The sequence below is a fragment of the Streptomyces zaomyceticus genome (genome assembly GCF_014656215.1).
Lineage (GTDB): Bacteria > Actinomycetota > Actinomycetes > Streptomycetales > Streptomycetaceae > Streptomyces > Streptomyces zaomyceticus.
This window is the reverse complement of record NZ_BNBZ01000002.1, coordinates 346,030-552,083: the sequence shown is the minus strand read 5'-3', so window position 1 is coordinate 552,083 and position 206,054 is coordinate 346,030. Positions and strand designations below refer to the sequence as shown.

General features: G+C 71.9%; 161 protein-coding genes and 2 pseudogenes (1 of these 163 running past the window's edge). 81 read left to right on the top strand and 82 right to left on the bottom strand.

Features of this window, described 5'->3' with window-relative positions; translation table 11 throughout:
- Nucleotides 1–39 precede the first annotated feature (39 nt).
- Nucleotides 40–765 (bottom strand): peptidylprolyl isomerase, encoded by a 726-nt coding sequence (locus IE311_RS05095; protein ID WP_189830310.1) that lies wholly within the window; start codon nt 763–765, stop codon nt 40–42.
- Between the two features lie 457 nt (nt 766–1,222).
- Here IE311_RS05095 and IE311_RS05090 point away from each other — a divergent pair, with 457 nt between their 5' ends.
- The 5 genes from IE311_RS05090 (at nt 1,223) to IE311_RS05070 (ending at nt 8,811) form a co-directional block, all read left to right on the top strand.
- Nucleotides 1,223–2,806, top strand: coding sequence for an FMN-binding glutamate synthase family protein (locus IE311_RS05090; protein WP_189830309.1), 1,584 nt, complete (start codon nt 1,223–1,225; stop codon nt 2,804–2,806).
- 32 nt (nt 2,807–2,838) lie between these two features.
- A complete protein-coding gene (locus IE311_RS05085; RefSeq protein WP_189830308.1) occupies nt 2,839–4,557 on the top strand; it encodes a thiamine pyrophosphate-dependent enzyme in 1,719 nt (572 codons plus the stop codon).
- A 670-nt stretch (nt 4,558–5,227) separates the two neighbouring features.
- Complete coding sequence (locus IE311_RS05080; RefSeq protein WP_189830307.1) at nt 5,228–6,070, top strand: PP2C family protein-serine/threonine phosphatase; 843 nt, start codon at nt 5,228–5,230, stop codon at nt 6,068–6,070.
- Between the two features lie 218 nt (nt 6,071–6,288).
- On the top strand, nt 6,289–7,308 hold the full coding sequence (locus tag IE311_RS05075; protein ID WP_189830306.1) for an MASE1 domain-containing protein: 1,020 nt from the start codon (nt 6,289–6,291) through the stop codon (nt 7,306–7,308).
- Nucleotides 7,309–8,262: 954 nt separating this feature from the next.
- Nucleotides 8,263–8,811, top strand: a complete 549-nt coding sequence (locus IE311_RS05070) for an SMI1/KNR4 family protein (protein WP_189830305.1) — start codon at nt 8,263–8,265, stop codon at nt 8,809–8,811.
- A 96-nt stretch (nt 8,812–8,907) separates the two neighbouring features.
- On the opposite strand, the gene IE311_RS05065 is transcribed toward IE311_RS05070, so the two are convergent.
- On the bottom strand, nt 8,908–9,897 hold the full coding sequence (locus IE311_RS05065; RefSeq protein ID WP_189830304.1) for a LysR family transcriptional regulator: 990 nt from the start codon (nt 9,895–9,897) through the stop codon (nt 8,908–8,910).
- Between the two features lie 160 nt (nt 9,898–10,057).
- On the opposite strand from IE311_RS05065, the gene IE311_RS05060 reads away from it, so the two are divergent.
- From IE311_RS05060 to IE311_RS05045, 4 genes are all read left to right on the top strand, one after another.
- The gene (locus IE311_RS05060) at nt 10,058–10,558 is read left to right on the top strand and encodes a hypothetical protein (protein WP_189830303.1); all 501 of its coding nucleotides are present in this window, start codon (nt 10,058–10,060) and stop codon (nt 10,556–10,558) included.
- Between the two features lie 149 nt (nt 10,559–10,707).
- Nucleotides 10,708–11,934 (top strand): hypothetical protein, encoded by a 1,227-nt coding sequence (locus tag IE311_RS05055; protein WP_189830302.1) that lies wholly within the window; start codon nt 10,708–10,710, stop codon nt 11,932–11,934.
- Nucleotides 11,935–11,962: 28 nt separating this feature from the next.
- Nucleotides 11,963–12,460, top strand: a complete 498-nt coding sequence (locus IE311_RS05050; RefSeq protein WP_189830301.1) for a hypothetical protein — start codon at nt 11,963–11,965, stop codon at nt 12,458–12,460.
- A 428-nt stretch (nt 12,461–12,888) separates the two neighbouring features.
- The gene (locus IE311_RS05045) at nt 12,889–13,146 is read left to right on the top strand and encodes a DUF6400 family protein (RefSeq protein WP_189830300.1); all 258 of its coding nucleotides are present in this window, start codon (nt 12,889–12,891) and stop codon (nt 13,144–13,146) included.
- A gap of 216 nt (nt 13,147–13,362) precedes the next feature.
- On the opposite strand, the gene hypE is transcribed toward IE311_RS05045, so the two are convergent.
- From hypE to IE311_RS04970, 15 genes are all read right to left on the bottom strand, one after another.
- The gene (hypE, locus tag IE311_RS05040) at nt 13,363–14,403 is read right to left on the bottom strand and encodes a hydrogenase expression/formation protein HypE (RefSeq protein ID WP_189830350.1); all 1,041 of its coding nucleotides are present in this window, start codon (nt 14,401–14,403) and stop codon (nt 13,363–13,365) included.
- 49 nt (nt 14,404–14,452) lie between these two features.
- Nucleotides 14,453–15,640 carry a hydrogenase formation protein HypD gene (gene hypD / locus IE311_RS05035; protein WP_189830299.1) on the bottom strand — a complete coding sequence of 396 codons (1,188 nt, stop codon included), beginning with the start codon at nt 15,638–15,640 and terminating at the stop codon, nt 14,453–14,455.
- Nucleotides 15,637–15,954, bottom strand: a complete 318-nt coding sequence (locus tag IE311_RS05030) for a HypC/HybG/HupF family hydrogenase formation chaperone (protein WP_189830298.1) — start codon at nt 15,952–15,954, stop codon at nt 15,637–15,639. The genes hypD and IE311_RS05030 overlap by 4 nt, the downstream gene beginning before the upstream one ends.
- Nucleotides 15,955–15,964: 10 nt before the next feature.
- Nucleotides 15,965–18,382, bottom strand: coding sequence for a carbamoyltransferase HypF (hypF, locus tag IE311_RS05025; RefSeq protein ID WP_189830349.1), 2,418 nt, complete (start codon nt 18,380–18,382; stop codon nt 15,965–15,967).
- 29 nt (nt 18,383–18,411) lie between these two features.
- Entirely contained in the window at nt 18,412–19,107 is a 696-nt protein-coding gene (gene hypB / locus IE311_RS05020; protein ID WP_189830297.1) for a hydrogenase nickel incorporation protein HypB, read from the bottom strand.
- Nucleotides 19,108–19,109: 2 nt separating this feature from the next.
- Nucleotides 19,110–19,505 carry a hydrogenase maturation nickel metallochaperone HypA/HybF gene (locus tag IE311_RS05015; protein ID WP_189830296.1) on the bottom strand — a complete coding sequence of 132 codons (396 nt, stop codon included), beginning with the start codon at nt 19,503–19,505 and terminating at the stop codon, nt 19,110–19,112.
- Nucleotides 19,506–19,640: 135 nt separating this feature from the next.
- A complete protein-coding gene (locus IE311_RS05010) occupies nt 19,641–19,781 on the bottom strand; it encodes a DUF6893 family small protein (RefSeq protein ID WP_189830295.1) in 141 nt (46 codons plus the stop codon).
- Nucleotides 19,778–20,308 (bottom strand): hydrogenase maturation protease, encoded by a 531-nt coding sequence (locus IE311_RS05005; protein ID WP_189830294.1) that lies wholly within the window; start codon nt 20,306–20,308, stop codon nt 19,778–19,780. Before IE311_RS05005 ends, IE311_RS05010 begins: the two co-directional genes overlap by 4 nt.
- Nucleotides 20,305–21,702, bottom strand: a complete 1,398-nt coding sequence (locus IE311_RS05000; protein WP_189830293.1) for a hypothetical protein — start codon at nt 21,700–21,702, stop codon at nt 20,305–20,307. Before IE311_RS05000 ends, IE311_RS05005 begins: the two co-directional genes overlap by 4 nt.
- Nucleotides 21,699–22,337: a DUF6084 family protein gene (locus tag IE311_RS04995; protein WP_189830292.1), complete on the bottom strand. Its 639-nt coding sequence runs from the start codon at nt 22,335–22,337 to the stop codon at nt 21,699–21,701. The genes IE311_RS05000 and IE311_RS04995 overlap by 4 nt, the downstream gene beginning before the upstream one ends.
- Nucleotides 22,334–22,993 carry a DUF5947 family protein gene (locus IE311_RS04990; protein WP_189830291.1) on the bottom strand — a complete coding sequence of 220 codons (660 nt, stop codon included), beginning with the start codon at nt 22,991–22,993 and terminating at the stop codon, nt 22,334–22,336. Before IE311_RS04990 ends, IE311_RS04995 begins: the two co-directional genes overlap by 4 nt.
- Complete coding sequence (locus tag IE311_RS04985) at nt 22,990–23,547, bottom strand: hypothetical protein (RefSeq protein WP_189830290.1); 558 nt, start codon at nt 23,545–23,547, stop codon at nt 22,990–22,992. The genes IE311_RS04990 and IE311_RS04985 overlap by 4 nt, the downstream gene beginning before the upstream one ends.
- Entirely contained in the window at nt 23,544–25,328 is a 1,785-nt protein-coding gene (locus IE311_RS04980) for a nickel-dependent hydrogenase large subunit (RefSeq protein ID WP_189830289.1), read from the bottom strand. Before IE311_RS04980 ends, IE311_RS04985 begins: the two co-directional genes overlap by 4 nt.
- Nucleotides 25,329–25,419: 91 nt before the next feature.
- Complete coding sequence (locus tag IE311_RS04975; protein WP_189830288.1) at nt 25,420–26,502, bottom strand: NADH-quinone oxidoreductase subunit B family protein; 1,083 nt, start codon at nt 26,500–26,502, stop codon at nt 25,420–25,422.
- 34 nt (nt 26,503–26,536) lie between these two features.
- Entirely contained in the window at nt 26,537–28,258 is a 1,722-nt protein-coding gene (locus tag IE311_RS04970; protein ID WP_189830287.1) for a hydrogenase maturation protein, read from the bottom strand.
- A gap of 645 nt (nt 28,259–28,903) precedes the next feature.
- Between IE311_RS04970 and IE311_RS04965 the strand changes: the two genes are divergently transcribed.
- The 21 genes from IE311_RS04965 to IE311_RS04865 all read left to right on the top strand — a co-directional run bounded on the left by IE311_RS04965 (nt 28,904) and on the right by IE311_RS04865 (nt 56,112).
- Nucleotides 28,904–29,665, top strand: a complete 762-nt coding sequence (locus IE311_RS04965) for an AfsR/SARP family transcriptional regulator (protein ID WP_189830286.1) — start codon at nt 28,904–28,906, stop codon at nt 29,663–29,665.
- 70 nt (nt 29,666–29,735) lie between these two features.
- Nucleotides 29,736–31,280: a phage tail sheath family protein gene (locus tag IE311_RS04960; protein WP_373313748.1), complete on the top strand. Its 1,545-nt coding sequence runs from the start codon at nt 29,736–29,738 to the stop codon at nt 31,278–31,280.
- Between the two features lie 11 nt (nt 31,281–31,291).
- Nucleotides 31,292–31,813, top strand: a complete 522-nt coding sequence (locus IE311_RS04955) for a phage tail protein (RefSeq protein ID WP_189830284.1) — start codon at nt 31,292–31,294, stop codon at nt 31,811–31,813.
- Nucleotides 31,814–31,821: 8 nt separating this feature from the next.
- The gene (locus IE311_RS04950; RefSeq protein WP_189830283.1) at nt 31,822–32,580 is read left to right on the top strand and encodes a hypothetical protein; all 759 of its coding nucleotides are present in this window, start codon (nt 31,822–31,824) and stop codon (nt 32,578–32,580) included.
- Nucleotides 32,577–33,425, top strand: coding sequence for a hypothetical protein (locus IE311_RS04945; protein ID WP_189830282.1), 849 nt, complete (start codon nt 32,577–32,579; stop codon nt 33,423–33,425). The genes IE311_RS04950 and IE311_RS04945 overlap by 4 nt, the downstream gene beginning before the upstream one ends.
- Complete coding sequence (locus tag IE311_RS04940; RefSeq protein ID WP_189830281.1) at nt 33,422–33,685, top strand: hypothetical protein; 264 nt, start codon at nt 33,422–33,424, stop codon at nt 33,683–33,685. The genes IE311_RS04945 and IE311_RS04940 overlap by 4 nt, the downstream gene beginning before the upstream one ends.
- Nucleotides 33,682–34,317, top strand: coding sequence for a hypothetical protein (locus tag IE311_RS04935; protein ID WP_189830280.1), 636 nt, complete (start codon nt 33,682–33,684; stop codon nt 34,315–34,317). Before IE311_RS04940 ends, IE311_RS04935 begins: the two co-directional genes overlap by 4 nt.
- Entirely contained in the window at nt 34,318–34,698 is a 381-nt protein-coding gene (locus IE311_RS04930) for a LysM domain-containing protein (RefSeq protein WP_189830279.1), read from the top strand.
- Nucleotides 34,691–35,818: a hypothetical protein gene (locus IE311_RS04925; protein ID WP_189830278.1), complete on the top strand. Its 1,128-nt coding sequence runs from the start codon at nt 34,691–34,693 to the stop codon at nt 35,816–35,818. Before IE311_RS04930 ends, IE311_RS04925 begins: the two co-directional genes overlap by 8 nt.
- Nucleotides 35,815–36,342, top strand: coding sequence for a phage baseplate assembly protein V (locus IE311_RS04920; protein WP_189830277.1), 528 nt, complete (start codon nt 35,815–35,817; stop codon nt 36,340–36,342). The genes IE311_RS04925 and IE311_RS04920 overlap by 4 nt, the downstream gene beginning before the upstream one ends.
- Nucleotides 36,343–36,344: 2 nt before the next feature.
- A complete protein-coding gene (locus IE311_RS04915; protein WP_189830276.1) occupies nt 36,345–36,662 on the top strand; it encodes a hypothetical protein in 318 nt (105 codons plus the stop codon).
- A gap of 10 nt (nt 36,663–36,672) precedes the next feature.
- Nucleotides 36,673–37,038 carry a GPW/gp25 family protein gene (locus tag IE311_RS04910; protein ID WP_189830275.1) on the top strand — a complete coding sequence of 122 codons (366 nt, stop codon included), beginning with the start codon at nt 36,673–36,675 and terminating at the stop codon, nt 37,036–37,038.
- A complete protein-coding gene (locus tag IE311_RS04905; RefSeq protein WP_189830274.1) occupies nt 37,035–39,773 on the top strand; it encodes a putative baseplate assembly protein in 2,739 nt (912 codons plus the stop codon). The genes IE311_RS04910 and IE311_RS04905 overlap by 4 nt, the downstream gene beginning before the upstream one ends.
- Nucleotides 39,770–42,343 carry a baseplate J/gp47 family protein gene (locus tag IE311_RS04900; RefSeq protein ID WP_189830273.1) on the top strand — a complete coding sequence of 858 codons (2,574 nt, stop codon included), beginning with the start codon at nt 39,770–39,772 and terminating at the stop codon, nt 42,341–42,343. Before IE311_RS04905 ends, IE311_RS04900 begins: the two co-directional genes overlap by 4 nt.
- Nucleotides 42,340–44,514, top strand: a complete 2,175-nt coding sequence (locus IE311_RS04895) for a hypothetical protein (RefSeq protein ID WP_189830272.1) — start codon at nt 42,340–42,342, stop codon at nt 44,512–44,514. The genes IE311_RS04900 and IE311_RS04895 overlap by 4 nt, the downstream gene beginning before the upstream one ends.
- 16 nt (nt 44,515–44,530) lie before the next feature.
- Nucleotides 44,531–47,785: a DUF6519 domain-containing protein gene (locus IE311_RS04890; protein ID WP_189830271.1), complete on the top strand. Its 3,255-nt coding sequence runs from the start codon at nt 44,531–44,533 to the stop codon at nt 47,783–47,785.
- A 95-nt stretch (nt 47,786–47,880) separates the two neighbouring features.
- Nucleotides 47,881–48,387, top strand: a complete 507-nt coding sequence (locus IE311_RS04885) for a hypothetical protein (RefSeq protein ID WP_189830270.1) — start codon at nt 47,881–47,883, stop codon at nt 48,385–48,387.
- Between the two features lie 7 nt (nt 48,388–48,394).
- Nucleotides 48,395–49,642, top strand: coding sequence for a DUF4255 domain-containing protein (locus tag IE311_RS04880; protein WP_189830269.1), 1,248 nt, complete (start codon nt 48,395–48,397; stop codon nt 49,640–49,642).
- Nucleotides 49,639–51,762 carry an ATP-binding protein gene (locus IE311_RS04875; RefSeq protein WP_229901732.1) on the top strand — a complete coding sequence of 708 codons (2,124 nt, stop codon included), beginning with the start codon at nt 49,639–49,641 and terminating at the stop codon, nt 51,760–51,762. Before IE311_RS04880 ends, IE311_RS04875 begins: the two co-directional genes overlap by 4 nt.
- Nucleotides 51,759–54,947, top strand: a complete 3,189-nt coding sequence (locus IE311_RS04870; protein ID WP_229901731.1) for an eCIS core domain-containing protein — start codon at nt 51,759–51,761, stop codon at nt 54,945–54,947. Before IE311_RS04875 ends, IE311_RS04870 begins: the two co-directional genes overlap by 4 nt.
- A 295-nt stretch (nt 54,948–55,242) precedes the next feature.
- Nucleotides 55,243–56,112: a DUF4394 domain-containing protein gene (locus IE311_RS04865; RefSeq protein WP_189830267.1), complete on the top strand. Its 870-nt coding sequence runs from the start codon at nt 55,243–55,245 to the stop codon at nt 56,110–56,112.
- A gap of 159 nt (nt 56,113–56,271) precedes the next feature.
- Here IE311_RS04865 and IE311_RS04860 read toward each other — a convergent pair whose 3' ends face one another.
- The 3 genes from IE311_RS04860 to IE311_RS04850 form a co-directional block, all read right to left on the bottom strand.
- Nucleotides 56,272–56,919, bottom strand: coding sequence for a fasciclin domain-containing protein (locus IE311_RS04860; protein ID WP_189830266.1), 648 nt, complete (start codon nt 56,917–56,919; stop codon nt 56,272–56,274).
- 80 nt (nt 56,920–56,999) lie between these two features.
- Nucleotides 57,000–58,529: a molybdopterin-dependent oxidoreductase gene (locus IE311_RS04855; protein WP_189830347.1), complete on the bottom strand. Its 1,530-nt coding sequence runs from the start codon at nt 58,527–58,529 to the stop codon at nt 57,000–57,002.
- A gap of 321 nt (nt 58,530–58,850) precedes the next feature.
- Nucleotides 58,851–59,090 (bottom strand): chaplin, encoded by a 240-nt coding sequence (locus IE311_RS04850; protein ID WP_189830265.1) that lies wholly within the window; start codon nt 59,088–59,090, stop codon nt 58,851–58,853.
- A 373-nt stretch (nt 59,091–59,463) separates the two neighbouring features.
- On the opposite strand from IE311_RS04850, the gene sigK reads away from it, so the two are divergent.
- The 3 genes and pseudogenes from sigK to IE311_RS04835 all read left to right on the top strand — a co-directional run.
- Entirely contained in the window at nt 59,464–60,057 is a 594-nt protein-coding gene (gene sigK, locus IE311_RS04845; RefSeq protein WP_229901730.1) for an ECF RNA polymerase sigma factor SigK, read from the top strand.
- Nucleotides 60,054–60,803 (top strand): anti-sigma factor, encoded by a 750-nt coding sequence (locus tag IE311_RS04840; RefSeq protein ID WP_189830263.1) that lies wholly within the window; start codon nt 60,054–60,056, stop codon nt 60,801–60,803. Before sigK ends, IE311_RS04840 begins: the two co-directional genes overlap by 4 nt.
- Nucleotides 60,804–61,121: 318 nt before the next feature.
- Nucleotides 61,122–61,680 (top strand): annotated as a pseudogene (locus tag IE311_RS04835) (class I SAM-dependent methyltransferase); the annotation flags it as partial.
- 86 nt (nt 61,681–61,766) lie between these two features.
- Here IE311_RS04835 and IE311_RS04830 read toward each other — a convergent pair.
- From IE311_RS04830 to IE311_RS04815, 4 genes are all read right to left on the bottom strand, one after another.
- Nucleotides 61,767–62,318, bottom strand: a complete 552-nt coding sequence (locus tag IE311_RS04830; protein ID WP_189830262.1) for a hypothetical protein — start codon at nt 62,316–62,318, stop codon at nt 61,767–61,769.
- Nucleotides 62,315–63,298, bottom strand: coding sequence for a DUF6286 domain-containing Asp23/Gls24 family envelope stress response protein (locus IE311_RS04825; protein ID WP_189830261.1), 984 nt, complete (start codon nt 63,296–63,298; stop codon nt 62,315–62,317). The genes IE311_RS04830 and IE311_RS04825 overlap by 4 nt, the downstream gene beginning before the upstream one ends.
- The gene (locus tag IE311_RS04820; protein WP_189830260.1) at nt 63,295–63,480 is read right to left on the bottom strand and encodes a hypothetical protein; all 186 of its coding nucleotides are present in this window, start codon (nt 63,478–63,480) and stop codon (nt 63,295–63,297) included. Before IE311_RS04820 ends, IE311_RS04825 begins: the two co-directional genes overlap by 4 nt.
- A gap of 75 nt (nt 63,481–63,555) precedes the next feature.
- On the bottom strand, nt 63,556–64,017 hold the full coding sequence (locus IE311_RS04815) for an Asp23/Gls24 family envelope stress response protein (protein ID WP_229901742.1): 462 nt from the start codon (nt 64,015–64,017) through the stop codon (nt 63,556–63,558).
- A 302-nt stretch (nt 64,018–64,319) separates the two neighbouring features.
- Between IE311_RS04815 and IE311_RS04810 the strand changes: the two genes are divergently transcribed.
- From IE311_RS04810 to IE311_RS04795, 4 genes are all read left to right on the top strand, one after another.
- On the top strand, nt 64,320–64,907 hold the full coding sequence (locus IE311_RS04810) for an RNA polymerase sigma factor (RefSeq protein WP_229901729.1): 588 nt from the start codon (nt 64,320–64,322) through the stop codon (nt 64,905–64,907).
- The gene (locus tag IE311_RS04805) at nt 64,898–65,560 is read left to right on the top strand and encodes a hypothetical protein (RefSeq protein WP_189830258.1); all 663 of its coding nucleotides are present in this window, start codon (nt 64,898–64,900) and stop codon (nt 65,558–65,560) included. Before IE311_RS04810 ends, IE311_RS04805 begins: the two co-directional genes overlap by 10 nt.
- Complete coding sequence (locus tag IE311_RS04800; protein ID WP_189830257.1) at nt 65,557–65,916, top strand: Asp23/Gls24 family envelope stress response protein; 360 nt, start codon at nt 65,557–65,559, stop codon at nt 65,914–65,916. The genes IE311_RS04805 and IE311_RS04800 overlap by 4 nt, the downstream gene beginning before the upstream one ends.
- Before the next feature lie 87 nt (nt 65,917–66,003).
- Nucleotides 66,004–66,486 (top strand): helix-turn-helix domain-containing protein, encoded by a 483-nt coding sequence (locus IE311_RS04795; RefSeq protein WP_189830256.1) that lies wholly within the window; start codon nt 66,004–66,006, stop codon nt 66,484–66,486.
- 321 nt (nt 66,487–66,807) lie between these two features.
- Here IE311_RS04795 and IE311_RS04790 read toward each other — a convergent pair whose 3' ends face one another.
- From IE311_RS04790 to corA, 5 genes are all read right to left on the bottom strand, one after another.
- A complete protein-coding gene (locus tag IE311_RS04790; RefSeq protein ID WP_189830255.1) occupies nt 66,808–67,680 on the bottom strand; it encodes an alpha/beta fold hydrolase in 873 nt (290 codons plus the stop codon).
- Nucleotides 67,681–68,331: 651 nt separating this feature from the next.
- Nucleotides 68,332–68,658 carry a DUF1048 domain-containing protein gene (locus IE311_RS04785; protein ID WP_189830254.1) on the bottom strand — a complete coding sequence of 109 codons (327 nt, stop codon included), beginning with the start codon at nt 68,656–68,658 and terminating at the stop codon, nt 68,332–68,334.
- Between the two features lies 1 nt (nt 68,659).
- Entirely contained in the window at nt 68,660–69,016 is a 357-nt protein-coding gene (locus IE311_RS04780; protein WP_189830253.1) for a DUF1048 domain-containing protein, read from the bottom strand.
- Nucleotides 69,013–69,339 carry a PadR family transcriptional regulator gene (locus tag IE311_RS04775; protein ID WP_189830252.1) on the bottom strand — a complete coding sequence of 109 codons (327 nt, stop codon included), beginning with the start codon at nt 69,337–69,339 and terminating at the stop codon, nt 69,013–69,015. The genes IE311_RS04780 and IE311_RS04775 overlap by 4 nt, the downstream gene beginning before the upstream one ends.
- Nucleotides 69,340–69,457: 118 nt before the next feature.
- Complete coding sequence (gene corA, locus IE311_RS04770; RefSeq protein ID WP_189830345.1) at nt 69,458–70,540, bottom strand: magnesium/cobalt transporter CorA; 1,083 nt, start codon at nt 70,538–70,540, stop codon at nt 69,458–69,460.
- 394 nt (nt 70,541–70,934) lie between these two features.
- On the opposite strand from corA, the gene IE311_RS04765 reads away from it, so the two are divergent.
- On the top strand, nt 70,935–71,603 hold the full coding sequence (locus IE311_RS04765) for a DUF4097 family beta strand repeat-containing protein (RefSeq protein WP_189830251.1): 669 nt from the start codon (nt 70,935–70,937) through the stop codon (nt 71,601–71,603).
- 173 nt (nt 71,604–71,776) lie between these two features.
- Here IE311_RS04765 and IE311_RS04760 read toward each other — a convergent pair whose 3' ends face one another.
- Together IE311_RS04760 and IE311_RS04755 are read right to left on the bottom strand one after the other, a co-directional pair.
- A complete protein-coding gene (locus IE311_RS04760; protein ID WP_189830250.1) occupies nt 71,777–72,832 on the bottom strand; it encodes a magnesium and cobalt transport protein CorA in 1,056 nt (351 codons plus the stop codon).
- A gap of 490 nt (nt 72,833–73,322) precedes the next feature.
- Complete coding sequence (locus IE311_RS04755) at nt 73,323–73,916, bottom strand: hypothetical protein (RefSeq protein WP_189830249.1); 594 nt, start codon at nt 73,914–73,916, stop codon at nt 73,323–73,325.
- A gap of 1,390 nt (nt 73,917–75,306) precedes the next feature.
- Here IE311_RS04755 and IE311_RS04750 point away from each other — a divergent pair.
- From IE311_RS04750 to IE311_RS04735, 4 genes are all read left to right on the top strand, one after another.
- Nucleotides 75,307–76,143, top strand: coding sequence for an SAM hydroxide adenosyltransferase (locus IE311_RS04750; RefSeq protein WP_189830248.1), 837 nt, complete (start codon nt 75,307–75,309; stop codon nt 76,141–76,143).
- Nucleotides 76,144–76,353: 210 nt separating this feature from the next.
- Complete coding sequence (locus tag IE311_RS04745) at nt 76,354–77,229, top strand: ABC transporter substrate-binding protein (RefSeq protein ID WP_189830247.1); 876 nt, start codon at nt 76,354–76,356, stop codon at nt 77,227–77,229.
- A gap of 16 nt (nt 77,230–77,245) precedes the next feature.
- Nucleotides 77,246–78,148 carry an amino acid ABC transporter permease gene (locus IE311_RS04740; protein WP_373313750.1) on the top strand — a complete coding sequence of 301 codons (903 nt, stop codon included), beginning with the start codon at nt 77,246–77,248 and terminating at the stop codon, nt 78,146–78,148.
- Nucleotides 78,145–78,888, top strand: coding sequence for an amino acid ABC transporter ATP-binding protein (locus IE311_RS04735; RefSeq protein WP_189830246.1), 744 nt, complete (start codon nt 78,145–78,147; stop codon nt 78,886–78,888). Before IE311_RS04740 ends, IE311_RS04735 begins: the two co-directional genes overlap by 4 nt.
- Nucleotides 78,889–78,996: 108 nt before the next feature.
- Here IE311_RS04735 and IE311_RS04730 read toward each other — a convergent pair whose 3' ends face one another.
- From IE311_RS04730 to IE311_RS04695, 8 genes are all read right to left on the bottom strand, one after another.
- Nucleotides 78,997–79,929 carry an ROK family protein gene (locus IE311_RS04730; protein ID WP_189830245.1) on the bottom strand — a complete coding sequence of 311 codons (933 nt, stop codon included), beginning with the start codon at nt 79,927–79,929 and terminating at the stop codon, nt 78,997–78,999.
- Between the two features lie 92 nt (nt 79,930–80,021).
- Nucleotides 80,022–80,855 (bottom strand): heparin lyase I family protein, encoded by an 834-nt coding sequence (locus IE311_RS04725; protein ID WP_229901727.1) that lies wholly within the window; start codon nt 80,853–80,855, stop codon nt 80,022–80,024.
- A 29-nt stretch (nt 80,856–80,884) separates the two neighbouring features.
- Nucleotides 80,885–82,906 (bottom strand): outer membrane protein assembly factor BamB family protein, encoded by a 2,022-nt coding sequence (locus IE311_RS04720; RefSeq protein ID WP_189830243.1) that lies wholly within the window; start codon nt 82,904–82,906, stop codon nt 80,885–80,887.
- A 167-nt stretch (nt 82,907–83,073) separates the two neighbouring features.
- Nucleotides 83,074–84,087 (bottom strand): hydroxyacid dehydrogenase, encoded by a 1,014-nt coding sequence (locus IE311_RS04715; protein WP_189830242.1) that lies wholly within the window; start codon nt 84,085–84,087, stop codon nt 83,074–83,076.
- 24 nt (nt 84,088–84,111) lie between these two features.
- Nucleotides 84,112–85,062, bottom strand: a complete 951-nt coding sequence (locus tag IE311_RS04710; protein WP_189830241.1) for a carbohydrate ABC transporter permease — start codon at nt 85,060–85,062, stop codon at nt 84,112–84,114.
- Nucleotides 85,059–85,955, bottom strand: coding sequence for a carbohydrate ABC transporter permease (locus IE311_RS04705; RefSeq protein ID WP_189830240.1), 897 nt, complete (start codon nt 85,953–85,955; stop codon nt 85,059–85,061). Before IE311_RS04705 ends, IE311_RS04710 begins: the two co-directional genes overlap by 4 nt.
- Nucleotides 85,956–86,052: 97 nt before the next feature.
- Nucleotides 86,053–87,207 (bottom strand): ABC transporter substrate-binding protein, encoded by a 1,155-nt coding sequence (locus tag IE311_RS04700; protein ID WP_229901726.1) that lies wholly within the window; start codon nt 87,205–87,207, stop codon nt 86,053–86,055.
- A gap of 294 nt (nt 87,208–87,501) precedes the next feature.
- On the bottom strand, nt 87,502–88,593 hold the full coding sequence (locus IE311_RS04695) for a LacI family DNA-binding transcriptional regulator (RefSeq protein WP_189830238.1): 1,092 nt from the start codon (nt 88,591–88,593) through the stop codon (nt 87,502–87,504).
- Between the two features lie 501 nt (nt 88,594–89,094).
- Here IE311_RS04695 and IE311_RS04690 point away from each other — a divergent pair.
- Together IE311_RS04690 and IE311_RS04685 are read left to right on the top strand one after the other, a co-directional pair.
- A complete protein-coding gene (locus IE311_RS04690; RefSeq protein ID WP_189830237.1) occupies nt 89,095–90,498 on the top strand; it encodes a DUF7507 domain-containing protein in 1,404 nt (467 codons plus the stop codon).
- A gap of 322 nt (nt 90,499–90,820) precedes the next feature.
- The gene (locus IE311_RS04685; RefSeq protein ID WP_189830236.1) at nt 90,821–91,528 is read left to right on the top strand and encodes a response regulator transcription factor; all 708 of its coding nucleotides are present in this window, start codon (nt 90,821–90,823) and stop codon (nt 91,526–91,528) included.
- 8 nt (nt 91,529–91,536) lie between these two features.
- Here IE311_RS04685 and IE311_RS04680 read toward each other — a convergent pair whose 3' ends face one another.
- Nucleotides 91,537–92,280: a CAP domain-containing protein gene (locus IE311_RS04680; RefSeq protein ID WP_229901725.1), complete on the bottom strand. Its 744-nt coding sequence runs from the start codon at nt 92,278–92,280 to the stop codon at nt 91,537–91,539.
- 377 nt (nt 92,281–92,657) lie between these two features.
- Between IE311_RS04680 and IE311_RS36555 the strand changes: the two genes are divergently transcribed.
- The 6 genes from IE311_RS36555 (at nt 92,658) to IE311_RS04650 (ending at nt 98,013) form a co-directional block, all read left to right on the top strand.
- Complete coding sequence (locus IE311_RS36555; protein ID WP_229901724.1) at nt 92,658–93,215, top strand: hypothetical protein; 558 nt, start codon at nt 92,658–92,660, stop codon at nt 93,213–93,215.
- A gap of 259 nt (nt 93,216–93,474) precedes the next feature.
- Nucleotides 93,475–94,272: a thioredoxin family protein gene (locus tag IE311_RS37040; protein ID WP_189830234.1), complete on the top strand. Its 798-nt coding sequence runs from the start codon at nt 93,475–93,477 to the stop codon at nt 94,270–94,272.
- Complete coding sequence (locus IE311_RS04665; protein WP_189830233.1) at nt 94,272–94,871, top strand: TlpA family protein disulfide reductase; 600 nt, start codon at nt 94,272–94,274, stop codon at nt 94,869–94,871. The genes IE311_RS37040 and IE311_RS04665 overlap by 1 nt, the downstream gene beginning before the upstream one ends.
- Nucleotides 94,868–95,650 carry a cytochrome c biogenesis CcdA family protein gene (locus tag IE311_RS04660; RefSeq protein ID WP_189830232.1) on the top strand — a complete coding sequence of 261 codons (783 nt, stop codon included), beginning with the start codon at nt 94,868–94,870 and terminating at the stop codon, nt 95,648–95,650. Before IE311_RS04665 ends, IE311_RS04660 begins: the two co-directional genes overlap by 4 nt.
- Nucleotides 95,651–95,816: 166 nt before the next feature.
- A complete protein-coding gene (locus IE311_RS04655) occupies nt 95,817–96,395 on the top strand; it encodes a protein-disulfide reductase DsbD domain-containing protein (RefSeq protein ID WP_189830231.1) in 579 nt (192 codons plus the stop codon).
- A 205-nt stretch (nt 96,396–96,600) separates the two neighbouring features.
- On the top strand, nt 96,601–98,013 hold the full coding sequence (locus IE311_RS04650) for a sensor histidine kinase (protein ID WP_189830230.1): 1,413 nt from the start codon (nt 96,601–96,603) through the stop codon (nt 98,011–98,013).
- Nucleotides 98,014–98,303: 290 nt separating this feature from the next.
- On the opposite strand, the gene IE311_RS04645 is transcribed toward IE311_RS04650, so the two are convergent.
- From IE311_RS04645 to IE311_RS04630, 4 genes are read right to left on the bottom strand one after another with little or no spacing between them, the layout of a single operon-like run.
- Nucleotides 98,304–101,648: a protein kinase family protein gene (locus IE311_RS04645; RefSeq protein WP_189830229.1), complete on the bottom strand. Its 3,345-nt coding sequence runs from the start codon at nt 101,646–101,648 to the stop codon at nt 98,304–98,306.
- Between the two features lie 16 nt (nt 101,649–101,664).
- Nucleotides 101,665–102,714 (bottom strand): AAA family ATPase, encoded by a 1,050-nt coding sequence (locus IE311_RS04640; RefSeq protein ID WP_189830228.1) that lies wholly within the window; start codon nt 102,712–102,714, stop codon nt 101,665–101,667.
- Nucleotides 102,711–104,879, bottom strand: coding sequence for a VMAP-C domain-containing protein (locus IE311_RS04635; protein ID WP_189830227.1), 2,169 nt, complete (start codon nt 104,877–104,879; stop codon nt 102,711–102,713). The genes IE311_RS04640 and IE311_RS04635 overlap by 4 nt, the downstream gene beginning before the upstream one ends.
- Nucleotide 104,880: 1 nt before the next feature.
- Complete coding sequence (locus IE311_RS04630) at nt 104,881–105,195, bottom strand: trypco2 family protein (protein WP_189830226.1); 315 nt, start codon at nt 105,193–105,195, stop codon at nt 104,881–104,883.
- On the opposite strand from IE311_RS04630, the gene IE311_RS04625 reads away from it, so the two are divergent.
- The 3 genes from IE311_RS04625 (at nt 105,167) to lanKC (ending at nt 110,219) form a co-directional block, all read left to right on the top strand.
- Complete coding sequence (locus tag IE311_RS04625; protein ID WP_189830225.1) at nt 105,167–106,795, top strand: type I restriction-modification system subunit M; 1,629 nt, start codon at nt 105,167–105,169, stop codon at nt 106,793–106,795. The genes IE311_RS04630 and IE311_RS04625 overlap by 29 nt on opposite strands.
- 335 nt (nt 106,796–107,130) lie before the next feature.
- Nucleotides 107,131–107,331 (top strand): hypothetical protein, encoded by a 201-nt coding sequence (locus IE311_RS04620; RefSeq protein WP_189830224.1) that lies wholly within the window; start codon nt 107,131–107,133, stop codon nt 107,329–107,331.
- 146 nt (nt 107,332–107,477) lie between these two features.
- Nucleotides 107,478–110,219 carry a class III lanthionine synthetase LanKC gene (lanKC, locus tag IE311_RS04615; RefSeq protein ID WP_189830223.1) on the top strand — a complete coding sequence of 914 codons (2,742 nt, stop codon included), beginning with the start codon at nt 107,478–107,480 and terminating at the stop codon, nt 110,217–110,219.
- A gap of 57 nt (nt 110,220–110,276) precedes the next feature.
- Here lanKC and IE311_RS04610 read toward each other — a convergent pair whose 3' ends face one another.
- Nucleotides 110,277–112,091, bottom strand: a complete 1,815-nt coding sequence (locus IE311_RS04610; RefSeq protein WP_189830222.1) for an ABC transporter ATP-binding protein — start codon at nt 112,089–112,091, stop codon at nt 110,277–110,279.
- 200 nt (nt 112,092–112,291) lie between these two features.
- Entirely contained in the window at nt 112,292–112,492 is a 201-nt protein-coding gene (locus IE311_RS04605; protein WP_189830221.1) for a DUF5988 family protein, read from the bottom strand.
- Between the two features lie 145 nt (nt 112,493–112,637).
- On the opposite strand from IE311_RS04605, the gene IE311_RS04600 reads away from it, so the two are divergent.
- Nucleotides 112,638–115,307: a SpoIIE family protein phosphatase gene (locus IE311_RS04600; RefSeq protein WP_189830220.1), complete on the top strand. Its 2,670-nt coding sequence runs from the start codon at nt 112,638–112,640 to the stop codon at nt 115,305–115,307.
- A gap of 33 nt (nt 115,308–115,340) precedes the next feature.
- Here the strand turns inward: IE311_RS04600 and IE311_RS04595 are convergent, their stop codons facing one another.
- On the bottom strand, nt 115,341–116,318 hold the full coding sequence (locus IE311_RS04595) for an SMP-30/gluconolactonase/LRE family protein (RefSeq protein WP_189830219.1): 978 nt from the start codon (nt 116,316–116,318) through the stop codon (nt 115,341–115,343).
- A 112-nt stretch (nt 116,319–116,430) separates the two neighbouring features.
- Complete coding sequence (locus IE311_RS04590) at nt 116,431–117,771, bottom strand: helix-turn-helix domain-containing protein (RefSeq protein WP_189830218.1); 1,341 nt, start codon at nt 117,769–117,771, stop codon at nt 116,431–116,433.
- A 138-nt stretch (nt 117,772–117,909) separates the two neighbouring features.
- On the opposite strand from IE311_RS04590, the gene IE311_RS04585 reads away from it, so the two are divergent.
- The 4 genes from IE311_RS04585 (at nt 117,910) to IE311_RS04570 (ending at nt 121,940) form a co-directional block, all read left to right on the top strand.
- Entirely contained in the window at nt 117,910–119,259 is a 1,350-nt protein-coding gene (locus tag IE311_RS04585; protein ID WP_229901723.1) for a M64 family metallopeptidase, read from the top strand.
- A 337-nt stretch (nt 119,260–119,596) separates the two neighbouring features.
- The gene (locus tag IE311_RS04580; RefSeq protein WP_229901722.1) at nt 119,597–120,166 is read left to right on the top strand and encodes an HPP family protein; all 570 of its coding nucleotides are present in this window, start codon (nt 119,597–119,599) and stop codon (nt 120,164–120,166) included.
- 120 nt (nt 120,167–120,286) lie between these two features.
- Nucleotides 120,287–120,547: a MerR family transcriptional regulator gene (locus tag IE311_RS04575; RefSeq protein WP_189830217.1), complete on the top strand. Its 261-nt coding sequence runs from the start codon at nt 120,287–120,289 to the stop codon at nt 120,545–120,547.
- 142 nt (nt 120,548–120,689) lie between these two features.
- Nucleotides 120,690–121,940 carry a PP2C family protein-serine/threonine phosphatase gene (locus IE311_RS04570; RefSeq protein WP_189830216.1) on the top strand — a complete coding sequence of 417 codons (1,251 nt, stop codon included), beginning with the start codon at nt 120,690–120,692 and terminating at the stop codon, nt 121,938–121,940.
- 155 nt (nt 121,941–122,095) lie between these two features.
- Here the strand turns inward: IE311_RS04570 and IE311_RS04565 are convergent.
- From IE311_RS04565 to IE311_RS04555, 3 genes and pseudogenes are all read right to left on the bottom strand, one after another.
- Nucleotides 122,096–123,339: pseudogene (locus IE311_RS04565) on the bottom strand (cytochrome P450).
- Nucleotides 123,340–123,363: 24 nt separating this feature from the next.
- On the bottom strand, nt 123,364–124,788 hold the full coding sequence (locus IE311_RS04560; protein ID WP_189830215.1) for an NAD(P)/FAD-dependent oxidoreductase: 1,425 nt from the start codon (nt 124,786–124,788) through the stop codon (nt 123,364–123,366).
- Entirely contained in the window at nt 124,745–124,969 is a 225-nt protein-coding gene (locus IE311_RS04555; protein WP_189830340.1) for a ferredoxin, read from the bottom strand. The genes IE311_RS04560 and IE311_RS04555 overlap by 44 nt, the downstream gene beginning before the upstream one ends.
- A gap of 291 nt (nt 124,970–125,260) precedes the next feature.
- On the opposite strand from IE311_RS04555, the gene IE311_RS04550 reads away from it, so the two are divergent.
- Nucleotides 125,261–128,401, top strand: coding sequence for an AfsR/SARP family transcriptional regulator (locus IE311_RS04550; protein WP_189830214.1), 3,141 nt, complete (start codon nt 125,261–125,263; stop codon nt 128,399–128,401).
- A gap of 26 nt (nt 128,402–128,427) precedes the next feature.
- Here the strand turns inward: IE311_RS04550 and IE311_RS04545 are convergent, their stop codons facing one another.
- Nucleotides 128,428–129,978 carry an outer membrane protein assembly factor BamB family protein gene (locus IE311_RS04545; protein WP_189830213.1) on the bottom strand — a complete coding sequence of 517 codons (1,551 nt, stop codon included), beginning with the start codon at nt 129,976–129,978 and terminating at the stop codon, nt 128,428–128,430.
- Nucleotides 129,979–130,338: 360 nt separating this feature from the next.
- Here IE311_RS04545 and IE311_RS04540 point away from each other — a divergent pair, with 360 nt between their 5' ends.
- Nucleotides 130,339–131,532, top strand: a complete 1,194-nt coding sequence (locus IE311_RS04540; protein ID WP_189830212.1) for a hypothetical protein — start codon at nt 130,339–130,341, stop codon at nt 131,530–131,532.
- 46 nt (nt 131,533–131,578) lie between these two features.
- Here the strand turns inward: IE311_RS04540 and IE311_RS04535 are convergent, their stop codons facing one another.
- The 3 genes from IE311_RS04535 to IE311_RS04525 all read right to left on the bottom strand — a co-directional run bounded on the left by IE311_RS04535 (nt 131,579) and on the right by IE311_RS04525 (nt 134,855).
- On the bottom strand, nt 131,579–132,253 hold the full coding sequence (locus tag IE311_RS04535; RefSeq protein WP_189830211.1) for a class F sortase: 675 nt from the start codon (nt 132,251–132,253) through the stop codon (nt 131,579–131,581).
- An 85-nt stretch (nt 132,254–132,338) separates the two neighbouring features.
- Nucleotides 132,339–132,851: a sortase gene (locus IE311_RS04530; RefSeq protein WP_189830210.1), complete on the bottom strand. Its 513-nt coding sequence runs from the start codon at nt 132,849–132,851 to the stop codon at nt 132,339–132,341.
- Between the two features lie 339 nt (nt 132,852–133,190).
- Nucleotides 133,191–134,855 carry an FAD-dependent oxidoreductase gene (locus tag IE311_RS04525; RefSeq protein WP_189830209.1) on the bottom strand — a complete coding sequence of 555 codons (1,665 nt, stop codon included), beginning with the start codon at nt 134,853–134,855 and terminating at the stop codon, nt 133,191–133,193.
- A gap of 233 nt (nt 134,856–135,088) precedes the next feature.
- Between IE311_RS04525 and IE311_RS04520 the strand changes: the two genes are divergently transcribed.
- From IE311_RS04520 to IE311_RS04490, 7 genes are all read left to right on the top strand, one after another.
- Nucleotides 135,089–136,213, top strand: a complete 1,125-nt coding sequence (locus tag IE311_RS04520; RefSeq protein WP_189830208.1) for a SchA/CurD-like domain-containing protein — start codon at nt 135,089–135,091, stop codon at nt 136,211–136,213.
- 69 nt (nt 136,214–136,282) lie between these two features.
- A complete protein-coding gene (locus tag IE311_RS04515) occupies nt 136,283–136,753 on the top strand; it encodes a cupin domain-containing protein (protein WP_189830207.1) in 471 nt (156 codons plus the stop codon).
- Nucleotides 136,750–138,018, top strand: a complete 1,269-nt coding sequence (locus tag IE311_RS04510; RefSeq protein ID WP_189830206.1) for a beta-ketoacyl-[acyl-carrier-protein] synthase family protein — start codon at nt 136,750–136,752, stop codon at nt 138,016–138,018. The genes IE311_RS04515 and IE311_RS04510 overlap by 4 nt, the downstream gene beginning before the upstream one ends.
- Nucleotides 138,015–139,262 carry a ketosynthase chain-length factor gene (locus IE311_RS04505; RefSeq protein ID WP_189830205.1) on the top strand — a complete coding sequence of 416 codons (1,248 nt, stop codon included), beginning with the start codon at nt 138,015–138,017 and terminating at the stop codon, nt 139,260–139,262. The genes IE311_RS04510 and IE311_RS04505 overlap by 4 nt, the downstream gene beginning before the upstream one ends.
- A 24-nt stretch (nt 139,263–139,286) precedes the next feature.
- Nucleotides 139,287–139,547, top strand: a complete 261-nt coding sequence (locus IE311_RS04500) for a phosphopantetheine-binding protein (RefSeq protein WP_189830204.1) — start codon at nt 139,287–139,289, stop codon at nt 139,545–139,547.
- A gap of 1 nt (nt 139,548) precedes the next feature.
- The gene (locus IE311_RS04495; protein WP_189830203.1) at nt 139,549–140,028 is read left to right on the top strand and encodes an SRPBCC family protein; all 480 of its coding nucleotides are present in this window, start codon (nt 139,549–139,551) and stop codon (nt 140,026–140,028) included.
- A 65-nt stretch (nt 140,029–140,093) separates the two neighbouring features.
- Complete coding sequence (locus IE311_RS04490) at nt 140,094–140,426, top strand: TcmI family type II polyketide cyclase (RefSeq protein ID WP_189830202.1); 333 nt, start codon at nt 140,094–140,096, stop codon at nt 140,424–140,426.
- Between the two features lie 92 nt (nt 140,427–140,518).
- Here IE311_RS04490 and IE311_RS04485 read toward each other — a convergent pair whose 3' ends face one another.
- Both IE311_RS04485 and IE311_RS04480 read right to left on the bottom strand, forming a co-directional pair.
- Nucleotides 140,519–141,547, bottom strand: coding sequence for a methyltransferase (locus tag IE311_RS04485; RefSeq protein WP_189830201.1), 1,029 nt, complete (start codon nt 141,545–141,547; stop codon nt 140,519–140,521).
- Between the two features lie 54 nt (nt 141,548–141,601).
- Nucleotides 141,602–142,666 (bottom strand): right-handed parallel beta-helix repeat-containing protein, encoded by a 1,065-nt coding sequence (locus tag IE311_RS04480; protein ID WP_189830200.1) that lies wholly within the window; start codon nt 142,664–142,666, stop codon nt 141,602–141,604.
- Nucleotides 142,667–142,853: 187 nt separating this feature from the next.
- Here IE311_RS04480 and IE311_RS04475 point away from each other — a divergent pair, with 187 nt between their 5' ends.
- Complete coding sequence (locus IE311_RS04475; protein WP_189830199.1) at nt 142,854–144,401, top strand: MFS transporter; 1,548 nt, start codon at nt 142,854–142,856, stop codon at nt 144,399–144,401.
- A 256-nt stretch (nt 144,402–144,657) separates the two neighbouring features.
- Complete coding sequence (locus IE311_RS04470; RefSeq protein WP_189830198.1) at nt 144,658–144,891, top strand: hypothetical protein; 234 nt, start codon at nt 144,658–144,660, stop codon at nt 144,889–144,891.
- A gap of 96 nt (nt 144,892–144,987) precedes the next feature.
- On the opposite strand, the gene IE311_RS04465 is transcribed toward IE311_RS04470, so the two are convergent.
- Both IE311_RS04465 and IE311_RS04460 read right to left on the bottom strand, forming a co-directional pair.
- Nucleotides 144,988–145,869 (bottom strand): diacylglycerol/lipid kinase family protein, encoded by an 882-nt coding sequence (locus IE311_RS04465; protein WP_189830197.1) that lies wholly within the window; start codon nt 145,867–145,869, stop codon nt 144,988–144,990.
- A gap of 31 nt (nt 145,870–145,900) precedes the next feature.
- Nucleotides 145,901–147,496 carry an FAD-binding oxidoreductase gene (locus IE311_RS04460; protein ID WP_189830196.1) on the bottom strand — a complete coding sequence of 532 codons (1,596 nt, stop codon included), beginning with the start codon at nt 147,494–147,496 and terminating at the stop codon, nt 145,901–145,903.
- A 75-nt stretch (nt 147,497–147,571) separates the two neighbouring features.
- Here IE311_RS04460 and IE311_RS04455 point away from each other — a divergent pair, with 75 nt between their 5' ends.
- The 5 genes from IE311_RS04455 to IE311_RS04435 all read left to right on the top strand — a co-directional run bounded on the left by IE311_RS04455 (nt 147,572) and on the right by IE311_RS04435 (nt 152,150).
- The gene (locus IE311_RS04455) at nt 147,572–148,171 is read left to right on the top strand and encodes a TetR/AcrR family transcriptional regulator (RefSeq protein ID WP_189830195.1); all 600 of its coding nucleotides are present in this window, start codon (nt 147,572–147,574) and stop codon (nt 148,169–148,171) included.
- Nucleotides 148,168–149,745, top strand: a complete 1,578-nt coding sequence (locus IE311_RS04450) for a glycerol-3-phosphate dehydrogenase/oxidase (protein ID WP_189830194.1) — start codon at nt 148,168–148,170, stop codon at nt 149,743–149,745. Before IE311_RS04455 ends, IE311_RS04450 begins: the two co-directional genes overlap by 4 nt.
- Before the next feature lie 208 nt (nt 149,746–149,953).
- Nucleotides 149,954–151,231 carry an extracellular solute-binding protein gene (locus tag IE311_RS04445; protein WP_189830193.1) on the top strand — a complete coding sequence of 426 codons (1,278 nt, stop codon included), beginning with the start codon at nt 149,954–149,956 and terminating at the stop codon, nt 151,229–151,231.
- A gap of 292 nt (nt 151,232–151,523) precedes the next feature.
- Entirely contained in the window at nt 151,524–151,784 is a 261-nt protein-coding gene (locus IE311_RS04440) for a WhiB family transcriptional regulator (RefSeq protein WP_189830192.1), read from the top strand.
- 189 nt (nt 151,785–151,973) lie between these two features.
- On the top strand, nt 151,974–152,150 hold the full coding sequence (locus IE311_RS04435; RefSeq protein ID WP_189830191.1) for a CsbD family protein: 177 nt from the start codon (nt 151,974–151,976) through the stop codon (nt 152,148–152,150).
- A 129-nt stretch (nt 152,151–152,279) separates the two neighbouring features.
- Here IE311_RS04435 and IE311_RS04430 read toward each other — a convergent pair whose 3' ends face one another.
- From IE311_RS04430 to IE311_RS04405, 6 genes are all read right to left on the bottom strand, one after another.
- Entirely contained in the window at nt 152,280–153,368 is a 1,089-nt protein-coding gene (locus IE311_RS04430; RefSeq protein ID WP_189830190.1) for an aldose epimerase family protein, read from the bottom strand.
- Between the two features lie 205 nt (nt 153,369–153,573).
- A complete protein-coding gene (locus IE311_RS04425; protein ID WP_189830189.1) occupies nt 153,574–154,629 on the bottom strand; it encodes a LacI family DNA-binding transcriptional regulator in 1,056 nt (351 codons plus the stop codon).
- Between the two features lie 126 nt (nt 154,630–154,755).
- Entirely contained in the window at nt 154,756–155,808 is a 1,053-nt protein-coding gene (locus IE311_RS04420; protein ID WP_189830188.1) for an ABC transporter permease, read from the bottom strand.
- Entirely contained in the window at nt 155,805–156,779 is a 975-nt protein-coding gene (locus IE311_RS04415) for an ABC transporter permease (protein WP_189830187.1), read from the bottom strand. The genes IE311_RS04420 and IE311_RS04415 overlap by 4 nt, the downstream gene beginning before the upstream one ends.
- Nucleotides 156,776–158,515: a sugar ABC transporter ATP-binding protein gene (locus IE311_RS04410; RefSeq protein WP_189830186.1), complete on the bottom strand. Its 1,740-nt coding sequence runs from the start codon at nt 158,513–158,515 to the stop codon at nt 156,776–156,778. Before IE311_RS04410 ends, IE311_RS04415 begins: the two co-directional genes overlap by 4 nt.
- 435 nt (nt 158,516–158,950) lie before the next feature.
- Nucleotides 158,951–160,036 carry an ABC transporter substrate-binding protein gene (locus tag IE311_RS04405; protein WP_189830185.1) on the bottom strand — a complete coding sequence of 362 codons (1,086 nt, stop codon included), beginning with the start codon at nt 160,034–160,036 and terminating at the stop codon, nt 158,951–158,953.
- A gap of 589 nt (nt 160,037–160,625) precedes the next feature.
- On the opposite strand from IE311_RS04405, the gene IE311_RS04400 reads away from it, so the two are divergent.
- Nucleotides 160,626–163,919: a LamG-like jellyroll fold domain-containing protein gene (locus IE311_RS04400; protein ID WP_189830184.1), complete on the top strand. Its 3,294-nt coding sequence runs from the start codon at nt 160,626–160,628 to the stop codon at nt 163,917–163,919.
- Nucleotides 163,920–164,070: 151 nt separating this feature from the next.
- On the top strand, nt 164,071–165,579 hold the full coding sequence (locus IE311_RS04395) for a DUF4246 domain-containing protein (RefSeq protein WP_189830183.1): 1,509 nt from the start codon (nt 164,071–164,073) through the stop codon (nt 165,577–165,579).
- Nucleotides 165,580–165,682: 103 nt separating this feature from the next.
- Here IE311_RS04395 and IE311_RS04390 read toward each other — a convergent pair whose 3' ends face one another.
- Nucleotides 165,683–167,182, bottom strand: coding sequence for a DHA2 family efflux MFS transporter permease subunit (locus IE311_RS04390; protein ID WP_189830182.1), 1,500 nt, complete (start codon nt 167,180–167,182; stop codon nt 165,683–165,685).
- A 235-nt stretch (nt 167,183–167,417) separates the two neighbouring features.
- On the opposite strand from IE311_RS04390, the gene IE311_RS04385 reads away from it, so the two are divergent.
- Nucleotides 167,418–169,265 (top strand): alpha/beta hydrolase, encoded by a 1,848-nt coding sequence (locus IE311_RS04385; RefSeq protein WP_229901720.1) that lies wholly within the window; start codon nt 167,418–167,420, stop codon nt 169,263–169,265.
- A 44-nt stretch (nt 169,266–169,309) separates the two neighbouring features.
- Here IE311_RS04385 and IE311_RS04380 read toward each other — a convergent pair whose 3' ends face one another.
- Both IE311_RS04380 and IE311_RS04375 read right to left on the bottom strand, forming a co-directional pair.
- On the bottom strand, nt 169,310–169,981 hold the full coding sequence (locus tag IE311_RS04380; protein ID WP_229901719.1) for a CPBP family intramembrane glutamic endopeptidase: 672 nt from the start codon (nt 169,979–169,981) through the stop codon (nt 169,310–169,312).
- A 732-nt stretch (nt 169,982–170,713) separates the two neighbouring features.
- Nucleotides 170,714–171,994, bottom strand: a complete 1,281-nt coding sequence (locus tag IE311_RS04375; protein ID WP_268257171.1) for an MFS transporter — start codon at nt 171,992–171,994, stop codon at nt 170,714–170,716.
- Nucleotides 171,995–172,496: 502 nt separating this feature from the next.
- Here IE311_RS04375 and IE311_RS04365 point away from each other — a divergent pair.
- The 4 genes from IE311_RS04365 (at nt 172,497) to IE311_RS04350 (ending at nt 189,756) form a co-directional block, all read left to right on the top strand.
- Complete coding sequence (locus IE311_RS04365; protein ID WP_189830179.1) at nt 172,497–176,750, top strand: amino acid adenylation domain-containing protein; 4,254 nt, start codon at nt 172,497–172,499, stop codon at nt 176,748–176,750.
- A 64-nt stretch (nt 176,751–176,814) separates the two neighbouring features.
- Nucleotides 176,815–177,864: a MupA/Atu3671 family FMN-dependent luciferase-like monooxygenase gene (locus tag IE311_RS04360; protein WP_189830178.1), complete on the top strand. Its 1,050-nt coding sequence runs from the start codon at nt 176,815–176,817 to the stop codon at nt 177,862–177,864.
- 37 nt (nt 177,865–177,901) lie between these two features.
- A complete protein-coding gene (locus tag IE311_RS04355; RefSeq protein WP_189830177.1) occupies nt 177,902–185,776 on the top strand; it encodes a non-ribosomal peptide synthetase in 7,875 nt (2,624 codons plus the stop codon).
- Nucleotides 185,773–189,756 (top strand): non-ribosomal peptide synthetase, encoded by a 3,984-nt coding sequence (locus IE311_RS04350; protein ID WP_189830176.1) that lies wholly within the window; start codon nt 185,773–185,775, stop codon nt 189,754–189,756. The genes IE311_RS04355 and IE311_RS04350 overlap by 4 nt, the downstream gene beginning before the upstream one ends.
- A 28-nt stretch (nt 189,757–189,784) precedes the next feature.
- Here IE311_RS04350 and IE311_RS04345 read toward each other — a convergent pair whose 3' ends face one another.
- The 14 genes from IE311_RS04345 to IE311_RS04280 form a co-directional block, all read right to left on the bottom strand.
- Entirely contained in the window at nt 189,785–191,116 is a 1,332-nt protein-coding gene (locus tag IE311_RS04345) for a sulfate adenylyltransferase subunit 1 (RefSeq protein WP_189830175.1), read from the bottom strand.
- Between the two features lie 2 nt (nt 191,117–191,118).
- Complete coding sequence (gene cysD / locus IE311_RS04340) at nt 191,119–192,054, bottom strand: sulfate adenylyltransferase subunit CysD (protein WP_189830174.1); 936 nt, start codon at nt 192,052–192,054, stop codon at nt 191,119–191,121.
- Nucleotides 192,051–192,611, bottom strand: a complete 561-nt coding sequence (cysC, locus tag IE311_RS04335) for an adenylyl-sulfate kinase (RefSeq protein ID WP_189830173.1) — start codon at nt 192,609–192,611, stop codon at nt 192,051–192,053. Before cysC ends, cysD begins: the two co-directional genes overlap by 4 nt.
- A gap of 8 nt (nt 192,612–192,619) precedes the next feature.
- Nucleotides 192,620–193,636, bottom strand: a complete 1,017-nt coding sequence (locus IE311_RS04330) for an LnmK family bifunctional acyltransferase/decarboxylase (protein ID WP_189830172.1) — start codon at nt 193,634–193,636, stop codon at nt 192,620–192,622.
- The gene (locus IE311_RS04325) at nt 193,633–194,760 is read right to left on the bottom strand and encodes a histidinol-phosphate transaminase (protein ID WP_189830171.1); all 1,128 of its coding nucleotides are present in this window, start codon (nt 194,758–194,760) and stop codon (nt 193,633–193,635) included. The genes IE311_RS04330 and IE311_RS04325 overlap by 4 nt, the downstream gene beginning before the upstream one ends.
- 68 nt (nt 194,761–194,828) lie before the next feature.
- Nucleotides 194,829–195,059 (bottom strand): acyl carrier protein, encoded by a 231-nt coding sequence (locus tag IE311_RS04320; protein WP_189830170.1) that lies wholly within the window; start codon nt 195,057–195,059, stop codon nt 194,829–194,831.
- A gap of 55 nt (nt 195,060–195,114) precedes the next feature.
- Nucleotides 195,115–196,152, bottom strand: a complete 1,038-nt coding sequence (gene dmpG, locus IE311_RS04315; RefSeq protein WP_189830169.1) for a 4-hydroxy-2-oxovalerate aldolase — start codon at nt 196,150–196,152, stop codon at nt 195,115–195,117.
- On the bottom strand, nt 196,149–197,042 hold the full coding sequence (locus IE311_RS04310; protein WP_189830168.1) for an acetaldehyde dehydrogenase (acetylating): 894 nt from the start codon (nt 197,040–197,042) through the stop codon (nt 196,149–196,151). The genes dmpG and IE311_RS04310 overlap by 4 nt, the downstream gene beginning before the upstream one ends.
- Before the next feature lie 52 nt (nt 197,043–197,094).
- Nucleotides 197,095–197,889 (bottom strand): 2-keto-4-pentenoate hydratase, encoded by a 795-nt coding sequence (locus IE311_RS04305; protein WP_229901716.1) that lies wholly within the window; start codon nt 197,887–197,889, stop codon nt 197,095–197,097.
- Between the two features lie 683 nt (nt 197,890–198,572).
- Nucleotides 198,573–199,589: a helix-turn-helix domain-containing protein gene (locus IE311_RS04300; RefSeq protein WP_229901715.1), complete on the bottom strand. Its 1,017-nt coding sequence runs from the start codon at nt 199,587–199,589 to the stop codon at nt 198,573–198,575.
- A gap of 287 nt (nt 199,590–199,876) precedes the next feature.
- Nucleotides 199,877–200,239, bottom strand: a complete 363-nt coding sequence (gene uraH / locus IE311_RS04295; RefSeq protein WP_189830166.1) for a hydroxyisourate hydrolase — start codon at nt 200,237–200,239, stop codon at nt 199,877–199,879.
- 710 nt (nt 200,240–200,949) lie between these two features.
- Nucleotides 200,950–201,267, bottom strand: a complete 318-nt coding sequence (locus tag IE311_RS04290) for a hydroxyisourate hydrolase (RefSeq protein ID WP_189830165.1) — start codon at nt 201,265–201,267, stop codon at nt 200,950–200,952.
- Between the two features lie 305 nt (nt 201,268–201,572).
- Nucleotides 201,573–204,515 carry an AfsR/SARP family transcriptional regulator gene (locus IE311_RS04285; protein ID WP_189830164.1) on the bottom strand — a complete coding sequence of 981 codons (2,943 nt, stop codon included), beginning with the start codon at nt 204,513–204,515 and terminating at the stop codon, nt 201,573–201,575.
- Nucleotides 204,516–204,912: 397 nt separating this feature from the next.
- A protein-coding gene (locus IE311_RS04280; RefSeq protein ID WP_229901714.1) for a helix-turn-helix transcriptional regulator crosses the window boundary here: on the bottom strand, nt 204,913–206,054 show its 3' end. 1,639 nt of this gene lie beyond the right edge of the window; only the last 1,142 of its 2,781 coding nucleotides appear in the window; its start codon lies off the right edge, out of view; the stop codon is at nt 204,913–204,915.

Below are 206,054 nucleotides of genomic sequence, written 5' to 3'. Positions count from 1 at the left end.
GGCCGACGCCCACCCCGGGCGTCGGCCGCACCGCTCTGCTCAGGACCGACAGGACAGCCGGACGTGAAGCAGCTCTGTCCGCAGTGCGGGTGTGCCGTCGACCGGTGCCGGGTCCTCCGCCGTCGGCTCGATGCCTCCGGCGGCGACCTTGTCGAGTGTCGCCAGACCGGCGGGGCCGACCGTGCCGAACACCGTGTAGTTCGGTCGCAGCGCGGAGTCGCCGTAGACGACGAAGAACTGTGAGCCGTTCGTGTTCGGGCCGGCGTTCGCCATCGCCAGCAGGCCGCGTCCGTAGAGCCGGCGCGTGCCCGTGGGATCGGTGGCTGCGGGCGGCAGGTCCACCGGCAGTTCGTCCTTGTACTTGTACCCGGGCCCGCCCTCACCGGTGCCGGTCGGGTCGCCGCACTGCAAGACCTTCAGCGTCGGGTACGCCGTCAGGCGGTGACACACCGTACGGTCGTAGAAACCGTGCCGTGCCAGGTGCAGGAAACTCTGGACCGTGCACGGCGCCTTGGCCCGGTCCAAGCGCAGCGGAAGCGGCCCCCGACTGGTCGGAACAGCCAAGTCGACCGTGCCACGAGCAGGGGTGCGCCGCGGGTCGGGCGGCAGCGGAACACGGCGCGCCGGCGGCTCGTCCGGGGTCTGGCTGTACTGGCAGGGACCGTGCGTGGTGAGCGGCGGAGCGCTGTCGGAAGCGGTGGCGACGCTCCCGCCGGTCACCACCAACATCGCGGCCGCGAATGCACTGATCAGTGCTCGTCTCATCTTGCACGCCCTCCCGATGATCTCCAGGTCTTGGAGCGGTCGCAGTCTAGGGCGTGGTGTGGCCTGCGGGAGTGGGATTTCCGGCCGATCAGCGTGACCAGAGCGCCATCACCCGGGCGACACGTCCTCGGCGTTGCCGGGACCGCTGAGGTCCGTACCGAATCGCCAGCAACGTGGGGCACCCCGCGAGTGAGGGAACAACGGCGCCCTGTCGCGGAGCCCTGGAAGGCGCCACCGTCGGTCTGGGCCGGCACATTTGCGGGAGACTGCCGCGCTACCGGCGCTGGGTCACCTCGGATCCGCATCTACCGGTAGTCGTTGCCGCGTCCTGCTCGGCTCTCCGGGCAGGCTGGTCGGCGATCCGGGCAGGCTGGTCGGCGCCGCGGCGACCATGCCGTTCCCCGAGCTGCCCGCCCCTCCGTGCTTGGCTCCGCCCATCCGGGACAGACGGCCGTCCATGGTGAAGATTCTTCCCGTGGCACTCGCCGCGCTCGCCTCCGGCCTTCTGGCCTTCGCCGTGTCCCCCTGGTGGTGGTGCGCGGCCGGCCCCGCCCTGCTGCTCTCGGCGGTCGCCTCGTACGACCTCGCGCAGCGGCGCCACTCGATCCTGCGCAACTACCCGATCCTGGGACACCTGCGGTTCGCGATGGAGTCGATCCGTCCCGAAGTCCAGCAGTACTTCGTCGAACGGAACGTCGACGGCGTGCCCTTCGACCGCGACACTCGCTCGATCGTGTACGAACGCTCCAAGGGGACGGACGGCGAGGACCCCTTCGGTACCGAGCTGGAGCTCGAGCGGCCCGGCACCGAGTACCTCGTCCCGTCCATGGCCCCGCGCCCTGTGCCGACCGCGCCGCCCAAGGTCCGGATCGGGGGCCCCGGCTGCGCCCGGCCCTACGACATGGCCCTGCTCAACGTGTCGGCGATGAGCTTCGGTGCCCTGTCCCACCGGGCGATACACGCCCTGAACGAGGGGGCCCGGCGCGGCGGCTTCGCGCACGACACCGGCGAGGGCGGGATCTCGGAGCACCACCTCTCCCCCGGCGGGGACCTCGTCTGGGAGATCGGCACGGGATACTTCGGCTGCCGCAGCGAGGACGGCGGCTTCGACCCGCGCCAGTTCGCGGAGAAGGCCGCACTCGACCAGGTCGCCTGCGTCCTGCTGAAGATCAGCCAGGGCGCCAAGCCCGGTATCGGAGGCGTACTGCCCGGCGCCAAGGTCGACCGGGAGATCGCCGCTGTCCGGGGCGTCCCCGAGGGCCGCACCGTGATCTCCCCGCCGTACCACCGCGTCTACCGGACTCCCCGGGAACTGGTGCGGTTCCTCGACCACATGCGGGAGCTCTCCGGGGGCAAACCGGTGGGCTTCAAGCTGTGTCTGGGATCGCGCCGCGAATTCCTCGCCGTCTGCAAGGCGATGCTGGAGGAGGACATCACGCCCGACTTCATCGTCGTCGACGGAGCGGAGGGCGGCACCGGGGCCGCGCCGCTGGAGTTCGCGGACACCGTCGGCCTTCCCCTCACCGAAGGCCTGACGACGGTCCACCGCGCGCTCGTCGGCGCGGGCCTGCGCGACCGGATCCGGATCGGCGCCTCCGGCAAGGTCGCCACCGGAAGCGACATCGTCAAGCGGCTGATCCAGGGCGCCGACTACACGAACTCGGCCCGGGCCATGATGTTCGCGCTCGGGTGCATCCAGGCCCAGCGCTGCCACACCAACACCTGTCCCGTCGGGGTCGCCACCCAGGACCGCGGGCGCGCCCGGGCCCTCGACGTCGAGGACAAGGCACGGCGCGTCCAGCGCTTCCAGGAGGCGACGGTCAAGAGCGCCCTGCAGATCATGGCGGCCATGGGCGTCGACGATCCGAGCGGTCTCGGGCCCGGCATGCTCCTGCACCGGGTGGGGCCGAACGCCGTCCGGTCCCATGCAGAGCTGTACGCACCCCTCGAACCGGGGCAGCTCCTCTCCGCCGCATCGATGCCGGCCGCGTGGGCAGGCGACTGGAACGCGGCTCATCCTGACCGGTTCACGCTCTCGTGAACCGTCCGACGTCCTTCCTGAAGGGAGACCCCATGACTCGTACCGTCGCGCAGGCGATCGTCGACGGCCTCGCGGACCTCGGCGTCGGCCACGTCCTCGGCGTGGTCGGCGACGCCCTCAATCCCGTCACCGATGCCATCCGGACCACCGAGGGAATCGACTGGATCGGCTTCCGCCACGAGGAGGCCGCGGCCTTCGCCGGCGGCGCCCGGGCCCAGCTCTCCGGCGACCTCGCGGTCTGCATGGGCACCGTGGGCCCGGGCTCGGTGCATCTGCTCAACGGGCTGTACGACGCGGCCAAGAGCGGTGCGCCGGTCCTGGCGATCTGCGGCCAGGTGCCGCTGTCGGAGCTGGGCGGAGACTACTTCCAGGAGGTGGACAACGACCTCCTCTTCCGGGACGTGGCCGTGTACCGGGCCACCGTGACCTCCCCGAGCCAGATGCCGCGGCTCCTGGAGTCGGCGGTACGGGCGGCGGTGACCCGGCGGGGCGTGGCCGTGCTGACCGTGCCCGGGGACCTCGGCGACCAGAAGGTCGACGAGGACCGGCCCGCGCGGTTCGCGCTCCCCCGCCCCGCCGTGACCCGTCCCGACGACCCGGCGCTCGCCGAGGCGGCGGAGGCGATCGCCGCGGGCTCCCGGGTCACGCTCCTCGTGGGGCGCGGCGCGCAGGCCGCCCGCGCGGAGGTGCTGCGCACCGCCGAGCTCCTCGGGGCCCCCATGGTGCTGACCCTGAAGGGCAAGGAGGGCTTCGAGGAGGACAATCCGTACGAGGTCGGCCAGACCGGTCTGATCGGAAACCCGGGCGCCGCCCACGCCATGGACACCTGCGACACGCTGATCATGCTGGGCACCGACTTCCCCTATCGGGACTGGTACCCGAAGGACTGCCGTGTCGTGCAGATCGACGTGCGCGAGGAGCACCTCGGCCGCCGCGTCCCGGTGGAGATCGGTCTCACCGGCGACGTGGCCGCGACCCTGCGGGCTCTGCTGCCCCTGCTCACCCCCGTCTCGTCGCGGGACCACCTCGACGAAGCACGCGAACGGTTCGCACGCTGGCAGAAGGGCCAGGCGGACCTGGCCGACCCCGCCCACGACACACGTCTGCTCGGACGGGTGCGGGCGATGTTCGACAACCGCGTGGAACAGATCCGCCCCGAGGCCCTGGCGGCCGCGGTCGACCGGCACGCGGCGGACGACGCGATCTTCACCTCCGACACCGGCATGACCACGGTGTGGCTGTCGCGGCTCGTACGGATGCGTGGCACCCGTCGGCTGATCGGCTCCTACAACCTGGGGTCCATGGCCAACGCGATGCCCCAGGCCATCGGGGCCCAGCTATGGGCTCCCGACCGCCAGGTGGTCGCCTTCTGCGGCGACGGCGGCCTCGGCATGCTGCTGGGCGACCTCATGACCATCCGCTCGGAACAGCTGCCGGTCAAGCTCGTCGTCTTCGACAACCGCCGTCTCGGCATGGTCAAGCTGGAGCAGGAACAGGCCGGGCTGCCCGAATTCGGAACCGTGCTCGACAACCCCGACTTCGCCGCGGTCGCGGAGGCCCTCGGGCTGACCGGCATCCGCGTCACCGAACCCGGCGAGCTGGACGAGGCCGTGCGCCGGGCGCTGGCCCTTCCCGGCCCGGTGCTCCTGGACGTCGTGACGAATCCCGACGAGGTGGCGGTGCCGGGCAAACCGACGGTGTCGCAGGGCTGGGGCTTCGCCATCGCCAAGATCAAGGAGAACCTGCCGTAGGTCGGGGAGGGTCGGCCCGTCGCCGGTTGGACCCGCCCAGAAAGGCAGGCGCGGATTGCGGGAGCCGGGGCACAGGAGCCCTGAGCGAAGGCACACGCTCGCGCAGCGCGATCCACGGCCCCCGTGCCATGAACGCGCCTGCAGCCGCGTGGGGGCCCGCACCGGGCAAGGGTGCGGGCCCCAGGCACGCCGCTGGCCGCTGTATGGATCCCACACACGCCGCCACTCCCCGCCCGGGCGTCGTCCCGGACAGATCCGTAGCTGAGACCTCGGGCCGGATGGCCGGGCTTGAGGTCGCGCAGTTCCCGGTACCGGAGAAGGACCGGCGCAGAACTCTTCGCGCCGGGGGACGAGGGTGTGGTTCATGGTCATGCCCGGCGGCCTTGGGGCCGCCGGTGTCCTGCGAGTCGCGCGGCGGCGGCCTGTTCGGTCGAGACGTTTGTCAGGGGCGGGGCGATGCCTTCGATCTCGCCGAACCGCTGCTCGTCTCCGGCCTGTGGGGTGGCCCCCCTGGGAGGGATCCGCCGCGTTCTCCGCCGATGAGATGCGGACGCTGTCCCCTCCGGGCAGAGTGGGAAGGACCTGTTCGTACCGAGGTGGTCCCGTGTGGTCCCGCGTGCTGGAGACGGGACGGAGTGATGCGAGGATTGTCGTGATGTCGGAGTGATCGATGTTCCGCAGACGGCCGGCCGACAGCAGCGAGGACCTTCTGGTCCGGCTCGGGTCGCTGACCGCCAGGGCGCGGGAGTTGGCCGAGACGCAGCGTTCCCGTGTCGAGCTCGCCGTGGCCCTTCAGCGCGGCATGCTTCCCTCGGACCTGCCCAGTTTTCCGGGCGCCCGGCTGGCCGTCCGCTATGAGCCGGCCAACCACGGGCTCAACGTCGGCGGTGACTGGTACGACGCTTTCGCCCTGCCCGGCGGGCGGATCGGCATGTCCATCGGTGACGTGCAGGGACACAACATCGAGGCCGCCGCCTACATGGGCCAGGTCCGCGTGGCACTGCGCGCGCTTGCCTCCGTCAGCGGAGACCCGGGAGAGCTGCTCGGTCGCACCAACGACCTGCTCATCTCTCTGGGCGCCGACCTCTTCGCCACCTGCACCTTCCTGCGGCTCGACCCCGCCGCCGGCACCCTGGAGTGCGCCCGGGCCGGTCACATCCCCCACATCTGGGCCACCACCGACGGCCGCTCCGGCATCGACGACAGCGAGGGCGGGCCTCCGCTCGGTGTGCTGCGCGGCGTCGACTACCCGGCCACGCGTCACCGGCTCACCGCCGACGGTGTCTTCGTCCTCCTGACCGACGGGGTGGTGGAGGGGCCCTCGCTCCACGTCGACGAGGGTCTGGACCGGGTGACGCGGCTCGCCGGGATCACCGCCGTCGCCGGGCTGGACGTCGACGCGCTCGCCACCGCCGTCATGAAGCTGGCGGCCACGGTGGGGCACGAGGACGACGCGGCCGTCCTGGTCGTCGGCCATGACGGCGGTCCGGCCCGGCCGGCGGCCGAGGAGTGAGGGGAGGGGCTCGCCTCGGGCCCGGTCGGTCCTCGGGCCGGGTCGGTCCTCGGGCCCGGTCGGTCCTCGGGCCCGGTCGGTCCTCGGGCCCGGTCGGTCCTCGGGCCCGGTCGGTCCTCGGGCCGGGCCGGTCCTCGAACCCCGTCCGGGCCCGTGCCGGACGGCGGCGCCCGACACGCAGGGGCCTTGCCCGGTCGTGGCGGCCCGGCCGGTGTCTGATGGCTGACGTGTTGGATACTCGGCAGTTCCGGTCCTCTACCGAGGCGGCTCTGATGTCGCTGGCCGTGGCGGTTTGCTACTACGCGGCCGGACGGCTCGGCCTGATGGGCCGCCTCGTCGTCGAAGGCGTGGTGGTCACCCCCATCTGGCCTCCCACCGGCGTCGCCGTCGCCGCCCTGCTGCTGCTCGGCGCGCGGGTCTGGCCCGGGATCGCCCTCGGCTCCTTCCTCGTCATCGCCTCCCTCACCACTCCGGGGCCCACCACAGTGGTCACCGTGGTCAGCAACACCGTCGCGCCACTCTGCGCCTTCCTGCTGCTGAGACGGGCCGGCTTCCGGCTCGACATGGCGCGGCTGCGGGACGGACTCTCCCTGGTCTTCCTCGGCGGGTTCGGCGCCATGCTGATCAGCGCGACCGCGGGGGTCGGACTGCAGGTGGCGAAGAGCTCCCTGGACAAGAGCGAGTTCTGGCCCGTCTGGCTGGCCTGGTGGGTGGGCGACACGATGGGGGTGCTGCTCGTCGCCCCGCTCCTGCTCGCCCTCGCGGGGCCGGCCGGACGGTTCCGGGTACGGCGCTGGAAAGAGGCGGCCTTTCTGGGGCTGACGACCCTGATCCTCATGCCCATGGCCGTGCTCAGCCCGATGAGCATGCTCTTCCTCGTCGTCCCCCTGGTGATCTGGGCAGCGCTCCGCTTCCAGCTCGCCGGAAGCATGCTGTGCGCGCTCTTCGCCTCCGTGCTCGCCACCTTCGAGGCGACCTCCGGACGGGGCGCGTTCCTCCACCTGACGGACGTCGAGGTCATGGCCAAGCTCCAGGCGTTCAACGGCTCCGCCGCCCTGACCGCCCTGCTTCTCGCCTCCATCATCACCGAGCAGCGTGCGACCCGCCGGTCGGTGCGCCGCGCCTGCCAGGAACTGGCGGAGGTCCTGGAGCACCTCGCGGCGGGCGAGCCCTCACCGGGTCCACCCGGCACCGCCGAGACCCGGGCAGCCCCACCCGGCGGGCACCGGAATCCGTGATCCCCGCGCCGGAGCCGGCTCAGGGATCAGGAGCCGTACAACGACTGCAAGGCATGGGAACTGTCCGGCGCTGTCAAGCTGGCGCCTGGTGGCGTCGGAGATGCCCGCCCCTGAGCCGGCGGCCTGTTCCGTGAGCGTCCGGCGGGACACGTCGAGCTGGGCCGTGGCCTGGAGCTGGCCCGCGTCCCAGGCGGCGGCCGCCTGTTGTCGGCCGGCCTCCCAGGCGGCAGCGGCCTGCCGCTCCCCCGCCGGACACACAGCCACGGCCTGCCGCTCCCCCGCCGCACACACGGCCGCGGCCTGCCGCTTGGCGGCCGCGAGGGCGAACACCCCCTCAGTGCTCCGCCGCCGATCGCGGCCCCCGCTGCGACGAGGGCCGTCAGCACGGCGTCGTTCACTTCGGACGCCCAGCGTCCCGCCCCGCTCGCACATCCTGTATCTACCTGGCGGGGCTCAGCGTCCATCGTCCCTCGGTTCGAACTGCTCACGCCTGGCGGTCGCTCTTCGGGGCCAGGGGCAAGGCCGACCAAGCTCCGGGCCCTACGCGGACCAGCCGCCTGCAGCCGGGTCGAATCGTGGCCGCTTCCGCTGGTCAGAGGACATGCGAGGCGCGTGCCACCAGCACTCGAAGAACCTGCTGGTGCGCTACTCCCCCAAGAAGCTCGGGTTCTTCCAGCGGCTTCAGCGAGGCGGTTGACAGCGTGTCCGGGCGGACCGGCGACAGCGCGTGAACGACCGCCCGGCGACGCCGCGGTGTCCGGGAGGATGCCCCCTCGTGGCCACGAGGGAGCATCCGAGGAGGTCGCTGGGCAGGCTCTCCGCGGTGTGGGCGAGGGTGGCCCCCTTCGCGATCGCCCATACGGCTCGAGTTCAAGAACGGCCTCTCCATCCGCTCGCCCGTCCAGACGATCCTGAACGTCCCCAAGCACTGAGCCCTCTCCCGGAGACACCCTGATGCACCCTGACGTGGAACAGCTCACCCGCATCGTCCCGCCGCCGGCGGAGCGTCAGCCGCGGGCCTGGCCCGAGGTCGAGGCCCGCCTGGGCAGCGCCCTGCCGGAGGACTTCAAGGATCTCGTCGACACCTACGGCGGGGGCGTCTTCGACGAGACGATCTGGGTCCTGGAGCCCGACTGCGCCGACCCCGACTACGACCTCCTGGCCATGAAGGCCGAGCGCGCCGAGGTACTGGCCCGGCTGTGGGAGATCGGTCCCGAGCCCCCTCCCGAGCAGCTGGAGGCCGACGGCGCGGGGCTGCTCCCCTTCGCGTACATCGAGGGGACCGGCGCCTACCTCTACTGGCTCACCGGCGAGAACGTGCGCCCCGAGGACTGGACCGTCCTGGCCAACGCGGGCCGTGGTCCGGAGTGGGAGCACCACCCGGTGCCGAGTGCCCGGTTCATCCTCTCCGTGCTCACCGGCGATGCCCACTCCGACGTCCTCGACAACCTGCCGGTCGACGACCACACCTTCGATCCGAACGACGAGATCCTGGGCGGCTGACGGGCGCGGGCCCGACGTTCCTCCCACCCACCGCCGGACGCCGGGGGCAGCGGCCGGGACCTCGCGTCCAGACCGGCCGCGACCTGTGACGTGGGGTCAGTCCTCGGCCTGGCTCCTGCCCCGGACCGCCCCCCGGTCCCGCACCGAGGCCACGTGTCCGGCGGCTGCCACCACGGCCTCGATGAGGGGTTCCGTGCGGTTCTCGCTCAGCCAGGCGAGGCCCGCCGTCGACGGGGGCAGGTCCGTGACCTCGACGTAGCGGATGCCGGGACGCGGGAAGAGGTCGCGCGCGGCTGCCGGCAGGAAACACATGCCCTTGCCCTGGGCCACGAGATGCAGAAGGCCCTCCAGGTCCGAGGCGACGGGTCCGTAGCGGACCGGGGTGCCGTCGGGTCGCGGGTCGGCGGCCCAGAAGTCCCACCAGAGCCGTGGCACCTGCGGCGGGACGTCGATCACCGGGTGGCGGGCCAGCTCGGCGAGGGTGATCCGGTCGCGGTCCACGAGCGGGTCGTCGGCAGAGAGACAGGCCAACCGCGGTTCCGTGGCCAGGTGTTGCACCTCGACGCCGGGCGGGACCGGTGGACGGAGGAAGGCAACGTCGATGTCATGGCGGAACAGGGCGTCGAAGTGGTCGGCGAAGTGGAGGCTGCGCACGTCGACCTCGACCAACGGGTGCCGTTCGTGGAGCAGTCGCAGCACTGCGTGTGTATAGGGCATCGCCGCTTCCGCGCCGATGGTGCCGACGACGAGCCGTCCGGAGAGCCTGCGCGCCTGGGTCGAAGCGCTGCGGCTCAGCCGGTCCATGGCCGCCACCACGCCGCGCGCGTCCGCCAACAGCACCCGGCCCTGCGGGGTAAGCGTCACGGCCCGGCTCGAACGGTCGAACAGCCGCACCCCGAGGCGTCTTTCCAGGTCTCTGATCTGCTGGCTCAGTGCCGACTGCGTGATGAACAGCCGGGCGGCGGCGCGCGAGAAGTGGAGTTCCTCCGCGAGGGCGACGAACAGCCGGAGTTGATGGGCGCTCGGTGTCCGCGGGTCGGGGCCCGTCGACGCGGCGCCTCCAGCGGCCGTTTCGCCAGTAACCATGATGAATCCCTTATCGATCGTCTTTCATGTCGCATGGCCATAAGCGATGACATGAACAGAGTGCGAGTGGAAGGCTCGGCTCTCAAGCGACGCCCCGTGAAACCTCCTCGGTTCCGCAGGGCCGTCCGACCATTGCTTTCTCGACAACGGGGGCCGAAACATGTCTGTGAGACGAGCGGTGGCGATGCTCGCCGCCCTCCTGGCCGTGCTGTTCAGCGCCGGCGCCGTTCAGGCGTCGTCGCCGCAGGCCGGCACGACCACCCGCGCGGTGCGGAGCGCGCCGCCCACGGCCGAGGCCGCGCCCCTCGCGGCCCAGGCGTCGTGCACCGCCCGCAACGTCAGCCACTACGACGCGTACACGGGGCGCACCTGGACGCGTGACTGGGTGTGCGGCAATCGTGCCGGCGCCCCGCTGTACGGCTGCGCCAGCTTCATCTCCGCCTGCTCGGCGATCGGCTGGATCGACACGTCGACGAGCTGGTTCGTGTGCTGGGGCAGAGGCGCCGCGCACAGCGGCGGCAACAACATCTGGTACTACACCATGGGCGACCGCATCGCTCCCGGTCGCGAGCGCAATCACGGGTGGGGCTTCATTCCCGCCGCCGACGTGTGGACGTCGACCGATCCCTGGCCCGGCATGACGGAGTGCAACATCCCGTAGGCCTCGGGGAGTCGTCCGCCCGGCCCGCTCCGGTGGAGCCCCTCGCATCCCGCCAGGGGCTCCGCACCGCGGTCCCGCCGCCCTCGTCCGCCGACCCTTTCCGAGACCCGGGCAGCCCGCTCTCACACCAAGCGAGGACCCCTCACACCATGCTCCGTATCGCCGGACACTCCAGCACCACCGCTCGCCGTACGCCTCGGCGCCTGCTCGCCGCGACCGCGGCCTTCCTCTCCCTCTCCTTCACCGGCGCGGCGCTCCCGCACTCCGTCGCAGCCGCGACCGAACCGACGGGTGGCTCCGTGTCGGTCGCGCCCGCGAGCCCCCAGGTGCCCGCCGGGGTCACGGCGGGCGTGGCCGTGTTCGACCGGCAGACCGGGACGTTCACCGAACAGCTCGCCCCGGCCGCCACGTTCCGGTCCGCGTCGGTCGTCAAGCTCCTGATCGCCCTCGACTTCCTGTGGAACCGCAGCCCCGACAGCATCCCGACCGCCGACCGCACCCGGCTGGACGCCATGCTCCGCAGCAGTCAGGACGCCGCCGCCGGCCACTACTGGTCCACCTACGGCGGGTCGGCGATCGTCGAGCGCATGGTCACGCGGCTCGGGCTCGCCGACACCGCTCCCCCACCGGCGGGCTACGAGGGGTACTGGGGCTACACGGCCATGTCGGCCCGCGACACCGTGAAGACCTACCGACACATCCTGGAGTCCGCTCCCGCGCCGGTTCGTGACTTCGTCATGGAGCGTCTGCGCCAGTCGACCCGGTGCGCGTCGGACTCCTTCGACCAGCATTTCGGCATCGCCGCCGCGTTCGACCGCCCGTGGGCCGTGAAGCAGGGCTGGTCGGGGAGGTACGCGAAGGGGAACTGCGGCCCCGTAGGTACCACTGCGGCTCGTGGCATCGACGCCTCGGCCCCCGCGTCCGCCGGCGCGGGCGACGCGAGCGTCGACCTGAGCCGACCGGCGCTGCACACGACCGGCACCGTCGGGGCCGGTGACCGTTCGATCGTGGCCGTCCTCACCCTGCACCCGGATGGCACGTCGTACGGGAAGGCGTACACCGACCTCGGCCGGCTGACCCGTTCCCTGAACGTTCCCGGCGGAACGGCGCCGAAGGGGAAGTGGTACGGGACATGGGGTCAGGACGTCGCCGTCCGGACGGAACCGGTCGTCGGGGACAACCTGGTGACCCGGCTCCCGGCCGGCGTGGAGGTGCTGGTGGGCTGCCAGAAGAAGGGGCAGCCCGTCTCCGTCCCGCCGTACACCAACGACTGGTGGGCGTATCTGCCGCAGTACGGGGGCTACGTCACCAACATCTACATCAGCCATCCGGACAACCAGCTGCCGGACGTACCGCTGTGCACGAATCCGAAGTGAACCGGGGATTCCCGGAGAAGGAGTGACGATGTCGCGTACCTGGCGTTCCACCCTCGGTGTGGTCGGTGCCTTCCTGTGGGTGCTGGTGTCCGTCTTCGCGGCGGGCCCGGCCCAGGCGGCGTCCTCGGACGGGCCTCGCGAGCGCGGAGGCCACACCATGGTCATGCCGCCGGCGCCCCGGGGCGAGGGGCCGTCCTCGCGTGCCGTGGCCGCCGTGTCGCCGACGGTCTCGCCCTGGGCGGACTACGTGCACACGACGTCGGGCAGCCCCGTCACCTGCGCGTCGGGGAATCTCTGCACCGGGGTCTGGGACCCGGTGGTGGGCAAGTACAAGGTCTTCTTCCTCTACCGGTGCCACCAGTACTCCCTGTCCCACTGGAACGGCGTGGGCCAGGTGGTGAACAACCAGGTCGGCGCCGCCGCGTTCTTCTACGGCCAGAACGGCCAGGTGCTGGACGTCGTCCTGCCGGAGCCCACGCCCTTCACGTACGACTGGACGCCCGTGTGGTCCATCCGGAACTGCTGAGCGGCGCGCGTCGACACCGTCCGGGAACCGGGCGGCTCCGCCCGGTGGTCGTGGTCGCCTTCGGCGGCTCGGTCACCGGGCGGCCTGCGTGACCACCCGGGACGGACCGGCTCAGGCCGGCGGCGGGACGGTCCGGCTCCGGCGCGCGCCCGGCGTGCATGGAGGAATTCGCACGGAAGGGGCGGGGCGGATGGTGTTCCCCCTCGGCTACGGTCCTCACGACTCAGCACTCGTCCGACAGGCACCCCCTTGCCGGGCCGGTCATCGCACAAGGTGTCCTGCGCCCTCGAGCAAGCAGCGCATCTGCATGTTTCGGGATGACGTACGCCACAGCGGGCGTGGAAGGCGGGTCCGGCGCTTCCGTACGCAGTGCCCCCTCTGATAGACGTGGCGGCGTACGTGTTCGATTCATCCCGAAGGCTCCCGCCATGAACCACGGCCTCGACCCCCGTTCCGCCTTGATCGACTTCAGTATCGACCTCACCGTCGAGGAGGCACGTCGGCGTGCCGAAGTCGTGGCAGCCCTCGGGCCCGACTGGGATCCCGTGGCCGTTCTGCGCGAGGAGGAGGCGGCGCACGCCCTGCTGTACTCGGGGCTGGACGAGGAGCAGCAGCGGGTGCACGCGATGCTGGTCGCTGCCGGTGTGCTGCCCGGAGAGGTGCCGGGCCGTGCGTCTTCCGCTTGATCCGCACGCCGACCCGGCTCGGCGGGCGTGGGTCGCGTGCCCCGGCTGCGACGACGCCCGCGACTGCGGGACCTGTCTTGAGCGCCGAAACTGCCGCAGCCACTGGCGCTATCTGATCGGGAACAACGGACCCCGGGTCCACCTGCAGTGCCCGAACTGCACCCACACGTGGACCCTCGACACCTCCCGTGAGCGACACGGCCGCCGGGCCTGAGCTCAGCAGATCCGCGGCAGCTGCTCTCCGAGCGGCATGTCCACGACGCGGGTGCCACCGAGTCCGGTACGAGCCACCACCATGCCCGGATGCGTTTCGACCGCCTCGCCGATCACCGCTGCCTCGGTACCCGACGGGTGGGCGCGCATCGCGGCGAGTACGGCGTCCGCGTGCTCTCGCGGGACGAAGGCCACGAGCTTCCCCTCGTTCGCCACGTACATGGGGTCGAGTCCGAGGACCGCGCAGGCGTTGGCGACCGCTTCGGGGACCGGAACGGCCCGCTCCTGGATGACGACACCCGTGCCCGAAGCCGCCGCGATCTCGTTCAGTGAGGCGGCCAGGCCCCCGCGCGTGGGGTCGCGCAGCACGTGCAGGTCCCGCGTGACGGCGAGCATCGCATCGACGAGGCCGCCGAGAGGCGCGCAGTCGCTGGTGATCTCGACACCGAATTCGAGGCCCTCCCGCACGCTCATGATCGCCACGCCGTGCATACCGATCGGGCCGCTCACGATCACCACGTCCCCGGGCACCACCCGTTGCGGCCGCAGGTCGACTCCGTCGGGGATCAGCCCCACCCCCGAGGTGTTGATGTAGATGCCGTCGCCGTGGCCGGCCTCCACCACCTTGGTGTCACCGGTGACGACCTGGACGCCTGCCACGCGCGCCGCCGCGCCGAGGGCCTGGGCGACGCGGGCGACCACATGGGTCTCGACGCCTTCCTCCAGGATGAACCCGCAGGAGAGGTGGCTTGCCCGGGCGCCGCTCATGGCGAGGTCGTTCACGGTGCCGTTGACGGCGAGGTCGCCGATGCTGCCGCCGGGGAAGAACAGGGGGCGCACCACGAAGGAGTCCGTGGAGAACGCCAGACGGGCGCCGCCGACGCGGATCTCGGCCGCGTCGGAGGTGTGTGCGAGGGCCGGGCCGCCGTAGGCGGGCGCGAAGATGTGCTCGATCAGCTCGGCGGACAGTACGCCTCCGCCCCCGTGGCCCATGACGATGCGTGATGGGTCGCGCAGGGGCGCCGGGCAGGTCCAGCCGAGCATGTCGGGTGCGGGTTGTGCGGCGTCGACCGCCGGCGTGGTGCTGACGGTGTCAGGCAAGGGAGCTGCCCTCCAAGGAAACGGTGGCCGGAGACGGGGTTTCGGAGGCGGCCACCCCGGCCGCCGTGGGGGGCCGCTGCCCCGGGGTTCCCGCGTCGAGCCGCCGGTAGAGGTAGTACGCGGCGCAGGCGCCCTCGCTGGACACCATCGTGGCGCCGAGCGGGGAGCGGGGTGTGCAGGTGGTGCCGAACGCCTCGCACTCGTTCGGTTTCAGCAGGCCCTGGAGGACTTCGCCGCTGCGGCACTCGGCGGGCTCGCGGGTGTCGATGCCCTCGACGGAGAAGCGGTGCTCGGCGTCGTGCTCACGGTAGCGATCGGACAGGCGCCAGCCGCTGTCCGGGATGACACCGATGCCGCGCCAGGCCCGGTCGGTGATCTCGAAGACATCGCTCAGCATCGCCTGCGCCGCCGGATTGCCCTCGGCCGTCACGGCGCGCTGATAGGCGTTCTCGACCGTGTGCTCGCCCCGTTCCAGCTGGAGCACGGTCCTGCGCACGCCTTCCAGGATGTCCAGCGGCTCGAAACCGGTGACCACGATCGGCACCTGGTGGCGTTGTGCGAGCTCGGGGTACTCGGCCGTGCCCATCACGCTGCAGACGTGGCCGGCCGCGAGGAAACCCTGGACGCGGCAGTCGGGGGACCGCATGATCGCGTCGATCGCCGGGGGGACCCGGACGTGGGACACGAGGAGACTGAAGTTTCGGATGTTCCGCTTGCGCGCCTGATGGACCGTCATCGCGTTGGGGGGCGCCGTGGTCTCGAATCCGATGCCGAAGAAGACCACCTCCCGGTCCGGGTTCTGCTCGGCGATCCGCAACGCGTCCAGCGGGGAGTAGACCACCCTGACGTCGCCGCCCTGTCCACGGACCTGGAACAGGTCGCGGCCCGTGCCGGGGACGCGAAGCATGTCGCCGAACGAGCAGAAGACCACCCCCGGCCGGGAGGCGATCTCCAGGGCCTTGTCGATCATCTCCAGCGGAGTGACGCAGACCGGACAGCCCGGGCCGTGGATCAGCTCGATCTCGGGTGGCAGGAGCTGGTCGATGCCGTGCCGGATGATGCTGTGGGTCTGTCCGCCGCACACCTCCATCAGGGCCCAGGGGCGGGTCACCGTCGCCCGGATGTCGTCGAGCAGCCGACGTGCCAGGTCAGGGTTCTGGAACTCGTCGATGTACTTCACGGGCGTACCTCTCCGGGGACGTCGTCCTGCGTCTGCCACTCGCTCACCGCGGCCTCGGCGGCCTCCCACGGGTCTCCGAACTCCTCCTGGAGCAGGCCGAGGGTCTCGAACAGCTCCAGCGTCCGTTTGGCCGAGTCCTCGTCGAGTTTCTGGAGGGCGAATCCCACGTGCACGATGGCGTACTCGCCGGGTTTCAGGTCCGGCAGGTACTCCAGGCACACCTCCTTGACCACACCTCCGAAGTCGACCGTGGCCATCCGGGTGCCGTCCCGGTCCTCGACGTCCAGCACTCTTCCGGGTACCGCCAGGCACATGGGTGTCTCCTCACTGTCGCTCTCGTCGCGGCGTCGCGGGGGATCGGTTCGTCGTCCGGGCGGCCACGACGAGTTGGCCGAGGGCCAGACCGCCGTCGTTCGGCGGGATCAGGCGGTGGCGCAGCACGGTGAAGCCGTCCTCCCGCAGTCCTTCGGCACAGGCCGAGGAGAGCAGCGTGTTGGCGAACACTCCCCCGGTCAGGGCGACGCTCTCCGTGCCGGTCTCGCCGCGGGCGGCGGCGCAGACCGTGCGCACCAGTCGGGCCACGGCGTGGTGGAACCGCGCCGCGACGACGTCTGCCGGGGTCCCGTCCAGCACGTCGGCGACCACGGCCGTCAGGAGGAGCCCGGGGTCTGCGGTGAGCGGGGCGCCGGACTGCGGCGAGCCGAGCCGGAAGACATAGCGGTCGTCCTCCGCCACGCCGGGTGCGCGCAGAGCCGCGGCCTCCAGCTCGATCGCGGCCTGCGCCTCGTATCCCGCGTGGTGGCAGATTCCCGCGAGGGAGGAGACGGCGTCGAACAGGCGCCCCATGCTCGACGTGGGAACGCAGTTCAGCTCGCGCTCCAACTGTCTTTCCAGCAGAGGCAGTTCTTCGGGCTCGCAGGCTCGTGCGCAGGGCAGCGCGCGGTCGACGTCAAGGCCCGCGGCCCGCAGATGGGCCAGCGCCATGCGGTAGGGCCGTCGTACGGCCGCGTCGCCACCCGGCAGGGGTACGTAGGAGAGGTGGGCGAACCGCTCGAACCCGGCGTAGTTCGCGAGCAGGAACTCACCGCCCCACACGGCGCCGTCGAGACCGTAGCCGGTGCCGTCGAAGGCGACGCCGATCACGGGATCCGTGCCGTCGAGGCCGTTCTCGGCCATGGCCGCCGCGACGTGCGCGTGGTGATGCTGCACGGGGACGACGGGCCGTCCCGAAGCGTGTGCGCGGGCCCAGCGAGTGGACCGGTAGGCGGGGTGGCGGTCGGCGGCGATCAGTTCGGGGCGTACCCCCGTGACGGACTCCAGCTGCCGTTCGGCGGCGGCGAGGGCGAGCTGGGTGGCGAGGTCGTCCATGTCGCCGATGTGGGCGGAGAGCCAGGCCTGGCGTCCGTCGCCGAGGCAGAAGGTGTTCTTCAGGTCGCCTCCGACGGCGAGGGCGGGGGCGACCTCCACGGGCAGCGCGACCGGCAGCGGCGCATAGCCCCGGGAGCGGCGCAGCGTCAGCTGCTCGCCGTCGCAGACGCGGACGACGGAGTCGTCGCAGGGGACATGGATCGGCCGGTCGTGCAGGAGCCAGGCGTCCGCCAGGCCGGTGAGTCTGGTCAGTGCCTCCCCGTCGTCCGTGACGATGGGCTCGCCCGCGAGATTGCCGCTGGTCATCACGAGGAGCCGGGGCCCTTGCCCGTCCGCCCCGCCGAGGCCGAGAAGGAGATGGTGCACGGGGGTGTACGGGAGCATGAAGCCGAGGTCCGGGCTGCCCGGCGCCACCGCCCGCGCCGGCGCGGCCCCGTGGCGCGGGCGGGCGTCGTCGCGACGGCGCAGCAGGACGACGGGGCGGGCGCCGCTGGTGAGGAGTTCGCGTTCGAGCGTGCCAAGGTGCACGAGGGGCTCGATGTCGGCGAGGTCCGCGGTCATCATCGCGAACGGTTTGTCACCGCGCGCCTTGCGGCGGCGCAGTTCGGCCACCGCTTCGGGGTTCGTCGCGTCGCAGGCCAGGTGATAGCCGCCGAGGCCTTTGACCGCGAGGATCCCGCCGGAGGCGAGCATCCTGCGCGCGGCGGCGACCGGGTCGGCACCGGGTGCGCGACCGGGGTCGGCCCAGCCGGAGTCGAGGGTCGGATCGGAACCGTCGGGGGCGGGGCGGCCGGGCGCCGTGACCAGCCGCAGCCGGGGGCCGCAGCGGGGGCAGGCGACGGGCTGCGCGTGGAAGCGCCGGTCGGCGGGGTCCTCGTACTCCCGGGCACAGTCCGGACACATCGGGAAGCCGGCCATGGTCGTGTGGACCCGGTCGTAGGGCAGTCCCGTGACGATCGTGAACCGCGGGCCGCAGTTGGTGCAGGTGATGAAGGGGTGCAGGTATCGCCGGTCGGCCGGGTCTGCGAGCTCCGCGAGGCAGTCGTCGCAGGTGGCGGTGTCCGGTGGGACGAGGGTGCGGACGGCGTCGCCCCGGCGGGAGGGCACGATCGTGAATCCGTTGCCGCCGCTCGCGGTCACCTCGGCCGCCTCGACCGACTCCACCCTGGCCAGGGGTGGGGCGTCGGGCGCGAGGCGGGCGCAGAAGGACGCGACGTCCGCGGGGTCTCCTTCGACCTCCGCGACGACTCCGTCCGCCGTGTTGGTGACGTGGCCCGACAGGCGCAGCCCGGTGGCGAGGGCGTAGACGAAGGGCCGGAAGCCCACGCCCTGCACGACACCGCGGACGACCACACGGCTGCGCCGCGGGGCCATGGCGGGGGCGGGTCCGGGCCGTGCCGTGGTCACGCGCCGGCCTGGGCCATCACCGGGGTGTGGACACGGTTGCCCTCGGCCGTCGCGAGGGCCCGGTCGAGGAGCGCGCCGGCTCCCTCGCCGTCGCGCACCGAGCTGAGGACGACCTCGACGCCGGGGTTGACCTGCTGCACGTTGGCGCGGAACGCCGTCTCGTCGAACTCCGCGGCCTCGGCCATGTCGGTCTTGGTGACGATCACCAGCTGGGCGAGACCGAAAGCGGTGGGGTACTTGAGCGGCTTGTCCTCCCCCTCGGTGACCGAAGCGAGCACGACGCGGAGGGACTCCCCGAGGTCGTAGCCGGCGGGGCAGACGAGGTTGCCGACGTTCTCGACGAACAGCAGCCGGGTGGACTCCGGCAGCCAGTCGTGCAGGTGCCGGGCGACCATGTCGGCCTCCAGATGGCAGAGGCCGTCGGTGAGCACCTGCTTGACGGGGACGCCCGAGCGGGCAAGGCGGCGGGCGTCGTTCTCGGTGGCGAGGTCGGCGGTGAGCGCGGCGGCGCTGACGCCCCGTTCGCCGGCGAGGCGCAGTTCCCGTTCGAGGAGGGCGGTCTTACCGCTGCCGGGGCTGGAGAGCAGGTTGATCACGGTGGTGCCGCGGGCGTTCAGCTCGGTGCGCAGGATGTGTGCCGCGGCCTCGTTCTTGGCGAGGACTGCGCGCTGGAGATCGACGGCTCGGCACATGCTCAGCTCTCCTCGGTGATCGGTTGGCGATGTTCCTCGCGCGGCGCCCCCGGGTCGGCCCAGCGGACCTCCCGGATCTGGAGTTCGCGGCCGGTGACGAGTCCGTCGGCTGCGGCGCCGCAGCCGGGGCAGAGCAGCCGGGGCGGCATGCCGACCGCCCAGTCCTCGGCGCACGCCGCGCAGCGCGCGGTGCCCGGGACGGTACGGGTGATCAGCTCGGCGCCCTCGACGACGGTTCCGGCGCAGGCGAGTTCGAAGCAGAAGGCGAGGGCGTCGGCGACGACGCCGGCCAGTTCGCCCACGTCCAGTTCGATGCTGCGGACACCGACGACCCCACGGGCCTTCGCCGCGGTCTCGACCTGGTCGACGACGGCGACCGCGAGGGACATCTCGTGCATCGGTCTCCGTCCTGGGCGCGGGGGTGGGTCTCGGGCGCCATTAGAGAACGGGGGGTGACGGGCCGACGCCCGGCGCGCCGGACCGGACGGATGTGTCGTCCGTTCGGTTCAGCCGGGCGCCGGGCGGGCGAGGGGTCACATCCTGCTGATGCGCAGGTAGCGCCGGACGTCGGGAAGGACTCCGACCACGACGGCCAGGGCGGCCAGGGCGGCGAGGGCGGCGGCTGCGGCGCCGAGGACGTTCCTGTGCATGGTGCTCTCCGTTTCGGTCTTCATACGACGACTTCCTGGCGGACCAGTTCGGTCACCATGCGCACGGCCTCGGGAACGGCCGCGGCGACCTGCGGGCTGAGCCCGATGCCCTCGTCGAGGCAGGCCGGTTCGCAGCCGACGACGAGGATCCGCCGTGGCGGCGCGGCTCCCGTTCCCGCGCACAGGGTGTCGAGCAGGGCGAGGACGGCGTCGGGCGTCATCCGGTGGCCGTCGAGCGGCGCGGGCTCGGTACCGTCGGCTCGGTCGCCGGCCGTCGAGGCGTCGATCAGATAGAGCGTCCCCGGTGCACCGCCGCGGGCCGTGACGTCGACGAGGACGAGGGTGTCCCAGCCGTCGAGGAGTTCGTAGGCGAGGTGGACGCCCCGGACGCCGACGTCGGCCAGCTCGACGGAGGCGGGGAGTTCCTCGCGGGTGAGTCTTCGCAGGGTCTCCACGCCGAAGCCGTCGTCGCCGAGGAAGATGTTGCCCACCCCGGCCACGAGGGTGCGGGCCGTACCGGGCTCTCCGGCCTCGGGCGCCGGGTCGTTCACACGTCCTCCAGGGCTTCGACCTCGTCGGGCTGGAAGTAGAGGAACCGGCCCTGTTCGCGGCGGATGTCGGCGCCCGGGTCGTCCTCCACGGTGACCGCGATGTGGACTCCTCCGTCGACGTCGTGGAGGACCGCCTCGACGATGGCGCTGCGCCCGTCGAGGAACAGGTCCTGGGCGTCCGTGCGGCGGAGCCGGGGGCGCAGGACGACCCTGCTGCCCGCGCGGACGGCACGTCCGTCGACGAGGACATGGTCGTTGCCCGGATCGACGCCGGTGTCGCCGCCCGGGTCCCACCAGGGCGTCTCCGGTTCGAGGATGTTGCCGTTCGGCTTCGGGGTCCCGGTGACGCTCTGGAGGCTCCGGACCGCTCCGTGCAGACGTTCGAGGACTTCGGGGGGCATGGTGTCCGCCAGTTCGATCACCGCCGCCGCGCGGGCGTCGGTCCCTCTGGCCTCGCGCTTCTCCTCGTCGGTGAGGGCCGCCGTGCGCAGGGCGAGGATCTCGTCGATCTCGGTCGCGTCGTAGAGGGCTCCGGGGCTCTCGGGCGCGATGGCCGGATGGTCCTCCAGGATGATCGGCGAGGAGAGCATCAGGTCGTCCCGGCCGGGTTCGCCGGCGAGTACGGGCCAGGTGTGCAGGTTGCGGCAGGCGGCGACGGCGCCCCTGGCCCATTCCGGCGGATCGGTCATCGACACGAACGCACCGCCGTCGAGGCGGAGCAGGGTGTGGGTGGCGACCAGGGAGTACGGCAGCGCCGCGTGACGGTCGGTGTCCGGCTCGGCGGTCCAGGAGCTGGTGTTCTCGACCGTGACCGAGAGGCGCTCGACACGGTACGGGCCGTCGAGTTCCGCCGCCGAGATCCGTACGGCGCCGCTGATCTCCTCGCGGCGGCGTACGAGTCGGCCGAGGACGCGTCCGTCGGCGTCGGTGACCTCCTCGGTCTCCTCGGCGGCGGGGCGGGTGAAGGGCAGGGCGAGGCCGTCGCCCCGCAGTTCGGCGACGGGGACGACGAGGGTGACGCGCTCCTCGACGCCCTCGTCCCAGGCCACCAGGACCCGGTCGGGCAGGCGGAGTTCGCCGGTCGGAGCGAAGGTCCCGTCTCCGCGGAGTTCCTCGACGGCACGCCGCTGGGCGCGCAGGAATCGGACCTCCACGGCGAGTTCGGCGCCGGTCCTGGGCTCCATGAGGCACTCGGTGAGCTGGAAGTCGTGCTCCTCGGCGGCGGCGCCCCAGGACGGCGGGACCAGGACCCCGAACTGCCAGCGGAGCCGGTTCTTCGCGGCGGACGCACGGTACGGGTAGAGGACGTACCCCTCGAAGAGGACGGCGTCGGCGACGTGCCGTGCGACGGCGAATCGGGCCTCGGTGCCGGCGGTGAATGCGACGGTGGTCATGCTGTCCTCTCCCCCGCCTCTTCGAGCAGGGACTCGACGGTGGCCTCCCACGACGGGAGGGCCCGGCGTGAGCGGTAGGCGAGCAGGGCGTCCATCGCGTCGCCCGGGAGCCGGATCCAACCGCAGCCGGGGAAGTGCTGGTCGATCATCTCGCGCCACACCTTCACGGGCATGCGGTGGGAGACCTCCTTGTCCCAGGGAACGGGCTCGACGTGGAACCCGCCGGCGCCGGTGAACGCGGTGCCGGAGAAGAGCAGGAGCAGCGGCACGTCACCGTCGGAGAGCGCCCGGAAGTACCTGGACGCGGCGATGTCGGTGTCGTAGGTGCACGGCACGACGAGGTCGGTCTCGACCTCGCCGGTGAAGCCGGGCACCATGACGGAGGCCTGGGCGAACTGCACCGGGTTGAGGCTGCTGCCCCACCGGGAGCGTTCGCCGAAGAGGTCGCCCAGCGCTGCGGCCTCGTGGTCGTCGTAGCCGCGTCGGGCCGGTTCGATGCGGATCTGGCAGCGCAGGGCCATGGCGTGGACCCGGGTGCCGCCGGTGGCGCTGATCCTCAGCCGGAACACGAGCGTGGGTCCGGCCGCGTAGGGATCGGCGCGGACGTCGGTGCAGCCGAAGGAGAACTCGGTCACGGCCGGCTCTCCTGCGGCTCGCGTGCCAGGCCGCGTACGTGGGTGAAGAGGGCGTCGAGGTCGGCCCGCGCCTCCGCACCCCCGTCGAATCCCTGCCAATGCAGTCGCATGCGGCCCACCAGTTCGTAGCAGAGGTCGATCGGTACGAGGAAGCACTCGGTGCGGCCCTCGTGGCGGCGGAGCAACAGGGCCTCCACGTCGGGTTCGAGGTGGACGGCCAGCCGGGTGGCGTCGAGGACGGACTGCCAGGCGTCCTCCTCCAGCTCGCTCTCGGTGGCGCCGGCGGGGCTCGGGTAGAGCGCCACCGGGCGGTCGAGGGCGGAGTTGCGGAAGAAGAACGCGACGGAGACCGGGATCCGCAGCGACTCCCATGCCTGGTCGTCGATCCGGTGCCCCGGGTCGCTCAGGAAACGGCCGGGTACCGTCCGGAAGCGGCCGGGGGAGGCGGCGGAGCGGTCCATCAGCTGGGCGCACGGGCCGCATGCGCAGACGAGCGCCCGCTTGTCCGTGTCGACGAGGTGCGGGTGACGCGCCCCGGCCGCGAGTGCCGTCCCACACAGTTCGCACCGTTCCTCGCGGGGCGGACGCGGGGTGGTGAACCGGCGCAGGCCCGTGGGCCGCGGGGGCCGCACGGCGCCGTTCGGCGGCCCGTTCACAGGGCCGCCGACGAGCGGCCGTCCGCGCCCGCGAGGGACGGACGGGTGCCGATCTGGAGCAGTGCCGGTTCGCGCGGGGCGCCGGACTCCAGCTCCACGCCGGTGACTTCGGGGGCGAAGCAGGCGAGGGCGTCCACGGCCGCCTGCCGGATGGATTCCTGGGTGCCGGAGCAGCCGCAGCCGGTCGAGGCGGTGACCCGCAGCCGCAGCACGCCCGTCGCCGCGTCGAACCCGGCATTCTCGACGGGCTGCGACAGGGCGGACAGGGAGCGGTCGATACGGGTCGGCACGTCCTCGGGATGCAGTCCGTGCAGATTCAGCAGGCTCGCGACAAGTTCGTCCGCGAGCAGCGGGCCCAGCCGCTCGGCGGACGGCCCGGCGGCGGGACTTCCGAGGAGCTCGACCACGCGGGCGATGCCACTGCCGTAGAACTCCATGAGGACGCGTACGACTTCCTCCGCGGCCGCGCAGGCCGCGGCGTCTCCGCTCTCGGCCAGTCGGTCCAGGACTTCCTCGACGCGTCGGCCCGCCTCTTCGGCGGTGGTCGTGCTCATCCGGCCAGACCGCTCAGGCCGGTGGGCACGTGCATCTGCTTCACGGTCCTGCCGTTGCCCGTGTACATGTGGACGCCGCACGGCAGACAGGGGTCGAAGCTGCGCACGGCGCGCATGATGTCGATGCCCTTGAAGTTCTCGGGCGTGTTCTCCTCGAAGATCGGTGTGTTCTGCACCGCGTCCTCGTACGGGCCGGGGGTCCCGAACGTGTCCCGTGTGGAGGCGTTCCACGGCGTCGGCGGATAGGGGTGGTAGTTGGCGATCTTGCCGTCCCTGATGACCATGTGGTGCGAGAGGACACCCCGTACGGCCTCGGTGAAGCCGACGCCGATGGACTCGTCCGGCACTTCGAACTTCTCCCACGTCTGCGTGCGTCCGGCGCGGACCTCCTCCAGGCCCTTCTCGGCGCAGTGCAGGGCGACGGCGGCCGCGTACGCCTGGAAGTAGGTCCGGGCGCGGTTGCGCTCCAGGGCGTTGCTCCACTTCGGGATCTTCCACTCGAAGGTGGTCTCCGGCTTGGTCATCGTCCGGGGGAGGTTGATGACGACGCTGTGCCCGGTGGCCTTGATGTAGCCGATGTCGACGAGGCCGGAGAGCGCGGTGGACCACAGGCGCGCGAGGGGGCCGCCCCCGGTGTCCAGTGCCAGGTGGTCCTTGCCGTCGAACCAGCGTGGGGACATGACCCAGCTGTACTTGTCGTCGAAGTTCCGCTTCTGCGGGGCAGGGATCGTGTGCTGGTTCCACGGATGGCGCGGGTCGACCGGGTTGCCCAGCGGATCGTGGGTGACGAACTGTTCCTGCCCCTCCCAGTCCTCGTAGTACGAGCTGCCGAGCAGGATGCGGATGCCGAGGTTGATCTCGGTGAGGTCGTTGGTCACCAGCTTGCCGTCGACGACGACTCCGGGGGTGACGAACATCCGCCGGCCCCAGTCGCTCATGTTGGCGTAGGTGAAGTCGCAGTGCTCGGGGTCGTTGAGAGCACCCCAGCAGCCGAGCAGCACACGGCGGCGACCGACCTCCTCGTAGCCGGGCAGTGCCTCGTAGAAGAAGTCGAAGAGGTCGTCGTGGAGCGGGACGACCCGCTTCATGAACTCCACGTACCGCATGAGGCGGCTCATGTAGTCGGTGAACAACTGCACGGACGCGACTGTGCCGACACCGCCGGGGTAGAGGGTGGAGGGGTGGACGTGCCGCCCCTCCATGAGACAGAACATCTCCCGGGTGTAGCGGCTGACCTGGAGCGCCTCTCGGTAGAACTCCCCTTCGAGGGGGTTGAGGGAGCGCATGATGTCCGCGATCGTGCGGTAGCCGTGCTCGGCGGCGTGCGGCGCCTCGGTGCGCTCGGCCAGTTCCAGGACGCCGGGGTTGGTCTCGCGGACCATCTTCTCGCAGTAGTCGACCCCCACCAGGTTCTCCTGGAAGATGTTGTGGTCGAACATGTACTCCGCGGACTCGCCGAGGTTGATGATCCACTCACCGAGGTGCGGGGGCTTCACGCCGTACGCCATGTTCTGCGCGTACACGGAGCAGGTCGCGTGGTTGTCACCGCAGATGCCGCAGATACGGCTGGTGATGAAGTGCGCGTCGCGGGGGTCCTTGCCCCGCATGAAGACGCTGTAGCCGCGGAAGACGGAGGACGTGCTGTAGCACTCCGCGACGCGCTTCTGCTTGAAATCGATCTTCGTGTGGATGCCGAGGCTGCCCACGATCCGGGTGATGGGGTCCCAGGCCATCTCCACAAGGCCGGAGCCGTCACCCGTCGTCTTCGCCGGAGATGCCATGGTTGCTGTGGTGCCCTTCGTCAACTCTTCGACTTCGCGAACAGTGGGATGGATGGGGGGTCCTGTGGAGGTGGTACGAGGGCGGTCACGGTCACCAGGGCGGCCGGTAGCCGGTGGTGATGCGTTCGCCGGTGTGCCGCCACTTCGGCTCCTTGTCCACGGTCTTGGCCGTGATGGTCCGCAGACGGCGGATCACGGAGCCGTACACGCCGCTGGCGGTGCTGGAGACCTTGCCGCCGGGAGGCTCGTCCATGAACGGCATGAACTTGTCCGGGAATCCGGGCATCGTGCACGCGATGCAGATGCCGCCGACGTTCGGACAGCCGCCGATGCCGTTCATCCAGCCGCGCTTGGGGACGTTGCACTTGACGACCGGGCCCCAGCAGCCGAGCTTGACCAGGCACTTGGGTGAGTCGTACGTCGAGGCGAACTGGCCCTGCTCGTAGTAGCCGGCCCGGTCGCAGCCCTCGTGCACGGTCGCCCCGAACAGCCAGGTCGGGCGGAGCTTGTCGTCCAGCGGGATCATGGGCGCGGAGCCGACCGCCTGATAGAGCAGGTAGGTCAGCGTCTCCGCGAAGTTGTCCGGCTGGATGGGGCAGCCGGGCACGCACACGATGGGGATGCCGGCATGCGACTTCCAGTCCCAGCCGAGGTAGTCCGGGAGACCCATCGCACCGGTCGGGTTCCCCGCCATGGCGTGGATGCCGCCGTACGTGGCGCAGGTGCCGATCGCGACCACGGCGAGGGCCTTGGGTGCCAGCCGGTCGATCCACTCGCTGGTCGTGATGGGCTGACCGGTCTCCGGGTTGTCGCCGAAGCCGCTCCAGTAGCCCTCCTGCTTGATGGCCTCGTTCGGGATGGACCCCTCGACGACCAGCACGAACGGGTCGATCTCGCCCCGCTCCCCCTTGAAGAACCACTCGATGAACGTGTCGGCGCCGCCCACCGGACCGCACTCGAAGTCGATCAGCGGCCAGTGGACCGCGATCCTGGGCAGCCCGGGCAGCCCCGCGAGGGCGATCTCCTCGATGCTGGGCTGCATGGCGGCGGTCAGGGCCACCGAGTCGCCGTCGCAGCTCAGACCCGCGTTGATCCAGAGGATGTGGATCGGCTTCTCTTCGCTGCCGGGTGCGGCACCCTGGTCCTGGACCGGGGCCGGCTCTGCTGCGCTCATGGGTCGCCTCCTGAGGAGGGGTGGGGCGAGGGCCTCATGTCAGGCCTGGGTCTTGCTCAACAGTCGGCCGATCTGTCCCCGCCCGCATCCGGGCCGTCCGGGAGCTCCGCTCCGGGGTCTCCTTCCGGACGAAGGCCCGACGCAGTGCGTGATAGCTCGCGGCGGGATCGTCGAAGATCGACCGCATCCGGGAGAGCTCCTGTTCACGGTGGGCCGCAAGGGGAACGACGGACTCCAGGCGCTCGTGCTCCGCCTTCTTCGCCGCGATCCGCGGCTGAAGCCCGCTACGGGATGCCGCGCGAAGGGCCAATCGGGTGATCTCGGCGGTGAACTCCCCGGGCCCGCAGTCGACCACCCGGTCGATCAGGCCCATGTCGAGCGATGCCGCGGCGGACACCGGTCGCGCCTCTTCGGTGAGGCGCGCGGCCAGGGCCTCGCCCACCTTTCCGGGCAGGGTGCGGGTCCAGTACTCCGATCCGTACAGACCCATGCGACGGTAGTGCGGATTGAGCACCGCCCCCGAACGGCACCAGACCTCGTCGGCGGCGAGGGCGAGCATCACCCCGCCGGCGGCGGCGTTGCCGCCGATCGCGCTCACGACCAGCCGGTCGGTCGTGGTGAGAACCGCCTCGACCAGGTCGTTCATGGCATTGATGTTGGCCCAGGACTCTGCGGCGGGGTCGGCGGAGGCCTCGATGACGTTCAGATGGATGCCGTTGGAGAAGAAGTCGCGCTGCCCGCCGAGTACCAGGACGGAAGTGGGACGCCCGCGGGCGGTCTCGTACGCCTCCAGCAGGCGGCGACACTGGTCGGTGCTCATCGCCCCGCCGGGGAACGCGAAGGACAGAACGCCGACCGGTCCCTGCTCGCGGTAGCGGATGTCGGACCAGGTCCTGCGGCCCGGTGCCGGGTCGGCGGGCGCCGGCAGTTCGGGGAGCTCCGGCAGCCGGCCGGCGAGGGCCAGGGTGGCGGGGAGCTTGCAGGCACGCGGCCCGCCACGGCCGGTGCGGGCACGGAGCTCGGGGATCCAGACCGCCCCGTCCACGGTGGCACGGCAGACCGCGCCCGCCCGGGTCGCAAGCAGGGCACCGGGCCGACCGTGCAGACCGTCCTCCGCGTGACCGCCGTGCAGGAACCACTCGGCGCCGAGCAGCCGGTCCCGCACACCGGGCTGCGAGTCGGCGGCCCGCAGGGTGCGCAGCACGGTCTCGGTGGTGTCCTCGCCCCACGAGATCCGACGCTCCTCCTGGCGGAGTGCGGGACGGGCGCGGATCTCTCCGGTCTGCGGGCGCGGTGTCGCCCCGGCGGCGACCCTCTCGACGGCGAGCAGTACGGCGGCCACGGCGGCGTCGGACAGCTCGTTGCGGTACAGATCGCTCTTGCCGACCTCCGGGACGCGGAAGGCGGCGGTCGCCCAGACGTCCCCCGCGTCCATCTCCTCGTCGGCCTGGAGGACGGTGACGCCCCACTCCTCGACCCCGTCGTGGATCGCGTGGTCGAGCGAGGACGGGCCGCGGTCGCCCACGGGCCCCGGGTGCACGATGAGACAACGGTGCGCCGTCCACACATCACGGGGCACGACAGCCTTCAGCAGGGGGGCCACGACCAGGTCGGGCGCATGGCGCGCCACGGCCTCGCGCACGGCGGCCCCGTCGGGGGTGACCTCGACGGGAACGGTGTGCCCGCGGTCGCCCAGCTCGACCTGGACGCGCTGGGTGAGGCTGTTGAAGCTGCTGGCGACGAGCAGGACGCGCATGGGACGGACCCTCCGGGTTGCAGTGGATGGAACGGCCCTGGAAGGGCCGTCCACCGACCGCCTGCGATCCTCGGACACCGCAGGCCGGGGAAAGGGCAACGGGGCCCTCACCTCACCCGTTAGAGGCGCGCGTCCGACCGGTTGGCGGCCATCCCGGCGGAGCGACACCCAGGTCTGGGGGGAGACCCATGGACGGATGGCCGAGACCTCTCCGACGACCCCGTACTCCTCGACGAGGACCGTCACATGACCTCACCAGCGAAAACGCCGCCATGAACAGGGTGAGGCCGGGGAGAGCGAAGCCGCTTCGGGGGCGCGCTGGGCCGCCATCCGCTTCGCACCCACGCCGGTGGGGCACGACGAGGTTCACGGGCGTCGATGGACAGGGGGACTCACCGCGCGGCCACGCCGTCCCCGGCGGGTCGCCCCGGGTCGGTTCGGGGGACGTCAATCCGGCCCACCGAAGTTCTTCACCCGGTACGTCGACACGTGGACGAAGGGTCCTGAGCACTCGAGGGCGTGCCATGCCCGCACACGTCCGTGCCCGGCGACTTCTGGCCGGCCGTCACGCCCGATCGCCACCACCGTCTCTCGGCTACCTTCTGCGATCGGACCACTCGATCGTCACCCTGCGTAAGGAACTTCATGTCCGCACCAAGCGGGGCTGCCACGTCCGAAGTCGCGGTCCGGCTGCTCGACGGATTCGCTGTGCAGCGCAGCGCCCGCGATGTCGCGCTGCCGCCGAGCGGCCAGCGGCTCGTCGCCTATCTCGCCTTGAGGACCGGCGCCAATCGGACGGCGGCCGCGGCCGCCCTGTGGCCGGAGACTCCCGAAGAGAAGTCACAGGCCAGTCTGCGGACCGCCGTGTGGAGGGTGAACCGGGCCGTTCCCGGTCTGGTGGTCGCCCAGGGAACGCGGGTCGGCCTGGCGCAGGACACGGCCGTCGACAACCGGGAGTTCACCGACCGCATCAGGTGCATGCTGCGACCGCCCGCCGCGCACCGGCCGCCCCCCGTGGACGAGGACGGATACACCTGGCTGCTCAACGGTGAACTGCTGCCGGGGTGGTACGACGACTGGGTGCTGCTCGAACAGGAGCGCACACGCCAACTCCGGCTGCACGCCCTGGAGGCGGGCGCCTACCGGATGACCGCGCAGGGCCGCCACGCGGGGGCCCTGGAACTGGCCTTCGAGGCCGTACGTCTCGAACCTCTCCGGGAGAGCGCCACCAGAGCGGTCATCGCCGTGCACCTGTCGGAGGGAAACGCCGTCGACGCCGTACGGCACTACGAATGGTTCCGCAGACTGCTCGCCGACGAGCTGGGACTGCCGCCCTCCGCCCAGCTGACCGCGCTCACCCGCGGTGGCATCCCGGTCCCGGCGTCGCCGCCCGTGATGGACAAGTGACGCCACGGTGACAGCGACGGGATAGACCACAGGAGCAAGAGACGACCTGGCGGAGGGAAAGCAGATGCCGGTGCAATTGTCATACCCCGGCGTGTACGTGGAAGAGCTGTCGAGCGGCGTACGCACGATCACCGGTGTCCCCACCTCGGTCACCGCGTTCATCGGCCGCGCCCTGCGCGGCCCGCTCCACAAGCCCGTGACCCTGAACTCGTTCGCCGACTTCGAGCGTGCCTTCGGCGGCCTCTGGCAGGAGAGCCATCTCGGCTACTCCGTGCGCGACTTCTTCCAGCAGGGCGGCGGCACCGCCCTCGTCGTACGCGTCCACGCCGGTGCCACCAGCGACACCGCCACCCTCGCGCTCGGCGCGGACGACAGCCGGCTGGGGCTCAAGGCGGCCTCGCCCGGCGCGTGGGGCTCGGAGCTGGAGGCGAAGGTCGACAAGGACGTCAGGCCGAACGCCGACGGCACACAGGACCCGACGCTGTTCAACCTGACGGTCACCGACACGGCGACCGGGACGGTGGAGGTCTTCCGCAACGTCTCCTTCGCCACGGACGCCGCCCGCCGCGTGGACATCGTCCTCGCGGCGGAATCCACGCTGGTCCGGGTCGACGGAGCGCTCCCCACCCAGCCGCAGTCCTCTGCCTCGGTCGAGGACAAGGCCCCCGACGGGGGCAACGACGGCGATCCGGCGATCACCGCGGTGGACATCACCACCGGCGCGAACTTCCAGGCGGACAAGAGGGGCCTCTACGCCCTGGAGCACGCCGACCTGTTCAACCTGCTCGTCATCCCGCCCTACTCGGGCACCGGCGACCTGGGCGACCGCGATGTCGAGTCCGTGGTCGTCACGGAGGCCATCCGGTACGCCACGGATCGGCGCGCCGTCGTGATCCTCGACCCGCCCCGGTCGTGGGCGACGGTGGACGCGGCGAAGGCCGCCGCGGACGGCACGTTCACCAGCAGCAGGAACGCCGCGGTGTACTTCCCCCACGTACGGCAGCCGGATCCGCTCCGCGACAACCAGGTCATGCGCTTCGCGCCGTCCGGAGCCGTCGCCGGGGCCATCGCCCGCACCGACGCGAACCGAGGAGTGTGGAAGGCCCCGGCCGGTCTCGACGCCACCCTGGGGGGTGTCACCGAGCTGGCACTGCCGCTGACCGAAGGCGAGATCGGGCGGCTCAACCCGGTCGGAGTGAACTGCCTCCGGGTGGCGCCCGGCGCCGGGCACGTGGTCTGGGGTGCCCGCACGCGCAACGGCTCGGACCGGATCGCCTCGGAGTGGAAGTACCTGCCGGTACGCCGCACCGCCCTGTTCATCGAGGAGAGCCTCTTCCGGGGCATCCAGTGGGCGGTGTTCGAACCGAACGACGAGCCGCTGTGGGCACAACTCCGGCTCAACATCGGAGCGTTCCTCAACAACCTCTTCCGGCAGGGCGCGTTCCAGGGCAAGACCCCACGGGACGCGTACTTCGTGAAGTGCGACGCGACGACGACCACGCAGACCGACATCAACCTCGGCGTCGTCAACATCCTCGTCGGATTCGCGCCCCTCAAGCCCGCCGAGTTCGTCGTCCTCCGGCTGCAGCAGATCGCCGGCCAGATCCCCGCCTAGGAGGCGATCCCATGGCACAGTTCAGCGTCAACGCCCAGCGCTTCGACCCGTACAAGAACTTCAAGTTCCGGGTGAAATGGGACGGTCGCTACGTGGCCGGTGTGAGCAAGGTGAGCGCTCTCAAGCGCACCACCGAGGTCGTCGAGCACCGCGACGGCGCCGACCCGTCCACCGCCCGCAAGTCACCCGGCCGCACGAAATACGAGGCGATCACCCTCACCCGCGGTGTCACCCACGACGTCGAGTTCGAGCAGTGGGCCAACAAGGTCTGGAACTTCGGCTCGGGGCTCGGCGCGGAGGTCTCCCTGAAGGACTTCCGCAAGGACCTGATCATCGAGCTGTACAACGAGGCGGGGCAACTGGTGCTCGCCTACAAGGTGTTCCGCGCCTGGGTGTCCGAGTTCCAGTCCCTGCCCGAACTCGACGCCAACGCCAACGCCGTGGCCATCCAGACCCTGAAGCTCGAGAACGAGGGCTGGGAGCGCGACCTCGACGTGGTCGAGCCGCCGGAGCCGTCGTTCGTCGAACCGTAGGAGGGGACGTGCGCGTACTTCCGGCGGGAGAGGTGCTGCGGCTGTGGGACGAGTGCCAGGACGCGTCACCGGACGGGCGGGCCCTCGCCCTGGCGGCCGCGGTGGACGGCGGCATCGGCTCCGCCGAGCTCGCCGACCGGCCCGTCGGGCGGGTCACGGCGCTGCTGCTGCGGCTGCGGACCGCGCTGGCCGGCCCTGAGATGTCCGCCGTGGTCACCTGCCCCGACTGCGGACAGGCCGTGGAGTTCCAGGCGGCGACCGGCCCGCTGCTCGCTCTGGAGGACAAGGTCGTCGACTCCCCGCCGCCCCTCCTCCACGGCGGGCACGAGGTGACCTGGCGCTCTCCCTCCTACGGAGATCTCCTCGCGGTCGCCGAGCAGCCCGGGGCGGCGGACCCGGACCGGGGCGCCGCGCTGCTGCTCGACCGATGCGTGCTGCGCGTACGCCATGAGGAGGGCACGGCTCCGGTGACCGCCGCCGATCTGCCGGAAGCGGTCCGCGAGGCGCTGTCCGAGGCGATGTCCACCGCGGACCCGCTGGCCGATGTGCTCGTCGACCTCCGCTGTCCCGACTGCGGGTCGGAGTTCACCGCCGGCTTCGACGCCGCCGCGTTCGTCTGGGCCGAGGTCGAGTCCCGGGCTCGGCACCTCCTGCTCGACATCGACGCGCTCGCCCGTTCGTACGGCTGGTCCGAGAGCGACGTCCTGGCGTTGAGCGAGCCACGCCGAGCCGCCTATCTCCGCATCGTCACGGGGGAACTGCCATGACCGATCTGCTGCGCAGGCTCGCCGCCCGCGCGTACGGACCCACCCGGTACCCGTCCACGCGGCCGCTGCTGCCGTCCCGTTCCGCCCTGGAGCGGATCCCCTTCGACCGCCCGAAGTCATCGGGCCGGGAGGACACCGCCGATGGCGCACCGGACGAGAGCGCGGCCCCGGCTCAGGGCACCGGCAGCCACGACCGGGAGACCGGGAAGAGACGACAGGAGGAAAGGACCGTGACCGTGACGCCTATGCCCCCGGCGCCTCTCGTGCGGCCCGCGCGCGGTGCCGTACCCGCCGTGACGCCCCCCGCCGATCCCGTCGCCCCACGGAAGGCACGGCACGACATCGACGTGTCCTTCGAGCGGCAGAGCACCACGCGGCACCACGGAACCCCGGCCGCCGTTCCGCGCGCGACCGCGCCCGCCCCGCCCAGGGTCGAACCGGCCGCGCGGCCCTCCGCCGGACCCGTCGGAGTCACGCCGTCCGCATCCGTGGAGCCCGGGCCCCGCCCGGACCGCCGGTCCCTGGCGCCCCGGCGCGAGACCACGCAGCCGACGATCCGGCGCCGGGAGCCGCTTCAGGTGCCCGTCGTGGTCCCCCTGCCGGGCCCCGTGCCGGTGCCCCTCACCCTTGCCTCCCGCGCCGTCGAATCCTCGGCCCTCACCGTCGCGGAGGACGCCGGACCCGTCGTCACCATCAGCATCGGCAGGGTCGAGATCCGCGCCGTACCCCCGGCCGGACCGGCGGTCGGTGCCCGCGAGCCCACTGGTTCCTCCGGGGCGGGGGCGGCCGAAACCCCGTCGCTCTCCCTCGGGGAGTTCCTCCGTGGTGCGGGGGGTGCGCGATGACCGCCGGTCGGCCGCGGGTGCGGATCGTCGTGGAAGAGCTCGTCCTGCGCGGCCTGACGCCTGGGCAGGCCGCGTCCGTGGTGACCGGTCTCGAGCGGACCCTGGGCGTCCTCGCCGCCGGCGCCGACCCGGCCGGTCTCACCGGCGGCGCCCTTCCCGTGGCGCGCCCCCGTACCTCCCGTACACCGGCGCCGAGTGCCGCCGCGCTGGGGGCGCAGGCCGCCCGGGCCGTCTGGGCGGCCGTCGGAGGTGTCCGGTGATCTCACCCCGTGTCGTCAAGGGCGGCATCGTCGAGGTCGACGTCACCTCGGGCCGCACCCTGCGGACGATCGCGCTCCAGTACAACCCGGACGCCCTCACCCGTACGGTCGCCGTGCAGGCCTCGGGCGGTGACGTGGGGCAGGCGCTACGGCTGAAGGGGGTCGCCGTCGAGACTCTGCGGCTGGAGGCCGAGATCGACGCGACGGACCGGCTGGAGTTCCCCGCCGAGAACGCCGCCACGGTCGAGTTCGGCATCCATCCGCAGCTGGCCGCCCTGGAGCTGCTCGTCAACCCCCGGGCGAGGACGCTGGTGGACAACGACGCGCTGGCCGCCAGGGGTGTGCTGGAGGTCCTGCCGATGGAGACTCCGCTGACGCTGTTCGTGTGGAGCAGACAGCGGGTCGTCCCCGTCCGCCTCACCGAGCTGTCGATCGCCGAAGAGGCGTTCGACACCGCGCTCAACCCGATCCGGGCCAAGGTCACCCTCGGGATGCGCGTGCTGACCGTCGACGACCTCGGCTTCGGCCACCGCGGCGGCGCGCTGTTCATGGGCCACCTCCGCAACAAGGAGGCTCTGGCCGCACGGGCCGGTTCGGCTGCCCTGTCCGCGCTGGGACTGGAGGTGATCTGAGTGCCCGACCCGTTGCAGGCACTCCTCGCGGCCGGAGCCGTGCCCACGGTCTCCCTGCCGCCGACCAGCCGTTACGCCGCCGTCGGCGTCACGGCCCACGTCCGCCCACCCGGCCCGGGCGAGGAACCGGCGCCCCCCGTCCCGTACTTCCGGCGCAGACTCTGCCCGCCCGTGGAACGCTTCGCGCTGCTGCACGAGTACGCGACCGTGGAGGGCGACCGCCGGGACCTTGTCGCCGCGAGTCTCCTGGGCGACGCGGAGCTCTGGTGGCGGCTGGCCGACGCCAACGGAGTGATCGATCCCGCGCGGATGACGCTGCCCCCGGGACGTCGGCTGCGGATCACGCTGCCCGAGGCCGTGCCCGGAGCCGGCGATGCGTGACCTGCCTCCCGGCCCGGTCCGGCTCCAGCTCTTCCTCGGCCCCGCCGTGCCCGTGGCCGCGCCGAAGTTCGTCCTCGACGCCCTGACCGGCCTCAAGGTGGAGTCCGGCTCGGGGGACGCGCAGAGCGGGTTCGAGCTGACGTTCTCGGTCTCCAAGGACTCCCCGGTCCAGGCGTTCTTCCCCATCTCCGTACCGGTGTTCCGCTGCGTCGTCGCGGTCACGGTCCGGGGCGTCACCGAAGTCCTCGTCGACGGGGTGGTCACCCACCAGGACATGACCGCCGCCGGTCCGACGTCCGTGCTGCACGTGAAGGGGAAGGACCTCACGTACGTCATGGACCTGGTGCCCTTCGACGGACTGCCCTTTCCGGCGATATCGCCCGCGGTGCGCGCTCTCGTGCTGTTGTCGAAGTACGCGGCGCTGGGTTGCGCGCCGGTCGTGATCCCGAGCCTGCTGGAGGACGTTCCGATCCCCCTCGACCGGATCCCCTCCCAGCAGGGCACCGACTACGCCTATCTCACGGCCCTCGCCAAGGAGGTCGGCCATGTGTTCTACATCGATCCCGGTCCGGTGCCGGGGGTGAGCAAGGCGTACTGGGGGCCGGAGATCCGCCTCGGAGCGCCTCAGCCCGCGCTGAACATCGGTCTCGACGGCGCCCACGACAACGTCGCGACCCTCAACTTCACCTTCGACAAGGAGAAGAGGGAACTTCCCATCGTCGCGATCCAGGAACGCCTGAGCAAGGCCCCGGTGAACCTGCCCATCCCCGACATCGCCCCGATCAGGCCGCCACTGGGCCTTGTGCCGCCCCTCCCGCCGAAGCTGCACCACATGAACGACACCGCCAAACTCAGTCCGCTCGCCGCCGTCATGAAGGGCATCGCGTACGCGGCCGAACACTCCGACGCCGTGTTCGCCTCCGGCACGCTCGACGTCGCGAAGTACGGCCATGTGCTGCGCTCCCGCAGGCTGGTGGGCGTACGGGGCGCGGGGCCGGCCTTCGACGGGCTCTACTACGTCACCCGCGTCACGCACGACATCAAGCGCGGCGCGTACACGCAGACGTTCTCCCTCGCCCGCAACGGTGTCGTCTCGACCGTCCCGGCGGTGCCGGTATGACCAAGACGCGGACCACCGCCGTCACCGGTTACCTGGGCAAGTACCGCGGGACGGTCGTCAACAACATCGACCCGGAACGGCGGGGCCGGATCCAGGCCCTGGTGCCCGACGTGTCGTCGATCCCGTCCACGTGGGCCCTGCCCTGTCTGCCGCTCGCCGGCATCAACACCGGCGTCTTCACGGTGCCCCCGATCGGCTCCGGCGTGTGGATCGAGTACGAGCAGGGCGACACCGACCACCCCGTGTGGGTCGGTGGCTTCTGGGGCAGCACGGCCGAAGTCCCCCTGCTGTCCCACACGGTGCCGCCCGGGGTCGCCGGCATCACCCTCCAGACCACACTGAAGAACGGCCTCGTGATCAGCGACGCGCCGGGGCCCACGGGAGGCATCCTGATCACCACCGCGACCGGAGCGATGATCTCGGTCAGCGACGTCGGCATCGTCATCAGCAACGGCAAGGGCGCGACGATCTCGCTGACCGGACCGACCACCGACATCAACCTCGGCGCGCTGACGGTGATGTGACGATGCCCGGACCGATCCTCCACCTCGGTGCCACCGTGCTGTGCGCCCATGCCGGGCAGGCCACGCCCACCGCGCCCTTCCCGCGTGTGACGGTGCTCGGGCAGCCCGTCGTCACCCTCTCCACACCGTACGTCGTCGCCGCCTGCGGGCTCACCGGCACACCGACCCCGCCGTGCGTCACCGCCCAGTGGGTCGTCGGCGCCGTGCGGGTGCTCGCCGGCGGACAGCCCGTCGTGCTGCAGTCCGGCACGTCGGTGTGCACGCCGACCGGTACCCCGCTCACCCCCCTGACCGTCCAGACCCGGGCGATCGCCTCATGAGGGAGCCGGCATGACCATCGATCACCCCTACGACGTCGACGGCAGCGGCCGCACGGCGACGACCGACCCGGACGAGCACGTACGCGACATGATCGAGCAGCTGTTGCTCACCGCGCCCGGGGAGCGCGTGATGCGCCCCGACTTCGGCGCCGGGCTGCTCCAGCTGGTCTTCGAACCGGGCGGCCCCGAGACCGCGGCCACCACCCAGTACCTCGTCCAGAGCGCCCTTGAGCGGCACCTCGGTCACGTCCTGACCGCCGAACCGGTCGAGGTGGAGGCGGTCGACTCGGCCCTTCTCATCACCGTCGCGTACGTGGTGCTGCGCACCCGCACCCGTCATGTCGCCACGTTCCGCACGCCCGGCGGCCGCCCATGACCCGCTTCCCCTGCGCCAAGCCGCGGCGTCTGCTGGCGCTCCAGCAGGCCGGTCCTCTCAGCTCCCTCAACGCCATCGAATACGTCGAGGTCCTCGACACCGCGGCGCCCACCCCGGAGCTGCGCCAGCGCGTGCTGCACGTCCGCCTGGTACGGCCCGTTCCCGACGGACTCGACGCGGACAACGTCGTCGTCGACGGTGGTGAACGCATCCCCACGGTCGCGGTGGAGTGGGCCGCGCGGGGCGACAGCCCGGAGGTGCCGCCCGAACTGCTCGACGGGGTCGACGAACCCGACCATGTGCTCGTCGTCCGCACCGCGGACCGCGGCGACTTCTCCACGTACCGGCTGCGGCTGGTCGCCGGCCCGGAGTCGGACCTCCCCCCGGCCGGCTTCGACCCGCTGCTGGCCGAGGCCGAGTTCGCGTTCAAGGTGGAGTGCCCGAGCGACTTCGACTGCGCCCGCGACGACGAGTGCCCTCCGGATCAGCCGAGCACCCCCGCGATCGACTACCTCGCCAAGGACTACCAGGGCTTCCGGCGGCTGATGCTGGACCGGATGTCGCTGCTCGCGCCCACCTGGACGGAGCGCAACCCGGCCGATGTCGGAACGGCGCTCGTGGAGCTCCTGGCGTACGCGGCCGACGAACTGTCGTACCGGCAGGATGCCGTGGCCACCGAGGGGTACCTGGGCACGGCCCGCAGCCGGATCTCCCTGCGCCGGCACGCCAGGCTCGTCGACCACCGGGTGCACGAGGGGTGCAACGCCCGCGTCTGGGTGCGGATCGACGTCCGGGGGGACGACGCCGTCACGCTGCCGGCGGGCACCCCGCTGCTGACCACGGTCCCGCGCACGGAGGCCCGGCTGACGCCGGGCTCCAAGGGCCACCTCGCGGCGATGGCGGCGAAACCCGTCGTCTTCGAGACGGTGCACTCCGCGATCCTGCACCGCGATCTGGCCGAGATGCGCTTCCACACCTGGGGGGACCTCGGCTGTTGTCTGCCCGAGGGGGCCACGTCGGCGACCCTGCGCGGCGACCACCCGCAGCTGCGGGCCGGTGACGTCCTCGTACTGGCCGAGACCGTCTCCCCCACCACGGGCGAGGCTGTCGACGCCGACCCGACACGGCGCTGGGCCGTCCGTCTCGTCGATGTCCGCGGCTCCGAGGACCCCGCCGGGGGCCTCTTCGAGCCACAGCCGTCGGCGGACCCGCTCGCGGTGACCGAGATCGCCTGGCACGAGGAGGACGCCCTGCCGTTCCCGCTCTGTCTCGGCGTCACCGAAGGCGCCCTGGAGACCGCGCGTGCGTGGGGCAACATCGTCCTCGCGGACCACGGGCAGACCGTCCCCGACAAGGGGAAGGAGCCCGAGCCGCTCGGTGCGGTTCCCCCGCCCCACCTGGTCGGCATCGGCCGGCCGGGCACGGGAACCCCGGCCGGCCCCGTACCGGCGCGCTACCGCCCCACGCTCGCCCACGGTCCGCTGACGCACCGCGTCGCGCACGCCGCGGCCGTTGTCTTCCGGCAGGCGGCGACCCCGGCCCTGCTCGCCGAACTCACCTCGCTCAGCTACGACCAGGAGCTGCGGTCCATGCTCGGGGGCCACGGACGGCAGCCGGCCGGCACGACCGTCACCGTCCGGGGCTCCGAACCCGTGTGGTCGATCAGCGACGGCACGACCGTGCTGCGTATCGCACTCGCCGACGGCGAGCTGCTGGTGTCGGAGGAGTCACCGCCCGCGTCGGCCGTCACCGCGGCGCGCCCCAGGGAGGCACGCCCGGCGATCACCGTGACCGGCAGGCTGGGCGCGGACGAGCGGGACTGGCAGGTCCGCCCGGATCTGCTCAACAGCGGCGCGTCCGCCGCCGACTTCACCGTCGAGGCCGAGCACGACGGCACGGTACGGCTGCGCTTCGGGGACGACGAGCACGGCAAGCGCCCCCAGAAGGAGACGGAGTTCTTCGCCCGGTACCGCGTGGGCAACGGACGCGCGGGCAATGTGGGCGCCAGGTCCATCACCCACGTCGTGACGGACATCGACCTCGTGGAGACCGTGTCCAACCCGCTGCCCGCCGCCGGCGGCACCGACCCCGAGTCCGCCGAGGAGATCCGCCGCGACGCACCCCAGGCCTTCGCCGTGCAGGAGCGTGCGGTCACCGAGGCCGACTGGACCGAGGTCACCGAGCGGGTCGCCGCCGTACAGCGCGCGGCTGCCACCTTCCGGTGGACCGGCTCCTGGCACACCGTCTTCGTCACCGCGGACCGGCACGGCGGTCGGCCTGTCGACGCCGCGTTCGAGCGCGACGTGCGCGCCCGCCTGGAGCGGTATCGGCTGGCCGGATACGACCTGGAGGTGGACGGCCCCGTGTTCGTACCGCTGGAGATCGGGCTGCGGGTGTGCGTGGAGCGCACCCATCGGCGGTCCGACGTCGGCGCCGCTGTACTGGCCCGGCTCGGCGACTCCACGCTGCCGGGCGGCGGGCGGGGACTGTTCCACCCGGACCGACTCACCTTCGGCCAGCCGGTGCACCTGTCGACGGTCCTCGCCGAGGTCCATGCCGTGCCGGGGGTGGAGTCGGTGGACGTACACACCTTCCAGCGGCAGCGCAGACCGGAGACCAGCGGTCTGGAGACCGGCTCCCTGGAGATGGGACGGCTGGAGATCGCCCGCCTGGACAACGACCCCAACTTTCGCGAGCGCGGCATGCTCGACCTCACCCTGGGAGGCGGCCGGTGACAGAGACCATCTTCGCGGCGGACGGCGGAACGTGCGGCTGCTGCTCGGGGACCTCCGCGCGCACCCCCGGCACCGTCGGCAACCGTCCCGGACTGTCCGAGATCGCCTATCGCAGCGGTGTCCACGGCGACTTCCGGTCGAGCATGCTCACCGCTCTCTCGAACAAGCACCGGCAGGAACTGTCCCGGCTGCTCACCCGGGACTCCGGTGACCCGACGATCGCCCTGATCGACTCCTGGGCGGTGGTCTGCGACGTCCTGACCTTCTACAACGAGCGCTTGGCCAACGAGTCCTATCTGCGCACGGCGACCGAGCGGGTCTCGCTCCAGGAGCTCGGTCGGCTCGTCGCGTACCGGCTGGCGCCCGGTGTCGCGGCCGAGACCCATCTCGCCTTCGCCCTGGAGAGGCCGCCGGCGATCGTGCTGCCGGCCGGAGCTCCCCCGGAACCCGGCCTGATCCCCCCGGCGCCCCCGGCGGTGGTCGAGCTGCCCCGCGGTCTGAGGGTGCAGAGCGTGCCGGGACCGGGCGAACTGCCGCAGATGTTCGAGACGGTGGAGGAGATCGGCGCGCGCCCCGAGTGGAACGCGCTGCCCGTCACCCGTACCAAGCCCCATCCCCCGGCACGGGACCGCACGGACGCGTGGTTCGCGGGCGAGGCGCTCAACATCCGGCGCGGAGAGGCGATCCTGTTCGCGGGCGAGGACCTGGAGCGCGACAAGTGGGACGTACGCCTGGTGACCGAGGTCGAGCAGCCGTCCGAGGGCCGTACCCACGTCCACTGGGACCGGGGTCTGGGCTCGGACGACCCGCCCAACGATCCGCCGGTCGACCCCGACGCCTTCGTGCTGCGCAGGCGCCTTCCGGTGTTCGGGCACAACGCCCCCGTGTGGCGGGCCATGAACGGCACGTTCCGCGCCGGGTACGTGCAGGTCTTCGGGGGCAGCACCGAGGATCTGCAGTGGCCGAACTTCCACGCGGTGGCGGCGACCGACGACGACCTCGTGGTCGTGGATCTCGACGGACCGCATCCGGACGTCGTGACCGGCTCCCGGGTCGTGCTGTCGCAGGAGAACGAGGACTTCTACCGCGAGATGTACGAGGTGGTGGACCACAGGGAGCTCTCCCGCTCGGAGTACGCCGTGTCAGGGACCGTCACCCGGCTGACCCTGCGCGGCGAACAGCAGGCCACTCGGCGGAACCAGGACGACGGGCACTCCTTCTCGACCCCGCGTGACGTGACCGTCTTCGCCGTGCCCGAGCCGCTCACGATCGTCGGGGCACCGGACACCGGTCCCCTGAGCGGCCAGGTCCTCCTCGTCGACGGCGACGCCACAGCCATGGTCCCCGGCCGGCGGCTCGTCCTGTCCGGGCGGCTCGCCGACGGCACCGGCGAGCAGGCCGAGGTCGTCGTCCTCGGAGCCGCCACCGCCTCGGGCTCCCTGACGACCCGCATCACCCTGGCCGAGCCGCTCAAGTACCGCTACGAGCGCGCGACCGCGGTGCTGTTCGGGAACGTCGCGAAGGCCACCCACGGCGAGACCGTGCAGCAGGTCCTCGGGGACGGTGACGCCCGTCGCGCGTTCCAGACCATGCCGCTGCTGCACGCCCCGCTCACCCACGTCCGCGCGGACACCCCGCAGGGCTTCACCTCCACCCTCACCGTCCGGGTCGACGAGGTCGCCTGGCGCGAACTCCCCACCCTGTACGGGGCGGGGGCCGGCGACCGGGTCCTCACCACGCGCACGGAACCCGACGGGGCCGTCGTGGTGGCCTTCGGGGACGGAGCGGACGGTGCCCGGCTGCCCTCTGGCTCACACAATGTCCGCGCCACGTACCGCAAGGGCGCCGGCCTGGCCGGAAACCTGCCCGCCGATCGGCTCTCCCAGCTCATGGACAGGCCCCTCGGCGTCAAGGGGGCCACCAACCCGGTCCCGGCCACCGGCGGCGTCGACCCCGAGGACGAACGGCACGCCCGGGCCTCGATGCCGTTCACCACCCGTACCCTCGGCCGGGCCGTGTCGCTGCGTGACTACGCCGACTTCGCGCTCGCCTTCGCCGGTGTCTCCCTCGCGGAGGCCGACGTACTGCGCCTGCGCACCGGGCCGACGATCGTCGTCAGCGTGTGCGGCCCCGACGGAGGGCCGGCCCCCGCGACGACCGCCGCCCACCTGACGGCGGCCCTGCGCCGGTACGGCGACCCACGGGCCCGGGTCGAGGTCCTGGCGGCCCGTCAGGCGCGGTTCCGTCTCGGGCTTCGGGTACGGGTGGACCCCGCCCGGGAGGCGAAGGCGGTGCTGGACGCCGTCGAGACGGTCCTGCGCACGGCGTACGCGCCGGCGGCCCGCGGACTTGCGGCGCCGGTGCACCGCTCGCGGTTGGTGTCCGTCGCGGCGAGCGTGCCGGGCGTCGTCGCCGTGGACCTGGACCTGCTGTACCGCGGCGACGAGGCCGGGCTCAAGGACCACCTGCCCGCGACCGGGGCGGCCGTGGGAACCGACGGCAGACCGCTCGCCGCCGAGCTGCTCGCCCTCGCCGAGGGCCCCTTCGACCGGCTGCAGGAGATGCCATGACCACATCTCGGCCCCGACCCTCCGCGGCGGACCGGCTGTACGCGCTGCTGCCGGCGGTGTACCGACTGCGTGATTCCGAGCGGGACGGCGTCCTGCGTGAGTTCGTCGAGGTGCTCGCCGGTCAGCTCGAGGTCCTGGAGGAGGACCTGGAGCAGCTGTACGACGACCAGTTCATCGAGACCTGCGCCCCCTGGGTGGCGCCGTACATCGGCGATCTCATCGGCTGCCGCACGCTGCACGGGGTGGCGGACAAGGTCCGCTCGCCGCGCGCCGAGGTGGCCCACACGATCGCCTACCGGCGCCGCAAGGGCACGGCCGCCGTCGTGGAGCAGCTCGCCCGTGACGTCACCGGCTGGCCGGCCCGTACGGTCGAGTTCTTCGAGCGACTGGTCACCAGCCAGTACATGAACCACACCCGGCCGCACGCCCGTGCCGCGCCGAGCATGCGGGACCGGGAGGCGCTGTCCTGGGGCACGCGCATGAACGGCGCCTTGGACGACCTCGCCCATACCGCCGACGTACGCGCCATGGGTACGCCCCCGCCGCGCCGCACCGGGCGGTACAACATCCCGAACGTCGGCATCTTCCTGTGGCGGACCGAGGCCGTTCGTCTCCATCGCACGCCCCTCACCCCCCACGGGTCGGGCGACGGGCGCCGCTTCCGGTTCGACACCCTGGGCAGCGACTCCCCGCTCTTCGGCATGCCGCGCACCGAGGAGGAGATCACCCACCTCGCCGAGCCGGAGGACGTTCCCCTGCCGCTGGACCGGCGGAGGCTGGGCGAACACCTCGACGCGTACTACGGCAGGGGGCGCAGTCTCCTGCTCGAACGGGGTGTGCGCGAGGCGGGAGAGTGGCGGTTCACACCCGTGCCGTCCTCCGAGATCACCGTGTGCGACCTGTCCGACCTGCCCGGTGGCGGGGGCGGCTGGGCGCACGAACCCGCCGCGGGCAAGGTGGCGGTCGACCCGGTCCTGGGCCGGGTGTTCTTCGGCACGGCCCTCACGGCGTCCACCAGAGCGCTCGCCGCCCACCACTACGGCCTCGCCGTACCGGTGGGCGCCCGGGGATCGGCCCGTGGCGAGGCGGTGACCCCCCTTCCGCGCCGGCCGGTCGCCGGCGGCGAGGCCCCACAGGCGCTGCTGGACGGGCTCGTCGACGGAGGGACCCTGCGCATCACCGACTCCGACCGCTACGGCGACCTCCGTACCGTGCGCACGACCACGGGCGGGCCCGGCCTGCCGGACACCGAGGTGTGGGTCCACGCGGACGACGGCACCCGCCCCACCCTCGTCGCCCCGGACGGGTTGCGCCTCTCCATGGGCGCGCGCACCACGGTCGTCCTCGACGGGCTCCTGGTCACCGGGGGTCCCGTCGTCCTGGAGGAGAGCGGTGATGGCGGAGCCCGCACGATCGAGCTGCGCGACTGCACGCTCGTACCGGGCCAGAGCCGGACGCCCGACGGCCTGTCGGCCCATCCCGAGCGTGCGTCGCTGCTCGTCCTCGACCCCTTCGCCACGGTGCGGCTGACCCGCTGTGTCCTCGGGCCGATCGTCGCCGTGGAGGGGGCCGACATCACGCTCACCGACTGCGTCGTCGACGCCTCCGACCCCATGGCCGTCGCCTACTGCGGACGTCCCGCCCCTCCCGGCGGCGGGCCGCGCACGGTCCCCGACACGGTCGCCCATGAGACCGGTGACGGCACCGAACCGGGCGGGGCCCTCCATCTGGGCGAGTGCACCGTCATCGGCGGCATCCACACGGTCGAGCTCGACGCGTCCAACTCGCTGCTCGTCGCCGAACTCACCCCGGGCGATGCCCGCGAGGCGGCCGTGTGGGCTCGGCGCCGGCAGAAGGGCTGCCTGCGCTTCAGTTACGTCCCGGAGGACTCGCGCACCGGCCGCCGCTACCGCTGCAGCCCGGACCCCGCCGATCCGCCCGGCACCCGCCGCGCCACCCGGCCGCGCTTCACCTCCCTCCGATTCGGCGACCCCGCCTACGCCCAGCTGACCGCGGCCACTCCGGACACCATCCGGCGCGGCGCCGACGACGAGAACGAGATGGGCGCGACCCATCTGCTGTTCACTCCGCGGCGGGAGAGCGACCTCCTGCTGCGGCTCGACGAGTACCTCCGCTTCGGTCTCGAAGCGGGCTTCTTCTACGCGACCTGAGCAAGGAGGACTCCCCATGGGAGCCGATCTGAGCCGCGTGCGGTTCGACGCGTTGCGCGACCACTCCGGCGTCGTGATGCAGCAGGGCCGGCTGCTGCTCGACTCCGACTGGAACGAGTTCGTTTCGATCGTCGACCGTAGGCTGCGCGCAGCCGCCGCCGACCTCGGCACCACCGGGGTCGTGGAGGGGTCGTCCGGCGTGGCCGTCGTACCCCGGACGACACCCGACGCCTTCAAGATCACGGCCGCGGTCGCGGCCGACGGACTGGTCATCGGCCGTGGCCGGATGTACGTCGACGGGCTGCTCGCGGAGAACCACGGCACGGGTGACGGAACAGCGTTCGACCCGCTGCTCGCCGGGCCCGTACGCCCGCAGGACACGCCGTACGACCGTCAGCCGTATCTGCCCACGCAGAGAGGGCTGCCCACCAGCGGCACCCACCTGGTCTACCTCGACGTGTGGCAGCGCGAGGTCACACCGCTTCAGGCACCCGATCTGATCGAGGAGGCCGTGGGTGTCGACACCACGGCCCGCACCCAGACCGTGTGGCAGGTCCGGGTGCATGAACCGGACACCCCCGGCATCAGCTGCGCCACCAGGGACGAGGACATCCCTGGCTGGGCCGAGCTCATCGCCCCGTCCGCCGGCCGGCTCACCACCGGCACCGTGAGCGTGGCCGCCGCGGACAATCCGTGTGCGCTACCACCCAGCGGCGACTACCGGGGCCTGGAGAACCAGACCTATCGGGTCGAGATCCACGAGAAGGGAGCCGCCGGCACCGCCACGTTCAAGTGGTCCCGCGACAACGGTTCGGTCGCCGTGCGGGTCGTCGAGATCGTGGCGCCCGACCGGCTGCGCCCCGAGCACCTGGGCCGCGACACGATGCTCGGGCTGCGCGAGAACGACTGGGTGGAGATCCTCGACGACCATCGGGAACTCGACGGCGCGACCGGTGAAATGCGCAGGATCGACACCGTGCACGGCGACGGGACGATCTCCTTCAGCCCCGCCCTTCCTCCCGATCTGCCCACCACGACCGGGGACGCGGTCCGACGGAACCTACGCATCCGCCGTTGGGACCAGGCGGGCCGGATCAAGAACGCCGACGGCGCCGAGCTGCAGAACCTCGACGACGCCGACTCACCCGGCGTCATCACCGTGCCTCCGGGGAAGGTGGCCGTCGTCCTGGAGCACGGCGTCACCGTCGCTCTCGACGCGCCCGACGGCGAGTTCCGTACCGGCGACCACTGGATCTTCACCGCGCGCACGGCCTCCTCGACGGTCGAACGCCTGGTGGAAGCACCGCCGTCGGGCATCCACCACCACTACGCGCGACTCGCCGTGGTCGAGTTCCCCGCCAGTGTCCGGTACGACTGCCGCGAGCTGTGGCCCTCGTGCGACGGGGAGTGCGGAGACTGCACGATCTGCGTCACCCCCGAGTCGCACGCCAACGGAGCCATGACGATCCAGGCGGCGGTGGACACCCTGTCCTCCTCCGGCGGCACGGTCTGTCTCGCGGCGGGTGTCTACCACCTCGGCATGGAGGACGTCGTCCGCATCGACGGCGCGCGGTCGGTACGGGTCAGGGGACAGGGCCCCGGCACGGTGATCATCGGCACGAACGGCGGCTTCGACGTACGCCGTTCGGCGTTCCTCACCCTGGAGGACTTCGCGCTCGTGTCCGCGGGCAACAACCCGGGGATCCGGCTCAGGACCACCGCCGAGTTCACCGCGCGCCGGCTGACCGTGCTGATGGCCGGCGGCGGTCACCACAACGGAAGCGGAAACCCGTATCCCGCGTTCGAACTGTCCGGGATCTGTCTGCGCACACGGGTTCAGGACTGCGACCTGGTCGGCAACCTCGGTGTCTCCTCGGCGCACGAGAACGACGACGACAGTGTCCGCCTGCTGACGGCGGACCTGGAGATCAGCGGCAACCTGCTGGTGTGCCGCAGGACCGGCGTCCTGTTCGGCGACGGCACCGCCCATCTGCTCGGCAACACGGTGCGGGACAACACGGTGCTGAGCGGGCGGCAGGTCGGCTTGCGACTGCTCGGCGCCGTGGCCAAGGGCGCGTCGGTCGAGCTGACGGGCAACCACCTCCACGTCGACGGGGACGGCATCGTCGTCGCCCCGGGCGGATACACCGTCCGGGACAACACGGTCACCGGCACCCCGCAGGCCGTGGACCGCGGCTCCGACGGGATCGTCGTACAGGCTGCGGAGTCCGGTGTGCTGCGCGGCCCCACCCGTGTGACGGGAAACCAGGTGCGCGGCGTCGGCGGTGCGGGCGTCGCCGTCAGGGCGCCGGTCGGCGACCTCGACGTGTCGCACAACGTCGTCGACCGGGCCGAAGAGGGCATCGTGGTCACCGGGCGCGGCCGGGCCGCGGGCGCCGTCGTCGTCGGCAACACCGTCAGGAACCTCGCCACCTCGGAGTTCGACTCGTACCCCACGTACCTGGATGGCATCCGTGTCGTCGGGGCCGCCCACGCCCTGGTCGAGTCCAACACGGTCGTCGGCGTCGGCACCGTGGACCTCTCGCCCGACGACGACGGCGACGGCGACGACGAGATCGACCGCAAGACGGGCGTGGCCGTGCTCGCCTGCCGGGAGTCCCGGGTCAGCGGCAACACCGTGGAGGGCGTGGGACTGGAGGATCCCGAAAGCGGGCAGCGTTGCCTCGGCGTCCACGTCTCCGTCTTCGCCCGCACCACCATCGAGGGCAACGTCTGCCGCCGGTCCGCCGCGGACGTCGAGGACGACCCGAGCGCCCCCTGGACCGGCCTCCTCGTGGGGGACGACCCCGACGAGAACCAGGCAGACCACAACTTCAGCTGGCGCTCGGCGCGCATCGGCCGCTACGTCTCCGTCGTCGACGACGGCGTCTCGTACCTCATCGGCCGGGGCACCGCCTTCACCCACACCACGTACGACATCAGCGCGATCGTCTCCACGAACACCGTCACCGGCGGTCGCCGGGAGCCCGCGGCCCGGATCACCGTGGACGGGGACCTCGTGCTGTCGGCCAACCAGTTCCGCCAGCACCCCGTCACGGAAGCGGACCCGATCGTTTCGCCCGCGGCCATGGTGTCCGCCTTCTCCGCCACCGTAAACGCCAATCGCGCCAAGGGCGGCAATCCGTCGCTGCGCCTGGCGGTCTACCACGGGCGGCTCGCCGTGCTCGGCAACGTGACGAGCGGCGGCATCACGGCCGACGGCGGCCTCGACCCGAAGTGGGAGCCGCTCAACCTGACGAACGTGTTCTGACGGTCGACGGGGGCGTACTCGCCGCTGCGACGTACGCCCCCGAAGGACCGGCCGCTCCGCCCCGTACCCGCTCCCCCGCTGGAAGGACCCGACCGATGCCGATCATCGTCGTCGACAAGGACAAGACCGTCGCCGCCCTGGTGGCCCGGCTGCTGAAGGCCAGAACGTCCAAGGCGGCGACCGTGCGGGCCGTACGCGCCGTCCGCAAGGCCAACCCGGGCCTCGACCTCGACCGTCTGCGTCGCGGGACGGTGGTGGTCGTGCCGAGGCTCGCGGAGATCCGGACCGATGTCGGGGACGTGATCGAGGACGCCCTGGCCGACGTCCTCGACCGGATCACGCACTCCCTCGACCAGCTCGCCGAGGACGCCGGTACCGCCCTGGAAGCCGACCGGGCCGAACGCGAGCGGACCGAAGGCGTCTTCCACGCGGAGGCGGTCCAGAACGCGGCCGAGTACGACACCGTGCTCAGGGACACGCTCGAGACCTTGCGAGTCTCGCTCAGCGACGACGAGGAGGGCGCCACCCGCTGCACCGACATGCTGATGCAAGGCATCGAGCAGTGGCGTGACGAGCTCGACGACCTCGGCAAGCTGGTGTGAGGCCCCGATGAGCAACGCGTTGGCAGTGCCGACCGTCACCGCCGCCCTGACCACCCTCGTACAGACGGCCATGGAGCGGCTCGACATCACCCCGGGGCCGGTCGTCGCCCCCGGGCCGCTCGACGGCTCGGGGGACAACGCCCGCGTCGGCGTCCATCTGTACCGGGTCACCCGCAACCCGACCCTCTCCCTGGCCGATCTACCCACCCGCTCGTCCGCCGGGCATCTGCGGCAGAAGCCGAGGGCCGCGCTCGACCTGCACTACCTGTTCACCTTCCGGGGGAACACGGAGTGGGAGGTCCAGCAGCTGCTGGCCAGGACGGCGGCGGCTCTGCACGGCCAACCGACACTGACCCCCGCCCTGCTCGCCGAAGCGCTGGCCGACCACCCCGAGATCGACGGCAACGACCTGGCCGAGGCCGACGAGCCGGTCCGCGTCACATCCGAGGCGCTGTCGACCGACGAACTGACCCGATTCTGGGCCCTCTACCCGCCCGGGTCCTTCACGGTCACGCTCGCCGTGGTCGCCGGCCCCGTGCTCGTCGACGCCGACGGCGACCCCGGAGCCGTGCTCCCGGTCCGCACCCTCCTCGCCGGTGCCGCGCCCTTCGTCCGGCCCCGACTGGACGGCGCCGCCGGACCCGAGGGCAGAGGGGCTCCCGTCCGGGCCGCCAGCCCGATGCCCGACGTCCACCTGCACGGTCACGCCCTCGCCGCGCGGGAGGGCGAAACCAGCGAGGTCCTCGTCGACGGCGTGCCCGCCTCCGGCGTCACCGTCGTCGACGACACCCATCTGGTGCTGACGGCCCCGACGCTCACCCCGGGCCCGCGCCGCCTCGCCGTCCGCAGAAGCGGCCCGCCGGCGGACGCCGCCCTGTCGACGACCCGCCTCGCGCAGGTCAGTGCCCCGGTCGTGGTGATGGTGGTCCCCACCCTCGGCACGGTCTCCGCCGCCACGACCGCCGGCGGTCAGCCGGGACTGCGTACGGGAACCGTCACCGCCGACGTGACCCCGCCGGTCGCGCACGGCAACCGTGTGCGGCTGCTCCTCGACGCCACGACACCGGGCTCGGCGGTGGCGCTCGCCCTCCCTGCCGACCTCGAAGCGGGCGATCCGCCCGCCGCCCAGGTCGACTTCAAGGTGAAGGACGTCCCGGCGGGCCCGTACCGCGTCACGCTCGAGGTGGGTGGCGCGCGCAGCCTCCCGCCCCTGGACCCCAACGGCCTGTACGTGCTCCCGGTGGTGACCCTGTGACCCTCTCCGACACCAAGCCTCCGCTCGACGCGGCCGACCGCGATCGCGTCTGGGCCCGCGACAACCAGCGCTGTCTCGCCCTCGCGGCCTCCGCAGCGGCGGCCCGCCTCGACGCCCGCCCCGACGACGCCGACGAACCCGCCCGAGCCGCCGAACTGCTCGCCGCCGAGGTACGGGAGACGACGGGGCGGCAGACGGGCCTCGACCGGCTCTGCGGGCTGTTCGCCCTCACCGCGTTCGAACGGGACGTGCTGATCGCGGTGGCCGCCCCGGAGCTCGGCCTCCCGGCGGCGAAAGGACCCGTTACCTTCGCCCGCGCCCTGGCCGGCCTGTCCGACCCGCACTGGAGTGCCCTGCTGCCGGACGCCCCGCTGCGCGGCTGGCGCCTCCTCGACGTACCGGCCCAGCTGCCTCCCGCCGAGTTCGGGGGCCTTTCCCAACTGCCCCTCGCCGTCGACGAGCGCATCCTGCACGCCCTGCTGGGAGCGGACACCATGGACGACCGTCTCGCCGGACGCGGCCGGCTGGTGTCCTCCGTGTGCCGGCTGGCCCCCGGGCAGGGCGCGGTCGTGGCGTCCCTGGCCGCGCTCGTCCGTCCCGCACCCGGCACCGAGGGCTGCCTGCTCACCGGCGAGGACCGGCTCACCCGGCGGCAGGCCGTCGTCGACGCCGCCGAGCGGATCGGACTGACCGTACTCGTCGTCGACGGCGACGACCTGCCGGACACCGCACCCTCCACGGACACCCTCGCGCGGCTGCTCGCCCGCGAGGCGGGGCTCGGACTGCGGTTGCTGCTCGTCGAGGGCACCGCCGCATCCCTGGCGCGCTGCCTGCGACTGCTGACCGCCGGTGTGCCGCTCGGCGTACCGACGGTGCTGTCGGCCGACGAGGCACCCGCCGGGAGCGATCTGCCGGTGCTGCGGCTGCCGGCCGCCACGGCGTCGGAACGGCGCGTCCTGTTCGCCGGGGCCTTGCGCGAGGCCCGCCTGGAGGACGACGCGGCCGAACTCGCCGACCGGCATCCGCTCACCCCGGCGGGCATCGCGCTCGCCGTCCAGCGGTCCGGCCGACTGGCCGACGGCCGGGGGACGGCGGGGCCGGTATCGGCAGGACCGGTGTCGGAGGGACCGGCAACGGACAGACCCGAGACGGAAGGGCCGCGGACGGAAGGGCCCGGGACCGAGCGTTGCGGTCCGGATCCGGTGGCGGGAGGCCCGGCGCCCGCGGGCTCCGGCGGGGACCTCCCGAGGGTCGACCGGCCCGACGTCTCGGCCGTCTCCGCCGTCTGCCGGGCGATCGCCGAGCGCCCCCTGCACGGCCTCGCGACGGTACGCCGGCCGATCGCCGGGCTCGGCGAGCTGGTCCTGCCCGACCAGGCGACCCGCTCCCTGCGCGCGCTCCTCGCGCACGTCCGTCGACGCCGCCGCGTCCACGGCGAGTGGGGGTACGGCGAGCGCGACCGTGGCCTCGCGGTCACCGCGCTGTTCGCCGGGCCCAGCGGCACCGGCAAGACCACGGCCGCCGAGGCCGTCGCCCACGAGCTGGGGTTCGACGTGGTCGCCGCGGACCTCAGCCAGGTGGTCAGCAAGTACATCGGCGAGACCGAGAAGCACCTGGCCAGGCTGTTCGAAGCCGCCGAGAACGGGTCGGTGCTCCTGTTCGACGAGGGTGACGCGCTGTTCGCCAAGCGCACCCAGGTGCGGGACAGCCGGGACCGGTACGCCAACCTGGAGGTCTCGTACCTGCTGCAACGCCTCGAGACGTACCGCGGCATCGCGATCCTCACCACGAACACCCGCGAGGCCATCGACCCCGCCTTCGTCCGCCGGATGAGGTTCGTCGTGACGTTCCCCTTCCCGGACGCGGAGCAGCGCACCCGCCTGTGGGCGGGGGCGTTCCCGGCGGGCGTGCCCACCGAGGGGCTCGACCCCGTGCGGCTGGCCCAACTGGCTGTCAGCGGCGGCACGATCGCCCAGCTCGCGATGCACGCCGCGTTCCTCGCCGCCGACGAGGGCGAACCGGTGGGCATGCACCATGTCCTCGACGCCGCCCGCATCGAATGCGACAAACTGGAACGCCCGCTGGCCGCCCACGAGACCCGCGGCTGGCTCCCGTCATGACCGCCGGCGAGCACAGCACCGCCGCCTCGGGGCTCCAGGGAGGCGGCGCGCCCCTCGAACCAGGGGTGCGGGACCAGCTCTCCACCAGCTACGGGCACGACTTCTCCCCCGTACGCGTCCACGTCGGGCCCGAGGCGGACCGGGCGACGGGTGAACTCGGCGCTCTCGCCTACACCGTGGGCAACGACGTGGTCTTCTCCCACGGAGCGTACGATCCGCTGTCGCGCCGCGGCCGGTCCCTGATCGCGCACGAACTCGCGCATGTCGCCCAGCACGGCGGCGCCCCCGGGGCACCCGGCTTCCTGCGGACCGATCCGTCGGTCGCCCCGCCGGCCGCCGACGCCCGACTGGAGGACCAGGCTCACGCGGCGGCGACGTACCACGGGCGGGGCGAGCCACTGCCGGCCGGATGGAGCTGGGAGCGGGCGTCCGGGCCGTTCCTGGGCCGCGCGGACATGAGCTGGACCCAGCTGGAGGACCCGTACACGGTCACGTACGCGGGGAAGCAGCGCACCATCACGGAGGAGCAGCGCTCCCCCGGGGACCCTGAGGACATGGTCCGCGTCAACATGGGCGCGTTCGTCCTGCCCAGGACCAAGGGCCCGTGGAAGGACACGTACGACGCCATCGCCAAGGAGAAGGGCCTGCAGGCGGTGGTGAACATGTCCGGGAGCCATCCGAGTTCGGGTCTCTGGGAGAAGCGGGCACCCACGACGGAGCTGCGCAGGCTCTGGCTGCTGCGCATGCAGTGGCCCCGCGATCAGGCCACCGTGTGGTGGCAGGAGGCGGGCGGGGACGCCCACGTCAAGGGCGCGGATTTCAACCCGCGTGTCGACTCGGTGCAGTCGCAGATCGACCACATCGTCGAGCTCCAGCTCGGCGGCACCAATGTGCCCGACAACCTGGCCCCGCACGACGGCCCCGACAACATGAACAGCGGGAGCACGATCGGCCTCGAGGTGCAGGAAGCCGCCACGTCCGTCTCCAAGCAGCTGCACGCCCTGGGGCGCAAGCGGCCCCGGCAGGTGATCCTGTGGTTCGGCAGCGCCGAGGAGTCGAGCGCGTACACCAAGCCGGTGCAGCCGTTGCCCCCACCGTTCACGACGCGCAAGGCGATGACCGCGCTCCAGGTGCACTTCACCGCCGAGGCCGATCTGAAGGAGGGCAGGCGGCCCAGCGCACAGGACCGGAGGAACGCGGCCGACGCCTGGGCCGCGTACAAGGACTATCCCCTGGTCAGCGGCCCGAGCAGTTACCGCCTGCGGGTGCCGGAGAAGCCGACCGCCGACGGTCGCGACGAGATCCGGAACAGCCCCGTCCCGGAGAACCGGGCCGCCCGGGAGCTGATCGCGGGCGTGATGCTGGAGAACCTGAACCGCCCGTCGTCGGGCAAGAGCACGCACACGGTCACCGCCTGGATCGACGACGCCACCGACCATGCGGTACGGAAGGGCAGCCGACTGCCCATCACCATTCCGGACCCGAAGGACAAGCAGCTCACGCTCGACGTCAAGGACCCGTTCACGACCGGCAGGCTGTCACTGCGGGGAGGCAGGCAGGAGGTCCACTTCCTGTACCCGTACCTGTCAAGAGGGAGGCTCACCCTCGCCACCACGGAGGAGGGGCTGGCCGGGCGCGGGACGCTGACGCCCAGTGTGCCGCTGCTGTCCCGGGTCCCCATCACCGTCGAATGGGACCGCAGCGGGCTGCGCGGCTCGGTCCAGGCGCCCGCGGAGAAGCTGTCGCTGCCGCCTTTCAAGGTCACCGAGTCCGCGCTCACCCTGAGCCTCGCTCCCACGTTCCAGGCCGGCGGCCATGTCGCCTTCGTCCTCGGCTCGGTGGTCGACGGGCGGATCGAGGCGGGCGCGGACGCGCAGGGGCTGTTCGCCAAGGGCCGGCTCGTCGGGCGGATCCCGGGTCTCGACGAGGCGACCGGGAACCTGGAGTACCGACCCGCGACCGGGCTGACCGGCTTCTTCGTGGCTCGCGCCTCCCGGACGTCCGGACTCGTACGCGGCGGCGAGGTGCGGCTCGACGTCAACGGCGACGTCTGGCGGGTCGGCGGCTGGATCCAAGCGGTGCTGCCCGGCGAAAGCCCCGCGAAGCTGACCGTCCGCAGATCCGGGGACCGCATCCTCTACGGCGGCGAGGCGACCCTCAAGGTCCCGGGGCTGCGGCCGGTGGACATCGCGCTGACGTACGACGGCGAGCGCGTGACCGGCTCCGCCCGTACGACCTTCGCGCTGCTCGGGGCCGAGGGCGAGATCGCGCTGCGCTACCGCGACGGCAACTTCAGCGGGGACGGATCCGTCGAGCTGAAGCGCGGCCGGTTCGCCGGACGGCTCGACGCCCACCTGGACGAGGACGGCCGGATCAGCGGCCGTGGCACCGGCAGCCTGACCATCCGACCGGGTCTCGTCGGCACCGTCGGCGTCGAGTACGGCCGGGACCGCAAGCTCCGTGTCTCGGGTGAACTCCGATTCCCCCCTTATCGTTTCCTCGAACCCCGGGGCGCACGGTACGAGCTGTTCCGGCACAGCCTGCCGGACATCCCCATCTTCGCGATCCCGCTGGGCATCGGGGCGGTCGGGCTTGTCGCCCGTATCGGCGGCGGGCTGGCCGTGCACTACCACTTCGGGCCCGGCGAGCTCCGCGACATGGTGATCCGCGGCGCGTTCAACCCCCTCGAAGAGGAGATGAACGCCGAACTCGCTGCGGAGGCACGGCTGGTGATCCCGGCGGAAGCGGGCCTGGAGATGTTCGTCCGTGCAGGCATCGGGGCTTCCGTGGCCATCGCGAGCGCCACCGGCGGGATCACCCTGACCGGCGGTGTGCTGCTGCGCGGCGGGCTGGACGCCTCGGCCCGCCTCGCGTACGCGAAAGGTGTCCTGACCTTCGACACGCTGGCCCGCATCAGTGTGCAGCCCGTCCTGACCCTCCGTATCGAGGCGGACATCGTCATCGAGGCGGCGGTCGGCGGAACCTGGCGCTTCCCCTACCAGCTCGCGTCGTACTCGTACGCGACCGGCCTGGAGTTCGGCATGATCGCCCCGTTCCACTACCAGTCGGACCAGCCACTCCGCCTCCCCGAGGCACGTGACATCCAGTGGATCGTCCCCCAGATCGACGTGACCGCCCTGGCGAACCGTGTGGCGGGCCAAGTCCGATCTGGCCTGGGGTTCTAGGTGTATGGACCTGCGGCGTCGCACTCCGTCGCCGTCCGTCAGCGAAGTACGGGGTGTCGCGATCCTCGGCCCTCCTCAGAACGCGCGCGTTCCCGCGTACATCCGCCGTGGGCGGCGCACCACGTCGGAGACGAGGCGACGCGCGGGACTGCCACCCGGTCGGCGCGGCCGGGGTGGCGTCTGCTGCGCCATGCGGGTGGCATCCGCCGACGGCACCGGTCCGCTGTGACGGCGGTGACGAACCCCTCACAAGCCCTCGGCCTCCCTGGCCCAAGGACCTGATGAAGGAGTGAGCATGCGCAACCGCACCATGACCGCCGCCACCGCGGCCGTTCTCGCCGCCCTGTGCGCGGCGCCCGCGCTGGCCGCGCCCAGTACCGCACCGCAGACGCAGCCCGCGGCCCACCACAAGGCCCTGCACGCCATCGGCCTGACCGGCGACCAGCGCCTCGTCGAGTTCGACGTGAACAAGCCGAACAAGGGCTGGTCGCTGGGCAAGGTCTCCGGGCTGTCCGGCGACACCAAGCTTGTCGGGATCGACTTCCGCGTCCAGAACGAGAAGCTGTACGGCGTCGGCGACAAGGGCGGCATCTACACCCTGAACACCACCGATGCCAAGGCCAGGAAGGTCTCCCAGCTCACCGTCGCGCTGGCCGGCAGCGCGTTCGGCGTGGACTTCAACCCCGCCGCCAACCGGCTCCGGGTCATCTCCGACACCGGCCAGAACCTGCGCCACAACATCGACGACGCGGCCGCTCCTCTGACCACGACCGTCGACGGCACCCTCACCAACCCGACCGTGCCGCCGTCGACCGCCATGGGCGTCACCGGCGCCGCCTACACGAACAACGACCTCAACGCCGCCACAGCGACGACCCTGTTCGACCTGGACACGATGGCCGATCGGATCGCACTGCAGTCTCCTGCCAACGCCGGCACCCTGGCACCCACCGGCAACCTGGGTGTGGACGCCGCTCTCGACGCCGGATTCGACATCTACTACAACCCGGCCGTCGGCACGAACCACGGTTTCGCCGCCATCGGAAGCGGTGGGTCCTACCGCCTCTACGCGGTCGACGTGCTGACCGGCAAGGCCACCAGCAAGGGCGCCTTCCCGGCCACGTACCAGGTCACCGACCTGGCCCTGCCCATCAACCAGAAGTAGCCCCGCCCCCGCTGTGCCCGCGCCCGCGCCCTTGAGATGGTGCGCGAGCGCGGGCCTGCGGCTTGCCCTCGCGCGAGGTGCTCTCATCACGTGGCCCCGTACCCCTTCCTCACGAAAGGGGTACGGGGCAGAGGCGGTTGCCGCTGCGGGAGGGCTGCGTTACTTCGGCATGAGGACGGTGTCGACGATGTAGACGGTGGCGTTGGCGGTGGGCACGTTGCCGCAGACGACCTGGGAGGAGGCGTTGACGTTGAACTCCTCGCCGGAGCCCTTGGTGGTGAGCATTCCCTTCTGGAGGGTCTCGAAGGAGCCGTTCTCCAGCTGCTTCGGGGCCAGCTTCCGGCCGACCACGTGGTAGGTGAGGATCTTGGTGAGCATGGCCTTGTCGGCCAGGACCTTGTCGAGGTCCGCCTTCGGGATCTTCGCGAAGGCCTCGTTGGTCGGCGCGAACACGGTGATGTTCTGCGCGTTGTTGAGGGTGTCGACGAGGCCGGCCTTCTTGACGGCGGTGACCAGGGTCGACAGGGCCGGGTTGTTGGACGCGGCGGTCGCTACGGGGTCCTTGGCCATGCCGTCGAACGAGCCCGCCCCCTCCTTCGGTACGCCGGAACAGGCGGGGCCGAAGGGCTGGTCGTCGGTCTTCGCGTCCTCGGTGGGCGTCGCGCTGGTCTTCGCCTCGTCGCCCGCCGCGCTGGACGGCGCGGCCTTGGATCCGCTGTCGGAGTCGGAGCACGCTGCCAGCGAGAACGGCAGCAGGGCTGCCGCTGCGACGGCGATGGCAGTGCGACGGATCTTCATGCTGGTCATGAGTGGCTCCTTGGAAGGGGTTTCTGGAGGGTGTTGGTCTGGTGGTGCTGCCCGGTGTGGCCTGCTGCCGGCCGGGTGGTCTAGGTGACGGTCACGAACACGCTGTGCCAGCCGCTCGCTCCGTCGGGGATGGTCCGGGTGCGCTGTTCCGTCTGGTCCTGGCCGGTGCCGTCGGTGGCGCGGACGGTGAGGTTGTGTCCGCCGGGGGTGGCCTTCCAGCGGTAGGACCACTGGCGCCAGGTGTCCGTGCCGGCCTGGGCGGCAAGGTCGGCGTCCTGCCAGGGCCCGTCGTCGATGCGGATCTGCACGCGGGTGATGCCGCGGTGCTGGGCCCAGGCGACGCCGGCGACGGTGACGGTGCCGGCGGCCGGGCGGGCGAAGGGCTTGGGTGCATCGATGCGGGACTGGGTCTTGATCGGTGCCCTACGGGCCCACCGGCGTTTCACCCAGTACGGGTCGTAGGCGTCGAAGGTGGTGAGCTCGATGGACTCGATCCACTTGCAGGCCGACACGTAGCCGTACAGGCCGGGGACGAGCATCCGGACGGGAAAGCCGTGGTCGAAAGGGAGCGGTTCGCCGTTCATGCCGACGGCGAGCATCGCGTCGCGGCCGTCCATGACGTCCTCGACCGGGGAGCCGAGCGTCATGCCGTCCACCGAGCGCGCCACCAACTGGTCCGCGGTGCCACCTTTCGAGGGGGGCCGGACGCCCGCCTCCTTGAGGAGGTCGGCGAGGGGGACGCCCAGCCAGCGGGCGTTGCCGACGTACGGGCCGCCCACCTCGTTCGACACACACGTCAGGGTGATGTCGCGTTCGATCAGCGGGCGCGCCAGGAGCTGGTCGAGGGTGTAGGTGCGCGGCCGGGTGACCTCTTTGCCATGGATCCGCAGCCGCCACGTTCCCGCGTCGACCTTGGGCACGGTCAGTGCGGTGTCGACGCGGTAGAAGCCGGAGTTGGGGGTCGTGAAGGTGGTGATCCCGGGAACCTTGAGCTGAACGCCGGCCGGGAGTGCGGGGGCCGGGGAGGAAGGCGCCGGAAGTACCAGGCCCTCGCGGGAGGCGACGGCGCCCTGTCCTTGCCTGCCGGTGAAGAACCGGCCCAGTGCACCGGCTGAGGCCGCCGCCACGGCGGTCACACCGGCCGCCGTGAGGAAGTTGCGCCGGCTCCACCCTCCGGCGCCCTCCTGGTCGGCGTGGGCAGGCATGGGTACGGCTTTCCACGCCAGGACACAGAGGACGAGGGCTCCCGCGACCGACCCGACGGCGGAGGGAAGTACGTCGCCGGCGCCGGTGGTGTCGGGCCGGCTGAGGGCGGTTGCGGCCCCCACGATCCCGAACAGCAACACGCCGACGGCACCCGCGCGCCGATGAGACAGGGCGAGGATGCCCAAGGCGACGGCGAAGAGGGCGAGAACCGCGAGGATCCCGAGTTGCAGGACGATCTTGTCGTTCGCACCGAAGGCGCGGATCGCGAAGTCCTTGACGGCGGCCGGAGTGCGGTCGATCACCGCACCGCCCACGACGGTCACGGGCCCTGCCGCAGGCCGCACCAGTCCGGCCACCAGCTCGGCCACGGCCAGAGCCGTGAAGGCGGCCAGGAGGCCGGCCATGGCGCCGAGTGCGGCGCGGACGAGTTTGCTGCGGAAGCTGCTCACACCCGCTATTCGGTGGCCCTCACCCTGCGGATTGGTCCGACCTTCGAAGGGGTTGAACTGTTCGCCCGTGTCGCCGTCACGGTGGAGCCACGGAGGCGGCCGGCACCCCCGCCCCGAGGTCGTGGGTGCTGCGGGTGGCTGCCGACAGCCACCCGCAGCAGACCCGGCCGGCCGGATCGATGACACGGTCAACGCGTCCCGCAGGGCCGTCGGGTCACCGGCCCCCGCCACCCCGACTTCTCGGCGGCGGACCGGGGATCTTCCCGCGGCGGACGGTCAGGCGTTGACGCAGGTGTTGCCGAAGGACGGGTTCAGCAGCCCGATGACGCTGACGGTGTTGCCGCAGGCGTTGACCGGGATGTGGATGGGCACCTGGATGAGGTTGCCGGAGCCGACGCCCGGCGAGTACGCGGCCACGCCCTGAGCGCCGGCGTCGGCGGAGGCGACCGCCGCACCCGCCACCACAACCGCGCCGGCCGCCAGTGCCACAGCCAGACCTCGTCGTACACGAACCATGTCTTCACTACCTCCTGTGAGGATGGCCGGCCGCGCGGAGGGCCCGCGCGGCCGACGAGGAGTCTCCCGGTGAGGGGCCCCTCGCATGTCGTCTTCGCGACTGGTCGCCCACCGGTTTGGCACCGTTCCGCCGTTTCCCTCGAAGGGGTCAACCACTGGTGGTACAGGTGACGAAGAGCCCTCCCATCCGCAGCCCCGTCCGCTCCGAAGAACACGCGACACACGAACAGGTTCCCTACACCGGACCGTCTCCGAGGATGGTCCGATCCCGTACGAGCGACGAAACAAGGAGCGGCATGCGATGGACGCCCCGCCCCCCGACGGCCGTCCCAGGCCGCCCCTTCGCCTTCTGCCCACGGCCGGAGCGGCGCAAGTGAACCAACCGATCCCCTTCAGCGTCGGCCGCCCCGCCGGCACCGACCGCAACGACATCACCGACGTCATGCAGCGGGTCGCCCACGGCGACAAGCAGGCGTTCTCCACCCTCTACGACGCCCTCGCACCCCTGGTCTTCGGCATCGTGCTCAAAGTCGTACGCGACCGTGCGCAGTCCGAGGAGGTCGCCCAGGAGGTCATGATCGAATTGTGGCGCCAGGCCGCCCGATACCGCCCCGAGGCCGGCTCCGTCACCGCGTGGGCCGCGACCGTCGCCCACCGCCGGGCCGTGGACCGGGTCCGCTCCGCCCAGGCCACCACCGACCGCGAACACGCGCAGGCCGCCCGCGAGCACACCACCGCCTTCGACGAGGTCGCCGAACAGGTCGAGACCCGCCTGGAGTCCGAGCAGGTACGCCGCTGTCTGCGCGGCCTGACCGACCTCCAGCGCCAGGCCGTGACTCTGGCCTACTACCAGGGGCTGACCTACCGTGAAGTCGGCGAATCCCTGCGCACACCGCTTCCCACCATCAAGACACGCATGCGCGACGGGCTCATCCGGCTCCGCGACTGCATGGGGGTGACCACATGAAACACCACGCCACCGACGCCCACACCCTCGCCGCCGCCTACGCCCTCGGCGCACTCGACGACGCCGAGCGGCGGGACTTCGACGCCCACCTCGGATCGTGCGAGGCCTGTCGGCAGGAAGCGGCCGAGTTCCAGGCCACCACAGCGCGCCTCGCTGCGGCCGTCTCCCGGACACCCCCGGCGGCAGCCAAGGCACAGGTCATGGCCGCCATCGACGGAGTACGCCAGTTGCCCCCGCGCATCCCGGCACCCAGCCAGGCGCCCGTACTCGGTGGCATCCTGCGCCGACGTGCGGTACCTCTGGCGCTGGCCGCCGGCGTGGCCGCGGTCGCACTGGGCAGCATGGCGGTGTGGCAGACGCAGAACGGACAGGACCTCCAACGGGAGGCCCGCCAGGCCCGGCAGCAGCTCGACGCGGTCAGTGCCGTGCTGGCGGCCCCGGACGCGCGCACCGTCCACGGCAAGGCGGCCAACGGAGCGCTGACCACCGTCGTCTCCTCCGACCAGCAGGACATGGCGGTCTTCACCGCCGCCGGCCTGCCCGCACCCGGTGCCGGGAAGACCTACCAGCTGTGGCTCGACCACGGCGGCACCATGCGCCCGGCCGGCCTCATCGACCGCGACGGCACCGTGATCCTCACGGGCAACCCTGCGGACGCGGGCGCGGTCGGCCTCACTCTCGAACCCACCGGAGGATCCCCCCGACCCACCACAGACCCGCTCCTTTTGATGACCCTTCCCGCCTGACCGGGCACCCGCACCGGCCGGGTGCCCCGTGCGCGCCGCGCAGCCCTGCTCGTGCTCGGCCGGCTTGGACCACCTCCATATCGTCGCTCTGCGGCACCCGCGACGAAGGTCCCCATCCGGCGAGCCGCCCGCGGCGAAGTACGGGGGAAGGCAGCAGCCGGACCGCGCGTCGATCGGGAACGGGGTTCCGCTCCGCAACCTGGATGCCTGTCGGCTCCTCCTCCCGAGGGGAACCCCCGATCCCTCCTCCGGGACGAGTCGATGGCGTACTCCTGCGCGTACTGGACCCGGCCCGACGACCCCGCGTACACCCTGGCCGAGGGAGTGACCGACCTCGTGGACGTCCAGCTGCGGCACTGGCGGGACATCGACGGAGGCGGCTACGACGCGGCCTCCGCCGTCGAGATGGGCGAACACGTCGGCGACGCCGAGTACCCCCGCCTTCGCCGCCAAACTGCACGACGCGCTCCGCCCCGAAGGCAGGCTCCTGATCCAGCAGATGTCCCGCGGCACCCACGCACCCGGCGGTGGCGCGTTCATCGAGACGTACATCGCCCCCGACATGCACATGCGCCCCGTCGGCCGCACCGTGGACCTGCTGGAGGCCGCGGGCTTGGAGTCCCGCTCCGTCGAATCGCTCCGCGAGCACTACACGGCCACCATCGACGCCTGGCGTTCCCACCTCGAACGGCGCTGGAGCCATATCGAGGACCAGGTCGGGCGCACCATCGCCCGGGTGTGGCGCCTGTACCTGGCAGGTGCCTCGCTCGCCTTCTCCGAACGCCGCATGGGCGTCGACCAGATCCTCGCCGTACGCCCCACCCGCGAAGGCACGTCAGCGACGCCGCCCACCCCCGCCGACTGGTACGCCCTGTGAGCCCGGCATGACCGGCACCGCCTGGTGTTCCCTTCGGCCGGCCCGGATGCCGGGCTCGGCCGAGGGGCGGCTGTGTCGCCCTCGGTTCACCGCGCGCGACGCGCACGGTGGGAGGGCGTGGTCAGACGGAGATCTGTGCCGAGGCGGACGCCTGTCGCCGTGCGGGCACGGCACAGAGGGCCTTGGGTGACCAGGCGGATGACTTCGGCCGGCTCCGCGTGCGTCGCCAGCCTGAGTCCGACCGTGGCCCGGAGGTCCGCCGTGGTGCCCCGGAGGACGACCCGGGCCGTGTCGACGCCCGGCACCGTGGCAAGGTCGGCGGCGATGGCGCGGGCCAGGCTCCGCCGGCTGACCCGTGTTCCCGCGCCAGGCAGGCCAAGGGTGGACGGTCCGGTGGTACGTAGTTGGGCCAGGCACCACCACAGCGCCGCCGCCGTCACCGCCGCCAGCAGGCCCATGGTGACGGCCGTCGACGGTTCGTGCTGCCTCAGCCATTCCCCGGGGTGACCGGGCGGCGCCCAGGACACGGTGCCGCGCCGGGCAAGACCGGTCAGGGCGGTCCATCCCCCTGCCAGAACGGCCGCACCGCCCACCAGGGCCAAGATGCAGCGGTTCACCTTCGATCGTGCGGCTGTCACGGCGCGGCCTCCTCACCCGTCGGCGGTCTCCACTGCTTGTCAGGAACGGATGTGACGGACAGTCGGCCGGCGCGTCCAAGTCCGATCCCACCCAGTGCGGCGGACGCGCTCCACTCCGCAGCCTGCCTGGCACCGTCCGTCGATCCGTAGGCGACGAAGACGCGCACCCGGAAGCGTCGGCGCCCGGACCGCACCTTGACCCTGCTCACACCGTCGACGCTGATGGCGGCGTCCCGCAGCAGCAGGCCGACGGACGAGCGGTCGATGGCGGCCCAGGTGTCCCTGTCCGGCCGGACCAGCGGCAGCCACCGGCGCATTCCGGGCATGAGGGCAAGTACGACCAGAACCACCCCGAGCACCGCGAACGCCGCTCCCGCCCCGATCCATCGCACGTCGGTGAGGGGCACGCTCCGCAGCACGGAGGACGAGGTGAGCCCGCCGGGCGCGACCCGGACCAGGAGCGCGCCGGCCGCCGTTGCCACGACGAGGGCCGTCGCGGCAGCGGACAGGGGTCGTCCGGACCACGGCCTCCGCCCACGGGCAACCGTGGTTCCGTCGGTGGGCACTTCCTCGTCCGTCACCGCCTCTCCCGAGCCGGTGGGAGGCCCGTGGCCACCGGAGGCATCGCGTGAGCCGAGGGTGTCCGAGACTGTCCCGGGGGACGCCGCGTAAAGGCTCGCGATCGCGATGTCGGCCCGGGAGATGTCCAGGCCCGACAACGCCGTTGCCCGGTGCATCACATGGCGCCGGACCCGTTCGCTCCGGTCCGCGAGGTCGGTGGGGTAGGCGAGTTCGAGCGCGACGCGGACCCGGGCTTCGCGCACTCCCCGTCGGGCGACGGATACCTCTCGCGCCGTCCCGGCACCGCCCAGGGCCTCGGTGGCTGCCTGGCGGACGATGCGGCGGACCGTCCGGTCGGCGACGGTGACGGTTCCCCTCTCGGCACGTGGCGTCGCGGAGGTCTGCCTCGGAATGGTCATCGCCGCTCCCTGGTCCAGCGCGCGACGAGGTCCCTCGGGTCTGTTCTCTCGTCCCACAGGTGACCCACCACGCCGCCGAGCGCGCCCAGCGCCGCGACGAGGAGGAAGGCGGCGAACCCGCCGAACCACGCGGCGAACCCCAACGCCATGCCGACTGCCGTTCCTGCCAGCGATCTGCTCATCACACGCCTCACTCGGGGGCAACCCGCTCGGAAACTCGGCCACGTCCCCGCGCGGGGGATGCTTCTCGTCGACCGTCACCCGACGCGGGCTTCGCCCGCCTGGTGTTCCGGCGCCTCGTCGGGCAGGTGCACGTCGTTCACCACGACGTTGACTTCGACGACTTCCAGCCCGGTGGTCCGTTCCACCGCCTCGATGATGTTCTCCCTCACGTCACGGGCGACATCGGTGATCGGAACCCCGTACTCGACGACCAGGTCGATGTCGATGGCCGTCTGACGCTCTCCCACCTCTACCTTCACGCCCCGGCCGACGTTCGGGCGCCCTCCCGGAACACGGTCGCGGACCGCCCCGATCGTCCGCGCCAGTCCCCCGCCCATGTCGTACACGCCCGGGATCTCCCGGGCCGCCATGCCGGCGACCTTCACCACCACCAGATCCGCGATGGACGTCCTGCCCCGACTGCCCGCGGGCTCGGTGATGCCGCTGCCACCCGCGGTGAGCGTCGTGGAGTTCTCGCGGTTCCTCCTCGTCTCCATAGGTGCCTTGGTGCTCGTTTCGCCGACCACAGTCGTCTGTGCCATGGAAATTCCCCTTCGTACTCGACACAAGTGCAGGCTCACTTCGTTGGACACGGGCAGCGGGAATTCGTCACGGCCTCCTCCCGAAGTCGTCGGCGAGACACCCGGAATGGTGGAGGGGGGCTCCCTCGGCACAGCGATCGCGTGACGTTCGGACTGCCACGGTGTCCAACGCTCGGTGGGTGGAATTCCGCACCCGTCGCGAGGGCGACGGGCACGCGGCGCGGGGGTCGCGGAGCCCCGCATGGAAGGAGCAGCGAGTGCCAGGGCTTGACAGCCGAGCCCCCGGGCTCAGTGGGACCAGGGCGGAGCTGGACGACGCCCTGCTGTCGGCACGGGCCCGTGAGGGCGACGAGGAGGCCTTCGCGGCGCTGGTCCGCCGGCACGCGCCGACCCTGCTGGGGCTCGCGAACCGCATACTGGGTGACCCGGCGGAGGCGGAGGACGCGGTGCAGGACGCCTTCGTGAGTGCCTGGCGTCGGCTCCCGGAGTTCCGCGGCGACGCGGCGTTCCTCACCTGGATGTACAGGATCGTCACCAACCGCTGCTTGAACCGGCTCCGCTCCCGTCGTCCCATGACGGACCTCGACGCCCTCCCCGAGCCCGCGGCTCCCCTGCAGGAGGGGTCGCCCGCCCGCGCGGCCGAGTCCAACGCGGCGCTCGCGGACCTGACCGCGGCCCTGGCCGAGCTCTCGCCCGAGCAGCGAGCATGCTGGGTGCTTCGGGAGTTGCACCTGCTGTCGTACGAGGAGATCGCGGAGGCCGTCGGAATCGGCCCCGCGGCGGTACGCGGAAGGATCTTTCGGGCCCGGCGCTTTTTGACGGAGGCGATGAGCGAATGGCGTTGAACGCGGACCGGCAGCCCGTCGACGGCGCGGACGACGGCCCGCTGCCCTGTGGCCGATCCCTGGAAGCCGTGTGGGAGGGTACCGTCGAGCGCGGGCGGAGCCCGGCGGCGGAGGCCGCGCACCGTGGCAGCTGCCCCCATTGCTCGGCGGCGCTTGCGGATCTGCGCACGCTCGACGCGTTGGTGACGGCGGCCCGCGAACTCGATCCGCCCGGCGGCACCGATGCCCTGACCGCGCGGGTCATGGATGTCGTACGGCTGGAGCTACGACCGGGGCGCACCCTGCCGCTGGGCACGAGGCCAGACGACACGGGCTGGATCTTCGAATCGGCGGCCGCGCGAGAGCTGCGGGCCGCGGCCGACGGCCTGCCGGGCATCCGCGCGGGCAGTTGCCGTGTCCGGCCGCTGGACGTCGGCGCGGCCGAGGTCGGCCAAGGACGTGGCCCGCTGCGGGTGCACGTGGAGGTGGCGGCCTCGTTGGAGGCGCTGCCCACGGCCGCCGAAGCGGTGCGCGGTGCGCTGTTCGCCGTCGCCGAGCGGGTGCTGGGCATGGACGTCAGGGAGATCGATGTGCGCGTCGTCGACGTGCTGCACGAGGACATGGGCACGGACGGCACCGGTACCGGCCATGGTCCGGAAGGGAGCGCGGGATGACGGAGAGGATCGTCCGGTCCGAGCTCGAACGGGCGGCTGCCGCAGCCGCCCGTGCCACCGACGGAGTCGCCTTCCTTCGGCCTGGCCTGACCGGCCTGCTGCGTGCGGCGGCCACGTCGGCCACGGGTTCGCGGTACGCGTCCCCTCCGGAGGGCGTGCGGGCCCTCCGGAACTCGGCGGACGGCTCATGGGACGTGGAACTCAGGCTCACGGTCCGGCGCGGTCACCGGGCAGCGGATGTCACGCGCGCCGTGCGCCTCGCGGTCGAGATGGCGACGCGGCCGGTCGTCCAAGGAGAGGACGGAACCGGCGGCGGCCAGGTGTCGGTGACGGCAATCGTGACCGGCATCGTCTGACCGGGGCCGGAACCGTCCGGAGCGGCCGTCCGGGTGAGATTCGGATCCGTCACATGACGATCCCACGAGGTGATGGTCATACAGGGCATGAGCATCTCTGTCGCCACTCCGCACCCGCCCGCCCGTCGGCCTCGCCACGTCCCCGAGTTGCCCACACCGGCGACGCGCCTCGGGCTCCGCGAGGCCTGGGGTCTGTCCCGTGCACAGGTCGCGGCGGCGTTCGGGGTCACCAGCGCCACGGTGGGCGCCTGGGAGTCGGGCCGCACGTCGCCGCGCGGGGCCCGTCGCCGGGCCTATGCCGCCTTCCTGACCGGCCTCGCCGCCTCCGCCCCCGACGTTCCCCGCCCGGGCCGGGCCCCCGCCGAACCGGCCACCCGGCCCCCGTCCCACAGGGCTGCTGCCCTGCCACAGCACGTGATCCGAGCCCTGCCCACCGGCATGCCGGTGGGGACTCACCGCCCCGACCCGGTGTCGCGGCTCCGCCGCCGCAGGTGGCGCAACGCGGCCGCGGCCTGGGGCTGCTGGTCCCTGGTCCTCCACCTCCTGCTCACCGTCCCCATCACGGGCTGAGGGGCACCCACGGAGCGGAGCTCTTTGGGTCTCGTGCCTCTCGGCCGGCTACCTCACGGCCCGGGCCCGTCGGGGTCTGCAGCGGGCCCTGGGCGCGGCCATCGCCTCCGCGGTCCTGCTCGGCGGGACGGCAGTCGTACTGCACCGCCTGGCACAGGGTGCGAAGCGGGAAACCCGGCGGGTCCGGCAGGCGGCCGGCGAGGTGGCCGCGGTGCCTGGCCCGGCTCACCGCGACAGCCCTTCCGCAGAGCACGACAGGCACCGTCGTCTCCTCCAGGAGCCTCGACCAGGCGGTTCCCGGCCGTCTGACACCCGGACCGCTCAGCCGGCCCTCCCTCCTGGCCCCGGGCCGACGGTCCGGGGCGCCGGGAGGGAGCTCGAGGAGAGCTGCTCGACCCGCGTGCAGTAGGGCAGCCCGTGCAGCGGCTCGTCGGCCAGGAAGCGGGTGACCAGGTCGATGATCTCCGTCGGCCGTTCCAGGAAGAGCATGTGGTCGCTCTCGGCGACTTCCGCGAACCACCCCTTGCCGCACGCCAGAGCCATACGCCGACACTGCGCCGGGGTGGTGAAGGCGTCATGCTCCCCCGTCACCGTCAAGGTCGGGGCCGGCACCCGCACGCTCGTGTCGAGCTCCGCGTGGTGCAGCAGACGCCGCGTATTGGAGCTCACCTGAACGGCCTCGGCCTCGGTGAGGGCGGTCAGGCGACGCAGCAGGAATCGACGGACGCGCGAGCCGTTGGTGATCCCGTCGAGGCGCTCCGGATTCATCAGGATGTCGACCGCGGCATGGGCGTACTCGTCCATCCTTCCGGCGTCCAGAAAGGCCAGCGCACGCTCCATGGCCTCCCGGGAATGCTCGGGGATGGCCGCCATCGTGCCTACCAGGACCATCCTTCCCACACGGTCGGGACGGCGCTGGGCGATGCGGTAGGCGATGGCGCTTCCGTAGGAGCCACCCACCACATTGACCTGCCGCAGACCGCTCTCGTCCAGTATGTGGCAGACGGCGTCCGCCAAGACGTCCACGCTCTGCCCCGAGGGCAGCGGGTCGGCCATGCCCCAGCCGGGCGGGTCGACGGTGAAGACGTCCATGTTCCTCAGGAGCAGCTTCTCGCAGCGCCCCCACGTCTCCTTGTTCTGGAAGGCGCCGCCGATCAGCAGCAGCGGGCGCAGTCGCGGAGAGGTCGCCCGCACCAGACGCGACTCACAGCGCAATCCGTCCCAGCGGTGCCGGCGCACCAGTGGCGGACGCGGTACCGGCAATGACCCGACCGGAGTGTGCGGTGAGGAGAGAGGCATTGCGGGGATTCCCATCAGGTGAGTGAAGAACGCGCGCGGAAGCGGGGATACGCGAAGTAGTCGCTCGGGCGGTCGCACCTCTGCCCGACCTTTCCCATCGGCACCATTTGTCCCGCCCTCGGAGATCAACGAGCCTCGACATCTAAGGGCACGCCGAACGCCGCCAATGGCGACGGCAGTCGCAGGGGCGTGCGGTCGCCGCGTTCCGCGAGCACCCTTCGGTAGCCGCGCATTGGCGGGTCCGCGCGATCGGCATGGTGGCCGATGCGATGATGCGCGGATCTCCCGTGCACGGCTGGGAATCCCCTCGTGGCAGCCACGGTGCAGCCGATCCGCACACCGCGCTGCACGCGGATACCCACGCCGACGCGATCGACCCCATGCGCCCCAGCGGGGCGGGGACTGCCCGCCTTGGCGCCAAACCCTGCAACAGCCCTTCGTGGTGATGGTCGTTCTCGTGGCCTGCTTCGCCCTCCACACGGTCGCAGTGGCCGCTACCGCGGCAGGCGGTGGACGACCCGGCAGACGGTGGCGGGGTGACGGGTCCTAGCTCTCGGCCGTGCCGGATTCCCGGCCGATGGACTCCTGGTAGACGTCCGCGTAGGTGCGCGAGTCCTTGACCAGGTCGTCGCAGAACGCGGCGACGTCGGTGCCGATGAGTTCCAGGACCCCCTTGCCCGAGGCGACGCCCTCCTCGAAGAAGTCGACGATCCCGGGGAGCAGGGGCCCGTCAGGCAGGTCGATCGGCCCGACCTTGAAGAAGTACTTCTGCATCTCCTCGTAGACGATCCGACAGTCCGGCGGAAGCGCCTTGACCCGAGCCTTGTGCGCCCGCCACTGCTTCTTGCCCTCGATGATGTCCTGGATGCCCACGTCAGCCTCCCAGCCGGCTCAGTTTCCTTGCGACGTTCCTGTTCAACTGCTCGCGCCATCGGTCGCGGTAGGTGCGAACCCCCGCTCCGCCGGCCAGTGCCGTGCAGAATCCCCGGATGTCGTCGCCGAGGGCCTCGTGGACGCTCTGGCCGTCCGCCGCCGTCTCCTCGAGCAGCCACAGGGCGGCGTCGAGGATCGGCACCAGGTTGCGGCCGGTGAAGTCCCCGTGAGGGAAGAGGTGGCACTTGATCTGTCCCCACGCCGCCCGGTGGTCGGCCGGCAGGGCCTCGGCCCGGGTTTCGAACGCCTTCCACTCCCTGGTGAGATCACTGCCCGTGACGGTCTCCCAGAAGTTCATCTCCCGCCCTCCTTGAGCCTGTCGATGCGTGATGAGACGTACTGCCATTTCGCCCAGAACCTCGCGAGCTCCTCGCGACCGGCTTCGTTGAGGGCGTAGAACTTGCGCGGCGGACCGACCTCGGACGGTCGCTTCGTCACCCGGACGAGCCCGTTCCTCTCCAGTCGCAGCAGGATCGTGTACACCGTTCCCTCGACGACGTCGGCAAAGCCGAGCTCGTTCAACTGACGGGTGACGGCGTACCCGTACGTCTCCTCGCTGCCGATGATCTCGAGCACGCACCCTTCGAGCGTGCCCTTCAGCATCTCCGTCAGGTCATCCATCGCGAGCCCTCCTCGGACCCCTCGGTACTACGTAGCACCGAGTACCACTACACGGTATCACCGAGTAGTAGAGGTGTCAGGGATCGGCGAACGCAGCCGGGCGTCGCAGTGAGGGAGGTCAGAGCCAGCCGTTGCGGCGGAAGCCGCGGTGGATGACGAAGCAGGCGACGGCCATGATGCCGAGGACCATGGGGTAGCCGTAGGTCCAGCGCAGCTCGGGCATGGTGTCGAAGTTCATGCCGTAGACGCCGCAGACCATGGTCGGGACCGCGACGATCGCGGCCCAGGCGGTGATCTTGCGCATGTCCTCGTTCTGCGCGACGGTCACCTGCGCGAGGTGGGCCTGGAGGATCGAGTCGAGGAGCGTGTCGTACGAGGCGACCTGCTCCGTGACCCGCGCCAGGTGATCGGTCACGTCACGGAAGTACGCGCGTATCTCCGCCGCGACCATCGGCAGCGGTTCGACCGCGAGGCGCTGGAGCGGACGGCCCAACGGCGCCACGGCCCGCTTGAGTTCGAGGAGCTCGCGCTTGAGCTGGTAGATCCGGCCGACGTCACTCCGGTGGCCCTGCTCGGAGAAGACCGCGGTCTCGATCGCGTCCAGATCGTCCTGAACGGCCTCGGCGACGGCGAGGTAGTCGTCGACGACATGGTCCGCGATCGCGTGCAGCACGGCGGAGGGACCCTTGGCCAGCTGCTCCGGCTCCGATTCCAGGGCCTCACGGAGCGGGCCCAGCGAACCGTGCCCTCCATGGCGGATCGTGATGACGAAGTCGCGCCCGGTGAACGCCATCAGCTCGCCCGTGTCCACCACCTCGCTCGATGCGGTGAGCTCCTCGTGCTCCACGTAACACACCGTCTTGAAGACGGCGAACAGCACGTCGTCGTACTGCTCCAGCTTCGGCCGCTGGTGGGCGTGGACGGCGTCCTCCACCGCGAGCGGGTGCAACCCGAACAGCTCGGCGAGCCCCGCGAACTCCTTCTCCTCCGGTTCGTGCAGACCGATCCACACGAACCCGTCACCCGACCTGCGCACGCGCCGCAGGGCCTCCTCGGCCGACCTGACCTCGTCCTGGCGCACCCCGTCGCGGTAGACCACGCAGTTGACCACCGTGCTGCCGAGCGGCGAACGCGCCGGGTGACTGAGGTCCACAGCGCGCCGGTACGTACGACGGACGGCGCTGCGCAGGCGGTGAATCATCGACACGAGGTGCTCCTTCGGCAGATCGCCGGACAGTCTGCCAGCAGCCCGTTCGGGACGACAGGCAGTCCCGCCCGCGTCCGGGGCGCATGCTCCGGGGCGCATGCCTGCCCGCGCCCCGAGGCGGGGATTGCCCCGGCGTGGTCGCCGAACGCCCGGCCCATCGGGACGGTCCTCAGGGGGCCGTCGCATTCACCCTCAGCCCATTGCAACAATGTAGGCAAGTGGCGTTGCGTTAGAGTCCAGACCATTGCAATGAAATGCAGCATCCGACCTGCAATTACGGCAATTTCCGCTGAGTCAAGCTTGCCGGATACTCGAACGCAACGTAGCTTTTCCCGTATCGGAAACAGCGCGGCGAGCAAGCGCCCGCTACGGAAGAAGGAGCAGGACCATGCAGAACTTCGACACCCCCGCCGCGATCGTCACCCTCCTCGCCGTCCCCGCCGGCCGCATCCGGCTCGTCGCCGCCGAGCGCGCCGACACCACCGTCGAGATCCTGCCCGCCGACGCATCCAAGAGCCGCGATGTGAAGACGGCCGAGCAGACCGAAGTCACCTACGCCGACGGCGTCCTTCGCATCGAGGTCCCCAAGCCGAAGAGCGGCAGCGTTTTCGGGAACACCGGCTCCATCGAGGTGACGGTCCAGCTGCCCGCCGGCTCCCGCGTCGAGGCCGAGGCCGCCGCCGCCGAACTCCGTGCCGTGGGACGCCTCGGCGACGTCGCCTTCCAGGGGGCCCACCGCCAGATCAAGATCGACCAGGCAGCAAGCCTGAACGTCACCGCGACCGACGGCGACATCGAGGTCGGCCGCCTCACCGGCTCAGCCGAGATCACCACCGCCCGAGGCGACATCCGCATCGCCGAGGCCACCGGCGGCACGCTCGCCCTGACCACCCAGAAGGGCGACATCACCGTCGGCGCGGCCACCGGCGTCTCCGCCGTCCTCGACGCCGACACCGCATACGGCCGCGTCACCAACTCCCTGAAGAGCGACGGCACTCCCGGTCTGAGCATCCGCGCCACCACCGCCTACGGCGACATCGCCGCCCGCACCCTCTGAACCGCGGCCTGCGAACCGCAGCGCGTGAGCGACGGGCCGGCTGCCCCGTGACGCTTCCGTCGGTGTAGGCGCCGGCCCAGTCGACCCGCTCGTGGCCCATGTCGTCCACGCCTCGATGGCCAGCAGGACGAACGACTCGCCGCCGTTCCGGCGGCTCCACACCGGTGCCGCCCTCACTCCCTGGGGGCTGCTGTTCCGCGAGGAAGGGGGTCGGTCACCTGCGGTGTCGGCTGCGGTGGGTGGGCACGGCGTCGGCGGAGCCAGAGGTAGAGCATCAGGCACGGCAGCAGGAGTCCCCCGATGGTGAGGACGAGAAATGCCGTGAGGCCGGTGATGTGGCTGACCAGCCACTCGAAGTTCTGCCCGAAGAACCCGACGACGAAGGACAGCGGGAGGAACACGCTGGCGAGGATGGTGAGCCGCTCCATCGTGGCGCTCTGCCGAAGGTTGATCTTGTTCTGTTCGACGGAGATGACCGCGATGTTCGCTTCGAGAACGGTGGTCAGGAGGTCACGTTGGGCGGCGACCTCCTCGTTGACCAGCAGCAGGTGATCATGCACGTCACGGATGTACGGCAGGAGCGGGGGTGGCGACTTGCCGGCCTGCAGGCGCCGCCCCAGCACGGCGAGCAGCGGGTGTACCGCGCGGTAGAAGTCGGTCGCCTCACGGCGCAGGAAGTAGATCCGTTCGGTCGGGGCGACCGTCCCGGAGAACACGGTGGCCTCGATCTGCTCGATGTCGCGTTCGAGCTCCTCGACGACCGGCGCGTAGCTGTCCACCACCTGGTCGAAGATGGCCCACAGCGTGGACGCACTGCCGGCCTTCAGGAGCTCGGGGCGGTTCTCGAGTCGGCTGCGCGCTTCGTGCAGCTCGCTCGCGATGCCCTGACGAACGGTGATCACGAAGTGCTCGGCGAGGAAGATGCTGATCTCGCCGGTGTCGACCTCCTCCCGCTCGTCGTCGTAGCGCGCCGTGCGGAGGATGATCAGCTCGGTGCCGTCCTCGTACTGCTCGGCCTTCGGCCGCAGGTGGAACGTACGGGCGTCCTCGACCGCGAGCTCGTGCAGTCCGAAGACCTCCCGGACCCGGCTCAGCTCTTCGGGGCCCGGTTCGAACATGCCCAGCCAGACGAATCCGCCCAGCTTGCAGTGCGCGGCCGCCTGCTCCAGTGGCATCGCACCCTCGTGCTGCCGACGCCCGTCCCGGTAATGAGCACAGTCGACGATCATGGCCGCCTCCTCACGGCCGGCCGACGTGCGCCGTTTCCTGGCCACCAGTGGCGTGGCGCGCCGTGCCGGCCTCACAGCAATAGATGTTCCTCCGAGTCCTCGGGAATGTCCTGCCTGGGCCCAACCCAGTCCTACCGGCGCGCAGCAGCAACTGCTCGACGCCGGCGTCGTCACCGTTTGCCCGCCAACCGCTCCGCTTGAGCCGTCGGAACTCCTGGTTCCAGGAGGCTGCTGCCGCCGCAGCGTGGGGGCCGAGCGCGCTGTAGCAGGCGGAGTCCGATCCACTACCTCGAGTAGTCGACTCGGGCGCACAGCCTTCGCCTCCGGACCAGTGCCTTCCGAGACCAGTTCGGCGTTGTCCGCCTGCCGATCACCTGGTGGCCGCGGTCTCCTCCTCGTCTTCCGTCCGTCCGTCGTGCGACAGACATGCGAGGGCCTTGTCTCTCCGCGAGCGAACGAGTGACCGGGCACACGTCTTCCCGTCGGTCTGTCAGGCAGCATTGCCCTGAGGGGAGTTCAGCCAGCGTCGTATCACCTGAAGACACACCAGCCCACCGACCACGAGACGGCGCTGCTCGCTCCCCGCCTGTCGGTCGAATGTCACGCGGTAGCCCTGCAGGCCGTCCAGCGAGCGGACCGTCGAGACCGCAACCTCGGCGATCACTCCGTCGCGATCGTCCTCCACTCGCCAAACCCGGCCCAGCAGCGCGTTGCGGGTGATCCGCAGCATGCCCTGCCCGGTCGTCCGTACGACGAGCAGCCGGGTGTGGTTGAGACGGCCGGGAGAACGGACCTCGGCCATCAGGTCCCCCTCGGGGTCGGTCACCAGGAAAACTGGTCTGGCGAATCCGCCCCGTCCGGAGACCAGGTCGACTCCCAGGACTGGGCGCTCGTCGAGGTCGTGGAGTACGTACGCGAAGGTGCCGCGTTCCTGCAGGTGCGCCAGGACGGTGCCGTCCTCCGCCACCATGTGCATCTTCGGACCCGTGTACCGGCGCAGGACCGAACGCCTCGGCTCCACGAGGATCACCGTGTCGAGGCCGAACAGCCGGTGGGACGGGCTCGTGCCGTGGCCCCCGCTCATGCCGTAACCTCCCACCCCCGCCGCTCGCGTGGCCCGATTATGGCCTCGCCGAGGAGTGAGGAACAGCGCTGCGCACGGAGAGAAGAGAGCGTCCACCTGCCTTCGGAAGAGGGCAGGGGCTGCGTTCGCGCCAGGTGTGCGGCGGGCGGTGCACCGCGGCACGCCAGGCCGTCGTCAATCCCGCCCGCAGGGCGATCCGCCGGTCCCTCAGAACGGCGACGATCTGCCGTTCGGTCTCCTTGAGCAGTACCCCTGCCTCGACCACCGGGGCCCGAGCTGCGACCGTCGCCGGGGGCCTGGGCTTCGGCGGGCCGGTCCATCGTGTCCGTCCGTCCGCGCGGCGCGCCGGGGCCGCGAGGGGCTGCGGGGGCGGCGGGGGCTTCGGGCGCAGAGGGGGTGCGGATACGCGTGGCCGATGTCCTCCCCAGTCTCGGCGAGGGCGTGCCCCCAGGCCTGAAGAAAGGCCCACGACCCCGCACCCGCGCCGGGGGCCGCCGGGCGTCGGCGCTCGCCGCGGGCCCGGCGACGGCCCGGGCCTCGAACAGGGCGCACGTACACCAGCGCCTCACGTTGTCCGGGACCGCCGAACCAACGGGGTGGCTCCGTCACCGATCCGGCGGACACGGCGACGGACCGTCCGGCCGGGGGGCGAGGCCCGTGCCGCAGCCCTGCCGCCCTCGCGGCTCCCGGAGTCCGCGACCCTGGGCACGGCCGGGTCGGCACGGGGCGGGAGAACAGCGTGGACAACCCTCAGGCTCGTCGCGGTCGCGGTTCTCCTGCTCGTGGTGGCGGGCCGCGACCCGGTCCAGCGGAACGCGCACGTCGACGTGAGCGGCCTGCCGAAGCCGCGGGATTCTCGGCTGTCCTTTCCGAGTGGCCGCCCGCTCGGTCGACACGCCATCCCACAGCAGCGGGAACTGCGGCCTCCGCACGGTGGCGTAGCGCGTTTCCGGTGCGGGGCGCCGCCGCGCGCCTGCCGATGGTGGACCGAGGAGGAAACCCCGGGCCCCGGCTGCGGCTCTGCCCACCCGGTGGAGCGGTCGGAGGGCGCGCTCGCCGGACACGGCTCGCAAGAGCGCCGAGCGCCCCGCCCCACAACCGAGCGACCGGAAAAGCATGTCCACTATATGGAAGGGTGCCTGAGACAACTCCATCCGGTGCTAGCGTGCACCTCATGCAGCACACCGCCACCCTCGCCATGATGCGAATGATGCCCCCGCCCCCGGAGGCGCTTCGCTAGCGAAGCCGTGTGCGCGCAGGACGCGACGGACCCTCCGGATACGGAGGGTCCGTTTTTTGTCGTCCCGGCCCGCCACCGAGCCTGTCGGCCCCTGCACCTCGAACCCCACCCACCTCGTGTCCTCCCTCCACAGAAGGGCGAAGTACCGCCATGCCCCTTCCCCCGGTCGTCTCCCTCACCGACTGCGCCGACCCCAACGCGCTCGCCCGCCAGTCCACGCGGATCGCCACCCTGTTCGGCTCCACGCCGACCGTCCTGCCGCTCGGCGGACCGGATCCGGAGGGCGCCGCCGCCCTCACCCTGCTCGACCTGCTCCGCTCCACGGACCTGATCGGCGGCCCGAGCCGACCGGTCGTGGTCCTGGTCAACATCGCACCGAGGGACGGGCATTGGCCCAACGGCGTGCCCTTCTGCTCCTTCCGCCACGGGAACCACCTGGTCGTCAGCACGCTGAACCGGCGGGTCCTCGCCCCGCTGGCGACCTACCTGGGCCTGACGGAGGTCCAGGTCACCGATGTCCGCGAGGTGCTGGAAGCCGCCGCCGCCGACTGGGCCGAGCTGGCGCCGGCCGAGATCGAGGAGATGGTGCGGACCCAGTTCCGGAGCCTCTGGTACGCGCCCCTGCTGGCCCGCTGGCTGGTGGACGGCCACCCCGTTCCCGCGCAGCCGACAGCGGTGCGCCCGTCCGTCGCCGACGACGTGCGGATCGCCGTCGTCGACAACTTCGGCAACTGCAAGCTGGACCGCCCGGCCGCCGAACTGCCCGGCTACGACACCGCCGAGAGCCTTCTCGTCCGCAACCGGGTCGACGGCCGCGACATCCGGGTGCGCTGTTACGACCGACTCCCCGACGTCCCGCTCGGCGAGCCCGGAATCACCGTCGGGAGTTCCGGGGTCGGATTCGCCGAACTCGTGGTCCGCGGCGGCTCCGCGGCGGAGGTTTTCGGACTGCGCCAAGGCGACCGGGTATTCCATCTCACCAGCTGACATGTTATCAACGCGTTACCCCGGCAACGGTCTTCCCGATTGACGCCGGTCTCCGCGAGCCGGAATGCTGAAAAGCATGTCCGGAACTCTCCTGCTGGTACGCCGTCGCCACGTGGACAACGTGCGCTGTGCAGCCGATCTCTGTCGCTGAACGCACAGCACCGGCCCACTCTCCCGTACCTTTACCGGACTTCTCCCGAAGGACCTCCGATGTCCCGTACCCGTATTTCCCTGGCGGCCTCCGCCGCCGCCCTCGTCGCGCTGGCGGCGGCCGGCTGCGCACCGCAGCCGCAGAACAAGCCCGAAGCGGCCGGCTCCAAGGACGCCGCCCGGTGCACGACCGACAGCCCGAGCCTTCACAAGCGCGGCCAACTCACCGTCGCGACGGACTCCCCGGCCTATGAACCGTGGTTCGACAGCAACACTCCGTCGAACGGAAAGGGCTTCGAAAGTGCCATGGCCTATGCGGTGGCCGAAAAGCTGGGATTCGAACGCGACCGGGTGAAATGGGTCATCGAGCCTTTCGCCCATTCGTACGCGCCCGGCCCCAAGGCTTTCGACTTCGACATCAACCAGATCTCCATCACGCCGCAGCGCGCGAAAGCCGTCGATTTCTCCACCAGTTACTACACGGCCAACCAGGCCATCCTGACCCTCGACGGATCCGCGTTCGCGAAGGCCACGTCCCTGGGCGCCTTCAAGGACGCCAGGATCGGCGTACAGGTCGCGACGACCAGCTACCAGGCCGTGCTCGACCAGATCAAGCCCTCGAAGCAGCCGAGCGTCTTCAGCACCACCAAGGACGAGGTGACCGCGCTGCGGAACGGTCAGATCGACGCGATCGTCACCGACCTCCCCACCGTCTTCTACCTGGCCGGGGCGGAGCTGGAGAACGGAGAGATCGTCGGCCAGTTCGGCTACGCGGGCGGCACGCCCGAGAAGTTCGGCCTGCTGCTGCCGAAGAACAGCGGATACACCTCCTGCGTCAACCAGGCCCTCGACGAGCTCAGGGCCGACGGCACACTCGCCAAGCTCACCACGCAGTGGCTCTCCGCCTCGGCGAACGTCCCCGAGCTGAAGCGATAGCGGGCCGGCCGTGGACATCAGCAAGACGGTCGTGCCGGACCGGTCGGCCACCGCTCCGGACGCACTCGACACCGGCTACCGGCCCAGCGACCACGAGCAGGAGCGACAGCGGTACCGCCGCTCCCGCAAGCGCCGCCACACCTGGGGCTCCACCCTCTGCACCCTGCTCGGCCTCGTGGTGGTGGGCGCGGCCGCCGTGGCCTCACCGGGCTGGGAGCGGGTCGACAGTCTGTTCCTCGACGGCGCCGAGCTCCGCTCCGCCTTCCCCGACCTCCTCCGGGGCTTCTGGCTCAACATCCAGATGTTCCTCGTCGCCGAGGTGCTGATCCTCGTCCTGGGACTGCTGATCGCCCTGGTGCGGGTGACCCGCGCACCGGGTCTGCAGCCGCTGCGGCTCGCCGCCACGGTCTACGTGGATGTCTTCCGCGGCGTACCGACCCTGCTGCTGGTCTTCCTCGTCGGCTTCGGACTACCGGCGCTGCAACTGCAGGGCACCCCCTCCGAGCCTTGGCTCCTCGGCGTGATCGCCCTCACCCTCTCCTACACCGCGTACGTCGCCGAGGTGTTCCGGGCGGGACTGAACTCGGTCCACCCGGCCCAGCGGAACGCCGCCCGGGCGCTGGGCCTGAACGAGCGGCAGACCCTGCGGCACGTCGTCCTGCCCCAGGCCGTGCGCAATGTGCTGCCGCCCCTGCTCAACGACTTCATCGCCCTGCAGAAGGACACGGCACTGGTCGCCGTCCTCGGCCCGCTCGAGGCGCTGCGGGCCGCGCAGATCAAGGCGGACTACGACTTCAACTACACCCCGTACCTGGGAGCGGCCCTCTTGTTCATCGCGGTGACCATCCCGCTGACCCGCTTCGCCGACCGGCTCCAGCGGCGGGCGGCCCAGCGCACCTGGGCGGGGGCGGGCCGATGAGCGGGTCGCTGCTGCGCATCCGCGGCCTCCGCAAGCAGTACGGGGAGCGGCTGGTGCTGCGCTCGATCGACCTGGACGTCGCCGAGCACCAGGTCGTCTGTCTGATCGGCGGCTCGGGTTCGGGCAAGTCGACCCTGCTGCGCTGTGTGGACCTGCTGGAGGTCGTCGACGACGGGACCGTCCACCTGAGCGAGACCGAGCTCACCGATCCCCGTCTCGACCCCGACGTCGCCCGACGTCGGATCGGCATCGTCTTCCAGGCGTACAACCTCTTCCCGCATCTGAGCGTGCTCGACAACATCACGCTCGCGCCCCGCCAGGTCCACGGCGTCCCGCGCCGGAAGGCCGAGGCCTCGGCACGCGAGCTGCTCGAACGCCTCGGGCTCGCGGACAAGGCGCACGAACATCCCGACCGGCTCTCCGGCGGACAGCAGCAGCGGGCGGCGATCGCCCGCGCCCTGGCCACCGAGCCGGAGCTGCTGCTCTTCGACGAGATCACCTCGGCCCTCGATCCCGAACTGGTCGGCGAGGTCCTGGACGTCGTCGCCGACCTGAAGCGGCGCGGCCTGACCATCCTGATGGCCACCCACGAGATGGACTTCGCCCGGCGGGTCGCGGACCGGGTCTGCTTCCTGGAGGGCGGCGTGATCGTGGAGCAGGGCACCGCGGAGCAGGTGCTCACCGCTCCGCGGGAGCAGGCCACGCGGCGCTTCCTCGCCCGCGCACTCGACCGTACCTAGTGCCGTCTCCCACGGATCGCGGACGCCGGTCCCTCCCCCTGCCGCGGGGAGGGACCGGCGTCCTCCGTCAGCGAGGGAGCGCCTGCTCAGGACCTCGCCCGTGTCCCGTCAGGCGGCCGGCGCCACGGCGAGCAGGTCCCGGGCGAGCAGCCCCGCGCCGACACACCCGGCGGCGCCCCCGAGGGCCGCCGGCACGATCACGGGCAACTTCTGGAACGTGACGCGTTCCGCCACCGCCGCGCGCAGGGGTGTGAACAAGGTGTCGCCGGCCTCGGCGAGGCCGCCGCCGATGATCAGTGTGCGGGGATCCATGATCGTGAGCGCGATGACCAGGCCGTCGGCGAGAGCCTCTACGGCAGCCCGCCACACTCCGGACGCGGCCTCGTCGCCCGCCTCGACGGCCCGGGCACAGTCGGCGGCGTCGACGGCCCGCTGGCCGCTGACGGTGGCCCAGGCGCGACCGATCGCGTCGGCGGAGGCCAGCGCCTCCAGACAGCCGCGCCCGCCGCAGCCGCACACGGGGCCGCCGGGGCGTACGACGATGTGGCCGATCTCGCCCGCGCTGCCGCGGGCACCGGCCTCGATTCCGTCGTCCATGCCGATGGCGCCGGCGATGCCGGTGCCGAGCGACACGAAAAGGAACCGGCCGGTGCCCCTGCCCGCCCCCATGCGGCCCTCGGCGAGGCCGCCGGTGCGTACGTCGTGCCCGAGCGCGACGGGGATCCGCCCGAGCTCGTGGCTGAGCAGCCCCCGCAGCGGGACGTTCCGCCAGCCGAGGTTGGCGGAGTGGACGGCGACGCCGCGCTCCGCGTCGACGATGCCGGGTACGGCGACTCCCGCGGCCTCCGCCGCGGTGCCGAAGTGCGACTGTCCGTGGGCACGCAGCTCCTTCGCGAAGCCGATGATCGACTCCACCACGGCGTCGGGCCCCCTCTCGCGCCCGGTCGCCCGCCGCGCCTCGTACAACGGCGCACCGTCCGGACCGGCGAGAGCCGCCTTCATCCAGGTGCCGCCCACGTCGAGGGCGATGACATGTCTCACGTGAACACTCTCGGTCGGGGAGCTCCTTCCCCTCGGGGAGGGGAAGGAGCTCAAGAGCCGCGGGGCGCGGCCCGGTCAGGTCCTGGCAGGACTCATCGCCCGGAGGACCGGGAGAGGTCCGTGATCCGGATGTCGTCGTGGTGGACGAGGCGCGTCGGGACGTCTCCCTTCTCCAGCGACTGCCCGGGACGGTAGAGACCCCACTTCAGGTAGCCGAAGTCCGCCGGGTTCGCGGGGTGGAAGGTCTTCACGTTCTCGTACGTCTTGCGCACCGTGAACCCCGGTTCGCCGGGCATGCGGGTGGAGATCTTGTAGTAGCCGGTGGCGTCGTCCGTCCAGCTGACGTCCACGCGGAAGCGCATCCACTCACCGATGTACGAACGGAAGTCGGCGACCACATCGGCCTGGAGGTCGAGGGTCGGCGAGCGGAAGGCGATGCTGTTCCGCTTGGTCATGAGGTAGAAGGAGGGCAGGTTCCCGCCGGCGTGCTTCCCCTGGGCGATGATGTCGCCGCTCTCCGAGTCCCCGGCCTGGAACGGCTTCCAGTCCTTCAGCAGCACGCTGAACTCGTACCGCTGCTCGTCGCCCACGAAGAACTTCCCCTCGTGGACGTCGTTCGTGGCACTCTCGCTGCGGGGCGCTCCGTCGGAGACGTACGCGGGATCACCCAGGGTCACCTTGTGGGCGACGGCGTGGTCCGTGCCGGACGGGACGATGTACGACGCGTCGTCGGCCGACGCGTGCGTCGTGGTCAGGTCCGGGATGCCGGAGTTCAGCTCGCCGTTCCGGTAGTCCACCGTCAGCAGGGCCGCGGGGCCCTCGGTGTCGGCGCACGAGCCGGGCGCGGCGCTGCTCTCGCCGTTCCGCCCCGCCTGCGCGGCGGTCGGGCCCGCCAGGGTGAGCGTCCCCGCGATCGCCGCGGCCATGAGGGACCGCCTCGTCGACTTCCTCATGGTCAGTTCACCGGCCTGTCTTCGACGCGGACGAGGTGGCGGCCGCGCATGGTGTACAGCCGGCCGCGGTTGTCGGCGTTCACGTGCGGACCGCTGTACCAGGCGCCGTTGATCTCGGCCACCACGGTGCTGATCGCGAACGTCTTGTGGTCGAAGCGGAAGAGGGTGGTGTCGGAGACCCCGTAGACCACGCCTCGGCTGGTGACCATGGCCGCGAAGCCGGGGCAGACGGCGCGGTGGTCGGCGGTGTGGATCACCCGGCGGACGGTGAGGTCGACGACGAAGAACCCGCCCTTTCTGGTGAGTCCGTACAGGTGCCGGCCGCGCACTGCCATCGCGGCCACGCCCGTGGTCAGGGTCGCGGGGAGGTCGATGCGCCACAGCTCCTTCCCGGCGACCGGATCGAAGGCGACGAGGGTGCCGCGCGGTCCCTGGGGGGTGGGGTTGTCGCCGCCGAGGTAGGCGACACCGTCCCGGGTGGCGACGGCTCGCACCAACTGGGTCCCGTCGACCGGATTGATGTACGCGGCCTTCTCGCCCGTCTCGGGCGCGTACGTCCACAGGGAGCCGCCGCCCTCGGTGTCGGACTGGACACCGACCAGCAGGAGTTCGTTGACGGGGTCGTAGCAGACGTCGAGCGGACGGTTCTGCTCGCTCGGGAAGGCCGCGAGCTGGTGCGGCTGCCCGCCCTTCGCGGGGTCGTACGTCCACATGCCCTGCGAGCTGTACTGGCCCGTGTAGAGCACTCCGCCCAGCACCTCGGCGTCCTTCGCCTCGCCGGGTGCCCGGAGGTTGACCACCTTGCCGGTGCGCAGGTCGTGGCGGGCGATGCCGTTGTTGCCGCCGACGTAGGCGTACCGGTGGTCGGCGGCGATGCCCATCGTGGTCTGCGCGACGACGGGCGCGCCCGCCTCACCGAGATCGGTGACGACGGCCCGGCCCGTGGCGAGGTCGATCTCGCCGACGAAGCCGTATCCCGAGACCACGGTCAGCGTGCCGCCGGCGACGTCGAGGCCCCAGATCTCGCCGAGGTCGCCGTCGAACCCGACAGGGCTGATGACCTCGGTCTCCGTGGAGTAGGAGTGCAGACCGGTGTCGGTGGCGAAGTAGACGGAGTCGCCGTTCGCCGTCAGGTTCTTGACGACCTTGCCGGTGGTGGTCGTCACGCTGTACGAGGAGAGGTCGGCGAGGTCCATCACGGCCAGCTTGGCCGGCTCGGTCGATCCCGAGGTGCTGACCACGAGGCGATCGCCGGAGACGAGGAGGTCGCGCAGGCTGGGGTCCTTCTCCATCTCCGGCGGCGTGACGTCGCCGAACGTGCCCGAAGCCCGGTCGTACGCGTACAGCGAGGCCTTGCTCGCGCCGTCCCCACCCGACAGAACGCTGCCGGCCCCGAAGAAGACGGTCGTGTCCGTGGCGGCCACGGCCCTGGCCAGGGTGGCCTTCGGGTCGGGTATGCCGAGCTCGGTCACCTTGCCGGTGCCCGGGTCGTACATCCACAGCGCGGGCGCCTTCCCCGGGATCCCGCCCACCGCGTAGACGGTGCCGTCCGGGGCGACGGCGAGATCGCGGATGTCGCGGTCCTCGGTCCGGCCGACGCCCACGGCGGGCTTGTCGGGGGCGGCCAGGTCCCAGCGGAAGAGGTTCGGCTTGCCCTCGTCGCCCTTCGTCAGGATGCCGGCGTAGAGGTACCTGCCGGTGGAGTCGGCGGCGAGCGCCTGGATCGAGTGGCCGGTGCCGAGGACCGTCTGGGCCACCACCTCGCGGGTCGGCAGGTGGAAGGCGAGCACACGGGTCGGTTCGAGGTTGCGGGAGCCGATGTAGACGGTGTCACCGACCTGGAGCGCGCTCATGAGCGCGAACTGCTGGATGCCGGGGCCGAGGTCGGTGACGCGGACGCAGGAGGGCGCCTTGGACGTGGCCCGGGCCGGTGAGGTGAGCAGCGGACCCGCTGCCGCCGCGAGCCCGAGGGCGCCGCCTGCCACGAGCAGTTGACGCCTGCCCAGGGACGAAGGGTGCTGCATGGGGGAACTCCTTTGGTCGTCGTGCGGGGACACGGAGCGGGGAGGAGCGAACGCCGTGGTGGGGAGAGCACGGCGGGACCGGCCGGTCCCGGACCGGGGGTGCCCGGGACGGGGGTGCCCGGGACGGGGGTGCCCGGGACGGGGGTGCCCGGGACCCGCCGGAGATGTCAGGCCGACGTCGCCAGGGCGGCGTGGTGCACGGCGTGTGCGAACGGTTCTCCGGCGCGGTAGCGCTCGATCTCGTCGAGGGCGCTGGCGGTGATCCGGTGGAGTTCGCCGCCGAGCGAGCCGGCGATGTGCGGCGTGAGGAGGACGTTGGGCAGGGAGTAGAGCGGTGAGCCGACGGGGAGCACCTCGGGTTCGGTGACGTCGATGACCGCGTGGATGCGGCCGCTGACGGCTTCGGCGGTGAGGGCCTCGGTGTCGACGAGGGAGCCACGGGCCGTGTTGACGAGCGTGGCGCCGTCGCGCATCAGCGAGAGCCGGCGCGCGTCCATCAGGTGGTGGGTCTCGGGCAGCTCGGGTGCGTGCAGGGAGACGACGTCCGAGGCTCTGACCAGCTCGTCCAGGTCCACCGGCCGAACGCCCATGGCCGCCGCCCGCAGTGTGCTGATGTACGGGTCGGCGAGGAGGATGTCGAGGTCGTACGGCCGCAGCAGTTCGATCACCTTGCGCCCGACGAGCGACGCTCCGACCACTCCCACGGTCCTGCGGTAGTTGCCGAACCCGGGGAACTGCCGGGACCAGTCGAGGGGCGAGCGGTGGTCGCGGTAGAGACCGCCGATCTCCAGGACCCGCTTGTTGGCGAAGAGGATCGCGGCGACGGTGTACTCGGCGACCGGGACGGCGTTGGCCGCGGCGGCCGAGGAGACCACGAGACCGCGGTCCCAGCAGGCCTGTGTCACATGGTGCTTGACGCTGCCCGCCGCGTGGACGATGGCCTTCAGGGCCGGTGCCCGTGCCAGGATCTCCTCGTCGAGGACGGGGCATCCCCAGGACGTGATCAGGATCTCCACGTCCTCCAGGGCCGGTTCCTCGGTGAGGTCCTCGGCGACGTGGTCCGGGTCGATGTCGACGTACGCTGTGAGCCGCTGGATCTCGGCGGGTGCGAACAGGGCGTCCCGGTGGCGACGGCCCATGGCGAACAGGGCGCGGGGGCGGGTGGTCGGGGTGGGGCGCATGGATGGATTCCTCACGGTGGCGGCCTACTTGACGGCGCCGGCGGTCATGCCGGACTTCCAGAACCGCTGGAGCATCAGGAAGACGGCGATGAGCGGGGCCACGGCCACCAGGGAGCCGACGACGGCGAGCAGGTAGTCCTCGGGGTGGCCCTGCGTGAGCGCGGACGAGTACCACACGTACAGGCCGAGGTTGACCGGGTACAGGTCCTGGTCGGACAGCATCACCAGGGGCAGGAAGAAGCTGTTCCAGATCTGTGTGAACTGGAAGAGGAAGATGGTCACGAAACCCGGCGCGACCATCGGGAACGCGATGCGGCAGAAGGTCCGGAACTCACCGGCCCCGTCCATCCGCGCCGCTTCCAGAACCTCGTCCGGCACGTAGGAGGCGCTGAAGACCCGCGCCAGGTACACGCCGAAGGGGAAGACGAGGCCGGGGATGAACACGCCCCAGAAGGTGTTCACGAGTCCGGCCTCGGCGGCGAGCAGGTACAGCGGGATCGCCATCGCCGTGCCGGGCACCATCACGCCCAGCAGCACCAGCGAGAACAGGCGCTCCTTGCCGGGAAACGAGAGCTTGTCGAACGCGTAGCCGGCCGCGACGCTGAACACCGCGGCCAGGAGCGCCCCGACACCCGCGTACAGCACCGTGTTGATCAGCCAGCGCGCGTACACCCCTCCGTCGGCCTCGAACAGGTGGCCGAGGTTGTCGGCGAGGTGGGTCTCGTCCCCGAGTGCGAACCCGTTCGTGCCGAAGAGATCCTCGCGGCTCTTGGTGGAGGAGAGGAGCAGCCAGGTCAGCGGCAGCAGGGTGTAGAGGGTGGCGAGGCCGAGGAGGGCGGTGACGCCCGCCTTGGAGAGCAGGGCCGTCGGCGGCTCGGGGGCGCGCCGTGGACGGCGCGGACGCGGGGCGGCACCGGTCACGGGCGTCGTCTCCCGTGCGGGAGCGGCGGGATGCAGGGTGGGGGAGGTGGTCACGGCTTGCTCCCGCGGCGTGAGATACGGGTGACGGCGAACGACAGCACGGCGGCGAACAGGGCGATCAGCAGGGACGCCGCTGCCGCCAGGCCGAAGTCGTTGTTCTGGAAGGCGGCCGTCTGGACGTACATGTTGGGGGTGAAGCTGCTGCCGATGGCGCTGGACGCGTTGTAGATGACCTTCGGCTCGGTGAAGAGCTGGATCGAGCCGATGACGGTGAACAGGACGGCGAGGGCGACAGCGGGGCGGATCATCGGGACCTTGATGGACAGGGCCGTGCGTACGGCGCCGGCGCCGTCGACCTTCGCCGCGTCGAGCGTCTCGCGGGGCACGGCCTGCAGAGCGGCGTAGAAGATGACCATGTTGTAGCCCGTCCACTCCCATACGGCGATGTTGGCCGCGGAGAACACGGCGTTGTCGACCGACAGGAAGTTGACGTCGATGCCGCCGGATGCCAGGAGGTCGATCACCGGGCTCAGGCCGGGTGTGTAGAGGTACACCCAGATCAGGGCGGCGATCAGGCCCGGCACGGCATGCGGCAGGAACAGCGCCAGCTGGAAGAACGACCGCGCTTTGGCCAGACCCGAATCGAGCAGCAGGGCCAGGACGAGCGCGCCGCCGATCATCAGGGGGATGTAGACCGCGCAGTACACGGCGATGACGAGGAAACCGTCGCGGAACGCCCCGTCCGACAGGGCACGGGCGTAGTTCCCCAGCCCGGTGAAGACGTTCTCGGTGCCGCCGAACCCAAGGCCGGAGGTGCGGGTGGTGAACAGGCTCAGCCATGCCGCGTAGAACAGCGGGGCGAGGGTGACGGCCGCGAAGAGGCCGAGGAACGGGGTGAGGAGCAGTGCGGCGGTCCCGCGCTGTCCTCGGGCGGATGGGCTTGCCATACCGGCCTTCCTTGGGTGGGGCGGGGGGAGAGCGGGTGTGGGAGGGAGCCGGGGGCCGACCCGCCGAGCGGTGGCCGGCCCTCCGGGCTGCGATCTCCTACGGGGTGGCGACCTTCAGGCCGCGCTGCTCCATCTGGGTGATCGTGGCCTTCTCGGCGATGGCGAGGACACCGGGCAGGGTCACCGAGCCGTCGGCGACCTTCGGGAGCTGGTCCACGATGGCGGTGTTGGTGGCGCCCATGACCGGGCCCCACGTCCAGCCGGGCCGGATGGCGTTGTAGGACTGCGCCATGAGGGTGTAGATGTCCTGCCCGCCGTAGTAGTCCGTCGTGAAGGCCGCCTTGGTGACGGGCACGAGCTTCGGGTCCGCGGGGAACATGCTGCTGGTGCCGGACGACACCCAGGCCTTCATGCCCTCGGGGTCGGTGGTGATCCACTTGATGAACTCGGCGGCGGCCCCGCTGTTGTCGGACCCCTTCGGGATCACGAAGGACGAACCTCCGTACATGCCCGAGGCCGGCTTGCCGTCCCAGGTGGGCACGGGGGCTACGGCCCACTTGCCCTTCTGGTCGGGGACGGTCGCCTGGTGCGCACCGGCGCACCAGCTGGCGCAGACATAGGCGACGGTCCGGTTCTTCTGGACGCTCGTCCAGAACGGGTCCAGCTGGCTGAGCGAGCGGACGAGGTCCTTGCGGGCGAGGTCGCCCCAGTAGGCGGCGACCTTCTTCGACGGTCCGTCGTCGACGGTGACCTTCCAGGAGTCCTTCTCGGTCGAGAACCACCGACCGCCGGCCTGCCACGAGAGCGCGCTCAGGAGCCCGGGGTTGTCGGTGTACAGGACACCGCCGCGGGCGGCGGGGTCGGCCTTCTTCACCTGCTCGGTCATGTTCCGGTACGCGTCCCACGTCGTGGGGACGTCGATCTTGTGCCGGGTGAAGAAGTCCTTGCGGTACATCATCATCAGGGGCGCCGCGTCGCGCGGGACTCCCCAGGTCCTGCCGCCGAGATCGACCAGCTGTCTCGCAGCGTCGGGGAACCGTTCCCGCACGACCGGGCCGAGCAGGCCCGTCAGGTCCTCGACCTTGCCCTGGGCCGCGAACTCCGGCAGGTGCGGGAACTCGACGACCGCGACGTCCGGGGCGGTGCCCGCCTTCACGGCGTTGGTGAGCTTGGAGTAGTACTCCTGGCCCGACGGAACCGTCTCGAACGTCACTTCGATGTCGGGGTGGCTTCGATTGAAAGCCTCGGCCACCTTGTCGGATCCCTTGACGAAAGACCAGAAAGTGACCTCCCCGGTCTTCTTCGCCGCGGTCGAGGAAGCACCCTGATCCGCTCCTCCACCGCAAGCGGTGGCAAGCAGGGCCAGAGCCGTGACGGAGCCGGCCAGGGCAGCCGTGGTTCTGCGAAGCATGATGTGCACCGATCGTTCGCTGGGGCGTTGACCGGAATCATTCGTCAGCAAATACCGCTTCGTCAATCCCTTTCGCTTCACTCGATAGCAAACGAAAGCAAGTGATGCGATGCGACATCTGCTGCCCTTCCCGCTCTACACGTGCCCGCCGGCCGCGGAGGAGGCCCCGCTGGAGTCCCGTACGCGCAACTCCGGGCGGAGCAGCAGCTCGGCCAGCGGTGCGGCCGGATCGGCGAGTCGGCGCCTCATCAGGTCGACCGCCCACTCCCCCACGGCACGCTTGGGCGGTGCCACAGCCGTGAGCGGCACATCACTCAGCTCGGCAACCTCGTCGTCGTACGTCACGATCGCCAGATCCTCCGGAACCCGCAGGCCCCGCGCCTGAAGGAGGCCGACCAGGGCGACGGCATCGAGATCGTTGTGCACCAGGGCGGCGCGCACCTCACCCGCCTCGACCGCCCGCGCCAGCCCCTCGAACCACTCGGCCGACGCATGTGTGTCGGTCGGGTCGATGCCGAACTCCGGGCCCGCCACCAGCCCGAGGGCCCGGCAGGCAGCCGCATGACCTTCGCGGATCAAAGGGGTGTTGGGACTCTCCACCCTGGCCGCCAGAGCGATCCGCTCGTGCCCCAGCCCGGCGAGGTGGCGGACCGCCAGCCCCGCGCCGTGCGCGTGGTCCGACGCGACCTGTTCCAGCCGCCCGGCCTGTGTGCCGGCCCTGCGGTCCACGAGAACGACGGGGATCTCGAGGCCGGCCAGCCACTCCTCGGCCAGGTCCACGGGTTCGAGTCCGGCGCGCGGCATCAGCAGCAGACCGTCGACACCCGCCGCGATCAGCCGCCGCACCTGCTCCTGGTTGTCCGCCAGCGTCTCGCCCGAGACGGCGAGCACCACGCGCACTCCGTGCGTCCGCGCCGCGTCCTGCACCCCTCGGATGATCTCCGGGTAGTAGTAGCCCCCCGGCGGAACGATCAGCCCGAAGGCGTCGCCCTGCCGCGTCACGGGCCGGGGGACGACAGGGGCGGCCACGTCCGCGGCTTCCGCCGCGGTCGGCGACATGGCGCCTCCGTGGACACGGACGACGAGCCCCCGGCCTGCCAGCTCACGGACATCCTGGCGCACGGTGACGGCGGAGACCCCCATCTCCTCCGCCACATCCTTCACCTTGATCGATCCCCGGCGCTCGACCAGGCGCCGGAGCGCCTCACGCCGCTCTTCCGTCAGCACGGTCGTGCCCCCTCTCCTCGTGAGCGCAGCCATATGCTTTCACTCGACAAATGAAAGGTATCAACGAAGCCGCAGCATGCGCCGGTCCCGGCGTCGACCGCCCGTCGAGTCGGCTACCGAGTCGCTGGAGCACTGGTGCACGGCGTTCGGCGACGCCGCCGAAGTACAGGTACGTCAACCTGGCGGCTCGTGATTCAACCTTCCGGGTGGCGCGTGAACGCCAGAGAGCCATGTCATCCGGTCAGTGCGGGAGGTAGGCGCGAGGGCGGTGGGCCCGAGGTGTCCGACGGGGTCCCTGCTGGGGTCGAGCAAGGGTCGGCGAGGCCGTCAGGCGCGCGAGGGGGCGGGTAAACCCTCGGTCCGGTGCTGGCCGGGACACCTCCGTCACGGCTGTACCCGGGGCGGAGGGGGCGCTGAGCTACGGGGTGTTCCGACCCTCTCGCCCCGTGTCCGGGGGCCACGGGGTCTCTCGCGCACCGTCGAACGATCGGAGATGGCACCATGAGCACACCTCCTTCCGTCCCCCTGCGGGTCGCTCTCGTGAACGGGAGTTTCGAACAGCCGGCCGTGACCGACATGGCGTTTCTGCCGGACGCGTCGCAGACGCAGGCCCCGCGGCATGTGCCGGGCTGGCTGACCACGGCCACGGACCACATGGTCGAGCTGTGGCATTCGGGATTCAACGGCGTGCCGTCCGCGGAGGGCGAGCAGTTCGCCGAGCTGAACGCCAATCAGGTGTCCACGCTCTACCAGGACCTGCCGACCACGCCGGGCACGAAGCTGTACTGGCGGCTCTACCACCGGGGCCGGCAGGGGCAGGACACGATGGCGCTGGACATCGGGGCGCCGGGGAGCGTGGTCGAGCAGCGCTCCTTCACGGACGGGAACACGGCGTGGGGGTACTACACGGGCACGTACACGGTGCCGGCCGGGCAGGGCACCACGCGTTTCGCGTTCCGGTCGGTGTCGGCGGCCGGGGGCAACCGAGGGATCGGCAACTTCCTGGACGGCGTGTTCTTCGGTACGGCTCCGCTCGTGCTGCTCACCAAGACCGCGGTGCCGGAAGGGCCGTTGGACGTCGGTGATGTCGTGACGTACCGCATCACGGCCAGGAACGAGGGGGGTGGGGCCGCCGAGCGGCTGACGCTGACGGACGTGCTGCCGCCGGGGACGACGTACGTGCCCGGTTCCCTCCGGGTCGTCGACGGGCCGAACGCCGGCGTGAAGACCGATCGGGCGGGTGACGACCAGGGCGCGTACGACGCCGGGAGCGACACGGTCGTCTTCAGGCTCGGGACCGGAGCCTCCGCGTCCCAGGGCGGCAGTCTGGCCAACACGGCCGCGCTGCCGGAGGGGACCACCGTCGAGTACCGGGTGGTCCTCGGCCTGGAGACGGCGGGCACGCGGGTGGTCAACACCGCCGTCGCCGCGTACGAGAACCGGCTCGGCGCCACCCCCGAGCCGCTGACGTCCACGTCCGACGAGGCCGTGACCGAGGTCAGGCCGGCGGCCGACCTGGACGTGGTCAAGGCGGCCGACGCGACCACCGTGACCGTCGGGCAGACCGTGACCTACCGGCTGACCGTCCACAACGCCGGTCCCAGCCCGGCGACCGGTGTGACCGTCGTCGACCGACTCCCGGACGGGCTCGTCTTCCTGTCCGCCGACGCGAGCACCGGTGCGCACGTTCCGGAGACCGGGCAGTGGTCCGTCGGCGAACTGGCCGTCGGGGCGCGCGCCACCCTCGTCCTGCGGGCGAAGGCCACCAGGGCCGCCCGTCTGACCAACACGGCCACCGTCACGGCCGTCGAGAAGGACCCCGACCCGTCCGACAACACCGATTCCGTCGTCGTCTGCGTCGAGCCCGCACCGGCCTGCTGCGCCCCCTGCGTGCCCCGTTCCTGAGGAGACGGGGGGAGGAGACCTCTCCACGTACCTCCCCGCCGCGGCGGGGAGGTACGTGTACGGGGGATCACGTCCTGTGGCTGCGGGTACGGACGTGCCCCGCCTCGTGTCTTCGGTCATGACTCCCTCTCTTCGGGCGTCTCCCGCCGGTGCCCCGCTCCGGAGGGGGCATGCCCGCGGGATCCGGACGCCTTCTCCGGTACGGGGGGGGCGGGGGGCAGCGGTCCGCGGGATCACCCGTGATCCGGGCGGCCCCGTGCCCGGAATCGGGCCCTGGTGAGGGCTGTCCGGATGGCGGACGGCCGGTTGTAGGGTGTCCGCCATGCCCTGCGTACTCGTGGTCGAAGACGACCCCAGCATCCGTGCCTCGCTGATGGAGATCCTCGCGGAGCACGGCCATGCGGTGCGCAGCACGGGCGACGGGTTCGGCGCGCTGCGCGAGGTCGCGCAGGGCTCGCTGGACGCGGTGGTGCTGGACCTCGGCCTGCCCGATCTGGACGGCGGCGACGCGCTGCGCATGATCCGCGGGATATCGAACGTGCCCGTGGTGGTCGCGACCGCCCGCGACGACGAGAGCGAGATCGTCAAGCTCCTGAACGCGGGCGCCGACGACTACCTCGTCAAGCCGTTCTCCGGGGCACAGCTCCTGGCCCGGCTCTCGGCGGTGCTGCGGCGCACCGCGGTGCCCGCCGCGGGCGCCGGACAGGCCCTGCCCGCCGATCCGTCGAGTCTGGTGACGGTCGGTGAGCTGACCGTGGATCCGCCGGCGCGTTCGGCCTATCTGGCGGGGCGTGAACTGGTCCTCACGCGCCGGGAGTTCGACCTGCTGGCCTTTCTCGCCCGGCACGCCGGCACGGTGGTGTCCCGGCACCGGCTGCTCGCGGAGGTCTGGCAGGAGTCCTACATCGAGGACCAGACCATCGACGTGCATGTGTCCGCGCTGCGCCGCAAGCTCGGTGAGCGGGCCTCGGCACCACGCTATCTGCGCACCGTGCGCGGGGTGGGCATCAAGCTGGTGGCGCCGCACTGAGGAGAGGCTCAGGAGGGGGTGCCGAAGTCCTGGGTCCACCAGGGGCCTCCGTCGGTACTGACGCCGACGCCGATCTCGGTGAAGCCGCAGTTGAGGATGTTGGCCCGGTGGCCGGGGCTGTGCATCCAGGCGTCCATGACTGCGGCCGCGTCGGCCTGTCCCTTGGCTATGTTCTCGCCGGATCGTGACCAGGTGTATCCGGCCGCCTCGATGCGGTCCTGCGGCTGGGAGCCGTCTGTTCCCGTGTGGGAGAAGTTGCCGGTGGCGGCCATGTCGTCGGTGTAGTCCTGAGCCGCCTCGGCGAGGTCAGCGTCGACCGTCAGGGCCTTGCAGCCCGCCGCCGCGCGCTCGACGTTCACGAGCCGTACGACCTCCTCGGCCTCGCCGCCGCCCGCCGGGCGCGTACCGCTGTCGGGCTCGGTGGCCGACGGCTTCGCGGTGGCCGGGGGCGCGGACCTGGGCTTCTGGTGGCTCGGGGACGCGGAAGGTCTCGCCGTCCTGGCGGTGGCCGAGGGCCGTGGGGTGGTCGAGGGGGCCGTCGGCGTGGTGGCGAGGGTCGTCAGTGTGTGCGGGGCGGCCGACGGGGACGTCGGTGCGGTCGACGGTGCGGTGGTCGGCGCTCCGGTGGTCGGCGTCGGGTCGGGCGGGCCGCCGCCCAGGGCGACGGATTCGGCCTTGTCGTGCCCGGAGCCGGTGAGCTCGGCGCCTGCCAGGCAGACGGCGGCGACGGCCAGGGTACTGAGGCCCGCCACGGCGGCTGTGACGCGCGGGCGACGCCGGGCACGGTGTCGACGACGTCCGTGGGCGGCTCGGGGACTCATCTCGGTTTCCTCCAGGGGGTGTACGGGTGCGGTGGCGGGGCCGGTCCAGGTCCGCGTCGGCTCGGGCGGGCTTCGTGCGGCGGAGAGGGTCCGCCGGCGCCGAGACGGGAGCGTAGGCGTGCCGAAGCCGCGAGAACGCCGTCTGAGGGATGCGCTCAGAAGGACCTAAGCAACAGCTCAGGTTCGGGACCGGCTCGGGGAGATCGCCAGGTCGGGCCGCCGGTCGCGCCGGCCCGTAGGGACACGTGCGGCTCTCCGTGAGCGAGGGCGGGGTCGGTGGTGCGGTGGGCGTCGGCCACACTGATGCGGTGCCACGCCTCCCGCGCTATCTCCTCATATGGCTGTCGTGCACCGCGGCCAGCGTCACCGCGGTGATGCTCACGGTGCACTTCGTCATCGGCCTGACCCGACCGACCCCGCCCGCCGCTCGATCGGTCCAGGCGGTGTACCCCTCCCCGTCCCTCCTCGTCGGGGTGCCGGCCTCGTCCGTCGCGACCACGCCCAAGGCGCCCACCACCACGCCCGCGTCCCCCTCGTCACCGCCGCCGACCACCCGGACGCCCTCGCCGTCGCCCTCGGCCACGCGGGCGCCCGTCACGTCCACGCCCCGGCCGTCGGCCTCGAAGTGCAGCGGCGGCCCCGGGCTGCACACGGTTCCATCCGAGGGGGGCAAGGTCACCGTCCAGTACGGCCGCGACAGCGTGTGTTTCGTCTCGGCCGTTCCCGATCCGGGTTTCCGCACGAGCACCGCTCAGAGCGATCCCGGCACCCTGGTGGTCGTCTTCACCAGCGACGACCACCGTTCGCAGATCACGGCGACCGTCGTGCCGAAGGCACAGGCCAGTGTGCGCGAGACCCGGTGGTGAGTCCTCGGGCAGGCGCCGCGGACGGCCGGAGAACCCCTGGTGAAGGGCGTGCGGTCGCGAACCTGAGCAGTTCCTTAAGCGTGCCTGATGAGTGGCATCAGGACGGTTCAGGACGCGTTCTCGGCCCCTAGGCTCACGGTCGGTCAGGACGATCGCTCCGGCCCCGGCGGACAGGACGCCGGGCCGCGTCCTGCGCCCGCTCCGGCATCGGCCGCCTCCAGGCCCCGGAGAGCTCACCGACACAAGGGGTTGATCCGTCATGGCCGCACACCGGCGCAAACAACGCACCGCCGGCATCCAGGGCCTCGTCCGCTTCTCGGCCGTCTCCCTCACGGTCGCCTCCGCCGCCGTCGCCACGGCCTGGGGAGTGGGCGGCCCGAAGAACGACGCGGCGCAGAACGTGTCCGTGGCGGCGGCCCCGGACGCGCCCGCCGACCAGGAAACCGGCGCCCCGGCGCCCATGGAGGCGGCGACGGCATCCGCCTCCCCCACCGCCGCGGCGACGTCGGTCCCGCCGACGACCCGGCCGAGCCCTTCCGCCTCCTCGCCCGCGGCCGAGCGCCCCGCGGCGACGACCGAGGCCGCCCCTCGCCCCGCCAGGACGACGGCCGCTCCCGCCCCGACCAAGCCCGCCGTGAAGAAGAGCGCTCCCGTCTCCGGCTCCTCGGGGTTCACCAGCGGCTACCCGACCGGTGCGGACGCCCGTGGGGCCGTCGAGGCCGCGATCGCCGCCGCCGAGGCCGACGGCAAGAAGGTGCTGATCGACTTCGGCGCCAACTGGTGCGGCAACTGCAAGGCCGCCGACCGGGTGTTCGCCACGAGCGGCGTGGGGGCGCTCCTGGACGCCTCGTACCACGTGGTCAAGGTCGACATCGGCAGCCAGGACTCCGGGGCCTTCGGCCTCCTGCGCGACTACTGCTCCGGCGAGGGCGCGTACAAGATGCCCGTCCTGGTCGTCCTCGACGGCAACGGCAAGGTGGTGACCGAGACGCACTCGACCGGCAACCCCGAGCTGACCGAGACGGGCCTCGGCGCGTTCCTGCGGAAGTGGGCCTGATGACGGCCCGCGGCCACAGACGCGGCGCGTCGGCGACGGTCGCCCTGTTCCTCCTCGCCCTCGCGGTCACCGGCTGCGGCGGGGGCGCCGTGGCGGGGGCGGGCGGCGGCGCGCCGGGAGCGGCCACCGTCGAGACCGCGGCGGTGCTGCCGGTCGCCGAGCGCCCTTCCGCGCCCGACACCTCCGGCCGGGACCTCACGGGCCGGGACCTGGCGCTGCGCTCGTACCGCGGCAAGGTCGTCGTCCTGAACGTGTGGGGCTCCTGGTGCGCCCCCTGCCGCGCCGAGGCAGCCGACCTGGAGGCGCTGCGCGGTGCGGCGGCGCCGCGCGGCGTGGAGCTCCTGGGCGTCAACGTCCGCGACCGTTCCACCGGGCCGGCCCGGGAGTTCGAGAGGACCTACGGCCTGCGGTATCCGAGCATCCACGATCCCGACGGAAAGCTGCTGCTGGCCTTCCCGCCCGCGCTGCTCAACCCGCAGGCCATCCCGTCCACGCTGGTCATCGACCGGCAGGGCCGGATCGCCGTCGCCGTCGCCGGTCCGGTCACCCGCGCGCGGCTGGAGCCCCTCGTGGACCGGGTCGCCGGGGAGGACGCGTGACCGGACCCACATGGGCGGCGCTCGCCGCCGGGCCGGCCGCCGGGGCGGTGTCGGGCACCCTTCTCCTCGCCGTGCCGGTGGCCGTGGCCGCGGGCCTGGTGTCCTTCCTCTCCCCGTGCGTCCTGCCGCTCGTGCCGGGCTACCTGAGCTACGTCACCAGCCTGTCGGTGTCCGACCTCGCCGAGGCGGACGGCGGGCGACGCGGGCGGATGGTCGCCGGAGCGGCGCTGTTCGTCCTGGGTTTCAGCGGCGTCCTGGTGTCCGGGGGCGCCCTGTTCGGCTTCGTCGGGCGCAACCTGCTCGCCTACCAGGACGGCATCACGCTGGTCCTCGGCCTGTTCACCATCGTCATGGGCCTCGCGTTCGCGGGGTGGCTGCCCGGTTTCAACCAGCGCGAGCTGCGCAGCAGCCGCCGGCCCTCCTTCGGCCTGGCCGGCGCGCCCCTGCTGGGCGTCGTCTTCGGCGTGGGCTGGACCCCCTGCATCGGGCCGACCCTGGCCGCCGTGCAGGCCCTGGCCTGGAACGAGGCCAGCGCCGGTCGCGGCGCCCTCCTCATGGTCTGCTACTGCGTGGGTCTCGGCGCGCCGTTCCTGCTCACCGCGCTCGCCTTCCAGCGGGCCCTGCGCGCCTTCCGCTGGGTCAGGAACCACCACGGGACCATCATGCGGGCCGGCGGCGCGCTTCTGGTCCTCGTCGGCGTCCTGCTGGTCACCGGCCTGTGGACCGACCTGGTGTACGCGTTGCAGGTACGGCTGCAGGGAACGACCGCGCCCCTGTGAGCGCCGGTACCCGAGTACCGGCGCCACGCGCCCGGAAGGGCTCGACTCCCCCTGCGCACCGGACGGCTCCACTCCCCCGTACCCGAGAGGGCCGGTCGCGCCCCCGGCGTGCGGCCCACCTTCCCGAAACACGAGAAAGACCCGGAAAGACGACATGAGACACCCCATGACCTCTCCCCACCCGGCCTCCCGCCTCCCCCGCGCCGCGCGCACACGCCTCGCCCGGGCCACGGTCGCAGTGCTGGCCGCCGTCTCGCTGACCGGCTGCGGCCAGGAGTCCGCGCCGTCGCAGGCCGTCGCCGTGACGGAGTTCAACGAGAACGGCGTCACCGTCCGGCTGAGCGTGGCCGACTGGAAGTCCGACGCGGGGACCCTGGTCGCCACGTTCACGCCCGACGAACCCGGCTTCCACCTCTACAGCACCGCGCTCCCCGCCGAGGGCGTCGAAGGGGTGGGGCGGCCGACCGAGGTCCGGCCCGCCGGTTCGGTCGCCACCGCCGGTGGGATGACGGTGGACAAGCCGGTCAAGAGCATCACGGTGCCGGGCGTGCGCGCCGCCGTACCGGTCTACCCCGACGGCCCCGTCACGGTGACTCTGCCGATCCGGGCGACCGCTCCGGGCGAGGCGAAGGTGCTGATCGGCTACGCGAGCTGCAGTTCGACCGAGGGGTGTACGATCCCGGTGGCCGACCGGGCGGTGTCCCTGCGCACCGGCGAGGAGGGCCTGTCGTTCGGCGCCTCCTGACGGCCCGTCGTCCCGGATAGCGGGGCCGGTGACGGCATACGCCACTCCCGGAGGACGTCGTACAGGGAGACTCTCCGGCGGCCCGTCGTCCGGACCCCGGACCCGAATCCCCCGACCGTGGCGCTGCGCGCACGGCTACCCGTTGGAGCGCTGCACCCGTGAACCGAGGGCCCCGAAGACGCCGTGCCGAACCCGGGGCGTCACGGTGAGGCGCTCCCTGGCGGGGGTGGCGCTCGCCGTCACCTCCATGGTGGCGCTGTCGTTCCTGATCCCGCTGGGCCTGCTCGTGATGTCGCTCGCCCGCGAGCAGAGCATCACGGCGGCCGAGCAGAGCGCGGCGGCGATGGCACCGATCCTGGCCCTCACCACGGACGCGGCCGAGTTGCGCGAGGCGGGGGCGGGGCTGCGCGCGGCCGAGCACATGGTCATCCATCTGCCGGACCACAGCACGGTCGGCGGCACGGGGCACGCTCCGCCGGATCTGCTGGGCCGGGCCGAGGAGGAACGCGAGTCCATCTCCCGGGACGTGCCCGGCGGCTGGATCTACCTGCAGCCGGTGATCCTGCCCCAGGACCGGGTCGCGGTGGTGGAGAACTTCGTGCCCGACGACGTCCTGACCCGCGGCGTCGGCCTGTCGTGGAGTGTGATGGCCGGTCTCGCGGTCGTCCTGCTCGGTGGCTCCGTCCTGGTCGCCGACCGCCTCGGCTCCGCCGTCGTCACGGCGGCGAAGCGGCTGGCCGAGGCGTCACGCCGGCTCGGCACCGGCAACCTCGACACCCGCGTCCAGCCGAAGGGGCCGCCGGAACTGAAGGAGGCGGGCACGGCCTTCAACACCATGGCCGACCGTATGACGGACCTGCTCGCCGTCGAACGGGAACTGGTCGCGGACCTGTCCCACCGGCTCCGCACCCCCCTGACCGCCCTGCACCTGGCGGTCGAGCGGATCGCGCCGAGCGCCGACACCGGACGCATCCAGACGGCCGTCGCCGAGCTGGAGCGGGAGCTCAACGCGATCATCGCCGAGGCTCGCACGCCGCTCGCCGTCGGCCCGATGGGCCGGGCCCTGCGGGGCGAGGAATCGCCCGACGGGCCGCGGGAGGGCGGGGACCACTGCGAGGTCGCCGACGTCGTCCGCCGGCGCGCGGCCTTCTGGGCCGTGCTCGCGGGTCAGCAGGACCGTCCCTGCACCCTGCAGATCACGGACGAGACGACCCCCGTCTGCCTCCCCGAAGCGGACATCACGGCCGTCGTGGACGCGCTCGTGGGCAACGTCTTCCGGTACACCTCCCGGGGCACCGCCCTGGAGGTCTCCGTGTGCCGCACCGCCCACACCGTGGAACTGACCGTTCACGACGCCGGCCCCGGCATCGCCGACCCGGACGGTGCCCTCGCCCGCGGCGGGAGTACGGGCTCCACCGGCCTCGGGCTCGACATCGCCCGTCGCGCGGCCCTCGCCGCCCGGGGCACCGTCCGCATCACGCGCGGCCCTCTGGGCGGTGCCCGCGTGGCGGTCACGTTCCAGCTGTCGACGGGTCAGGCTCCTGGCCGTCCGCGCTCGCGCCGCAGGGGCCGGAGGGCGGCCGCGGCACGAACGGCGCCGCGTGCGGCGGGCGACTGACGGCCCGGGGAGTCCGGCGTCCGAGGTCGGCGGCTACCGTCCAAGCGCCTGCCGGCGGGGTGCGAGCCCAGTCGGCGGGCGGGAGGGTTTACAGCCGACGGACGGCCGGACGAGACGCGTTCCAGGCGGGCGTACAGGGAATCCCGGTCCTCGCGCCTGAGTCCGTCCAGGCCCTCGGGGGTGCGTAGAGTGCCGGCCCGACCCCTACTCCACTCGGCCGCCGTGGCACTGGCGGAAGGCGCGGCTCTGTCCAGCCCGAAGGCTGGACAGAGCTCTTTCCGCCGAGGTCCTCACAGATCGTGGCGGCGGCCCTGGGCCAACGTGTCGAGCAAGGCCTTGATGCGGCGCGACTGCTCAAGGACGGCCCGGGAGGCCTCCGATGGATCGACGATGCGGTCCGCGACAACCTGCGCGCTCTCGTTGAGCGCTTCGGCGGCCTCCCCGTACCGCTCGAGGTCGATGAACCGGACGGCGAGATTGTTGAGGCTTACGGCATGCTCGACCTGGTCCCCGTACAGGGGGCGGTAGAGGTGGACGGATTCCTCAGCGGCGAGCAGCGCCTCTTCGGGCCGCCCCAGTGCGCCGAGGCGGTTGCCGAGATTGGTGAGGCACATGGCCAGGCCGTCGCCGCGAGAGAACTGGTCCGCGGCCAGCAGCCGGCGATGGAGCTCGACGGCCACCTCGATCGCCGCGAGCGCCTCCTCGTGCCGCCCCAGTTCGGCGAGAACGTTGGAGAGGTTGTTCAGGGTCATCGCGTGACCGCGCTCGAGCCATGGCGCGTCCTCGACCTGCAGTGACCGGAACAGGGTCTCCGCCTCTGAGGCCGCGGCCAGGCTCTCGTCCCGTCGGCCGGCTTCCCGCAGCTTCACAGAGAGGTTGTTGAGCGACATGGCCAAGCCCGGATTATGGGTTTCCGGGTCCCATGAGCCGACCTCTCGGTAGACGTTCACGGCTTCAAGGAGATCTGCGATCGCCTCGACCGACCGATCGCTCCCATCACTGTTGGCACGCAACCTGAGCACCTGGCCGAGGACGTGGCCGTACACCTCCGGTTCGTCCCGTGCGAGGTCCCGGCTCTGCCGGATGAAGACGGCGAGGGCCTCGCCCCTCGAGGTCCCCGCATCCGGACCCGCGAGCTCCTCCGCGAAGACAATCGCCAACTCGCCGGCTGTGGGCCTTCGTCCAGGGCGACGGTTCAGACAGTTCCAGAGGGTTCCGAGGAGTACGGGGCCAATCCCGGTCGTGGCCGGCGGCCGGTGCTGTCCGTCGCCGACCCTGGGATCCTCCCAGCTGCCCATCAGCAGCGACAACAGCACCGCGCCGAGCGCGTACACGTCCGACTCCGCTGTGGGCAGCAATCCTTCTCCGCCCTCCGCTAGATACGCCTCCCTGACGGGGAACAGGCCGCGATGGGGACTCTCCCTCCCGTCGACCCCGGCGGTCATCCAGCTCACCAGGTGGACATCGTCGTGGTCGGTGACCAGGACGGACCTCGGCCCGAGCGCACCGTGGACGAGACCGAGCATGTGCGCGCGGTCGACCGCCTCGGCGAGCGCCCGCCCGATCCGCAAAAAACGCTCCGTCGGGACCACGCCCTCATGCTCGTCGAGGACGAAGCGCAGGTTCGGCGCGGGCCCCGAGGTGGGGTCATCCGTACGGCGGTGGACGCGAGCCATGGCGACCCAGTCGGGCTCGGAGACATGGCCGACCCGCGCGTCGAGCAGTTCCGGCGCGTGCCTTCCCTGCATCCTGCCCAGGCAGTCGGCTTCCGTGGTGACCAGCTCCCCGGCGGGTGTCCGGCCACCCACATCGCCCGGGCTGGGCACCCGGACCACGGCGGCGGTGCCGTTCTCGTCCTCCCCCAGGTACATCGTCACGTGGACCCAGCCCCGGCCGCTGCGCGCGGTGAGCCGGAACCGCCCGAGCCGCGGCGGGTCCTCCGGCAGGAGCGCTTCCCAGCCGGCCGGCAGCTCGCCCGGAGGCGGCGGTGGCGTACGCGACGCCCCTTCGACCGGCACGCCGAGACGGCCGAGCAACTGCTCGCGCAGCCAGCCGAAGGAGCGTCCGGTGTCATAGATCACTGCGGTGCCGTCGGGGTGGCCGACCCAGGCCGGGAAGACCGGGGCACGCCCGACGGCGGCCTCGACGCGCGCGGTGACGGCTTCCGTCGTCCGCAGCAGTTCGCGCGGCGACACGGCCCCGAGGAGCACGCGGCGGGCGTCGCTCGTGAAGTCGAAGCGGCGGTGGTGGGGCAGCAGGTCGGGGGCGTCGGCGGCGAGCTGGTGCATCAGGCCGCCGAGGAAGACCTCCATGAGGTGGCCGGCGTCGGTGGGCGGCCCCAGTGCGCTCTGGACAAGGCGCATCACCGGCGGCGTGACGGGCGAGACGGCCGCGAGGTGGGCGGCGAGGCGGTACGCCTCCGGGGTCGCCGCATCGCGGAACCGGAGGACGGCCTCGGCCTCGTCGCCCCGCCGTGCGCCCGTGTGCGTGTGGGCCTCGGCGGTGGCGGACCGGCCGGCGTGGGGTCGGCCACCGTTCCACAGCGGCAGCAGGGCAGTGCCGCCGGAGGCGACGAGCCGCGCCCAGTCGGCGACGGCGGCGGGAGTGGGGGCGAGGACCGGTACGGGTACGGAGTCGAAGTCGACGAGGCCCGGCGGCAGGTCGGGGTCGGTGACGTGCCAAGCGTGGGTGGGGCCGCCGCGGTGGTGACTGGTGACCTGCCAGCGCTGGGCGCCGATGCCTGTACTCGCCCAGAGGTGCGCGGGGAGGGCGTGGACGATGGCGGTGGGACCGCACCGCGCCCAGCGCTCCATCGCACGGCGCATCCCGCCGTCGCGCCAGGCCTCACCCACGCCGTCACTGACGACGAGGACGAGGGTGTGCCCGGTGGGGTCACTGAGGGTGTCCGTGGAGCGAGGGCGTCCGTGGGGGCGGTACGGACCGGGGCGGAGGTACGGGCCACCGGCGCGCGTGTGGAGCCCGTACACGCGGACGTCCCGGAAGGCGCCGGCGCGTTCCATGAGCGTGCGGATCTCGGCGGCGAGGCGGTGCCAGAGGACCATGGAGACGCCGTCGTCGACGACGAGCGCGAGGGAGAGCCAGCGGGTCCTGGCGGGCCGGGCGACGATCTCGGGCAGTCCGCTGTCCGCGATGGCGGCGACGGTCCTGGCGATGTCGAGTTCGTGGCGGGCTCGGTCGGGGTAGCGCCGGCGCAGCGGCCGCAGCGACTTGCCGAGCCGGAGTTGGCCGGCCTCGATGAGGCGGCTGTCAGGGGCGCGGACGGCAACGGCCCGGGAGGGGCGTGCGTCCGCCCCGGACTCCGCCCCCAGCGGGTTGTCCCCGTATGGATACGGCCGCGCCGCCGCGAGGAGCGGGCTCGCGGCGTGTGGGACGGCCGCCGCCGGTGCGGGCCGCTCGCCGGGACCGTCGGCGGGTGCGGCAGTTTCTACGGGCGGGGCCGCGAGCTCCGAGGGGGCGTCGTCCCGGGCGATGTCGGAAGGCGCCGGATCGGCCGTGGGCGTGACGGCCCGGGCCAGGGGCGCGGTCCCCGGCGGCAGTTTCCCAGCGAGCCAGAGGGCGTCGAGCAACTCCTCGTGGCTGAGCTCGGCCCCGCTCTCGGCCAGGACCTTCGCCACGCGCCCGATCATCACGTCACACGGCTCCGCCGAGCCGGTGGAGCACGGCTTCCAGGAGCGAGCCCGCGTCGAGGTCGACGCCACCCTTACGGAGGAAGACCGCGTTGAGCAGCTGGTCGGTGGCGAGTTCGCCGGAGACACGGCGGCCGAGGAACTCGCTCAGCAGGTCGTCGACGCCGTCGAGGGCCTCGGGGCCCAGGTGGGCGGCAACGATCTCGCGCAGTCGCCGCTCGTCGGGCTCGGGCAGGTCGAGGCGGACGCAGCGGCGAAGGAAGGCGGGCGGGAAGTCGCGCTCGCCGTTGCTGGTGATAATGACGACGGGGAATTCGTGGCAGCAGACGCGTCCGCGCGGCACCGGGGCGGGCGCGTCCGGATCGTCAGTCTGGACGTACACCGGCCCGTGGTTCTCGGGGAGGCGGGTGAGCTCGGGGATGACGAACTCGCCCTCCTCGAAGACGGTCAGGAGGTCGTTGGGCAGGTCCACGTCACCCTTGTCGAGCTCGTCGACGAGCAGGACGCGCGGGCGGTCCCGAGGCACGAGGGCGTTGCCGAGGGGGCCGAGGCGTACGTACTGGCCGATGTCCGGTTCGGCGCCGTGGCCGGTACCGTCGGCGTCGCGGCGCAGGGTGGCCTCGCGCAGTCGGCCGACGGCGTCGTACTGGTAGAGGGCGTCGTGGAGCGTGGAGCGGCTGTTCACGGGCCATTGGAGGACGCGGCCGAGCGCGAGTTCATGGGCGACGGCGTACGCGAGCGAGGACTTCCCGGTGCCGGGGTGCCCGGTCACCAGAAGAGGCCGACGCAGGTGGAGGGCCGCGTTGACGACGTCGGCCTCCGCCGGACCGATGAGGTACGGCCGCGGGAACGGAGTCGTACGTCCCTGCTCCTCCTCGCCCTCCGCCTCCCCTGACTTCTCGGAGGTGTCCGCCCGGCCGAACCGGCGCCATGGGGGCGCCTCGGGGAAGAGGGCGTCCCGGCGCTGCCCGTTCCCGCGGAAGAGGCGCCAGCCGTCCTTGGTGGACGACGGGTCTCCGCTGGCCACCTCGGCTCCGTGCTCTGCGGTCGTCATGACGCCTGGGTTCCTTTCAACGGGTCCCTGAGTTGCAGGGGTTCGGGCTCATGGGATCGGCCTTCCGGCTCCCACACGAGGGAGGGGCGGGCCCATTCCGGTCCCGGATGGGCATGCGACCTGCTCCGGAAGTTCCTGACACGCTCGGGGAGTTCGTCCGGGGGCCCGGAGGGACGCAGTGTGCGGAGCTTGTCGGCGTCCTCGTAGGAGACGGCGTCGCGATCCCAGAGGACAACGGGAACGCCCAGGGCAAGGCAGAGCAGCAGCCAGGAGGCGCGTTGGTCGACGGGTCCGTGGAGGACGACCTGGGCGGTGTCGCGATGGTCGTTCTGGAGCAGGTACGCGAGCTGTGTCCGGTTCCCGCACGTCCGGTCGGTGACCAGGGCCACCGCCCTGCCCTGCTTCCACCGGTGCTGTTGCGCATCCTCTCGGTCCGTCACGTAGTCGCTCAGCTCGGGGCAGCTCAGGGTGACGCGGTACTCCGCCCCGATGGGTTGCCCCGGAACGAAGTCGTTCGGTGCTCCCGGATCCCATTCGTCGACGGCCAGGTGGAGCCCCGACCGGTCCACTACGACGGTCACCCACGGCACATGGTGCCCCTGTCCGCTCTCCTTCTTCGCCGCAGCGACGCTCGCGCGCAGGCAACGCGCCGCCTCCTCCGGGGTCTTCGACGTCGAGTCCGCCTCGTGGATCACGCTCGGAGTGCCGTCCATACGGACGAGGACGATCCGGCAACGGTATCGTTCGTCGACCGCGGACTCGTCCCGCTGGAGCTCCATCACCACGCGGGACACGGGCGAGGCCGGCCGGCTCGCCCATTCCACGGCGTCCGCGCGCCGTTCACCGAGGGCACCGCGGTGGATGCCGAGCCGCCTGGCGGTCGCAGAGGACCAGGCGCGGAGGCCGGCTCCGACGGCGGCTTCCGAGGCGGCTGCCACATACTCGACGAGCCGCAGCAGCCCCGGAACCGGCGGGGTGCCCTCCGGTACGCCCTGGCTGTCGGTGAGCGCCTCCAGCCCCTCAATCACCTCGTCGAGGTCGTCCGCCGCGAGGTAAGGGCGAGTGAGGGCCTCGGGCAGGACGCCGTACCGGAGCGCCTCGCGGGCGGCGCGCGACAGCAGAGTGGGCTGCTCCTTGCACAGGCCGCGCAGCAGGTCGAGCAGACCCTCGTACTCGTGCAGGGAGAGCAGGGAGCCGCAGCCGAGCACCCTGGCCTGGACGAAGAAAGAGGTGAGCCGGTCACGGAAGACCGGGTCCACGGCCTGCGGCTCGAGGGCGGCCCCGAGCGAGGCGAGGGCGCGGGGATGAGCCACGAGGAGCAGCGCGAGGTCGGCGAGGGACGCCGTGTAGCCGTCCGCATCGTACCCGAGCTCCCGCGCGAGCTCGCGGGCGTGGACGGCGCGGCCGATCGGGTCGGGGAGCAACTGCACCAGCAGCGTGGCGAGTTTCGTCTCGGCGGCGGTGCGCTCACCGACTGGTCCAGCCTCGGGCGGCTGAACCCTGCCGAGGGGGGCGAGTTCGGGGGGCGTGCCCGTGTACTCGGCAAGGTGGGCCGCGAACGTGGCGTCGCCGAGGAACGACCGGGCGGGGAGGGCGTGCAGCCGCCGAGCCCCGTAGGCCAGGGCCTCCTGGACCACTACACCGACAAGGTGGTCGTCGTCACAGAAGATCGCGGTCCCGGAGGCGCCGCCCCAGGCATTCTTGCCGTCGATGCCGGGGGCCGGTGCGGGGTCCTGGTCAAGGACGTAGCGGTTCATGGCGCCGGAGAGGGGCGGCAGGAAGCCGCGCAAGTGCTCGACGTCGCGGGTTTCTCCAGCGGCGGCCCGGGGGAAGCCGAGCCCGTCGTACGGCAAGGGCGCCCTGCCCGTGGGATTGCCCCATCGGACCGTGCCGGGCAGCTCCGACGCCTCCTCCAGGAGCAGGAGGGCGACGTCCAGGCCCTCAGGGTGTTCCCAGAGCAGCTCGGCGCGGGTACGGGTCGTATCGCCCTCGACCGGATGCCCGAGGCGTACTGACGTCACGGGCCAGAGCGTGCCCGTGTCGTCGTTCAGCAGCACATGCCGAGCGGTCAGGACGAGCCGTGGGGCGATCAGATAGCCGGATCCCGTGCTCCGGACCCGTTGGTCTGTCCCGCTGCGGATCAGCGCCAGTCTGCGCGGATCCACGTCACTCCTCGTCCCACGACCCGGCTTCGTCGTCGCTGATGTCGGGGCTGTCGCCGCCGGCGGCCCGGTCCTTGACCTTCAGCCGCAGCGTCAGCTTGTGGGTGCGGACGCTCTCATGCCCGCCGCCGGCGCCGACGGAGACCACGCCGAAGCCGAGCTTGCCCTCGCCGTTCACGTTGTTGCGGAGTTCGAGGAGCAGTTCAAGTTCCGCCTCATCGACGGTGAAGGCGAACTGCTGTCCGGAGCCGCTGTCCTGTGCCTGGTACAGCTCCTGCCGCAGCTCTTCGATGGCCGCGGCCAGCCCGATCGTCGACACCCTTGCTCCCACCCACGGTTCACTCAAGACGCTCCGTCGCCGTTACGTTACAGCGCCACGGGGGCGCCTCAAAGCCGGATCGTGGACAATCGCTTCCATGCAACCGCTGGAACCGTGGGGACCGCCAGATGGCTACCGCGCCGACCGGGCGACGCCGCTCGACGATGCCGGGGCGGGGGAGGCCGAAGCCCTCCTGTGGCGCGTCGCCGACATCCTGCGCGGTGGCCTCGACGTCTCCGAATACCGGGAGTTCGTCCTCGGCCTGATCTTCCTCAGGTACGCCTCGGAGGCCTTCGACGAGCACCGGCGGGAGCTGGCCACGCACCTCGCGGCGGAGGGCGTCACCGACGAGCTCGTGGACGACCGCGTCGAGGAACGTGCCACGTTCGACCGTGCCGGTGCCCTGTGGGTACCCGAGTACGCGCGTTGGTCCTGGATCGCCGCCCGCGCCGAGGGAAGGAGCGTCGCACGGCGCCTCGACGAGGCAATGGAGGCATTGATGAGGTCGAACCGCACGTTGGCGGACGCCCTCCCGGTGGTCTATCGGCGCGGGGGCATGGACGACGGGCGCCTTGCCGAACTCGTGGAGTTGGTCGGCGACATCCGCTTCGACGACGCGCGCAGGTCGCCGAAGGAGACGCTCGGTGACGTCTACGAGTACTTCCTCGCCGGTTTCGCGCAGGTGAGCAGCACCCCTGGCGGAGGGTTCCACACGCCCCGGTCGGTCGTCCGCCTGATGGTGGCGCTCGTGGAACCGGGAGCAGGTCTGCTGTACGACCCGGCATGCGGGACCGGCGGCATGTTCGTGGAGGCATCCGCGTACGCACGCGCCACCAGGGGACCCGACACCGATCTCCGCTTCCGGGGGCACGAGTCGGATCAACGGACGTGGCGCCTGGCCAGGATGAACCTCACCGTCCATGGTATCGACGGCCGGGCGGACGTACGGTGGCGGGACACGCTGAAGGTCGACAAGTCACCTCGGCGGAAGTCCGACTTCGTGCTGACCGCGCCGCCGCGGGACACCTCCCCGACGATCTGGCTCCGTCACGTGTATGAGAACCTCGACGCCCGAGGTACTGGCTGCCTCCTGCTTCCGAACGGGTTCTTCAACTCAAGCTCTAAGGCCCGAGCGGAGTTGTTGGAGAGGGACCTGATCGCGGGCGTGATCGCACTCCCGAGCCGTCTGTTCGGGTCGCCGAAGACTTCGGCAAGCCTGTGGGTCCTCTCCGGGGACAAGGGCCGGCAGGAGGACCGACGACTGGCCGAGCGGCGCGGCGAGATCCTGTTCGTGGACGCCCGCGAGGCGGGCACAATGGTGGACCGGTCGCAACGCGTCCTGACCCAGGCGGACCTCACGAGGATCTCGGAGACCTACCACGCCTGGCGGGGTACCGCCTCGGCGCAGGCGAAGGGATTGGCGTACGCGGACGTGCCGGGCTTCTGCGCCACCGAGGGCCTCGCGCGGGTGCGGCAGCACAACTACCTGCTCTCACCCTCGCGGTACACGCACCCAGAAACGGCGGGCCGCCCCACACCAAGGGGCGTTCGTGTTGATCTCGCCTCCTTGACCAGAGACTTGTACTCCCTGTTCGACTGAGGACGACCGGGCCGACAGGGTGCTGGTACAGACGTGAGCAAGGACAGCAATGCCGCGTCGCCGGAGCGGTCGCCCGCCAACGTCTGCCGGCGGTACGGCCGCCGGGACGACCACGGCACGATGACCGCGGTACAGCTGGGCAGTGCACACTGCGAGACCAAGCCATGCACTCGGTCTTGCGACGTTCAACCACCTGACCTGGGATTGCGGGAGCAGAGTACGCGGCGCAGTCTGGAAGGGGGTGGCCCACCAGGTTCGGGAGTCGTTGGTCGCCACCGATCCTGGGATCGATTCACAAGGCACCGACATCCGTCATACGTCGAGGAGTGGGTGAGATGACGGAACCGACCGGTAAGGGAATGTCAGAAGAGGAACTCGCCAAGCAGGTGATGCCCTCGATCCTCGAACTGCAGAAGGTTCTGGTCCAGAACGCAAGGAACTCCCAGCAGTTCCAGCACGAGGTGGGATACGTCAGCCTCACCTCCTGCGACCATCACAGCTGCGGCGGCCCCGGTGGTGGCGGCACCATCATGTGACAGGGCCCTTCAGGGCAGCTCTCCCGAGCGGCCGTGGTGAGAGCGATCACGCGGCCCTCGGGACGTCGTGTTCTCGGCATCACCGCGTCCAGCGCCGGCTCCGGCCACCGACGAACCCACCGACGACGACTGCACGGGGCGGTGTCATGCACGACTGGGAAATCGTCAACGCCTATTCTCGATATCACCCCAGATGGTTCGAGAGCGCGGACGCGTACACACCGACTCCGGAGCACGTCGAGGCGTTCGAGGCCCTCTCGCCGGCCGACTGGACGCTCCATCGCAACGGCCTGTGGTACGTCGCGGGGTCACCCCGGGTCTCCGTGCCCGAGCAGGGCTGGAAGATCCACGTCTCGGTCCGCTCCCGGGACTCCCTCGCCTGCCTGGAACGAGCTGTCCGCTGCGCGTTGGACGCGTCCGTGTCGTTCAAATTCCTGCTGGACGCGCAGACGGTGGCGGACGTCAACGGCAAGTTGTGGCCGCGCGGTTCCAGCGGGAAGTTCATGACGTTCTATCCGCCCGACGACCGGACGTTCCTCCGCCTGGGAGACAGCCTGGCAGGCGAACTGAGCGGATTCCCCGGCCCTTACATCCTCTCCGACCGACGGTGGCCGGATTCGTCCTGCGTGTACTACCGGTACGGCGGATTCAGCCCTCGGACGGTGCTGCAGCCGGACGGCAGCCGCCAGTTCGTCATCCTCGACTCCCACGGCTCGTACGTGCCCGATGTCCGCCGCCCGTTCTGGCATCTGCCCGAATGGCTGACCGATCCGCTCGTCCAGGACCGGCCACCGCTCGGAGAAGCGACGCCGGCCCTCTGCGACGGGCGCTTTCATGTGACATCGGCGCTCAACTTCTCCAACCGGGGCGGGGTCTACCTCGCCGACGACACGGTCGGCGGAGGGACCGTCGTACTCAAGGAGGCCCGGCCCCACATCGAAGTGGGACTCAACCGCCTCGACGCCGTGGAGCTGCTCGAGAAGGAACACCGCATCCTGCGTGCCCTCTCCGACTCCGGATTCTACGTGCGCCCGGTCGAGCTCTTCGAAGAGGGCGGGCACGCCTTCCTCGTGGAGGAGTACCTGCCCGGCGACCACCTCGGCCGCTACAGCATCCGACGGAACCCGCTCTACCGGACGAGCGTCACCGGAGCCGTCCTGGACGAGTACTACGCCGGCCTCCGCGGCCTCTGGGTGCAGACGGCCAGGGCGGTCCGAGCGGCCCATCGCCGCGGCATCGTGCTGGGGGACCTCTCCTTCGGCAACGTCATCGTGCAGGACCCGTCCACGATTCGCGTCATCGACCTCGAATGCGCCGTCGAGGAGGGCATCGACCCGCCCGTCGGCCTCCACACTCCCGGGATGGCGGCGCCCGGAGCGGTGCGCTCGGGGATCAGCGACCGCGACAACGACATCTACGCGCTGGGAGCCCTGGTCTTCGGAAGCGTCATGCTGGCGAACGGGATGTCCGAACTGTATCCGCCGTCACGCCGTCGCTTCCTCGCCGACCTCGGTGACGACCTCAGGCTGTCCGACCGGTTCCTGGGGCTGCTCGACGAACTCATGGACCGGCCCGCTCCCGGGCACGCCCCGGACATCGACCAGGTCGTTGCCGCCCTGACCGACGTCCCCGTCACCGAACCCACGCCGCTTCGGAGGGGTCGCGGGGCGGCGGGCGACACCGTCCGACGCCGGGCACCGCGCCGACCGTCGAGACACGGAACGCGCGAACTCGCCCGTGAGACCCGGGGCGCCGCTCTGCGCTACCTGGAACGCACCGCAACGCCGGAGCGCCACGACAGGCTGTTCCCCGCGGACCCCACCGTGTTCGAGACCAATCCGCTGTCCGTCGCCCACGGCGCCGCCGGCGTCCTGCACGCGTTCCACCACGCGGGGGTCGCGGTTCCGCCCCACCTCGCCGCCTGGATGGCCGACCGGAACGTCACAGACGAGTCGTACCCGCCGGGTCTCTATCTCGGGGAATCCGGCATCGCATGGGTGCTTCACGAGGTCGGCCGACCGGACGCCGCCGCCGACCTCATGCGAAAGGCCGGTCGGCACCCCCTGCTCGGCGCCTCGCCGAACGTGCTCCTCGGGGCGGCGGGTTACGGGATCGCCTGCCTCCGGTTCTGGCTCGATGGGTACGGGGACGATTTCCTCGACGCCGCGGTCCGGGTCGGAGAGCGACTCGCAGCCACCTGCGTCCGCGGCCGCCAGGGCGCCCACTGGCCGGACGCGGAGGGCAATGTGCCGCTCGGTTACGCCTTCGGCGGCAGCGGAATCGCGCTGTTCCTTCTCTACTTGTCCCGGGCGGCTCGGGACGAACGCGCCTTTGCCCTCGGGCGCTCCGCTCTCGGCCACGATCTGGCACATGCGATCCGGAACGGCGAGGAGTTCGAGGGCTTTCCGGCGTTGGTCCCCCACGCGTCGGAGGCGGGCCGGATCGTGCCGAGGTGCTACTGGGACTCGGGTTCGGCCGGTGTCCTCACCACTCTGATCCGCTACCTCGCCGTCCGGCCCGACAACGTGCTCCAACGGTGGCTGGCGCCCCTCGTCGACAACGTCCGTCACAAGTACGCCGTCTTCCCCCAGCTGTTCCACGGTCTCTCGGGCATGGGGAACGTACTTCTCGACGTGTGGGAGTTCACAAGGGATCCGCAGTACCGGGAGGCCGCCTGGACGGTGGCGGAAGGGGTTCTCCTCTTCCGTATCGACCGCCCGGAGGGAACGGGGTTCCCCGGAGAGCAGGCGGTCCGCGAGAGCGCCGACCTCGCGACGGGAACGGCAGGGGTCGCGCTCTTCCTCGACCGCCTGATCAGGTCGGATACCGTCCCTGCCGGAAACTTCAACTTCGTCGTCGACGAACTGGTGCCGCGCCCTCAGCGGTGAGGGCTGCTCGCAACCCTCACCGCCGTCGCCGGGGCGCGTCCGCGGCCGCGCCGGGTCCTACGTCAGGCCGGCCCCGGCGGGGTCGCCGTCGAGGAAGCCGCCCGACTGGTGCTGCCACAGCTTCGCGTACGCGCCCTCCGCGGCGAGCAGCTCGTGGTGGGTGCCCTGCTCGGCGATCCGCCCGCGGTCGAGGACGACGAGCTGGTCCATGGTGGCGACCGTGCTCAGCCGGTGGGCCACCACCAGCGCGGTCCGCCCTTCCATGAGCCGCCAGAGCGCGTCCTGGACGAGGACCTCGCTCTCGGAGTCCAGGGCGCTGGTCGCCTCGTCGAGCAGCAGGATCGGCGCGTCGCGCAGGATCGCCCGCGCGAGGGCGACTCTCTGGCGCTGACCGCCGGAGAGCTTCACTCCGCGCTCGCCCACCATCGTGTCGAAGCCGTCGGGAAGCGCGTGGACGAACTCCGTGACATGCGCCGCCTCGGCCGCACGGCGGATCTCGGCGTCGGTGGCGTCCGGCCGGGCGAACGCGATGTTCTCCCGCAGGGTGCGGTGGAACATCGCCGGGTCCTGCGGCACGTAGGCGATCAGGCTGCGCAGTTCGGCCTGCCGCAGCCTGCTGATGTCCTGTCCGCCGATCATGATGCGGCCGCCGCCGATGTCCGTCATCCGCAGCAGCAGCCGGGTCAGTGTGGTCTTGCCGCCGCCGGACCTGCCGACGAATCCGACCTTCGCCCCGCTGGGCACGGCCAGGTCGAGGTCCTCGAAGAGCGGCTTCGCACCCGCGTGGGCGAAGTTCACCTTCTCGAAGCGCACGTCGGCGCCCTTGACGAGGAGCGGCTCCGGCACGGCCGGATCCCGTACGGTCGGCGGGGTCATCAGCAATTCGGTGAACTGCGCCGCCTCGGTCATCGAGCTCTCCAGACGGCGGTAGATCTGGTTGAACTCGAACATGATCCGTGTGGCGTTGGAGTAGTAGGTGAAGGCGACGACGACCGCCTCGACGCCGTGCTCTCCCGCGCCGAGCGAGAGGGCGAGCAGCAGTCCGAGGGCGTTGGTCAGTACGGACATCGGTGCGACCACGGTGTCGATGCGCAGATTGCCGTAGTCCCACGAGCGCAGGCTGAGCCGCCGCGATTCGGCGACGCGGGAGCGGTGTTCGGCGGCCTCGCGGTGTTCGGCGGCGAAGGACCGGACGGTGTCCATGTTCATCAGGGAGTCGGCGACGTGGCCGGAGACCCGGGCGATGGCCTCCTCACGCTGGTCGACGAGCGCCTGCCGACGACGGATCAGGGGCCGCACGCCCAGGGCCGTCACCGCGATCATCACCAGGAGCCCGACGACGAGCAGGGGTTCGTACGTCCACAGCACCACCGACGCGAACACGAGGGGGACCAGCTTGCCCATGACCGAGAAGGTGAGCGTGTCGACGAACTCCTCGAAGCGGGAGGCGAAGCTCAGCACCCGCTTGGTCAGCGAGCCGGCGAAGTTGTCGTGGAAGAAGGCGGCGTCCTTGGCGAACAGCTCGTCCATGCCGATCACGTACAGGCGCTCGATGCCGAGGGCGTCGAGGCGGTTCAGGCAGTGCAGTCCGACCCGCCAGAGCGTCTCGGCGAGCAGGAGCACGCCGGCGAAGCCGAGGACGTAGGGCAGCATCGGGCCGATACCGCTGTCGGCGCCCCCCGCGATGCGGCCGACGAGCTTCGCGACCACGAGCGGCGCGATGTAGAAGATGCCGATGTTGCCCAGCGCCGGAAGCAGCATCGCGGGCACGGTCAGCCCCTTGAGCCGGAGCAACTCCTTTCCGTAGTAACGAAGAGCGAGGCGCACAGGACCCCCGCCGGGCGAACTCTTGCGCGATTCAGGCTTTCCCATCCCAACCCTAATTTGTCGGATCGAACTGGACAGGGTTGGCAGTGTTCCGCGCGGACACTCGCGTCGTCCAAGGGTTTTCCTCGGCGGGACGAACCGCGCAAGCGGTTCCAGCCGTGGCACGGCCAGTCGTCCGTGCACGTCGGACTTCCCGGGTCACCTGGGGCGGGCGGCCCGGTCCGCAGGACTCCTTCGGCGAGGATCTATCCAGGGATCTCCGTGCGCTCCCACCATTCGTACACCCGCAGGGTTCCCTCCGCGGTGTCGTCCCGGCGTTCGGTCTCCCTGAAGTGCTCGTATCCGCCGAGGTGCGGGATCTTCACGTCCTCGCCGGGGGTCTCGACCGTGACGATCCGCTCGGGGAGGTCGTCCGGCCCGCCTTCCAGTACCACCTTGTGCACCATGGCACCAGTGTCACCACCCTCGGTGCGCATCGCATGCGGGAGGCGTCCGCCGGGGCCTGCCGCCTCTGACGCGGGTGCCCGGAATCACCGGCCACGCCCGGGCCGCCCGCTCGCCCGCCGTTCGGGCCGGTGCTAGACATGGACTATGGCCGGATTCGTCGGCCGCCTGCGCTCCGCGTTGAGCGTCCGCACCGTCGCCCGCCAGGTCTTCTCCCTACAGGCGGCGATCGTGGTGCTCCTCGTCGTGGCCGCCGTGGTTGCTCTCGTACTGCAGTCCCGGGCGGACAGCGCACGGGAAGCACGCAACCGGTCCCTCGCCGTGGCCGAGACCTTCGCCAGCGCACCGGGCATGGCGGAGGCCCTGGCCGGTCCCGACCCGACGGCAGTGCTCCAGCCACGCGCCGAGGAGGCCCGAAAGGCGTCCGGCGTCGACTTCCTCGTGGTGATGACCACGAACGGGATCCGCATCACCCACCCCAATCCGGCGCAGATCGGAAAGAACTACATCGGCACGATCGGCCCCGCGGTGGCAGGCGGGGTCGTCAGGGAGACCGTGACCGGCACCCTCGGCCCGTCCACCCGCGCCGTGGTCCCCGTGACCGACGCGCAGGGCGACGTGGTCGCCCTGGTGGCCGCCGGGGTCACGCTCGAATCCGTGAGCGGAGTCGTCGATCATCAGCTGCCCCTGCTGCTCGGCGCCGCGGCGGCCGCGCTGGCGGTCGCCACCTTCGGTACCGCTCTGGTCGGCAGACGGCTGCGCCGCCAGACCCACGGGCTGGGGCCCGCCGAGATGACCCGCATGTACGAGCACCACGACGCGGTGCTGCACGCCGTGCGCGAGGGCGTTCTGATCCTCGACGGCGACGGCCGGCTGGCGCTGGCCAACGACGAGGCACGCAGGCTGCTGGGTCTGCGCCCGGACGCGGAGGGCCGACTCGCCCATGAGCTGGACCTCTCTCCGGACATGGCCCGATTGTTGGCTTCCGGGCGCCCGGCCACGGACGAGGTCCACCTGGCCGGGGACCGGCTGCTGGCCGTCAACCAGCGGCCGACGGACCCCGGAGGCGGGCCGTCCGGCACTGTCGCGACGCTCCGGGACACCACCGAGCTGCAGACCGTCTCCGGCCGGGCGACTGTGGCGCAGGAGCGCCTGAAGCTGCTGTTCGACGCCGGCTTGGAGATCGGCACCAGCCTCGACGTCGAGCGGACCTCCCAGGAGCTGGCGGACTTCGCCGTACCCCGGTTCGCCGACTACGTCACCGTCGACCTGGCCGACCCCGTCCTGCGGGGCGAGGAGCCGTCGCAGAGCGGTGCGGCGATGCGCCGTATCGCGTTCCGGGGGGTCCGGGACGACACCCCGCTGTACCCGCCGGGAAAACTGATCCACTTCGTCCCGTCCACCCCGCAGAGCCTCGGGTACGCCTCGGGCGAGGCGGTCCTGGAGGCGGACATGGCCGCCTTCTCCGGCTGGCAGACCCAAGACCCCGAACGGGCCCGGGGACTTGTCGAGGCCGGCATCCATTCGATGATCGCGGCTCCGCTGCGTGCCCGCGGCGTCATCCTGGGTGTCGTCACGTTCTGGCGGTCGCGCAAGCCCGAGCCGTTCGAGAGCGACGACGTGACGCTCGCCGAGCAACTGGCCGCCCGTGCCGCGGTCACCATCGACAACGCCCGCCGGTTCACGCGCGAGCACACCATGGCGGTCACCCTGCAGCGCAGCCTGCTCCCCCGCGCCCTGCCGGAGCAGAACGCGCTCGAAGTGGCCCACCGTTACCTGCCCGCGCAAGCGGGCAGCGGTGTCGGCGGGGACTGGTTCGACATCATCCCGCTACCCGGCGCCCGCGTCGCCCTCGTCGTGGGCGACGTGGTGGGCCACGGGCTGCACGCCGCCGCCACCATGGGCCGGCTGCGTACCGCCGTCCACAACTTCTCCTCCCTGGACATGGCACCCGACGAACTCCTGTGGCACCTCGACGAACTGGTCACCCGGATCGACCAGGACGAGAGCGGCGACGTCGCGCCGGTCACGGGCGCCACCTGCCTGTACGCGCTCTACGACCCGGGCACCCAGCTGTGCACGATGGCCCGGGCCGGCCACCTCGAGCCCGTCATCGTGCGCCCCGACGGCAGCGCGGCGTTCGCCGCCGTACCGGGCGGCCCACCCCTCGGGCTCTCCGGACTCCCCTTCGAGACCGTCGAGATGCGGCTCCCCGAGGGCAGCAGCCTCGTGCTCTACACCGACGGCCTCGTGGAGGACCGCACCCGCGACATCGACGAAGGGCTGGAACTGCTGCGGCGTACCCTGGCTCGCCCCGGCCGCTCGCCGGACCAGACCTGCGACGCGGTGCTGAACGCGATGCTGGCCGATCAGCCCTCGGACGACATCGCGCTGGTGGTCGCCCGCACGCGTGCGCTCGACGACACGCGTACAGCCACCTGGGACGTCGCGTCCGAGCCGTCGGCCGTCGGCCGGGTTCGAGCCGCCGTCACCCGCACGATGGCCGAATGGGGTCTGGAGGAGGAGTCGTTCACCACCGAACTGATCCTCAGCGAGCTGGTCACCAACGCCATCCGCTACGCCGCCGAGCCCGTGCGCGTACGTCTGATCCGCGACCGCTCCCTGATCTGCGAGGTCTCGGACGGCAGCAGCACCGCTCCGCACCTGCGGCGCGCGGCGATCACCGACGAGGGCGGACGGGGTCTGTTCCTGGTGGCCCAGTTCGCCGACCGCTGGGGCACGCGCTACACCGCGGACGGCAAGGTCATCTGGACCGAACAGCCGCTTCCCACCGGCGCGCCGGACGACGCCGGGTGATGGGTGCTCGTCCGGTCACCGCTCCGCCCGGCCTCACGGGATCTCGTGGATTCCCCCGTCGATCCCCGCCCGGTAGAGCCGGCCCGCCGAGAAGCCGCGGTCGCCCTGCCCGTACGTGATCTGGGTGGACAGGGGCGGTCCCGACGCGACGGCGCAGAAGGTGCCGCCCTCGGCCCGCCAGACCTGGCCCGCCGTGTGCGTGGCGATCAGAGGCCGGCCACGGGCGTCGAGGGTGAGGCCGTCGGGGAGGGCGAGGACGTCGGTCCCCTCCGTGGAGATCCAGCGCTGCGGGTGTCCCGGATCGGCCACGGGGATGCGGTAGAGACCCGGCGCGACGGTGGTCTGGACGACGTACACCTGGCTCCCGTCCGGTGAGACGGCGATCCCGTTGGGCTGCGCCACGCGCGCCCAGTCGTGGTCGACCCGGCGGTCGGGCGTGACGCGACCGATGGTCCCGGCGCCCAGCGTGGTCGTGTACACCGTGCCGTCGGGCGCGAGAGCGACGCCGTCGATGCCGCCGAGCCCCGAGGCGTACGTGCTCACCGCACCCGAATCCGGGTCCACCAGCAGAAGCTTCGACACCGGGAGGACGCCTCCCGTGAGCGAGTGGAGGATGTCGTTGCCGGTGCCCACGAGCAGCCGGCCGTCCTCGCGCACGACGATCCCGCCGTTCGCGCCGATGCCTCCGGTGATCGGGACCGGGGTGACGCCCGGGGCGTCGATGCGGTAGACCCGGCCGGAACGGAGAGCGGTCGCGAACATCCGGCCCCGCCGATCGACGGCGATCGACTCGACCCAGTCGGGGATGCGGGCCACCAGGACCGGCTCTCCCGTCCCGGTCCCGTCCGCGCAGACCGGGGCCGCCCACGCCGGAGCCGGTGCCAGGACGCCTGCCGCCGCCGCGAGGACGGCCGCCGCCGCCACCGCGCTACGGCCGGGACCCCGTGAGGCACGACGGAACGTCCTGATCGCCCTGATCGCCCTTGCTGCCCTGGCTTTCGTGGTGGTCACCTTCATCGGACTCCCCCGCTCGCGAGTTCGGACGCGGGCCCCGTACGCCCCCGTCGCCTCCCCCGCCTACCCCACCGGAGCCCCTCGCCGAACCCCCGTATACAAACCGCCGTCAGGGCCGCGGGAACGCCAGTGCCGTCGGAGCCGGCCCCAGTGTCGTCGTGCCGGGGGGCGACCGGTGGCCCAGCCCCGTGCGGTACGCGTCCAGCGCGGCCTCGGTACGGCCGGCGCGGCGCAGAAGGTCGCCCAGCAGACGGCACAGATCGGCGAGGTCGCCGCTCGCTCCGCTGCGCTCCAGGAGCCCCAGGGCCATGACGTAGTGCTCCTCGGCGGTCTCGCCGTCCCCCCGCTCCTCGGCGATCAGCCCGAGCAGCCTGTGCGCACCCCCCGCGTGCACGGCGCCGTGCCGGTCGCCCGGTTCAAGGAACGCGGAGAGCAGATCCGACGCCTCGTCGTGCCGTCCGAGCCGCCGGAGGACATCGGCCAGTTCCACCTCCACGTGCGCCGTGAACAACGCCGCGCGTCTGACGTTCAGCATGTCCCGGGCCGCACGCAACTCCCTTTCGGCCGAGGCCAGTTCTCCGTTCTGGGCCTGGACGTAGCCGCGCATCCAGTGGCAGTGCGCGAGGTCGGTACGGAGGCTGAGCTGCTGGTAGATCGCCTGCGCCTTGGCCAGTGAGGCGTCCGCGTCGGCCGTGCGTCCCTCGGCGAGGAACGTCCGCGCCACCTGCCGGTGCATGCCCGCGACCAGCGCCGGGTCGTCGACCTGCGGAGCCAGCGCCAGGGCGAGCTCGGCGGCGTGCGCGGCACGGGCGTGGGCGCCCATGTCCATGTACGGGCCGATCACGGCGGCGTACAGGATGACCAGCGCCTCGGGGTCGGCCAGGCCGTTCGCGCCGAGCTCGTCGATGGTGGACTCGAGGAGGTAGCAGGCGTACCGCAGCTCGCCGGCCAGGAGGTGCGCGACGGCCCGGCCCCGGATCGCGCGTACGCGGCGGGGCAGCGGCTCCTCGGCGAGGAGCCGCTCGGCGGCCTGGAAGTGGTGGCCCGCGTCGACGAGTTCACCGGTCTCCAGGGCGCAGTCACCGAGCCCGAGCAGTGCCTCGGCCTGCTCGGGCGTGAGGCCGAGGTGCTCCGCGTCGGCGAGCAGGCGCCGGTAGTGCGCGGCGGCCTCCTCCGCGGTCCCGGTGGCCAGTTGCCGGCGCGCGTCGACGAGAGCGAGCCGCAGCTCCGTGGCGAGGTGCGCGGGCCGACCGGTGGCAAGCTCCTCGTACGACGTGCCGAGCCGCTCCGCGAGGAAGCGCAGCGCGGTCTCCGAGGGCCTGACCTTGCCCGACTCCAGCGTCGACACATACGCGGGGGTGTACGAAGGCTCGGCCAACTGCCGTTGCGTCATACCGCGTTGGGCACGCAGCCGCTGCACCCGGTGGCCGATCGTGGCCGGATCGTCCATGGGAACCCCCTGGTTCGTGAACTGCCCAGTATCCAGAAGCAGTAGGCATTGCGCACACCCTCGCGTTCCCCCTAGCTTAAGCGACTCGTTCAGTGCATTTACCGATGCACTTAACTCGCCTGACAAGGGGCTGATTTCATGCGTTCAGCACGACGAGGGGCCATGACGGTCGGAGTGACCGTCGCCCTCATGGCCGTACTCGCCGCCGCACCCGGCAGCGCCGCCGCGGACCCGACGGCACCCCCCACGGCCGGAGTCGAGGTCGAGATTCCGGGGCCGGAGCACGGGACGCTCGCCGGATCCGGCCACACCCGTGTGTCGCCGGAGGGCCGTGACCAGCCGGCCTCCCGCCTGACGGCGACCGAGGCGACCGCCGACGGCGAGGTGGCCAAGATCGTCGACAACGGCCCCACCGCCGACCGGCTCGACATCGTCGTCGTCGGAGACGGCTACACCGTCGCCGAACTCCCCCGCTTCCACGCCGACGCCCGGCGGAAATGGGCCGAGCTGACGGCCGTCGAGCCGTACACCACCTACCGCAACCTCTTCAACGTCTGGACCGTCGACGCCGTCTCGAACCAGTCCGGCGTCTCCGGCGACCCCTCTCCCGACACCCTCCGGGACACGGCCCTCGGCTCGTACTTCTGGTGCGACGAGATCGAGCGGCTCCTCTGCATCGACCAGGACAAGGTCGACGGATACGTCGCGAAGGCCCCGGAGGCCGACCTGGTGCTCGTCCTCGCCAACAGCACCAAGTACGGCGGCGCGGGCTACAACGAGCCCAGCGAGACCCTCGGCTACGAGGGCATATCCACGGCCTCGGCGGGCAACGAGAAGTCCGGCCAGGTCGCGATCCACGAGACCGGCCACTCCCTGGGCAAGCTCGCCGACGAGTACTTCTACGCCGACTACCCCGGCTACGAGCGGTACCTGGGCCCCGAGCCCGCGGACTCCAACATCACCACCCTCACGGCCGACGACATGGCCGACCGGGGCGCCAAGTGGCACCGCTGGCTCGGTGAGCGGTCCCCCGACGGCGGCACCGTCGGCGCGTACGAGGGCGGCGGCTACTACGTCACCGGACTCCGGCGCCCCACCGAGGACTCCCTGATGCGCTCCCTCGGCAAGCCCTTCAATCTGCCGGGAGTGGAGGCGATGATCGCCGGCTTCTACCGCGAGGCGCGCATCGCCTCCCCCGTCACGTCCACCGATCGTCCCCTCCGCGCGGGCGACACCGCCAAGGCCCTCGTCCCCCGGCTGGCGGGGGCGGACGGGCGTCAGCTCACCCTCCGCTGGTACCTGGACGGGCGGGAGATCAAGTCCCTCGCGGGCCGCACCCACGTACGCGTGTCCGACCTGGCCCTGCGGCTGCTCGACCTGCGCAGGCACACCCTGTCCCTCACGGCCGAGGACCGTACGCCCTCGGTGCGGGACCGCGCCATCGCCCGGACGATGAGGTCCACGGTCAGCTGGACGATCCGGCTCTGACGAGTCCCGCGGTGCGGATGTGGGCCGGATACGAGGAGGCCCCGGTTCGGTACGGCGGACGTCTGCGGCATCTGGACGGCCGGGGGCCGTACCGACGCCTGCTCCGTCCCGCTCGTATCGGAGTGGGGTCATTCGGCCCGCTTTACGCCGAAGGCCCGGCTACGCCCCCGGTCGGCCGGCCGAAAACCCGCTGCTTGGAGTGGAGCGAGGCCGCGCCGCCGCACCAGGGTCGGGCGCGAGACCGGGCCGGCTGTCGACCACAGAGAACCGGGCGACCGACCGCCCCCACTCCGTCTCGTCCGGCCCACGGCCGCCTGCCCCGGAAACCCCGCATCACGTGAAGACCGACACCGCTCCCCATCCCGCCCCGGCCGTGAACGACGCCGCCGGCCCCCGCGGCCGGCGCCCGCGCCCGGCCCGCATGGCCGGTCGTGCACCGGCGCGACCCACGCCCGCGGCCGCCGCCCACAACGTCAGCGCCGCCCCAGCTGCCCTCCTCGCGCTCGTCGCGATCGGCGCCGCCCTCCACGAGCCGGTGCTCATCCCCCCGCTCGCCGCCAGCGCCGCACTGGTCCACTGCGCCCCCGCGCTGCCGCCGGCCCAGCCGAGGAGCGTGGTCGTCGGCCATCTCCTCGGGGCCGCCGCCGGATACGCGGTGGCCGTCGCGTCGCACGGCAGCGCGTGGGCCGCCGCCCTCGCCGCCGGTGCCACCCTCGCCCTGACGACACTGGCCCGGACCCCGCGCTCCCCGGCGTGCGCCACCGCCGTCGTCATCGTCCTCCAGGAACCCGCGCCGGCCAGGTTCCTCCCCCTGCTGTGCGGGTCCACGGTCTTGCTCGTACTGACCGCGTACGCCGCGTCCCGCGTCCGGCGCGCGGCGCCGAGGTACCCCGTCTACTGGTGGTGAGCCGCTCCGGCCCCGGCGTCTCCTCGCCACGGAACACGGCCGGCATCGCGCCTCACCGGCCGGTCGCCGTATGCGTCCAGACGTCGTTGAGGATCTTGTCGGCGAGATCCGGGGAGGTGGGTGATCCGGGAGTACATCGACCTGGCCCGCCGGGGCCCCGGAAACGAACACGAGCGCCTCGAGCTGCTGCGCCGGCACGAAAGCCGGGTGGAGACGCAGATCAGGGAGCTGCAGGAGACCTTGGACGTGATGCGGTACAAGGTGCGGATCTACGAGGAGCACGTGGCCCGTGGCGAGGCCGACCGGCTCTGGAATCCGTCCCACCCCGGCACCGCACGGGCCAAGACCGGCCAGGAGTGCCACCCGCCGGAAGGGGCGTGACCGGCCATACAGGGATCGTGTGGGCTCAGTGGCCGGGTGGTTCCGGCAGGTCACACCGGTGGGGCCCGCTGAAGCGCGGTCGGCCGGAGCGCTGCGTAGGCTGGTGACAGGGGTTGCGCTCGGGACGAGGATCGGAAGGTCTGTGAGACCGGAGATCGACCACGGTGCGTTGTTCGCCGCGACGCCCAGTCCATATCTGGTGCTGGCACCGGATCTGGTGATCGTGGACGTCAACGACGCGTACCTGCGGGCGACCGGCCGCACCCGGGCGGATCTGCTCGGGCAGCACGTGTTCGACGCATTCCCCGACAATCCCGGCGACCCGGACGCGGACGGGGTGAAGAACCTCGGGGCGTCGCTGGGGCGGGTGCTGGCCACGGGTGAGACCGACACGATGGCGGTGCAGAAGTACGACATCCCCGTGGTCTCGCAGCCCGGTGTGTTCGAAGAACGCTGGTGGTCCCCGGTGAACACCCCGGTCAAGGAGGCGGACGGTCGGGTCGCGTGGATCATCCACCGGGTGGAGGACGTGACCGCGTTCATGCAGTCCCGCCGGTTCCGCCGCCGGACCGAGGGGCAGGGGCGGCGGATGACCGAGCGCGAGGAGGGGATGGAGGCCGAGCTGTACGCCCGCGCGCGGGAGCTCCAGCGGCTGAACGAGGAGCTGCGGGCGGCGCACGCCCGGGAGCGGGAGGTCGCCGTCACCTTGCAGGAGGCGATGCTGCACTCCCCCGACCTGGCTCGGCACAGCAACGTGGCGGTGCGCTATCTGCCGGCGGTCGGTTCGCTGAACGTGTGCGGCGACTGGTACGACACCGTCGACCTGGCCGAGGGACGGTTCACCGTCGCCGTCGGCGACGTCGTCGGGCACGGGCTGGAGGCGGCCACCGTCATGGGCATGCTCCGCAGCGCGCTGTCCGCGGCGAGTCGGGCGGTGGCCGGTCCCGCCGGGGCTCTGGAGGTGCTGGGCATGTACGCCCGCTCCGTCGACGGCGCACTCGCCGCGACCGCGGTCTCCGTACTCGTGGACACCCGCTCCCAACTGCTCGTCTACTCCAGCGCCGGGCACCCGCCGCCGGCGCTGCTGCACGAGGACGGCACGTGCGAGCTCCTGGACCAGGCCACCGACCCGCCGCTGGGAGCAAGGCCCGAGCATGTTCCCCGACCGCAGGCCGGCATGGCCTACCGGCCGGGCGACACCCTCGTCCTCTATACCGACGGGCTGATCGAACGCCGCGACGAGGACATCGACACCGGCCTGGACCGGCTCACCACCGCACTGGGCGATCTCGTCGGGCTCGCCCCGGCACGGATGGCCGACGCGCTGCTCGCGCGACTCGGCGTCGCCAGCGGAGCCCGCGACGACATCGCCCTCGTCATCGTCCGCGTCTGAGCCCGCGCGACGCGCGGGCATCCGGGCACGTACGGCACCGTGCACGAACGAGGGCCCCGTTCTGTGCCCGCCCTTGCCGTCCGCACGCCGCCTGTGCCGTCCACACGCCGCAGGTGCCGCCGTGCCGCGGGTACCGCGGGTGAAGGCCCCCCCCTCTAGGCGCGGATCCCGTCGCAGGCGATCCGCAGCCGGCGCGGCCCGCGCAGTACGGCGTTCCGGCGGTACGGGGGCGGGTCGTCGAGCAGGCGTGGGTTCTCCAGTCTGCGGGCCAGCTCCGACAGGGCGAGCTGGGCCTCCAGCCGGGCGAGCGGGGCGCCGAAGCAGCTGTGGATGCCGCTGCCCAGGCCGAGGTGCTGGATGTCCTGTCGGTCCGGGTCGAAGCGGTCCGGGTTCTCGAAGCGCCGGGGGTCGCGGTTTCCGGACGCCAGGACCAGCCAGAGGGTGGCGCCCTTGGGAATGGTGACGCCGCGGACCTCGATGTCGGCGAGCGTGGTGCGCTGGGGCAGCAGTTGCACCGGCGGCTCGTAGCGCAGGAGTTCCTCGACGAGGGGCACGGCCAGGCGCGGTTCGTTCCTGAGGCGCTGGAGGACGTCGGGGTTGCGCAGCAGGGTCAGCATGCCGTTGGTGATGAGGTTGACCGTGGTCTCGTGCCCCGCGATCAGCAGCAGCGCCGCGGTGCTGAGCAGCTCCATCGTGGTCATCGGGCCGTCCTGGCCCTTGGCCGTCGCCAGCTGGGAGAGCATGTCGTCGCCGGGGTTCTTGCGGCGCTCCTCGATCAGGCCGGCCAGGTACATGCCCAGCTGCATCCGGGCCTCGTGCGCCACCTTGCCGCCCCTGTCGCGTTCTCCGGGATCGGCGTCCGGGTCGGGGTCCAGGCTGGCGGCGAGGGTGTCCGCCAGGTGTGGAAGCGCGCCTCGTCCTCGCGGGGCACTCCGAGCAGCCTGCAGATCACCGTCACCGGGAACGGGTAGGAGAACTGCTCCACCAGGTCGATCCGGCCGGGGTCGCCGAGACCGTCGATGAGGCCGGCGACGATGTCGTGGAGTTCCGGGCGCATTCCGTCCACCCGGTGGGGGGAGTGAGGCGGGCCGAAGTGCCGGTTCGTCATGCGCCGCATCCGGTCGTGTTCCGGCGGGTCGAGCCGTAGGAAGCCCGGCGGCAGGGCACTCTCCTCGGGCGCCGCCTCGGGCAGCGGGCCGGCGCTGCCGGGCGCCAGGTTGCGGGCGTCGGAGCTGATCCGGGGATCGTGCAGAAGGCTGCGGATCTCGTAGTACGTGCTGATCACGTACGGCCCGTCGGCCTCGTGGTGGACCGGTGTCCTCCGCAGCTCTTCGTAGATCGGGTACGGGTCGGCCCGGTTGGCATAGTCCAGGATCTGGTGCAGCAGGGTTTGCGTCATGACAGGTCCTTGTGGCCGTGCGGGTCAGTGCGCGGGGGTGAACGTCATCCGGCGGTCGGCCGGCGAGTATCCGCTGAGGGTCACGGTGGGGCCGTGGCTGGGGACCGACGGGTCGGGGAAGTCCGCGTCCATCGGCCGTTGTCCGTCCGCGTGCCGGTCGACCGTGGGGAACTGCGGCGGGAACGGCGCGGTGCTCTCGATGAGTTCCTTGTAGAACGGCAGCCATCGGCCGTGGTCGAAGGAGACGGCGCCGATGACGCGGCCCTGGTATCCGTAGACGCCGATGAACCGGCGGCTGTCCAGCGAGCCCTGCGAGATGAAGATCTCCGTCCCCAGCGACGGCACGCCGACCGACTTGATGTTGACGCCGAACTGGGAGGACCAGAAGGACGGAACGTCCATGTGCGGCAGTCGGTCGGTGCTCTCGCTGAGCATGTTGTGTGCCGCGATACCGGCCTGGGCGACGGCGTTGCCCCAGTGCTCCAGCGACAGGAACTGGTAGCCGAACAGGGGGTGGGGGCAGCGGGCGACGTCGCCCGCCGCGTAGATGTCGTCGGTCACGATTCCCCGGATGTCGAAGGCCCGGCAGCCGGCGTCGCAGGCGATGCCGCGGGGTCCTGCCCCGAGCCCGGAACCGTTCAGCCATTCGGTGTTGCGGAGGGCGCCGAGCGAGACGACCACCACGTCGGTCTCCACGGTGGAGCCGTCGGACAGATGCGCGGCGCGCACCCGTCCCGAGGCGTCGCCCTCCAGGGCGGTCACCGTGACCCCGCACCGCAGGTCCACACCGTGCTCGCGCTGAAGGCCGGCGGCGACCGTCGCGACCACCCCGCCGAGTGCGCCGACCAGGGGCGCGGCGCCTCGTTCCGCCACGGTGACGGGGAGGCCGCGTTCGCGGCAGGCGGAGGCGACCTCCGAGCCGGCGAACCCTCCCCCGATGACGAGGACCCGTTCGGGTCCCTCGTCGAGCCGCCGGGCGAGCGCGGCGCCGTCGTCGCGGGTCCGCAGCACGAAGACGCCGTCGAGTTCCGCCTCCTCCTCGCGCGGCCACGGCCGCGCCCGGACACCGGTGGCGATCAGCAGCCGGTCGTACGGGACCTCGTCACCGTCGGCCAGCCGCACCCTCCGCGCGGCCATGTCCAGCCCACTGGCGGGAACGCCGAGCCGCCAGGTCGCGTCGACGGATCGGAGCCGGGGCAGTGCGGTGCGGTCGGCGCGCGCCCTGCCGAGCAGCACCCCCTTGGACAGCGGGGGCCGGTCGTACGGTTCGCAGGGCTCGTCGCCGATCATGGTCAGTGAGCCCGCGAAGCCCTTGGCCCGCAAGGTCTCGGCAGCCCGCAGACCTGCCAGCGAGGCGCCGACGACGACGATGCGGCCCTCGCGTTTGAGCTGCGCCAGGGCTCCCTCACCGAGCACCGGGCACCGCCTCGGCCGGCTCGTCCACGGCATCGACGAGGATGGCCTGTACGGGGCAGGCCGCGGCGGCCTGGGCCAGCTTCTCGCGCTGCGCATCGTCGGCGTCGGGGTCGTACAGCAACGCCTCGTCGCCGTGCATGGTGAAGATCTCCGGAGCGAGGAAGGCGCACTGCGCGTATCCCTGGCAGCGGTTCAGATCGACGGCAATGCTCACCACGGGATCGGTCCTCTCCAACGGCCCGCTCAAGACCCCCGCGCCACTCTCGTCGGCCGGGAGGGCGACAGCCAGGGGAAGCGGACCGTTCGGGTGAGCGGTGCGGCGGTCCGATCGGGTCGCACCGCTCACCGGTGCGGCCCGACCGGATCGCCCGGGGTGGGGCGGACGTGGCGCTCACGGGCCTGACAGACTCTGTCGTGGCACGTTGCGGTTCTGATGAAGTCCCTTTGAAGCACGAGGAATCCGGCGGCGGGCGGGAACTGGACGCACGGAGCGTGGGGATGCGGCGTGAGGGTGAATGCATCGGGTCGGGGCACGACCGGCACCGGAGGTGATCTGCGGGTCGATCTCCTCGGGTCGGTGAGGGCCTGGCGGGGCGGCGCGCCACTGGCACTGGGCCCGGTGCGACGGCAGGCGGTACTCGCCGCGCTCGTCCTGCGCGCGCCCTACTACGTGACCTACCAGCAGCTCCTGGACGACGTCTGGGGAACCGCGCCTCCCGGCACGGGGCACAAGGTCCTGCCCAGCTATGTCCACGCGTTGCGCAAGGCTCTCGACGAGCCGGGCACCGGCGCGGGCGGCTCGGTGATCCTCGGGCAGCGAGGTGGTTACCGCCTGCTGCCCGGCACGGTCCGGACCGATGTCGACGAGCTCGCCGAGGAGGCCGCGGGCGCGCAGCGGGCGAAGGCCGCCGGCGAGCTCGATGCCGCGCTCGCTCATGGGGGCAGAGCGCTCGATCTGCTCCGCGGGGAGCCCTTGCCGGGTCTGCCGGGTCCGCTCGCCGTCGGCGAGCGGGGCCGGCTCGTCCGGCAGCGGCGTGCGCTGCTCCAGGACCGGGCGGAGTGCCTCGTCCTGCTCGGCGACTACGCGGAGGCCCTGGACACCCTCCAGGCGGCTCCGCTCGCGCAGCCGTACGACGAGCCGCTCGCCGCCCTGCGGATGCGCGCGCTGTACGGCAGCGGCCGCCAGGCCGAGGCGCTCACCGTCTACGGCGAGACCCGTCGACGGCTCGTCGACGAACTGGGAGTGGAGCCCGGCGAGGAGCTGCGGCATGTGCACCAGGCCGTCCTGCGCCGGGACGATCCGCGTCTGCTCGGCAGGGACGATCCGCGTCTGCTCGGCCGGACCGTCCGCGCGCGTACGGCGGAGACGGTCGCGCCCGAGCTCGCCGGTCCCCCGGAGCCGTCCCCCGGGCAAGCGGCCTCGGGCGGCCGTGACAGTCTGTCCGGCGCGCCCGATCGCGCCGACCCGCCTCGTGCTTCCCGGCGGCGCAACGAACTTCCCGGGGACATCGCGTGCCTGGTCGGGCGGGAGAAGGATCTCGCCCTGCTCACCGCCCCCGTCTCGCCGGACGCCGTGTCCGTGATGACGGTGGACGGTACAGCGGGCGTCGGGAAGACCGCCTTGGTGGTACGTGCCGCCTGGGCGCTGGCCGATGCCCACCCCGACGGCTGTCTGTTCGTCGATCTGCACGCACACGGCGTCGCCCACGAGGGCGTCACCCCCCAGCGGGCCCTGCGCCGGATGCTGCGCGCGGTCCGCGACGGGGACGACACCCTCCCGGGCGGCGCGGGCGAGCCGGACCATGTCGACGACGGTGGGTCGGCGGACGGCCTGGAGGACCTCGTCACGGCGTGGCGCGCCGCCACCAGTGGCCTGCGGCTGCTGCTGGTCGTGGACAACGCCCGCAGTGCCGAGCAGGTGCGTCCGCTGCTGCCGGCCGGACCGGGGAGTCGGGTCGTGGTCGTGGGCCGTCAGCGTCTTCCCGGCCTCGACGCCGACCTGCGGCTCACGGTGGAGCCGCTGGGTACGGGCGCTGCCGTCGGACTTCTCCGCGAGCTCGTCGGGGAGTCCCGGGCCGACGGCGAGCCCGAGGCGGCGCGTGAACTCGCCCGGCGGTGCGGCGGCCTGCCCCTGGCGCTGCGGATCGCCAGTGCCCGGCTGCAGAGCCGCCCGTCCTGGACCCTGGCCTTTCTCGCCGGCCGGATGTCCGACGACATGCGAGGACTCGTGGAGCTGCGGGCCGGGGATCGCAGCGTGGAGGCCGCCTTCCGGGTCTCGTACGACCAGCTCGGACCCGGACTGCGGCGTGGTTTCCGCGCGCTGGGGACGAACCCCACCGCCCGCTTCGACGGGCTCGCCCTCGCCGCCATGCTGGGCGGCTCCCGCGACGAGGCCGAGGACGTCCTGGAGGATCTGGTCGACGCCAGCCTGGTGCAGCAGCCGCATCCCGGCCTGTATCGGCTGCACGACCTCGTCAGGGCGCATGCGCGGCGCGTGGCCGGCGAGGCCCCCGAGGAAGCGGCCGCGGACCGCGACGCGGTGCTGCGTCTCTACACCGCGGCGGGCCGCCTGGCCAGCGACTGGGGGCCCGGCAGCTTCCCCTCCCTCACCACCGGTCCGGCAGCCGCCGGTTCGTCCTTCGCCGGGTGGCGGGAGGCCTCGGCGTGGCTGAGTTCGGTGGGCGGCGAGCTCGTCGATGTCGTGGCGTTCGCGGCGGCCGGCGGCCACGCCGACCACGCAGGTCTGCTGGCGGAGGCCCTCGTGGACCACCTGGCCGGACACGGTCACCACCACGAGTGCCGTGCCGCCCTGGAACTCGCCCTGGCGTGCGCGGACGCGGCCACCGATCGGCGGTTGCCCGCGGCGCTGCGCAACTGCATGGGCCTCCTCGACGTCTACCAGGGACGGTTCCGGCAGGCGGGCTCGTGGTTCGCCGCGGCCCTGCGGCTCGGCCGAGCGGGGGGCGAGCCCCGAGAAGAGGCCCGCGCCATCGCGGGGACGGGCATCGTGCAGGGGCAGCTGGGGAAGACCGAGGAGGCGCTGTCCGCACTGGACAAGGCGCTGAGGCTGGCGGACGGCCTCGCGGACGACTGGCTGGCCGGGGTGTCCCATTGCAACATCGGCGCCCTCCTGCACCAGCAGGGGCGGCACGAACTGGCACTCCGGCACTACCACAGCGCCCTGACCCTCGCCGAGAAGAACGGCCGGCCCAGGACGATCAGCAGCACCTTGTGCTTCGTGGCCGAGATCGAGCTGGCGCTCGGCCGGAACGAGGTGGCGACGAGTCGGCTGAGGGAGGCCGTCGGACTGGCCGACGAGGTCGAGAACCTGCCGCTGCGCGCGGCGACCCTGTCGCGGCTGGCCGCCGCGGAGCACACCCGGGGCAACCTGCGCTCGGCCGTCGATCTCCACCAGGAGGCGCTGTCGACGCTCACCCCGCAGACGAGCACCTGGCTGGAGATGGGGGTCCGCATCCGGCTCGGCGGCGCCTACGCGGCCGCGGGCCGGCACACCGACGCGCAGCGGGAGTTCCGGGCCGCTCTGTCCCTGCCCGGGGCCCGCGACCACGCACGCGAGTACACGATGGCGTGTGACGGACTGGAGGCCGCGGGCGCCGCCCGGCGACCCGGTCGGCCGGGCGCCTGACCGCCCGGGCCGAGGACGCGTCGCTGTCAGGGAGCGAAGGAGAGCATGCGGGGTTCGTGCTGGGTGTCGTCGCCGTTCAGGCCGGCGGGTGCGAGCACGAGCCGTTCCCCCACGTAGGCGTTCTCGCCGACGACCCCCATCCCGAATTCGAGCCGCGCGGTGGACTCGGGCAGCCGCAGCACGTCCTTGATCGTGTCCGCGGAGCCGGGACCGACCCGGAAGACCCGTCCCGGCCTGCCGCCCGAGCCCAGCTGGTAGACGGTCCCCCACTTGCCCGGTCCGACGCGCAGGGGGTAGTAGCCGTACGAGGTCCCCTCGTCCTTCACGCCCCAGACCAGCTTCCCGGTGCCGAGGTCGTAGGCACCGACGCGGTCGGTCCCGCCCAGGAGCACGAGGCCCCCGCCGACGAGGGCCTCCCGGCACGACTGGGCGTTGGCGCTGGTGTCCACGGAGTCTCCGCAGTGCTTGAACCCCTTCCCCCGGGGGTCGATGGTCCTGCGCACCCTGCCGTCGGGCCCGAGGGCGACCACCCGCCAGTCCGCGGCGTGGGTCTCCCGATGCGTGGTGGTGATCACGGCCGGTGCGACGGAGAGCACCTGGCCGATCCTGCGGCCCGGCTCCGTCCGGTGGCGCCAGCGGACCTTGCCCGAGACCGGGTCGATCTCCCTGATCTGGTCGTACGCCTTCTCCAGTGAGTTGATCGCGCAGTCGGCGAGGACCAGCAGCCGGGTGCCGCCGGCGACTCTGCCGGGGTAGCACTTCCCGGGATCCTCCATGGGGATGTCGTACAGCTTCTTCCCGTCGGCGACCTTGTACGCGGCGGCCTTCATGCTCTGGACGATCGCGACGGTGCCACCGCTGATGGCGCTGTCCACCATGATCGTGCCGTCCCCCGCGCCCGTCTCCGTCAGCTCTCTGCGCCAGCCCGCCCTGCCGGTGCGCAGGTCGATCATCTGGAGCTGGTTGCAGCGGGTGCCTGTCCAGGCCTCGGCCTTCTTGAGGACGATGACGACCTTTCCGTCGGGGGTCGGGTTGACCGGGGTCTCGCAGACGGGGGTCGGGAGGTCGAGGCTCCACAGCTGGGCCCCGTCGCCGAGCCGGTGGGCGACGACCCGCTTGTACACGGCCTGGACGACGGTGTCACCGACGATCCAGAGGTCCTCGGTCGGGATCTGCCGGCGGGGCAGATCGGTGCGGTCGTCGACGATCCACGCACGCGCCTCGCCGGCCGTGCGCCGCCGCGCGATGTCCGCGGTGGTGGGGATGCGGGTGGGCGACGGGGTGGGGCGCGCGCTCGCCTTCGGCGGTGCCGTGGTGGGCAGGCCGCCGTCCCCCGAACCGGCCCCGTCCGGCGCGGTGCTGTTCGATCCCGCACGGTCCGGTCCCGTGCGCTCGCCGACGACGTACACGCCGGCGCCGACGAGCAGCGACAGGCAGAGAGCCACGACGGCCACCGGCCACCGTCGGCGGCGCGGGCGGGGCGGTGGCGGACCGTAGCCCTCGGGCGCGTACGGATTGTCGGGTACGGGCCACGGCGGCGGGCCGTGCTTGTACCAGGGCTCTTGCGACTGCGACATACGGATTCCCCTCACACGATGCGGGCGGGCGGGCTCCCTCAGTACGGGCACCGCGACCTGGCTGTGCGAGACCGGACCACAGGCCTGCCGAACCCTGCCGCAGCGTGCTGCTGTTCCGATGAAGTCCTGTTGAAAGGAGTGAGAGCGGCTGCGAGGGGAAAGCGACGAACGGGCTCGGACCGAGGCGCGATACCGACCCCGTGACCTTGCCCGCGCCGCACCGGACAGATGCTGCCCGTGGATCGCCCGGCCGCCCGTCGACCCGGCGTTCGATCCACGACGGCATCGACGGGGTGCCGGTTTCCCCGCCCGGGTCTGGGCCCATACTGGTCGGGCCCCGATCGCCTACTGAACGGTTCCATGGCCAAGAACAGCACCTCATCGACCACCGTCCCCGACACCGCCTGGCTCGGGCGTGGGCGTCACCTCGGGCCCGAACCCGAGCGGGACGTCCGGCGCAACCTGCTCGCCCTCAAGGCGGCCCGGGTGATCGAGGACTTCCTCGAACTCGACCCCGTCGAGGCGGCGCGTTCCACCGACCTGTACCCCCGGGACGAGTCCGCCGACCCCGGCCCGTCCGCCCGCCGCGTCTTCGAGGCCCGCTGGATCGTCGCGGACGGCGTCACGGTGCGCGCGCAACTGACCACGTACGAGCCCGAGTCCCGTCGCGGGAAGAGCGAGGGGGTCACCTGGGTCCTCGCCGCCGAGGCCGAGTCCGCGTGGGAAGCGGGCTGGCCCTCACCGGCCACCGTGTTCTGGCCCGACAGCGACCAGGTCGCCTGGGACCACGAGACGGTGCCGGGCGTGCGCCTGCGAGCGGCGAACCACCTGCCGAAGGACGACGACGAGTTGCGCCGCCTGCTGCGGGACTGCACCCGGCAGAGCTGGTTCATCCATGTCGTGGTGCACGAGGCGATGACTCCGGACGCCCTGGGGCGCCGGCCGGTCACGGCGTTCCTGCCACCGGGCCTGCGGCACCGGGTGGTCGAACACCGGGCCACGCCGGAGCAGGCGCTGATCGCCGACTTCGTGATGAAGCGTGAGCTGGGGGTGGGGATACCGCGCGGCGGCGCCGTCGTCCTGCCCACGACACCGGGGGCCCTCGACTACGACGCGGAGCACTTCACCGTCCGCGACGTCTTCCTGGACGGCACGGAACCCACCGCGCTCCTGGACAAGATCAAGGAGTTCGCGGCACGGCCCCGGCCCCTGCCGGCCGAGGCCGAACAGGTGCTGACACGGCTGCGCCAGGGATGGCACCTGCTCACCCCCGCCGAGGAACTGGACCACGCACGGGCCATGGTCACCCGGTACGCCCGGGCCCTCGAAGCCATGACGGCGTCGTGCGACCTGTACCGGGAGGCCGCCGAGTCGGCGCTCGACGCGCTGGCCGAGGCGAACGGCGGTGACGGCGCCCCCCGGGCGGCTTCGCCGGCGACGGCCAAGGAGGACCCCTCGCCGTGGAAGTCCCTCACGAAGACATTCGCCCGCTTCCGGGGTCCGAACCCCCAGGAGCCGGACACGGAGGTCCAGCAGCGTCCGCACGACCGGTGAGATGTACGGGAGAACGGGCACCGGGCGTCGGACCTCGTGTCCGGCGCTATCTGGCCCCCGTCAGGGTCGCGTAGACCACCGTGTTGGCCCGGTAGCCGGTGTCCTTCGACCAGTCGCCGCCACAGGTGATCAGCCGAAGCTCGGGGCGGTCCGAAGCGCCGTAGACCTTGTCGTCGGGGAACCGGTCCTTGGGATGGGACTCCACGGCGTCGACGGTGAAGAGGGCCGTACGGCCGTCCTCGCGGTCGATCTCGACCCCGGCACCCGGGGAGAGGGTGTCGAGCCGGTGGAAGACGGCGGGGCCGAGCCGGGTGTCCAGGTGTCCCGCCACGACGGCCGTGCCCCGAGCGCCGGGGGCGGTGCCGTCCGCGTACCAGCCGGCCGTGGTGGGGGCCGACGCGGGCGGGGGGAGCAGCGCTCCGGCACCGTCCAGTTCCAGGGGTACGAGGGCGACGTCGACCCCGATGGACGGAATCCTGATCCGCGTGGCGTCGGACGCGGGCAGCGGCCGGGTTCCGGAGCGGGCCCGGTCGGCTCCGGCGGCCGGCCGCGCGTGCAGCGCCGAGGTCTGCGCCGTCGTCGTCGGCGGCCGCGTGCCGTCGCCGTCCGGTACGTGGACGAGCAGGACGATGCCGGCGAGCGCCGTCCAGGCCAGTGTCCTGATCGAGGGGACGCTGCGGGGCGGTGCCGCGCCGGGCTTCGGCCGGGAGCCGTTCTTCATGTGGATCGTGCTTCCGGTGGGCGGCGGGGCCCCGGGTCTCCTCGCGGAGCCGGGGCCCCGGCCGTGGGGTGTGGAGCGTCCGGCCTCAGGCGGAGTTCCGCGCGGCGGTGGCCCGGCGGCGCGTCCTGATCAGGACGCCCGCGGCGGCGCCGCCGAGGAGCAGGGCGCCGAGGGCGTACGGGCCGGAGCCTTCGTCGCCGTCCGCGCCCGCGCCCGCGGCCCAGCCGAAGCCCGCTTCCACGGCGCCGACCGGTCGGCCGGAGATCTGGTAGGTGACGGTCTGCTTGATGCGGGGCGGGCACTTGAGGGTCACGGTGTCCGTGCCGGACACGGCGTCCAGCGGGAGCGTGAAGGAACCCACCAGGACGCCCTTCCGGTCGCCGGGCAGGAGGTGGAACTTCCCGCCCGCCTCCGACTCGCCCTTGCCGTAGGTCTCCGCGCCGCAGGCGGTGGTGCTGACGGTCACGGTGGTGCCGGGGGCGGCCTTCCCCGGATTCACCCGGACCTCACCGCCGGGCGCCGCGGCGGCGGCGGGTGCGGACAGGACGAGGGCGCCGAGGACCAGGGCGAGCTGGGGGCCCGTACGTGCGAGACGCATGCTTCTTCTCTCCTTCGGTGGAGCTTTCCTGGCCGGCTGGGCGGCGCGGCTCCTGTGCTGTGCTCCATGCACGAGGAGATCCCCGGCGGGTGATCACCGCAACGGGAAGATCGCGGGCGATGTCCCCCGGTTGGGGTCTTGATCGTCCTCGTCGGTGATCACCGCCGCAGGTCACAGCGGTGGGTGCGGTCCTCGGGAACGAACGGGGCCCGGCACGCGAACGGGTGAGTGGGCCTCGGCCGCCGAGCGGGGTGCCCCGGGGAGCGGTCGTCGGAGTGGCTCACCACCGACGAAAGGAGCGCCCTGGGACATCCCCGCGGTGCCGTTACGAGGAGGCGGTCAGTCCCGGCCCAGGATCGCCGTGAGGGCTTGCCGCAGCGCCGCTCCGGGATCCGCCGACGCCCCTTCGGACCGCCACGCGACGAACCCGTCGGGGCGGACCAGCACCGCGCCGTCCGTGGTGACGCCGTGCGCCTCCGCCCAGTCCGTGCCGTTCTCGGGGGCGAGCTCCGCGTCGGGACCGTCGCCGATCCGGTACGAGTCGAGGGGCACCGCCGTCTCCTGCCCGACGCGTGTCGCCGCGGTGTGCCAGCCGCCGGCGCCGTCCTCTGAGCTCAGGAGCACCAGGGACCGCTCGTACAGGTCGAGGGAGGACATCCGGGTACCGGCGCGGTTCAGCCACATGTGGGGCGCCCGGCTGCCGGGGTCGCCCGTCAACCGGAGTCCGTCGGACACGACCGGCTCCGTCCGGTCGGTGCCCAGGACCGCGCCCTGCGGATAGCGGTAGCCGAGCACCTCGTTGAGGATGCCGCCCTTCTTCCCCTTGGGGCCGCCGCCGGCTCCGGGGCCTGGGGTGTACCCGGGGTGGCTGTGTTCGACCGACCGTGCCGAGGCCCGGGCGCTCGTCGTCTCCGCGACCGGCCGGCGCTCCGCGTCGTAGGACGCGAGCAGGCGGGGACCCGCCCAGTCGCCGAGTACGGCGGCGAGCTTCCAGGCCAGGTTGTGCGCGTCCTGGATACCGGTGTTGGAGCCGAAGGCCCCGGTGGGCGGCATCTCGTGTGCGGCGTCGCCGACGAGGAACACCCGGCCGTCCGCGTACCGTTCGGCGATCCTCTCGGCGGCGTGCCAGGGAGCACGGCCCGTGATCTCCACATCGAGGTCCGGCACTCCCACGGCCCGCCTGATGTGTTCCGCGCAGCGCTCGTCGGTGAACTCCTCCAGTGTCTCGCCGTGTTCGGGGTGCCAGGGGGCGTGGAACACCCAGCGCTCCCGGTTGTCGACCGGCAGCAGGGCTCCGTCGGCCTCCGGGTTCGTCAGGTAGCAGACGATGAAGTGCCGGTCGCCGACGACGTCCACGAGGCCGCGGGAGACGAAGGTGATGCTCACGTTGTGGAAGAGGTCGCCCGGACCGTTCTGCCCGATGCCGAGCTGCTCGCGAACCGGGCTGCGCGGGCCGTCCGCCGCGACGAGATAGTCCGCGCGGATGGTGGTGTGCTCACCGGTGGCACGACTCTTGACCTGCGCGGTCACCCCTTCGGCGTCCTGTTCGAAGGACATCAGCTCGGTGCCGAACCGCAGGTCTCCGCCCAGCTCCGTGGCGCGCGTGAGCAGCACCGGTTCGAGATCGTTCTGGCTGCACAGGCACCACCCGGCGGGGCTGAAGCGGGCGACCCCGCCGCCGGGGTCGATCTCCTTGAAGAGCCACTCGCCGGCGTCGCCCACCAGGCTCGGCGTCTGCAGGATGCCGTTGTTGCGCGCCAGGACCGACGCGGCCTCCTCGATGGGCCGCGAGACTCCGGCACTGCGGAACAGCTCCATCGTGCGCACGTTGTTGCCGCGGCCCCGCGGGTGGATCGAGGTGCCCGTATGACGCTCGACCAGGGTGTGCGGCACTCCGTGACGCCCCAGGAACAGCGAGGTGGACAGGCCCACCAGAGAGCCGCCGACGATGAGTACGGGGGTGCGGTGGACGGTTGCTTCACCGGCCGAGTCGAATCGGTTCATTGCTCGTCTCCGGCGTCACCTGCGACGCGAGTTGGGGATGGGATGCAGATTCCTTCCCTTCGGGGACGGGTCCGCGTGCCCGGGGCACCCGGATGACACGCGGTTCACTCGTCCGCTTCACGGGGCTCGCGCGCTGTCGGCGCTCCTGTCAAGGATCAACACATGACGGCCCCGGCGTTTCGGCCACCAAGGTCGTCCCCCTCCCCCCACCGAGAAGAGAAGAGGTGTGCCGGATGGCCCCCTCGGGACGCATCTCGCAGTCCGTGTTCGACGGCTCCAGGCTGCGGGTGATCCTCCTGCTCGACCTGTTCGAGGGAGCTCAGGAGCAGTTCCTGGACGCGTACGAGCTCATGCGCAAGCAGGTCGCCTCTGTTCCCGGTCACATCAGTGACCAGCTCTGCCAGTCCATCGAGAACCCCTCGCAGTGGCTCATCACCAGCGAGTGGGAGAGCGCCCCGCCGTTCCTGGCGTGGGTGAACAGCGAGGAGCACGTCGAGACCGTCCGGCCGATGCACAGCTGCGTCAGGGACACCCGGTCCATGCGCTACAGCATCGTCCGCGAGACCGGTCCCCGTCAGCAGTCGGGTCCGGACGCCGTGTCCGGGGTCGAGCAGGTCGCGGCCCGCGTCGGTGACGGTGTGGCGCGCCACGCCCTCACCTTCACCGTCAAGCCGGGCTCCGAGTCGAAGGTCGCGGAGCTCCTGGCCGGCTACGAGTCCCCCAAGGCCCAGGTCGACGAGAACACCCGGCTGCGCCGTACCTCCCTCTTCATGCACGGCAACCGCGTCGTGCGCGCCGTGGAAGTGGAGGGCGACCTCCTCGCGGCTCTGCGCCACGTCGCCCGCCAGCCCGAGGTACGGGCGGTCGAGGAGGCCATCAACCCGTACCTGGAGCAGGACCGTGACCTGACCGACCCCGAGTCGGCACGCGTCTTCTTCACCCGGGCGGCGCTCCCTGCCGTGCACCACGTGGTGTCCGGGCGGCCGGCCCCCGACGGTCTGCGGCGCCACGCGCTGTTCTACCCGGCGAAGGAAGGCCGCGGGACGGACCTGGCCAAGCTGCTCGCCCATCAGGACGAGGCGGCGGCGGACGATCCGGACAGCCCGGTGTGGGGCAGCACCGTCTTCCAGCGCGACGACATCGTGGTGCGCCTCATCGACATCACGGGCGACCTCGACGTCGACCCCGTCGCGTCCCTCGGCCTCAAGGGCCCCCGGAAGGCGGCGGTCCTCGCGCGTCTCCTCGACGGCCCCGCGATCGGCGTCGAGGGAGCCCTCGACAACGACCGCAATCTGAACCGGCTCCTGTCGCACGCCGACATGCTGCCCGTCACCGATCGCAGCTCGGCGGACTCCTGACGTTCGGCCGCGGCCTCCGGGCCGCGGCCCTCCCCCGCCACGTCACTGCCACACTCGGAGGTACCAACCATGCTCAAGCAGCATCCTCGCATCGTCACCCTGAGCGAGACGGAGCCCAACCGCAGGCGCGGAGGTGACCTGCGGGCCATGCTCACGCCGGCCACCGTGGGTTCCACCAGCGGCTTCATGGGCCTGGCCATCGTCCAACCCGGCGAGCGCATCGGTGAGCACTACCACCCGTACTCCGAGGAGTTCGTGTACGTCGTCTCGGGCGCGCTCGAAGTCGACCTGGACGGCGAGACGTACGCGCTCCAGCCCGACCACGGGCTCCTGATCCCCATCGACGTGCGGCACCGCTTCCGCAACGTCGGCGACGTGGAGGCCCGTATGGTCTTCCACCTGGGTCCGCTCGCCCCGCGTCCGAGTCTCGGTCACGTCGACACGGAGGACACCGACGAGGCGCAGCTCGCCGCCGCGGGCCCGCACCTGACCGTGGGCGACCCGGGACTGGTGTCCGAGCGAAGCGGGGCCATCGAGTGACCCGGCGAGTGGCCGTCACCGGCATCGGTGTGGTCGCTCCGGGCGGCACGGGAGCGAAGGCGTTCTGGGACCTCCTCGCCGCCGGCCGTACCGCGACCCGTGGCATCACCCTGTTCGACCCGGTCGGGCTGCGCTCCCGCATAGCCGCCGAGTGCGACTTCGACCCGGCGGACCACGGACTGGATCCGGAGCTGAGCCGCCACGCCGACCGTTACATCCAGTTCGCCGTGGTCGCCGCCGGGGAGGCCGTCCGGGACTCCGGGCTCGACACCGGCACCGAGGACCCCTGGCGCGTCGCCGTCTCCCTCGGCAGCGCCGTCGGCGGCACGACCCGGCTCGAGCACGACTACGTGCTGGTCAGCGCGGGCGGTCGGCGGTGGGACGTGGACCATCGCGCGGCCGATCCGAAGCTTCACATGGCGTTCTCGCCGAGCACGCTCGCCTCCGTCGTGGCCGAGCAGTTCGGCGCCCGCGGCCCGGTGCAGACCGTCTCCACCGGCTGCACCTCCGGCCTCGACGCCGTCGGCTACGCCTTCCACACCATCGAGGAGGGCCGGGCGGACGTCTGCATCGCGGGCGCGTCGGACTCTCCGATATCCCCGATCACCATGGCCTGCTTCGACGCCATCAAGGCCACGTCGCCCGACAACGACGACCCGGAGCACGCCTCCCGGCCCTTCGACAACAACCGCAACGGTTTCGTCATGGGCGAAGGCGCGGCCGTCCTGGTCCTGGAGGAGTACGAGCACGCCAGGGCCCGCGGTGCGCACATCTACTGCGAGATCGGCGGCTACGCCACCTTCGGCAACGCGTACCACATGACCGGTCTGACCGGCGAGGGACTGGAGATGTCCCGGGCGATCGACTCCACGCTCGACCAGGCCCGCATCGACCCCACGCTGATCGACTACGTCAACGCGCACGGCTCGGGCACGCGGCAGAACGACCGCCACGAGACCGCCGCAGTGAAGCGGTCCCTGGGCGCCCACGCCTACGCGACGCCCATGAGCTCCATCAAATCCATGGTGGGGCACTCGCTCGGCGCGATCGGCGCGATCGAGGTGGCCGCCTGCGTCCTCGCTCTGAAGCACCAGGTGGTACCTCCGACGGCGAACTACGAGACCCCGGACCCCGAGTGCGACCTGGACTACGTGCCGCGCACCGCCCGTCCCCGGAAGCTCAGGAACGTGCTTTCCGTGGGCAGCGGGTTCGGCGGCTTCCAGTCCGCGGTGCTCCTGACGGAGACGGGTGGGAGGACACGATGAGCACTGAGCGCCCACGGCGCGCGGTCGTCACCGGGATCGGTGTGATCGCCCCCAACGGACTGCGCGCCGACGCGTACTGGAAGTCGGTCCGGGAAGGGCTCGGCGTCCTGGACCGGATCACCCGTGAGGGCTGCGAGGAGCTGCCTCTCAAGGTCGCCGGCGAGGTCCGCGGCTTCGATGCCTCCGACCTGATCGAGGACCGTTTCCTCGTCCAGACCGACCGCTTCAGCCACTACGCCATGGCCGCGGCCCAACTCGCCCTCGACGACGCCGGCCTCGCTCGGGAGAACCCGGAGGAGCCCTTCGAGATCGGCGTGGTCACCGCGGCCGGGTCCGGAGGCGGCGAGTTCGGCCAGCGAGAGCTCCAGAAGCTCTGGGGTCAGGGGTCCAAGTTCGTCGGCCCGTACCAGTCCATCGCCTGGTTCTACGCCGCGAGCACCGGACAGATCTCCATCCGGAGCGGGCTCAAGGGTCCGTGCGGCGTGGTCGCGAGCGACGAGGCGGGCGGCCTGGACGCCATCGCCCACGCCGCTCGGGGCGTACGACGCGGCACGGGGGCGGTGCTCGTCGGCGCCGCGGAGGCGCCCCTCGCCCCGTACTCGATGGTGTGCCAGCTCGGCTACCCCGAGCTCAGCACCGTCGAGGACCCGGACCGTGCCTACCGGCCCTTCACCGCCGGAGCCTGTGGCTTCGTCCCGGCGGAGGGCGGCGCGATGCTCGTCGTGGAGGACGAGTCCCGCGCCCGCGACCGGGGGGCGGTCGTCCGGGCCGTGGTGGCCGGCCACGGCGCCACGTTCACCGGCGCCTCCCGCTGGGAGGAGTCCCGGGAGGGACTCGCCCACGCCGTCCGTGTCGCCCTCGACGAGGCCGGGTGCGCCCCCGAGGAGGTCGACGTCGTCTTCGCCGACGCCCTGGGCGTACCGGAGGCGGACCGTGCCGAGGCGCTGGCGATCGCCGACGCCCTCGGGGCGCACGCCACCCGTGTCCCCGTCACGGCGCCGAAGACGGGCATCGGCCGCGCCTACTGCGGGGCGCCCGTCCTGGACACCGCCGCCGCGGTGTTCGCGATGGAGCACGGCGTGGTGCCGCCCACTCCCAACGTGTTCGACATCTGCCACGACCTCGACCTGGTGATGTCCCGCGCTCGGCCCGCCGAGCTGCGCACGGCCCTCGTCCTCAGCCGGGGACTCATGGGATCCAACGCGGCGCTGGTCGTGCGCCGCGGTGACGAATCCGCCCAGTAGGACCGGGCGGGAAGGAGAGCACACATGATCACCACCGCACTGACCTTCGACGAACTCTCCACGCTGATGAAGCAGGCGGCCGGCGTCACCGTCGACGCCCGTGAGCTGGAGAAGGCGCCGGACGCGCCGTTCACCACCCTCGGCCTGGACTCGCTCGGCCTGCTCGGCATCGTCGGCGAGCTGGAGAACCGGTACAGCGTGGCGCTGCCCACCGACGCCGAGCGCTGCAAGACACCGGCCGAGTTCGTCGGCCTGGTGAACAACGCCCTCGCGACGGGAGTCTGACGTGGCCGGCCACACCGACAACAGCGTCACGGTCGACGCACCGCTCGACCTCGTCTGGGACATCACCAATGACATCGAGAAGTGGCCCGAACTCTTCAGCGAGTACGCCTCCCTCGAAGTCCTCTCCCGCGAGGGCGACTCCACCACCTTCCGCCTGACCATGCACCCGGACGAGTCCGGGAAGGTCTGGAGCTGGGTGTCGGAGCGCACCGTGGACCGCCCCGGGCGGACCGTTCGCGCCCGCCGCGTCGAGACGGGTCCGTTCGACCACATGAACATCCGGTGGGAGTACGAGGAGACCCCGGCCGGCGTCCACATGCGCTGGGTGCAGGACTTCGCGATGAAGCCCGACGCTCCGGTCGACGACGCCTGGATGACCGACAACATCAACCGCAACTCCCGCACGCAGATGGCCCTCATCCGGGACCGCATCGAGCAGGTCGCCCGCGACCGCCGGGGCGCCTCGGTCCTGCCCGGCTGACCGCGCGCGGCCCGGCGACCCCCCGCATCACCCACACCCCCACCCACACACTGGAAGGACGCTCGATGCACCACGCCCTGATCGTCGCCCGTATGGCACCCGGCTCGGCTCCGGCGATCGCCGACGTGTTCGCCGCCTCCGACCGTGGGGAACTCCCGCACCTGGTCGGCGTCACCCGGCGTCGCCTGTTCCAGTTCGGCGACGTGTACCTGCACCTCATCGAGTCGGACCAGGACCCGGGGCCGGCCATCGCGAAGCTGACCGGACACCCCGAGTTCCGGGACGCCAGCGACAAGCTGTCGGCGTACGTCAGCGCGTACGACCCACAGACGTGGCGGAGCCCCAAGGACGCCATGGCGCAGTGCTTCTACCGCTGGGAGCGCGACGCGGGTTCCTGATCCCCGAGGCCCGCACGGCAGTGAAACCCGAGGCCGCCCGCCCCGCGAACGACGCGGAGCGGGCGGCCTCGGGTTTTCCTCCCTCGTCCCGGTCAGGCGGGCACGGTGCACTCGAAGGCGTGGAGGTACGCGTTCACGGGGCGGATCTCGCCGATGACGAGCCCCGCGTCCGTCAGCCGGTCGACCATGCTCTGCCGGGTGTGCTTCGCACCGCCGACGTTGAGGAGCAGCAGCAGGTCCATGGCGGTGGTGAACCTCATCGAGGGCGTGTCGTCGACGAGGTTCTCGATCACCACGACCCGGGCGCCGGGGCGCGCCACCCTGCGGACGTTGGCGAGCGCCCTGCGGGTGCTCTCGTCGTCCCACTCCAGGATGTTCTTGATGATGTACACGTCCGCCTGGACCGGGATGTCCTCACGGCAGTCGCCGGCCACCACACGGACCCGGGAGCTGAGCGCCCCGCCGTCCCGCAGACGGGGGTCGGCGTTCTCGACCACTCCCGGCAGGTCGAGCAGCGCGCCGTTCAGGGACGGGTGCTTCTCCAGCAGACTCGCCAGGACGTGTCCCTGTCCACCGCCGATGTCCGCGACGGAGGACACGTCGCCGAGGTCGAGGAGGTCCGCGACGTCCTGTGCCGACTGCCTGCTCGACGTCGTCATGGCCCGGTTGAAGACGTGGGCGGACTCGGGCGCGTCCTCGTTGAGGTACGTGAAGAACTCCCTTTCGTACACGTCCTCGAAGACGTTCCGTCCGGAGCGCACCGCCTCGTCGAGTTTCGGCCAGACGTCCCACGTCCAGGGTTCGGTGCACCACAGTGCGATGTACCGCAGGCTGTGCGGGTCGTCCTCGCGCAGCAGCCGGGACATCTCCGTGTGGGCGAAGGTGCCGTCGGGCTGCTCGGTGAAGACCCCTTGGCAGGACAGCGCGCGCAGCAGGCGGCGCAGTGTCCGCGGCTGGGTCTTCACCGCAGCAGCGAGGTCTTCCACGGTCATGGGCGTGTCGCCCAGGGCGTCGGCCACGCCCAGGCGGGCGGCGGCGCGTACGGCGGCGGCGCAGGCCGCCCCGAAGACGAGCTCCCTCAGCCGCATCGGCGGGGCGGGAGCCGGGTCAACCGTTGTCATCTGTTCGCCTTGTCCTTGCTGTCGTGCGATGGGCGGTGGCGGGAACCCGGTGGGTCAGCACATTCCGGCGGGTTCCGAGAGCGTGCAGGTGTTGCGGGTGAAGGTGTTTCCGCGGCCGGTGTCCCGGTTGGCCAGATCGGCGGGGCTGTTGCGCATCGCGACGTTGTCGCGGATGGCGTTCTGCTCGTTCAGGACGCCCACGAAGCTCTTGAACAGCACGATGCCGCCCGAGAGCGGCGAGGCGCCCACGTTGCCGACGACCCTGTTCTTCTCCACCACCGTCTCCTCGGCGCCGGTGAGGACGATGCCCGAGCCCTGGAGGAAGGGCAGGCGGGGGGTCTTGGGGCAGTACTTGTTGTTGGCGTGGATGTTGTTCCGGCGCAGGGTCATCGCCCCGGCGCGCGGTGTGGACTCGTCGCCCACCACGAACACCGCGGCGCAGTTCCCGGTCGCCTCGTTGTGGTCGACGGTCACGTTCCGCAGGCGCCTGACCGTGATGCCGATCCGGTTGCCCGACAGGCTGTTGTGCGAGACCACCGTCCCCTCGGCGTCGGTGGCGCCCTGCTCGGTGTCGGTGGTGTTGGCCAGGAACAGTCCGGCGTCGGCGTTGTTCCGGGCGGTGTTGTGGCGGAAGACGCCGCGCGTGGACCTCTCCTGGGCGATGCCCCATTTCCCGTTGTTCTCGGCGAGCACCTTGCGGACGGTGAGCCGGTCGGTCCGGGAGGCCCACAGGCCGTTGGCGGTGTATCCCCGGAGCGTGAGGGAGCGCACGGTGACGCCCTGGACGGGGGTGCTCGCCGTGCCGGTCACGCAGATGCCGTGACCGGCCTTGGCGCACGCGTCGTCGGCCGCGGCCTCGCCGGGCACGAGGACGGTGGAGGCGGAGCCCGAGCCGACCAGGGTCAGGCGCGAGGTGGTGACGCGGACGCTCTCACGGTAGGTGCCGGGTGACAGGACGATGGTGTCCCCCGGCTTCGCGGCGTCCACTGCCTTCTGGATCGATTCGCCGGGCTTCACCAGGTGGGCCGTGCGGCTCTCGGCCCTCGGGGCGGCTGCGCCCAGCCCCGAGCCCGCGAGGGCCACGGTGCATGCCAGGAGGGCGATCTGTCGTTTGGTCATGTGCCGAAGCTATGAGCGCCTGTTCCGGCCTGCCACCGCTGATCGTCCAGGCGGACCTAGGCATACCTCCCTGCGGTCCACGCTCGGGCGTGGCGCGCGGGTCCTCACGGACATCGGCCCTCCTGCGTGGATCATGGGGGGCCGCCGGGGGCGCCTCTTCGGCATGGTCGGCGGCGAAGGGCTTCGGATGCGTAAGTGGTGGCCCCTGGCCGCGATCTGCATGGGCACGTTCATGCTGCTGCTGGACGTCACGATCGTGACCGTGGCGCTGCCCGCCATGGCGGCGGACCTCGGCACCACGCTCTCCGATCTGGAGTGGGTGGTCGACACCTACGCGCTGGCACTGGCGTCGCTGTTGCTCGGCGTCGGTTCCCGCGCCGACCGGATCGGCCGCAGGAGGGTCTATCTGGTCGGGCTGGTCGTCTTCACCGCGGCTTCGGTGGTGTGCGCGCTCGCCCCGAACGCGGGTGTGCTGATCGGCGCCCGGGCGGTACAGGGAATGGGCGCCGCCGGGATGTTCGGTACGACGATCGCCCTGCTCGGCATGCACTACAGCGGCCGTGACCGGGGGGTGGCCTTCGCCGTGTGGGGCGCCACCAACTCGGTCGCCGCGGCGGCCGGCCCGGTGGTCGGCGGAGTCCTCACCCAGTACCTGGACTGGCGATGGATCTTCTTCGTCAACCTGCCGGTCTGTCTGGCCGCCGTCGTGATGACGCTGCGCTCGGTGCGGGAGGCCAAGGGCCGGGGCGGCCGGCGCCCGGACGTGCTGGGCACGGTCACCTTCACGGTGGCGAGCGGGGCCCTCACCTTCGGGCTGATCCGCGCCCACTCCGAGGGCTGGGCGACACCGTTCACTCTCGGTCTGTTCACCACGGCGGCCGTCGCCCTCGCCCTGTTCCTCGTGGTCGAGACGAGGCACGAGGACCCCGTCCTCGACCTGTCGCTCTTCCGGGGACCGTCGTTCACCGGCATCATGCTCAGCGCCCTGTTCCTGCAAGGCGCGGCGTTCGCCTATCTGCTGTACGAGTCCCTGTGGATGCAGTCCGTCCTGGGGTACGAGCCCGTCGAGGCGGGGTTGTACATCCTGCCCATGTGCGCCTCCGCGTTCCTGGTGTCCGCGCTCGCGGGCCGCTTCGGTCCCTGGCCGCCGCGGTCGACGATCGGCGGAGGGCTGGCGCTCATCGCCCTGGGCGCGGGGATGCAGGCCACCCTCGACGCGGGGTCCTCGGGCAGCAGCCTCGTGGCGGGGCTCGTCGTCGCCGGCCTGGGGGTCGGGCTCGTGACACCGAGTCTGTCGGCCGCGGCCCTGGCCACGGTGCCGCCGGAGCGCGGAGGCATGGTGGGCGGTGCGGTCAACACCTTCCGCCAGTTGGGTTTCGCCCTGGGGATCGCCGTGTTCGGGGTGATCTTCCAGTCGCGGATCGAGGGTGTGCTGAGGGCCGACGGCGGTGTCCCGGACCCGCACGGGGCGGCCGTCGCTCTGAGCGGCGGACAGGCCCGGTCGTTCGTCGTCGGCCGGCCGGAGCACGAACGCGCCGAGATGGCGCGGCTGGTGCGTGAGGCGTTCGCGTCGGGTCTGAACGCGGTGCTGGTCGTGGCGGCGGCGCTCGGGGCGGTGGCCTCGCTGGTCGTCTTCGCGACGGTACGTGTCCCCGCGGGCGGTGCCGAGCGGCGGAAGCCGGACGCGGACGCGGGCCCTCGCGGGGAGGACGCCCGGGCGGACGCAGCCCTGTAGCGGCGCGTGTCCTCGATGCCGCCCGCCGGGTCGGCGGCAGGTGCCGAGCATCGGCATGTGGGTGACAAACGCCAGGTCATCGAGGTGAGGACGCTTCTCAAGGGGCCGTTGGAGGAGATCGTTTCTGCACACGCGGGGGCCCGAGATCCGCTGTCCGGCATTGGAGTGAGACGTCGTGTCTCGCCGTACCCCCGGGGAGTTTGACCGCGCGACGGGCCCCTTCCGGCACGTCATTCGGAGACACTGAGGAGTAGTTATGCGTTCTCTGGCCGCCTCTGTCCTGGCCGTCGGTATCCTCCTGGGCGGCGCCGGTGCCGCGATCGCCCACGACGGCGTCGGAATCGGGAGCTTCGCCGAGGGTGGCGCGGGATTCTCGTCGCACTGTTCGGTGACCGGCGTTCCGTCCGTGTACGGAACGATCTTCACCGGTTCGTGCTCGGACAGCGCCTGGGAGAAGGGCGCCGAGTACGCCTACCTCGGCGCCCACTGACCTGCGGAAAGGCCCGCCCTCGCGTGCGAGGGCGGGCCTTTCCGTTCTCCTGCGCGAAGCGGTCCGTTCCGCGACCGCCCGCCCTCGGACGCGCGGTCAGCCCAGGACGTACAGGGCGGCGGGCCGCACCCTGAGGGTCACCGGCAGGGTCGCGTCGACCTCGCCGTCCGCACCGTACGGAAGCGAGCGGTCCGCCTCGATGCGGATCTCCTTTCCGCGGAGGATCTCGACCTCGGGCCGCTTCACGTGCACGCCCGTCTTGAGCTCGTTCATCATGGCGAAGAAGAGACGTTTGGGTGCCTGCTTGATGACCACGACGTCGAGCAGCCCGTCGTCGATCCGCGCGCCCGGTGCGACGTTCCTCCCGAAGCCGTAGAAGCCCGAGTTCGCCACGACCACGGTGTATCCGGTGCGCTCGTGCCGCACGCCGTCGATCGTGACGCGGTACGCGGCGGGCTTCCAGGCGAGGACCGCCCGCAGGCCCCCCGCGTAGTACGAGGCGGCGCCGCGCAGCACCCGGGAGGCGTTGGCATGGCGGTTGGCCACCGCGTCGACGCCCGCGTACACGCTTCCCAGGACACAGGTCCGCTCGTGCGCGGCCGACTCCACCTCGATGGTGTCGACGGCCCGCGGCTCGCCGTGGAGGAGTATCTCGACGAGCTCCCGGGCGTCGGAGGGAAGACCCAGGGCACGGGCGAAGTCGTTGCCGCGGCCCGCCGGGACCAGGCCGAAGACCGTGTCCGTGCCGCTGAGCGCACCGCCGATGCAGCCGGCCATCCCGTCACCCCCGACGGCGAGCACGACGTGCCCCCGCGCCCCGGCTTCCTGGGCGAGTTCTCGTGCGTGCTCCAGGCTGCGGCTGTAGACGGTGTCGAGCCGCGCACCCGCCTCCCGCAGCAGACGGGCCAGCGGGAGCAGGCCCGCCGTACCGCTGGAACCCCCTGCGGTGGGGTTGACGACGGCGGTGAACTGTCGCATGGCTCTGGCCTCCGGGCGGCAGAAGTAGGGTTCAGCGGACGGGGATGAGGACTCCGGGGCTGAGCACACCGGAGGGGTCGACCTCGGCCTTGACGGCCTGCAGCATACGGATGCCGAGGGGGCCGATCTCTCGTGCGTACCAGTCCCGGTGGTCGGTGCCGACGCCGTGGTGGTGGCTGATGGTGCCGCCCGCCGCGAGGATCGCGTCGTTGGCCGCCCGCTTCACCGGTTCCCAGTGCGCGAGGGCGTCCTCGCCCTGCGCGGAGACGACGGTGAAGTAGAGGGAGGCGCCGTTCTCGTAGGTGTGCGAGATGTGGCACATGACGAGCGGCGGGGTGCCGGCCCCGGTGAGAGTGCTCGTCAGGGCGTCCCGCACCGCCGTGTAGAGGCCGGGGATCGCCGACCAGAAGGCCGCCGTCTCCAGGGTCTCGGCGAACGCGCCGGCGTCGAGCAGCGCGTCACGCAGGTAGGGCGCATTGTACCGGCCGTGCTCCCACCGGTCGCCGGGCTCCTCGCCGATGTACTCGCCGTCGCAGGCGATCAGGACCTCCCGGGCGACGGCCCGGCGGGCCATCGTCTCCTCCTCGGTGCCCTCGTAGCCGACGATGGCCATGCAGCCCGGGTTCTGCGGGAGTTCGGCGTTGCCGATGGCATCCGGCTGCGCGAGCCCGATGAAGGTCTCCGACTCGTCGGAAAGGCGCAGCACCGTGGGCCGCGGCCCGTCCTGGGCGAGTCGGCGCAGTGCCGCGGTGCCGGCCTCGAAGGAGGCGAAGCGCCAGCCCTCGTAGATCCGCTTCTCGGGGAGCGGTCGGATGCGCACGGTCACCGCGGTGATCACTCCCAGGGCTCCCTCGGAGCCCAGGACCAGCTGGCGCAGGTCGGGTCCGGCCGCCGAGCGCGGGGCCCGGCCGGTCTCCAGGGTGCCTTCCGGGGTGGCGACCGTCAGACCGAGGACCATCTCGTCGAAGCGGCCGTATCCGGCGGACGCCTGGCCGCTGGAGCGGGCCGCGGCGAAGCCCCCGACGGTCGCCCATTCGAAGGACTGCGGGAAGTGCCCGAGGGTCCAGCCCTTCTCGTTGAGCAGCGCCTCGGCCTGCGGGCCGCGCAGACCGGGCTGCAGTGTCGCGGTGCGGGACACCTCGTCGACGGCGAGCAGCTGGTCGAGCCTGCGCAGGTCGAGCGCGACGAACGGCCGCTTCGTGGTGGGCGCGAGGCCGCCGACGACGGAGGTGCCGCCGCCGAAGGGCACAGCGGCGACGGCGTGGTCGGCGCAGGCGCGGAGCACGGCGAGGACCTCGTCGTGGTCGCCCGGGAGCACCACGGCCGCGGGGATGTCGTCGACCTCGCCGGCGCGGATGCGCAGCAGGTCGGGGGTCGACTTTCCGCGGGTGTGCCGGATACGGCTCTCGGCGTCCTCCCGCAGGCCCTCGGGTGCGCCGACGGCCGACCGCAGCGCGGTGCGGGCCTCTTCGGTCAGCGCCGGGGCGGGCGGTTCGATGTCGGTGAGGGCGGACGGGCCGCTCTCGCGCGGGGTGACTCCGAGCAGGTCACGCAACAGGCCGGTCACCGAGTCGGGCAGGGGTGCCGCCTTGGCCGGGTCGCCCCAACCGCTCCACAACATGTCCACTTCGAAAGGGTTCCTTACGGTCTGTTTCACGGATGGCGCTGCCACTGGGCCGACGCTGGCATTACACTGTGACAGATGACGCCCATTCGTCACAACCATGAAGACGCGGATCCCGTGCTGGACGCCGCACGCGACTGCGTGCTCGCCGTCGGCGTACGACGCACCACCCTCACCGACATCGCCCGGCGCGCGGGCGTGTCCCGGATGACGATCTACCGGCGCTGGCCCGACGTGCGCACCCTGGTGGGTGACCTGATGACCCGTGAGTGGATCGCGGTCGCCGCCGGAGCCATGCCGCCGTCCGACGACGACCGGCCCGAACGGGAACGGATCGTCGAGGGACTCGTCGCGGGAGCCGCGGCGTTCCGGGCCCACCCGCTCTTCCACAAGATCGTCGACGTCGACCCCGAGCTGCTGCTGCCGTACATCCTCGACCGCCGGGGTGCCAGCCAGGACGCCCTGCTCGGGCTGCTCCACACAGCACTCGAGGACGGCCACGAGGACGGTTCCGTACGCCGCGTCCGGCCGGACCTCCAGGCCCGGTCCCTGCTGCTCGTCGTCCAGTCCTTCACGCTCTCGCTGCGCACCATGACCGACGAGACCGATCCCGAACTGAGCGAAGCCGCCTTCCTCGACGAGCTGCGCACCCTGTTGGAGAGGACCATCGCCCCATGAACCCCACGAGCAGCCCCGCCCTGCCCGGTTCCTCGCTCAACGCCGAGCGGCGCCTGCGCGAACTGGGCCGACTCGCCGACGGCGGCGCCGACGGCATGGTCGACGTCCTGGTCGTCGGGCTCGGTGCCACCGGGGCCGGAGCGGCGCTCGACGCGGCCACCCGCGGCCTCACCGTCGCCGCGATCGACGCCCACGACCTCGCCTTCGGCACCTCCCGCTGGAGCTCCAAGCTGATCCACGGCGGACTGCGCTACCTCGCCTCCGGGCAGCTCGACGTCGCCCACGAGAGCGCGGTCGAGCGCGGGATCCTCATGGAACGCACCGCCCCCCACCTGGTCCGCGCCCAGCCCTTCGTCCTGCCCCTCACCCCGCTCGTGAGCCGCGGCCAGGCCGCCCTCGCCCGCGCCGGCTTCCTCGCGGGCGACCTGCTGCGCGTCGGCGCCCGCACCTCGCGCGGCACGCTCCCCCAGCCGCGCACGCTGTCCGCCGTCGAGACCCGGCATCTCGCCCCGGCCCTGCGGCCCACCGGGCTGCGCGGCGGACTGCTCTCCTGGGACGGCAAGCTCTCCGACGACGCACGGCTGGTGACCGCGATCGCCCGCACCGCGGCGGCCCACGGCGCCCGTGTCCTCACCCGGACCCGAGCCCTGGAACTCCACCGCGACGGCGCCCTGGTCCGCGACGAGACCACCGGCCAGGAGCTGCGGATCCACGCTCGCACCATCATCAACGCGACCGGCGTCTGGGCGGGCGGCCTCGTCGACGACGTCCGTCTGCGGCCCTCGCGCGGCACCCATCTCGTCCTGCGCTCCGAGGACCTCGGCCGGCTCTCCGCGGGCCTGCACATCCCGATCCCCGGCGAGGCGAACCGCTTCGTCCTGGTGCTGCCCCAGGGCGACGGACGCGTGTACGTCGGCCTCACCGACGAGCCCGTCGACGGCGACATCCCCGACGTGCCGGAGGTCCCCGAGACCGACATCGGCTTCCTCCTCGACGTGCTCGGCTCCGCGCTGGACGTCACCGTCCAGCGCGCCGACGTGGTGGGGGCCTTCGCGGGCCTGCGGCCTCTGCTCGACACCCGTGACGCGGGGGGCCGCACCGCCGACATCTCGCGCAAGCACGCCGTGCTCACCTCCCCCACCGGCGTCGTCACCGTCGTCGGCGGCAAGCTGACCACGTATCGCCGCATGGCCCAGGACGCCGTCGACGCCGCCGTGGCCACGAGCGGACTGACCGCCGGACCCTGCCGTACCGCCTCCGTACCCCTCGTCGGTGCCGCACGGCCCCAGGTCCTCTCCGGGCTCGACGTGGCGCCCCGGCTCCTGCACCGCTACGGCTCCGAAGCACCGGCCGTTCACGCGCTCGGGCTGGAGGACCCCGCGCTCGCCCGGCCCGTCGTCGCCGGCCACCCCGTCACGGGCGCCGAGCTGGTGTGGGCCGTCCGCCACGAAGGCGCCCTCGACACCTCCGACCTCCTGGACCGCCGCACCCGCATCGGCCTGGTCCCCGAAGACCGCTCCGCGGCCGAAGGGGCGGCCCTGGACGCCCTCGCGCGTACCGCCCCGGTGCGGTGAGGTGCTGAGTCGTCGACACGGATGAGGCGCGGGTGCCGGGCACCCGCGCCTCTACGCGCGTCCGGAAAGGCACCCGCATATCGGAAGGCACCATTCGGAATCCTTCCCCTTGGATCTATGACCAGAACAGTTCGACAGGTGGCGTCATATGCCACGGACCAGGAGAGAATTCCGGACGCACCGAACGAAAGATCAAGAGGAAACATCCATGCGACGAAGACTCTTCGGCATGACCGCCTCCGTGGCCGCATTCGGACTGCTCGGCTCCCTCGCCACCGCCTGCGGATCGCCCGAGGGCGACACGACGACATTGCGCCTGGTGGTCCCCGAGTACGGCACCGGCCCGACGACCGGCTCCAAGGCGTACTGGGACAAGCTGACCTCCGCTTTCGCCGCCGCCCATCCCGGCAAGAAGGTCGAGGTGACACTCTTTCCCTGGGCCGACGTCGACCGCGAGGTCACCCGCATGGTTCAGGAGAACAACGCCCCGGACGTGGCGCTGATGGGCGCGTACTCCGACTTCGCCGCGGAGGGCCGCCTCTACGCCGCCGGCGAGGTGATGTCGATCAGGGCGGAGGCCAACTTCCTGCGGCCGCTCGCGGACGCGGGGACGGTCGACGGCACCCTTTACGGCCTGCCCTTCGTGGCCAGCAGTCGACTGCTCTTCTACAACAAGGAGCTGTTCGACGAGGCCGGGGCGAAGCCGCCGAAGACCTGGTCGGAACTGAAGGACGCGGCCGAGGCGCTGAAGAAGGAGGGTGTGCTCTACCCGTACGCCCTTCCACTCGGCCCCGAGGAGGCCCACGCCGAAGCCCTGATCTGGGAACTGAGCAACGGCGGCGGGTACACCGACAGAAGCGGCGGATACGACATCGCGTCCGAGCAGAACGCGGAGACGTTCCGCTGGATCAAGGACAACCTGGTGGTACCGGCCCTGACCGGCCCGGTCCCGCCGGCCGAACTCAACCGGCAGGACGCCTTCGCCGCCTTCCTGCGCGGTGATGTCGGCATGCTCAACGGCTATCCCTCGCTCCTCCACGAGGCCAGGGCGAAGGGTGTGAAGGTCGGCACCCTGCCGATGCCCGTCTCGGACACCCTGGGCGACGAGGAGACACCGCCGGCGGCGGGCGTCGCCGACTGGATGATGGCGTTCAAGCGAGACGGCAATCGCGAACTGGTGGGCTCGTTCCTGAACTTCGTCTACGAGGACAAGAACCTGAGCGAGTTCGCCGGCCGATACCACCTGCTGCCGTCGACGGTGTCCGCCACACAGGCGTCCCGCTACGCGACGGCGGACCCCAGCGCCGAGCAGTTCCTGATAGCCCTGCGCACCGCCCAGCTCTACCCGGTGGACAACCCGTCCTGGCTCCAGGTCAGCAATACCGTCAAGCGGAACATCGGCAAGGCGGTCGCACCCTCCGCCGACCCGAAGATCGTGCTGGAGCAGATCGCCCAGCAGGCCCAGGACGCGGCCCGCCAGGACTAGCGAGCCCGACCGGCGAGCCGTCGGACCGTGCCCCTACAGCCCGGGGTTTCCGGATCCGATGCGACAACCGGGCACACGGCGTCGACCGGACGCCTGTCCCGTCGCCCTCGAAGCACCCACAAGGTGCGCGGGGCGGCACCCCGCACTCCCTTCGGCGGAGGCGGACCCCTGCTCCTTCGCTTCCCGTCGCGAAGTCGAGGCGTGAAATCCCTGTCCGGGGTTACGAGCGGAAGTACGGCGCCACTCGGACAGCGGCGCACTGTCCCCGCCGGAACGCGACAGGAGGAACCCGATGCTGGACAGCTGGCGTGCACAGGCGGCCTGCCAGGAAGTCGACCCCGACCTCTTCTTCCCCGTGGGATCCGGCGCCCCGGCGCTGATCCAGGCCGAGGAGGCCAAGGAGATCTGCCGGGGCTGCCCCGTGCGCGAGGAATGCCTGCGCTGGGCCATGGACGACTCCCGTCAGGTGACGGGGGTGTGGGGAGGACTGCGCGAGGACGAGCGGCAGTCGCTGAAGCGGAGGACGCGCCGCCGGGCCCAGAGGGCGAACTGAGCATCTCCGCCGAACCACTGAGGCGAGGTGTCGATGCCTGCGGCTCGCGACCTCGCGGTCTCGTGGTCTCGCGGTCTCGCGGTCTCGCGGTCTCGCGGTCTCGCGACCCAAGAGGCTCGACGGGCGGAATGCCCGTATCCGTCCTAGGTTGTCATCGTCACTGATTTCCCCACCCCAGAAGGACAGGTCATGGCTGACAAGGGCCACACGGACAAGATCAAGGGCAAGGCGAAGGAAGCGGTCGGCAAGATGACCGGCGACGACCGGATGAAGGCCGAGGGACGGATGGACCAGGCGAAGGGCAAGGCGAAGGAAGCCGTGTCCGACACCAAGGACGCCCTCCGCGCCAAGCGCGACGAACGCTGAACCGATCGCCGCGAGCAGGGTCCGCCCCCGAGGGGGTGGACCCTGCTCCCGCGACCGTGTCCGGGGCGACCGGCCCTGAGGCCGAGGTGTACCGCCGGACACCCCTGGGACAGCCCTCGGTGAGGGGCGTCAGCGCACGGAGTCCGGAGCCTCCGGCCGGGGGAACCGGAACTCCGTGCGGCGGCGGCCCGTCTCGCCGGGGCGCAGCACCGGGCTCGGGTACTCGGGACGGTTGGGAGCGTCGGGAAGGTGCTGCGTTTCCAGGCACACCGCGCCGTGGCGGCGCAGGGGCCGGCCGGCCGGGTCGCTGAGCGTGCCGTCGAGCTGGTTGGCCGTGTAGACCTGCAGGCCGGGAGCGGTCGTCCACACCTCCATCACCCTGTCGCCGTCCCCCGAGGTCAGGCGGGCCGCCCGACGCGGCTCTCCGGTCTCGCCGCGGGACAGCACCCAGCAGTGGTCGTAGCCGCCGGCGGCGCGGATCTCGTCGTCGTCGGCCCGCACGCCGAGACTCAGGCGCCGGGGTGCGGTGAGGTCGAAAGGAGTTCCCTTCACGGCCGCGGCCGGTCCGAGCGGAATGCCTTCCGGATCGACCGGCAGATAGCCGTCGCCGTCGACCTGAAGCGTGTGGTCGAGGACGTCTCCCCCGTCCGCCGCCAGATTGAAGTACGCGTGGTTGCTGAGGCTGACGACGGTCGGGCGGTCCGTGGTCGCCGTGCAGTCGAGGGCCAGGGTGCCGTGGGCGTCCAGCGAGTAGACGGCCGTGACGTCGAGCGTTCCCGGGAATCCCATGTCGCCGTCCGGGCTGAGCAGACGGAGCCGGAGCACCGCCGTGTCGCCGTCGGTGTGCGCTGTCGCCTCCCACACCCGCGCGTCGAAGCCCTCGGGGCCGCCGTGCAGGGCGTGGCCCCGGTCGTTGACCGGAATCGTGTGCTCCCTGCCGTCGAGCGTGAAGCGCCCGTGCGCGATGCGGTTGGCGTACCGGCCGATCAGTGCTCCCAGGTACGGGCTCTTCTCCGCGTACTGGTCGATCGAGGGCAGGGACAGGACCACGTTTCCGATGCGTCCGGTGGCGTCGGGGACGCCGAGGGCGTGCAGGATGCCGCCGTACGTGAGGATCTCCGCGTAGGCGCCGGAGGGGGATTCGAGTCGCCACAGGGTGACCTCCTCCCCGGTCGGAGTGGTGCCGAACGGCCGGTTGCGGACGGTGGGTCGGGGCATGGGGTGTCCTCGTCACGGGGAGGGGAGGCTGCGGAAGGGGTGGGGGGCACGGCACGGGCGCTGATGCCGGGTGACGCGGGGCGGGGGCGGTCCCCCGCGGGGCACGGATGCCCGTGGCGGGAGGCGGATGCCCTTGGCGGAGGCGAGAGCGGGGCGCCCTCCGCGGGGCGTGGAAGCCGGTGATGGGGGGGACGTCCGCCGAGGGTCAGCCGCCGGCTTCCGGCTCCCGCCGCTCCGCCGGATCGGCCGGTTCCGCTCGCCCCGTCGACTCCCGCACGACGAGCCGGTATCCGGGCCTGATGCGGCGCGGCTCGGACACGGCGCCGCCGGTGAGGCGTTCCACCAGCCGGTCGACGGCGTGCCGGGCGATGGCCTGCTTGTCCGGGGCGACCGTGGTCAGGCTGATCGCACCGTATCGGCTCTCCTCGATGTCGTCGAAACCCACGACGGCGACGTCCTCGGGGACCCGCAGGCCGCGTTCGGTGAGGGTGCGCAGGGCACCGAGGGCGATGAGGTCGTTGTAGGCGAAGACCGCGTCCGGGACGGTGCCCCGGTCGAGAAGGGCCGCCATGGCGGCGGCGCCGTCGCCCCGGCCGTATCCGTCGGTGGCGACGACCAGGGCCTCGTCGGGTTGGACACCGGCCGCGGTGAGCTCCTCGCGCCAGCCCCGCAGGCGCAGATGGGCGGGCTGGCGTTCGCGGCCGGTGCGCGAGCCGAGGAAGGCGATGCGCCGCCGGCCGATGTCCAGCAGATGCCGGACGGCGCTGCGGGCGGCGGCCACGTTGTCGATGGCGATCTGGTCGTACGGTGCCTCGTACTCGCGCTCGCCGAGCAGGACGAGCGGCGAGGTCTCCTGCCGGGCGAGAAGGTCGTCGTTCTCCAGGTGGATGGGGCTGAGGATCAGCCCGTCGATGACATGGGAGCGGAACTCCTGGCACACCAGCAGCTCGCGCTCGCGCAGTCCCGCGGTGTGGTCGACGAGCACCGTGTAGTCGTGCTGGGCGGCGGCGTCGATGACGGCTCCGGCGAGTTCGGCGAAGTAGGGGTTGCCCAGTTCGGGAACGGCGAAGGCGATGATGCCGGTGCGGCCCTTGCGCAGGTGGCGGGCGGTGAGATTCGGACGGTAGCCGAGCTCGTCGATGGCCTGCTGTACCTTGGCGCGCATCTGGGGGGTGACGTGCGGATAGTTGTTGACCACGTTGGACACGGTCTTGATCGACACGCCGGCCCGCTGCGCGACGTCCTTGAGGCTGACGCCCACGGAACTCCTCTGGTTCGGCTCTGATCGGTCGGCCTCCGGCGGACCGGACCGGTGCGGGCCCGTGCCCTGGGGCTCGGGCGCGCTCCGGGTCCCGGGTGACGGGGGCCGGTTGGGGTGGTTCCGGCGTCAGAGCGTCCTTCTGCTGCGTGAAACGTACCGCTGTGCCACGACGACCAGGATCAGGAATCCTCCACTGACCACCGACTGGTAGGAGGAGTTCAGCGAGCCGATCTGGTTGATCAGGTTCTGGATGACGGCGAGCAGCAGGACGCCCCAGAGCGTGCCGCTGATCGAGCCGGCGCCTCCGACCAGCAGCGTTCCGCCGATGACGACGGCGGCGATGGCGTCGAGTTCCATGCCGGTGCCGATGATGGTGACGCCGGAGGAGAGCCGGGCGGCGTTGAGCGCCCCCGCGAAGCCCGCCAGCAGCCCGCTCAGCAGGTACACCGTCACCTTGGCGCGGGCGACGGGCAGCCCCATGAGGGTCGCGGCGTCGCCGCTGCCGCCGACGGCGAACAGCGTCTGGCCGAAGGACGTGCGTTGCAGCACCAGGCCGCCGATCCCGAGGAGGACGAGAGCGACGAGGATCGGGTGGCCGAACCCTCCGATGCTGCCCTGGCCCAGCTCGGCGAAGGCCGAACCCTTCGGCACCAGGTAGGTCGTCGCGCCTTCGTCGGTGAAGGCGAGCAGCAGTCCGCGCGCGCCGAGCAGTGAGGCCAGGGTGACGATGAAGGGTGCCATGCCCGCGCGGGCGATGAGCAGGCCGTTCAGTGTGCCGATGGCCCCGCAGACCACGAGCGGCACCAGCAGCGCCGGGAGCAGGCCCCATTGCGAGGCCCAGGCGGCGAGGACGCCGCCGAGGGCGAAGACGGAGCCGACGGACAGGTCGATGCCACCGGTGATGATCACCAGGGTCATGCCGAGCGCCACGATGGCGAGGAACGACGCCTGGATCAGCACCCCTCGGGCGTTGTCCAGGCCGGCGAAGGTCGGATACGCGAAGGAGGCGATGACCACGACGAGGAGAAGGACGGCCAGGACGCCCTGACGCTGGACCAGGGAGAGCACGCGTTCGGCCGCGCTGAGTCCGCTCGCGGGGCGGTCCGATCCGGCCGTGCCGCCGGGCGCGGAGCCCTTGACGCCGGTCGCCGGGGCGGTGAGGGACGGGGTGGGGTTCATCGGGATCGGCGCTCCCGTGCGACGTAGACGGCGGCGATGATGATGGCCGCCTGGGCGATCTGGGCGGTGGAGTCGGGCAGGTCGTGCTTGACCAGGGTGGCGCGCAGCAGCTGCATGAGGAGGGCGCCCGCCACGGTGCCGAGCACACGGACGGATCCGCCGCTCAGCGGGGTGCCGCCCACCACGACGGCGGTGATGGCGGACAGTTCCATCAGGGTGCCGAGGGACGACGGGTCGCTCGCGGTGAGACGCGAGGTGGCGAGGACGCCGGCGAGCGCGGCGAGGACGCCGCAGAGCACGTACACCCCGGTGAGCACCCGCTTCACGGGCAGACCGGCGAGGGCGGCGGCCCTGCGGTTGCCGCCGATGGCGACGACCTGGCGCCCGAAGGTGGTGCGGTGGACGAGGAAGGCGACGGCGAGGGCCAGGACCCCGGCGATCAGGACGACCAGCGGGATGCCCAGCAGGCTGCCGGTTCCCAGGGCCAGCAGGTCGGGATTGACGATCTGCTTGAGCTGCCCGTCGGCCAGCACGAGCGCGAAGCCGCGCCCGCCGACGAACAGGGCCAGGGTCGCGACGATGGGTTGCAGTCCCACGACCGAGACCAGGGCGCCGTTGACGAGGCCGACGACGGCTCCGGCGAGCAGGGCGACGAGCAGGGCGGGCACGAGGCCGTAGCCGAGGTAGAGCGGCAGCAGCGCCGCGGCGAGCGCCATCGCGGAGCCCACGGACAGGTCGACGCCCTCGGTCCCGATCACCAGGGCCATGCCGAGCGCCACGATGACGATCGGGGCGACCTGGATCAGCTGGGTGCGGAGGTTGTCGGCGGTGAGGAAGTACTCGGTGAAGAAGGCGTTGAAGAGCAGCAGCGCGGCCACGGCGGCGTAGACGCCGTATTCCTGGAGCCACGCGGCGGTGTTCCGCCGGGTCCCGGTGCCGCGGACGGGTGTCGCGGTGGCTTGGGTGGTCATCGGGGGTCCTCCTCGGCGGCCGGTGCGGGATCGGCCGGGGGCGACGCCTGCGCCGGCGCGGAGCCGGCCGCGGACGGCTCCGCCGCCGGTACGGGCGCGCCGGTCGTCGTGTCAGCGGGATTCGGGCTGTCCTGGGTAGGGGTTGTGTGGTCGGCCAGGGCCGCGAGCAGGGCGTCCTCGGACACGTTCTCGCCGACGAGTTCCCCCACGGTGCCGCCGCTCCGGAGGACGACGATCCGGTCGGAGCCCTCGACGAGCTCCTCGATGTCGGAGGAGATCAGCAGGACCGCGAGGCCCTCCTGGGCCAGCTCGTCGATGAGTGCCTGCACCTCGGCCTTGGCCCCGACGTCGATGCCGCGGGTGGGTTCGTCGAGGAGGAGGACCTTCGGTTCGAGGCAGAGCCAGCGCGCCAGCAGGACCTTCTGCTGGTTGCCTCCGGACAGTTCGCCGACCTTCTGCTCGGGGCTCGACGCCTTGATCCGCAGTCGCTTCATGAAGATGTCGACGACGCGGTCCTGCCGCGCTCGGGAGACGATGCCCAGACGGGAGAGCCGGGGAAGGGCGGCGAGGACGATGTTCTCGCGGACCGACAGGCCGGGGACGATGCCCTCGGCCTTGCGGTCCTCGGGCAGCAGGCTGATCCCGGCGCGGATGGCGCCGGCGGAGGAGAACCGGCCCAGAGGCGCGCCGTCGACGCGGACCTGGCCCGCGTCCAGCGCCAGGGCGCCGGCCAGTGCCTTGGCGGTCTCGCTGCGGCCGGAGCCGAGCAGTCCGCCGAGGCCGAGCACCTCGCCGGGGTGGAGCTCCAGCGAGACGTCGTCCAGCTGGTGGCGGCGTGCCAGACCGGTGGCGGTGAGGACGGGCTTGCGGGCGACGTCGTGACCCTCGGAGCCGAAGCTCGTCATGCCGTGCCTGCGCACTTCGGAGATCTCCCGGCCCAGCATCATGGACACCAGCCTCATGCGGTCGAGGCCGCCGATCGGTCCGGTGTGGATGTGCCGGCCGTCGCGGAGCACGGTGACCCGGTCGCAGATCCGGTAGAGCTCGTCCATGCGGTGACTCACGTACACGACGGCGATGTCACGCCGCCGGAGGTCGTCGATGATCCGGAAGAGCGTCTCGACCTCACGCGGTTCCAGGGACGAGGTGGGCTCGTCCATCACCACGACATGGGCCTCGACGGAGACGGCCCGCGCGAGGGCGACCATCTGCTGGGTGCCGATGCCGAGGGAGTCCAGGGGCCGCCGCGGATCGACGGTCACGCCGAAGCCGCCGAGGAGTGCCGCCGCTTCGGCGTGCATCCGTGGGAAGTCGATGAGCCCGAAGCGGTTCCTGGGCTCACGGCCGAGGAAGATGTTCCGGGCCACGCTCATCAACGGGACCAGGTTCACCTCCTGGTAGATCGTGGAGATTCCGGCGGCCTGCGCCTCGGAGGGGCGGGCGAACCGCACCGGCCGTCCCGACAGCAGCAGTTCGCCGCTGTCCGGGCGGTGCACGCCGGTGAGCGCCTTGATCAGGGTGGACTTGCCGGCGCCGTTCTCGCCGACGAGCGCGTGGACCTCACCGGCGCGCAGGCTGAACGAGACGTCGTCGAGGGCGACCACGCCGGGAAAACGCTTCCCGACGCCGTGCGCCTCGAGCACCGTCGGCGCGGCCGAGGACGGGGCGCCGCTCGTCGCGGGCGTCGCGGCTTCGGGGGGCGCCGCTTCGAAGGGCGCCGCTTCGGGGGGTGCCATGAACGTGGCCTTTGCCTTCCGAGGGAGGGACTGGAGGGAGGGACTGGAAGGGGATGGGAGGAGTACGGCCGCGGGGCCGGGTGGCCAGGGACGTCACGGGGGGGCCGGGTGGCCGGGTGGCCGGGGGCCGACTGCGGGAGCCGGGTGTCCGGGTGTCGGGTGGCCGGAAGGTGGCGCCCCGGGAGGCGTCGCACGCGCGCGGGGCCGCCGTGAGCGGGGAGGCCGGTGACGGCCCCGCGCGGTCGGGAGGGTTCCCGGGCCGATGGAACACAGGGAGCGCGGCGCCCGCCCGGTCGGGCAACCCGGCGCCGCGGACCGGTCGACCGGCCGAGCCGTCCACCGTCCAGGCGTCAGGCGTCAGGCGATCGTGGCCGCCGGCCCGGTCGGCCGACGCCCGCCCCCGTGGGTCGGGCGTCGGTCCGCGCGGGTCGAGGGTCAGTACGCGCCCCCGATGGACGCCTTGGCGTTGGCCGGGTCGTACGCCCGGTCCGCGATGATGACGTCCTCGGGGATGCTCTCCCCGGCATAGAACTTCGCCGCGGTGGCGAAGGCCAGCGGACCGAAGCGCGGGTTGGACTCGATGACGGCGTTCAACTCACCGTTGGACAGGGCCTGTACGGCGTTGCGGGTACCGTCGATCGACACGATCTTGACGTCCTTGCCCGGGGCCTTGCCGGCCGCCTTGAGCGCGGTGACGGCGCCGAGCGCCATCTCGTCGTTCTCGGCGTAGACGGCCGTGATGTCGGGCTTGGACTGGATCAGCTGCTCCATCACCTGCTGGCCCTTGTCGCGGGCGAACTCGCCGGTCTGCTGCGCGACGATCTCCAGGCCGGGCGCCGCGGCCTTGACCTGGTCGACGAAGCCCTTGGTGCGGTCCGTGGTGACGCTGTTGCCGGAGGAGCCGAGCAGGATGGCGACCTTGCCCTTGCCTCCGGTGGCCTTGATCATCGCGTCGGCCGCACGCTTGCCCTGCTCGACGAAGTCGGAGCCGAGGAAGGCCAGATAGTCCTTGCAGGCCGTGGCGTTGACCTTGCGGTCGATGGTGAGGACGGGGACCTTCTTGGCGGCCGCGGCCTGGAACGCGGGCTCCAGACCGTCGGAGTTGAGCGGGGCGACGATGAGGAACTGCGCGCCCTGGGCGAGCATGTCCTGGATGTCGCTGATCTGCTTGGACAGCTGCGACTGGGCGTTGGTGGTCAGGAGCTTCTTGACGCCGATCCTGGCGGCCTCGTCCTTGATGGACTGCGTCTCGGCGATGCGGAACGGGTTGGCCTCCTTCTCCGACTGGGAGAAGCCGACGACCGCGCTCTTGAGGTCGAGCTTCGGCGCGCCGTAGGTGGTGAGCGTGCAGCCCGGGCCGGCGGACGCGGTGGGCGTCTGGACGGTCTGGGCGCCCTGGGTGCTGTCGCCACCCGCGTTGTCCGTGGTTTCCGACTTGGCACAGCCGGAGAGGGCGAGCGCGGCGGTGGCGGCGACGACGCAGGCGACGGAGAGCATGCGGGATCTCTGCGGAAGGCTCATGGGGAGGACACTCCTTGGCGGGGGGACAGCGCCGCCGAGTGGCGTGCGGTCTCTCGGGACGGGAAAGCGGAGCCGACCTGCCACGATGAGTCGGCAGGCCCTTGGTGCACAGCCTGGTTCAGCCTCGATCAACCCCGTGAACTGGGCGGATACAGGATGGGACCAGCCTTCCGACGAGTCGGCGGCTGCGGCTTTACAACGTTATAACCGCGCTTCGGCGAGCTCGGCAAGGGTCCGTGACAACGTTTCCGGAATGCGTGCCCGAATCGAATCCGCCGCCGGCGTGATCGAGTTGACGGCCCGTCGGGATCAAGGGTGCGCGGGGTCTGGACAGCCACCGCGGCGCGTGCTGTCATTCCGCTGCGCACAGTTTTCCAACGTTGGAATGACTGCCGTCCGCCCCTCTCGGCATCGCTGTGGCGATGTCCGAGCGGGCTGTGCGGCGCCGGCCGCCGCCCGCCGACGCGACTGTGCGGCAACCAACGGGCGCCCGTACCCCCGAGGTGGACACCGCACCTCGCAGGGGCAGTTCCGCCGATGCGTGCTCCCCGGGTCCCGCTCCGATCCCCTCTCCAAGAGGAACGATTCGATGACACCAAGAAACACCCGCCCCCGAACCGGAATGTGGGCGCTGCTGACCGCCGCCCTGGCGCTGTCCGTCGGCGCCCTGCCCCCGACCGCCTCGGCCGCACAGCCGTACGGCATCCCCTCCTCCACCACCTCCCCCGTCTCGGCGTCCGCGTCCGCCCGGGACGCGGCGATCGAGGTCCACGGCCTCAAGGGCGAGTACTTCAGCATGTCGGCGCCCGGCGCACGGGACTTCGACCGGCTGGGCGGCACCTCCCTCGAACCGCGGATCGACTTCTCCGGCCTCACCGGCACCTTCGAGTCGCTGACCGGACGGACCGAGCACACCACCGCCCGCTGGACCGGCCGGATCGAGGCACCCGCCACCGGCGACTACACCTTCTACGGCATCGGGGACAACGGCTTCCGGCTGTTCATCGACGGCAAACCGGTCATCGACCACTGGGTGCCGGACTGGGACCGCGAGCAGACCAGTGCCCCGCTCCGGCTCACGGCGGGCGAGAAGCACGACTTCCGGCTGGAGATGTTCCAGGACGTCGGCGGGGCCAACATGTTCCTGCGCTGGTCGACCCCGACCCTGCCCAAGCAGCTGGTCCCCGAGTCGGCCTTCACCCCGCCCGGTGACTTCCAGGTCTATCCGGTGGAGCCGACGGTCCCGGCGAGCGGGCGGCAACTGCGCCTGCGGTTCGAGCACCCGGTGTCCGGCCTCGCGTCGGTCGCCGAGCACCTCACGGTCACGGCGGACACCACCCCCATGCCGATCCGGTCCGTCACCGCCGCCCAGGACGATCCGAACACCGCGGTCGTCGAGCTGACCGAGGCCGTCCAGAAGGACCAGCAGGTACGGGTCGACTACGACGGCGCCGGCGGGCTGAAGAACGGGGACGAGACCGTCCCGCGGATCCTCCGCTCGGCCGCCAACTCCTCCACGCACCGGCTCACCACGGAGTGGGGCGACAAGCTGGACCGGAAGAACCCGCTGCCGGAGTACCCGCGCCCGCAGCAGGTGCGCGACCGGTGGAAGAACCTCAACGGCCCCTGGCAGTTCGCGGGCGCGGACGCCGGTGAACAGCCGGTCTTCGGCAAGGACCTCGACGAGAAGATCGTGGTGCCCTTCCCCGTGGAGTCCCAGCTGTCCGGGATCGAGCGGCACGAGGACCACATGTTCTACCGCCGCCTGGTGGACGTGCCCAAGGACTGGAAGGTGGGGAAGGCCGGCAAGGACAACCGGCTGGTGCTCAACTTCGGCGCCGTCGACTACCGGGCCACCGTCTGGGTCAACGGCACGCGCGTGGCCGAGCACACCGGCGGCTACAACGCCTTCAGCGCCGACGTCACCGACGCCCTGAAGGCGAAGGGCCCGCAGGAGGTGGTCGTCGCGGTCACCGACACCGGCGGCCCGAACCAGCCGACGGGCAAGCAGTCCACCAACCCGGGCGGCATCTTCTACACCCAGTCGTCGGGCATCTGGCAGACGGTGTGGATGGAGCCCGTCGCACCCGTGGCCATCGACGACGTCGTCACGACCCCCGACATCGACACCGGCACCCTGGCCGTGAAGGTCGCGTCCGCCCGAGCCTCGTCCGGGGCACGCGTGGAGGCCGTCGCCCGTGACGCCCGCGGCAAGGTCGTCGGCCGGGTCTCCGGACCCGCCGCCGGCACGCTGCGCCTCCCGGTCGCGAAGCCGCGCCTGTGGAGCCCGGACGACCCGTATCTCTACGACCTGGAGGTACGACTCACGGACGGCAGGTCGACCGACCGCGTCGACAGCTACTTCGGCATGCGGAAGATCGCGATCGAGAAGGTCGGCGGCTTCCAGAAGCTGGTGCTCAACGGGAAGCCGATCTTCTCGCTGGCCACGCTGGACCAGGGCTTCTGGCCGGACGGTCTCTACACCCAGCCGAGCGACAAGGCGCTGTCCTTCGACCTGGAAGCGCACAAGAAGCTCGGGTTCAACGCCGTGCGCAAGCACATCAAGGTGGAGTCGGACCGCTGGTTCTACCACGCCGACCGGCTGGGACTCCTCGTCTGGCAGGACTTCGTCTCGGGCGACCTCAAGGACGACGCCGGCCACCGGGCGTTCGTGGACCAGGGCCGCGAGATGATGCGGCAGCACCACGACTCCCCGTCCGTCATCGGCTGGACGGTCTTCAACGAGGGCTGGGGCGAGTGGGACCGCGAGGAGACCGGCCGGATCGCCGAGTCGGTCAAGGCTGCCGACCCGACCCGCATCGTCAACGCCCACAGCGGGGTCAACTGCTGCAACTCGAAGGGTGACTCCGGCAAGGGCGACATCATCGACCACCACGACTACAACAACACCGACCCCGCCTACCCGGACCACCGGGCGGCACTGGACGGCGAGCACGGCGGTTTCACCCTGCGCGTCCCGGGCCACATGTGGCCGGGCGCCCCGACGGTGATCTACAGCGGGGTGGCCGACAAGGAGGCGCTGACCCGCAAGTACGTGGAGAACACCGAGAAGTTCTACCTGGAGGCGGCGGGCGCGGAGCTGTCCGGATCCGTCTACACCCAGATCTCCGACCTGGAGAACGAGCTCAACGGCCTCTACACGTACGACCGCCGGGAGATCAAGGTCGACCCGGCCCGGGTCCGCGCGATCAACCTGAAGGTCGTCGCGGCCGGCGCGGCGGCCGGGCAGCGCGGTCCGATCCGGGGCGGCGCCTCCTGGTCGCTCGACGAGGGCTCCGGCACGACCGCCCGTGACTCCGGCCCCGGCAACCGGACACTCACCCTCAACGAAGGGACCGGCTGGACCACCGGCGTCGGGGGCGGTGCGCTGAAGTTCGACGGACAGGGCCACTTCGCCCAGACCGACGGCCCCGTCGTCGACACCACCACGAGCTACTCCGTGTCGGCATGGACGACGCTGGACTCCCTGCCGGGCAACTACGCGACCGTGGTCAGCCAGGACGGCCGGCGCCAGGAGAACCCCTTCTACCTGCAGTACGGCCAGGGCGCCTTCGCCTTCAGCACCCCGGGCGGCAACCGTGCCCGCCATGCCCTGACGCCCGAACTCGGGCGCTGGTACCACCTGGTGGGAGTCCGGGACACCGCGAAGAACGAGATCCGGCTGTACGTCGACGGCACCCTGGTCGCCACGGCGGTCCCGGGTCCGGCGGACGTGAGCACCGGTCCGCTCGCCATCGGCCGTGCGAAGTGGGGCGGCGGGAACGTCGACTTCTGGAACGGCTCGATCGACCAGGTGCGCGCCTTCGACAAGGCGCTGTCCTCCGAGGAGGTGGCCGCGCTGCACACGGCTGAGAAGCCGTAGCAGGAAGGGGCCCGGGGGCCGCGCGGGAGCTCCCGCGCGGCCCCCGGGATCTCCGGCTCCCGGGCCGCCGACGACGGGGACCACGGCAGCGGTGTCAGTCCGCTGACGTATCCTTCCCGCCACCGCACCCCGACCGGGAGGACCAAGAGAATTGACCGGCCTGTCTGCTTTCCCGCTGCCCTTTCAGGCATCCCGTTCCCTGTCGTTCGCGACACCCCGGACGCTGAGGGAGCTTCAGATGATGCGATGCAGCGCGACCATTCGGGCGAAGCCGGGCTGGTTCGAGAAGATGAACGACGCCGGCATCGTCGCCAGGTGGACGCGGGAGGCGGTCGCCCAGGGCCTCACCGAGGCGCAGGTCCGCCACGTCCTCGCCGAACTGGAGCACTACGCCGGACTGCGGGACGCCCGCACCGGTGTCGAGGTGTCCGCCGTGGACGGGGTGTGGCAGGCGGACACGCTGGTCGACGACAAGCTCGCGTCCCGGCTGCGCGAGGCGGTCCAGGTTCTGGAACAGGTCCCCGAAGCGGAACTGGACTGGCATCCCGGATCCGACGGCCAGGTACTGGATCTGGTGCATCCCTCACTGTTCTGCCTGGTGAGAGAGGCGAGCGGCGCGCCCGAGCGGGCCTGGCAGAACCCGACGGACCGGTACTCGGCATACGAGTTCTCCGAGAAGTTCCAGTGGCTGCCCACGGATGTCTCGCTCGGCGAGGACGGCGATGCCACCTTCCATTCGTACGTGAACAACGTCCACCCCGAGAAGCACCATGAACTGGCGTCCGTCCTGCCGGACCTGTTCGCCCGTATGCGTCCGCTGTTCGAGAACGTGCTCACCGATCTGCGCCATCCGCGGCCGTTGCGCATCAAGGCCGATCCCTACGGGTGGTACGACTCGGAACCGGAGTATCCGGACGAATCCTCCTTCAGTGACAGCGAGGCCCGCGCGGAGGCCCTCCGTGCGTGGGAAGTGGCCCAGGACGACTGGTGGGAGAACCGACGCCCGGTCGTCCCGGACGCCCCGGACTTCACCCGGCCCGAGTCGCCCGACGTGTCCGACCGGGTCGACCTGCGCGGTCGTCGCCTCCAGGTCATCGTCAAACTCGCCACGATTCGGCTCACCCCGGACAAGCCCGAGTACGCCGGCGGTTCCTGGCACGTGGAGGGGATGGTCAACGAGCGGATCGTCTCGACCGGCATCTACTACTGGGACAGCGAGAACATCACGGAGAGCAGCCTGAGTTTCCGGACGGCACTCGACGACCCGAACTACGAGCAGAACGACGACAACGGTCTCCGCGAGGTCTACGGCCTGGAGGACGAGGACGCGCTGAACCAGGTCCTGGGATCGGCGTCGACGCCGGCGGGCCGCTGTCTGGCGTTCCCGAACATCCTGCAGCACCGCGTCGGCTCGTTCCGCCTCACGGACGCGACCCGCCCGGGACACCGCAAGATTCTCGCGTTCTTCCTGGTCGACCCGTCGGAGAGGATCGTCTCGACCTCCGATGTGCCACCGCAGCAGCCGTGGTCCGAGACCTCGACGATGACACTCGAACAGGCGAAGGCGTACCGTGAGGAACTCATGCGGGAACGCAAGTTCTTCGTCGACGAGCACAACGAGCAGCTCTACGAACGGGAATTCTCCCTCTGCGAGCACTGACGTCTCGGCCTGGCCCGGGCACCTCGCACCGACAGGCGGATGGGGGCGCGGTCGCACCGCGCCCCCATCCGACCGGTACGCACCGGGCGGATCGGCCGGGGCCTCAGGTGGGCGTGTGGGCCGCCTTGCTCGTCGCGGTGCCGTCCTCGGCCTGGGGCTCCACCTCGGCCTGCTGCGGCGGGACGGGCGGGGTACGGACCAGCAGGGCGACCAGTACGGCCACGGCCCCGATCACGGCCCCGATACCGAATCCCCATCGGATGCCCGTGGCCAGGGCGCCGGTGGCGTCGGCGCCGTCGGCGGCCGCCGTGGCGGCGTGGCCCGACATGACGCTGATCACCAGGGCGGTTCCGGCGGCGGCCGCGACCTGCTGGAGCGAGCCGAGGATGGCGGAGCCGTGCGGGTAGAGATGAGGCGGCAGTACGGACAGGCCGGACGTGAAGACGGGGGTGAACACGAACGCCATGCCGGCGCTCAGGGCCACATGAAGGGCGAGCACCAGCCACGGCGAGGTCTCCTCGCCCGTGAAGGCGAACAGCGCGAGGCACAGCGCCGTGACCGCGGCTCCGGGTACGACCAGGCGCGGTGCGCCGAGCTTGTCGTAGAGCTTGCCGACCTGGGGCCCCAGCAGACCCATGGTCAGACCACCGGGGATGAGGAGCAGCCCGGTCTGCAGCGAGGACAGACCGCACACCTCCTGCAGATAGATCGGCAGCAGGATGAACGCGCCCATGAGGGCCATGAACGACAGGCACATCAGGGCGAGCGCCACGGAGAAGTGGCGGAACGTCAGGGCGCGCAGGTCCAGCAGGGGTGTGGACGAGCGCTGCAGTGCCAGCTGTCGCCAGACGAACAGGCCGACCAGGACGGCACCGGCCAGCGTCACGGCCGGCGGGGGCAGGAGGGCCTGGGCGGAGTTCTCCGCGCCGAGCCCGCTCAGGCCGTAGACCAGGGCTCCGAAGCCCACGGCCGCCAGAGGGACGGACAGCCAGTCGATCGGTCCGGCCTGCGGCTCGCCGATGTCGACCAGCTTGCGCCGGCCCAGTACGGCCATGGCTCCCGCGATGGGCAGCACGGCCAGGAACAGCAGCCGCCATGACCCCAGCTGCAGCAGCACACCGGAGGCCGCGGGGCCGAGGGCGGGTGCGACGGAGATGACGAGGGTGATGTTGCCCATGACCCGGCCGCGGTCCTGCGGGGGCACGAGGGTCATCAGCGTCGTCATGAGCAGCGGCATCATGACCGCGGTGCCGCCGGCCTGGATGACCCGGGCGGCCAGCAGTACGGGGAAGGCGGGCGCGGCCGCGGCCAGCGTCGTACCGGCCAGGAACAGTGCCATGGCCAGGCCGAAGGCGGTCCGGGTCGTCACGCGCTGCAGGAACCAGCCCGTCACCGGGATGACGACGGCCATGGTGAGCATGAAGGCCGTGGACAGCCACCCCGCGGCCGCCGCGGTGACCTCGAACTCGCGCATCAGCCGCGGGATCGCGTTGACCATGATCGTCTCGTTGAGCAGGACGACGAACGTGGACAGCACGAGAATTCGCAGCACGGTGGTGACGCGGGCGGGCGAGAGGGTGGGCGTTGTGTGTGGTGCGAGCATGGCGCCTTCCGTCATGTGAGTGTCCTCCGCACGTGGGCAGGTCACAGTGACGGACCGGGGCGCCGGGAAGAACTCATCGGTGCTGCAGATCCTGACGGTGCCGTCGGCCGAACTCAAACGAATTTGGAGACCCGGAACGGAGGGTGGAGACCCGGGACCGACGGCGTTCGGGTGGGCGCCGCCCCGGAATGGCGGAGTCGGCCGAGCCTTGGGATCCTTGTCCCCGGAGGACGCCATGCCACACGACCCGCCCGTTTCTCCGTCGGAGGGGCCCCCACCGCGCGAGGACGACAGCCGGGGGGACCGGCCCGACGACACCGACGCGGACCGACCCGGTGGCACAGACACGGATCGGCCCGGTGGCAGTGGCCAGGACCGGACCGGCGGCAGCGAGACGGACCGGACCGGCGACACCGACGCGGGCCGGACCGGCGGCACCGACGCGGACGGCAGGCCCCGTTGGCTTCCCCACCTCACCCTGCCCGGCTGCTGGGGTGCGCTCCTCCTCGCGTGTCTCTCCTTCACTCCGTCCCTCCTCCCCCGCGGCGGGGTGCTCCAGGGACTCGTCTGCGGCATCGGCGCGGCCATCGGCTACGGGCTCGGAGTGGTCGCCGCGTACATCTGGCGCGCCTTCGTCGACCGGGATGCCCGGAGTCCCTCGCGCAGGTCGTGGCTCATCCTGCTCACCGGCACGATCGTGCTCTTCGGGCTCTCGTTCGGGCTCGGGCAGTACTGGCAGCATCGGATCCGCATGCTCATGGGGGTCACCGAGTACGACGCCCTCGCGACCGTCGCGTGCCCCTTCGTCGCCGCCCTCGTCTTCTGGCTCCTGCTGCTGACCGGACGGGGACTGCGGCGTCTGTACCGCTGGACGACCCGACTCCTCGGCCGCTGGATCGGCCCGCGGGCGACGCGGGTGGTCGGCTGGCTGCTGGTGACGGGGCTCGCGTGGTCGGTGTTCACCGGGCTCCTGCTGGAAGGCCTCGTGAACGCGGCCAACGAGACGTTCTCCCTGCGCGACACGCACACGCCGGAAGGTGTGCACCAGCCGACGTCCCCGCTGCGCTCGGGCGGGCCCGGGTCCGTCGTGCCCTGGGACTCCCTGGGCAGGGAGGGCCGGGCCTTCACCGGCAGCGGACCGTCGGCCCAGGAGATCGGCGCGTTCACCCGCCGCACGGCCCAGGAGCCCATCCGGGCGTACGCGGGTCTCGCGACCGCCGACGACACGGAGGCCCGGGCGGCGCGGGCCGTCGCCGACCTCCGCCGGGCCGGCGGTTTCGAGCGCGAGAACCTCCTGGTCATGACGACGACGGGAAGCGGCTGGGTCGATCCCGCCGCGGTCGACTCGTTCGAGTACCTGGGCAACGGCGACTCGGCCACCGTGGCGATGCAGTACTCGTATCTGCCGTCGTGGCTGTCCTACCTCGTCGACCAGTCCAAGGCGCGTGAGGCCGGGCGCGACCTCTTCGACGCGGTGTACGACACCTGGTCCAAGCTGCCCCAGGACAAGCGGCCGCGGCTCTTCGTGGCGGGTGAGAGCCTGGGGTCGTTCGGTGGTGAGACGGCCTTCAGCGGCGAGGCAGACCTGCGCAACCGCACGGCCGGCACCCTGTTCGCGGGGCCGCCCAACTTCAACACGCTGTTCCGTGAGTTCAGCGATGACCGCGACCCGGGAAGCCCCGAGATCGAACCCGTCTACAAGGACGGGCGGACCGTCCGGTTCACCGACGACCCCGCCACCGGGACGACCCCGGCGGACCGGCCGTGGGACGGCACGAGGGTGCTCTACCTCATGCACCCCTCCGATCCGATCGTCTGGTGGAGCCCGGACCTCCTCCTCTCCGAACCCGACTGGATCGGCGAGGCGCCCGGCGACGACGTGCTCGAGGCGATGGTCTGGATCCCCTTCGTGACCTTCTGGCAGGTCACCGCCGATCTGCCCTTCTCCACGGGAGTCCCCGACGGCCACGGCCACAGGTACAAGGTGGCGTACGTCGACGGGTGGTACGACATCATGCGGCCCGCCGGGTTCACGGCGGCGGACCTGGACCGGCTGAAGGACATCGTCCGGCAGGACGGCTGAGCCCGGCCCGCTCGACCGACGCACCCCGCGGTGGCGCGGCGCGGTCAGCGCAGCAGGAACCCGGCGAGATAGCCGAGCGCGTTGACCGCCCAGTGCAGGCCCATGGGAGCGAGCAGGCTCCCGCTGCGCCGACGCAGCTCGCAGAACAGCACGCCCGCTGCCGCGGTGAAGAGCACAGCCCCCAGGACCGCCAGCCGGGCACCCCAGGCGGAGTCGCCGAACACCGTGGTCAAGGCGGGTTTGGCGGTCGCCAGGTGCAGCGACGGCAGTACGTGCCACAGGCCGAACAGCACACTCGACACGGCTGTCGCCCACACCGTCCCGCGAGCGCGGCGCACCAGACCGTAGAGGACGCCGCGGAAGGCGATCTCCTCCAGGAGCACCGTGCCGACGGGGACCAGTACGAGGACACGCACGATCAGCTCGCCGCCGCTCATCCCGGCGTACCGCCGGTCCTCGAAGAGCGGACGGGTCGCCGGCAGCAGGGCGCCCACCAGGTACACGGCGCCGACCACGCCGATCAGGGCCAGCGCCCAGCGGGAACCGCGGGCGAATGTGCCGGGCGCCAGGCCCGCGTCCGCCCATGTACCACCGGCCCATCGGAGGACACCCAGGAGCAGGGAGCCGGCGACGACGGCCGTCACCGGGCCGGCCGGGCCCGTCCCTTGGTGCATGGCCAGATTGGCGGCGACGAGAACGAGCACCGTGACGGCCACGGCCGGCCAGGTACCGATCCTCCGTGGCCAGGGGTGTGATCCCGGGCGGAGGCCGCTCGCCGTGCCACGCCGCCCGGCATCGTCCCTCCCGGCGTCGCCGCGCCCGGCGTCGTCCCGGCCGGACTCGCCGCGCCCGGCGTCATCGGGGACGCGGCGGGACATGCGAGGCCTGTCGACCGTGGTTACGCCGGTCCCGGGGATCCTGCCGAAGCCGCCGGCCCCGCCGGTCCCGCCGGTCCCGCCGAGAGGCGTGGTCGTCCGTCCACCGGTGTCCCTCCCGGAACCCGGACTCCCGGTCCGTGGAAGCCGAGGTGTGACGGTGTACTACCGGGGTGGATCGGTGTACGACCGGGGTGGATGGCATCGACCTTCCCCGTCTCTCTCCCGAGGTTTCCTCTCCGCCTCCCCTCGGCCCACGCTACCGGGCCCCTTCGAGGGTCGCTCCTCCGCGCACGTCCCGCCCGGTGGACCCGTCAGCTCCGCATGTGCGCCCCGGATAACTTCTTTTTGGCGAGTATTCGGCTTGGCTCCGCGCAACTGGGCAATGAGCTCCCGCTCCGCCGTCACTCCGAAGCGGGACGCCCCGGCGTAGACCCGCCGGTTCAGCGCCTACAGATCTGCCGTGAAATCGACACCATAGGACCGATCTATTCCGGCCAAGGAGAGCCACCGGATTCGGATTCCGATCCTTGTCGAGGCCTTTCCGGCCCCACCGCATTGTGGCCGGAATTCTCAGTCCTCGGCGGCGGGTGCACCCGGCAGATCGCGGAGGCCGCGCAGCGGCCCCACGAGCAGGAAGCCACCGGCGGCCAGCAGTGCGGCGGTGACCACCCACATCGTGGTCCGGGCGCCGAGGAGGGAGGCGAGGGAGCCGCCCAGGAGGGCGCCGAGCGGGACGGTGCTGAAGTTGAGGAACAGCGTGGTCGCGGTGACACGCCCCAGCAGCTCCGCCGGGCAGTACGTCTGCCGGAAGCTGACGAGGATGACGTTGCAGGCCACGACCCCGGCGAGCATGACCGAGGTGCCGAGCACGAAGAACGCCAGCCGCGGTCCGGGACCGGCGAGTGCGGCGAGCAGGCCGAAGGGCGAGGCGGTGAACTGGATGACGAGCAGCGCACGCGCCGTACCCAGACCCCGGGCGAGGCGGCCGGCCACGAGGCCGCCGAGCACCCCGCCGAGACCTCCGCAGGAAACGAGCCACCCGAGCGTGTCGGAGCCGACGCCGACGGTCCGCACGAGGAAGACGATCTGGACGGCCTGGAAGCCCGCCATCGCCAGGTTCACCGCGGCGCCGAAGGCGGTGACGGCCCGGACCCAGGGATCGCCGACGACGAAGCGCAGGCCGTCGGCCATCTCGCGGCTGAGTCGCCGCCGGGGCGCCGGGGCGGGGCGGGGCCCTTCGGGGCGGATGGCCGTGAGGCAGATCGACGACACCAGGAAGGACGCCGCGTCGAGCAGCAGGCCCGGCACTCCACCGAGGGTCTGGGCGGTCAGCCCGCCGAGTCCGGGACCCGCCACCCTGGCGGCCTGGTCGCCGGCCTGCAGCTGCGCGTTGCGGGTCATCAGGTCGTCGGTGGCGACCAGGCGGGGCAGGTAGGCCGAGTAGGCGGTGGAGAAGAAGACGGCGGCGGTGCCGGAGGCGAGGGCGGCCCCGAGCAGGTGCGCCATGGTCAGGGTTCCCAGCCACCAGGTGACCGGGACGCTCGCGAGCACCGTCGCGGAGACGGCGTTGCACACGAGCATCAACGGGCGCGGTGCGAGTCGGTCGACCCAGGCGCCGGCGGGCAGGCCGACGACCAGCCACGGCAGCCACGGCGCGGCGGTGAGCACGCCCATCATGAAGGGCGAGGCGTGGAGGGTGGTGACGGCGACGAGCGGCAGCAGGACGGACGTCACACTGGTGCCCAGTTTGCTGGTGGTCTCGCCGATGAGCAGCAACCGGAAGTTCCGGTGCGGGCGTTGGCCGGGTGCTGTCGCGGACTGCGCGGCAGTTGGCGTGGCGGACTCCAGCACGGCCTCCGGACTTCGATAGCACGAGGGATTTCTGAGCGCGCCACAGATTACGTGTGGTGGCCGCGAGTTCGGGCTGGATCGTACAAGTTCATCGTCCTGGAAACCAGGGTGGCCATTTCCCGCTGGTGCCGCTTAGGCTCAGCCGCGTCCATAGCCAACGCGCCATGTCTCGTGGGAGGGTCGAGCCCGGATGATCAATCCGTTCGAGAATGGGTCCGGCCAATTCCCGACCCCTGCCAATGACCGGGGCCGGCGCTCCCTCCGGCGTCTGGAATTCGATATTCCGGCCAGGTGGGCCGCGACATCCGGACCCGGCTCACGGGCGGCGGGCGCGGACCGGGTGGAGCATGCCCGGCCCGGCGGGCGGCCGGCGGGCCCGCGCACCGCTCCAGCCACCGCACCGCACTAGCCACGGCCCGCTCCGAGAGCGCCGCGACCGCGACCGGTCCCGGCGGCGTCACCCCCACCGGCACCGCCCCCTCACCTGCGCAAGGAGCTGTCCGTGGTCACCAGCGCGATCGACCTCCTCACACGCTTTCGGCGGGAGTCGACCCGGCACCCCGAGCGCGCCGCCGTGGTCGCGCCTTCGGAGTCGGTGACGTTCGGCGAACTGGGCGAGCGGGTCGAGCGGGCGGCCCGGGTACTGGGCGCGGCGGGCGCGGAGCCCGGTACGACCGTCGCCCTCGATCTTCCGCGCGGTGTCGACCTGGTGACGGCGATGCTCGCGGTGTGGCGGGCCGGCGCGGCGTACGCGCCCCTCGATCCGGCCCGTTCGGCACGGCGACGGCGTCGGCTCGCCGAGGAGGCCGGGGCACGTCTGGTGCTCACCACGGGACCGGACGACACCGAGTGGCCGAAGGGCACGCGCCGTCTCGTTCTCGCCCCCGGCCTCGGCCTGACCGGGCCGGGCGCACCCGCCGCGGGACCCGTACCGGCGGGTGATGTTCCGTACGGGGCGGCGGCGGTCGTCCAGGCCTCGGGCGACTCCGGCGCTCCGTGGGCGGTGACGCTCACTCACCTCAACACCGCCCATCTCGTACGCGCGTGGGAGGGACGCGGTGTTCCCGCGGCGGACGGTGGCGGTCCCCCGTCGCCGGCGCGGGTGGTGTGGAACGCGGGCCTCGACCTCGATGTCTCGGTCCGGCAGTGGACCCGTGTCTGCCGCGGCGACACCCTGCTCCTCCCGGGCGACGAACATCGCGCCGACCCCGCGCTGTTCGCCCGGTTCCTCCAGGAGTACGGGGCCACCGACCTCGACTGCACCCCGTCCCACTGGGAGCTGCTGCGCCCCCACCTGGTGGCCGAAGGACGGGAGACCGCTCCGCTCCGGCTCTTCCTGGGCCCGGAGCCCGTGTCCCGGGCCCTCTGGGCGGACCTCTCCCGGAGCGTCGAGCGGGGGCGGGTGGACGCCGCCGTTCTGTACGGTCCGACGGAGTGCGCGGCCGGGTCCCTCGCCGCGCCGATCACCGGTTCCGTACCCCTGATCGGGTCTCCGCTTCCGGCGGTGCGCGCGCATGTCCTCGACGGCGCGCTGCGGCCGGTGGCCGAGGGCGAGCCGGGGGACCTGTACCTCGCGGGCGACGGTGTGGCCCTCGGTTACACGGGCCGCCCCGGGCCGACCGCCGAGCGCTTCGTCGCCGACCCCCACGGTCCGGCCGGCAACCGGATGTACCGCACCGGCGACCGGGTCCGCCGGCTCCCCGGCGGGCGGTTGGCCCCTCTCGGCCGGGTGGACCGGATCGCGTCGCTCGACGCCGCGCAGGCCCCGGCGCGGCCACTGCTCGACCTCTTCGAGGAGCGCGTCGGAGCCGCCCCGGACGCCACGGCCCTGGTGTTCGGGAAGGACACGGTCTCCTACGGGGAGCTCGACGCGCGCGCCAACCGGCTGGCCCATGTGCTGGCCGCGCGGGGCGCCGGGCCCGAGACGGTGGTCGCCTCGGCGCTCGACCGCTCGGTGGAGCTGGTCGTCGCGGTCCTGGCGGTACTGAAGAGCGGGGCCGTCCACCTTCCGGTGGACCCCGGCTACCCGGAGCGGCGCATCGCCCATGTCCTGGGCGACGCGGCTCCCGCACTGCTCCTCGCGGACTCCGGCACGGTCCTTCCGGCCGGCACCTCGGTACCCCGTGTCGACCTGGACGATCCCGAGACCGGTGCGGCGCTGCGGCGCGCACCGGCGTCCGGCCCGCCGCCGGGCGCTCGCCGGGCCGAGAGCGGCCTGCCCGCGTACGTCATCCACACCTCCGGGTCCACCGGCCTGCCCAAGGGCGTGGTCGTCACCCGCTCCGGTCTCGCCGAGCTGGCCGCCCATCAGCGCGACACGCTCGCGGTGGACGCCGACAGCCGGGTCCTGCAGTTCGCCTCCCCCGGCTTCGACGCGTTCTTCTGGGAGTTCGCCATGGCGCTGTCCGCGGGGGCCGCGCTCGTCCTGGCGCCCGCCCGCGACCTGCTGCCGGGGCCGGGGCTGTGCCGTCTCGTCGACGAACAGCGGGTCACCCACGCGACGTTGCCCCCGTCGGTGCTGCGTGTCCTGCCGTCCGACGCCCTCCCGGGCGTCCGCGTCCTGGTCTCCGCCGGCGAGGCCCTGGACACGGAACAACAGCGGCGCTGGGCTCCCGGCCGGACCCTGATCAACGCGTACGGACCGACGGAGACGACGGTCTGCGCCACCATGAGCCGACCGCTCTCGGAGAGCGCCGGCCCGCCGCCGATCGGCGGAGCGGTCCGGGGCGCGCGTCTCCACGTCCTCGACGACGCGCTGCGGCCGGTGCCCGCCGGAGTGGTGGGCGAACTGTACGTCGCCGGGGCGGGGCTGGCCCGCGGCTACCTCGGCCGGCCGGGACTGACGGCGCAGCGCTTCGTCGCGGACCCCTACGGTCCGGCCGGGACGCGGATGTACCGCACCGGCGACCTGGCCCGCCGGAACCCCTCGGGCGAACTGGAGTTCGCGGGTCGTGCGGACGACCAGGTCAAGGTGCGGGGGCACCGGATCGAACCGGGCGAGATCGAGGCGCGGCTCGCCGCTCACCCCGGGGTGTCCGCCGCCGCGGTGACCGTGCACGAGGATCCGGACGGAGACCGGAGGCTCGTCGCCCATGTCCGCCGCGAGCCGACCGCCTCGGCGAGTACCGGGCACCGGAGCGACCCCGACCGGGTGGCCGACTGGCGTCGTGTCCACGACTCCGTGCGGGCCGATGCGACGACGGCCTTCGGCGAGGACTTCAGCGGATGGAACAGCGGCTACGACGGCAGCGCCCTGCCGCTGGAGCAGCTGCGGGAGTGGCGCGACGAGACCGTACGGAGCATTCGCGCGCTGAGGCCCCGACGGATCCTCGAACTCGGGGTGGGCAGCGGCCTGTTGCTTTCGCGCCTCGCCCCCGAGGCGGAGACGTACTGGGGCCTCGATCTCTCGCCCCGGGTGATCGAGCGGCTGCGGCGACAAGTGGACGAGCGGCCGGACCTGGCCGGGCGGGTCGTCCTGCACAGCCGGCCGGCCGACGACCACGAGGGCGTCCCGCGCGGGTACTTCGACCTGGTCGTCCTCAACTCGGTCGTTCAGTACTTCCCCAGTGGGCGCCACCTGGAACGGGTCCTCGGGCTCGCGGCGGCCGCGCTGCGGCCCCATGGCTCCGTGTTCGTCGGCGACGTCCGGCACCTGGGCCTCGCGGAGTCCTTCCACGGGGCGGTCGCGGCCCGCTCGGCGGGCACCGCGCCGGGAACCGCCGAGCATCGCCGGGCGGTGGCGCACCGTCTGGCCACGGAGCCCGAGCTGCTGGTGGATCCGGAGTTCTTCCGGTCGCTGACGGTGGCGTCCGAGGATTCCGTGCCGCGCTTCGCGAGCTGTGACGTACGGCTGAAGCGGGGAACCCACCACAACGAACTGACCCGCTACCGCTACGACGTCGTCCTGCGCCGCGCCGACGGTGCGCGACCCCGTGCCGGTGCGGTGACGGAACTGCTCTGGGGAGCGGACGTCCGCACGCTCGACGGCCTCGCCGACGCCCTGCGGGACCGCGCCCGGGAGTCCTCGCCCGTCCGGGTCGCCGGTGTGCCGAACGCCCGGCTCGCCGAGGACCTGCGTCTGTCGGGCGGGGCGCCGGGCTCCGGTCCGGACCCGGAGGAGCTGGTACGGCTCGGCGAACGGCTGGGGTACCGCGTCGTGGTGCGCTGGTCCGCGAAGGCGGGGCCCGATCATGTGGACGCCGAGTTCTCCGCCGGGGAGCGGGACATCCCCGCGGAGAGCGGGACCGGGCCGATGACGGATCCCGAGCGCCATGTCAACGCGCCCGGCGCGGCGTCCGACGACACGGAACTCGTCAGGGAGGTCACGGCGTGGGCGGCCGCGTACCTCCCCGCGTACATGATGCCGTCCGCGATCGTCGTCCTCGACGAGTTCCCGCTCACCCCGCACGGCAAGCTCGACCGGGCGGCGCTGCCCGCCGCGCGAGTCGCCCCGCGCGGGACCGGCCGCCCACCGCGGACGCCTCAGGAGGCGGCGCTGTGCCGGATGTTCGCCGAGGTTCTCGGGGCGGGCGGGGCGGAGGCGCCGCACCCGGTCGGCATCGACGACGACTTCTTCGAGCTCGGCGGCCATTCTCTCCTCGTCACCAGGCTGGTGAGCCGCGTCCGCGCCGAGCTGGGGGTGGAGCTCCAGGTGGGCACGGTGTTCGACGCGCCCACGGTGGCCGAACTCGCCACCCGGCTCACGGGCGCCCGCAGGGCGAGGCCCGCACTGCGGAGGATGCCCCGGCCCGGGTGACGGCGGCAGGAACCCGCGGCAGACGACCGGATCGCGCAGGACAAGGATTGTCGAAGGATCCCCGATGGACTTCAGCCTCTTCTACTTCGCCGACGACAGCACACCGGACGGGGACGCCGGACGGTACGAACTGCTGCTGGAGGGCGCCCGTTTCGCCGACCGGCACGGATTCCGCGCGGTGTGGACACCCGAACGGCACTTCCACCCCTTCGGCGGGCTCTACCCGAACCCGTCGGTCGTGGGCGCCGCCCTGGCGATGATCACGAACACCGTCGCCATCCGCGCCGGAAGCGTCGTCGCGCCCCTCCACCATCCGCTGAGGATCGCCGAGGAATGGTCGGTCGTCGACAACCTCTCCGGCGGGCGGGCCGGGGTGTCCCTCGCCTCCGGCTGGCACCCCGTGGACTTCGCGCTGGGCCGGGTCCCGTACGCGGACCGCAAACGCGTCCTGGCCGACAGCGTCGAGCGGCTCCGGGCGCTCTGGCGCGGGGAGGGCCACGAGGTCGTGGACGGCAACGGCGCCCCGGCGACCGTACGGATCTTCCCGCCTCCGGTACAGCGGGAGCTGCCGCTCTGGGTGACCAGCGCCGGCGACGCGGGCACCTTCCGTACGGCGGCCGCGGCGCGCGCCGGAGTCCTCACCCATCTGCTGCACCAGGACGTCGACGAACTCGCCGAGAAGATCACGGAGTACCGGCGGGCGGCGCGCGAGGCGCACGACGGCTGGGACGGGCATGTCGTCCTGATGCTGCACACCTTCCTCGGCGCCGACCGGGACGAGGTGCGCGCCACCGTCGAAGAACCGCTGCGCGCCTACCTCAGGAGCTCGGTCCATCTCCTCGCCCGCTCGTTCGGCGCCCTCGACCCGGACTTCGACATCGACGCGCTGGAGGACGAGGACCTCGACTTCCTCGTCGCCCAGTCCCTCGACACCTACGTCGAGCAGCGAGGGCTGTTCGGGACGGTGGAGGACGCGAGGCCGACGGTCGAGCGGCTGCGCGCCGTCGGCGTCGACGAGATCGCCTGCCTGATCGACTTCGGGATCGACACCAAGACCGTACTGGGCGGCCTGCGCCATCTGGACGTCCTCCGCGCGGCATGCGAAGCGAACTGACTCCGAGACCCGAGAGACCCGAGAGGCCGACACCACCGTGATCCCCCTGTCGTTTTCGCAGCTGCGGTTCTGGTTCCAGAGAGAGTTGGACCGCCTGGGCGAATCGCCCAACGCCTCGATGGCACTCCGGCTGACGGGCCGACCGGACGCGGTGGCACTGCGCGAAGCACTGCGGGACGTGGTGACACGCCACGAGAGTCTGCGCACCGTCTTCCCGGTCACCGACGGAGTGCCCGGGCAGCGGATCCTGGAGACGGTGACGGTCGAACTGCCCGTACGGCGGATCGGGGAACCGGACGTGGAGGCAGCCGTGGCCGACGCGGCCGGGCACCGCTTCGACCTGGAGCGCGAGATCCCGCTGCGGGCCGTCCTGCTCACCGTCGGCCCCGAGGACGACCATGTGCTGGCGATCACCGTGCACCAGATGGCCTTCGACGGCTGGTCCGTCGCGCCGTTCCTCCGCGACCTCGCGCACGCCTACACCGCGCGCCTCGGCGGAAGGCCACCGCACTGGGACGAACTCCCCTTCCAGTACGCGGACTTCACGCTGTGGCAGCGCAAGGAGCTCGGCGCACCCGACGACCCCGGCAGTCTCTTCGCCGAGCAGCTGACCCACTGGACGCGCGCCCTCGCCGACGCGCCGGCCGAGCTTCCCCTGCCCACCGACCGGCCGCGCCCCGCCACCGCCACCCACCGGGCCGGCACCGTTGCCTTCCATCTGCCGCCCGACGGCTTCCGGGACCTCACCCGGCTCGCCCTCCGGCACGGGGCCAGCACGTTCACGGTCCTCCACGCCGCGCTCGCGGCGTTCCTCGGACGGCTCGGTGCGGGCACGGACATCCTGGTCGGCAGCCCCGTCGCGGGCCGCACCGACGTCGGCCTCGACGACCTCGTCGGCTGCTTCGTCAACACCGTCGTCGTCCGGACCGACACCTCCGGCGACCCCGACTTCCACGAACTCCTCCAGCGGGCACGGACGGGCGTCATGGCCGCGCTCGACCACCAGGACGTGCCCTTCGAGCAGGTCGTGGAGGCCGTCAACCCGGCACGGTCGGCGGCCCGGCACCCGCTCTTCCAGGTCATGCTGAGCCTGCAGAACAACGCGGGCGCCACCGTGCGCCTCCCCCGCCTCGACACCCGGCTGCTCCGCCACGGCCCCCACCGGACGATCGCCTTCGACCTGCTCCTCGACATCACGGAGACCGACGGGGGACTGGACGGCACCCTGGTCTACGCCCGCGACCTCTTCGACCACGACACCGCCGAGCGTCTGGCCCGCCGCTTCACCGCGTTCCTGGCGCAGGCGGTCGCCGCGCCCGAGCGGCGCACAGGACGGCTGGAGCTCCTCTCCCCCGCCGAGCGCCGCACGACGCTGGAGACGTGGAACGGCCGGGAGACGGCGCTCCCGGCCGATTCCGTACCGGCGCTGTTCCGGCGACGCGCCGCCGCCGCTCCCGACGGCACCGCGGTGGTCTGCGGCGACGTCCGGCTCACCTCCGCGGAGCTCGACGCCCGGGCCGACCGCCTCGCCCGCCGTCTGCGCCGCGCGGGCGCGGGGCCGGAGCGGCTGGTCGCCGTGGCCATGAACCGCTCGGCCGATCTGGTGGTCGCCCTGCTCGCCGTGCTGAAGACTGGGGCGGCCTACCTTCCGCTGGACCCGCGCAACCCGGACGAGCGGCAGCGCGCGATTCTGGAGGAGGCGGGGCCCCGCGTGCTCCTGGCGGACGCGTCCACGAGGGAGAAGGCCGAGGAACTCGCGGGCGGTACACGGGACGGGCGGCCGCCGGTCCTGCTCCTGGCCGAGGAGACCGACCAGGTCGGCCCCGCATCCGTCGACCTCGACCCGGTCGGGGCCGGTCCCGACGCCCTCGATCCGATCGCCGCCGGTCCGGACGCGGTCGGACGGCCGGACATCGACGGCGGGCAGGCCGCGTACGCGATGTACACCTCCGGCTCCACCGGGCGTCCCAAGGGCGTCCTGGTGACCCACCGGAACATCGTCGCCCTCGCCGCCGATCCCTGCTGGGCGGCGGACGGCGGCCACACGCGGGTGCTCGCCCACTCGCCGCACTCCTTCGACGCCTCGACGTACGAACTGTGGGTGCCGCTGCTCGGCGGCGGCACCGTCGTGATGGTGCCGGCCGGCGACGCCTCCCCGCAGGCGCTGGAGCGTGCCGCGGCCGACGGGGATGCCACGAGCGCCTTCCTCACCACCGCCCTCTTCAACCTGCTCGTCGCGGAGCGCAATCCGCTGCTCGGCAGGCTCCGGCACCTCTGGACGGGCGGCGAGCAGCCGTCGGCGGGCGCCGTGCGGCGGATGCTGACGGAGTTCCCGGACACCGCGCTCACCCATGTCTACGGGCCGACCGAGAACACGACGTTCACCACCTTCGGACGTCTGGACCCGGACCGGGACGCGGACGGCGGCAAGCCCTCGATCGGCCGGCCGATGGCGAACACACGGGCCTATGTGCTGGACCAGTGGCTCCGGCCGGTGCCCGTGGGGGTGCCGGGCGAGCTCTACCTCGCGGGCGCCGGCCTGGCCCGCGGCTACCTCGGCCGCCCGGGACCCACCGCGGGGCTCTTCGTCGCCGATCCCCACGGCGCGCCCGGCACCCGGATGTACCGCACCGGGGACCTCGTCCGGTGGACCGCCGACGGCGAGCTCGACTTCCTCACCCGCACCGACGACCAGGTGAAGATACGCGGCTTCCGCATCGAACCGCGCGAGACGCAGGCCGCCCTGGAACGCCACCCGGCCGTCGGCCGCGCCGCCGTCCTCGTACGGGAGGACCGGCCGGGGGAGCTCGGCCTCGTCGCCTATGTCGTCCCCGCCCCGGGCGTCGAGGGTGATCCCTCGTCGGAGATCGACGAACACGCCCGCCGGACCCTGCCCGACTACATGATCCCCGCCGTCGTCCTGCTCCCCGACGGGCTGCCCCTCACGCCCAACGGCAAGCTCGACCGGGCGGCTCTGCCCGCCCCCGCGCGGAACACCGGCTCCCGGCCGCCCCGCACCCCCGCCGAGCGGTTGGTCTGCGGGCTGTTCGCCGAGATCCTCGGGGTGCCGGAGGCCGGCGCGGACGACGACTTCTTCGCGCTCGGCGGCCACTCGCTGCTCGCCGTCCGGCTGGTGAACCGGCTGCGCGAGGTGCTGGACGACGGGATCGGGGCACGGACGGTCTTCGAGTCGCCGACGCCCGCCGCGCTCGCCGCGAGGTTCGGGACCCCGGGCGCCGGGCGCGGCGCTCTGCGGCCCCCGCCCCGCGGGGACGTACTGCCTCCCTCCTTCTCCCAACTGCGGTTCTGGCTCCAGGGCGCGCTGGTGGAGGACGCCGCCTCGCACACCGTCACGACCGCCCTGCGGCTGACGGGCCGGCTGGACACCGGCGCGCTGTCGACGGCGCTCGGGGACGTGGTGACACGGCACGAGAGCCTGCGCACCGTGTTCCCGGTCACCGACGGCACCCCCCATCAGCTCGTCCTCGAACCGGCGGAGTTCGACCTGCCGGTGCGGGAGGTGGCGCGGGCCGAGATCGAGGCGGCGGTCGTCGCGGCCTCGGAGTACGCCTTCGACCTGGCGCGCGAGAGACCGCTGCGGGCCGAGCTCCTGGCCTGCGGCCCCGGGGACCACGTCCTCGCTGTCACGATCCACCACATCGCCTTCGACGGCTGGTCCGCCGCCCCGTTCCTCCGCGACCTCTCCGAGGCCTACGCCGCCCGGCTGCGGGGACGGGCCCCCGAGGTCCCGGACCTTCCGCTGCAGTACGCCGACTTCGCGCTGTGGCAGCGTGCGGCGCTCGGGGACCCCGACGACCCCGGGAGCCCCTTCGCCCGGCAGCTCGCCCACTGGACCGGCACCCTGGCCGGTGCTCCCGACGAGCTCCCGCTGCCCACCGACCGGCCCCGCCCCGCCGTCGCGGGCCATCGCGTCGACGCGGTGCCGTTCCGGCTCGCCCCCGAGGATCACGCCCGCCTCACCGCTCTGGCGCGGCGGCACGGCGCGAGCGTGTTCATGGTGCTGCACGCCGCTCTGGCGGCCCTGTTGCGGCAGCTGGGTGCCGGGACGGACGTCCTCGTCGGCAGCCCGGTCGCCGGACGCACCGACAGTGGCCTCGACGACCTCGTCGGCTGCTTCGTGAACACCGTGGTCGTGCGGACCGACGTCTCGGGGGATCCGGACTTCGGCGAGCTGCTCGACCGCGTGCGCCCCGGGGTCCTCGCCGCACTGGAGAACCAGGACGTGCCCTTCGAGCGGGTCGTGGACGCGGTCGCCCCGGTGCGCTCGGCGGCCCGGCACCCGCTCTTCCAGGTCATGCTGAGCCTGCAGAACAACGCGGGCGCAGCACTGGAACTGCCCGGCCTCCACGTCGACGCTCTCCCCCACGGCCGGACCACCCGCAGCGTCCCCTTCGACCTCCTCTTCGATCTCACCGAGTCCCGCGGGGGGCTGGACGGCACCCTCTTCTACGCCCGCGACCTCTTCGACCACGGCACCGCGGAACGGCTCGCCGGGTACTTCACGACCCTGCTCGCCGACGCGGCCGCCCGCCCCACCCGTCCGGTACGGCGGCTCGACGTCCTGTCGCCCGCCGAACGGAACACCGTCCTGACGCAGTGGAGCGGTCCGGCGGCCGGTGCGGAGACACCGCACGGTTCGGTGCCGCGGTGGTTCGGGGAGCAGGCCGCCAGGACGCCCCACGCGGCAGCGGTGCTGCACGGGACCCACAGCCTCACGTACAGGGAGCTCGACACCCGGGTGGAGCGGCTGGCCGGGCGGCTGCGGAAGCTCGGGGCGGGCCCGGAGCGGCTCATCGCCGTGGCCATGAACCGCACGCCCGACCTCCTGGTCGCCCTGCTCGCCGTGCACCGGACCGGTGCCGCGTACCTCCCGGTCGATCCGCACCACCCCAGGGACCGGGTGGCAGCGGTGCTGTCCGAGGCCGCTCCGCTCCTGGTGCTCGCGGACCGCGCCACCCGCGACGCGCTCGGCACCGACGACTGGCTCGCCCCGGACGACCCCGGGCTCGGCTCCGCACTCGCCGACGTGGGCGGAAACGGGGCCGGGGCCGGCACGGGGAACGATGCGGAAGACCCGATCCCGCACGCGGCGATCCCGGCCGACAGCACCGCGTACGTCCTCTACACCTCCGGTTCGACGGGCCGGCCGAAGGGGGTCGCGGTCACCCACCGCAATCTCGCCCATCTGCTGGCCGCCATGCGGCACCGGCTGCCGCTCGGCCCCACCGACCGCCTGCTCGCCGTGACGACCGTCGCCTTCGACATCGCCCATCTGGAGCTGCTCCTGCCGCTGATCGACGGGGCCGCGGTCGTCCTCGCCTCTCCCGACGAGGTGCGCGAGCCGCACGCTCTCGGCCGGCTGATCGGACGGCACGGAGTCACCGCCGTCCAGGCGACCCCCTCCCTGTGGTCCGGCCTCGTGGCCGGGATCCCCGACGCGGTCCGGGGGCTGCGCGTCCTCGTCGGGGGCGAGGCGCTGCCTCCCGCCCTGGCCGGCGGTCTCGTCGGCCTGGCCGCCGAGGTCACCAATGTGTACGGCCCCACCGAGACGACCATCTGGTCCCTCGCGGCCCCGATCGGCCCGCACAACGCGGAACACCCGCCGCTCGGCTCCCCGCTGGGCGACACACGGGTGTACGTCCTGGACGAGGCGCTGCGGCCGGTGGCCGTGGGCGTGCCGGGCGAGTTGTACATCGGGGGTGCCGGCGTGGCCCGGGGCTATCTCGGGCGGCCGGGGCAGACCGCCGAGCGGTTCGTCGCCGATCCCTACGGTCCGCCCGGCGCCCGCCTCTACCGGACCGGCGATCTGGTCCGGTGGACCCCCGACGGGGAACTGGACTTCCTCGGGCGCGCCGACGACCAGGTGAAGATACGCGGCTTCCGCATCGAACCCCGCGAGATCGAGGCGGTCCTCGACCGGCACGACCGTGTGACCCGCAGTGCCGTCGTGGTGCGTGAGGACCGGCCGGGCGAGCGCCGGCTCGTCGCCTATGTCGCCCCCGTCCCGGCCACCGGCGCCGCCGACGACCTCGACCCCTCGCTCACCGAGTGGGCGCGGCAGCTGCTGCCGCCGTACATGGTCCCCGCCGTCGTCGTGCTTCCCGACGGGCTGCCGCTCACGCCGAACGGAAAGCTCGACCGCTCCGCTCTGCCCGCACCGCGGGGTCCCGTCTCCCCCGCCGGCGCGGCCCGGGAGCCGAGCACCCCTGCGGAGAGGCTCCTCTGCGAACTGTTCGCGGCTGTCCTCGGACGGCCCGCCGTCGGTGTCGAGGACGACTTCTTCGCACTCGGCGGCGACAGCATCGTGTCGATCAGGCTGGTGTCCCGGGCCCGTTCACGAGGGCTGGCCATCTCCACCCGGGACGTCTTCCGGTACCGCACCGTCGCCGAACTGGCCGTCCACGCGAAGGCTCGGCCGCCCAAGGCGGGCGCGGCGACCGCACCCGCCCCGGCGCCGTCGGCCGACGAGGTGCCGTCCGCCCGCGAGGTGACGACCGTCGGTGACATGACGACCGCCGGCGACGTGCCGCTCACCCCGATCGTCCACTGGCAGCGCGAGCGGGGTGGCCCCGTCGACGGCTTCCACCAGTCCGTGCTCGTCCGGACCCCGGCCGAGCTGACCCTGCCGGGGCTGCGGGCGCTGCTGAAGTCGCTGGTCGACCGGCACGACGCCCTGCGGACACGGCTGACGCGCACCCCCGCGTGGCGGCTCGAGGTACTGCCGCGCGGTGCCGTCGACGCGGCGGGGCTCGTCGTACGGTTCGACACGGCCGGTCGCACGGCGGGGGAACTCGCGGACCTGATCCGTACCGGGACGGAGGCGGCCCGGCGGCGACTGGCGCCCGGCGAGGGGACCATGCTCCAGGCGGTCTGGTTCGACGCGGGTCCCGGCCGGGACGGCCGGCTGCTCCTGATGATCAACCACCTCGTCGTGGACGGCGTTTCGTGGCGGATCCTCCTGGAGGACCTGAGCACCGGGGCCGCCCCTCGGACGGCGGGGCCGGACTTCACGCCCGTGTCGTTCGCCGACTGGGGACGCCGTCTGGAGCGCGAGGCACGCGGGCGGGCGTCCGAACTCCCCTTCTGGCTGGGTCTCTTCGAGGGCGCGCGCGATCTCTTTCCCGGCGCCGATCTCGTGGCCGCCCGAGATGTGGAGGGCTCGAAGCACATCGTCACCCGTGTCCTTCCCGCCGACCGGACGGAGCCGCTCCTGGCCCGCGTGCCCGCCCGGCTGGGCGTCGGCGTGAACGCGGTGCTGCTCGGTGCGCTGAGCACGGCCGTGGGGCGCTGGCGCCCGACATCCGGATCCGAGGACGCCCCCGGCCGCCCGGCGGACTGCGACGGCGCGCCGTTCCTCGTCGAGGTGGAGGGGCACGGCCGCGAGGAGATCGCCGACGGCCTCGACCTGTCGTCGACCGTGGGGTGGTTCACCAGCATGTTCCCCGTACGGCTCGCGGGGCGGCCGGACGATCCGGAGGGCACCGTGCGGGCCGTGGAGGAGCAGCTCGGAAGCATGCCGGACAAGGGGCTCGGCTTCGGTCTGCTGCGTCATCTCCATCCGGAGACCGCGCCCGTGCTGCGGGCGGGGCCCCGGGCGCAGATCCTCTTCAACTACCTGGGCCGGTTCGACCGGCCCGAGGCGGCGGACTGGAGCCTGGCGCCGGAGGCCGGGGCGGTCTCCGGAGGCGGTGACCCCGAGATGCCCCTGACACATCTCATGGAGGTGTCCGTGGTCGTCCACGACCGCGGGGACCGGCCGGAGCTCCACGTCGGCTGGGCGTATCCGAAGGCCCTGCTGGAGAGAGCCCGGGTGGAGGCCCTGGCCGACGCCTGGTTCGAGGCTCTGGAGACCCTGACCACCTGCACCGGCGAACCGGGAGAGACGGCGTGACCGCACCAGACCGCACCCATGAACACGGCCAGGAGGACGGCCGGGAGTACGGCCGGGCGAGCGGCCCCGAGGACGGTCACGAGGACGTCCGTGAGGGGACGTCGAGGCCGGCGCCGCTCCAGCAGGGGCTCTTCTTCCACACGGCGTTCGACTCGGACGGCCAGGACATCTACACCACCCAACTGGCACTGGACTTCGAGGGGCCGGTCGACCCCGTTCTGCTCCGGGAGGTCTGCCAGGCGCTCCAGGACCGGCACGACAGCCTGCGCTCGGGGTTCCGTACGGACGCGTCGGGCGCGCCCGTACGGTTCGTGGTGCCCCGGGTCGAGCTGGACTGGCGAACGGCCGACCTCGCCGGGACCGCCCCCGACGACCGGGAGGCCGAGGCCGCGCGGCTCGTCGAGGAGGAGCGGGGGCGGCGCTTCGACACCGCCAGGCCGCCGCTGGTCCGCTTCCTGCTGATCCGTCTCGGCGAGACCCGGTGGCGATTCGCGCTGACGAACCACCACATCATTCTGGACGGCTGGTCCGTCTCGATCCTGCTCGACGAGCTGTTCCGGCTGTACGACGCCGGAGCCGACGGGGCGACCCGTCCGCTGCCGGCCGCCCCCTCGTACACCTCCTATCTGGACTGGCTCGGCGAGGTCGAGCCGGAGTGGTCCCGGGATGCCTGGGCCGAGGCGCTCTCCGGGATCGAGGGGCCGACGCTGGTGGCTCCGGGGGCGCGGGGCACGGGTACGGTCGTCCCCGAGCGGGTGACGCGCTCGCTGTCCGCCGCGCGCACCGCCGCGCTGACGGACCGGGCGCGGGAGGCGGGCGTCACCCTCGGCACCGTGATGCAGGTGGCCTGGGGGCTGGTGCTGCGGCAGCTGACCGGTCAGAGCGACGTGCTGTTCGGGATGACGGTGTCGGGGCGGGCCGCCGAGGTCGACGGCATCGAGACCATGGTCGGGCTGCTCATCAACACCGTTCCGGCGCGGGTGCGGATGGACCCGCGGGACACGCTGCTCGACCTGCTCGAACGGATCCAGGACGAGCAGCTCGACCTGTTCGAGCATCATCACGTCGGGCTGACGGAGATCCGGCAGCAGACCGGCTTCGCGACCCTTTTCGACACCACGACCGTCTTCGACAACTACCCGATGGGCTCGGGCAGTCGTCGGCTCGGCGAGGCGCTGCTCGTCGATGTCGCCGGGTTCGACGCCACCCACTACCCGCTCTCCCTGATCTGCACCCCGGGAGACGAGCTGGGCGTACGGCTCGATTTCCGCCCCGATCTGCTCGGGCGCGGAATGGTGGAGGGGATCGCCGAGCGGCTCGAAGCGATCCTGGAGGCGATCGCCGAGGATCCGCACCGCGCGGTCGGCGGTCTGCCGGTCCTCTCGGACGCCGAGCGCCTGCGGACGCTGGAGGAGTGGAACGCCACCGCCCGTCCGGTGGCGGCGGCCACGCTGACCGACCTGATCGAGGCGCGTGCCGCGCGGATCCCGCTCCGGCCCGCCCTCACGCACCGGGGCCTGACCCTCGGCCACGAGGAGCTCAACCGCCGGGCGAACCGTCTGGCGCGGGTGCTGATCGCCGAGGGCGCGGGGCCGGAGACCCGGGTGGCGCTGGCGCTGCCGAGGACCGCGGACATGGTCGTCGCCCTGCTCGCCGTGCTCAAGGCCGGTGCCGCCTATGTGCCGGTCGACGTGCGCTACCCGGCCGACCGGGTGGCGCGGATGCTCGCCGACGCACGGCCCCGGCTCGCGGTGGTCACCGGGGAGACCCGGGGTGTGCTGCCGGAGGGCGCGGCCGCGCTCGTCCTGAACGATCCCGCCGTGGTGCGGCGCGTCGAGGAGCAGAAGGACACGGACGTCGTGGACGCGGAGCGGCGGGGACCGCTTCTCCCCCGGCATCCCGCCTATGTCATCTACACCTCCGGCACCACCGGCGTCCCCAAGGGGGTGGTCGTCGAGCACGCGAACGCCGTCAACTTCGTGGCGACGGTCGAGGACCACTTCGGCGCCGACGGCATGGCACGGGTGCTGGCCTCCACCTCGCTCAGCTTCGACGTGTCGATCTTCGAGATTCTCACCACCCTGGCGCTCGGCGGACATCTGGAGCTGGTCGACGACCTGTTCGCGCTGCTGGAACGGGACGGCTGGGAGGGGAGCCTGGTCAGCGGCGTTCCCTCGGCGACGGCGAGCATGCTGGCGGGCGGTGCCTTCGAGGTCTCGGCACGCCACGTGGTGCTCGGCGGGGAGGCGGTGCCGGGCGCCCTGCTGCGGGAGCTGCTCGAGCGGGTGCCCGGCTGCGCGGTCACCAACATCTACGGCCCCACCGAGGCGACCACCTACTCCACCTGGTGGCGCAGTGGCGGCGAGTACACCGAGGACACTGAGGACGCCGAGGACACTAAGAACACCGAGAACACTGCGGTCGGCGATCCGCCGATCGGCCGACCGGTGCCCAACGCCCGGGTGTACGTGCTGGATCCATGGCTGCTGCCGGTCGCCGAGGGGCAGCGGGGAGAGCTGTACATCGCCGGCGCGGGCGTCACCCGAGGCTATCTGAACCGGCCGGCACTCTCCTCGGAGCGCTTCGTGGCCTGCCCGTTCGGCGAGCCCGGCGGCCGCATGTACCGCACGGGCGACCAGGTGCGGTGGCGGGCCGACGGGCAGCTGGAGTATCTGGGCCGGCTCGACGGCCAGGTGAAGGTCCGTGGCTTCCGGATCGAACTCGGCGACGTGCAGGCCGCCCTGCTGCGGCACGAGGACGTGGCGCAGGCCGTCGCGGTCGTACGGGAGGACCGGCCGGGCGACCGCAGGCTGGTGGCGTACGCCGTGACGGCCGACCCCGGGACGGTGCTCGACGCCGCGGAGCTGCGGCGCTTCGTCCGGGATTCGCTGCCGGACCACATGGTGCCCTCCGCCGTGGTGCAGCTGCCCCGGTTCCCCCGGATGCCGAACGGCAAGCTGGACCGGTCGGCGCTGCCTGCTCCCACGTACGGCGCCGCCGTACGACGAGGAGCGGAGCACGCTCACGAGGAACCGCTGTGCGCGCTGTTCGCCGAGGTGCTCGGGGTGGACCGGGTCGGCCCGGACGACGGCTTCTTCGACATGGGCGGGCACTCCCTGCTGGCGACCCGGCTGGTGAGCCGGGTGCGCGCGGTCCTGGGCACCGAGCTGACCGTCCGTGCCCTGTTCGAGGCGCCGACTCCGGCCGCCCTGGCGCGCAGGCTCGACGGTGAGGGAGACGGCTCCGGCCTGGACGTGCTGCTGCCGCTGCGGACCGGGGGACGGCTGAAGCCTCTGTTCGCGGTGCACGCGGCGAGCGGGCTCGCCTGGCCGTACGCCAGGCTGCTGCCCCACCTGGATCCGGACGTGCCGCTGTACGGGCTGCAGTCTCCGAGCCTCTCCGATCCGGAGGGTGGTGCGCGCAAGCCGGAGGAACTGGTGCGGGAGTACGCGCGGCGGATCCGGGAGGTGCAGCCGGAGGGACCGTACCGGCTGCTCGGCTGGTCGGTCGGCGGCACCCTCGCGTACGGCGTCGCCGCCGAGCTGGTGGAGTCGGGGCACGCCGTGGAGTTCGTGGCCCTGCTCGATTCGTACCCGGCGCCCGAGGAGGGTCTGCCGGACTGGGAGGAGACGCACCGGCACGTGGCCGGGTCGGCCGGGTTCGCCGCGGACGGGACGCCACCGGAGCAGATCGCGCTGCTCGGGGAGCGGGCGGTGGAGGGCGCGCGGATCGCCGTGCGGTCGGCGGTGGACGCGCTGCGGACGCCCCCGGTGCGGACGCGCGGGGTGGACGTGCTCCACTTCCGGGCCGCGTCGGACGGTCCGGGCGCCGCCCCGGACGCCTGGCGGGCGTACGGCGGCGGGCGCCTCTCGGCCTTCGACCTCGCGTGCGGCCACTACGAGATGCTGGATCCCGCTCCGCTCGTCACCATCGGCAAGGTGCTGTCCGGCCGGGCCGCGGAGGGGCCGGAGGGACGCTGAGCGGCACGACGGCCGGGACTTCCCCGGGTCAGAAGTCCCAGCCGTCGGCGGTGGCGGCGGAGCCGTCGGCCGGTGCGGGAGCGAGGAAGGACTCGCCGGCCATGCACGCGGTCAGGGTGGTGCCGTCGCCGGGATCGATCAGGATGAAGGAGCCGGTGCGGCGCGAGTCGGCGTACGGGTCGACGGGCAGCGGCTCGGCGGTACGGATCCTGACGCGGCCGATGTCGTTGGCCAGGAGCCGGCCGGAGTGGGTGCGCAGGGACAGGTCGTCGAGGTCCAGCCGGAAGGGGATGTCCTCGACGATCGCCTTGACCGTGCGGGTGCCGTGCTTGAGCAGCACCCGGTGTCCGACGGTCAGTGCCTGGTCGGCCACGTGGCAGACGGTCGCCTCGATGTCCTGGGTGGTCGCCGGGGCGTCCGTCGTCGGGACGATCAGGTCACCGCGCGAGATGTCGATGTCGTCCTCCAGCAGGACGGTCACCGACTGCCCGGCCCAGGCGGTGTCGACCCGCCTGCCCAGCAGGTCGATGCCGGAGATCCTCGTCGTACGGCCGGACGGCAGGATCGTGACCGGCTCGCCGACACGGAGGGATCCGGCCGCGATCCGGCCCGCGTAGCCGCGGTAGTCGGGGTGTGCGGCGGTCCGGGGGCGGATGACGTACTGCACCGGCAGCCGTGCCCGGCCGTGGGCGAGTTCGCGGCTGACCGGAACCGTCTCGATGTGTTCCAGCACCGTCGGGCCGCTGTACCAGTCCATGACCGCCGACGGCTCCACCACGTTGTCCCCGGCCAGGGCCGAGATCGGGATCGCGGTGACCCCGGGGATGCCGAGACCGGCCGCGTACGCCGTGAACTCCGCCACGATCGAGGCGAAGACCGGCTCGCGGTAGCCGACCAGGTCCATCTTGTTGACCGCGAGGACGACGTGCGGAACGCGCAGCAGCGCGGCGACGGCGGCGTGCCGGCGGGTCTGCTCGACGACCCCGTTGCGGGCGTCGACCAGGATCACGGTCAGGTCGGCGGTCGAAGCGCCCGTGACCATGTTGCGGGTGTACTGCACGTGCCCGGGTGTGTCGGCCAGGATGAACCGTCGCCTCGGGGTGGCGAAGTAGCGGTAGGCGACGTCGATCGTGATGCCCTGTTCCCGTTCGGCGCGCAGCCCGTCGGTGAGCAGGGCGAGGTCGGGCGCTTCCTGGCCGCGGCCGGCCGATGCCCGCTCGACGGCCTCCAGGTGGTCGGCCAGCACCGACTTGGAGTCGTACAGCAGCCGTCCCACCAGGGTGGACTTACCGTCGTCGACGGAGCCGGCGGTGGCGAACCGCAGCAGGGTGGGGGCCGGGAGTTCGGTGGTCCTGGTCATGCTCAGAAGTACCCCTCGCGCTTGCGGTCCTCCATGGAGGCCTCGGAGAGCTTGTCGTCGGCGCGCGTCGCGCCCCGCTCGGACAGCCGGGACGCGGTGATCTCCGCGATCACCTGGTCCAGGGTCACCGCGTCGGAGTCGACCGCGCCGGTGCAGGACATGTCACCGACGGTGCGGTAGCGCACGCGTCGTTTCTCGACGGTCTCGCCGTCGCTCGGGGCGCCCCAGTCGCCCACCGGCAGCCACATCCCCGAACGCCGGAAGACCTCGCGCTCATGGGCGAAGTAGATCTCCGGCAGCTCGATGCCCTCGCGGGCGATGTACTGCCACACGTCCAGCTCGGTCCAGTCGGACAGCGGGAAGACCCGTACGTGTTCGCCCGGGGCGTGTCGGCCGTTGTAGAGCTGCCACAGTTCGGGGCGCTGGCGGCGCGGGTCCCACTGCGAGAACTGGTCCCGGAGGCTGAAGACCCGTTCCTTGGCGCGGGCCTTCTCCTCGTCGCGGCGGCCGCCGCCGAAGACCGCGTCGAACCGCTCCGAGCGGATCCTCTCCGTCAGCGGCAGCGTCTGCAGCGGGTTGCGGGTTCCGTCGGGGCGCTCCTTGAGCACACCGCGGTCGATGTAGTCCTGTACGGACGCCACATGGAGCCGCAGGCCGTGGGCCGCCACCACACGGTCCCGGTACTCGAGGACCTCGGGGAAGTTGTGTCCGGTGTCCACGTGCAGCAGCGCGAACGGCACGGGGGCGGGTGCGAACGCCTTCAGTGCGAGGTGCAGCATGACGATGGAGTCCTTGCCGCCGGAGAAGAGGATCACCGGCCGCTCGAACTCACCCGCCACCTCGCGGAAGATGTGCACCGCCTCCGACTCCAGTACGTCGGCGTGGGTCTGGGTGCACGGGTTGTCGGTTCGCCCGGTCGCTGTCGTCGCCGTCGTCATGCCAGTCCCTTCTTCCGCAGCAGCGCGACCAGCGCCCGCGCCGATTCCGCCCTGCTCTGTTCGTGCGCCGGGATCCGCAGGTCCGGTGCGGCCGGCGGCTCGTACGGATCGTCGACGCCGGTCAGTCCGGACAGCTCGCCCCTCGCCTGTCTGGCGTACAGGCCCTTCACATCGCGGGCGGCGCACACGTCGACCGGTGTCGCCACGTGCACCTCGACATACGCGGTGCCGGCGGCCTCGTGACGCTCGCGCACGGAGGCGCGGGTGTCGGCGTACGGGGCGATGACGGGTACCAGGACCGTCACCCCGTGGGAGGCGAGCAGCTCGGCGACGTAGCCGATGCGGCGCACGTTCTCCTCCCGGTCCCTGCGGGAGAAACCGAGGTCGGCCGTCAGGTGGGCGCGGAGCTCGTCGCCGTCGAGGATGTGTGTCCGGTGTCCGGCGGAGCGGAGTTCGGCGGCCGCGGTCAGCGCGATCGTGGTCTTGCCCGCGCTGGGCAGGCCGGTCAGCCATACCGTCGCGCCGACGGCGCCACCGTTCAGGAGGTCGTCGGTCATGTGCGGTGTCACCCGCCGTCCGAGGGGCGGATGCCCGCTGCCTCGGCCCCGCTCCCGAACTCGGCCCCGCACTCGGGCCCTGTCTCGATCTCGATCGCGGTGACGGCGATCAGCTGCCCGCTCGCCGCTTCGCGCAGGGCCATGTCGGCGATCTCCACGTCCGGGGACCCGGTGCTCCGCCATCTGCGGACCGTGACCTCGAAGGCGGTGCCGGGGTCGGCGTTGCCGAAGTAGCCGATCTTCTGATCGATGACCTTGCGCCGCAGGAACTGCTCGTCGGTGCGTCCCAGTGACCGCCACAGACGCAGCAGCATGGTGTCGAAGACGGCGAAGTACGAGGCGAAGTACATCAGTCCGGCGCCGTTGAGGTCGCGCACGACGTCCAGGCCGTAGTCGTAGGTCAGAGGCTTGCCGGCCTCCTCGAATCCGGGTGGGCCCTCGGGGTGGAAGCTACCGGTGGCCCGGGCCCTGCCCACGAAGGACCGGGGCGAGTAGGCGTTGGGAAGGAGCGGCAGCTCCTGGTAGCCGAAGTCCGGGGGTGTCACCCGCGCGAGGTCGCGATTGCTTCCGGCGGTGGTGCGGGCGATCCACCGGTTGAAGTTCTCGGCGTAGAGGCAGTCGGGGTGGGGGTGTTCGTACACCTCCGCCGGGTCCAGCGGTCCGTCCGGCAGCTCCAGACCCGCGGGGGCCAGCCGGTGCAGCGTGATGACCGACTGACTGCCGAACTGGAAGGCCCGGGAGTCGACCCGGAGTTCGTCGCCGAAGGTGAGCCCGTGCGGATGGACGACGTCCCCGCCGCGGACGTGGAAGTAGTAGAAGGACAGATAGGCGGGGTCTCCGTCGGCGGTCCGGGCCGCGTGCACGTTGATCCGGCACGACTCGCTCACCACCTCCCAGGTCCAGTCCCCGATCCGGCCGAACACCAGTGAGCCGCCGCTGCACATGCCCGGTGCGACGACCACATGACGGCTTGCCCGGGCACCGTCCGGGATCAGCGCACCGTGTGCGGGATGAAGAGTGGTCATGCCTCCGCCGCCTTTCGGACGCGATGTGTGTGCTCGGCTCCGGCCGTGGCCGGTTCTTCCGAGGAGTGCCAGGCCTCCGCCGCGGCGAGGAACGCGTCGTTGTCGTCGGCGGAGCCGATCGAGACGCGTACGCCGACGCCCGGGAACGCCCTTACCGCGACGCCCCTGCGCGCGCACCACGCCCCGAAGTCGGCGGCACGCGGGCCGAGTCCCAGCCAGAGGAAGTTCGTCTGACTCTCCGGGACCCGCCGGCCGCGGCGCACCAGGGCGTCACGTACACGGGTGCGTTCCGCGACCGTCCCGTCGACGCGCCGCAGCAGTTCCTCCTCGAGTCCGAGGGCCGCCAGGGCGGCCTGCTGCGCCACGGTGCTCACCGCGTAGGGAAGGCACACCTTGCGCAGCCTCTCGACGACACGGGCGTCCCCCACCAGATATCCGGTCCGCAGTCCGGCCAGTCCGTAGGCCTTCGAGAAGGTGCGCAGCACCACCAGGTTGGGGTGCTCGTCGCACAGCCGCAGGGCACTGGCCGCGGCCGGCCCGCGGACGTACTCGTGGTAGGCCTCGTCCACGGCCACCAGACAGGTCGGGGGAACGGACGCGACGAACTTCCGGAGTTCCTCGTGACCGACGACCGTGCCCGTCGGGTTGTTCGGATTGCAGATGATCACGAGCCCGGTCCGGGGAGAGATCCGGTCGGACAGGGCCCGCAGGTCGTGTGCCTCGTCGAGCAGCGGCACCTGTACGGACTCCACGCCGGCCAGGGCGGCGAGCGTGGGGTAGACCTCGAACGAGGGCCAGGCGTACACGGCTTCGGCGCCGGGATCGGCGACCGACTGGAAGAGGGCCTGGAGGAGCGCCAGGGATCCGGCACCGACCGCGATCCGGTCCTCCGTGATCCCGTGGGTCCGGGCGAGGGCTTCGATCAGCGGTCCGCAGCCGGGGTCCGGGTAGCGGTTCACCGTGGAGCCGGCCCGCGCGATCGCCTCGACGATGCCGGGGAGAGGGCTGTGCGGCGACTCGTTCGCCGACAGGGGGCGAGGTCGCGCGTTCGGTCCGTGGACGCCTTCGGACGGCTTGTAGGCGGCGAGGGTGTCCAGTACGGCGCGCAGGGGTGGGTACGACATGGGACTCCCGGTGGAGGGGACACCGCCGCGCTCGGTCGTGCGAGCGGCGCCCGAATCGACTGTGGGGCTCAGCCTCCCGGCCGCCGTTCCGCCATCAGGCGGGCCACGTCGGCGAGGGTGTCCGCGTCCAGCAGCTCGTAGTCGTGGACCTCGATGCCGAGCCGCTCGTTCAGTGCGGCGGAGAGTTCCAGCACCGCCAGGGAGTCCAGCCCGACCTCCTCACGGGTGGCCGTGGGCGCGACGTCCTCCTCACGTATGTGCAGCGCTCCGACCAGGATGTCCTTGAGTTCCTCGTACACGACCGGTTCTTCCCTCACTGTCCTCGCCCGATCGAAGGCCGCGGGCTCGCGGCCCTCACGCACCGCGGGCCGCCTTCAGGGCCAGAGCCACCTCGATGATGAGGTCCTCCTGGCCCGCCACGGCCTGTCTCCTGCCCAGTTCGAAGAAGACGTCGCGCGGATCGACGTCCTCACGCCGCGAGACGTCGAGGACCCGGTTCTTGAACCCGGAGAACACTCCGGCCAGGCCGCTGACGACACTCACCGAGTCGATGGTGGGCGGGGCGGGCATGAGTTCGCGCTCGGCGATGTCGGCCGCGTCCAGCAGGCCGTACAGATCGATTCCGGTCGAGAAGCCCATCCGTTCCAGCACGGGCACCAGGACTTCGAGCTGGGTGTTCCCCGCGCCGGCGCCGAAGCCCCGGGCGCAGGCGTCCAGGATGTCCGCGCCCGCCTCCACGGCGGCGATCGAGTTCGCGACCGCCATACCGAGGTTGTTGTGGGCGTGGAACATGACCGGCACGTCGACGGCTTCGCGCATGGCACCGATGCGCTCCGTGACATCGGCCGGCAGGTAGTGGCCGGAGGAGTCCATGATGCCGACCGCGCTCGCGCCGAACTCCACCAGCTGGGCGCACTCCCGTGCCAGCCGGTCGGGACTCGCCATATGGCTCATCAGCAGCACGGCCTGGGCCTCGACCCCCTGCTCGCGGAGGAAGCCGAGGTGCCGTTCGGCGAGATCGCCCTCGGTGCAGTGGGTGCCGATGCGCACCATGTCCACCTGGTGGGCGATGGCGCGTTCGAGGTCCGCCGTGGTGCCCCATCCCGGCAGCATGAAGACGGCCATCCTGCTGTCGCGCAGGGCCTCGCGCACGATCGACAGCATCTCGTCGTCACCGAGCCGGGCCTGCCCGACCTGGAGGGAGGAGGCTCCCAGACCGTTGCCGTGCCCCACCTCGACCACCGGGACGCCGGCGATGTCCGCCGCCCGCGCGTAGGCGCGCAGCTGTTCGCGGTCCAGCTGGTGACGGACGGCGTGATGGCCGTCGCGCAGGGACGCGTCGTGGATGACGACCGGCTTTCCGGCGCCGCCGGGAGAGGTTGCTGCGCTCATGACGTCTCCGTACCGATGCTCGCCAGGCCGGCGGCCGCACATCGTTCGGCGACATGAACCGCGGCGGAGTTGATGATGTCGAGGTTTCCGGCGTACTTGGGGATGCGTCCGCCGGAGGAGGTGACCTCCGCGGCGACGAACACCTTGGTCTCCTCCACGACACACGCGGTGATCCGGTACCCCGTCACGAAGGAGCGGACCCGGTCGGCGGCGGCCTCCACGGCGGCGTTCACCGACGCCGTGCCGAACCCCTCGCCCAGCATCGACATGGCGACCCTGAAGGTCGCCGGCGGCTTGGCCGGGCTGATGTTGAGGATCGCCTTGACGTCCTTGACGCCGGTGAAGTCACGTACCGCGTCCTGGGTGGTCTCGATGTACTCGTCGAGATTGAGGCGGGTGGAGCGTCCGACGCTCGGGCTGGCGGCCGTCGTGACGACTTCGACGTAGTCGACCCGGTGTGTCTGGGTGATCGCGTGGAGGATCGGTATCGACGCCTGACCGCCACAGCTGATCATGTTGATGTCGTCGGAGCTCAGGACCTCCTCCCCGTTCACGCTCGGGATCACCATCCGCCCCACCTTGCTCGGCGTCAGGTCCACGAGCTTCGTGCCCGACAGACTCAGACGTTCCGCGTGCTCGGCGTGCGCCATGGCATTGGTCGCGTCGAACACGATGGCGAACGGCTCCGGGGCCTCCAGGAGGGACTCGATTCCGCGCGTCCCGATGGGAAGACCGAGTTCGGCCGCCTGCCGCAGGCCGGGCGTGTTCTCGTCGCGCCCCACGACCAGTCCGCAGTCGAGGAGCTCGGAACGCATGATCTTCTCGGCCAGATCGACTCCGATGAGGCCGGCGCCGAGGACGGCCACGGGCAGGCGCCCGTTTTGCTTCATGGCTGCATCGCCCTTCCCTGTCTAGAGATTCGCCTTGGGTCGCGACGGTGGTCTACGAGTCGCCCACGTGGAGAGTGACGGTGCCCAGCCGGTCGAACTCGGCCACGAAGCTGTCCCCGGGACGCATGGCGACCGCGGCGTGGAGGGCGCCCGTCATGATGAGCTGGCCCGCTTCGAGGGTCACACCGTGCTCGCCGAGAACATTGGCCAGCCAGGCGACGACCGCGACCGGGTCCCCGAGGGCGGCGGCGCCGGCTCCGGTCGCCACGAGTTCGCCGTTGCGGGAGAACGCCATGCCCACGAGGCGCACGTCCTGGTCCTCGGGCAGGGCGACCGGGGGCCCGAGCACCACCGCGCCGTTCGACGCGAGGTCGGCGATCGTGTCCGCGAGCCGGATCCTCCAGTCCTCGATCCGGGAGTCGACGATCTCCAGCCCCGCCATGACCTCGGAGATCGCCTCACGTGCCGCGGCCACGGTGACACCGGGCCCCTTCAGCGGAGCTCCGAGCCGGAAGACGATCTCCGCCTCGACCTTGGGGGCGATGAACGCCCCGTCGGGCGTGGTCGCCCCGTTCTCGTACACGGTCGAGGCCAGCACCGGTCCGTAGTCCGGGGTGCTGACGCCGAACAGCTCCTGCATCGGGACGGAGGTGAGTCCCGCCTTGTAGCCGACGACCGTGTCGCCGGCCGCGGTCAGCATCCCCACCAGTTCCCGCTGGATGGCGTATCCGTCGTTCATGTCGAGCGCCGGATGCTCGTCGGTGAAGGGAGGGATGGGGCGGCCCGTCGCGCGTGACTCGTAGAGCGCCCTGGCCTTGACTCTGACGTCGTCCACCGAGATGTTCACTCTGCTCCTGTCAGAACACATCGCACCTGCCGCACGGCCCGCCGGTCACCTGTGCGCGGACCGTCTCGCGTTCCGCCGCGTCGACGTGGCCAAGGCCCCGGCCAGCCCTTGACGGACTGTCATCGGCTCCCGGGGAACACGAGGTTCATGACGCGCGGACCGAAATCACTCGGATCGGCAGAACGGATCCGGGCGAGGGGTGCACGGCCGTGGAGCCCGGGGCTCGATGCCTGCCCCCTCGTTTCGCGTCTCACCGTAGCCACGAAGTGAGCGCCGCAGAAGGTTTCATCAATGCTTATGAGTCCGGCAATTGAGCATTTTGACCACTCCGTCCCCCCTGTGAATGAAGCCAAGAAGGTGCAATCCCCCGCCCAAACGTGAGCTTCGTCACCGGTCGTTTCTCAAATTCGCCACCTATCCCTGGAAATGCGCCAAGGCGCGTCGATGACGCGCGTAGAACAAAGGGGAAGGGATCGGGCATGGCTTTACGGCCGGATGCGACGATCGGTCGCCGGCGACAGCCCTTTCACAGGGCGGGTACTCCGGATCACCGGGCGGGACACACCGGTTCACGGGGCGGGCACCCCGCATCACGGGGCAGGGCACTCCGGTCCACGGGACGGGCGCACGCGTTCACGCCGCGGGCACTCCGGTCCACACGACGGGGCACTCCGGTGACGGTCTCAGCGGACCGCTCGCCAGGAGCCGTTGACCGGGTCGGTCTGCTGCATCCCGGCGGCGAGGCGTTCCCACTCCCTGGCGTAGTGGCTCATCACCTCGGTGAGGGCTCGGGCGCAGTGCGGGGGAACGCCGGCCAGCAGCTGTTCGCCCGCCGCGAGCCCCTGGGCCTGGATGTTGAGCCAGCGCAGCAGGGCGCGGCCACTGTCCGTGAAGCGGATCGAGGGGTCGTTGGACAGCGCGTCCATGGCCCGTACGCGGACGCGCGTGGTCCCTCGCGAGGAGGGCTCCGGCGGGGTCTGGACCGAGGTCAGGCCGGCGCATCGCTGGGACGCCGCGACCACGAGCGAGGCGAGGTACGGGGGGTCCTCGGCCACGGCCACCGCGGCCGGTCTCCGCTCGTCCGCGTCGGGGACCGCCGCGCAGGACCGCAGTTCCTGCCGCAGCCGGTGCGCGGTGCTGACGGAGACCCCCGCCTCCTGGGCCACTTCGCGCAGGGTCGCGCGGGGCCGTTCCGCGAGCAGGGACCGGGCCTTCTGCCGTCGCTCCGGCATGTCCGCCGGGCGGGCCCGGCCGTCCCTGCCCACACGGGGGACCAAGGGATTCGACTGAGGAGATTCCTCAGTCGAACGTTTCCCCCGTACGACCCCTACCGTCTTCGGCGACACCCCTGTGACAGCGGCGATGGCCCGGTCCGACCAGTGGGGGTGAGTCATGAGGATGCGCAGGACCGCCGCCTTGCGGTCCCCGAGCGTCAGGGGAAGGCCATGGCCGATGTTGGCCTGGACGGACCGGATGAACAGATCGGCCGCCGCGCCGTCGACGTGACGGACCGCGATGCGGTGTTCCCCGCGCAGCATGGCGGCCCGGAGCCGGTGCATGCCGTCGACCACGCGTCCCGTGGCCCGGTGCACGAGGATCGGTTCGAACGCGGCACCGCTCTCCGCCAGTGCCCGTACATGACCCTCGTTCAGCCCCTCCAGTCGCGGCGAGTCCGCCGGCAGCAGGGATTCGATCGGCACCGTGTGAATCGTCGACTGCGATTCGTCGAACAACTGCTCCACCCCCTTCTGCTTGCGGTGTCCCTGCGCCGGATGTGCAGGCGCCCTGACAGCGGGCCTTCGCCCTTCCGCGCAGACGGAATCGGCGAGGTCGCGACAGGGGCGGGCCCGGGGCGTCACCACGTCACCCGGTGTCGGCGTCGGGCTCGGCGTCGGCGTCGGCGATCCACGGACCGGCCGCGATCCTTCCGGCCGGCGCGTCGAGGCCGAACGCCCCGCGGGCCGACGGTTCCGGCGCCCGCGTGGCCTCAGACCTGGCCGACCGGGTCCGCCCTGGGGACGTTCCCGCGATAGGTGGTGTACGAGAACGGGCTCAACAACAGCGGAACGTGCAGCCGGCTCGGATCGCCCTGGTAGTGGAGCGAGACGACGACCTCCGCGTACAGGGTGTCGACCGCCCGCTCGGCGAAGTACTCACCGGTTTCGAAGACCAGCCGGTAGGAGCCGTACGGCAGGGCCCGGTCGCTCAGCGAGCCGACCTTCCCCGCGCTGTCGGTCCGCGACCCGGCCACCTCGTGCCACGAGCCGTGCTCCCGGGTGTGCAGGGTCACCGCCAGATCCGCGACCGGGCAGCCGTTGGTGGAATCGATGACCTGAACCGAGATACTCATCCGGCGTCACCTCCCGGTCGCCACGGGCCGTTCACCGGCCGCTCTTCACATGCCGTCAACACCGCATCACATCCTGCGTCACATGTACGTCAAGGCACTCGCCGGCCGCATGCGGTCCGGACCGTCCAGCACGCTCCGGACTGTCCGGTGTCCGGGCCGGAGCGTCATGGGGGGCTGCCGAGTGCCCTTCGCGGCACTCCGCCGGGCCCTTCCCCGGCGCGACGTCGCGGGCGACCGTACGGTCGCGGCGACGACCACGCGCGAAGCGGCGGGCGATCAGCCCCAGATGGTGTCGTCCAGGATGGAGAAGCCGGCGAATCCAGCCAGGGTGTTCAGCAGAGCCAGCATGTCGATCTCCCTTACGGAAACTCGTGACCCGGAGACCCGGGTGGACATCACCAGTTCTAGTGAGTTCCCTTCTCGTCCCCCTACTGGATCGCTAAGTACTCTCTAAGCGTCCGGTGTTGGGGGGAGACCATCCTCGTGCCGCATCCATCGGCGCTGGTCGGCGAGGTGGCCACGGATGTGTCCGCGCACTCGGAGAGGTGCTCGGGGAAGGGATCGCCTTCGCCCGCCGCCGCCTCGTCCAAGTCGGCACGGGCTCCGTCCGCGCCGGCGACGACATCGCCGTGCTTCACGGGGCCGCGCCACCGCGGGGGACATGACCGGGATGGGGTCGTCCTCGGTCGTCCGTCACGCGTGCGCCGCGGCTACTGGCCGACGGCGCACACCGCGTATCCGTGGGGGGCGATCACGATCGGAATCTCCTGGTCCGCCTCCCACTCGGCGAACGCGACCGCGATGTGACTGTAGAAGGGCCGCATCCCGAGCGTCGTGAAATACCGGTCGGTCTCCAGGACCAGCCGGAACGGCCCGGGGGTGTCCTCCGGCAGGGACGGGCGGTCCAGCCGCCCGTCCCTGCCGGTCAGCCCGTGCCACACGGTCTGCCACTCGTCCAGGCGGGGCCGTTCGATGCGGATCATCAACCCGTCGACGGGCCGCCCATTGGTTCCATCAGAGACACTCACTCCGAGCTTCACTTGACACCGGCCTCATCGATTGCATCCTTTGTGGGACGGGACACCGGATGCGTCCCGTCACGAACATCAGCCGCGCCGCCGTCGCGACGCGTCCTTCCTTCCCTCCCGCCTCCCGGCATCCACTGCCGGGAGGGAGCGCGCCTCCGAGGCGGGCATCGTGCCACGCCGCCGGAGGAGACGGTGCGAATTTCGTACCTGGCTGGCCGGTTCCGATGCCGGGTTCCCGGGCATGGCCGTCGGACCCGGGAACGGCCGAAAAACGGTCTGCCGCCGGTCGCCCCGGGACCCCGGTGTCAGCCCGAGCTCGCCTGTGCGTAGGCGGCGGCCGCGGCCGCGTCGTCGGACGCCTCGGAGACCTCGTTCATGAGGCGTAACGTCTGTTCCCGCCACTTGGTGGCCTGCATCCGGCCGAAGATGTCCAGTGCCGCGGCGAGGTGCTCCTTGGCGCTTCCGTAGCTTCCCCTGTCCGCGGCCACCTCACCGAGCGAGAGCTGGATCCGGCCGATGGCGAGGTACTCACGGGCCTGGGAGGCGATCACCATGGCCTGTTCCAGGATCTCGTAAGCCGTGCCGTGACTGCCCTGGCGCGACCGGACAATGGCCAGTCCGCGCAGTGCGTAGCACTCGCCCACCGGGTCGCCGACCGAGCGGACGGTCTCGAGCGCCTGCGTGAACACGTACTCGGCCTCGGTCACCTCGTCGATCTGCAGATGCGCCTCTCCGAGGCGGCACAGGATCTGCGCGCGCACCCGTCTGTTGCCCGAGCGCTCCACCGCGGCGAGGCCGGCCGCCATGGTCTGCTTCCCCTCCGCGATGAGGCCGCGGTCCAGATGGATCTGGGCCATGTTGCTCAGCACATGTGCCTCGGCGGTCGAGTCGTTCACCTCGGAGAGCATGACCAGCGCCTTCTCGTACCCCGCCATCGCCTCGTCGAGACGGCCCTGGATCCGGTCGACGAAGGCGAGATTGCGCAGCGCCAGTGCCTCGCCGTGCACGTCGCCGACCTCACGGAACAGCTCGCAGGCGGGCCCCAGCCTGCCTCGCGCCTCGTCCAGCTTGTACTCGAACATGTGCAGGGCGCCGAGGGAGTACAGCATCGCCGCCTGGCCACGGCGGTTGTCGTTGTGCCGGGTGATCGCGAGCGCGATCTCGTGCGTCGTGCGCCAGTCGTCGAAGTAGCCGTACATCTCGAAGAGCGTCACCAGCGTCAGCGCCAGATCCCAGCACAGCTCGTCGAGACCGGCGCCGGCGGCCTGCCGGACCGCGGTGATCAGACTGGCCCGTTCGTCCTCGAACCACCGGAGCGGATCGGCGAGTTCACGGTCGATCACCGACTCGTCCAGCACGGGGCGCGGGGCGGTTCCGTGGATCAGCGTGTGGTCCCCGCCGTAGGCCCGCCGGTGCGCCTCCTCGACCAGGAGCAGCCATGTGCTCAGCACCCGGCAGAGCACGACCGCTCTCTCGGCGGTGTTCTCGTGCTCGGCCAGACACTCCTGGGAGTAGACCCGGACCAGGTCGTGCAGGCGATAGCGGGGGCGACGGCCCTTGGCCACCTCGACATCGACGAGCTGGGCGTCCACGAGGAACTCCAGGACGTCCTCGGCCTCCCCCACGGCGACGTCGAGCAGGGGTGCGGCGACCCAGCTGGAGAACTCCGCCGCCTCCAGCATGGACAGGCGCCGGAAGAGGCGCTGCGCGTCGGAGGGCAGTCCCTGATAGACCATGGCGAGCCCGGCGCGGACACCGACCCCGCCGTGGGTCAGCTCGTCCAGGCGCTGGCGTTCGTCACGGAGCCGCGCGGCCATCTTGCTGAGGGGCCAGTGCGGCCGTGTGACCAGCCGCGCCGCCACGATCCGCAGGGCCAGGGCGAGGTTGCCGCACAGCTTTATCAGCTGCAGGGCGCTGGGCAGTTCGCTGTGGATCCGCTCGGAGCCGAGGATCCGGCTGAGCAGTTCCAGTGCCTGCTCGGTGGAGAACACGTCGATCTGGACGGAGCTCGTGCCCTCGAGACCGGCCAGCCGGGACCGGCTGGTGATCAGAACCGGACAGTTGGACGAGCCGGGCAGCAGCCAGCGCACCTGTTCCTCGTCGATGGCGTCGTCGAGAACGATCAGCATGCGCCGGTCGGCGACGAGGTTCCGGAACAGTTCCGCCCGTTCCTCGATGGTCGACGGCATGGCCGAGCCCGGTATTCCCAGACAGCGCAGGAAGCGCTCGAGGATGCGGGTGGGAAGGATCGGCTGGGCCGAGGGTCCGCGCAGCTTGGCGAACATCTGGCCGTCGGGGAATCGATTCGCCAGGGAGTGTCCGAGGTGCACCGCGAGGGTGGTCTTGCCGACTCCTCCCCGGCCGGTGATCGAGACGATCCGCAGGGCGTACGACGACTCGGTGTCCCGTTCCAGCGCCTCCTTGAGACTGGCGAGCAGTTCGTCACGTCCGGCGAAGTCGGCGATCGCACCGGGCAGCAGGCGGGGCACGGCCGGTGGCTCGACGACCGCCGCGCCCGCCGACTGAGCGGCCGGCGCCCCCGTCCGCGCCGCCGTTTCCGCAGGCCCCGCGGGCATCGCGGGCAGGACCCGCGCCACGGACGGCACGTTCACCGGTGGCGCGCCGTCCAGCCGGCCGGACAGAATCGATTCCTGCAGCCGGCGCAGCTCCTCCCCCGGCTCGATGCCGAGCTCGTCGATCAGCTCGCGCCGGCCCCGCCGGTAGACCTCGAGCGCCTCGGCCTGACGGCCCGACCGGGACAGCGCCACCATGAGCTGGGCACGCAGGTGTTCACGCAGCGGGTTCTGCATGACCAGGTCGATCAGCCTCGCCACGAGCTGCTGGTGCAGACCGAGGGCCAGCCGCGCGTCCACCCACTGTTCCACCACGGTGAGCCGCTGTTCGTCCAGACGCGCGGCCGGAGCCTGGAGCACCGTGCTGGCGATGCCCCCGCCGAAGCACGACGAGCCGCGCCACAGTCCCAGCGCGGTCTCGAAGGCGGACGCCGCCTCCTCGAAGCGGCCGGCCTCCGCGGCGGTGCGTCCGGCCGACGCGGCGCGCTCGAAGACATGGAGGTCCAGCTCGTCGTCCCCGACCTCGACGAAGTAGCCCGGCGACCTGGTCTGGATGACGTCGGGCAGACCGGCCTTCGCCATGCTCGCGCGGACGATGGAGACACAGATCTGGATCTGGGCGCGCGCCGTGGGCGGTGGGGACACACCCCAGACCGCGTCGACGAGCCGCCCCATGGGAACGATCCGATTGGGCTCCAGCAGGAGAACCGCCAAAACGATTCGCTGACGCTCGGCGGTGATCAGCGCTGGGCCACCGGGTCCGACCACTTCCAACGGCCCGAGTAATCGAAAGCGCATGACCGTCCTTCACATCCACGCCATAGTTTCCGCCGGTCAGCTCCGCACCAACGTCATATCTACCTAACCCGGTCGGCTCTGTCCAGTGAACCGTGTTTCTGAAGTGGCCGGGGATTCGGTGGCGAGAAGGACACCGTGTTTCGCTACGGGGTTCAAGAAGGCTGTTGAGCCAATGTGGCCGGAATTTCTCCCAAGGGACGGGCGCCGAGGAATGGCGCTTCCTCCTCCCCGCCCGGTCGGACCGGGCCCCGCCCTCTCGGGCCGGGCCCCGTGCTCACCGCCTGCGTGCGTCCGTGAGGTCTCCCATCACCGGTCCGCCCAGCAGGGACGGCAGGTCGGCGCGACGGCTGATACGGAGCTTGCGGTACGTGCGCGTCAGGTGCTGCTCGACCGTGCTGACCGTGACGTGCAGACCCTCGGCGATCTCCCGGTTGGAACAGCCGACGGCCGCCATCGCGGCCACGCGGCGCTCCGCCTCGGTGAGGCCGTCACCGTCGTCGGCCGGTGCCGGCAGCGCGCCGGCGCTCTCCACCGCCAGGCCCCTGACCAGTGCCTCGGCGTGGCAGTCGGCGGCCACGATGACCGCGCGGCGCTCGGCCGCCGCGGCACGCCGGAACTCGCCCAGGGTCCGATAGGCGCGGGCCAGATCGGCGAAGGCCAGGGCGAGTTCGTATCGGTCGCCGTCGTCCGACTGGAGCAGTTCGGCCGCCTGGCGCAGCAGCGTCGGCCGGTGCGCGGGGGCGCCGGCTCCGGCCAGGACCCGGCTCGCGATGCCGCGGACCCGGTTGGGCATGACGGGGAACCTGGCCGACTGCTCCTGGAGCATCCGCCTGGCGTCGTCCGGGCGGCCCAGTCCGAGATAGACCTCGGCGACGTCGGTGCGCCACGGGATCAGGCCGGGTGTGTCCATCCCCCATTGGGACAGCTTGGCGCCGCACCGGCGCAGGTCCTCCAGCGCCATGTCCAGGTAGCCGGTGGCGATTCCGAACCGCGCCCGCGCGTAGTGGTAGTGCATGCCGTACCGGGTCTCGAACATCGCCTCCGGAACGCGGTGGTCCAGATAGATCTGCGCCTCGTCGTAGCGGCCCATCGCGGTGGTGGCAAGAACGAGTGTGCTGAGGGGCGCGCCGACGGTCACTCCCCAGCTGATCGCCGGCAGAGTGGCGAGCGCCTCGCTCGCGTACCGCCGGGCGTCGGTCAGGTCGCCCCGGCGCAGGGCTATCTCGGCCCGTACGGCGCCGAGCCTCGCCCGTCTGCCCGGCGTGTGCCGCAGCAGCATCCGGTCCAGGTGCAGATCGCACCAGGCCGTCGCGCGTTCGGCCCGTCCGCTGTAGGCGAGGGTGAGGAGGGCGCTTTCGACGGTCTCGGTGGACAGCTCTTCCGGCCGCGTGCCGTGGAGCACCCGCTGCGCCACGT

Bases quoted from the DNA above. Each gene is read 5' to 3' on its own strand.
- IE311_RS04590 (WP_189830218.1), bottom strand. From the start codon at position 117,771: ATGGACGATCCGGCCACGATCGGCCACCGGGTGCAGCGGCTGCGTGCC.
- IE311_RS04970 (WP_189830287.1), bottom strand. From the start codon at position 28,258: ATGCGCGTCCTGCTCGTCGCCAGCAGCTTCAACAGCCTCACCCAGCGC.
- IE311_RS04410 (WP_189830186.1), bottom strand. From the start codon at position 158,515: ATGGCACCCCCCGAAGCGGCGCCCTTCGAAGCGGCGCCCCCCGAAGCC.
- IE311_RS04610 (WP_189830222.1), bottom strand. From the start codon at position 112,091: ATGGGAAAGCCTGAATCGCGCAAGAGTTCGCCCGGCGGGGGTCCTGTG.
- IE311_RS05000 (WP_189830293.1), bottom strand. From the start codon at position 21,702: ATGACCACCGTCGCATTCACCGCCGGCACCGAGGCCCGATTCGCCGTC.
- IE311_RS04440 (WP_189830192.1), top strand. From the start codon at position 151,524: ATGCTGGACAGCTGGCGTGCACAGGCGGCCTGCCAGGAAGTCGACCCC.
- IE311_RS04945 (WP_189830282.1), top strand. From the start codon at position 32,577: ATGACCGATCTGCTGCGCAGGCTCGCCGCCCGCGCGTACGGACCCACC.
- IE311_RS04325 (WP_189830171.1), bottom strand. From the start codon at position 194,760: ATGTCGTACCCACCCCTGCGCGCCGTACTGGACACCCTCGCCGCCTAC.
- IE311_RS04895 (WP_189830272.1), top strand. From the start codon at position 42,340: ATGACCACATCTCGGCCCCGACCCTCCGCGGCGGACCGGCTGTACGCG.
- IE311_RS04860 (WP_189830266.1), bottom strand. From the start codon at position 56,919: ATGACCAGCATGAAGATCCGTCGCACTGCCATCGCCGTCGCAGCGGCA.
- corA (WP_189830345.1), bottom strand. From the start codon at position 70,540: ATGATTCACCGCCTGCGCAGCGCCGTCCGTCGTACGTACCGGCGCGCT.
- IE311_RS04705 (WP_189830240.1), bottom strand. From the start codon at position 85,955: ATGGCAAGCCCATCCGCCCGAGGACAGCGCGGGACCGCCGCACTGCTC.
- IE311_RS04655 (WP_189830231.1), top strand. From the start codon at position 95,817: ATGACCTCTCCCCACCCGGCCTCCCGCCTCCCCCGCGCCGCGCGCACA.
- IE311_RS04330 (WP_189830172.1), bottom strand. From the start codon at position 193,636: ATGACCACTCTTCATCCCGCACACGGTGCGCTGATCCCGGACGGTGCC.
- IE311_RS04455 (WP_189830195.1), top strand. From the start codon at position 147,572: ATGACGCCCATTCGTCACAACCATGAAGACGCGGATCCCGTGCTGGAC.
- IE311_RS04385 (WP_229901720.1), top strand. From the start codon at position 167,418: ATGCCACACGACCCGCCCGTTTCTCCGTCGGAGGGGCCCCCACCGCGC.
- IE311_RS05045 (WP_189830300.1), top strand. From the start codon at position 12,889: ATGAACCACGGCCTCGACCCCCGTTCCGCCTTGATCGACTTCAGTATC.
- IE311_RS04760 (WP_189830250.1), bottom strand. From the start codon at position 72,832: ATGATCGTCGACTGTGCTCATTACCGGGACGGGCGTCGGCAGCACGAG.
- IE311_RS05010 (WP_189830295.1), bottom strand. From the start codon at position 19,781: ATGAAGACCGAAACGGAGAGCACCATGCACAGGAACGTCCTCGGCGCC.
- IE311_RS04310 (WP_189830168.1), bottom strand. From the start codon at position 197,042: ATGAAGCAAAACGGGCGCCTGCCCGTGGCCGTCCTCGGCGCCGGCCTC.
- IE311_RS05015 (WP_189830296.1), bottom strand. From the start codon at position 19,505: ATGCACGAGATGTCCCTCGCGGTCGCCGTCGTCGACCAGGTCGAGACC.
- IE311_RS04775 (WP_189830252.1), bottom strand. From the start codon at position 69,339: ATGGATGACCTGACGGAGATGCTGAAGGGCACGCTCGAAGGGTGCGTG.
- IE311_RS04345 (WP_189830175.1), bottom strand. From the start codon at position 191,116: ATGACCAGGACCACCGAACTCCCGGCCCCCACCCTGCTGCGGTTCGCC.
- IE311_RS04505 (WP_189830205.1), top strand. From the start codon at position 138,015: ATGAGCACTGAGCGCCCACGGCGCGCGGTCGTCACCGGGATCGGTGTG.
- IE311_RS05065 (WP_189830304.1), bottom strand. From the start codon at position 9,897: ATGGTTACTGGCGAAACGGCCGCTGGAGGCGCCGCGTCGACGGGCCCC.
- hypB (WP_189830297.1), bottom strand. From the start codon at position 19,107: ATGTGCCGAGCCGTCGATCTCCAGCGCGCAGTCCTCGCCAAGAACGAG.
- IE311_RS04525 (WP_189830209.1), bottom strand. From the start codon at position 134,855: ATGAACCGATTCGACTCGGCCGGTGAAGCAACCGTCCACCGCACCCCC.
- IE311_RS04640 (WP_189830228.1), bottom strand. From the start codon at position 102,714: ATGACGACCGCAGAGCACGGAGCCGAGGTGGCCAGCGGAGACCCGTCG.
- IE311_RS04980 (WP_189830289.1), bottom strand. From the start codon at position 25,328: ATGGCATCTCCGGCGAAGACGACGGGTGACGGCTCCGGCCTTGTGGAG.
- cysC (WP_189830173.1), bottom strand. From the start codon at position 192,611: ATGACCGACGACCTCCTGAACGGTGGCGCCGTCGGCGCGACGGTATGG.
- IE311_RS04780 (WP_189830253.1), bottom strand. From the start codon at position 69,016: ATGAACTTCTGGGAGACCGTCACGGGCAGTGATCTCACCAGGGAGTGG.
- IE311_RS04735 (WP_189830246.1), top strand. From the start codon at position 78,145: ATGAGCGGGTCGCTGCTGCGCATCCGCGGCCTCCGCAAGCAGTACGGG.
- IE311_RS04545 (WP_189830213.1), bottom strand. From the start codon at position 129,978: ATGTCGCAGTCGCAAGAGCCCTGGTACAAGCACGGCCCGCCGCCGTGG.
- IE311_RS04480 (WP_189830200.1), bottom strand. From the start codon at position 142,666: ATGACCAAACGACAGATCGCCCTCCTGGCATGCACCGTGGCCCTCGCG.
- IE311_RS04805 (WP_189830258.1), top strand. From the start codon at position 64,898: ATGGCGTTGAACGCGGACCGGCAGCCCGTCGACGGCGCGGACGACGGC.
- IE311_RS04715 (WP_189830242.1), bottom strand. From the start codon at position 84,087: ATGCGCCCCACCCCGACCACCCGCCCCCGCGCCCTGTTCGCCATGGGC.
- IE311_RS04865 (WP_189830267.1), top strand. From the start codon at position 55,243: ATGCGCAACCGCACCATGACCGCCGCCACCGCGGCCGTTCTCGCCGCC.
- IE311_RS04985 (WP_189830290.1), bottom strand. From the start codon at position 23,547: ATGAGCACGACCACCGCCGAAGAGGCGGGCCGACGCGTCGAGGAAGTC.
- IE311_RS04725 (WP_229901727.1), bottom strand. From the start codon at position 80,855: ATGGCCGCGGCGATCGCGGGGACGCTCACCCTGGCGGGCCCGACCGCC.
- IE311_RS05075 (WP_189830306.1), top strand. From the start codon at position 6,289: ATGGCTGACGTGTTGGATACTCGGCAGTTCCGGTCCTCTACCGAGGCG.
- IE311_RS04885 (WP_189830270.1), top strand. From the start codon at position 47,881: ATGCCGATCATCGTCGTCGACAAGGACAAGACCGTCGCCGCCCTGGTG.
- IE311_RS04620 (WP_189830224.1), top strand. From the start codon at position 107,131: ATGACGGAACCGACCGGTAAGGGAATGTCAGAAGAGGAACTCGCCAAG.
- IE311_RS04765 (WP_189830251.1), top strand. From the start codon at position 70,935: ATGCAGAACTTCGACACCCCCGCCGCGATCGTCACCCTCCTCGCCGTC.
- IE311_RS04975 (WP_189830288.1), bottom strand. From the start codon at position 26,502: ATGAGCGCAGCAGAGCCGGCCCCGGTCCAGGACCAGGGTGCCGCACCC.
- IE311_RS05070 (WP_189830305.1), top strand. From the start codon at position 8,263: ATGCACCCTGACGTGGAACAGCTCACCCGCATCGTCCCGCCGCCGGCG.
- IE311_RS04840 (WP_189830263.1), top strand. From the start codon at position 60,054: ATGAAACACCACGCCACCGACGCCCACACCCTCGCCGCCGCCTACGCC.
- IE311_RS04800 (WP_189830257.1), top strand. From the start codon at position 65,557: ATGACGGAGAGGATCGTCCGGTCCGAGCTCGAACGGGCGGCTGCCGCA.
- IE311_RS05050 (WP_189830301.1), top strand. From the start codon at position 11,963: ATGTCGCGTACCTGGCGTTCCACCCTCGGTGTGGTCGGTGCCTTCCTG.
- IE311_RS04285 (WP_189830164.1), bottom strand. From the start codon at position 204,515: ATGGGGCGGCTCGTCGACGCGGTCTGGGGTGTGTCCCCACCGCCCACG.
- IE311_RS04665 (WP_189830233.1), top strand. From the start codon at position 94,272: ATGACGGCCCGCGGCCACAGACGCGGCGCGTCGGCGACGGTCGCCCTG.
- IE311_RS04940 (WP_189830281.1), top strand. From the start codon at position 33,422: ATGACCGCCGGTCGGCCGCGGGTGCGGATCGTCGTGGAAGAGCTCGTC.
- IE311_RS04855 (WP_189830347.1), bottom strand. From the start codon at position 58,529: ATGGCCGGCCTCCTGGCCGCCTTCACGGCTCTGGCCGTGGCCGAGCTG.
- IE311_RS04400 (WP_189830184.1), top strand. From the start codon at position 160,626: ATGACACCAAGAAACACCCGCCCCCGAACCGGAATGTGGGCGCTGCTG.
- IE311_RS04600 (WP_189830220.1), top strand. From the start codon at position 112,638: ATGGCCGGATTCGTCGGCCGCCTGCGCTCCGCGTTGAGCGTCCGCACC.
- IE311_RS04750 (WP_189830248.1), top strand. From the start codon at position 75,307: ATGCCCCTTCCCCCGGTCGTCTCCCTCACCGACTGCGCCGACCCCAAC.
- dmpG (WP_189830169.1), bottom strand. From the start codon at position 196,152: ATGAGCGCAGCAACCTCTCCCGGCGGCGCCGGAAAGCCGGTCGTCATC.
- IE311_RS04605 (WP_189830221.1), bottom strand. From the start codon at position 112,492: ATGGTGCACAAGGTGGTACTGGAAGGCGGGCCGGACGACCTCCCCGAG.
- IE311_RS04870 (WP_229901731.1), top strand. From the start codon at position 51,759: ATGACCGCCGGCGAGCACAGCACCGCCGCCTCGGGGCTCCAGGGAGGC.
- IE311_RS04915 (WP_189830276.1), top strand. From the start codon at position 36,345: ATGCCCGGACCGATCCTCCACCTCGGTGCCACCGTGCTGTGCGCCCAT.
- IE311_RS04435 (WP_189830191.1), top strand. From the start codon at position 151,974: ATGGCTGACAAGGGCCACACGGACAAGATCAAGGGCAAGGCGAAGGAA.
- IE311_RS04795 (WP_189830256.1), top strand. From the start codon at position 66,004: ATGAGCATCTCTGTCGCCACTCCGCACCCGCCCGCCCGTCGGCCTCGC.
- IE311_RS04445 (WP_189830193.1), top strand. From the start codon at position 149,954: ATGCGACGAAGACTCTTCGGCATGACCGCCTCCGTGGCCGCATTCGGA.
- IE311_RS04490 (WP_189830202.1), top strand. From the start codon at position 140,094: ATGCACCACGCCCTGATCGTCGCCCGTATGGCACCCGGCTCGGCTCCG.
- IE311_RS04530 (WP_189830210.1), bottom strand. From the start codon at position 132,851: ATGCGTCTCGCACGTACGGGCCCCCAGCTCGCCCTGGTCCTCGGCGCC.
- IE311_RS04475 (WP_189830199.1), top strand. From the start codon at position 142,854: ATGCGTAAGTGGTGGCCCCTGGCCGCGATCTGCATGGGCACGTTCATG.
- IE311_RS04540 (WP_189830212.1), top strand. From the start codon at position 130,339: ATGGCCAAGAACAGCACCTCATCGACCACCGTCCCCGACACCGCCTGG.
- IE311_RS05060 (WP_189830303.1), top strand. From the start codon at position 10,058: ATGTCTGTGAGACGAGCGGTGGCGATGCTCGCCGCCCTCCTGGCCGTG.
- IE311_RS05095 (WP_189830310.1), bottom strand. From the start codon at position 765: ATGAGACGAGCACTGATCAGTGCATTCGCGGCCGCGATGTTGGTGGTG.
- hypF (WP_189830349.1), bottom strand. From the start codon at position 18,382: ATGGCCCCGCGGCGCAGCCGTGTGGTCGTCCGCGGTGTCGTGCAGGGC.
- IE311_RS04360 (WP_189830178.1), top strand. From the start codon at position 176,815: ATGGACTTCAGCCTCTTCTACTTCGCCGACGACAGCACACCGGACGGG.
- IE311_RS05055 (WP_189830302.1), top strand. From the start codon at position 10,708: ATGCTCCGTATCGCCGGACACTCCAGCACCACCGCTCGCCGTACGCCT.
- IE311_RS04515 (WP_189830207.1), top strand. From the start codon at position 136,283: ATGCTCAAGCAGCATCCTCGCATCGTCACCCTGAGCGAGACGGAGCCC.
- IE311_RS04850 (WP_189830265.1), bottom strand. From the start codon at position 59,090: ATGGTTCGTGTACGACGAGGTCTGGCTGTGGCACTGGCGGCCGGCGCG.
- uraH (WP_189830166.1), bottom strand. From the start codon at position 200,239: ATGAGTATCTCGGTTCAGGTCATCGATTCCACCAACGGCTGCCCGGTC.
- IE311_RS04825 (WP_189830261.1), bottom strand. From the start codon at position 63,298: ATGACCATTCCGAGGCAGACCTCCGCGACGCCACGTGCCGAGAGGGGA.
- IE311_RS04520 (WP_189830208.1), top strand. From the start codon at position 135,089: ATGGCCCCCTCGGGACGCATCTCGCAGTCCGTGTTCGACGGCTCCAGG.
- IE311_RS04585 (WP_229901723.1), top strand. From the start codon at position 117,910: ATGCGTTCAGCACGACGAGGGGCCATGACGGTCGGAGTGACCGTCGCC.
- lanKC (WP_189830223.1), top strand. From the start codon at position 107,478: ATGCACGACTGGGAAATCGTCAACGCCTATTCTCGATATCACCCCAGA.
- IE311_RS04390 (WP_189830182.1), bottom strand. From the start codon at position 167,182: ATGCTCGCACCACACACAACGCCCACCCTCTCGCCCGCCCGCGTCACC.
- IE311_RS04470 (WP_189830198.1), top strand. From the start codon at position 144,658: ATGCGTTCTCTGGCCGCCTCTGTCCTGGCCGTCGGTATCCTCCTGGGC.
- IE311_RS04450 (WP_189830194.1), top strand. From the start codon at position 148,168: ATGAACCCCACGAGCAGCCCCGCCCTGCCCGGTTCCTCGCTCAACGCC.
- IE311_RS05080 (WP_189830307.1), top strand. From the start codon at position 5,228: ATGTTCCGCAGACGGCCGGCCGACAGCAGCGAGGACCTTCTGGTCCGG.
- IE311_RS04405 (WP_189830185.1), bottom strand. From the start codon at position 160,036: ATGAGCCTTCCGCAGAGATCCCGCATGCTCTCCGTCGCCTGCGTCGTC.
- IE311_RS04690 (WP_189830237.1), top strand. From the start codon at position 89,095: ATGAGCACACCTCCTTCCGTCCCCCTGCGGGTCGCTCTCGTGAACGGG.
- IE311_RS04955 (WP_189830284.1), top strand. From the start codon at position 31,292: ATGGCACAGTTCAGCGTCAACGCCCAGCGCTTCGACCCGTACAAGAAC.
- IE311_RS04625 (WP_189830225.1), top strand. From the start codon at position 105,167: ATGGCCGCGGCCAGCCCGATCGTCGACACCCTTGCTCCCACCCACGGT.
- IE311_RS04905 (WP_189830274.1), top strand. From the start codon at position 37,035: ATGACCCGCTTCCCCTGCGCCAAGCCGCGGCGTCTGCTGGCGCTCCAG.
- IE311_RS04965 (WP_189830286.1), top strand. From the start codon at position 28,904: ATGTCCGCACCAAGCGGGGCTGCCACGTCCGAAGTCGCGGTCCGGCTG.
- IE311_RS04535 (WP_189830211.1), bottom strand. From the start codon at position 132,253: ATGAAGAACGGCTCCCGGCCGAAGCCCGGCGCGGCACCGCCCCGCAGC.
- IE311_RS05090 (WP_189830309.1), top strand. From the start codon at position 1,223: ATGGTGAAGATTCTTCCCGTGGCACTCGCCGCGCTCGCCTCCGGCCTT.
- IE311_RS04560 (WP_189830215.1), bottom strand. From the start codon at position 124,788: ATGCCGTGGACGAGCCGGCCGAGGCGGTGCCCGGTGCTCGGTGAGGGA.
- IE311_RS04890 (WP_189830271.1), top strand. From the start codon at position 44,531: ATGGGAGCCGATCTGAGCCGCGTGCGGTTCGACGCGTTGCGCGACCAC.
- IE311_RS37040 (WP_189830234.1), top strand. From the start codon at position 93,475: ATGGCCGCACACCGGCGCAAACAACGCACCGCCGGCATCCAGGGCCTC.
- IE311_RS04430 (WP_189830190.1), bottom strand. From the start codon at position 153,368: ATGCCCCGACCCACCGTCCGCAACCGGCCGTTCGGCACCACTCCGACC.
- hypE (WP_189830350.1), bottom strand. From the start codon at position 14,403: ATGCTCGGCTGGACCTGCCCGGCGCCCCTGCGCGACCCATCACGCATC.
- IE311_RS04720 (WP_189830243.1), bottom strand. From the start codon at position 82,906: ATGCAGCACCCTTCGTCCCTGGGCAGGCGTCAACTGCTCGTGGCAGGC.
- IE311_RS04500 (WP_189830204.1), top strand. From the start codon at position 139,287: ATGATCACCACCGCACTGACCTTCGACGAACTCTCCACGCTGATGAAG.
- IE311_RS04925 (WP_189830278.1), top strand. From the start codon at position 34,691: ATGCGTGACCTGCCTCCCGGCCCGGTCCGGCTCCAGCTCTTCCTCGGC.
- IE311_RS04820 (WP_189830260.1), bottom strand. From the start codon at position 63,480: ATGAGCAGATCGCTGGCAGGAACGGCAGTCGGCATGGCGTTGGGGTTC.
- IE311_RS05030 (WP_189830298.1), bottom strand. From the start codon at position 15,954: ATGTGCCTGGCGGTACCCGGAAGAGTGCTGGACGTCGAGGACCGGGAC.
- IE311_RS04420 (WP_189830188.1), bottom strand. From the start codon at position 155,808: ATGAACCCCACCCCGTCCCTCACCGCCCCGGCGACCGGCGTCAAGGGC.
- IE311_RS04910 (WP_189830275.1), top strand. From the start codon at position 36,673: ATGACCATCGATCACCCCTACGACGTCGACGGCAGCGGCCGCACGGCG.
- IE311_RS04415 (WP_189830187.1), bottom strand. From the start codon at position 156,779: ATGACCACCCAAGCCACCGCGACACCCGTCCGCGGCACCGGGACCCGG.
- IE311_RS04685 (WP_189830236.1), top strand. From the start codon at position 90,821: ATGCCCTGCGTACTCGTGGTCGAAGACGACCCCAGCATCCGTGCCTCG.
- IE311_RS04755 (WP_189830249.1), bottom strand. From the start codon at position 73,916: ATGAGCGGGGGCCACGGCACGAGCCCGTCCCACCGGCTGTTCGGCCTC.
- cysD (WP_189830174.1), bottom strand. From the start codon at position 192,054: ATGACGACGGCGACGACAGCGACCGGGCGAACCGACAACCCGTGCACC.
- IE311_RS05085 (WP_189830308.1), top strand. From the start codon at position 2,839: ATGACTCGTACCGTCGCGCAGGCGATCGTCGACGGCCTCGCGGACCTC.
- IE311_RS04485 (WP_189830201.1), bottom strand. From the start codon at position 141,547: ATGACAACGGTTGACCCGGCTCCCGCCCCGCCGATGCGGCTGAGGGAG.
- IE311_RS04745 (WP_189830247.1), top strand. From the start codon at position 76,354: ATGTCCCGTACCCGTATTTCCCTGGCGGCCTCCGCCGCCGCCCTCGTC.
- IE311_RS04880 (WP_189830269.1), top strand. From the start codon at position 48,395: ATGAGCAACGCGTTGGCAGTGCCGACCGTCACCGCCGCCCTGACCACC.
- IE311_RS04920 (WP_189830277.1), top strand. From the start codon at position 35,815: ATGACCAAGACGCGGACCACCGCCGTCACCGGTTACCTGGGCAAGTAC.
- IE311_RS04465 (WP_189830197.1), bottom strand. From the start codon at position 145,869: ATGCGACAGTTCACCGCCGTCGTCAACCCCACCGCAGGGGGTTCCAGC.
- IE311_RS04815 (WP_229901742.1), bottom strand. From the start codon at position 64,017: ATGGAGACGAGGAGGAACCGCGAGAACTCCACGACGCTCACCGCGGGT.